Raw genomic sequence first — 228,939 nt, 5'->3', positions numbered from 1 at the left:
AGCTTATCGGCGCCGGTTATTTACTATGGCTTGGCATAAAAGTCCTACGCTCTCGTAGCCTGATTAGCTTCCAGCCAGCGACTCGGCAATCACTGCCGAGCATTTTCCTCACGGGATTACTCTCGGCAGCACTCAATCCGAAGCCTGGTTTTTTCGTTCTTGCGTTTATCCCGCAGTTCGTAGACCCACAACGCGGCTCAGTGAGCGTGCAGATGCTGGTGTACGGCATATGGTTCGCCGCACTTACGGCAGTGGGATTCGCACTTATGGGCGTATTTGCCACTGCACTGTCCCGATTTTTGCGTCAGAGGCCACGGCTGGTAAATGGCCTGAACGTAGGGGCAGGACTCACCTTCGTTGCTTCGGGAGTATCGATAGCCGCGCTCAGCCAAAAATAGGATCCGTGTATTGGCGTTGCGGGGCCAAGATTCCAGCCTCGCTGAGCCTCGGTGATTATGAAAGCTGACGACTTTAAGACCTGGAACCGAATTTACGGCATCGAATACGGCAAGAAAAAGCCATGCCGGTGATGGGTATGCTGCACACCTGGATGATCTTCCAGCGGAATTTAGTGCTCGAAGGTTCAGCTATCAGTAGAGCGCTGGATTACAGCCTGAAACGCTGGGCAGCGCTGTCGCGCTACCTTGATGACGGCGCCGTACCCATTGACAACAACCGGGCAGAAAACCAGATCCGGCCTTGGGCACCAGGGCGCAAGAACTGGCTCTTTGCAGGATCGTTGCGTAGCGGTAAACGGGCGCCAGCGATCATGAGTTTGATCCAGTCTGCGCGACTGAATGGCCATGATCCGCATACTTATCTCAAAGATGTGCTGATGCGGCTGCCGACACAACCAGCGAGTGAGATCGGGCAACTGCTGCAGCAACAGAGAGTGGCCGCAGAAATCACGTAAGCCCCGATGCTTTGAGACTTACAAGGATGACGCAATTAACGGAGTAGTCATAACGATGATTTTGGTTGTTGAAGGTATCAGCGCCAGCGGGAAAACCACTTGGTGCGCTAAGCATGGAGGGCAACATGTCATTCCGGAAAATGGCCGGTTTGAAAACGAGCCGGATCGGATAAAGGATTCAGCCGGAGCAGCAGCTTTTTGGGCAGAGCGAAACGTGGATCGCTGGCAAACCGCGTTGGCCATGGAAGACATTTTTTCGTGGGCTTTGTGTGATAGTGACCCCCTCAAGCTCCACTACATTTGGAGTCTTTGGCAGATCGGCGAGGCGAGCGAACGCGACTGGCGAATAGAGTTGGACGCCACAAGAGAAACGATCGCACAAGGACGTATTGGCTTTGCTGACTGTTACATTGTTGGCCGCATAGATCCTCAGCTCGCGAGCGAGCGAGCCAAAGCCGATACCACCCGCCGACGGAGTAGATTCGAGCTACACGTGCGCCTCCAACAAGCTCTGCTTACCTGGTACTCAGCTATGGATGAAGTGCTTCCCGGCAGAGTGCGATTCGGTTTTCCTTCAGAAATGCCAACCTTGAAAAACCTTGACGGAAGATATGCGGTGGCGGCCTTTGATCAAATGATCGCATCGCTCCCATGGCCTACTCACACCTCTTAGCGAGACGGAGCCTTATGTATAGCAGTTGGAAGCGGATCGATCTGAGGGCGAAGTAAAGATGTGTTCGCCATCCGCTTACGTTGCGCATGCCCTTGGGCCCGTTTAGCGGACTTGGCGCATTTGGGTGCGTGCGGCGTACCGGTACTCATGCAAAAGCAAAGGTGCGTCGGTGGCTATAAGGCCTGCTTGCTCATCGTTCAGCGACGCTCGGCCACCTCAATAAGAATGAGCGTCAACCACACGCTTCACCGTGTCGAGTGCGACTTGCAGGGCATCCAGTTCCAGTGAGCCGAGCGCAAGCCTGATCGCGTGAGGAATAGGGGCAGAAGTCGCAAAGGGTTCCGCAGTCGACACCGAAACGTGCTCGCGCATCAGCGCCATCGCCACCTGGTCGGCGCGAACCTCTTCTCCCAAAGGCAGCCAGAGAAAATAGGAGGAGGGATGGCCGATGTATTTCAAGTCGGTCAACGTGGCCCTGGCCATGGCCTGTCGCTTTGCGGCGTCCTGACGCTTTTCGCGCTCCAGACGATTGACCGTGCCGTCGTCGAGCCAGTGACAGGCGATTGAAGTCATCACCCCGGGCGTGTTCCAAATGGTCGCGCGTACGGCTCTCTCGATAGCGGGGATCCAGGCGGAGGGTGCCGCGACAAATCCGACACGCAGCCCGGTGGCGACATTTTTCGAGAGGCCTGTCACGTACACGGCTCTTTCCGGTGCAAGCGCTGCCAAGGGGGGCGGTGCGTCCTCTGCGAGGAACGCATAGGCGGCGTCCTCGATGATCAGCAAGTCATGCTCACGGGCGATGCTCACCAAGCGTTGCCGCCAGCTTTGGCTGGCGACCCACCCCAGTGGATTGTGCAAGGTTGGCATGGTGTAGACGGCGCGGACCTTTCTGCTCTGGCACAGTCGAACCAGGGCATCCAGATCAGGTTCACCGCCTGCAGCAGGGAGGGGGGCCAGTTCCAGGCGCTGGGTATCCGCGAGGACTTTGAAACCGGGATAGGTCAAGGCATCCGTCACGACAACATCGCCTGGGCGCAGCAGCCCCATGACAGTCACTGCCAGCCCGTGTTGAGCCCCGTTGACGATCAGTACGTGCTCGTCGCTGACGCTCAAGCCTCGGCACTGGAGATGCCGGGCGACTGACGCACGCTCATGCTGTCGCCCGCCATGGGGCTGATAACGGAGCAATGCCTCCAGATCGCCCGAAGACGCCAGTTGGCGCAAGGCGCCACGCAGCAGTTCTGCCTGGCCCGGTAGAGACGGGTAGTTGAAGTTAAGGTCCAGAACACCGGTGGCGACCGCTTGCTGATCGATGCCTAATCCTGATGGCAATGAAGTCTCCCGGACAAACGTACCTCTCCCGGTTTCGCCGCTGACCAGGCCCATTGTTTCAAGCTCTGCGTAGACACGGGTCGCCGTGGCTAATGCGAGGCCTTCGTTGGCCGCAAGCTCCCGGTGCGTGGGCAGGCGCGTCCCAGGTGACAGGCGTCCTGCGCGAATGTCGGCCGCGAACGCATCCACCAACGATTTATACCGGGAGCGAGCCATGGAGATGTATCCATTACAATAATTTGATTGTACTAATTATTCGCCATAGCCTGCGCCTGTACAACCGCCTCCTTCTGGCGGATACCAGCCACATTTGCAGGAAGGCTCAACCATGCATATCGCCATTCTCACCTTCGAAGGCTACAACGAACTCGACTCCCTGATCGCACTCGGCGTACTTAACTGCATCAAGAAACCTGGCTGGCGCGTGTCGATTGCCAGCCCAACGGCCCGTGTCCGTTCAATGAACGGAGTGGTGATCGAATCCCAGGCAACGCTTCGCGAGGCGAGCGAAGCCGATGCGGTGATTGTCGGGAGCGGCATGCAGACTCGCGAGGTGGTGGCTGATACCGCCCTTATGGCGCAGTTACAACTTGATCCCTCGAGGCAGCTCCTGGGCGCGCAATGTTCCGGCACGCTGGTGCTGGCCAAGCTTGGCTTGCTGGAGGGTGTACCAGCCTGCACGGACTTGACGACGAAACCCTGGGTCCAGGCGGCTGGCATCGATGTCCTTAACCAGCCGTTCTTCGCCAAAGGCAACATCGCCACCGCCGGTGGGTGCCTCGCTTCGGTCTATCTTGCGGCCTGGATTATTGCGCGTCTGGAAGGCGTCGAAGCGGCAGAAAGTGCACTGCACTACGTCGCGCCAGTCGGGGAAAAAGAACAGTACGTTGAGCGCGCAATGCGCAATATCGCCGCGTATCTGCCCGATGGGCAGGTTGCTTGAGGCGATTACAGCGAGAATCAAACCGCCGACTCAACTCGGCTTTTGCGCAAGCTGCGCCACCAAAAACTCGATAAACGCCCGGGTCTTCTGCGGAACCCGACGTGCAGACGAGTAGACCGCGTTGATGGTGATCGGTGGGGCCTGCCATTCGCACAACACGGCGACCAGCCTGCCGGCCGCCAACGCCTCTTCGACAATGAAGCTCGGCAGCAAGGCAATCCCCATGCCGGCTTCTGCGGCCTGGGCCAGCAGGTCGCCATTGTTGGCATGCAGAGGACCGGTGACGTGTACGCGCTGCGTTTCGTTGCCGTTGCTCAGTTGCAGGCTGACGCCGCTCTGCAGGTAGCCGTAATTCAGGCATTGGTGGGTGCTCAGGTCCTTTGGCGATTGCGGTGTACCCGCGCGCTCAAGATAGGCCGGGGAGGCGACCATGATCCGCGGAGCAGGCGCCAACAGTCGGGCCACCAGGGAGGAGTCCGGCAGGCTCGCGATGCGGATGGTCACATCGAAGCCGCCGCGTACCGGGTCGACCTGCTGGTCGCTCAGGACCAGTTGCAGCTCAATGTTCGGATGCTGCTCATGAAACAACGGGATCAGCGGCCCGAGCCGCCGCAGACCGAACGACATCGGCGCGTTGACCCGCAGCACGCCGCGTAGCTCGCCAATGCCGTTACGCGCCCGTTGCTCGGCTTCGTCCACGGACGCGATCACTTCGCGGGCCGCTTCGTAGTACTCCGCGCCGGCCTCGGTCAGGTGCAGGCTGCGCGTCGTGCGCTGCAGCAACTGCACACCGATGGCCTCTTCCAGCGCCTGAATCTGTTTGCTGACTTTTGAGCGTGGCACATCCATCGCTCGGGCTGCGGCGGCAAAGCCGTTTGCTCCGACGGTGGCGACAAAAGCACGCATGCATTCGATCCGGTCCAAGACTGTCCCTATTTTGGAAATAATGATTATGCATTTTAGGTAATTGTTTCGGTTTTATCCAGAAACTACATTAGGTTCCAAGCCGGTAGCACATCACCTCCAACCGGAGTACGCACCGAGCCTTGTAGCCAAACGAACTCATCTATCCAGAACAGCGACATCAAAAGGAACACGCCATGTCTATTCGTGAATTGCTCAACCCAACCAACTCCGCTCTGATCCTGATCGACCACCAGCCGCAAATGTCCTTCGGCGTGCAATCGATCGACCGTCAGACCCTGAAGAACAACACCGTTGCATTGGCCAAAGCCGCGAAGATCTTTAACGTGCCGACCATTTTGACGTCGGTCGAAACCGAAAGCTTCAGCGGCTACATCTGGCCGGAATTGCTTAGTGTGTTTCCCGATCATCAGCCCATCGAGCGCACCTCGATGAACTCCTGGGAAGATAAAAAACTGGTGGAGGCGGTGAAGGCCACCGGTCGCAAGAAACTGATCATGGCCGCACTCTGGACTGAAGTCTGCTTGAACTTCCCGGCTCTGGAAGCGCTGGCCGAAGGCTACGAGGTGTACATCGTCACCGACGCTTCGGGCGGGACGACCAAAGAAGCTCACGACATGTCGGTACAGCGGATGATCCAGGCCGGTGCGGTGCCGGTGACCTGGCAGCAAGTGCTGCTCGAGTACCAGCGCGACTGGGCACACAAAGAGACCTACGATGCAGTGATGGACCTGGTGCGCGAACACAGTGGTGCCTACGGCATGGGCGTGGATTACGCTTACACCATGGTGCATAAGGCGCCGCAACGTCAGGTCAAGTAAGCCGCGAAAAATACCGCTGCTCAACGGCGCAGTTCGCTGCGCCGTCACTGCCAGGGGGCATGCTCGGAGAGTCAGTCATGAACATCGAATTGTCGGAAGGCGTGGTCACACTGCTGGTGCGCCATCGGGTCAAAAAGGGTGGGGATGAGGCGTACGAAAACTGGTTGCGTCGCACTATCGCCATGGCGCGCACGTATCCAGGGCATCTGGGCATTGATGTGATGCGCGGACAAAGCCAGGGGCTGGCCCAGTTCACCAGTGTGCTGCGTTTCGCCACGACCGAACAATTGCAGCATTGGCTCGATTCCGAGGATCGCCGCAAGCTGGTCGAAGAGGCGCAGCCATTGCTCGCCGATGGCGACCAGACCGAGGTCAATGCCGACCGTGAGTTCTGGTTTACTCCGACTGATGAGGCTGCGCCGCCCCCACCGCGCTGGAAGCAGGCCTGCGTGACCTTTTTGGTCATCCTGCCCCTGAGCTTTCTGGTGCCGATGCTGTTCAAACCGTTGTTTGGCTGGGTGCCCTGGCTGGGCGGCTATGTGCAAGGCAATGTGCTGATCACGGCCAGCATTGTGCTGTTGGTGGTCTACGTGTTCATGCCTCGGGTGACACGCCTGTTTGGAAAGTGGCTGCAGCCGCGATCCGCCTGATGAGCGAGGTCCCTGCCGGGTGCAACGCCTCACTGACCGTGCGCGGTTCTTGTGTCGCGTGATGTTTTCAACGCTAAGCCAGGTATCGCCGGAACCAATCCAGCGTCCTGCTCCATGCAAGCTTGGCGGCGGCTTCATCGTATCGAGGCGTGGAATCGTTATGGAAACCATGGTTAGCGCCAGGGTAGATGTAGGCTTCGTAAGTCTTGCCGGCAGCTTTCAACGCCTGCTCGTAGGCGGGCCATCCTTCATTGGTCCGTGTGTCCAGTTCGGCGTAGTGCAATAGCAGAGGCGCTTGAATACGGATGACCTCTTCAGCCTTTGGCTGGCGGCCATAAAAGGACACGGCAGCACCCAATTCTGGATAGGCCACGGCCGCGGCATTGGCGACGCCACCGCCATAACAGAAGCCGACGATGCCGATTTTTCCAGTAGTCGAGTCATCCTTCATCAGCCACTCGATGGCGGCAAAAAAGTCATTCATGAGCTTTTCAGGGTCGACAGTTTGCTGCAGCTCCTGACCCTTTTCATCGTTGCCGGGATAACCTCCGACCGATGTCAGGCCGTCGGGGGCGAGGGCGATGAATCCCTCCTTGGCCAGCCGCCGGGCGACATCCTCGATGTAGGGATTGAGCCCGCGGTTTTCATGCACGACCACCACTGCCGGCACCTTGCCGCTGGCTTTCGCCGGGCGCACCCGATAGCCACGGACTTGCCCGTGTCCCTTGGGTGAGGGATAGGTGATGTATTCGGCGATGATGTCCGGGTCGGTAGTGGGCACCTGCTCGGCGAGCGCATAATTGGGGCTCAGGGCGGCGAGGAGTGCGCTGGCCGTCAAACCACCTAACGTGAACAACACCGCCCGATCCAGAAACTCTCGCCTGTTGATCATGCCGTGGGCGTAGTAGTCGTAGAGTTCCAGCAGTTCAGGGGCAAAATCTTTTGCAGTAAGACGGTTCATCTGTGCGCTCCCTTTGAATCAACCGGGTTGCCAGTGTGATGTCCAGCAATGCATCGTAGACAATAATTCGGCCTTGTTGCAGCTCGGCAACCAAACCCTACGGATCGAGCAACTGCCATGGCGCGCCTTGCGCAAATAACCTGAGGCCCGCCAGTTTCCTGAATTGTCACGGTGCTAACCATTTGGAACTCCAGATACACATTGGTCGTATCGGGAGTCTAAAGAGTCAATGCACAAGCACTAGTCAGGGCAGTTGCAGTTCGTTGCTGCAGCAGCTGCAGTAATAGTCAGAAGTAATACCCGATGTTGACATTGGTCCGGTAATACCAGGCATTGCTGCCGATCGAACTGGTGTTGGTAAAGCCGGAGCCGTTTTCCGCACCGCCATAGGGGTTGGCATTTTTCGCCCAGGTCAGGTCGACCCAGGCCATGATCGGCATGGCCAGGAACTGCGCACCGACGGTGTACATCTGCGAGTCGTCCCAACCTTTCTGATCCTTCATCAGACGACTGTAGTCGTTGTACAGCTTGATTTTTTTCAACTGACCCAGTTTGGGCGTGAGGATGTCGTAGCTGACGTTCAGCGAAGCAATGGTGGCTTTGGCGGCAATCAGGTACGCGGGTGTCAGGCCGTTACCGCCCATCAGCACTGAGTCGTTACTGACACCGGCCGGGTTTTTCGGATCGTACTCGTAGCGGATGCCCTGGGTGGAGACGGTCCATTGGCCTGCGTTGATGATGGCGTGAATGCCGCCGGCCCAGTAGTCGCCGTCTTCTTTGGTGGTGGCGTTGTACAGCTGGGCGGCAGCTAGTGACGCGCCGATTTCGGTTTTCCAGCCATCGTTGACAAAGGTGCGCGCGACGCGGGCGTTGACCTGGTTGTGTTTTTCGTTGTCCTGGCGTGACTGGATGGCGGGAATCGCATTGTCCTTGAGGTCGGCGAAACGCCCGATTTCCGGCGAGTAACGAATGTCGGAAGGCAACATCCGTGGGAAATACGCGAGTTGCACATCCCAGTCCTTATCCTTGTAGCTGTACTTCAAACCCGAGCCGGCGCTTACGCCATAGCCCATGAAAAAGGGCAGGTGATAACTCCAGCCAAACTGCGGATACGGTTCCAGGCCAAACGGCTTGAACGGTGCGCCCACTTGCAGGTTTGAATTACTGTTCAGGCGATAGCCGACGAAGCCACGATCGACGGAGCGTTTGCCGTCATCCTGGAACCAGTAGCCGACATCACTGAAGAGGTTCTTGTAGGTCGCTTGCACATCGAGGCGGAACGTGTCGAAGAGAAACCGGCCATTGTTTTCAGTGGTGGTCCAATGTTCGTCGCGGTAGTTGGTCCGCAGGGCACCGCCGATATCCAGGCTACTTTCGCCATCATCGCTACGCCAGGCGATATGCGGAAACGGCTTTTTAGCGGTACTCGACGTCTCCGGTGAGGCAGGACCGGGTTCGCCTGCGAAACTGACGCAACTGGTCATCATCAGCCCCAGGCATATAACGTAATTCTTCATATTGAACTCCCCTGCAAAGTTGAGCACTGCACAATGATCGGCAACACTTTCCCGCTTGCCTTTAATGTGGCAATGGGCGGATGACGTCGAGTGTTGCGGTAGTGAGTGCGTTTTTTGTTTTACTGTTTCATGGGTAATACGGCGTATAGCCTATAAACTTATGGGTGATAGAGCAGAAATTATGCCAACTGCCGATTTCTTCCATCGCAGGTAATAATTTCAATAAAAACAATTATTTATACTTGGAACATGTTTTTTTGTGTTGCCCGTGAAACGTAGGCCTCAGGGGGTAACGAAACTGCACATTGTTGTGCGTCTTTATTTCACGCCCATAAAAAAGGCCGACAAAAATGTCGGCCTGTTTATTCGATAAAATTGAACCCGGTGTTATAGATCAAGTACCAGTCGCCGACTCTTGCATCCCGATACACACACCATCATCGATTTATTCGCCGCGCGCTCGGCTTTGGTCAGTACGCCATCGCGGTGGTCGATATCGCCCTCCAGAACCCGTGTTTCACACGAACCGCAAACCCCTTCGCGACAGCTGTGCTCAATGTCGCAGCCCGCCTCAAGCAACACGTCGAGCAAACTCAAACCCGGCTCAATCGAAAGCGTCTTGCCGGATTTTTTCAGCTCGACGCTGTAACTGCTCTGCGCGTCTTCGGACGGCGGCAGTTCGGCCGCCGCGAAGCGCTCAATATGCGCATGGGGGTAACCAAGGCTTTCGCAGGTGCTTTCGAACGCATCGAGCATCGGCGTTGGACCGCAGCAATAGAAGTGCGTGTCGCTGGGCTGATCCGCCAGATAGGCGCTCAGGTCTGGCGGCATGCCCTTTTCGTCGTTGAAGTGGTAAAGCACGTTGGCGCTCAGGCCGCTGAGCTCCTCCACCAGCGCGGCCTCCTGCCGCGACCGGGCGCAGTAGATCAGCTCGGCGGATTTCCCCAGTGCCAGCAGCTGGCGGAACATGCAGTAGATCGGCGTGATGCCGATACCGCCGGCCACCAGTACGCTGTGCCTGGCGCTCAGGTCGAGCTGGAAGTTATTGCGCGGGGATGAAATCGGCAGTTGCATGCCGACTCGCAAGTGCCCGTGTACGTATTCGGAGCCGCCACGGCTGTTGCGATCGCGCAGGATACCGATCACATAACGGCCTTGATCGGTCGGCGAGTTGAGCAGCGAATAACTGCGCACCAAACCATTGGGCAGATGCAGGTCAATGTGCGAGCCGGCGTCGAACGGGGCGAACACCGTGTCGCCAAACGGCCGCAACTCGACACTGATGATGCCTTCGGCTTCGTAGCGCAGGGTATGCACGAGCGCGGTGAGGGGGGAGGAATGGGACATCGTTCACCTCTTTTCGACAATAGGCAGATTCATGGCAACTGCTTCGCGTCGATCAACTCCAGTTGGGCCTTGGCAGCGTTTTTCAGGTAGCGACGCAAACGCACCACACCGAGGTCATGCTGGTAGAGGTTTTCCCGCTGGTTGGCGTCCGGCTCCATGAATTCGAGCAACACCCGATCCTGTTCCAGCACTGCCCAGTGCCGTGCTTCCAGACGATTCTTGTAGAGGAAGCGCCAAGTGTCGCGCTGCCAGCCGGTCAGTGGACGGCAACGCCAGTGGAACACCGCCGACAACGAACGGCTGCTCGGCGTGTAGCTGCCGATGATGGTGAAGTTGCCGCCCGGGCCACCGGTTTTCGGATAAGGGATTTCCAGACGCAGCCAATGGCAGCCATTGTCCATGAACTCGGTCCAGTCGAAATTCACCCCGCGCTGGCCTTCCTTCTCGAAGAAGAAACCATTGTCCGTGTCGCGGGTGACGAACTTGGCGGTAGCTTCGCCTTCGCTCATGGAGTGCGACATCTTGTGCAGGTAGGTGCCGTGCATCGGGTCCATGACGTTATCGATGACGTAGCGGTAATCGCCTTTCCACTCTGTGTAGCAAACGAAGCTGCTCCATTCAGGGGAGGTCAGTTGCTCGGGCAGGACCAGTTCCGGCGGAGTGTCGACGTGCGGTTCGGCAGCGTTGTAGAGAAAGATTGCGCCGGCGGCTTCACGGGTGTGGAACATCCGCGTCGGGCGGCTGCCTTCGAGCTTGCATCCCGGGCTGCCGGGGACTTTGGTGACGGTGCCGTCGCAGCGTACTTCGACGCCGTGATAAGGGCATTGCAGGCGATCGCCCAGCACCGGGCCCTGGGACAATGGCGCGCCGCGATGCGGGCAGTGATCTTCGAGGGCGTGGACGCTGCCGTCGTTGTCGCGCCACAAGGCGATTTTGTAGCCCAGTCGGCGGATCGACACTGGTTTTTCGCCCAACTGATCGGATGGCAGGACCGGGAACCAAAGGTTCTTCAAACCATTGGCCAAGAGGTTTTCGGCAGGATCGACGGTTGTATTCATAGTCATTTCTTATTTACCTCCGGTGGGTCATTCGCCCAGCCGAGCCATAAGGATTTTATAGGCGTCCGCGGTCCACTCTCCGGTGGTCAGCGGGCAGGGCGGCCCGGCCAGGTTCAGGTGCGCGAGCAGGTCGGGCAACTCGGTCACCCCATTGCCAAAGGCGCGTTCGATGGAGTCGCCGAGCAACTCTTCGAATTGGGTGTTGGGCCGTTTACGGGCCTGATGTGGCTCCAGGTAGGGTTCGGTATTGCTCATCTCATTGACCTCCGTTTTGTACCCGTTCGCAGATCATTTCGCGCACGGGGATAAAGTCATACGCTGGGAAGCATTCGCTGCTGAATATGTCCTAGGCCGCGCTTGATGTCGGCACGGCCCAGGCGTCGTAGCCATACACCCAGTCGGCATTGCCACCGTCCTTGAGCCATTGATTGCCGCGCGAACCGATCTGTATCTGGCTGGTGCGCTGCAGTCGTGCCTGCTGGTAAGCGAGCAGTCCGTCAGCGATCTGCGAGGTGCAGGTCAGGTCTTGCAGGTGGCGAGCGAGCACCACCGCATCCTCGATAGCCTGGCCGGCGCCCTGAGCCATGAACGGCATCATTGGATGGCAGGCATCGCCTAGCAAGGTCATCGAACCCTTGGACCAGAACGGCAGCGGATCACGCTCATACAACGCGGTCTTGAGCACTTCGGTGCACGCGTCGAGCAGGGCGCGAGCATCCGGATGGAAGTCCTGATAGTGGCTGCGCAACTCGTCGACATCGCCGGCGCTGGTCCAGGATTCTTCATGCCAGCTGTCCTGGGCCGTGGTGGCGAAGATGAAGATGTCCCGGCCCTGATTCAGGGGAAAGGTCACGATCTGGCTTTGCGGGGTCGGTCCCCACCACTTGGTGAACGCTTGAATGTTCGGCACATGGGCCACGCACTCGGCCGGGACGACGGCACGGTAGGCAACCACACCGGTAAAGCGCGGTTGTTCATCACCGAACAGCGCATTGCGCACCACCGAATGGATGCCATCAGCACCGATCAGCAGGTCGGTGACGTGGTGGCTGCCATCCTTGAAGCGCAACTCGATACCGTCGGCGGTTTGCAGGACTTGCTCGGCGCGTTTACCAAACTGCACCTGATCTGGAGGAAAGACGTCCGCCAGCACGGCAAGCAGGTCGGCACGATGAATGGTCAGTTGTGGCGCACCGTATTTATGTTCGGCGGTATCGGACATCTCCAGGCGCGAGGTTTCCTCGCCGCTGTCCCACATACGGCTGATCCGATGCGTTGGACGCGCGGCCGGGATTCGCACCGCGGCGCCAACACCCAGACCGTCCAGGGCGCGTACGGCATTGGGTGTCAGGTTGATATCGGCACCAACCCGCAAGAAGGCTTTCGACTGTTCGAATACGGTGACGTTATGGCCCGCGCGGAGCAGCGCAATAGCGGCGGTCAAACCGCCGATACCGGCACCGGCAATCGCGATATTCAGTGAAGACATGGGCTACTCCTGCTCAGGATTTCGGTTTGTCGGTAAGGAACTTGCCTTGCGGCGCTTCGACATGTTGCTGGCGTCGGGTATTGCCATCGATGCCGCCGGCAATCGCCCATTCGGCAAACATCGTCGGGCCAGGCTCAAAGGCGCGCGGCTGCCATTCGCCGGTCAGTTGGTCTTCATCGGCGTAGTACTCGACCAGCGCGCCGGCCGGGTTCTTGAAGTACCAGAAAAACGCCGAAGACACCGGGTGCCGACCGGGGCCGATTTCCGTTGCCCAGCCGCTGCGGGAGATGTGCATGCCGCCGCCGAATACTTCGTGCACGTCGCGCACGGTGAAGGCGACGTGGTTCAGGCCCGCACGAGGGGCGGGCAGTTGCAGCATGAACAGGTCGTGGTGACCGCCTTCTTCGGCAGTGCGCAGGAAGGCTCCGCGATCCGGATAGCGGTCGGAGGCCTGGAAGCCAAAACGCTCGTGATAGAAAGCTTCGCAGGCGTTCACGTCTTTGACGAAAAACACCACATGACCGACTTCGATCGGCGTGGCGCGCTCGTAGATCGGCGCGGCCTTGTTGATCCGGCCTTTGGTTTGCCAGGTGTTGTGGCCGCTGCACTCGATCTCCAGTTCGCGCTTGCGGGTCACTTGCAGGCGGATCGCCAGGCCATTGGGGTCGGTGCAACCGATACGGCCATTGGCATTGATGAAACCCGGATCCTGAGCGATGCGCTGGCTGTAGAGCGCAAGATCAGCCGCGCTTTCAACCCCCCAGACCACTTCGCGTACCGTCGAACCGGCTTCGATGGCGGGCGGCAGGCCTGCCTTGTTGATGTCGGCGAGCACCACTCGGCAGCCGTTGAGGGTTTCGAAGATCACCTCGTCGGCTTGCTCGCTGACTTTTTTAAGGCCCCAATCGCTGAAAAAACGCGCACTGGTGTCGAGGTCCTCGACGCCGTAAGTGACTTCATCAATGCCTAAGACGCTCATAACCCTACCTCTTGTTGCACACCGGCCCAGGCCAGTGGCTGTTCATTCATGCCCCAATAAAGGCTCTTCTGTTCCATGTATTGCAGGATGCCGAGGCGACCTTTTTCTCGGCCCAGGCCACTGTCGCGCCAGCCGCCGAAGGGGGTGGAAATCGAGAATTGTTTGTAGGTGTTGATCCACACCGTGCCGGCCTGGATTTTTCGACCCAGCGCCCAGGCGCGTTTGTAGTCGCGCGTCCAGATACCGGCGGCGAGGGCATACAAACTGTCGTTGGCCTGTTCGATTAATTGCGCTTCGTCATCAAACGGCATGGCCACCAGCACCGGTCCGAAGATTTCTTCCTGGCAGACCTGTTGGCTGTTGTTCAAACCTTCGAGGATGGTCGGTGGGTAGTAATAGCCCTGGTCGTAAACACCACCGCTCGGACGTTGGCCACCGAGCAGCAAACGTCCACCTTCGGCCAGCCCCAGCGCGACGTAGCGCTCGACCGACTCACGGTGGCCGGCGCTGATCAGCGGGCCCATTTGCGTGCGCTCATCCGCCGGATCGCCGACACGCAGTTCGGCTGCCGCCGCTACCAGACGCGCCATGAACGGCTCGTACAGAGCACGGGCGACGAATAACCGCGAACCGGCGATACAGGCTTCGCCCGAAGAACTGAAGATGCCGTACAGCACACCCGCCACGGCATGGTCGAGGTCGGCGTCATCGAGAACGATGGTCGGTGATTTACCGCCCAGCTCCAGCGACACCGGCATCATCTTGTCTGCGGCGATGTGGGCTATGTGTTTGCCGGTTTTAGTGCCGCCGGTGAACGACACGCGCTTGACCAGAGGATGACGGGTCAACGCATCGCCGAGCAGCGAGCCCTTGCCAGGCAGCACACTGAGCAGACCTTTCGGCAATCCGGCGTCTTCGCAGATGCGCGCCAGTTGCAAGGCCATCAATGGGGTGATTTCCGCCGGTTTGATCACCACCGCATTGCCGGCAGCGAGCGCCGGAGCGACTTTCTGCGCTTCGCTGGCAATCGGTGAGTTCCACGGCGTGATCGCGGCGATGACCCCCATCGGCTCGTAAACACTCATGCTGACGAAATCACCCCGCGATGGCGTGATGGTTTCTTCGAGGGTTTCACAGGCGGCGGCGAAGAACTGGAAAGTTCCGGCGGCGCTGGCGACCAGAGCACGGGTTTCGTTGATCGGTTTGCCGTTGTCCTGACGCTGCAATTGCGCCAGTTCTTCGCTGCGCTGACGGATCAGCTCGGCAATGCGATACAGCACGCTGGCCCGTTCGTGGGGTTTGCGCTGTGCCCAGCCGCTGTGCAAAAACGCCTGGTGGGCGCCGTGCACGGCGTCCTCGACGTCTTCGACACTGGCGGCATTGAGCCAGGCAACCGCTTCGCCGGTGGCGGGGTAGCGTGTGGCGTAGCGCTCGCCGCGACCCAGTCGCCATTCGCCGGCAATGCAGATCGGTAAAGTCTGTTCGAGAGTCATCGACGGTCCCCTAAATCGAAATTGCATGGGCGTGGTTGCCCAAGGCGCGGACGACGCTGTAGACGGTCAGCGCCGAGGTCTTCGGGTTGGCCAGCAGCGGCTTGCCACGCAAACTCAATTCGAAACCGCCAAAGGCGCCGCGCGCTTCGAAGTGATGGACGTTTTCCTCGCTCAGTGGGTCGGCGATCAGCGTCACGTGGGTGCGATCGAGGCCGAGCCCGGCCAGCGACAAGGTTGCGGCGACGTTGGCGTTTTTTGGATAAAGGCGTGCCGCTTCGCGGGCGCTGCCCTGAAAAATCACCGTGGCTTCGGTAATGCTGTCCAGATCACAGGCCTGTTCGGCGGGGGTGTTTTTCCAGGCGCGTGCCGGTTTGCGACCGGTGTAATTGACCGAATCCAGTCCGCCGACCTTGGCCGCGGACAAGGCGTCGATGCCACCGATGGCACCAGGCAGCAATTCGATGCGGGTCTGGCCACGTTCTGCCGCTGCTTCAAGGCGTTCGACCAGGCCGACTTCGGACAGCGCACCGACCGAGACGATCAGGCACGCAATGCCACGCTCCAGCGCTGGCAGCACATGTTCTTCGATAGCCCGGTGGCCGGCGCACTCGACCAGCAGGTCGGGGCGGGCGTCGGCTGGCAACGCGGTCAGCACCTGCGGCGGCTGTTTGAAACACGCCAGCCGCTGGCGCACCAGTTCTTCGGAACCGGCCGAGGCGATGACATAATCAACGCACAGCTGCGGGTCCTTCTCCAGTAACTCGAGCACGCCGACGCCAATGGCGCCGCAGCCGATCATGGTGATATGCAACATGACGAAGTCCTCAAGCCGTGGCTTTCTGCGCTTTGGTTTCGCTGTTGGGCGGACCGGCAAACTGGGTGGCGAAGCTGCCGACGCTGAGCATGTCGACTTCCAGCAGGAACGGCCCGGGTTGAGCCAGTGCGCTGTCGACGACGCTGCCGAAATCCTTCAGGTCGGTCACGAGGCCGTGGCGCAGGTTCAGCGATTCAGACAGCTTGGAATAGTCCGGCGTGTGCAGGTCGACGTAGCAGTGACGGCTGCCATAGACCGCGTCCTGAATGTTGCGGATCACGCCGTAACGCTGATCGTTCATCAGCAGAATCACCACGTTGGCCTTTTCCTGCACCAGCGTCGCCAGCTCGCCGAGGTTGAGAATGAAACCGCCGTCACCGGCCAGGGCGAAGACCTTGCGTTCAGGCGCCGTTTGCGCAGCAGCCACCGCGGCACCAATACCCATCGACAGTCCCTGGCCAATGCCGCCGCCCAGCGCATGCACGCCTGCGCGCGGATGGAACAGGGTCAGCAGGCGGTTGCCCCAGATGCTGTTGGACAGCGTGACGTCGCGAACCCAGGAAAAATTGCGCCCGGTAAGGGCTTGCAGTTGCTCGACCATGGCCGAGTACGGGCCAAGGTCGGCCATCAGTTGGGTGCGGGACTTTTCGCGGACGTCCTTGAGTTCGGCGAGGAACATCGGGTCGATCTGCAGGCGACCTTCGAGACGGTCGGCCAGGCCTTCGAGGGCCAGCGCCGAATCACCGCAGATGAACAGCTCGCTGTTGTAGCTGCGACCTTCGATGGCCGGGTTGGCGTCGATACGCAGGGTATTGCGGGGCAATTTCAGCGAGTACTTGAACGTCTCGTTGCTGCGCAGGCGCGAACCGGCGATCAGCAGGGCATCGCAGCTTTGCAGGAACTGCTCGACCCGTTTGTTTTGCGAGAACGCGCCAAGGCAGCGTTCGTCATCTTCGTTGACCACACCGCGGCCCTGGGTCGAGGTGATCACGCCGACGCCCATGTCCAGCAGGCGTTTGACTTGAGGCCCGGCATGTCGTGCGCCGCCGCCAAGCCACAGCAATGGACGTGTGGCCGTGACCAGACGCTCGGCGACCAGGTCCAGCGCTTCGGGCGCGGGCACGGCAACCGGAATCGGCAGGGGCGACAGGTCGGTCGGCATCGGGATAAAGGTCGACTGGATATCGATCGGGATTTCCACGCTGACCGGCCCGGTAGGCGCGGTCAACGCGGTTTGCACGGCCAGCTTCAGGGTGCTGATGGCGGTTTCGACGCTGCGCACACGGAACGCGGCCTTCGAGACAGCCTTGAGCATGGTCAATTGGTCACGCGCTTCGTGGATGTACGCGAACTCTTGATCCAGGTACGGCGTTTCGATCTGTCCGGTAATGTGCAGCAGCGGCGTGCCGGCGGTCAGGGCTTCGACCATGGCCCCGGCGGCGTTACCGGCCGCGGTACCGGTGGACGTCAGGCAGACGCCCAGACCACCGGTGGTGCGGGCATAGGCGTCTGCCATGTTGGTGGCGCCGGCTTCACCACGGGCCATGACGAAGCGGATGTTGCCCCGAACGGCGAACGCATCGAGGATCGGCATGTTGTGGATCGAGATCACGCCGAATGCGGCTTTGACGTCGCATTGTTCGAGAAACGCGGTGATGGCAGCGCCAACGGTGACAGTATTTTCATTACGCATGGCGGGACAGGCCTCCAGAAACATCGATATGGCTGCCTGTGGTGTAAGCCGACAGAGGCGAGGCCAGAAACAGGATCGCGCGGGCCGCTTCAATCGGCAGGCCCAGACGCCCCAAGGGAATGTGTTTGCGTTGCGCCAGTTGGGCGGTCCATTGGGTCCAGTCAAGATCCCGCTCTTCGCGGGCTTCAAAACGTCGGCGCCATTGCCCGGACTCAACCAGGCCAATGAGAATGCCGTTGACCCGAATGCCTTCACCGGCAAATTCGGTGGCCATCGAACGCACCAGGTTCATGACCCCGGCGCGAGCGGCCGAGGTGGCGACCATGTGCGGTTCCGGCTGGCTGGCCAGTAGCGAATTGACGCAGACGATGGCCGCGTTCGCCTGGCTTTCAAGCTGTGTCTTGAATGCGCGGACCGGGTTGATCACCGAGAAGAATTTCAAGTGCAACTCTTCGGTCCAGGCGCTATCGGTGGTGTCGGCGAAGGTCGACACCCGACCTTGTCCGGCGTTGTTGATCAGCACGCTGGCCGGCCCCAGTGCGGCCAGGCTGGCGGCGGCAAAGGCGTTGACCGAGTCCGCGTCGAGCACATTGCACACGTGGGCCAGCAACCGTGCCTCGGGGAAGCGTTGACGCAATCCGGCTTCGGCACTGTGCAGGCGATTTTCGTCGCGACCGCAGAAGGCCACGGCTGCGCCGGCTTCGAGCAACAGCTCGACGCAGGCCAGGCCAATCCCCGAAGAGCCGCCAGTGACGATTGCGGTGCTGTCTTGCAGTTGATAGAGACTCATCTCAATCCCTCATCAAGGCCGTTACGCGGTTCTGGCCGTCGTGGGCGGTAGCGCTGTTGTAGTCGAGCAACCGCGACAGCTCGTCGGCACTGCGACGCACCTGCAGGAGCAATTCGTTGAAGTTGACGTGACCGATCTGAACGGTCGGAATCGTCACGCCCAGTGCAGCGACGATATGCCCGGTCTGATCGCGCACCGGGGCGGCGACGGTCGAAATCGCTGACTCGAAGAAACCTTCGCTACTGACGAAACCGCGCTGACGGTCGGCTTGAACCATGTCAAACAGCTCCAGCACGGTTTTCGGCGTGCAGGGCGAGAACTGCTCCAGGTGATCTTCCGGGTACAGTTCACGCAATTCGGCCAGCGACAGGTCTTCGAGCAGGATGCGCCCCAGGACAGTGGCGTGGGCGGGGAGGCGAGTGCCGACATTCACCGCGTTGGAGAACACCGACGGTGGTGAGACTTTGGCCACGTAGACGATCGAGCGGCCGTCGCGCACCACCAGATTGCTCGGGTAGTTGAGGCGGTCGCACAAACGGGCCAGCAGCGGTTGGCCGAGTTCGGTCAGCTCCAGCGAGGCCAGGTACTCGAAGCCCAGGCGCAGCACCGACATGCCGAGGCGGTATTCATTGCCGCTGCGGGTGACAAACCCCATGGTTTCCAGTGTCGTCAGCAGGCGAAATATCGTCGAGCGCGGCAGTGCCAGACGCCGGGCCAGTTCCGGCGCGGTCAACGTGCGATTGCGCCGGCTGAACTCGCAGAGCAGCAGCAATCCGCGCTCCAGGCCCGGCACGATGTACTTGTCCTGAGCATCCTTCAGCAGATCTGAATCGTTCATAGCGATGCACCTGTCAGGGATTCTTTGATGGCAAAGGCCAAGCGGCCCGCCACCACACAAGGTTGTTCGATGGGGCTGGCATGCCCGGCATCGGTAATCAGGTTGAACGTGCCTCCCAAGGCCTTGGCCAGGGTCAGGCAGTTTTCGGGCGCGGTGATGCCGTCGGCTTCGCCGCAATGCACTTCGCAAGGCATCGACAGTGGCGCGTGCCGCAGCAGGTCCTCGCTGCACAGCAGTTCTATGGCCTGGCGATAGCCATCGGGATTGAGCCGGGCCATGTTCCACTGCACCCAGGCGTGTGCCTTTGGGCTGGCAGTGGGCGAAAGCATGTAGGCGCTGCGTTGTTCGGCCATGCGTTGAATGCCCAGTTGTTCCAGGGCTTGCAGGCGTTTGCTGCGCACTTCCTGGCGCTGCAAGGCGCGCGATGGATGACCGTAGCCCCGGGCCGGACTGATCAACACCAGCCGGCTGATCCGCTGTTGGTGCACGCCGCTGGCGAACGCTGTGGCAGTAATCGCCCCGAGCGAGTGACCGACCAGCACACAGCGCTGGATGCCTAGCGCATCGAGCATCTGCAGCAGTCGTTCGGCGTAGTCCGAAGCGTCGGGGGCCAGCGATCTCAGCGGCGTGGAGTCACCGTAGCCGGGAGCGTCCCAGGCAATCACATGTGCGCTCTGGCCAAGCGCTTGCGCCACCTCTAACCACGACGCCGAGCCCGAGCCGATCCCGTGCAACAACACAATCGCCGGCCCGGTTCCGCATTCGCGAAAGGCCTGGCGACCGCCAGCGATCCCCAGCGTACGCAAAGGAAAGTGCAGGGCCAGCTGCGCCTGAAGGTCAGCCGTGAGCGGCGGGACGAGATTATCGATGGCGTACGACATGGGCTTATCCGCGCTTGATCGAGGCCAGAGGGTGTTCTGGCGGGTAGGTCGGGGTCAGCGGTTTTTTCGCACCGAGCATCACGCACATCAGCGCATCTTCATCGCCGATGTTGATCTCTTCGCGGTACACGCCCGGTGGCACGGAAATGACGTCACGGTCGGTCAGGATCGTTTCGAAGCGCTCACCGTCCTTTTCGATCACCACTTTGAGTTTGCCGCGCAGCACGAAGAACACTTCTTCAACGTCGGTGTGCAGGTGCGGCGGGCCTTCGTGACCGGCCGGAATCACCATGGTGGAGAACGTGAAGTTCTCCGAGGGAATGGTGTTCATGTCGGTGCTGATACCGGTGCCGCCGGTACCGATGTAACGCATTTGTGCGCGGCGGAATTTCGGGTCGTAGTCGGCCTGGAATTTCAGCGCGTTCCAATCGTACTGACGCGTTTCGTAGCGGGCGATACGGGTGTTCATCCAGCTTTCGAGGTCACTGCCGGCCGGCTGTTCCCAGCTTTTCGGGGCGTCTTGCTGCTCAGATGAATGTGCAGATGAGTGTGCAGATGAGTATGCAGATAGATTAGTCATGGCAGTCTCCTGATCAAGGCATTACGAACCCGCCGTTGACCGGCAGGGTTTGTCCAGTGATGAAACGGGCGAGGTCGGACAGCGCGAAGAGCACGGCGCCGCTGACGTCCTCGGGGAGTTGCGGGCGTTGAATGGCCCGCTGCTCGTTGTACAAACGGTGACGTGCTTCAGGCACATAGGCGGTGGCTTCGACCAGCACCAGGCCAGGTGCGATGGCGTTGACCGTGATGTTGTCGGTACCCAGTTCGCGGGCCAGGCTGCGGGTCATGGCGATGATTGCGCCCTTGCTTGCGACATACGCCAGCAGGTTCGGCGCGCCCCACAGCGGCGTGTCGGATGCCAGGTTGACGATGGCGCCATGACCGCTGGCGCGCAGGGCCGGCAGGCACGCCTTGGTCATCAGCCAGGTGCCGCGGACATTGACGTGCATGACCTGATCCCAGGTATCGAGGCTCAGCTCTTCGCACGTCTTGCCACCGGAATTGGTGATCGAGGCGTTGTTCACCAGACCGTCGAGGCCACCCAGCAGCCGGGTGGTTTCAGCCACGCAGGTGTCGATCGAGTCGGGTTGCGCCAGATCGACGGCCACGCCATGAACGGTCAGGCCTTCGGCGACCAGCTCGGCGGCCGATTGCTGAACACGCTCGGCGAGAATGTCGGCGATCACCACGTGGGCACCGGCCCGGCCGATGGCCTGGGCAAAGGCATAACCCAACCCGCGGGCGCCACCGGTGACCAGCACCCGACGGCCTTCGAGCAAACGATTGAGGGTCGTCATCATTGGGTACTCAGCATGGCTTTGGGCATGTAGTGCAGGACGCGTTTCTCGGTCCAGACCACCGCGCCATAAGCAAGTACACCGATCAGCGTGAGCATGACGATGGCCACGAACACACCCGCGGTATTGCCCTGGCCTTCGGCATCGACCAGCAGGAAGCCCAGGCCCTGGTTGCCACCGACCAGTTCACCGACGGTGACGCCGATCACGGCCAGGGTCGACGCTATGCGCAGGCCGGAGAACAGTGCGGCCATGGCCGAAGGGAATTCCACCAGGCGAAAGATCTGCCAGCGGCTGGCGTTCATCGTCCGGACGAGGTTGATCATGTCCGGGTCAACGGTGCGGATCGCCGACAGTACGTTGATCATCACCGGGAAGAACACGATCAGGATGGCGATCAGGATCTTCGGATAGATGGTGTAGCCCAGCCACATGACAAATAGCGGAGCGAAGGCGACTTTCGGGGCGATTTGCAGCGCCAGAATGTAGGGCGACAGCATGGCTTCGGCGGCGGGCGAGAGTCCCAGCGAGACACCGATGGCCACGCCGAGCAGGGCTCCCAGACCGAAGCCGACAATGATTTCGAACGCGGTAATCAGCGTGTGTTGCAGCAGACCCCCGGTTTGCCACATCACCAGGCTTTCCTGGGCCACACGGCTCAGTTGCGGCATGACGAATTCGGGCATGCCGAGCAGTCCCGGGCCCCACTGCCAGAGCACCAGGAACAGGATCAGCAGTGCAACGCTGCCCAGCACGGAGTTATTAAGGTTTTTCATCGTGTCGGTACCTTGTTGTCACTCGCCGTTATTGCGCGGCTGTTTGGGTGTCGATGAATTGATTGGTGTACAGCTCGTCGAGTTTTGGCTCATGGCTGACGATGCCTTCGCTGACATAGAACTGACGGACCGCTTCAAGTCGTGCCGGATCGATTCGGCCCAGAACGGCCTGATTGGCATAGACATGCTCGACGTAGAGCCTGAAGATTTTCTCCAGCGACGCTTCCTTGCCGGCATAGGCGGGGACAGCCTTGGCGAAGGTGACCGCGGCGGCTTTGGGGTCCTGAATGATGTCGCGCATGCCTTGCAGGGTGGCCTGGACCACGCCGCGAACAATCTCGGGGTGATGCTCGATGGCATCGTCGGAAGCGAGGATCGCCTGGGCCATGCTCTCGAAAATCTGCGATTGAGGGATCAGCTTGATCTTCGCGCCGGCTTCTTCGGCATTGACCACCCAGTCCGGCACGCCGGCCATTGCCTGGGCTTTGTCGGCCGAGAACAACTGCCATACGCCAGAAGGCCCGGCTGCCTGAATGTTCACATCGTTTTTGCTCAGGCCGGCTCGGCGTAGAGAGGCGAGCAAGGCGTAGTAGGTGGTGTCCGAGTAGGACATCACGGTCATCGTCTTGCCTTTGAGGTCGGTGATCGAGTTGATGTTTTCGGCTGCATTGGTGGCAATCATCGTCACGCCGCCGGCGCCCAGCACCGCGACGGCGCGCACTGGAATACCGTTGGCCCGCACCACAATCGGGGTATCACCCAGAGCACCGCCGAGCATGGCGTTACCGGCACCGATCTGTTTCGCCACATCCACACCGCCCTTGGCAGCGATGAAGGTCATGTTCAGGTTCTGGGCGGCGTAGTAACCCTTCTGCTGCGCGATGATCCACGGGGCGAACGCCGGCAGGTTCGGCGGCGCCGGCAACAAGTAAGTCACGTCGGTCGACTGCGCCTGGGCGGCGAAAGCCATGCCCAGGCCGAGCGCGATACCGGTGACCTGGCTGAAGCGTTGAAACAGAGACTTGAACATGCGTACTCCTGATTCGGTTGATGGCCACAACGGCGTTGATCAATGCAGTTCGGTGTCTTCGCCGACTTGCAGCAACTCCATCAGGCGACCGACCAGCGGGCCGATTTCCGGCAGCTTGCGGCGCTCCAACGGGTTGTCACGAAACGGCAAATCGACAGTGATCTCTTCGATGATGGTGCCCGGGCGGGCACTCATGACCAGCAGCCGGTCGGACATGGCAATGGCTTCGATCAGGTCATGGGTAATGAACAGAGCGGTTTTCTTTTCATCGAACAGCATCCGCGCCATGTCCTGCTGCAGGATCATCTTGGTCTGCGCATCGAGGGCCGAGAACGGTTCGTCGAGGAACAGCACTTGCGGGTCGATGGCCAGGGTGCGAGCCAGGGCAGCGCGTTGACGCATGCCACCCGACAGCTGGAACGGGTAGTGGTCGGCAAAGCCTTGCAGGTGGCAACGATCGAGCAGATCTTTGGCTACGGCCTGACGCTTGGCCGCCGGCACACCTTGAATTTCCAGACCCAGTTCGACATTGCGACGAATGCTGCGCCATGGCATCAGCAGGTCTTTTTGCAGCATGAACGCGACCTGACGGACCGGGCCGGTGACCGCTTCACCAGCGACGAAGACCTCGCCTTCGGTCGGCCGATACAGCCCGGAGCCCATATTGAGAATGGTGCTCTTGCCGCAACCGGAAGGGCCGATGATCGACACCACTTCACCGCGGCGAATCTTGAAGTTGACCTCGCGAATGGCAAATGGCGCTTCGGACTTTCCTTTGGCCGGGAAACATTTGCCGACATTGCGAAATTCAATTTCGGTGGGCTCCTGATCTTCCTTGGGAGCGGGCTTATTCCATTGAGGGGCGATGGCGTACATCTCGTTCACAGCCATTGGAAAGGGTCTCTGGTCTGTTTTATAGGTGATACGTTGTTTAGTGCATGAACAATGCCAGAGACTTGCCAAGTTGGTTTTTTGTTTAAAACTCCTTTCTTATTAATGAGTTACTGAAAATTCAGTATTTATTGGGTGTTTCATATATAAAACGTGGTTTCTTATATGGCACGAAATTGCACGTTGAATGTGTAGGGCAGGGGGAATTACGAGAAGGGGGCGCTTTTATAGGTAACGCCGGATGCGAGGAAATGACGGATTTGTTTTAAATATGAAACGAACTGCTGAATGTGCGTTGTGCAGTTGAGAGTTTCGTTCCTGTTATCGCTTGGTCTCTAAACGCTTTCAGACACGTCAATCTGAAGTGCGAGCATGAGCTTCGTGGCGATGGCTGACGATGGGTCTATCGCTGCATCCACCATCACGTTCACGGCAGTCTGCGCCAGTGCCACGACGGGATGCGACAGTACGGCTTGAATAATGCCGTCACGCAGGGCCGCTTGGGTGATGGGTGTCAGGTCGTGGCATACAACTGTGGGAAGCGCGACGTTCTGGGCTTTCAGTTCGCGCAGGGCGTTGATGACGCCCTCGATACCGCCGCCGGCCACGTACAAGCCGACAAGGTTGGGCTGACTGCTCAGGAGGTCGAGCGTGCCGGCATAGGCGAACTCTTCGTCCTCCAGGGTGAGGCGCGTTGCCAATAGCTCCCAGTCCTGGGATTGCTCCGCAAGAAAGGAGCGCACGCTCATTTCGCACAGTTCCTGGCACTGAAAACGCTGCGTTCCTACCATCACCGCCACAGGCCCCGCGTGGGGCGCCAGGTTCTTGATGAACCAACCAGCCGTGCGCCCCATTGACCGGTTGTCGACACCGACATAGCTGGCACCGGCCGACGCACTCAGCTCGGAAACCAGGGCAACAACGGGGATGCCGGCGGCACGCAACTGCACCATCGCTTCGCGCACGGCGGGATGATCTGCCGCCACCACACCCAGAGCGTCGACCTCTCCTTGTAGCTTGAGGATGCGTTGTGCGGTGGCGGCCGGGGCGAGGTCATCGATGTAATGAATCATCACCCGAACCTGGGCGCGGATGCTGGATGCCGCTGCCTCGGCCAAGGCCTTGGCCAGCCCTTGATAAAACGCCACGCCACGCTTTTGCAGCAGGAACCCCAGGCGTACGGTTGGTCGCTGCTGAAGCAGGCGTTGCTCGATCACATTGCGACCGTAGAAGCCCAGCCGGGCAGCAGCTTCGGCAATGCGCCGCGCAGTATCGGCGCGAACGTTGGCACGCAGATTCATCACCCGATCCACGGTGGACAGGCTAACGCCGGCGGCCTCGGCGACATCTTCCATGGTTGAACGACGGCCGGCCGGGTGATGGGTCTCTGACATGAAATGAAAGGCTCTTTAATGTTTTTGATGGGTTCTGACAGGTATGGCTGCAGGACTATAGCAGTCGTGCACCCTGGCAACTTAGGATTTCTCCGAGCGAAACAGCACCACTCATAACAACAATCATCGGAACCTGACATGACCCTCCATATCTCCACTGCACCCTGTTGCTGGGGCGTAGACGACGTCAACAATCCTCATCTGCCAGCGTGGCAACAGGTGCTCAGCGAAGCCGCGCAAGCCGGGTATCGCGGCATCGAACTAGGGCCGTATGGCTACCTGCCGCTTGAGGCTGCGGCAGTCGGCACGGTGCTCGCCGAGCAGGGCCTGCATGTGGTGGCCGGCACTGTATTCGACAATCTGGTCGATCCGGCCAATCTGCCGAACGTGCTGACACAAACCCGAAATATTTGTGCCTTGCTCAAGCAACTGCCAGCAGTGCCGCAGGAACCGGGGCAGCGCTTCGCCATGCCTTGCCTGGTGGTTATCGACTGGGGGCATGAGGAACGTGACTACGCGGCCGGACACTCCGAACGAGCACCGCGTCTGGCACCTGACGCCTGGCGGGGCATGATGAACCACATCCGGGCCATTGCTGATCTGGCCTGGCTGGAGTTCGGCGTTCGTACGGTGATTCACCCGCATGCCGGCGGCTACATCGAGTTCGCCGACGAGCTGGCGCAATTGGTCACCGACATTCCCTACGAAGTGGCCGGCCTGTGCCTGGACACCGGCCATCTCTACTACGCCGGCATGGACCCGGTTCAGACCCTGCGCCAGTACGCGGATCGGCTGGATTACCTGCATTTCAAAGACATTGATCAGGCGGTGTTCGATCAGGTATTGGGTGAGCACATCAGCTTTTTCGGGGCCTGCGCCAGGGGCGTGATGTGCCCGATCGGCCAGGGTGTCATCGACTATCGCGCCTTGCGCGAGCTGATCACCGAGCTCGGTTACCAGGGCTACATCACGGTCGAGCAAGAACGCGATCCACGTAACGCCCGTGGCAGTCTGCGCGACGTTGCTGCCAGCCGCGCCTACCTCTCTCAGGCAGGTTTCTGATTTCTCTCACGCAAAGGACTTATCGATGATCAATGGCAGCAAGCGTATTCCCGAACCTCTTCGTTGGGCCATGGTTGGCGGTGGACGCGACAGTCAGATTGGCTACATCCACCGCAGCGCGGCATTGCGTGACCAGTCGTTTGTGCTGGTCGCCGGCGCCTTCGACCTGAATCCGGAGCGCGGTCGGGCCTTCGGCGTGGAACTGGGAGTCGACCCCGAACGCTGCTATGCCGACTATCGCAGCCTGTTTGAAGGTGAGGCCGGGCGGCCGGATGGCATCCAGGCAGTTTCGGTGGCGACGCCCAATGGCACTCATTTCGCAATCACCAAGGCCGCTCTGGAAGCTGGGTTGCACGTGGTCTGCGAAAAGCCGCTGTGCTTTACCCTCGAGGAGGCGCAAACGCTGCGGGAAATTGCCGTGTCGAACAACAGGGTAGTGGGGGTGACTTACGGCTACGCCGGACATCAACTGATCGAACAGGCCCGGCACATGATTGCCCAGGGCGAACTGGGCGAGATTCGCATGGTGCACATGCAGTTTGCCCATGGTTTCCATTGCGAGCCGGTGGAGGCGCAAAGCGAGGCGACCCAATGGCGAGTCGATCCGCGTTTCGCCGGCCCCAGCTATGTACTGGGAGATGTCGGCACCCATCCGCTGTACCTGTCGGAAGTCATGCTGCCCGAACTCAAGATCAAAAGGCTGCTATGCACCCGTCAGAGCTTTGTCAAAAGCCGCGCACCGCTTGAGGACAATGCCTACACGCTGATGGAATACGAAGGCGGGGCAATGGGCAGTGTGTGGTCAAGCGCCGTGAACGCCGGCTCCATGCACGGCCAGAAAATTCGCGTGATCGGCTCTAAAGCCAGCCTCGAGTGGTGGGACGAGCGGCCAAACCAGCTGTCATTCGAAGTCCAGGGCAAACCCGCGCAAGTGCTGGAGCGCGGCATGGGGTATTTGCATCCCGATGCAGTGCTCGATGACCGAATCGGCGCGGGGCACCCGGAAGGGCTCTTCGATGCGTGGTCCAACCTTTACTACCGTTTCGCCGTGGCTATGGACGCCGCCAACCGCGGCAATCATGAGCGCTTGGCGACGCTGCGCTATCCGGATATCCATGCCGGAGTCGAAGGCGTTCGCTGGGTCGAGCGCTGTGTCCAGTCTGCGGACAAAGGCGGGGTCTGGGTCGATTACTGAGACGAGTCCAGCGGTGTGTCACCCTCCATAAAAACAAAGGGATTAACTCACCGCCAGCTAAAAGACTACTGAACGAAGTCACCGGCAATCGAAGTCAGTTCGGTCAGATGGTTGCCGGGCTTTGCTGAACAGTAGCTTCGAGTGGGCTGCAGTCCACCGCCTGTTGCGTCGCCTATCGAGGGTTGCCAGGTCATTAGTGAGCCGCGTCGGTGACTCCCCGGTGACTTCGCACAGCAGCGCTGTTATAGCTTCCCCGTTAACCGTGCCGTGCTGTTGTAGAAGATCCGCGACAGCGGTGACAGCGGGCCAGTAGTGACGCACCAGACAGCAGGAGCGGGCGATTGCTCGGGATTCGGCGTCGAGTAGCTTTCGTGCAGGCAGCAAACTGATCAATTCGTAACCCCGGCACCGGTCCCCCCTGCCGCTGGCCCAGGTGAATTTGTCCGATTTGGTGCGCCTGTAGACGGCTTCGGCCACGGGGCCAGCGAAGCAGTCGAGAAGGTCGCGCTCAATAGAATCGATCATTGAGGGTAGGTATTCAGCAATCCCGGGCGCGTCGAAGGATGGGTGCGGGACCAGGTAATCGGCCTCGACCAATCCCTCTACGTTTTGCGGGTTGCCGCGCAGATCAATCATTGGGCCGGTGCAGGCTTCTGTCCTGGTGCGCACAGTGATGCGCTCGATGTGCTGACCATTCCACCAAAAAGCCAGGGCGTGGCCAGCTTCGTGGACGGCCGTGCAGCGCCGGCACTTATTCATGGTCTGGTGCTCTCCCGTACAGGCGTACGTCGTGTAACAGCTCTATTCCTTCCTTGGGTGTCAGGTAAAAGACTAGGCCTATCAGGACCGAATACGCCACCTATTAGCTGAGTGCTTTATAGGGGGCTAACCTTAACGGAGCGCCGGTGAAAACTGGCCGGTTGAGACCTGATAAGAGATACGAATAAGTCAGAAGCGTACTAGGCTTGCCGTGGGCCACCGTGCTGGTAACTCGATTGCCGCTATCCGGATTGCCCGTGTGACCACGACGATCAATTGATCGAATTGTTGGCCCTGCAGCTTATGTCATTGATTTCGCTCGTCGCTATCGCACGCCCACGCGGGGCCGGATAGCCGGATGAACACGACCAAAGGTAGCTCACACATGGCAACTGAATCGAAATGCCCGTTCAATCACGCCGCCGCGGGCGGTGGCCCGTCGAACCGCGACTGGTGGCCGAACCAACTCAATCTGAAGGTCCTGCACCAGCACTCGTCCCTGTCCGACCCCATGGACGAGGGTTTCAACTACGCAGAAGCGTTCAAAAAACTGGACTTTGCGGCGCTCAAGAAAGACCTGCATGCGTTGATGACCGATTCGCAAGACTGGTGGCCTGCGGACTTCGGTCACTATGGGCCGTTCTTTATTCGCATGGCCTGGCACGCCGCAGGCACCTACCGCACCGGTGACGGACGTGGGGGTGCCGGCTCCGGCCAGCAACGCTTCGCGCCGCTCAACAGTTGGCCGGATAACGTCAGCCTCGACAAGGCACGCCGACTGCTCTGGCCGATCAAGCAAAAGTATGGTCGTAACATTTCCTGGGCCGACCTGATCGTCCTCACCGGCAACGTCGCGCTGGAGTCCATGGGCTTCAAGACCTTTGGTTTTTCCGGCGGCCGTCCGGACGTCTGGGGACCGGATGAGGACGTCTACTGGGGCTCCGAAAAAACCTGGCTGGGGGGCGACGTGCGCTATGGCAAAGATGAGAGCCCTACTGTCCAGGAGCGCAACCTGGAGAAACCGCTTGCTGCGGTGCAAATGGGCCTGATCTACGTCAACCCGGAAGGCCCTGAGGGCAACCCGGACCCGGTCGCTGCTGCGGTGGATATCCGCGAAACCTTCGCTCGCATGGCGATGAATGACGAAGAAACCGTGGCATTGATCGCCGGCGGCCACGCCTTCGGCAAGGCCCACGGTGCCGGGCCTGCAACCCATGTCGGCGCCGACCCCGAAGCCGCTGGCCTCGAACAGCAGGGCCTGGGCTGGAAGAGCAGCTTTGGCACCGGCAAAGGTGGCGACACGATCGCCAGCGGCCTGGAAGTGACCTGGACCACTACGCCCACGAAGTGGAGCAACAACTACCTGGAGAACCTGTTCGGTTTCGAGTGGGAGCTGACCAAGAGCCCGGCCGGTGCGAACCAGTGGACGGCGAAAAACGGCGCTGGCGCGGGCATAATTCCCGATGCTCACGACCCGTCCAAGCGGCGTAATCCGACCATGCTGACCACGGACCTGTCCCTGCGATTCGACCCGATCTATGAACCGATTTCACGGCGCTTCCTGGCCAATCCGGATCAGTTGGCCGACGCGTTCGCCCGCGCCTGGTTCAAGCTGATCCACCGCGACATGGGGCCGCTCTCGCGCTACCTCGGTCCGGAAATGCCGAACGAAGAGCTCATTTGGCAAGACCCTATTCCAGCGGTCGACCATGCCTTGGTCAACGACAGCGACATCGCCTCACTCAAAAGTAAGCTTCAGTCCTGTGGCCTGACAGTCTCGCAGCTTGTATCAACTGCCTGGGCGGCGGCGTCCACCTTCCGTGGCTCCGACAAGCGCGGTGGTGCCAACGGTGGGCGCTTGCGCCTGGCCCCGCAGAAGGACTGGCCGGCCAACCAGCCTGCGAAACTGGCGAACGTGCTGGCGACCCTCGAGAAAATCCAGAGCGAGTTCAACAGCGCGCAGACTGGCGGCAAGAAGATCTCGCTGGCGGACCTGATCGTGCTGGCCGGCTGTGCTGGTGTCGAACAGGCGGCGAAAAATGCCGGTCACACCGTCACGGTGCCTTTCACTCCGGGGCGGATGGACGCGAGCCAAGAGCAGACGGATGTCGAATCCTTCGGGTTTCTCGAACCCATCGCCGATGGCTTCCGCAATTACCTCAAGACCCGATACCGCGTACCGGCCGAGGCGTTACTGATCGACAAGGCGCAACTGCTGACACTCACCGCGCCAGAAATGACGGTGCTCATTGGTGGCCTGCGCGTGTTGAACACCAACGTCGGACAAACCCCGCACGGGGTCTTCACCCAGCGAACTGAAGCGCTGACCAACGATTTCTTCACCAACCTGCTCGACATGGGCGTGGAATGGAAGCCGGTCTCGGACGCCAATGAAGAGTTTGAAGGACGCGATCGCAAAACCGGCGACCTCAAATGGACAGGCACTCGTGTCGATCTCGTCTTCGGCTCAAACTCGCAACTGCGGGCCTTGGCCGAAGTCTATGCCAGTAGCGATGCGCAGGAGAAGTTCGTGAAAGACTTCGTGGCAGCCTGGACCAAGGTGATGAATCTCGACCGTTTCGACCTCAGGTAACGCGAGCGTTGGACCCTGGATCCCGGAGTGGGCCACCTCGACCTGATCGTTCAGGTCGGGGGGCTCCGGGAACAATCGACAAAATGAGAAGCATCGTCTACACGATGGGACAATCAGCCGGCGCGAGACATCGGTTGCTCTGTGCGCCGATCACGGCGTTCCGTCGCGATGTAGCTCGTGTCGACCTTATTCTTCAAGAAGGGACAGGGTCCTGGTGTCTGGGGCACCGGCAAAAAACTGGTCGAGGGCCTGCTGGAACAGGGGCTGTTCGGGCTTGATACTGGCGAATAGCGTGAGACAGGAGCGCAACTTCAGGTCATCGGGGTGGCCAAGGATGGCCAGCGCACTCTTGTCACGGTGTTGCAGGAGGGTACTGAGGCTTTCCTCCAGCCGTGGCCCCAACACATCATGCAGCAGATAGGCCCGGGCTTCGGCAGCACCAGAAATGGCAAAGCGCCGGGCCATCTCGCTATGCCCGAGACCTTGCAGTTGCGGGAAGATGAACCACATCCAGTGGCTGGTCTTGCGCCCGGCGCGCAACTCTTCCATGACTCGGCTGAAAACCGGGCGCTGGGCCTCGACGAAACGAAGAAGATTGAAGGGATCGTGCATGCTTGTACTCCCTCAATTGGCAAACACTGCAAACGCGCTATTACTTTTTGCACTCCGCTGTCACCACATGGCAGGTACTCGGCGTGCCACCGGATTGGCCGGCATAGCGTTTGCAATTATCCAGGGATTTTTGCCGAGCCATGCCCAAAGTGGAGCCCCAGGCCAAGCCGCCTTCGCCGGCAGAGGGTAGCGCTTTTGCGTAGCAGTTCGAGGCTGTGCTTGAGGTCGAATAGCGGTTTGCGGCAGTTTTGCTTGAGCATCCGGCTGTCAGCGCCAGGTTGATGGCGAGCAGGGAGATCAGGGCCCATGACGAGTATTGACGTGCTGTGATTCTGGTCATGCGGTTTCCCCTGTATCAAGAGTGTGGTCGTGTTCTATTCAGATTAGACAGAGTTGCGCCTGCCCTTGGTCCGGTTCAGCGGACCGAGTGCATTGGGGGGCGTTTTTGCCGGGCTGGCTCTTTTCAGTTGGTGATTGTCCAAAAGAGCCGCGCAAAGAACAACGGCTCGTCAGATATAACGAGCCGCTGTTGAGAACGTGCTTATTGGGGGAAGTTCACGAATGTCAGATCGGCCTCAAAGGTGATCCGCATCAATCACCGCCTTGGCGAACGCCTGCGGAGCCTCCTGCGGCAGGTTGTGGCCGATGCCGCCGCTGATCAGCCGGAACTCGTATTTGCCGGTGAAACGCTTGGCGTAATCCTCGGGGGCAGGGTGTGGCGCGCCGTTGGCGTCGCCTTCAAGGGTGATGGTCGGCACGCTGATGGACGGCGCCTTGGCCAGTTTCTGCTCTAAAGCTTCGTATTGGGGCTCGCCTTGAATCAGGCCCAGGCGCCAGCGGTAGTTGAACACGGTGATGTCGACATGGTCGGGGTTGTCCAGTGCCTTGGCGCTGCGATCGTAGGTGGCGTCATCGAACGCCCATTTCGGCGAAGCCGTTTGCCATATCAACTTGGCGAAGTCGTGGGTGTTTTTCTCGTACCCGGCGCGACCGCGGTCAGTGGCGAAGTAAAACTGATACCACCACTGCAATTCAGCCTTCGGCGGCAGCGGGTTCTTGCCGGCCGCCTGGTTACCGATCAGATAGCCGCTGACCGAGACCAGTGCCTTGACCCGTTCTGGCCATAGCGCCGAGACGATGTCAGCCGACCGCGCGCCCCAATCATAGCCACCGAGCACGGCTTGCTTGATCTTCAGTGCATCCATGAAGTCGATGACGTCACTTGCCAGCGCGGTCGGTTGGCCATTGCGAAGGGTTTTTTCGGATAGAAAATGCGTATCGCCGTAGCCGCGCGCATATGGCATCAGCACTCGATAGCCCTTTGCTGCAAGTAAGGGTGCGACCTCGTCATAGCTGTGAATGTCGTACGGCCAGCCGTGCAGAAGAATCACCACCGGTCCATTGGCCGGGCCTGTTTCGGCGTATGCCACGTTCAGTAGTCCGGCGTTGACATGCTTCAGTGGGCCGAACGGAGAGGGTGCCGCATGAGCGGTACTAGCATTGATCACGGCTGGCTGTGCGGTTGCGGTCGTTTGCGCGTGGGCCGCGCCGAGAGTGCCAAACAGGCTGAGCGCGAGGACTGACGAGCCGACCAGACGGTGGCGTGTTTTACCGGTTTTGTTGTTTTGCACTGCCATCTTCATGGTGATGTCTCCGTTACAAGTTGTTGACTGCAGAGTCTGGCTGATTCCCTTCAAACCTTGCTTGCATTTGAAGGCGGTGACGTATCGGGCCTGTGTCGAATCGCAGGCCAGATGAAAGCCTGCATGTCGAGATGTTATTCAGAAACACTGCCATGCACAGCGTATCAGCAGATTTGCTATGGGATGACCCCCTGCATTCGTCATGAGGCGGATCATCCTGGCAGGCCGCGTCCTTGCGAAGATCGGCCAAAAGCAGCCCATAACCAGGGTTCGCTTTGGGCCGATGCGCAAGCGCCAGGTTTGGGGCGAGCCATGGTCTTGATCGCATAAAGTTGAAATGCACGGCGTTGCCCGACAGAATCGCGCCCCGATCCAGCCAAAGGTGCCGGACGTTCGTGGTGAAAAGGGGCTGCGGTTGAACGAACAGACATTGTCCATGCGCCTGGAGCGCGTGGCGGGGCATGTGCCAGAAGGTGCACGGCTGGCCGATATCGGCTCGGATCATGGCTACCTGCCGGTGGCGTTGATGCGCCGTGGCGCTATCGCGGCGGCGGTGGCCGGCGAGGTGGCATTGACGCCGTTCTGCTCGGCCGAACGCACTGTGCGCGAGAACGGCCTGGACCAGCGGATCAGCGTGCGCCTGGCCAACGGCCTGGCAGCGATCGAGCCGGGAGACGGGATCACGGCAATCAGCATCTGCGGCATGGGCGGCGAGACGATCCGCGACATCCTCGACAGTGGCAAAGCGCGCCTGAGCGGCCAGGAGCGCCTGATCCTGCAGCCCAATGGCGGCGAGCAGCCACTGCGCCAATGGCTGATGGAAAATGGTTATCGCATCCTCTGTGAGGAAATGCTGCGGGAAAACCGCTTCGACTACGAAATCATCGTCGCCGAGCGCGCCGGGCCGGTGATGTACACCGCCGAGGAGCTGTACTTCGGCCCGCTGCAGATGCAGGCCCGCAGTCCGGCGTTCCTGGCCAAGTGGCAGCGCATACTGCGCGAGAAGCACAAGACCCTGAGCAACTTCGCCCGGGCGCGGCAGGCCGTGCCCGCGGAGAAGGTGCAGGACATCGCCCGGCAAGTACGGTGGATCAGCGACCTGCTGGCTTGAGCCTCGGTCCAGGGGGTTGTACGGAAAGCCACCGAGCGGCGATGTTGCGGGCTATTCAGCGGCGCCACGATCCATCAGGCAACTCGACCTGCCGCTGAGCCGCTGCCAAGGCAACCTTCAACCCCTGTTTATCCAGGGGGATGCAGTAGGCGGGTTTGGCCCGTTCGAATCGCCAGCTTTCATCAAGGCTGCCAGCATCGACAGCGTCGAATCCAATCTCGTCCAGCAACGTGATCACTAAGGCTTTCGCGACCGGGTCATCCGCAGCGATCGGCAGTGCGCGTCGGTCGGGTGCCGCTTTCGGGCGCGAGTCCTGCATCAGGTCTTGAGCGAGGATTGCGTTAAAAACCTTGACCACCCTGGAGCCGGGCAGATGCTCGGCAAGCAGGCGGCTGGTGGTGGTTTCGAATCGGTCCAGGACGGGAATGTGGCCGTCTCGTTCCGGATAGTAGTTGTTGGCATCCAGGACGGTTTTGCCCTCCAGCCACTGGGCCGGCACGCTTCGGTATTGCGCCAGCGGAATTGCCACGAGAACCACTTCGCCAAACTGCGCAGCTTCCTCGAGGGTTCCGACCTGACTGCCGGGAATGCCACTGAGCACGCTGCTCATGGTCTGTGGCCCACGTGAGTTGCTGAGCATTGCCTCGTGCCCTGCAGCTATAACCAATTGCGCCACTGCACGTCCGATGAACCCTGCGCCAATAATGCCTATCCGCATGTCCTTGCTCCGTTGTTTGTCAGGAAGAGGCTATGATGATTGGCAACCAATAGGGGATAAATAACCATCTCGGACTTAGTCTTGTTACCAGGAGTATTGAATGATGGATCGCCTGACGAGCATGGGCGCTTTTGTGATGGCGGCGGAATCTGGCTCCTATGCCCGCGCCGCAGAGCGCTTGGGCATGTCGCCGCAGATGGTGGCCAAACATGTTGCCGCACTTGAGCACCGGCTGGGCGCGCGGCTACTGAACCGTACCACCCGGCGGCAGAGCCTGACTGAACTGGGGAGTGCTTACTATGAACGCTGCAAGCATATTGTGAGCGAAGCCCAGGCTGCCGACTCCCTTGCGCAGATCATGAATGACACCCCTCGTGGCAAACTGAAAATCAGTGCGCCCGTGACTTTCGGTTCCTATAGCCTCATGCCATTGGTGACGGATTTTTTGCGTCACCACCCTGAAGTGGAAATCGATCTGCATTTGACGGATCGCTTCGTCGATCTGGTGGAAGAGGGCTATGAAGTGGCTTTCCGGATCGGTCCCTTGGCCAACTCCAGTCTGACCGCCAGACCGTTGGCGCCTTATCGGCTGGTGGCCTGCGCGGCACCGAGCTACCTGATTGAACGCGGAACGCCACAAACACCGGCTGATCTCGAGAGCCACGAGTGTTTGGGATATGCCTATTGGTCCCGCCCGGCCGACCGCGAATGGCAGTTCTGCAAAGGCTCCACCGTTCATAAGGTACAAGTCACCAGTCGTTTGCAGGTCAACGAGAGCAAAGCACTGCTGTCAGCAGCGCTTGACGGGTTTGGAGTTGTCCTTGGCCCCGAAGACTTTCTTCAGCCAGCGCTGCGAAGCGGCGAGTTGGTGCGACTGCTGGCTGATTTCGAAGCGCCGAGCCGACACATGCATTTGCTCTACACGGCAAATCGCCAGAGAACCGCCAAACTCCGACGATTTATCGATGCTGCACTAGTCCGCTTTGGTGCGAATTGAGCAGGTTTTTGAGTTGTCCGACCCGCAGACTGGATGCTTTTTTCCATTCCCTATACGCCAGCGGCAAACACACCGCACACGGTCGATAACCCGCGGCGCGGGCCGTGGTTTCATCGGCGAAAAATACCCGGTGCGCGACATAGCCACCACGGGCAATGGCCCGCAGTGCAGCAGGGCAGTCCAGTCGACCGTAGATTCGGGATCGTCGATGGCCGCCCATTTGTCCGGGTTCGGCGCTGTCTAGCGGTTCGCCCTGAGCATTGATCAACACAAAGCGTTTCATGGGTTCGGCACTCGCCACAAATACCAGGCCGCGACGGTTCTATAGGGGCTCCATGCCTGACCGATATCGACCATCTGCTTGCGGCTTGGCTGTTGCTCCAGGCCCTTGAGACGGCGGTAACCGTCGCGCACGCCAAAGTCGTCGGCAGGCAGGATGTCCAAGCGTTCGAGGGTGTAGATCAGCAGCATCTCGACAGTCCAGCGGCCGACACCGCGTAACCGGGTCAGGCGTTCGATCAATTCGTCGTCGCTCATCGACAGCGTATTTGAACGATCCGGCACCAGCCCCTCCAGCGCGCCTTGGGCGATACCGTGAAGCGTGGCGATCTTGCTGCCGGAGAAACCGCAGCTGCGCAGCACCTCGAATTCACAGGCCAGCAATTGCTCGGGCGTCGGGAACGGCGAGTCGGGAAACAGCGCGATCAAACGCCCGAGAATGGCATCGCCGGCCTTGGCATGGAGTTGCTGATAAGCAATGGCCCGAACCAGCGCTTCGTAGGGATCACGAGCCGGTTTTGGCTGATGCAGGCACGGGCCGATGGCAGCGACGTGCCGCGCCCAGTCCGTGTCGATGGCGGACAGGTAGTGGCTGGCGGGGTGATAGGGCATGGAAATTCCAGGCAGAAGTTCAGGTACTGCAGGCAGATTAAAGATCTGCCCGCTGGATCGCACCCGGTCTCTTGCGCTCAAACTTTCGCGTAGGTTGCAGCGCTATAAATCTCCAGCTACCGACAGTGACGCAGCACGGATGCGCTACCGGGGTTCCATAATCCGCAGTACCGGGTGCCCGTCGATATCCTTGAGTGGAAAATACGAGCGGTGTGTCGCTGTATCCACAGCAACGACGTGCGCATGCGGGCCTACGCGGCCACTGCCGATGTTCGTGACGACGCTGTCCTTGACGTGGAACATCGACACCATGCCGGCCTCTGCAGCCACATAAAGCGTGCCCGGTACGGGGTCAAACGCGAGCACGTCAGGGGTTCCTCCAGTATCGAACGCCTGGATAACCTGCATCGTGCGCATGTCCAGTACCAGGAGTTTGTCGTTACCTTCGCATGCGATAAAGGCCAGCCGGTCACGCGGGGTGATCAACAAGCCATGGTTGCCTCTTGCCCCCGGCAAATCAATGCGCGCAACGATCCGGTCGGTTGCGGGATCGATCTCGATCAGTTGCCCGCGTGTCTGGACATTAACGAAAATGTGCCGTGATACGGGGTCATATTGTGTATTGCCGACTTCACCTCCGAGGGGAATCGTTGCGACGCGAGTGTTGGTGCGCACGTCGATTACCGTTTCGGTCTTGCCGTTTTCGTTCGATACGTAAAGCTTGTGAAGGTCGGGTACATAAGCCATGCCGTCTGGATAGATACCGCCGGGCATACGACTGACAACGGCCAGGGTCGCTTCGTCAATCGCCACGATTTCGTTGGTGCCCGTCGCCGACGCGTAGACACGCGACAGCTCAGGAATAACCAGCACACCGTGCACCGACGAAACGTTCGCAATGCGTCCAACGACGCGGGATTCACGCAGGTCAAAGACGATCACTTCGCTGTCGCCCAAATGGGCGATGAACAACAGGTTGCGCGCTGGATCGTAGCTCTCGTAGTCAAGCCGAGTAGCGCCACCGGGCAACGGAATGTCGGTGACATGTTTCAGTGGCAGGTCGTTGGTCGATGGTTCGTCTGCAGCCTGAACGTCACGAAGGTTCGCGATGTTGATGACGGCTAGCGCCATCAACAGGACGGCGAAGACTGGCAGAGCAAAACGTCGTTTGTGCCGTAGGGTCATGAGGTCCTCTTCTGCTTGGGCAGGGCGACGTCAATCGTCCTGCCTTTGTCCCGGTAATACAGGATTAGAACGTTCAGTGTGAACAGGCCTCATCACATCTGCGGAGGCCAGTTATGCGTCTCGCCTTGACACTCCTTGCACCAGGCGTACAGCGCGTCATACATGATCAAACCGTGCGACAGCATTTCCTGGTCATCGGCAAAGCGTTGCGACAGTCCTAGAGAAATCGCGTACAGCCCAGCCGATTGTGGCGTCAGATCAAGGTGGGAGGTATCTGCTCCACGCACGATTTCGGCCAAATGCTGCAAGGCGGGATCACTGAGCTGGTACTTCTTCAGGAACGCATCGAAGCTGCACAGCTCACCTACGTGGGAAAGCTCGACGCTCGGAATATCGTAAGGCGTTGCATCTTTCTCAGCGGCAAACCGCAGAACGTCTTTGCTGGGTACGTAGAGGAACTCGGCTTGTGGATCGATAAAACGAGTGATCAGCCAAGGACACGCGATGCGATCAATCTTGGGTCGTTCACGGGTAATCCACCTCATGCAACACCTCCTGCCTGGTTCGACAGGCTGGATGATCCGGCAGGCCCGATGCCTGCCAGGAAACGTTTGATCGCCGCACGCTTTCTAGCGCAGCAGATGCACTGCCAATCCAATGAGCGCACAGGCCATCAATACTTGAATGACGCCACGCTTGAAGCGAAACAAGGCAATTGCTGCGGCAATGGCGATCAGCGCAGAGGGCCAGTCGAGGGTGCCGCCGAACCCTTTGGGCCACAGCACGTGATAGCCGAAGAACACTGCCAGATTAAGAATCACCCCAACCACTGCGGCGGTAATCCCGGTGAGCGGCGCGGTGAACTTGAGTTCGTTGTGCGTCGTCTCCACCAGCGGGCCGCCGGCGAGGATGAACAGGAACGAAGGCAGGAAGGTGAACCAGGTCACCAGCGTCGCCGCGACGGCGCCGCCGAGAAACACCTGGTCGGCGCCGAACACCTGCGAAACATAGGCCCCGACAAAGCCGACGAAAGCCACCACCATGATCAGCGGCCCCGGCGTGGTTTCCCCCAGCGCCAAGCCGTCGATCATTTGTGTCGGGGTCAGCCAGCCATAGTGCCCGACTGCGCCCTGGTAGACATACGGGAGCACCGCGTAGGCGCCACCAAATGTCAGCAGTGCCGCCTTGGTAAAGAACCAGGCCATTTGGGTCAAGGTACCTTCCCAGCCAAAGAGCATGGTCAGGATCGCCATTGGCAACGCCCATAACACCGCGCCGATGAGTGTCAGCAGCGCCAGCTTCAACCAGCTGAACCGGGCATGGTCGGGGGAAGGGGTGTCGTCATCGATCAATGCCGGGCCGTAGGATTTTTGGGCAGCGCTGTGGCCTCCGATCCGGAACTTCTCGGGAGCAAAACGGCCACCCAGATAGCCGATCAAGGCCGCACTGAGCACGATCAGTGGAAAGGGCACATTGAATGCAAATATCGCCGCGAACGACACCGCCGCGATGGCCCACAACCAATTGTTCTTCAGCGCTCGCGAACCGATTCGATGAGCCGCCTGTACGACGATGGCGGTCACGGCCGGTTTGATGCCATAGAAAAGCCCGGCGACCATCGGCACGTCGCCGAAGGCGATATACATCCAGGACAAGGCAATCAGGATGAACAGCGAGGGCAGCACAAACAGCCCACCTGCAATAACACCGCCCCAGGTTCGATGCATCAGCCAGCCGATGTAGGTTGCCAACTGCTGAGCTTCCGGTCCTGGCAGCAACATGCAGTAGTTGAGGGCATGCAGAAATCGCCGCTCAGAAATCCAGCGCCGTCGTTCGACCAGCTCCTGGTGCATGATCGAGATCTGTCCCGCTGGCCCGCCGAAACTGATGAAGCCGAGCTTGAGCCAGAACCAGAACGCCTCACGCAAACTGATTGCCTCAGGCCTTGGCAGTTCAGCTTCAACAAGCGATGGAGATGCCTTACTCATTGGGGTTGTTCCTCTTTCACAAACGCGGCAAGCAGGCCGTCGAAGATGGCGCTCGCAGTAGCCAACAAGTGGTCATCATCAGTCATGGTTTCGCGTAGTCCGGCCAGCACCCGCTCAAGGCCGGCAGCCTCGACCGGCTGAATGCCGCCGATGTCGAGGTAATGCACGAGGGCGGCAATGCGCTCCAGACCGGGTTCCTGGATTTCAAAGCTGGCTTGCAGGGTTTCGAAGGTCACACGGTTGCCGACATGACTGAAGGTCGCCTCATCGAAATCGAAACCCAGGGCATCGGCGGGGCAGTCCTGCGGGCTGTTCAGCCAGAGGATCCGAGCGTCTGGATCGATGAAGCGTCGAATCAGCCAGGCACAGGCCAGTCGATCAACCCAGGGTCGCTTGCGTGTTGCCCATACGCGACCCTGAAAGTCCGCAAGACTCAGCGGCACGATTGGCTGGTCGCGGCTATGGGGTTCGTCTGCCGACAATGCGCGACTGACGGCGGTCTCAAGTTCTTGCAAAACCGCGTCGATCTGCTGCTTCGGCTTGCCAGGAAAATAATCGATAGTGGTCAGCTGTTCGTAGGCTTTGCGCAGCTTGCGAATCTGCTTGGTGGTCGCCAGTGCATTCTCGGGATTGAGCTGTGCACGGCAGGCATCGATCTCGGCGCCGAGCTTGCTGTACTCATCGCTACGGTCGAACAACGCTACGAAGCGTTCGCCATTTGGGTCGACGACAGGCAGGACATAGGCGGTGCCATTGATGGCCAGAATATCGCGTTCGACCGAGGACAGTGCTTCACGACAGGCGACCGTGTCCGGCAGCAGATAGGCGCCATCGCGTAACACCGCCGCTCCAGAGGCTTTCAGTGCGCGCCAGGCTCGCATGCGCTCGGTGGCATTGGCGGTCGGTAGGCCAAGGATTAAAGCGAGCCAATTTTTCATGTAGAGGTACATTCAAAAAAAGTTTGTATCTCTACAGTATTCTTCTCGGGGCCGATTGAAAAGCCCCCGGCAATAATGCTGTTCACTGAAGCAATTTCAGCCGCGAGGCATTCCTTGTAGCAGCTGCCGAACGCAGCCTTCGGCAGCTGCTACAGATTGCATTACGGCTTAAATGAACAGCCCATCAATGCTTGTGCCGGTGATGAATGTCCGGGTAGTGCGGGTGGCTATGCCGGATCGCCTGATGCTGGTGAACGTGACTGTGGGGTTCGCTGCCATCCCATTCAAAGTCATGCTCATGCTGATGGTGTTCATCGTGAACATGCCGGTGACCATGGATGAGCGGCTCGTGCTGGTGGTCGTGCGCGTGGCTTTCAGTGAGGTGAATCCAGACGCCAATGCCCATCAGCAGGGCGGCGATCCAGAACGTCAGTGAAGCAGGCTCGCCGAGGATCAGAATCGCAATCGCCGCCCCCAGAAACGGCGCGGTCGAAAAGTACGCGCCAGTGCGTGCCGTGCCGAGGCCGCGAAGGGCGAGCACGAACAGCACCAGGCTAATGCCGTAACCGAGAAAGCCGACCAGGAGTATCGGCGCGAGCGTGGCAATGTTCGGTAGTTTGGCCCCCAACGATAACGCCAGCGTACAGTTGACCGCCCCCGCGACCAGCCCCTTGATACCGGCAATGAACAGGGCATCGGACGCCGAGATCTTGCGGGTCAGGTTGTTATCGATGGCCCAGCAGGCACAGGCCAGCGCGACGGCCAGCGGGCCGATCCAGCCTTGTGCGTGTGTCGAGTCTTGCGGCCAGGCCAGGAACACTCCGCCAGCGACGATGGCCAACATCCCCGCAACGATTCGCCGATCAGCATTCTCCTTGAACACCAGCCAGGCCAGCAGCGCGGTCAGTACCGATTCCAGATTGAGCATCAGCGAGGCCGTTGCCCCTGACGTCAGGGTCAAGCCGAACATCAATGCCACCGGCCCAAGCACACCGCCGAAGGCAATGGCACCGATCAGCCACGGCCACTCGCCGGCCGTCAGGCCGGTTGACTGCCAGCCGCGGTCACGGATAAACCTGACCAGGGTCAAGCCGAGGCCACTGCCCAGGTACAGCAGCCCTGCCAGTAAAATCGGTGAGACCTCCACACCCAGCAGTTTGGCCAGAGGGGTACTGGCGCCAAACAGTGCGGCCGCGCTCAAGGCGTAGAAAATACTCAGGTTCATGGGGGCTCAGTGCCTTAATGTTCAAGGAGATTCAGGCCCTGCGGGCCATCAGAAATGCCAATACTGCCAATGATATCGCGCTACTTGAGCTTGATGCCCGGTTGGCGTTCATTTCAGGTACAAAAACCACGCCCCAGCGCTGAAAGCAGCGGCGTCCTGGCCAATGACTGTCCGTTATTCGATGTGGATTCAACCGGTCGATTGTCCCGGCAGCAAGCATTGGGCATTATCCTTTGCCCGATATGAAGGAACGTATCCCATGACTACTACACCAACGTTGCATTTGATGTGCGGCAAGATCGCGTCTGGTAAATCAACGTTGGCAAAGGTACTTGCCGACAACCACGCGGCCATCCTACTCAGCGAAGACCATTGGCTTTCGATGCTTTACCCCGGAGAGATCCGTTCGGTGGGCGATTATGTGCAGTGTGCACATCGCATTCGTGGGGTATTGGGGCCGTTGGTCACCAACATGCTTGCGGCAGGTGTTTGCGTGGTACTGGATTTTCCTGCAAACACCGTCTCTGATCGCGAGTGGTTGCGCACCTTGGCAGATCATGCGAGGGCGCAGCATTGCCTGCATTATCTGGACGTTGACGAAGAGACTTGCCGCGCCAGATTGCACGCACGGAACGCCGAGGGCGCACATGATTTCGCAGCCACAGACGCCGAGCTTGATCTGATCACACGCTACTTCAGCATTCCGGGCGAGGAGGAGGGGCTGGTTGTCGTTGTACATTAACAACGATCAACTTTGCGCTGGGCGGCCACGTGGTAGCCGCCTCCTGCGGTGAACACGATTGCGAACAGGCCCGCCAGCAGGCTCGCGCCCCATATCGGTGCCATTGCGTTTACTGGCTTCGGCATGATCCAGGGCAGCCTCCAGAAGCATGAACGGTATTTTTATCACCGGTGTCGGGCGGTTTAACGGGTTTCGCGAGCGATACCATTTTGATATCTCATCCATTAAAGTATGCGCCGCTCGAGAGATGGATCCCGGGCTTTTTCTCATGGAGTAATTCAGTGAAGCACCTCAGCAAAGTTGTTGCCGTTGTACTGTTCGGCCTGGTTCTGGCGGGTTGCACCGGCACCTCGATGAAAACCCAGCACTATGACAGCACCCAATACACCGTTCTGGGTCACAGTGAAGCGAGTGCCACAGGCCTCATGCTGTTTGGCTGCATCCCGATCCAGCAGAACAGCCGTTTTGTTCGTGCTCAGGACGCGGCGATCAAGGCCAAGGGCGGCGATGCAATGATCAACACCCAGGTGCAGGAAAAATGGTTCTGGGCTTGGGTCCTGACCGGTTACACCACCAAGATCTCCGGTGATGTGATCAAGTTGAAAAACGTTCAGTAAACGCAGTACCCGGCCTGCGGGCAAGTACGCGCTGACGTGAAAAAGCCCGGGTTCCCGGGCTTTTTCGTCTGTGCTCGTTGCGCGAAATGGCAGCAGATTTAATGTTGCGGGAGAGCCAGCGAGAACGCCGCTACGCCATCGCCGGGATCACCTTCGGCAAGCATCTGGATCAAACTTTCAGCGTAAATCAGCCATCTCGTACAGCGGCCGGATCTCGATCTCGCTCGGTCCCGGCATGGGGTTCGGACAGCGCTTTGCCCAGGCGACTGCTTCATCCATGTCCTTGACTTCCCAGAGCCAGAAGCCGGCGACCAGCTCGCGGGTCTCGGAGAAAGGTCCGTCGATGACCGTACGGCCGGGACCATCGAACGCAATACGCTTGCCTTGCGAGGAGGGCTTGAGGCCGTCGGCGGCAAGCATGATGCCGGCATTGGCCAGCTCTTCGTTATATCGGCGCATCGCCTCGAACATCGCGGTCGTGGGCAGAATGCCCTTTTCACTGTCGTCGGTAGCTTTCACGAACACAATGACACGCATCGTCTGTCTCCTTGTTTGAGCCGGCCTCATCGGCCTGGCATCGGAATGACGAACGGGGTTCCGGAAGTCGATATCGTACTGCAAAATTTTTCGACGGTTGGGGCGCAGGTGCGAATGGTTACTTCAAGGTCATGACGACCTTGCCGTTCCGACGGCGACGCTACCGATTGGCTGCGCAAAGTTGCGGGCGACACGATCCCGGCCTATGGTCCAAGCGAGACATTTCCTGCGATGGGCGCACGTTGACTCACCGTCGGTTGCAGTCCATCCAATGTGATAGTCCGCAAGGAGGTGAAGACATGCCGAACAACTCTCGCCCGGCTGTGCTCGGGCTGATCGGCAATACGCCGCTGGTGCGCGTCAGCCGCTTTGATACTGGCCCGTGCACATTGTTCCTCAAGCTTGAATCGCAGAACCCCGGAGGATCGATCAAGGACCGCATCGGCCTGGCGATGATCGACGCCGCCGAGCGCGATGGCCGCCTGCAACCTGGCGGCACCATCGTCGAGGCCACCGCCGGCAACACCGGCCTCGGCCTAGCCCTGGTCGGTCGCGCCAAGGGCTACCGGGTGGTGCTGGTGGTGCCGGACAAGATGTCCACCGAGAAAGTCCTTCACCTCAAAGCGATGGGCGCCGAGGTACACATCACTCGCTCCGACGTCGGCAAGGGCCATCCCGAGTATTACCAGGACGTTGCCGCGCGGCTGGCGCAGGAGATTCCCGACGCGTTCTTCGCCGATCAGTTCAACAACCCGGCCAACCCGCTGGCCCACGAGTGCAGCACCGCTCCGGAGATCTGGGCGCAGGCCGAGCATGATCTGGACGCCATCGTCGTCGGCGTCGGTTCGGCCGGCACGCTGACCGGGCTGACCCGTTTCTTTCGCCGTGTGCAGCCTGACCTGGAAATGGTGCTGGCCGACCCGGTCGGCTCGGTGATGGCCGAATACAGCCGCAGCGGCACCCTTGGCACACCCGGTTCGTGGGCGGTGGAAGGCATCGGCGAAGACTTCATTCCGTCGATTGCCGACCTGTCCAGCGTGCGCCAGGCTTACTCGATCAGCGACGAGGAAAGCTTTGATCACGCCCGCCAACTGCTGCGCGCCGAAGGCATTCTCGGTGGCTCTTCGACCGGTACATTACTGGCGGCCGCATTGCGCTACTGCCGCGAGCAAACCGAGCCGAAGCGGGTGGTCAGCTTCGTTTGCGACACCGGCACCCGTTACCTGTCGAAGATCTACAACGACCAGTGGATGACCGACCAGGGCCTGCTTGCGCGCAAGCGTTACGGCGACCTGCGCGACCTGATCGCGCGGCGCTTCGAGGATGGCCGGGTGATCAGCGTCGGCCCGGACGACACGTTGCTGACCGCCTTCCAGCGCATGCGCCTGGCGGATGTGTCGCAACTGCCGGTGCTGGTGGGCGGAAAGCGGCTGGTCGGGGTGATCGACGAGTCGGATATTCTGCTGGGCGTGCACAAAGACGCTTCGCACTTTCGTATGACCGTGGCCAGCGCGATGACCGACAAGGTCGAAACCCTGCCTCCCGGCGCCAGCCTGGCTGAACTGCAGGCGGAACTCGACCGTGGGCTGGTGGCGGTTATTGCCGACGCCTCGGGCTTCCACGGCCTGATCACTCGCGTCGACATGCTCAATCACTTGCGGAGATCCCTTACATGAGTCAACACGATGAAAACGCCACGCCACGGGCCTTCGCCACCCGTGTGATCCATGCCGGACAGACGCCGGACCCTACCACCGGGGCGTTGATGCCGCCGATTTATGCGAACTCCACCTACTTGCAGCAGAGCCCCGGCGTACACAAGGGCTTCGACTATGGGCGCTCGCACAACCCGACGCGCTTTGCGCTGGAGCGCTGTGTGGCAGACCTTGAGGGCGGCACCCAGGCATTTGCCTTCGCTTCCGGGCTGGCGGCGATCTCCACCGTGCTCGAACTGCTCGATACCGGTTCGCACATCGTCTCCGGTAACGACCTGTATGGCGGCACTTTCAGGCTGTTCGACAAGGTGCGTCGGCGCAGCGCCGGGCATCGTTTCAGCTTCGTCGATCTAACCGATCTGACGGCATTCGAAGCGGCGCTGCAGGACGACACGCGAATGGTCTGGGTCGAGACGCCGAGCAATCCCTTGCTGCGCATCACCGACCTTGCCGCGGTCGCGCGTACCTGCCGCGAGCGGGGCATCATCTGTGTGGCTGACAACACCTTCGCCAGCCCACGGATACAGCGGCCGCTGGAACTGGGCTTCGATATCGTGCTGCACTCGACGACCAAGTACCTGAACGGCCACTCCGACGTGATCGGTGGCATTGCCGTGGTCGGGCAGAATGCAGAACTGCGCGAGCGCCTGGGCTTTCTGCAGAACGCGGTGGGGGCTATCGCCGGGCCGTTTGATGCTTTTCTCACCCTTCGCGGCGTGAAGACCCTGGCGCTGCGCATGGAACGCCACTGCAGCAACGCGCTGGAACTGGCACGCTGGCTTTCGCATCAGCCACAGGTGGCGCGCGTCTATTATCCGGGCCTGCCGTCGCACCCGCAGCACGAACTGGCGCAACGGCAGATGCACGGTTTCGGCGGGATGATTTCCCTCGACCTGGACAGCGACCTGGCGGGTGCCAAGCGTTTCCTCGAGAGTGTGCAGATCTTCGCCCTCGCCGAGAGCCTGGGCGGGGTCGAAAGCCTGATTGAGCACCCGGCGATCATGACGCACGCCAGCATCCCCGCCGAAACCCGCGCAGAGCTTGGCATCGGCGATGCGCTGATCCGTTTGTCAGTGGGGATCGAAGATGTCGAAGACCTGCGCGCCGACCTGGCCCAGGCGCTAGCGCAAATCTGAGCCGTGCCCGTCACTTAAAAACAACGCATAACCCGTAGCAGCTGGCGAAGCCTGCGTTCGGCTGCGAAGCAGTCGTAAAATCAGACACCACGTTTTTTCAGGTTAACCGTGGAGGCAGGATTTACGACTGCTTCGCCCGAACGCGGACCGAGCCGAACGCCGGCTTCGCCAGCTGCTACAGGGGTAGGGCGCAACATAGCTCGGAAAGGCCCCGCCGTGAAAACAAAAGCTTACGCATGACACGACCTGTCCCTACTGATAAGCATGACCGAACGCCGGCATCCGCTGATTACTTGCCAGGCGTCTAAATGGAGGCAAACGATGACACGGGTTCGCGTTAACGGCTTCACCATCTCGCTCGATGGATACGGAGCAGGTCCGAATCAAGACATCAACAATCCGCTCGGTGTTGGTGGGACGGAACTGCACCAGTGGCTGGTACCAACACGCACGTTCCAGCGGGCCTTGTTCGGCAAGGACGGCGGTACGACCGGGGTTGACGATGATTTCGCCGCCCGTGGCTTTCAGAATGTTGGGGCCTGGATTCTTGGGCGGAACATGTTCGGACCCATTCGTGGGGACTGGCCGGACACAAACTGGAAAGGCTGGTGGGGAGATAATCCACCGTATCACGCTCCAGTCTTCGTCTTGACCCATCACGCTCGTCCCCCCATCGAGATGGAAGGCGATACGACGTTCCACTTCATAACAGGAGGCATTCGCGAGGCGCTAGACCGTGCACGTGAGGCTGCTGCCGGAATGGACGTGCGAATCGGCGGTGGGCCGGACACCATCCGGCAGTATCTTCGTGAGGGCTTCATTGATGAACTGCACATTGCTATCGCACCGGTCTTGCTCGGGCGGGGAGAATCGCTGTTCGAAGGGATTGACTTGCGGGCTTTGGGATACGAATGCGTTGAACACGTAGCGTCGGAGAAGGCCACGCATGTCGTCCTGCGGCGCCAAGGACACACGGACGACCAACCACTCGCTAGCGGCCGGTAGTCGTTGCATCTCGTTTGTCACCAGCGTTTGGCTAAACTTAAAAAGTCGGGAGTGAACTGAAACCAGAGTGATAGCGGCGATCATCGGATCTGGCTTGGCATCAAGACGGTACTCCCAAAGGAGACGACTATGTATGCGGTGATAAGAACCTACCTGGGTACGGGAGCAAAGCAGCTTTTCAAACTTTTAGAAGAGCGCAAGGCCGATGTCGAAGCTGCCCTGCGGACAGTGCCTGGCCTCGTCAGCTACACGCTGCTGAATACGGGTGATGGTGTTACGGCGGTGACTGTTTGCACGGACAAGGCCGGCAGCGATGCGAGTTTGAAAGTCGCGCGCGAGTGGATTCAGAAAAATGCCTCGCATATCCACGCGAGCCCGCCGATCGTCACGGAAGGCCCGGTCATTGTGCAGATCAAATAGCGCGCCGTTCCGCTTGATGTCACGACACCATCGCTCCCTGACACACAAAGCGGGCGCCTTCAAGGCGCCCGTTTTCATTCACTTCGCCGCCTGCTCCCGCAAGCGTCTGCCGATCACATCCATCAAATCGCACCCATCGCGCAGCGGAATGACCAGCAGTTTGGCGAAATCGGCCAACACCACCGTGTCGCTCTCGATATCAGCACGAAAGGCGATATTTTCCAGCACCTGAGTGACGGTGCGGATGCGGTAGTCGGCGGTGGCTTGCAGCACGTCGAGTGGGGCTTGGGTGTCGATGAGCAGGGAGGCCGGGATCAGGTCGATTCCGGTGAGGGGCATGTATCTATCCATGGGTGGAACTCCGAATCAGATTTAAAGGGCTGATCCGATCAACAGGTCGCCAAACCTGGTCGCTGGGTGGGCGACGGAAGGACTATACGCTTTGGTGTTGAAGAGAGAATAGGTAGGCGATTCTGAGGTTTGTGTAGGAATGGTACTTAGGTACTTAGGTACTGAGGTCGTCAGAGAGTCGGCTTTCTTAGTGGTGAACAGTGCTAAAAGTCGCTGTTTACGTCTGCCAGTTCGCCAAAATTGGTGCGAGAAAACTAATAATTTTTTACCAGCCATCGCTCGGATTAGCTTTGTTTGCTGTATGAATGTACAGTTGTTTTGTTTCTTTTTAGGCCCTTTTTTATAGGTCCACGTAAATTCATACGTCTAAGCGGCAGAGTGGGCTTCTTCAGCTATGATCCAAGATAGATATAGTGGAGGCGGAATGTTAGGAAGACCAACCAGAGTGCTGCTGGCACTCACAGCGATAGCACCTTTATCGGTTTCGCTAGCATATGTTTTTGCGACTAGGGACCATAATTGGTTGATGGCCATATTGGCTCTTTGTGGTTGTGCGCTGCTCGGGATAATTTCAAGTTGGATTATAAGTTCGGCCTCCACGAAATTTGAGCAGCTGCCGATAATTATAAAAAAAGCAAAGAGCGCAGATAAAGAGGTTGTGGGGTTTTTTATCGCATACGCATTACCCTTGATTTTTAAAGGTCAAGCTGATGCTGATGTAGGGGCATGGCTATTGGCGTCTCTGATGTTGATATTTGTGCTCTGGACTACTCATGCATTACAGGTGAATCCGGTTTTAGGTGTGTTGGGCTTTCATTTTTATGAAGTGGAAACTCAGGAGGGGGTGACGTATTTGTTGATCAGTAAGCGAGCAATAAATAACGTTACTAGTATTAAGAGGGTCGTTCAGTTAAGCGAATATGGGATATTAGAATCTGACATAAAAGGATAAGCCATGAATCTTTTTGCTCTTACTGATGTTGCTGGGGCTAGAATTATCAGATTTCCCCTCTCTGCGGATCTGCGGGATGAAATATCTACAGTTTTTGAAAGTCAGGGAAATGCTTTTTTCGAAGGAGTGGATACCATTGTCTCCTTCGATGGACGCTATGTTCCTGAGGAGGGGGAGCTTCTTTCTATCAATGATTTCGCTGATGTGGATGGTCTGTCAAATGCCATCGCCAACCCTTTAGCTATTGATCAATATGATCCCGCCACTCATAGCTTAGATTCAGTGAAGGCACTATTCATGGGGCGAATACATGAGAGTAGTCCTCAGATTCTGATTCAGTTGTTCGAAAGGCGAAGGCTGATTGCTCGTAGTGGATTAGCGATGTTCTTTGCAGGTAATCAGTTCCAGAAAATGACAGATTCGGGTCTGTCCTTAGATACAAAGCTTTTAGCTGTCATTGAGGGGGATACTTTAAAATTCCAGAGCTTTCATTTTGCTCGTAGAGTTTTTGAACTGAGCGAGTACTTCAAAGAGGCTACGAATGAAGAGGTTACTACTTTTGCCGAGCATGAAAAGCTCGCAGTGGGTGATGTGGCCGAATTTTTAGATTCGGCAGGCCCACAAGTCCGTAAGAAAATTTCTTTGATTAGGCAGTCGGCGGTTTTGGAAAACTTCACAGTTCAAGAGATTTTAGCGGTTGCTACGACGTTTCAATTTTCGATTAATCTTAGTGAAGATGGCAGGATTGAAGTTCCAACGAATCGCACAGAGCTTCGACGACTTCTTCGGTTCTTGGATGAGGACTATTATGAGTCCCCCCTATCAAGAACTAGATTCATCTCTAATTCAAAAAGAGTTGCAGATTAGGTCGACTTTGCTCTAGAGAGTGTTTTGGGCTCTCTCGCTCTCTAGAGCTTATAAAGTGCTTTGGTGGTAACATTCATGAGTGGTTTTTTTACGATGTCCTATTGAGTTAGAGGAGGGCGGATTTATTTGTTGTCGTGCAATGTTAGGCGTGGCTATAGGCAAAAAACCTCTTGGACCCAAGAGTCATGAGCAAATGGCCCATGAATTGACGCGAAGCAACCACGGCTCTCTTCAATGTTTCGATTTAGATCGATTGCTACCCAGTTCACGGTGCAAATTACTTTGTTTGTCTCCAGAACGACGCCATTAACAATTCCTAGATGGAAAATTCTTATTCCACTCCGACCTTGTCCTTTCATTCTCTTAATAGCTATTCTGTCGCCTGGCTTGATCTGTGATGCTCTTTTGAATTGGTCTGGCTGATCATTTTCTTTCCAGCCCAACATCCAATATCCTTCGTCAACAAATTTTTTGTCTTGGTGTTCAACTCCGCCCCAAGATGCACCAACAACCCAGTAGTTCATAAATTTCTCCTGATTATGGCTTTTATTCCAGTAACTCACTTTTGGGAAAGGTGGGAGTCATTCCTCCATGAGTTGGTGTTTTCTGGTTGTAAAAAGTAAGCGAATTATATTGATTCGAGAATCTCACGTTTCCGTTGAAGAAACTCTGCCTCATCAATTAGCCCCTTTTGTTTAAGATTGGAGAGTTTTTGTAGTCGGTTTTCGACAGAGTCAGTCAACGGCGTTTCGCTTTTGTGTTGGATTTGTTGATGTGCAGCTGCACAGGCGGCGTTGATGTCATTCATCAATGCCACTTCATCAAAGAGAGTATTTCCTTTTTTATCGCGCATTAGATTCGAATAGACACGGCCTAGCGCTAAGGCCCTTTCTCTTAGATCTGCGTTAGCTGGTTGCTGCTTAAGTTGGCTCAACGCCTCTCGGTACTTCTGGAGTGCTATTTTTTTTGCTTTTTCAGCTTGCATTGCCATGTAAACAAAGCCAGCAAATATCAATCCTACAATCCATAACCACATCATGTTTAATTCCTTTTTTGACTTGACTCTGTTGTTTTTTTTTGCTTTCAGGCTAGAGGCTATTATCGATGGTAATGAATTGCCATCATCGGGTCTACTTTTTGTGTTCGTTCTAGCTGCAGGTTGTTGGTGAAGTGGTTTAACTTGTTGAAAGTATTAATAATACTCACAGTCGTTTTTACGAATGGTAGGGATTCAATTTCCCAGAGAATGTTCTCTTCCTGCATTCCGTCATCCCGTAGAATCTCTGGTCACAGACGCACCTATCCCGAGACGGAACCTCCCACCCATGCAAACCCCCTCCATCCAGCGCCCCCTCTGGCAAACCTACCTCCTGTTCCTGGCCCCCATGGTCCTGTCGAACTTCCTGCAATCCATGTCAGGCACGATCAACAGCATTTACATCGGCCAAATGCTCGGCACCCAAGCCTTGGCTGCCGTGTCCGGGATGTTCCCGATCGTGTTTTTCTTCATCGCGCTGGTCATCGGCCTTGGTGCGGGGGCGGGGGTGTTGATCGGTCAGGCGTGGGGCGCGCGGGAGCCGCAGATGGTCAAGGCGATTGCCGGGACGACGTTGCTGTTGGGGGCGATGATCGGCTTGGTGGCGGCGGTGGTGGGGAGTGTGTTTGCGCGGCCGGCGTTGCAGGGGTTGGGGACGCCGGCGGATGTGCTGGACGATGCGGTGGCGTATGCGCATGTGATGATGTGGACCCTGCCGTCGCTGTTGGTTTATGTGCTATTTACCCAGTTGTTGCGTGGGGTCAGCGATACGCTGTCGCCACTGGTGGCGTTGCTGGTGTCGACGTGTATCGGGCTGGCGCTGACGCCGGCGTTGATTCGCGGTTGGTTCGGCTTGCCGCCAATGGGCATTCAGAGTGCGGCGTTTGCCGGGTTGGCGGGTAACTTGTCGGCGATGGCCTGGCTGGCCTGGCGGTTGATTCGCAAGGGGCATCCGTTGGCGCCGGATCGGGCGTTTTTTGCGGCGATGCGACTGGACCTGGAGATCCTCGGCAAAGTGCTGCGCATCGGCCTGCCCACGGGGTTGCAGATGGTGGTGCTGTCGCTGTCGGAGTTGGTGATTCTGGCGCTGGTCAACCAGCACGGTTCCCAGGCGACGGCGGCGTACGGGGCGGTGACGCAGATCGTCAATTACGTGCAATTCCCGGCGCTGTCGATTGCGATCACGGCGTCGATCCTCGGCGCCCAGGCCATCGGGGCAGGGCGCATCGAGCGGATCGGGCTGATCCTGCGCACCGGGCTGTTGATCAATGTGTGGCTGACCGGTGGCCTGGTGGTGCTGGGTTATTTGCTGTCGCACTGGTTGCTGGGGTTGTTCCTCACCGATCCGTCCACCCAGGCCATGGCCGAACACCTGTTGCACATCATGCTCTGGAGCCTGCTGGTGTTTGGTTTCCAAGCGGTTATCGGCGGCATCATGCGCGCCAGCGGCACGGTGATGGTGCCGGTGGCGATTGCAATCGTGTGCGTGGTCGGGGTGCAGTTGCCGATGGCGTATTTATTGGATGCGCAGTTCGGATTGCAAGGGGTGTGGATGGCGTTTCCGGTGGCGTATCTGGGGATGCTGATGCTGCAGACGGCGTATTACAAAATCGTCTGGCAGCATCAGAAGATCGAGCGGCTGGTGTAAGAGGAGGGCGATGCCGGCTGCCAAGCCCCATGCCCGGGCGAAGAACCCGGGCATGGAGCTAACCGAAAACAACCCACCTGATGTTGATCAATGTCCACCGACCACCAAATGGCTGAACGGCACCACATACGCCTGCAACGTGACCAGCCCGCCCACCAGTATCGCCAGCACGATGGAGTGGAAAAACACATAGCGCAGGATTTCCCCTTCATGCCCGTACCAGCGGGTGGCGGTGGAGGCCACCACGATGGATTGGGCATCGACCATCTTGCCCATGACCCCGCCGGAACTGTTGGCCGCGGCCATCAAGATCGGGCTAATGCCCAGTTGTTCCGAGGTCACTCGTTGCAAGCCGCCGAACAGCACGTTGGACGCCGTGTCCGAGCCGGTCAGGGCGACGCCGAGCCAGCCGAGCAGGGTGCCGAACATCGGGTAGAAGATTCCGGTGGCGGCGAACGCCAGGCCCATGGTCGCGTCCAGGCCGGAATAGCGGGTGATGAAGCCGAGGGCGAGCATGGCCGCGATGGTGGTCAGCGAATAGCGCACCACCCACAGCGTTCGCAGGTACTGGGTTATCAGCTGCGGGATCGAATAACCCATCAGCAGTCCGCCGAAGATCGCCGCCAGCAGGATGCCGCTGCCGGTGCTGGTGAGCCAGGTGAATTTATAGATGGCTTCCTCAGGTTTCGGTTGCGGCACCACGGGCGGGACTTTCTCGACCTGCAAGTGCAGGGTAGTGAAGGTCAGGGCCGGCGCGAAGATCGGGTTCGCCTCGTTCACCGGCTTACCCTGCGGATCGAGCTTGGCCGAGTGGGTTTGCGGGTCCATGGCCGGACGGATGTCGAACATGTTCTTGAAGCCTTGAGTGCCCCAGGCAAAGACGAAGACCGTGAGGATGATCCAAGGCATCCATGCACGCATGACGGTGGGTCGGGCATCGCTGGCAAAGGTTGCGTTGGCCGCCGTTTTTTCGTCTGGCGATTCCTCAATTTTTGAGTCGTCGACTCGCCCCGACAAGGCGGCGGAGGTGTGTACGCGGGCGGGTTTCCAGACCTTGAGAAAACCGGTCAGGCAGGCCATGGAGATCAGTGCGGCAATCACGTCCACCAGCATCGGCCCATGGTAGTTGGAGACGAAGAACTGCGGCACCGCGAAGCTGACCCCGGCCACCAGAATCGCCGGCCAGATTTCCAGCATCTTGCGCCAACCGGCGAAGGCCCAGATCAACCAGAACGGCACGAGCACCGAGAAGAACGGCAACTGCCGGCCGACCATCATCGACAGTTGCATTTCGTCCAGCCCGGTGACCTTGGCCAAGGTGATGATAGGCGTGCCCAAGGCCCCGAATGCCACCGGCGCGGTGTTGGCGATCAACGCCAGGCCGGACGCGGCCAGGGGCGAGAAACCCAGGCCGATCAGAATGGCCCCGGTTACCGCCACCGGCGTACCAAACCCGGCCGCGCCTTCGAAGAACGCGCCGAAGCAAAAGGCGATCAGCAGCAATTGCAGGCGGCGATCATCGGTAATGCGCGCCAGGGAATCCTGCAGGACTTTGAACGAGCCGTTCTCGGTGGTCAGCCGATGCAGATAAATGATGTTGAGCACGATCCAGCCAATCGGAACCAGGCCCGTCGCGGCACCCAAGAGCGCGGCGGAACCGGCCATGTTCGCCGGCATGCCGAAGGCGAAGATGGCGATCAGCAAGGCCGTGCTCAGGGCCAGCAAGGCCGCGATATGCGCCTTGAGATGGAAAAACGCCAGGGACGTGAGCATCACCACCACCGGTAACGCCGCCATGAGAGTCGAGACCAGCGGGTTACCGAAGGGATCGTAGACTTGCTGCCAGACCATGTTCCACCTCTGCTACTTATTGTTGGCAGTGCAGGCCCCGAGAGGGGGGAGGTGAAATTGAGTATAGGTGGCATTGCGCAGGGGGCTGTCCGGCCTGCGTTTGGTGGCATGCGCTCGAATGAACGTCGTCACGGCCCGTTGACGCTAGACAGCGATACGGTGTGAAGCTTTCTCCAGCGTTTTCCACAGTTCCAGCATGGTCGGATTTTGATTGGCTTTCGAACAGTACGAGCGGATTTCCAGCTGAGCGCTCCACTCGTTGCCACCGGCCCGGACGAGTTGCCCGCGTTCCAGTGCTTCCGTCACGGCACTTTCGGGCAACCACGCCACGCCGTAGCCCTCGATTGCCATCCGCATGAGCAGCATCGCCATATCGGCTTCATAGCAACGGGAAAGCACGCAGGGAACAGGGGCGTTCTTGATGACGATATCGGCAACGCGCCCCAAAAAAGTCGTGGTGGTATAAGCCAGGTGCGGGACGGGTTTTCCGGCATTTCCGGGCAGCCGGTGCAGCGGTTCACCCCGACGATTCGGGGCGCAGAGGGGGATGAACGAGTCGTGCCCCAAGGTCAGGCTGACGAATTTTTCGACATCCAGCAGGATCGGCGCTTGAGGGTGATGGTAGACGATCATCAGATCGCAGTTTCCCTCGGCCAGTGCGATGACCGCGTCATGGATATTGGCCGCCACCACACGTGCGTTGAAATGCGCGTTGTGCTGTTGGAAGCGAGTCAACCATTTGGGCAGGAAGGTCATCGACAGGCTGTGCCCGGCAGTAACCTGAATGGAACGCCCAGGCATGCGTTCCTCTTGCCTGAGCGCTGAACGCAATTCAAGCAATGCAGCCAGGGCTTCGCGCCCTTGTTCGCAAAAGGTTCGGCCTGCCAGCGTCAATTGAATCGGGTAGGTGCCCCGATCGACCAGTTCGACACCCACCCAATCCTCCAATGAGCGAATCCGTCTCGACAACGCCGATTGGGTGACGCATCGAATCTCGGCCGCCCGGGAGAAATTCTTGCACTCGGCGATTGCCAATAGATCGTCCAACCACTTGATTTGCATGACGCCGCCTCCAGCTGTGCTGCGCAAAATTCTACGCCCCTGATACCGGGTATTCGCGACATTTCACAAACTATTCCAAAACCGCATCGGGATATGGCGATTACTCATCATCTGCCTATCGCGCTCTTCATAGAATCGATCATGCCGCCCGCAGCAACAGAGCACCCGGGCATTTCGATCCTTTCTCCTGCCAAGCAAAAAACCAATAACACGACTTGAGGAAAACACCGTGAAGAACAACAGACTCCCTCGGCATATCGCCTACGGCATCGCATTGGGCGTGCTCGTTGGCTGGCTTTGCCACCATTTCGCAGCAGACGCCAAGTCTGCGAAAGAAATCGCTACCTACTTCTCGATGGTCACCGACATCTTTCTTCGCATGATCAAAATGATCATCGCGCCACTGGTGTTTGCGACGCTGGTTGGCGGTATCGCCAGTATGGGCAGTTCGAGATCCGTGGGGCGCATCGGCACCCGGGCGATGGCCTGGTTCATCAGCGCGTCGGTGGTTTCACTGTTCATTGGCATGCTACTGGTGAACGTGTTCCAGCCGGGTGCCGGGCTTGATCTGCAAGCCAGTCAGGTGGGCGCCACGCCGTTGGCGGTGAACACCGGTGATTTCAGTCTCAAGGTGTTTATCAGTCACGTGTTCCCGCGCAGCATTGCCGAGGCGATGGCCAACAACGAGATCTTGCAGATTGTCGTGTTCTCGCTGTTTTTCGGTTTTGCCCTGGCTGCCGTGAAAAAAGCAGGTTTCACCCAGATCACCAAGAGTGTGGATGAGCTGGCCAAGGTGATGTTCAAGATCACCGACTATGTCATGGCTTTTGCACCCATCGGCGTGTTCGCCGCTATTGCGTCCGCGATCACCACCGAAGGGCTTGGCTTGTTGCTGGACTACAGCAAGCTGATCGCCGAGTTCTACCTGGGTATCGCTATCCTCTGGGCGGTGCTGTTCGGCGTAGGTTATCTGTTTCTCGGTCGTTCGGTTTTTACCTTGGGGAAGCTGATCAAGGAGCCGATCCTTTTGGCGTTTTCCACGGCGAGTAGCGAATCGGCCTACCCGAAAACCATGGAAGCCCTGGAGAAGTTCGGCGCTCCGAAACGGGTGTCCAGCTTTGTGCTGCCGTTGGGGTATTCGTTCAACCTCGACGGTTCGATGATGTACCAGGCGTTTGCAATCATGTTCATCGCCCAGGCCTATAACGTTGAGCTGAGCTTTACCCAGCAACTGCTGATATTGCTGACCTTGATGGTGACGAGCAAAGGCATGGCCGGTGTCGCAAGAGCTTCGGTTGTGGTGGTGGCGGCAACGTTGCCGATGTTCAACCTTCCTGAAGCGGGCATTTTGTTGATTCTCGGTATCGACCAGTTCCTTGATATGGCCAGGACGGCGACCAATGTCGTCGGTAACAGCATCGCCACGGCTGTCGTCGCGAAATCGGAACCGGCCGAGGAGGTTGATGCAGCAGCGCCGGCTATCCAGGCGTCAACAGTACCCAGCGCTTCCTCGGTTGCCGTGTGAACATCATGATGAAAACCCGATCCCAACGAACAAACACGCCAGCCCTGACCCGAAAACTGGGTATCGTCGGCGGGCTTGGCTCCCTGGCGGGAGGCGACCTTTTCTTCAAACTGGTCAAGTCCAGAGCCGTGCTGGCTGATCAAGGTCGATACCACTTCCTCTTCGAGCAACATCCCTTCAAGGACATTCTGTTACCACTGGACAGGGTCGCGAGCATGACCTCCAGAAAGTTCTATGTCTTTCAAGTCTGCCAATCGTTTGAGGCGAGCGGGGTGGACGCGATCATGTTGCCTTGTTTTGCGAGCCACACCTTCCGGGAAGAGATCCAGGAGGAGTTGGGCATTCCCATCCTGGACATGATGGCGGCCCTGAGCGAGAACATCCGTCATGTTGCAGATCCGGGCAGCACGCTGGGGGTTCTGGCCTCGGACTACGTTCGTCACTCAGGGTTATTTGAGCGCTACCTTGGGGCTGACTTCCAACTGGTCTATCCGACTGAGCAGGATCAATCGGCGATGATGGAGGCGATGTACGGTGTCGACGGTATCAAGGACGGACAGCTTGAGGGTGTCCCGTTGGAGCGTGTGCATCAGGCCTGCCTGTCGCTGCAAAACCAGGGTGCGAGCCTGATCGTCCCAGGGATGACAGAGCTCTCGCTGGTGTGTGCCGATCTGCAACGCCGCGGGGTGAAGCTGCTCGATGTGAATGAAATATACGCTGCGGTGGCGACCCTTCCAGAGAACCAAACGGCTCGTCCACCGTTCAAGCTTGGCATCGTGGGCGGCGTAGGCCCGGCGGCGACAGTGGACTTCATGGCCAAGGTGGTCAGGCATACGCCGGCTGGCCGGGACCAGGAACACATCAAGATGGTCGTCGAACAGAACCCGCAGATTCCGGACCGGACCGCGAACCTGTTGTTCAATCAAGCCGATCCAACCATGGCCATGTATGCCGCCTGCAAACGGCTTGAGAGTTATGGTGCAAACGCCATAGCGATCCCGTGCAATACCGCGCACGCGTTCGTCGAGCGTATCCAGGCTTACCTTCGGGTTCCCATTATCAACATGCTCAGCGAAACCATAAGCGCTATCGCCGAGCAATATGGTTCAGGCAAAACAATTGGACTGCTGGCCACGTCCGGCACGATCCAGAGCCGGGTCTATCATGACGCTGCACGGCTCGCCGGTTTGCAACTGATCACTCCGGGCTTCGATTATCAGGGGCTGGTGATGGATGCGATCTATGGCGGGCGTGGGATCAAGGCAGGTTTTGTCGACGGGCATTGCAAGGATCAGCTACTGCTTGCCGCCGAGCATCTGTGTGAATTGGGGGCGGATGTGCTGATTCTGGGATGCACGGAACTGCCGCTGGTCTTGAGCCATTGCGACGATTTCAAAATACGTGAGCACACTGTCGCGTTGGTCGATCCGACCACTATTCTGGCGATCAAATGTGTTCAATGGGCTTCGCAGAATTGAGCGCGGACTGCCTGCAAGCCGCCCCCTGGCAGGGGGCGGTACACGCAGTCGGATTTCCCTCCAGTTCGGGTGTTATCGACCCTGCTTCGTCTCGTTACCCATTCACTTCTTTATGCTGATAGCGACGAGGGTGGCAACCGTGCCCTGCGCCTTGAACTGAAACGCCACCCGGTCACCGACTTTCACCTGACCCAACTGCTCCGGCGAAGCCTTGAAGGCCATAGTCATAGGTGGCCATTGCAAGGTGGCAACGGCGCCGTGGGCGATGGTCACGGTCTGTTTGGCGGTATCGACCGCCTTGACAGTTCCCTCGGCGTTGGCGGTAGGGGCCTGCGTGGTTTGCTGTTTCATCTGCATGCTTTCCATACCGTCCATTTTCATGCCCGGCATGTCCTCGGCCTGAGCAGAAAGAGACAGTGCGGCAACGGCGCTTGCGATGGCGATCAGGGTCAGTTTCATACGATTTTTCCTTGTGGGTTAGTGGATACAACGGGGAAGTGCCGGCGGCGCATCAAGCGGTAGGCTGCCGGAATGACAAACAGGGAAAGCAGGGGGGCTGTGACCATGCCACCGACCATCGGCGCGGCGATGCGGCTCATCACTTCGCTACCGGTGCCGCTCCCCAGAAGGATCGGTAACAGGCCTGCAATGATGACGGCCACGGTCATGGCCTTGGGTCGGACACGCTGCACCGCGCCTTCACGAATCGCGGCGACCAGACCGTGTTCGGTGCTGTCGCCGAGATCTTCTCGTTCGGCCCAGGCATTCTTCAGGTAGAGCAGCATGATCACGCCAAACTCGGCAGACACACCGGCCAGTGCGATAAAGCCGACGCCAGTGGCCACCGACAGGTTGAATCCCAGCAGGTAGAGGAACCATGCCCCGCCAGTCAGGGCGAAGGGCAGGGTGGCCATGATCAGCAAGGCCTCGTCGAAGCGGGCGAAAGTCAGATAGAGCAGCACGAAAATAATCAGCAATGTCGCCGGCACCACCAGTTTGAGCCGGGCATTGGCCCTTTCGAGAAACTCGAACTGCCCTGAGTAGCTCAGGCTCATGCCTGGCTGCAACTTGACCTGTTCACTGACCGCCCGGCGCAAGTCGGCGACTACCGAGGCGATATCCCGCCCGCGCACGTCGATGTACACCCAGCCGGAGGGTCGGGCGTTCTCGCTCTTGAGCATCGGCGGGCCGTCGCTGACATTGACCTTCGCAACCATGCCGAGGGTGATCTGACTGCCCAGTGGGGTGTAGATCGGCAACTGTTCCAAGGCACCGAGCGAGTCACGCCACTCACGGGGATAACGCACGTTGATCGGGAAGCGGGCGAGCCCTTCAATCGTTTCCCCGACGTTTTCACCGCCAATGGCGCCGGCCACGATCGACTGCACATCGGCGATATTCAGTCCGTAGCGCGCAGCGGCTTTGCGGTCGATATCCACGTCGATATAACGGCCACCGGTCAGCCGCTCGGCCAGCGCAGAACTCACGCCGGGTACATCCTTGGCTAGACGCTCGACGGCCTGGGTGACGGCATCAATTTCCGTCAGGTTTGTGCCGGCAACCTTCACCCCGATCGGGCTCTTGATACCCGTGGCCAGCATGTCGATGCGGTTACGAATCGGCGGTATCCAGATGTTGGTCAATCCAGGGACTCGGACCACCCGGTCCAATTCTTCCACGAGCTTTTCCTGGGTCATGCCGGGGCGCCATTGCTCATGCGGCTTGAACTGGATGGTGGTTTCGAACATCTCCAGCGGCGCCGGGTCGGTGGCGGTTTCAGCGCGACCGGCTTTACCAAAGACGTGTTCGACCTCGGGGACGGTCTTGATCAGACGGTCGGTCTGTTGCAGCAATTGCGCGGCTTTCTGCGCCGACAATCCTGGCAGCGCCGAAGGCATGTAGAGCAGATCACCCTCGTCCAGCGGTGGCAGGAACTCGCCGCCCAACCGGGACATCGGCCATGCCGCGCTGAGAAACACCAGCAGTGCGACCAGCAGGGTGATTTTTGGCCGACGCAGCACCGCATCCAGTGCCGGCTGATAGAGCCTGATCAACCAACGGTTCAGCGGGTTCTGTTGCTCATTGGGAATCCGCCCACGAATCCAGTAACCCATCAGCACCGGTACCAGGGTCACCGACAATCCGGCTGCCGCCGCCATGGCGTAGGTTTTGGTGAAGGCCAGTGGACCAAACAAACGACCTTCCTGAGCCTCCAGGGTGAACACCGGAATGAACGACAGAGTGATGATCAACAGGCAGAAGAACAGCGCCGGCCCGACCTCGGCCGCCGCTTCGGTCATGACCTGCCAGTGATGTTCGCCCTTGAGCACTTCCCCTGGATGGGCTTTGTGCCAGGCCTCGGCCTTTTTATGGGCGTTCTCGATCATCACCACGGCGGCGTCGACCATCGCGCCAATGGCGATGGCAATCCCGCCCAGGGACATGATGTTGGCGTTGATCCCTTGGTAGCGCATGACGATAAAGGCCATCAACACCCCAACCGGCAGAGAGATGATCGCTACCAACGAGGAGCGCAAATGCCAGAGAAAGACCCCGCAGACCAAGGCGACGACGATGAACTCCTCGATCAGCTTGTGGCTGAGGTTCGCCACCGCACGGTCGATGAGCTTGCTGCGGTCGTAGGTCGTGACGATTTCCACGCCCGCCGGCAGGCTGCTTTTCAGTTCATCGAGTTTGGTCTTGACCGCCGCAATCGTTTCGCGAGCGTTTTTGCCGCTGCGCAGAATGACCACGCCGCCAACGGTCTCGCCTTCGCCGTCGAGTTCGGTGATGCCGCGACGCATCTCCGGCCCGAGCTGGATCGTGGCGACGTCGCCCAATGTCACCGGCACGCCACCTGAACCGAGCTTGAGCGGGATTGCCCGAAAATCATTGAGTGTCTTCAAATAGCCGGACGCTCGCACGATGAATTCGGTTTCCGCCATCTCCAGCACTGCCCCACCGGTTTCCTGATTGGCCTTGCCGATCGCCTCGGTCACCTGCGCCTGCGTGATGCCGAGGCTGGCCAGTTTCAGCGGATCGAGCTGCACCTGATACTGCTTGACCATGCCGCCCACGGTCGCCACTTCCGCAACGTTCGGCAGGGTCTTGAGCTCGAACTTGAGGAACCAGTCCTGCAGGGCGCGTAATTGCGCCAGATCATGCCCGCCACTGCGGTCGACCAGCGCGTACTGGAAAATCCAGCCGACGCCTGTCGCGTCTGGCCCCAATGCCGGTTTGGCGCTGGCGGGCAGGCGACTTTGGATCTGGCTCAGATACTCCAGCACCCGCGAACGCGCCCAATACATATCGGTACCGTCTTCGAACAGCACGTACACGAAGCTGTCACCGAAAAAGGAATAGCCGCGCACGGTTTTCGCTCCCGGTACCGAGAGCATGGTAGTGGCCAATGGGTAGGTCACCTGGTTCTCGACAATTTGTGGTGCTTGTCCTGGATATGGCGTACGGATGATGACTTGCACATCCGACAGGTCCGGCAGTGCATCGATCGGCGTGCTTTGAACCGACCAGACGCCCCAGGCGGTGACGAATAGTGTGGCCAGCAGCACCAGGAAGCGGTTGGCCACCGACCAGCGAATCAGGGCGGCGATCATGGCTGCCCCCCCAGTTTTTCAAGATGCTCAACGCGCAAGCCATCATCAGTGGCAGGTGGCGATGCTTCCAGGGGGCTGGCGACGATGCCCTTGAGGCTGGCCTCGGAGTCGAGCAGGAACTGTCCGGAGCTGACCACCTGTTGACCTTCTTGCAAGCCTTTCAATACCGCCGTCTTGCCGTCGTTGTCCTGCCCGAGTTGCACCTCTACCGGACGGTAGCGACCTGCATCCTCGGCGAGCATCACCAGCGTGCGCCGGCCAGTACGGATAACAGCCTCGCTCGGCACCCACAACACAGGTTGCCCGGTCGTCTGGTTCAGACGCACCTGCGCCGACAATCCGGGTCTGAGGCGCCCGTCAGGGTTGGGCAGCTCGACGCGTACGCGAACGGTGCGGCTGTCCATATTCGTTTCGGGCAGAATCGCACTGACCGTGCCATTGAGCACCGTCCCCGGAAAGGCTGGAAGGCGGGCTTCTACCGTCTGGCCGACGACGATCGATCCGCTCTCCGACTCTGGAACGGCCACCGCTAGCCAGACACTGCTCAAGCCATTCACGCGAGCCAGTGTCTCGCCAGCCGACACAGTCATGCCCGTACGGACATCCAGCGCTTGCAAGACACCACCGATGGGGCTGGTGAGCGTCAGGTTCGGCTGGACTTTGCCACTGCGTTCGACCTGAGTAATCAGCGTCGCCGGCATCCCGGTGAGGCGCAGCCGTTGGCGTGCTGCGGCCAGTAAGTCGACATCGCCGTTACGCTTGAGGGCCAGGAATTCTTCCTGAGCTGCGGCCCACTCCGGTACCAGAATGTCCGCCAATGGCGCGTTGGCCTTGAGCACATCGCCGGGAGCACGGGCATAAACCCGCTCGACAAAACCGGCAGTCCGCGCCTGGATCACGGCGACATCTCGCTCGTTGAATGCCAGCGTACCGACAACGTCCACGCTGGAAGTAAGGACGCCACGGGTCACCGTCGCCAGACGCAGCCCGAGATTCTGGGTCAGACCGGGATCAACGCGGATGGCTGCGCTGTCAGTAGCGGCATCGGCATATTGGGGCACCAGTTGCATGTCCATGAAAGGTGATTGGCCTGGTTTGTCGAACTTCTGCTGTGGGTACATCGGGTCGTACCAATACAGGGGCTTGCGTTCGTCTTGCGTCGCGGGACTTGGTTCGGCCGCTGCACCGGACATTGCGCTCATGCGCTGTTGAGCAAACCAGTAACCGCCGGCAACGCCCAGGGCGACCGACAAGCCAGTCAATAAAGCGCCTTTCCAGATTCGAGTGCTCATTGGCCGGTTTCCCCGTAATTGAAATACAAGCGTGCGTTGCTCAGGGCTCGCTGCTCTTCGACATCGATCTGTTTGAGGCGAGCTTCGATGAGTTCACGTCGGGCTGCGATGACTGCCGCCAAGTCACCTTTACCGGCGCGGTAGCTGGCCATGGTCAGTCCGACCTTTTCCTTGGCCAGAGGCACCAGACTTTCCTGGCTGCGGCGCGCGGCACGATTCAGGCGCTCGTATTCGGCCAGGCTCTCCTCCAATTGCTCGGTATGCTCGCGCACCGTGGCTTCACGCTCAGCCTCCAACTGGTTCAGCTCAGCGTGTTTGGCCGCGATCTTCGGATTTTGTCGAGAGCTGGGGAACAGTGGCAGGTCGAACGAGAACTGCACGCTGACCATGTCGCCGAACTGACGGTCACGGTGTTGGTAATCGAGCTCCCAGCTCCAGTCGGATTGTTTTTCCGCCTCGGCTTCACGGACTTTGGCCTCCGCTTCGCGGGTCATTGGTTCGAAGGCCGCCAGTGCGGGGTGATGTTGCAGTTTATGGGTGTAGCCAGAGGTCTCGACGGGCCATTGCGGCAAGCTGCCGGAGAGTGGGTCATTGGCGGCCGGCCCAACCCAGCGTTTGAGTGCCGCTCGGGCTTGAGCACGCAGGCGGGCCAGGTCGTCCTGTTGATCCGCTAATTGAGCTGCCTCCTGTTTGGGTGTCACCGCGTCGGCTGGTTGGGCGCGGCCACCGGCTATCTGCGCCCGAACAGTGTCGGTCAACAGGCGATTTTCTTTGTAAAAGTCCTGGAACAATGCCTCTTTGCGTTCGACGGAGTAGCTGCTGATCCAGGCCAGCGCTGTGGCCTGACGAACGTTCAGGCGCTCGATACGTGCTTCGGCCGCTGCTCGGTCAACGGCCGCATCGGCCACTTCAATACGGGCTTTGCGTTTGTCGCGGTTGGGCACTTCCTGCATGACCCCGACCATCTGCATGGTCATGGAGTCTTGGTTAATGCTCCAGCGGTCAGGGCCACCAATGGGATAGTTCTGCACGCCGAGCTTTAATTTCGGGTCAGGCAGTTCGCCGGCGGGTATGGCGGCGCTGCTTGCGGCCTGGAGTTTGGCCGCTTGGGCTGTCAGTGACGGGGCATTGTTTTCGGCCAGCCGCAACGCTTCATCGAACGTCAGTGGGGCGGCGAGGCTCGGCAATGCCAGTACGCTTGCCGCCAGGCCGGCCACGAGGGCCCAACCTGTGCAATAGCACTTGGAGTTCATGTTTACGATTCCTGTGATGATCCACTGCGCGCGTCACAAGGCATGCGCGCAGGTATGCCATCCCGCTAAAGCGGAATGAGGCTCAACGTGGTACAGGAATCAAACGCGGGGCGGTCGCCACACCCCTGAAGGGGTTTGTACTGGCAGGAAATCGCTGGAGAAGGACAGTGCAACAGGGCTGAACAAGGTAACAGGAGGCTTGATGATCGAGACTTGCAGCATACCGCCCGTCTTGCATTCCTGGCCTGGCTTGCAGGGCTTACCGTGTTCGACGGGGCTTTTCATGTCGTGGCAGCAGTCTTGCCCCATGCCATCCATCATCGCCATGCCCATGGTTTTCATCGGGCAAGGCTCGGTGGACGCCTGAACGCCCGCCATCCCGCTGAGGGGAAGCGCCAGGCTGATCAGGAAGATGAGGCAAAATCGCAGGTAGCGTTTCATGGATGCGAGTTTAGCCGGGGATGTATTACCTGACCATTAAATTGGGGGATGATTTTGACCGGCCTGCGAGTGCAACGACGATGCCGACTCGCGGTCGTGCCGTCGATCCCTTGCAGGAGGGATCGACTCGACACTTCACCGTATCTCTAGTGATCAGCGGGTGCCTCGGGTTGAACGAGCAGCGCCTGGGCCAGCTCTTCGTCACTGGCCTTGAGGCCAGGATGATCGTGTCGAGCCTGCATCAACATCGACTCCAGATTGGCGTCGCGAATGGCGCCGCCGCTCGCGACGAAGCTGGTGAGGTCTTCGCGGGCTGGCGTGACGATTTTGTCGTCTCTGAGTGTCGAGTACAGCGACAAGGAAATCCCTGCCGACGTCGCCACATCGCGCGCATCAATGTCGGGCATATGGCGCCTGTGGGCCATGGCCGAACCAAAGGGCAGGCAAAGCAGCACCAGCAAAGGAATGAGGAATATACGTCGCATGGCGAGTCCTCCGTATGCATGAGACCTGAATGACCGGCCTTATGTTTTTTGATACGTGGCGTCGGACAGGAGTTCCTGGTCGGTGGTGCATGTCAGCACAGAGGCCGAGGACCGGGACGTTAGGCCAACGTCATCATCCCGGTGAACCTCGAAGTTTGTCACTGACGTGCGTATGCCTCTAGTGATCGGCAGGTGCCTCGGCTTGAATGAGGATTGCCTGGGCCAGGTCTTCGTCGCTGGCCTTGAGGCCTGGGTGTTCAAGTCGAATCCGTTTCAACTCCGACTCCAGATAGGCTCCGCGAATGGCACCTCCACTCGCCACGAAGCTGGAAGCGTCATCGCGGGCGGAAACGACCAGTTTGTGGTCCTTGAACGTTGAATAAAGGGATGCAGAAACACCGGCCGAGGTGGCGACATCGCGTGCATCCACACGGGCAAAGGCCGAACCAAAGGGCAGACAAAGGATTAGCGAAGAGATGACAAGTGTGCGACGCATGACGGCGTCCTCCGAATGGATGAAGCAACGGATGTGCTACATGAATTTGGAGGTGTGGCGGCAGTCAGGAGTTCCCCTGCGTCGGCACATCTACACACAAAGCAGAAGGGTGAGTGGCCGGTCGGGCTGATACGCAACGGCAATAGTTGCCAGCTGTCAGTCTGTTGGAATGATTGGGCCGCTACGGTGTCGACCGCAATAAGCGGAGTCGCCAACATGACTCGGCAAGAAGGTTCGACCATGCGCCTGATCTGGATAGCCACCTGCCTCGCAATAGCCCTTTTCGGCGGGCAGGCGAGCGCGGCTGACCAAGTGCAGAACAAGGCGGTGGCGGTGGACAAGGCGCAGGTCCTGGAACAGAAGACTGCTGAGAAGGGCAGTGTGGCGCCGGTGCCAAAGGCCGAGGCGATTACACCCTCTGAAGCGCAGGCGGTCGATCCGACAGGCAAAGCACCTTTGAAGGATGCAATAACTTGCCTTTCACGTACTATTTTCTGGGAGGCCAAAGGTGGGGAATTGGCCGACATGGAAGCGGTTGCCAATGTGGTGTTGAACCGGCTAGGCCATGAAGGTTTTCCAGGTACGGTGTGCGAGGTGGTCAAGCAAGGTTCGCAAAAGCATGCCTGCCAGTTTTCGTGGTGGTGTGATCGACGTTCGGAGCATGCCGATGAAGACGCTCCCTACGCGGTTGCCACGGAAGTCGCGCGAAAAGCACTCAATCATCAACTCGCGGACCGAACCCATGGCGCCATGTATTTCCATAGCAAACACGTGAAACCCGAATGGGCCAGGGAATACATCAAGACTGCCGAGACCCGAAAATTTCTCTTTTATAAGCCTCACGACGGTACCGCACGATAGGGGCGTTCGCTCAGATTCCGTCAGGATGCAAACGTGGCGAAGCACCCCGCGCAGTGCCAGTATGAGTGGGAGTTGTCGGCATTTTTCGGGTGCGCAACATGGACACTACCGAGCGCTTGTCATCACTGACTGCCAATCGCCTTCAAGCCTTGCATCAGGACGGTTTTGTGGTGCTGCACGGCGTGCTGGATAGCGCGCAAATCAGTGCGCTGCGCCATGCGATAGATGGCCTGAAACCTGAGCATTGGGACTACAGTGGCCTGCTTGACCATTACAAGTGCGTGTTCAACCGTGACCCGTTTTGGCTGCCGTTTCTCGATCTGGATGGGGTCATCAAACTGGCCGAAGCGGCCTTGGGAGACGATTGTCACATCATTGGCCAGACCGCCTGGCGCAGCCATCCCGGCTTCATCGGTGCTCCATTGCACCTGGATTACCTGGTGATGGAACTGCCGCGAAGCTTGCTGGCCGACCCAGCCTTTGAATTGCCGATGCAGATCTGCACCGCGCAGCTCTACCTCGACGATATTGATGCCGACCTCAGTCCCACCCGGGTGATCCCCGGTAGCCACCGAGCAGGGCGGCCGCCAGCTCGCGGCGAAATCCAATGGCACGGCAGTGTGGCGAAACCAGTGTTGTGTCGGGCCGGGGACGCTCTGATGTTTCGCAGTGAGCTGTGGCACGCCGGTAGCGACAACCGAACCACCGACCGTGTGCGCTACCTGTTGCAGGTACACTACGGCCGGCGAATGGTGGCGCAGAAGTTCTCGCCTTACCTGCACTGGCGCTTCAACCCCGACGTGCTGGCCGCCGCGACACCGCGTCAACGGCGCCTGCTGGGGGAGCATCGGGAAGCGGAATATGACTGACATTTCAAGGAAGAACAGACTGATGCCTAAAGCGGTTTTCGTCAGCAGAACCATTCTATTTGGAGATTGCGACCCGGCAGGTGTGGTTTACACCCCGCGATTTTCATATTTTGCAGTGGAAGCCATTTATACGGCGCTTGATAAATGGCTGGGAGCGCCCGGACTCAGAACGCTGATGGGGTTCGATATATTGCCCCCGGTGCGCGCCATGTCATTGGAGCTGCTAAGGCCTTTGACGTGGGACGACGAGTTGAGCATCAAGGTCAGCGTGGAGAAACTAGGGACTCATTCCTTCACTTTTTTAGTCGAGGGTTTTCTCAACAGTGACACGTTGTCTTTCACCGCCAATGTCACTCATGTGTGTATCTCACCCGAAACCAAGGAGGTTGTAGTCATGCCAGCAGCGCTGAGGGCGCTACTGTCATGAACATCTCGCTGCGGTTTTTGCGCGGAGAGTGCTCTGATCTCGACCGTTGCAGCGCCGGTTTAGCCCTTGAGGGCTCCTAGAACCAGGTCTCCATCTGCACTCCGAATTGCCAGACCCCGCCAGACTTGAAGCCCTTTTGACCAAAATCGTCTGTTGCACTGAAGTTATCGAGGTCCCTGGACCAGTTCATGTACGTGGCGAACAGACGCAATTCAGGGCGAGTGAAGAAGTCTCCGGTTTGTGCCTTGAAAGTGGGTGCCAACGTGAACTTCCAGTAGTCACCATTGGCTGCTTGTCGGTCCTTATAGCCAAGTGCATTCAGGTCCATCTTCTGCCAGCTCAGCTCATACTGCATTTCGAAGTTGCTGCTCAATTCGTTGGCCAGGCGCATGTTGAGCGTCACATAGCGATAGTCGTCGCCAGGGACATAGCGATCCTTGCTGCGCTCGGCAATCATCGCGGGTGCGATGCTCCAATCCTGATTCAGGCGAGTATGGCCATAGAGCGCCAGCCGCACGGTCTGAGCCTCGTCCAGCAGTTCGCCATCGGCACCGATGCTGTTGACCTCCGCCCCCAATCCCTTGCCATACAGCAGCGCAGCTTTGAAGTAGCCCTCACGACCGAAAAAGTCGGGCTGATGGTAGGCGAGCATGCCGTGCGAACCGCTTTCGGCAGGGCTGAACCCAGCCTTGTTCACCCGGGTATTTGTGGGGAATGCCTGGTGGCTCTTGTCGTTCAGGCTGGCATCGTTTTGGCGTGAGGAAATACCATTGAGCATGACTTGCCAGCGACCCTCATCGAAAAATTGATTGAGGGTGGCGACATAGCTCCTGATGTCCTTGTTTTCCTCGGTACCGAAGTCGCCGTAGGAACGGCTCATCAGCGATGCATTGATGCGCCAGTCGTCGGTCAGGCGCACGTCGTAGATACCACCACCGGTCCCGGCAAGGAACACGATCCCCCTGTCGAGCCAATGGACGTCGAAATTGTCCCGATCAAAGCGCTTGCCGGCCCACAGCGTTGCATCGCGCAACAGCGGGTTGTCTCGAAAGGACGCCAGATGGTCCAGTTCGGCGTAGACCTGCCGCACGTTGAGTGAGCTTTCCGCTGCGGTCCAGTCATTGGGTGTTTCGAGACCGTCGGCGAGCATCAGCGTGTATTTCGAATGCGTGCCGTTGGCGGCTTGGCTTTCCTTCGAAAACTTCGCCTCCACGTAGGTATCGACTTCATTGCCAAGCCTGCCAACGGCTCCTCCGACGGAGCCTGCGGGAGTGACGTAGGGGCCGCCATGACCGGCACCTGATCCGTTGGTCACTATCCCGGAGCGGGCATAGCCACCGAACGTGAAGCCATCGCTCGGATGCTCGGTCGAACTGGCTGAAGACGCGGTCGTTGGGGGAGGGGGTTCAAGGGCCTGCTGGTTCGCCTCTATCCGGGCAACGCGCTCATTGAGGGAGGCTTGAGTGGTCGCCGGCGGGGGGATCGCGATTTGCCGGTTGAGTTGCTCGACTTCCTTGCGCAATCGAGCTGCGTCAGCTTCTGCCAGCAAGGCTCGGGCCTCGGCGACGGAGGTTCTGGCTTCAAGCCTGGCAAGACGTTCCTCAATGCTTTGCACCGGTGCGGCGAACAGTTGAGTGGAGAGAAATAGCAAAGAAAAGCCAGCCAAAGGCCGACAGACCACAGCACTCATAGGTAACCCTCTTGTTTTTGTATTCGGGTACTGCAAAGACCTGTTGAACAGATCCTTATCCCCACCCCTGGTACTCGGATCCACTTGACAACGAGCAGGGAGAGGACGCGTAATGCGCTGCGATGTTAACGTTAACTTAAATAAAAACAAGAGGGTCGTCACATGCAGCTATCAGTCAAACGTGAGTACTGGCTCATCAGTGGTTTACTGTTTTTCTTCTTTTTTTCGTGGTCATCCAGCTACTCGCTGTTCTCGATATGGCTTCATCGAGTCATCGGTCTGAATGGCACGGAAACCGGGTTTATTTTTGCCGCCAACGCTATTGCGGCACTGCTGATTCAGCCGTTCTATGGCGCTCTTCAGGATCGGCTTGGTCTGTCGAAAAAACTGCTGGTATGGATTGGTGTACTGCTCTGCGCTTCGGCGCCCTTTGCGATCTACGTATACGCCAACCTTTTGGCTCAGAACGTGGTGTTGGGGGCCGTGGTCGGCGCGGCTTTCCTGGCGTTTGCCATGCTCGCGGGCGTGGGGGTCATCGAGTCCTATACGGAGCGACTGTCGCGTCACGCGGGTTTCGAGTTTGGCACCACCAGAATGTGGGGTTCGCTGGGTTGGGCGAGTGCGACAGGCGTCGTTGGTGTGGTCTTCAACATTGACCCGAACATTGCGTTTTACATGAGCAGTGCCGCCGGGGTCGTGTTCTTGCTGATCCTGTTCCGCCTGGATCTGCAGCGCTTCAACAAACCAGAAGCGCACGCGGGTGGCGAAGCCAGCAAACCAGTGCGGCTTAACGATCTTTGGAAGTTGCTGACACTGCCGCGCTTCTGGGCATTCAGCTTGTATCTGACTGGGGTTTGCGGAATCTACATGATCTACGAACAGCAGTTTCCGGTGTATTTCTCCTCGTTTTTCTCAACCCCGGAGGAGGGCACACGAGCCTATGGCTACCTGAATTCATCCCAGGTTCTGCTTGAGGCGGTCTTGATGTTGTTCGCGCCATGGGTGGTCAGTCGTACAGGCGCCAAGTATGGATTGATCCTGGCTGGCAGCATCATGTTCGTCCGCATTCTTGGTTCCGGATTGGCAACGGATGCCTGGACCATCGCCGCTTGCAAGATGTTGCACGCGCTTGAAGTCCCGATCCTGCTGGTCTCGGTATTCAAATACATTTCGTTGAACTTCGATTCGCGGCTGTCGGCCTCGATTTATCTGGTGGGATTCCAGTTCGCCCAGCAATTGACCGCGATGTTGCTGTCGCCACTTGTGGGATACGGCTACGACCATGTTGGCTTCTCGAGCGTTTACGTAGCGATGGCTGGCCTGGTAGGCAGTTGCCTGCTGCTGTCATGGTCGTTGTTACGTGCGGATCCCGCCCGCCAATCATCCCGGGCAAGCGCTCTTGATTCGATAGAGCTTCCTGCCATGGCGCAATCAGCCAACCGTTACGAACCCTAGTAAGGATCAATCCATGCACGCCGTACTGCTGGAAAAAGCGCATCGCGCCATCGAAAAAAAACTGCCCGAACGCGGCAACGACTATCGCCTCGGCTATCACCTGTCGCCCCCGGTCGGGTGGATGAATGACCCAAATGGGCTGGTCTATTTTCAAGGCGAATACCATGTGTTCTATCAGCATCATCCTTACTCGGCGCAGTGGGGCCCGATGTACTGGGGGCACGCCAAGAGCCGCGATCTGGTGCATTGGGAGCATCTGCCCATAGCGCTGGCGCCCAGCGATCCCTACGATCGAGACGGTTGTTTTTCAGGGTCGGCGGTTGTTTCCGGCGGTACGCTTTATCTGATCTACACCGGGCACACCTGGTTGGGGGAACCGGGTGATGACCAGAAAATTCACCAGGTCCAATGCCTGGCCAGTAGCACGAATGGCCTCACGTTCACCAAACATGGGCCGGTGATCGAGACGCCACCGCATCCGGACATCATGCATTTTCGCGACCCGAAGGTCTGGAAGCGTGCAGACCAATGGTGGATGGCGCTTGGTGCTCGTCAGGGGGACGACCCGCAGCTTTTACTCTATCGCTCCGAGGATCTGCATCAGTGGGAATACCTCGGCTGTGCCCTGGATGGCCAGCGCGAGTCCGATGGTTACATGTGGGAGTGCCCGGACGTATTCGAAGTGGATGGATGCGACGTTTTTCTGTACTCGCCGCAAGGCCTGAAGCCCAGCGGGTACGACAACTGGAATAAATTCCAGAACAGCTATCGATTGGGCGTGCTGGATGACTCCGGCTATTTCACTGAGAGAGGCGAGCTCCACGAACTCGATCACGGTCACGATTTTTATGCCGCGCAGACCCTGCTGGCGCCGGACGGACGCCGTCTGCTCTGGGCATGGATGGACATGTGGGACAGTCCTATGCCGAGTCAGGCGCAACACTGGTGCGGTGCGCTGTCGTTGCCGCGTGAGTTGAGCCGCGACGGCGAGCGGCTGCGTATGCGTCCGGCTCGTGAGCTGACAGCGCTACGGCAATCCCGACAAATGCTGCAGGTCGGCACGGTCGAATCCCGGAACCGCACACTTGAAGTTCGTGGCGCCCTGCTGGAGTTTGAGCTTGAGCTGGATCTGGCAGACAGCACCGCCGAGCGCTTTGGCCTGGCGCTGCGCTGTAGCGAAGACCAACAGGAACGGACATTGCTGTATTTCGATGCCATGTCCCGACGTTTGGTCCTCGACAGGCAGCACTCGGGTGCTGGCGTGAGCGGTGTTCGTAGCGTTCCGGTGAAAGCGGAGCAAACGCGGATTGCGCTGCGGATTTTTCTCGATCGCTCGTCCATCGAGGTATTTGTCGACGATGGCGTCTATAGCTTGAGCAGTCGGATTTATCCGCGGCCCGATAGCCAGGTTGTCAGCGCTTTTGCAGTCAACGGGGCAGGGGTGTTCGGGGAGATTTCTGTCTGGAACCTGGCCGATCTCAAGCTCTGAGCTCCCCCGGCAGACCATTCGTGCCGCCTGCTGCCGGGCATCGTGTTGTCATGCTTTTGCCAAGCATGACATGATGCCCGGCCAGACAAGCAATGGCACCCGCGAATGGCTTCAGTTAAAGATGTCGCACGGCTGGCGGGGGTTTCCCTCATGACCGTTTCCAGGGCGCTCAACACCCCGGAAAAGCTGAACCAGGAAACGCTGGCGAAAGTTCGTCAAGCGGTCGAGTCCCTCGGTTACGTCCCCAGCCTTTCCGCGCGCAAGATCCGTGGCGGTCACTCCAGTGGCAAGACTATTGGAGTCTTCGCACTTGATACCGCGACAACCCCTTTCGCTGTAGAAATGCTGCTTTCAATGGAGCGCACGGCACGAGAAAACGGCTGGAACGTCTTTATTCTCAACGTGTTCGAGGCACCGCCGAGTCAGCAAACCATCGACCTGATGCTGTCGCATCAGCCCGACGGGATCATCTTCAGCGCTATGCAGCTTCGTACCGTCGAGATACCCCAGGTGCTCCGCAGCCTGCCGCTGGTGCTCAGCAATTGCATGAGTTCAGAGCCAGGCGTGGCCTGTTACGTCCCCGATGACGAAGACGGTCAGTACCAGGCCGTGCGGCAAGCGCTGAAGCGTGGTTACCGGCATCCGTTGTGCATCAACCTGCCGCAAAGCAGTCTCGCCTGGGAGTTGCGCCAGCAGGGATTGGTTCGCGCCCTGGCAGAGGGCGGTGTGTCCCTGGACAGGGTTGCCCAATACAACCTGTCGACCGATGACGCCTATGAGGAAACGGTTGTAGCGCTGGAGCAGCAATTGCGTGAGTCGGATGGAAAGCCGACCTTCGATCTGCTTATTTGTGGCAACGACCGCATTGCGTTGGTCGCTTATCAATACCTGCTCAGTCGTGGCCTGCGTATTCCTGCCGAGGTGGCCGTACTTGGCTACGACAATATGATCGGCGTTGCCGAGTTGTTCTATCCACCGCTGAGCACCGTGCAACTCCCGTATTACGAAATGGGCCGGCGTGCCGCTCAGCACTTGATCGAAAGCAGGAATGAGCCGTCTGTTCATAGGGTTTCGTGTCCCCTTGTGGACCGTAAATCCTGGTAATAGCGGTCACAGAGCACACTGTCGTGCTTCAAAGCTGTAGGCAACACCTGATGGGGAGCAGAGCATGAAGAAAGCCGCAGTACTAACCGTCGCCTTGATACTCAATACAGGCGTATTCAGTGCGCCCGCAGAAGCGGCCGGCGATGCTGAAGCGGGCGGGAAACTCTTTAACCGAATATGCGGCGGTTGCCATCAAGTGGGCGATTCAGCCCGAGGTTCTTTTGGTCCGCAACTCAATGGCATTTTTGGGCGCCATGCCGGCAGCACGACGGACTACCAGTACTCCACCGCGATGAAATCGTCAGGTGTGGTCTGGACCCGCGAAACGCTGGCCGCCTACATCGAAGCGCCAAAAAAAGTAGTCCCCGGGACGCGCATGATTTTCTGGGGTATCAGCGATCCGGAAAAGATCGAAAACCTGTTGGCCTACCTTCAGACATTTCAGCCGCAATAGTCCGTAGCTCGGCAAACGTCATCCTCGTAAAGCCGGACAGAAGGCATTTTGCTGGCCCCGAAGCCTCAAAATTACCGCCAAAATCGCTTCATTTTCAGGTGGTTAGGCGGAATGCAAATGCGCAATGTGTTGATCGTGCCGATCTCGCTGGTACTGGCGAGCATTGCGGTCTCTGTCCAGGCAAGAGAGTTGATGCCCAATGATCGGTTTATGTGCAGCTGGGGCGCGGGTACAGCGGCAAGGGCTCAGGAGCTCAAGCTGTCCGGGGTCTCGCTGTATGCCGCTCGCCAGAAGATCCAGGCATACAAATTCAGCAAGGGCTGGATGCGGATGATGGCCATGGGCATTACCGAGCAAACCTACGACAGTCAATCAAAGTTCAAGCCCGAGGCTGTCCGGCAGAGTTTCTATAATGAGTGCGTCAAGTATAAGTTGGCGCGTAAATGACCTTCGCCCTGTAGTTACAACCCGGTATCGGGCGGCGTTATCCGTGCCAGCATCACCGTATATTCTTCGGCCGCAATTTGCCGGAATTTCATTCGGGTGATGGCCTGGCGTTGCAGGTCATTGTCATCGGGGAAAAGGCGGACGGCCGCGTTCTGGACGACCGCATCGGGTGTCTCGATCCGCGGAAACGGTCCGTCGTACTTGTTGGGGGAATCACCGGTGGGCACGGCAGGGGTATCGAGTGCCCGCACCAGCAGGAAAACCGGGACGACATCAGCCAGCCCCACCGGAAGTAGCCTGGCCGCGTTTTCCCCCAGATGGCGCCGCACGATAGCCTGGGAACCCAGGCGCAAGGTGAACCGGAAGGGGAATCCGGTGCGGATTGAAAGCAATACCGGATCCGCCGCAGCGACCTGCTCGATCGAGTTGATGCCCTCCGATTCCAGCGTCGCAACCACAGGCAGGGTCACGCCTTCCAGGACCAGCAACTTGTCTGAGCTTCCGTCCCTCTTGTCCTGGTCGGTGAGTTGGGGAAAGCCCAGTCTTCGCACGATCTTCATCAGCGGATCGATCGGCAAGGTACCCAAGGCAAAGGCGGTGACGATATGCGGGCCATCTCCAGCGCCGGCATTCATGATCACCATTGCCAGCGGAATGGCCAGAAACAGGCGCAGGGAGTACCAATACACATCGGAAATGTTCAGTGACTTGCGGCGGATACTGAGGACAGAATCGCTCACGATAAACATGAAAGCCCCCGCCAGCGAGCTGACCAGCAGTGGAATCCCGAGCTTGTACACGCACGCCACTTTAAGCGTGTTGTCGCAGTTGGGGATGACATAGTTGGAGGCGACCAAGGCTGCCGCGGCATAAGCCACCAACAAGAGAATGATGAAAGGCACAATGAACGGCACCAATCCATATTGCTCATGGTAGATACGTGCAAACAAACGCTCGCACAGTTCCGGGTTCTTGTCGGAGCAGGTTCGCCAATCATCGACGGAACCGCTCGGACTCAGCTTGCCTTCGTCCTGGAGTGAGTGGATTAGACTGGTCGACCAGAAGCGTTGCAGATAGGCCGCCAGGGCGCCGCCCTTCAAACTGTTCTGGAATTCGCTGTAGCGGGTAAACCAGCCCATGCTCAGAAACATGATGAGTGGGGCGCCACAGATCACCGTGGCGAAGGCAGTGAGGATCACCACCAACTGGAGGATTGCGCCATCTAGTCCGACCACGTCCACCATGAACAATCGACCGACACCGTTGATGAGCAACAGAATCAGTGCAAGGAACAGGGCCCGTTGCCGTGGTCTCAGGTGCGATTCCTTGAACAGATAGGTCCTGCGCCTACCGCCATAAGGCTCTTCCATGGGCTTGTTCACCGGACTGCTCCTGACGACCTGAGGTGTTTCTACGGATAACGCTAGCAATGGAAACGGGTTCGTCCAGAATGTCATCACCGCGTGTTAGGTTGTTTTTGAATAACGCCACTCTCGGACTGGAAACAGCGGCTCAAATCATCGAGGGTATGCGCTGGATTTGCGACAGGCCCGGACAGTGAAGCCAATGAATCGGCCCGCCACCGTGACGCTTCCGTTTTCCCAGCGTCTATGACTTTTATAGCCAGTATTGGCTCTCGGCATCTTGGAAGAGGGAGATATTTATGATCGTTAAACCGCGCGTTCGTGGTTTTGTTTGTGTGACTACCCACCCCACTGGCTGCAAAGCCAACGTCAAGAATCAGATCGACTACGTCCGTGCGCAAGGACAGATCACCGATGGGCCAAAGAATGTCCTGGTGCTCGGCGCATCGACCGGTTACGGGCTGGCTGCGCGCATCACCGCGGCCTTTGGTTGCGGCGCCAAGACGCTGGGTGTGTTCTTCGAACGTGAAAGCGTCGAGGGCAAACTCGGCACCGCCGGCTGGTACAACTCCGCGGCTTTCCACACGTTCGCCGAAGCGGAAGGTCTCTACGCCAAGAGCATCAACGGTGATGCGTTCTCCGATGAAATCAAGCGCCTGACCATCGAGACCATCAAGCGCGACCTGGGCAAGATCGATCTGGTGGTCTACAGCCTCGCGGCACCGCGTCGTACCGATCCGAAAACCGGTGAAGTCTACAGCTCGACGCTCAAGCCGGTCGGCAAGTCGGTGACCCAGCGCGGCCTGAACACCGACAAGGAAGAGGTCAACGTGACCACCTTGGCCGAAGCGACCCAGGAAGAAATCGACGGTACCGTCAAGGTCATGGGTGGCGAAGACTGGCAGATGTGGATCGACGCCCTGCACGAAGCCGGCGTTCTGGCCGAGGGGGCGAAAACCACTGCCTTCACTTACCTGGGCGAAAAGCTGACCCACGACATTTACTGGAATGGCTCCATCGGCGCGGCGAAGAAAGACCTGGACCAGAAAGTCCTGAGCATTCGCGAGCGCTTGGCGGACCTGGGCGGCGATGCACGGGTTTCGGTATTGAAAGCGGTAGTGACCCAGGCCAGCTCGGCAATCCCGATCATGCCGCTGTACCTGTCCTTGCTGTTCAAGGTCATGAAAGAGCAGGGCACACACGAAGGCTGCATCGAGCAGGTCTATGCGCTCTACAAGGACAGCTTGTTCGGTCATCCTCCGGTCATGGACGAAGAAGGGCGTCTGCGCGCCGATTACAAGGAGCTGGCGCCTGAAGTCCAGGAGCGCGTCAAGCTACTCTGGGATCAGGTCAGCAATGAAAACCTTTACGAACTCACCGACTTTGCCGGTTACAAGGCAGAGTTCCTGCGCCTGTTCGGCTTCGGGATCGAAGGGGTGGACTACGAGGCTGACGTCGATCCGGACGTCAAGATCGCCAACCTGGTCCAGGCTTAAGTCTCAAGGGTAAACAGCTGCCTCGACGTCGTGAACGCGAGGCAGCTGCTGTTTGCTGATCATCGAGCCGTTGCTGGATCGGGTGCTGCATCCTTTTCAGCTTCTGCTGGATGCTCGATCGGCCGAAGTTTGAACCGGCAGACATTGCCGCCCCGTACCATGCACTCCGTATGGTCGACTTCGGCCCCCCCCAACGTCCCGATCAACGCCAGATCCAGCTCACACACCACCGGATAGGCCGCGGCCAAGCGGTGGAAGACGCAGTTGTGCGCGACGATTTCCTTGTCGTCGGATGAGCGAAAGAACACCTCCGCTTCGTATCCCGTCTGATTCATGTGTTGCACGATTTTTGTTTCGTCAACCACCTGACGTTCACGGTCCAGTGCCAGTTTGCGGCCCATACGGCGCATCAGCGAAGCCAGTTCGACGGGGCCGATGATGTCGGCCACTTCTTCAATCAACACACTGGCCAGTAACTGATAGTGACGAGGGAACTGCTCCCGCGCATGGTCGGTGAGCTGATACAGCTGCTCCGGTCGCCGGCCTGTCGGACGGGTTTCGCCGCGCAGAACCAGTCCGTCACGCTCCAGAGCCGCCAGATGCTGGCGAATCGCGGTGCGTGTGACAGCCAGTTGCTCAGCCAACTCGTCAATGCTCATACCGCCCGCGTGGTGCAGCAGCGCATTGAGCAGGTCCTGCTGTGTACGGCCCAACCCTTCAAGCATGGTCTGTGCTCGCTCGGTATCAGAACTTGTCCGGGAACTGTTTGACCAGTGCCGCCGTCAGCGTGTCAGCCAGTGCCAGTATATGGACGCGCATCATCTGCCAGGTCTTCGCTTCAGCGGCATAGTCGTGCGCGGCGAGCTGGTCGATCTGGGCGACATGGTGGCCGCCGTGAGCTGCCAGCATCGTCACCAGCGTGCTTTCAGGCAGGTTGGGGTTGGCGCTGGCGAGAAATGCCGCAATGGCTTTGGCATTGCTCGTCAGTTCTGCGACAGAGGCCTGCTGGCCTTTCTTGTCTTTGGCGACAGTGGCGTCGCTGTAATGTTTCACCGCGCCCCAGTGACCGGCAAGCAGCTTGAGCAGTTGATCGGCAGCGGGTTGGCCATACAGTGGCGCGAGGCTGTTGGCGATGCGGGTTGCGTTGTCTACCACCTGAGCGGCGGCGACCTGGGCTTGTTGATGGTTAGCGCTCTGGTTGGCTATCGCGTAATTTCTGGTCCAGAAAATATGCTCGATCCAAAGGCCGCGCAACGACAGGCGCGTGGTGAGCGCGGCGCTCTCGGCTGGTGCAGGCGAGGCGGGGGGAGTTTGACTCCAGACGGGCTGGGCGCAGAGCGCCAGCAGCAGTAAAGCCAAGGTTTTGATATTCATGACGGCACCCTCTTGTCGTGGGATTGTCCAACAATATCAATTGAAGCATATAAATATGTTTTTATTGGATGTGGGCCGGATTTGCAGATCAATGGTCGTCTTGTGCGTCGTTACCCCTGCGTTTACGGCCCAGCGAGGCGAGGTCAATCAACCACAAACAGCTTCGCCCCCGTCTCCGTCGACGACCGGTGAGACTCCGCATTATCCGCCACTTGATAGCTCATGCCGGGTTTCAGCACGAACTGGCGCCCATCTTCGAGTTCAGTGTGCAGTTCGCCTTCAAGGCACAGCAGGATGTGGCCCTTCAAGCACCAGTGGTCTGCCAGGTAATCGGCGGTGTATTCGATCATTCGCACGCGAATTGCGCCGAACTGCTGGGTGCGCCAATAGGCGCTGCCGCGTTCGCCGGCGTGGACGGTGGGTTCGACGGTCGACCAGTCGGTGGTGCCGAACGGGATGGCTGCTATATCCATGGCGAGCTCTTGAAGTCGGGAGAGAGAACCGATTTACGCAGCTGGTGGCAGGTTGTCAATTGACGGGATATCTCCAGAAGCTGAACCCAGACTGTCAGCCTGCAATGTTTCATTATGTTTCAGCTAATCTGGCGGCGTAGGATGCTTGACTCGGATCGTGCATCGCCTCGTTTCCAGCCAAGGGGAACTGAACAATGAAGTTGAACTTCGTCAAAGTCTTTTTGATCACCGGCACGTTGTTGTTGAGTGCGTGCTCTGGCGTGACAACCAGCAGCTGTTTTTCAGACGATTGCCATCAATTCGACGGTCGTAGTGCCAACAAGATGAGTTTTGGTGGAAGCCCGATCGGCAACAGCTTCAATCAATACAGTTCGGGGCTGTTGCAGCACGACTGATTCGGCCATTTGCAAACTGCATACGCCGATGGCAATCATCGGCGTACTGATCTCTGTGTTCCCACAATCCTAAACGTACGGCTGGCCGCTGAATCCCCGTGGGAGCCGTTGCTGGCCCGGCATCTCGCTGAGCCTTTTGATCCAGGACGCGCGCCAGTCAATCGAGGCGTGGGCGACTTTGGCTCTACGCGCCGCTCGACGTGCAGCGTTGCGAGCGTCTTTTCGGGCGTCCTTGAACGCGTCGGTATTGCGGCAGCTGCGGCATTTGACCCGGGAAAATTCAGTCGTAGAGGCGAGGTTGCTGCCATGGCGGCCGCAGGCCAGGTGCCCGGCAGTCTTATAGTGAGTCACCATCGGTGGATCTCCTTTGCAAGGATTTCGGCGTAGCGCACGGGTCACTTGCCACATCCCTGTCGGTGACTCTGCTCTTCTGTCTGCACTCGCTGCCCACTCAACGGTGTGAAGAGGGGCAGAGGCTGCGATCCCATTACTATTAATGACACCTGGGTGACCGACGCGTTCGATCTGAAATGTCGAGGACTGCACGGGGGTGTTTTTCTTCAATACAGGCCTATCAGCGTTCTCCTACTTTGAGCGCCGGGATGTCCCGAAGTTATTGAAGAAGGTGTGCAATGAGTCTGATCATTTCCATGGCCGCGTTTGCGCTGGCGTCGTCGATCACCCCAGGGCCGGTGAACATCGTTGCACTGAGCTCCGGCGCGCAGTACGGCTTTCGCGCCAGCCAACGGCATGTAGCGGGTGCAACGCTGGGGTTTGTGCTGTTGCTGGTGTTGATGGGGTTGGGCCTGCATGAACTGCTAAATCTCTGGCCATCGCTAACGCGGGCGGTGCAGTTGTTCGGGGTGGCGTTCCTGTTGTTCATGGCCTGGAAGCTCGCCACTGACGATGGTCGGCTCAATGCGGGTGATTCAGGGCAAGCGCCGACGATGTTCTACGGCGCGCTGATGCAATGGCTAAACCCGAAAGCCTGGCTGGCCTGTGTCGCAGGGATGGGGGCTTTTGTTGCCGATGGCGAGGCGCAGCTGGTCTGGCAGTTTGCCGCGGTGTATCTGGTGGTCTGCTACCTGTCGGTGGCCTGCTGGGCTTATGCCGGGACCTTTCTGCGACAGTACCTGAGCAATGCCGGCGGTATGCGGTTGTTTAACCGGTTCATGGCGTCGTTGCTGGCGGTGAGTGCAGGTTACTTGCTGTTGCCATAAATCTCGGGCTTCAACCGCGATACTGCCCCGGCGTCGCGGCCAAATGCTGTTTGAACGCTCGCTGAAAATGTGCCTGATCAGAGAACCCGGCTTCCAGCGCCACGTCGGCAATCAACTTGCCTCGACGCAGTTGGCTGCGGGCGAACTGGATGCGATGGTTGACCAGAAACGCGTGGGGTGTCATGCCGTAATGCTGCTTGAAAGCACGGATCAGGTACGACGCAGACAGATCTGCCGCCTCGCAGATGTCTTCGAGTTTCAGCGACAGGGTGCAGTTGTCGCGGATGTACTCGGCCGCTCGCTCCAGCTTGAGGTTGGGTTCGCGAACGCTCAATTCAGCCGGATTGAGCGTTTGCTGCACTTGAGTAAAAAACGCTACGGCGGCACTGTGTTTTTGCAGCGTCTCCAGCTGTTCGTCGAGCAGTACGTCATACAGCTGATTGAGCCCGCTAAACAGCCCGGCGTCGTTGCAGTGGGTGGTTGAAAAGCGCCGAAAGTCCAGCTCTTTGCTGAACCCCAGTTGATGCTGAAGGTCGTTCAACCACGGCGTATCGACATACAGCATGCGATAAGACCAGGGCTGATTGTCGATCGGGTTACAGGCATGGACATCGCCGGGGTTCATCAGCACCACGGTGCCGCTGCCGACTTCAAACGCGGCGTGTTCATGGAGATAGGTGCTGCGCCCGGCGGTGATCGCACCGATGGAAAAAAACTCGTGGGAATGTCGGGCGTAACAGACTTCGCGGCCATCGGCGATGGAGCGTGCTTCGATGAAGGGCAGTGCGTCATCGCGCCAGAAGCGAGGGGCTTTGTCGGCATTTTTGGCGATGGCGTGTTTCATCCGCGAGCGTCCTTTGGCAGTTCAGTTGGGGAGTGTATTAGCTCTCGCCATTAAAGGCTCGCTCGAGTGTGGCGATGTCGAGTTTCTCCATCTGCAACATCGCCTGCATGACGCGCTGGGATTTGGCGGTGTCCCTGTCGGTCATCATTTCCATCATCACCACCGGCACGATTTGCCAGGACAGGCCGAACTTGTCCTTGAGCCAGCCGCATTGCTGGGCCTTTTTGTCACCACCGGCAGACAGCGCATTCCAGAAGTGGTCGATTTCATACTGGGTATGGCAGTTGACCTGGAACGAGACGGCCTCGTTAAAGCGAAACACCGGGCCGCCATTGAGTGCGGTAAAGGTCTGGCCATCGAGCATGAAGCTGACAGTCATCACTGAACCCTCGGGCCGGCCATGGAGCTCGAAACCGACCTTGCCATAGTGAGTGATGGCGGTAATGGTCGAGTGCTCGAACACCGAACAGTAGAACTGTGCAGCGGCTTCGGCCTGATCGTCGAACCACAGGCAGGGCGTGAGTTTCTGAATGCGCGACATGAAGGTTCTCCTCCAGGAATGATCAGGCTGGACTATTAGCGTAGTCAGCCGGTGATCGTCAGGCGTAACCGTCAATCGACAAGCCGCGGGTGTAGGTCGGTTGATGGTTTGAAACACAGGGCTGCTTCCTGGGAAGTGGCCCCTTTTTGTGACCGGTGGTCGCGCAAACCAAGGCTTCGGGAAAATTGCGCTTAGCTCAATGGATAAACCGAGGCGCGCGTAGGCAGTCGTTGCCACAGTGACGCCATGAAAGGACATCAGTGAGTGACTGAGGAGACCGCCGTGCTGACGCTCAATATCAATGGCAAAGACCAATCCCTGGACGTGCCCGGCGACATGCCGCTGTTGTGGGTATTGCGCGATGTCGCGCACTTGACCGGCACCAAGTTCGGTTGCGGCATGGCCCAGTGCGGCGCCTGCACGGTGCATGTCGACGGCGCGCCGTTGCGCTCCTGCATCACTCCGGCGGCAGCCGTCGCCAACGGGCAAAAAATCCTCACCATCGAAGGCTTGTCGAGCGACGGTTCGCACCCGGTGCAACGCGCCTGGTCTGAGATCGACGTGGTGCAATGCGGTTATTGTCAGTCGGGGCAGATCATGTCGGCGGCGGCTTTATTGGCGAAAATCCCGTCGCCGAGCGACAGCGATATCGATCAGGCGCTGTCGGGCAATATCTGTCGGTGCGGGACCTACCCGCGCATTCGTGCGGCGGTCAAACGTGCTGCGCAAATCGGGGAGGCATAACGATGAATGCGAAGATCGAGACTTCTCGACGGGATTTTTTGAAAAGCACTGCCGTGCTCGGTGCAGGGCTGGTGGTGGCGTTTGTCATTCCGGGAGCCAATCGCTTTGCCCAGGCGGCATCGACGCCGGACGCGGTGTTCGCCCCCAATGCCTTTTTGCGCATCGCGCCCGATGGCAGCGTGACCATTCTGTTGGGGCACTCCGAAATGGGGCAGGGGATCTGGACGGGCCTGACCATGTTGATCGCCGAAGAGCTGGATGCCGACTGGACGAAAATCCACGTCGAGCATGCACCGGCATCGGCAGCCGATTATGGTTTGCCGGCCTTTGGCGGCATGCAGATCACCGGTGGCTCGACCTCGACCTGGATGGAATTCGACCGCTACCGTCAGGCTGGCGCTGCCGCACGCTTGATGTTGATCGAGGCCGCCGCCAAGCGCTTCAACGTCGCACCCTCGAAGATACGAACCGAACCGGGCGTGGTGATTGCCGGCGATCAGCGCGCCACTTACGGTGAGTTGGCCAATGACGCCGGCCAACTGCCGGTGCCCGATCCGGCGTCGATCAAGCTCAAGGACGCCAAGGACTGGAAGATCATCGGCAAACCGACCAAGCGCCTGGATACCCCGGAAAAAATCACCGGCCAGGCGAAATTCGGCATGGATGTGCAGTTCGATGGATTGCTGACGGCCGTGGTTGCACGCCCGCCGGTATTTGGCGGCAGCGTCAAATCATTCGATGGCGCAGCGGCATTGGCGCTGCCGGGCGTGCATAAAGTCGTGCAGGTGCCGACGGGCATAGCCGTGGTGGCCGATCATTATTGGGCCGCCAAACTCGGCCGCGATGCGCTGAAAATCGACTGGGACCTGGGACCCAATGCCGGGCTCGACAGTGATGCCTTGCTGCAAAATTTCCGCAAGCTCGCCGCGATCCCCGGCACTCCGGCCAGCCAGGCGGGCGACATCAGCGCCGCGCTGAGCAAGGCGGTGAAGACGATTGATGTTGAATACAGCGTTCCTTATCTGGCCCATGCACCGATGGAGCCACTCAACTGCACGGTGAAAATCACCCCGGACAAATGCGAGATCTGGACCGGTACTCAATTCCAGACGCTGGACCAAATGATTGCGGGGAAAATCACCGGGCTCAAACCCGAGCAGGTCGAGATTCATACCGAATTTCTCGGCGGTGGTTTTGGTCGTCGAGCCAATCCGACATCGGACTTTGTCAGCGAGGCGGTGCAAGTCGCGAAGGCGGCCGTTGCGCCAGTGAAAACCGTCTGGTCGCGGGAGGATGACATACGCGGTGGTTACTACCGCTCGGCGTTCCTCCATCACGCGCGCATTGGCCTGGATGCCAAGGGCATGCCCCAGGCCTGGCAGCACGTACTGGTCGGGCAGTCGATCATGGACGGCACCCCATTCGAGGCGACGATGGTCAAGAATGGCGTCGATGCGACCTCGGTCGAAGGTGTGGCCGACAGTCCGTATATCAAGGGCCTGGACAACCACCTGGTCGATCTGCATTCGCCGAAAACCGGCATCAGCGTGTTGTGGATGCGTTCCGTGGGGCACACGCACACCGCATTTGTCGTCGAGTCACTGATCGATGAACTGGCCACGGCGGCCGGCAAGGACCCGGTGGAGTACCGACGGGCCTTGCTCAAGAAGCATCCGCGACATCTCGGGGTACTGAATCTGGCGGTAGAGAAGGCCAACTGGAAGGCGCCGCTGCCTGCGGGGCACGCATTGGGCGTGGCGGTGCATGAGTCTTTTGGCAGTTACGTTGCGCAGGTGGCCGAGGTGTCCCAGGACAACCTGAAGATCCGCGTGCACCGCGTGGTTTGTGCGGTCGATTGCGGCGTTGTGGTGAACCCGGCGAGCATCGCCGCGCAGATGGAATCGGGCATCACCTTTGGCCTGGGGTTCACCTTGCACAGCAAGCTGACTTTCAAGGACGGGAAAGTGGTGCAGTCCAATTACCATGACTTTCAGGTGTTGCGTCTGAATGAAATGCCCGTGGTCGAGGTGCACATCGTCCCCAGCACCGAAAAACCGGGCGGCATCGGCGAGACCGGGGTACCACCGACGGCACCGGCGGTGGCCAATGCGGTGTTCGCCCTGACCGGGCAACGCTTGCGTGAACTGCCCTTGCAACTGGCAGGTGTGTGAGCTGAGGCGACAGATCGGTCTGTCACCCCTTCAAGTGTTGGGCAGGCGCGGGAGGACCGTGCCCGCCTATGGGAAGTCAGGCGGGGCGGGTTTTCGGCGCGGGAGCCGTGCGTAGGCTGTTTAATGTCGCGGCCAATTGATCGGCGGTCCAAAGCAGGTGCCTATCGTTCCTGAATCCCCCAATCATCTGCAATCCAACCGGCAACAGACCTTCTGTGCGGTTCAGTGGGATGTTCACCTGAGGCAAGCCGAAAGCCCCCCAGAACTTGATGAAGTCGGACGGCCCGGTAGACTCAAGCCCTAATGGCGCGACGATACCGCAACTGACGCTGAGCATCGCATCGAACGGTTGGCAATAGCGCGCCAACTGCGGCGCGAGCAGACTAAGGCGCGCTTTGGCGGCGGACTCTTGCTCCCAGTCCGTTGCTGCCGCACGTTCGAACATCTGCAGCACGGAGTCGCTGAGTTGGGTGCGATGGGCATGAAACTCCTTGGACAGCGAGCGTGCGCCTTCGCAATCATTGATTAATGCGTGATCGTCAAACACCCTGGCGAATGGCGCGGGTAGCTGCACTTCGTGCACCTGATGCCCTGCGCAGCGAAGTTGCTCGATGGCAGTCTCAAATGCGTCGGCAACCTGTGGTTCGACCTGGCTCCAGCGAGGGGTTCGGCATAGACCCAGTCGTAAATGACGGTGCTCGCCGGTTTGCGCGGTAAAACCCGGAATCAGTACACGCGCGACGCATTCGAGGTCGCGTACCGAACGGCCGTACCAACCGACGGTGTCGAAGCTATGAGCCAGTGGTTTGACACCTTCAAGGGAAACCAGTCCAAGTGAAGGTTTGAAGGCGTAAAGACCACAATAGGCAGCGGGTTTGAGCAGCGATCCTGCGGTCTGTGTTCCCAGTGCGAGGGCAAAGAAACCGGCTGCCATCCCGGCCGCCGAGCCTGCACTGGAGCTGCCGGGGGTATGTGCAAGATGATGGGGGTTTCGTGTCGGGCCCGTGTGCATGTACGCAAATTCAGTGGTGTGGGTTTTACCCATGACCACCGCCCCTGCCTGACGTAGCAAGGTGACCACATGGGCGTCTCGTGAGGGCTGATGCCCTGTGTAAATCGACGAATGGAACTGTGTAGGCTGATCGGCACTGTCAAAGATATCCTTGATACCTACCGGTACACCTGCCAGCAGCCCTTGGTGGTTCTCTTGGGCAAGCTTTCCGGCTTGAGCGCGCACACGTTGCGGGTTGAACGCAGCGAATGCATGTACCTGCGGCTCGTGCTCCTCAATGCGCGTCAAGAAGTGTTCGGCTACCGAGGTGGCAGTCGCCAAGCCACTGCGAATCGTATCGCCGATGCTGGTCGCATCCAGTTCGTTGAGTGAGCCATCGCTGTCATTGGCGTTCGCCAGCAAGGGCGAGGTGCTGCTGCTCATTTGGCGAACAACTGGTCGATGTCCTTGAACGCCTTGAACTCCAGCGCGTTGCCGCACGGGTCGAACAGAAACATCGTCGCCTGTTCGCCTACCAGTCCCTTGAAGCGAATACCGGGCTCGATCACGAAGCGCGTGCCCAGCGATGTGAGCCGTTCGGCCAGGGATTCCCATTCTTCCATCGACAGCACCACGCCGAAATGCGGGACCGGCACGTCGTGACCGTCCACGGCATTGGTGTGGGCTGATTCCTGGGTGGCGGTTTTCGGGTGTTCGTGGATGACCAATTGGTGGCCGAAAAAGTTGAAGTCCACCCAGTGCTCGCTGGAGCGTCCTTCCTCCAGGCCGAACACCTGGCCATAGAAAAGCCGCGCGGCTGCAAGGTCATACACTGGAATGGCCAGATGAAAAGGGGAGAGACGCATGGTGTTCAAGCCTCGATGACAGGAGAGTTGAGCTGATTCTAATCTTGTGATTTTTGATTAAAAGACGATAATTTTTGCCTCCAGCTCAAATAAAATCGATCAATCGAGGCGCTCATGCTGCGTGAACTGAAAACCTTCATCGCCGTGACTCGCTATGGCACGTTCGCCGCAGCCGGCATGCACATTGGCCTCACGCAATCGGCCGTCAGCGCGCAAATGCGCAACCTGGAGCAGGCGTTGGGTATTCGCCTGTTTGACCGCACCGGGCGTCAGGCCATCCTCAACGCGGCCGGGCAGCGAGCGTTGCCGATGGCCCGGGAAATCCTCGAAACTTTTCAGCGCATGGCCGTCAGTGACGACGTCAGCGAGTTTCGCGGCGAATTGAGGGTCGGCGCTGTGGCGACCGCCCAAACCGGTTTGCTGCCCCAGGCATTGCTGCGCTTGCGGCAGCAGGCACCGATGCTCGAGCCGAAACTGGTGCCCGGCGTGTCACTCAACCTGTTGAGTCAGGTCGACGCTGGCGAGCTTGATCTGGCGATCCTGATCAAGCCACCCTTTGAACTGCCCAAGGAACTGTCGGCCCAGGTGATTCGGCAGGAGCCGTTTGTGTTGATCGTGCCGCCGAACCTTGAGGGCGAGGATCCTTTGCAGATACTCAGCACACATCCACAGGTGCGTTATGACCGCAATTCGTTCGGTGGACGGCTGGTGACACGCTTTCTGCGCGAGCAGCAGATCGAGGTCAAAGTCGCGCTGGAGCTGGATGAGCTGGAAGCGATTGTGAAAATGGTCGAGTGCGGGCTGGGGGTCGCGTTGATTCCCCGGGCGGGGCTTTGGCTGGACTATGGCGCAAAGGTCAGGATCATCTCGCTGGGCGAACTGACGTTCTATCGGGAGATCGTGCTGTTGCAGCGCTACAGCCAGCGTACACAACCGATCCAGCAGCTGTTTGCGCGATGTTTGTCTGATTTCGAAGGTTGAACACACATCCTGTGGGAGCGGGCTTGCTCGCGAAGACGGTGTACGACGCGAGGAATATGTCGCTCGACATGACGCTTTCGCGAGCAAGCCCGCTCCCACATTGAATTGCGTCAGCCTTGAAATCGCATGCACAAGAAACCCGCCAATCGGCGGGTTTCTTGTTAACGCGTGAAGATCACTCTTCGATGTTGCCCATGGCGGTGGTGTTGAAGCCGCCGTCCACGTACATGATTTCGCCGCTGATGCCGGACGCCAGGTCCGAGCACAGGAAGGCGCCGGCATTGCCGACTTCGTCGATGGTGACGTTGCGACGCAGCGGTGTTTGCGCTTCGTTGGCGGCCAGCATTTTACGGAAGTTCTTGATGCCGGAAGCGGCGAGGGTGCGGATCGGGCCAGCCGATACGGCGTTGACGCGGGTGCCTTCCGGGCCCAGGGAGCCGGCCAGGTAACGTACGCCAGCTTCCAGCGAAGCCTTGGCCATGCCCATCACGTTGTAGTTCGGCATGGTGCGCTCGGCGCCCAGGTACGACAGGGTCAGCAGGCTGCCATTACGGCCTTTCATCATCTCGCGGCCCGCTTTGGCCAGGGCCACGAAGCTGTAGGCGCTGATGTCGTGAGCGATACGGAAACCTTCACGGGTGGTGGCTTCGGTGAAGTCGCCGTCCAGTTGGTCGCCCGGAGCGAAGCCAACGGAGTGCACGATGCAGTCCAGGCCGTCCCATTTTTTGCTCAGTTCTTCAAAAACCCTGGCGATTTCTTCATCGCTGGCCACGTCGCACGGGAAGCACAGCTCAGGGCTCGAACCCCAGCCTTGTGCGAACTCTTCGACACGACCCTTGAGTTTGTCGTTCTGATAAGTGAAGGCAAGCTCAGCGCCCTCGCGATGCATGGCGGCAGCGATGCCGGATGCGATGGACAGCTTGCTGGCGACACCGACGATCAGTACGCGCTTACCGGCGAGAAAACCCATGTGTTGCTCCTCTTTCAGGTTATTGCGCAGTGGCTGGTGCCAGGAAAGCGGCCTCCAGCAACTGCTGTGTATAAGGATGTTGCGGTGCGGCAAAGATACCTTGCGCGTCACCTTGTTCGACCACTTGGCCGTGCTTGATCACCATCAACTGGTGACTCAGCGCTTTAACCACCGCCAGGTCATGGCTGATGAACAGATACGTCAGGTTGTACTTGCTTTGCAGTGAGCGCAGCAGTTCAACCACTTGGCGTTGCACGGTGCGGTCGAGGGCCGAGGTCGGCTCGTCCAGCAAGATCAACGCCGGTTTCAGTACCAGGGCTCGGGCAATGGCGATTCTCTGCCGTTGCCCGCCGGAAAACTCGTGGGGATAGCGGTGCCGGGTTGCCGGGTCCAGACCGACTTCCTTGAGTACCGCGATAATCGCCAGCTCCTGCTCGGTCTCTGTACCGATCCGGTGTATCCGCAGGCCTTCGCCGACGATCTGGCTCACGCTCATCCGTGGGCTCAGGCTCCCGAAGGGGTCCTGAAACACCACCTGCATTTCCCGCCGTAGCGGCCTTACCTGTTGTTGCGAAAGGCAATCCAACGACTTGCCTTCAAAACGGATCGCGCCTTTGCTGGCAATCAACCGCAAAATCGCCAGACCCAGCGTGGACTTGCCCGAACCGCTCTCGCCGACAATGCCCAGGGTCTGCCCCTGGGGCAGGCTGAAGTTGATTCCGTCCACCGCTTTGACGTAATCGACGGTGTGGCGCAAAAAGCCTTTTTTGATCGGGAACCAGACTTTCAGGTCCTCGACTTGCAGCAGTGGCGGGCCGATGACATTGGTTGCCGGGTTGCCACGAGGCTCCGCTGCCAGCAGCTCCCGGGTGTAAGGATGCTGCGGCGCGCGGAACAACTCCTCGCACGACGCCTGTTCGACGATGCAACCCTTTTGCATGACACATACGCGATGCGCGACTCTTTGGACCAGGTTCAAGTCGTGGCTGATCAGCAGCAGCGCCATGCCCAGACGGGCCTGCAGCTCCTTGAGCAGTTCGAGGATTTTCAGCTGAACCGTCACGTCCAGTGCGGTGGTCGGTTCGTCGGCGATCAGCAGTTCCGGTTCGTTGGCCAGGGCCATGGCGATCATCACGCGCTGACGCTGGCCACCGGACAATTCATGGGGCAGGGCCCTGAGCCGTTTGTGCGGCTCGGGAATCCCCACCAGTTCCAGCAGATCCAGGGTGCGCTGGGTCGCGACCTTGCCGGTCAGGCCTTTGTGAATGCCCAGTACCTCGTTGATCTGTTTCTCGATCGAGTGCAGCGGGTTCAGCGAGGTCATCGGCTCCTGAAAGATCATTGCAATCCGGTTGCCACGAATGTGCCGGATGGTTTTCTCTTTCAGCGACAGCAGGTCATGCCCGGAGTAGGTGATGGTGCCGGTGGGGTGGCGCGCCAAGGGGTAGGGCAGCAGGCGCAGGATCGAGTGCGCCGTCACCGATTTGCCGGAGCCGCTTTCGCCGACCAACGCCAGGGTTTCACCGCGCTTGATGTCGAAGCTGACGCCTTCCACCACCCGTTGCACGCTTTCGCCGACCACAAACTCGACAGAGAGGTTGCGCACCTCGATCAGATTGTCCTGATTCATTTCACTTCCTCGGGTCGAAGGCATCGCGAGCGGACTCGCCGATAAACACCAGCAAACTCAACATCAGCGCCAGCACCGCAAAGGCGCTCATGCCCAGCCACGGCGCTTGCAGGTTGGATTTGCCCTGAGCCACCAGTTCACCCAGCGATGCACTGCCTGCCGGCAGGCCGAAGCCGAGGAAGTCCAGCGCGGTCAGGGTGCCGATAGCGCCCGTGAGGATGAATGGCATGAACGTCATGGTCGAGACCATGGCGTTGGGCAGGATGTGCTGGAACATGATTGCGCCGTTTTGCATCCCCATCGCGCGCGCGGCGCGTACGTATTCCAGGTTACGCCCACGCAGGAACTCGGCGCGGACCACGTCAACCAGGCTCATCCAGGAAAACAGCAGCATGATCCCCAGCAGCCACCAGAAGTTTGGCTGCACGAAACTGGCGAGGATGATCAGCAGGTACAACACCGGCAAACCCGACCAGATCTCCAGGAAGCGCTGCCCGGCCAGATCGACCCAGCCGCCATAGAAGCCCTGCAAGGCACCGGCAATCACGCCGATGATCGAACTGAGAATGGTCAGCGTCAGCGCAAACAGCACTGACACCCGGAAGCCGTAAATCACCCGCGCCAGCACGTCGCGGCCCTGATCGTCGGTGCCCAGCAGATTGTCTGCCGAAGGCGGTGCCGGGGCCGGGACTTTCAGGTCGTAGTTGATGCTTTGGTAACTGAACGGGATCGGCGCCCACAAAGTCCAGGCGTCCTTGGCCTTGAGCAGTTCGCGGATGTAGGGGCTCTTGTAGTTGGCTTCCAGCGGGAATTCGCCGCCGAAGGTGGTTTCCGGGTAGCGCTTGAGTGCCGGGAAATACCATTGGCCGTCGTAATGCACCGCCAGCGGCTTGTCGTTGGCGATCAGCTCGGCACCGAGGCTCGCGCCAAACAGGATCAAAAACAGCCACAGCGACCACCAGCCGCGTTTGTTGGCCTTGAACCGTTCGAAACGTCGGCGATTGAGAGGGGACAGGTTCATCTCAATGCTCCCGGTGTTCGAAGTCGATCCGTGGATCGACCAGGGTGTAGGTGAGGTCGCCGATCAGTTTTACCACCAGCCCCAGCAGGGTGAAGATGAACAGGGTGCCGAACACCACCGGGTAGTCGCGGTTGATCGCTGCTTCAAAACTCATCAGGCCCATGCCGTCGAGCGAGAAGATCACTTCTACCAGCAACGAACCAGTGAAGAAAATCCCGATGAAGGCCGAAGGGAAACCAGCGATCACCAGCAGCATGGCGTTGCGGAACACATGGCCGTAGAGCACGCGATGGCGGGTCAGGCCCTTGGCCTTGGCGGTGACGACGTACTGTTTGTTGATCTCGTCGAGGAAGCTGTTTTTGGTCAACAGGGTCATGGTTGCGAAGTTACCGATCACCAGTGCCGTCACCGGCAGCGCGATGTGCCAGAAGTAATCGCGGACCTTGCCCATCCAGCTCAATTCACCGAAGTTGTTCGAGGTCAGGCCGCGCAGGGGGAACCAGTCCAGGTAACTGCCGCCGGCAAATACCACGATCAACAGGATCGCAAACAGGAACGCCGGGATCGCGTAACCGACGATGATCGCCGAGCTGGTCCACACGTCGAAATGGCTGCCGTGCCGGGTAGCCTTGGCGATCCCCAGCGGGATCGACACCAGGTACATGATCAGCGTGCTCCAGAGCCCGAGGGAGATCGACACCGGCATCTTTTCCTTGATCAGGTCGATGACCTTGGCGTCGCGGAAGAAGCTGTCGCCGAAATCCAGGGTGGCGTAGTTCTTGATCATGATCCACAAGCGTTCCGGCGCCGACTTGTCGAAGCCGTACATGTGCTCGATTTCCTTGACCAGCGCCGGGTCCAGGCCCTGGGCGCCGCGATAGCTGGAACCGGCCACCGAGACTTCAGCTCCGCCGCCGGCAATGCGGCTGGTAGCGCCTTCGAAGCCTTCGAGCTTGGCGATCATCTGTTCCACCGGGCCGCCGGGGGCCGCCTGGATGATCACGAAGTTGATCAGCAGAATGCCGAACAGGGTTGGAATGATCAGCAACAGTCGCCGAAAAATATACGCCAGCATCTTATTGCTCCATGCCCGCAGGATCGGCTTGTTCTTTGGTCAGCACTTCGATCGCAGGTTTAGCGTCGGGCTTGATCCACCAGGTGGAAATGCCCACGTCATTGGTCGGTGAGGTTTTCGGGTGGCCAATGTGATTCCAGTAGGCCACGCGCCAGGTCTTGATGTGCCAGTTGGGGATCACGTAATAGCCCCATTGCAACACCCTGTCGAGCGCCCGGGCATGGGCTACCAGGCTTTTGCGCGAGTCGGCGTTGATCAGCTCTTCGACCAGTTCATCGACTACCGGGTCTTTCAGGCCCATGTAATTGCGGCTGCCGGGTTTGTCGGCGCTTTCGGACTTCCAGAATTCGCGCTGTTCGTTACCCGGTGAGCTGGACTGCGGGAAGCTGCCAACCACCATGTCGAAGTCGCGCGAGCGCACGCGGTTGATGTACTGCGACACGTCGACCCGACGAATCACCAGGTCGATCCCCAGGTCGCTCATGTTGCGTTTGAACGGCAACAGCACCCGCTCGAACTCGGTCTGCGCCAGCAGGAATTCGATGCTGACCGGTTTGCCATTGGTATCGACCATCTTGTCGTCGACGATTCGCCAGCCGGCTTCCTGCAACAGTTGATAGGCCTTGCGCTGTTGGGCACGGATCATTCCGCTGCCGTCACAGACGGAGTTCTGGAACGCTTCGCTAAAGACCTGATCGGGGATCTTGCCCCGGAACGGATCGAGGATCGCCAGTTGATCCTGATCCGGCAGACCGGTGGCGGCCATTTCCGAGTTTTCGAAGTAGCTGCGGGTGCGCGCGTAGGCGCCGTTGAACAGCTGCTTGTTGGTCCATTCAAAATCCAGTAACAGGCTCAGGGCCTGACGCACGCGTACGTCCTGGAACACCGGGCGGCGCAGGTTGAAGACAAAGCCCTGCATGCCGGTGGGGTTACCGTTAGGGATCTGTTCCTTGATCAGGCGACCCTCGGTAACGGACGGCGTGTTGTAGGCGTTGGCCCAGTTTTTCGCGCTCATCTCCAGCCAGTAATCGAACTGTCCGGCCTTTAGCGCTTCCAGCGCGACGGTGTTGTCGCGGTAGTAATCGATGGTCATGTTGTCGAAGTTGTAAAAGCCCCGATTGACCGGCAGGTCCTTGCCCCAGTAGTCCTTGACCCGCTCATAGCGGATCGAACGCCCGGCCTTGACCTCGCTGACCTTGTACGGGCCGCTGCCCAGCGGAATCTCCAGATTGCCCTTGCTGAAGTCGCGGTGTTCCCACCAGTGCTTGGGCAATACCGAGAGCTGTCCAAGGATCAGCGGCAGCTCGCGGTTGCTGGTGTGCTTGAAGGTGAACAGCACCCGCAACGGGTCCTCGGCGATCACGTTGTCGACGTCGCTGTAGTAATCGCGATACAGCGGCGAGCCGCTTTTCATCAGGGTCTGGAAGCTGAACACCACGTCTTCGGCGCGCACCGGATGGCCGTCATTAAAGCGCGCCTCGGGGCGCAGGTAGAAGCGCACCCAGCTGTTGTCCGGGGCCTTTTCGATTTTGCCGGCGATCAAGCCGTATTCGGTAAATGGCTCATCCAGCCCGTGTTTGGCCAGGGTGTCGTAGATCAGGCTAATGTCATCGGCGGCCACGCCCTTGCTGATGAACGGGTTGAGGCTGTCGAAGCCACCGAAGCCGGCCTGACGGAAGATCCCGCCCTTGGGCGCGTCCGGGTTCACGTAGTCGAAATGCTTGAAATCGACCGGGTATTTCGGCGGCTCGTTGTACAGGGTCAGGGCGTGCTGCGGGGCAGCGTGGGCCGTGCAGGCAAGCCCTGCAAAGACCAGACCCAGCAGGGTACGCAAACGCATCATTGGGCTTTCTCCGAAGTCTTCAGCCACCACGCATTCAGCCCCAGGGTGTAGGGCGGCGTGGTGACGAAGGCGAACCGGTTGCGGTACGCCAGGCGATGATAATTGATATACCAGTTGGGGATGCAGTAGTGCTGCCACAGCAGCACCCGGTCCAGCGCTTTGCCGGCCGCCAGTTGCTCGTCACGGGATTTTGCCGCGAGCAGTTGTTCCAGCAAATGATCGACCACCGGGTTGGCAACGCCCGCGTAATTCTTGCTGCCCTTGACCGAGGCCTGGCTCGAGTGGAAGTACTGCCACTGCTCAAGTCCGGGGCTGAGGGTCTGGTCGAGGGTCATCAGGATCATGTCGAAATCGAACTGGTCCAGACGCTGCTTGTATTGGGCACGGTCGACGGTGCGCAGGTGCGCGTCAATACCGATACTGGCGAGGTTCTCGGCGTAGGGCTGGAGAATGCGCTCCAGGTTCGGATTGACCAGCAGGATCTCGAAACGCAGTGGCTGCCCGGCAGCATTCTGCAGGCGCTGGCCATTGAGCTTCCAGCCAGCCTCGGCGAGCAAACCCAGCGCCCGGCGCAGGGTTTCCCGGGGGATGCCGCGGCCGTCGGTCTGCGGCAGGCTGAAGGGCTCGGTGAACAGCTTGGCGGGGAGCTGATCGCGGTAGGGCGAGAGCATCAGCCATTCATGACCGACCGGAACGCCTGTGGCTGTGAACTCGCTGTTGGGGTAATAACTCATGGCCCGTTTGTAGGCACCGCTGAACAGGGCGCGGTTGGTCCATTCGAAGTCGAACATCAAGCCGAGGGCTTCACGCACCTTGTCGTCGGCGAACGTGCCGCGCCGGGTGTTCATGAACAGGCCTTGGGTCTGGGTTGGAATCTGGTGGTCGATCTGCGCCTTGATCACCTCGCCACGCCGCACGGCCGGGAAGCTGTAGCCATTGGCCCAGTTCTTGGCCTGGTGCTCGATGTAGATATCGAACTCGCCGGCCTTGAATGCCTCGAACGCGACGTCGCTGTCGCGGTAAAACTCGACCTCGACGCGATCATAGTTGTACTTGCCGCGGTTGACCGGCAGGTCCTTGCCCCAGTAATCCTTGACCCGCTCGAACACCAGTTGCCGCCCCGGCTGAACCTCGGTGATGCGGTAAGGGCCACTGCCCAGCGGCGGTTCGAAGGTGGTCGCCTTGAAGTCGCGACCTTCCCAGTAATGCTGCGGCAACACCGGCAACTCGCCCAGGCGCTGGATCAGCAAAGGATTACCGGCACGCTTGAACACGAAACGGATGCGCTGTGGGTTGAGGATGTCGACCCGCTGCACTTCCTGAAGATTGGTACGGTATTGCGGATGACCTTCCTTGAGCAACAAGCGATAGGAAAACGCGACGTCGTAGGCAGTGATCGGCGTGCCGTCGTGAAAGCGTGCTTGTGGGCGCAGGTTGAACACTACCCAGCTGCGGTCTTCGCTGTATTCGACAGACTGGGCGATCAACCCGTAACTGGAGGCAGGTTCATCGCCGGACGGCGCGTACTGCCCCGTACCGACCATCAACGGTTCGTTCAGCTCGTTGATGCCGTACTGCAGAAAGTTCGGGGTCGCGACCGGGCTGGTGCCCTTGAAGGTGTAGGGGTTGAGCGTATCGAAGGTGCCAAATGCCATGACCCGCAATGTACCGCCCTTGGGCGCTTGCGGATTGACCCAGTCGAAGTGGGTGAATTTGGCCGGGTACTTGAGTGTGCCGAACTGCGCATAACCATGGCTTTCGCTGATCGTTGCGCTTGCGGGGAAGCTCAAGGCCAGACTGATTAGGAGCAGGAGGGGACGTATCAAGGCAGAGATCCGGTCCAGGCGGCTTGGGCTTTGTGGACCGTACAGTAACAGCTTGTATCGACAGGAAAAAGGTAGGGAATTAAAGCACTCAACAGGCGGCAATTCCTGTGGCGAGGGGGCTTGTCGGAACGCCGCACCGCCCCGTTCGACGGCGCAGCCGTCGCAAATACGGCTGGCTCAATGTGCAGGGTGAAAAATGTTTCAGGGCCGCTTCGCGGCCCAACGGGGGCAAGCCCCCTCACCACAAAAGCCCGGCTGCGGACTGTCTTAACGCGGGGAAGAAACCGTCAGCACCTGTCCAGGCTTGAGGGCCTGGCCAACACGTGGATTCCAGCGCTTGAGGTGTTGCATCTCAACGTTGAAGCGCTTGGCGACGATGTACAGCGAGTCGCCTTGCTTGACCTTGTATTGGGTCTGCTTCTTGCTGTTGGCTGCAACCACCGTGCTGATGCGTCCACCGCTGCGCTTGCTCTTGCTGGTGTCTCGCATCACCAGGGTCTGGCCAACCTTGAGGTCCTTGCCGTTCAGCTTGTTCCAGTGTTGCAGGTCCTTGACCTCGACTTTGTTGGCCTTGGCGATCTGCGTCAGGTTGTCGCCGCGTTTGACCCGGTAGCTGCGCTTGAGCGTTGCCAGCTCGCGGTCGTCTGCACCTTCGAAAACCGGTTTGAGCGGACGCTGGCTGATCAGCTCTTCGGGTTTCATGGTCGACAGGCTGGCGGTCAGCAACTGCGCCTTGGACGTCGGCACCAGCAGGTGCTGGGGACCGTCGATGGTGGTGCGTTGCTTGAAGGCCGGGTTGAGCTGGAACAGTTCGTCTTCGTCGATATTGGCCACCGCGGCAACCTTGGACAGGTCCATGCGCTGGTTGATTTCGACGACTTCAAAATAGGGTTGGTTGGCGATCGGGTTGAGGTTCACGCCATAGGCTTCTGGCGACAGCACGACTTGTGACAAGGCCAGTAGCTTGGGTACATAGGCCTGGGTTTCCGCCGGCAGTGGCAGGTTCCAGTAGTCGGTTGGCAGGCCGAGCTTTTCGTTGCGCTCGATGGCCCGGCTGACCGTGCCTTCACCGGCGTTGTAGGCCGCCAGGGCCAGCAGCCAGTCACCGTTGAACATGTCGTGCAGGCGGGTCAGGTAGTCCATCGCCGCGATGGTCGAGGCGGTAATGTCGCGACGGCCGTCATAGAAGCGGGTTTGACGCAGGTTGAAGTAACGCCCGGTGGACGGGATGAACTGCCACAGGCCGACCGCATCGGCGCGCGAATAGGCCATTGGGTTGTAGGCGCTTTCAATCACCGGCAACAGCGCCAGTTCCAGCGGCATGTTGCGTTCTTCAAGGCGTTCGACGATGTAGTGGATGTACAGGCTGCCACGTTCGCTGGCGCCTTGCAGAAACGATGGATTGCTGGCGAACCACAGGCGCTGTTGCTCGATGCGCGGGTTGACGCCCAGCCCGTCCTGCAACTGGAAGCCCTGGCGCATGCGCTCCCAGACGTCCTGCGCGGCTTGTGGGCTTGGCTTCTCGTTGATCCAGATAGGTTTTTGTTTGGTCCGGGTAGAAAGCGTATGTGCCACGTCGGTTTGTGGCACCTGACTGGTGCTTTGGCAGCCCGCCAGGGTGGCGGACACAGCCACCGCGATGGCTTGAGCCAAGCGGGTCAATGCGTCTGAATTGATGGATTTACGAATAGATGACGACATTGGCTGGAAGTTAGTTCCGGGCAAAAATGTCGGGCGATTCTAGAAAGCGTACGGGGTGCGGTCAACCATTCAGAATTTTTGTACCAATAGTGGCCCTCTCTAGAACGTATCTTTCCAAGCCCGAAGAGCCGCAAAAACCTCACTCGGAGCCCGGTTATCCTGGCCATTCCGTTCGTCTACTTTTTCTTTAACAGATGTTTCGCCAGTACGTAGAAAAGGGTTGGTGAGCTTCTCCAGCGCCAGGGTCGACGGTAGCGACATGCCACCCGACTCGCGTAATTGGGAGACTTTCTCGAGACGCTCGGCAATGTCCGGGTTGTTCGGCTCGACAGCCGCGGCAAAGCGCAGATTGCTCAGGGTGTATTCGTGGGTGCAGTACACCAGCGTGTCTTCGGGCAACGCGGCCAGGCGGCTGAGGGAGTGGTGCATTTGTGCCGGCGTACCTTCGAACAGGCGTCCGCAACCGGCGGCGAACAGGGTGTCGCCACAGAACAGCAGCCCCTGATGGTAGTAAGCGATATGACCCAGTGTGTGGCCCGGCACCGCATACACGTCGAACTCCCAGCCGAGTACGTTGACGCGATCATTATCGTTCAGGGCGATGTCGCGTCCGGGGATATTTTCGTTGGCCGGGCCGTAGACCGTGGCGCCCGTCGCTTTTTTGAGTTGCTCGACGCCGCCGACGTGATCATGGTGGTGATGGGTGACCAGGATGTCGCTGAGCTGCCATCCCGGATGCATGGCCAACCAGGCCTGCACGGGGGCGGCATCACCCGGATCGACCACGGCGCAGCGCTGGCTGCGGTGATCCTGTAACAACCAGATGTAGTTGTCGGTGAAGGCGGGAAGGGCACTGATCTGTATCATCGCAGGATTCGCCAAGCGGAAAACAATGGTGCATCTTAGAGCTTCTTGGCGAGTTGGAGAATGCAATGACCGATAAAGCGTTCGCTCAGGCTGATCCTGACTGGCTGGCATTGATCAGTGCCGCTCGCGAGTGGCTGTCAGGTCCCATCGGCCAATTTTTGTTGAATGAAGAACGCCGGATGCTCGAAGACGAACTGGGGCGTTTCTTTGGCGGCTACCTGGTGCATTACGGCCCTTCGGCCGAAACGCCACCGGCGGCGAAGCAGGTGCAGCGCAATGTCCGTCTGGGAGCGCCGCTGCCGGGGGTGGAAATAGTCTGCGAAGAACAGGCCTGGCCGATCAGTGAGCACGCCGCCGACGTGGTGGTGATGCAGCACGGGCTGGATTTCTGCCTGTCGCCGCATGGCCTGCTGCGCGAGGCCGCCAGCGCGGTGCGTCCCGGCGGGCACCTGTTGATTGTCGGGATCAACCCCTGGAGCAGTTGGGGGCTGCGCCACATGTTTGCGAGCGACGCCATGCGCAAGGCGCGCTGCATTTCGCCGTCGCGGGTCGCCGACTGGCTCAACCTGCTGGGGTTTGCGCTGGAGAAACGCCGCTTCGGGTGCTATCGTCCGCCGCTTGCGTCCCCGGCATGGCAAGCCCGCTTGGCCGGTTGGGAACGCAAGGCCGGTGACTGGCAGCTGTCCGGTGGCGGTTTCTATTTATTGGTGGCGCGCAAGATCGTCGTCGGCTTGCGACCGGTCCGCCAGGTGCGCCGCGAGCCTATGGGCAAGTTGATCCCGCTGCCGATGGCCAAGGTCAATCGACGCCACAGCGAGCCGTAATAAACATTTTATTTTCCCGGCCGGGCTTGCCCGGCCTTGGGCGTTGTCGATCATTGATCGGCAGCCACAGACATTTTCTGGATAGGTTGGCATGAGCGATAGCGTAGAACTCTTCACCGACGGCGCCTGCAAGGGCAATCCTGGCCCCGGCGGCTGGGGCGCACTGCTGGTGTGCAAGGGCGTTGAAAAGGAACTCTGGGGCGGCGAAGCCAATACCACCAATAACCGTATGGAACTGATGGGCGCCATTCGTGGCCTTGAAGAGCTCAAGCGTTCTTGCGACGTATTGCTGGTCACCGACTCGCAATACGTGATGAAAGGCATCAACGAATGGATGGTCAACTGGAAGAAGCGCGGCTGGAAAACTGCGGCGAAAGAGCCAGTGAAGAACGCTGATCTGTGGAAGCAGCTCGACGAGCAGGTTAACCGCCACAACGTTACCTGGAAGTGGGTGCGCGGCCACGTCGGGCATCCCGGTAACGAACGCGCCGACCAGTTGGCCAACCGTGGTGTCGACGACGTCCGGGGTTACAAGCAGGACTGACGCGCCGGGTCACCACGAACGCACAGAGCGATCATTTCGGATCGCGCGTACGCAAGGCTTCGATCATTTTCAGGCAATGACTCAATCCCGGTGAGACATCACCGACGCGTCGGCTCAGGATGATCGGCGATGTGGCATTGGTTTCCAGTACCGGCGTGAAACCAATGTCGTCGCGATGCAGCAACTGCACCGAGGCCGGCACCAGCGTGACGCCGATACCGGCGCCCACCAGGCCAATGGCGGTTTGCAGCTCGTTGGTCCATTGCGCGACCTTGATGCTCACCCCGTAGGACTCGAACAGCGCGATCACATGGTCGGCATAGCTGGGGCGGGGATTGCCGGGATACAGCACAAATGGTTCATTGGCCAACTCGGTGAGGCTGATGGGGCCGGCCAGAAGTGGATGGCCGGCGGGCAGGGCAGCCACCAGACGGTCTTCATTCAATACGGTTTGAATGATTGCCGGGTCATCGATGCGGATCCGCCCGAAGCCAACATCGATACGTCCGGCCTTGAGCGCTTGCACCTGTTGCAGCGTGGTCATTTCCGACAGGCCGAGCTCCAGTTCCAGCGACTCGTTGCTGCGCAGTCGGCGAATCAGTTCAGGCAACACGCCATACAGGGTCGACGGGGCAAAGCCGATACCGAGCCAGGTCTTTTCGCCCAGGCCGATACGTCGGGTGTTGTCGCAGACCTTGCTCAATTGCTCAAGCAGGGCGCTGGAGTGCTCAAGGAAAAACCGCCCGGCTTCGGTCAGACGCAATGGCCTGCCGCGTTCCAGCAACACCACCCCAAGTTCATCTTCCAGTTGCTGGATTTGCCGGCTCAACGGTGGCTGGGCGATGTGCAGGCGTTCGGCGGCGCGGGTGAAATTCAGGGTTTGACCCAGCACCTGGAAGTAACGCAGATGACGCAGCTCCATGAGCCCTCCACAGTCGGCGATGGTGAATACCTTTAAGGTATCGATCCAGACCAATTCTATATTGGAACCTTGAAAAAAGCCGTACGAGAATCCGTCACAGAACTTCAAGAACCTGACGGGTATCGACATGCTTTCTTCTGCCATTGAATCGATCGAGACGATCATCGTCGATCTGCCGACTATCCGCCCGCACAAGCTGGCGATGCACACCATGCAGAATCAGACGCTGGTGATCATCCGCGTACGTTGCGCCGACGGTATCGAAGGCATCGGCGAATCGACCACCATCGGTGGCCTGGCCTACGGTAATGAAAGCCCGGACAGCATCAAGACCAACATCGACAAGCACTTTGCGCCGCTGCTGCTGGGGCAGGATGCTTGTAACATCAATGCGGCGATGTTGCGCCTGGAGCGCAGTATTCGCGGCAATACCTTTGCTAAATCCGGCATCGAAACTGCTTTGCTCGATGCTCACGGTAAACGCCTTGGGCTGCCGGTCAGTGAGTTGCTCGGTGGCCGTGTACGTGAGTCGTTGCCGGTGGCCTGGACGCTGGCCAGCGGCGATACCGCCAAGGACATTGCCGAAGCGGAACAAATGCTCGACCTGCGTCGTCACCGGATCTTCAAGTTAAAGATCGGTGCCGGCGAAGTCGACCGCGACCTGGCCCACGTCATTGCGATCAAAAAAGCCTTGGGCGACCGCGCCAGCGTGCGCGTCGACGTCAACCAGGCGTGGGATGAAGCGGTCGCACTGCGGGCTTGCAGGATTCTCGGCGGCAACGGCATCGACCTGATCGAACAGCCGATTTCGCGCAACAACCGTGCTGGCATGGTGCGCCTGAACGCCATGAGCCCGGCGCCGATCATGGCGGACGAGTCGATCGAGTGCGTGGAAGATGCGTTCAACCTGGCCCGCGAAGGCGCGGCCTCGGTGTTCGCACTGAAAATCGCCAAGAACGGCGGCCCCCGTGCAGTGCTGCGCACCGCGGCGATTGCCGAAGCGGCAGGCATCGGCCTGTACGGCGGCACCATGCTTGAGGGCGGGATCGGCACGCTGGCGTCGGCCCATGCCTTCCTCACGCTGAACGAGCTGAGTTGGGACACCGAGCTGTTCGGCCCGCTGTTGCTGACCGAAGACATCCTCAGCGAGCCGCCGGTTTACCGCGATTTCCATTTGCATGTTTCGCAGGCACCCGGCCTTGGCCTGAGCCTGGACGAAGAGCGGCTGGCGTTTTTCCGCCGCGACAAAACCTCCACTGCCATTTATTCCGCCTGAGGAGAACAGCATGTTGTTTCACGTAAAGATGACCGTGAACCTGCCGGTCGATATGGACCCGGAGCGCGCCGCTCGGCTCAAGTCCGACGAAAAGGCCCTGGCCCAGCGCCTGCAACAGCAGGGCAAGTGGCGCCATTTGTGGCGCATCGCCGGGCTTTACGCCAACTACAGCGTGTTCGACGTCGACAGCGTGCAGGAACTGCATGACCTGCTGATGCAACTGCCGCTTTACCCCTACATGGCTATCGAAGTGAACGCGATGTGCAGGCATCCTTCCTCTATTCATGAGGATGATCGCTGAGCCGTTGCCTGCCAGTTCTGTACTCTAATAAATACAAGATGAGGATTAATCATGAACGCCAAAATTTCCCACACTGCCAGCGCCCAGAAGTTTCTCGAAGAAGCCAGTGGCCTGCTCAACGACGCTGGCAACCCGCGCGCCAAAGCGCTGATCTACCGCATCCTGCGTGACTCGGTGAACATCATCGAAGACCTCGAAGTGACCCCGGAAGAGTTCTGGAAAGCCGTCAACTACCTGAACGAACTGGGCGCGCGCCAAGAGGCGGGCCTGTTGGTTGCCGGCTTGGGCCTGGAACACTACCTCGACCTGTTGATGGATGCCGAAGACGCGCAGGCCGGTAAAACCGGTGGCACCCCGCGCACCATCGAAGGCCCGCTGTATGTCGCCGGTGCACCGCTGTCCAACGGCGAAGCACGGCTGGACGACGGCGTTGATCCGGGCGTGGTGCTGTTCATGCAGGGCCAGGTCAAGAATACCGATGGCAAGCCGCTGGCCGGCGCCGTGGTGGATGTCTGGCACGCCAATACCGGCGGCACCTATTCGTACTTCGATGGCAGCCAGTCCGAGTTCAACCTGCGTCGCCGAATCGTCACCGATGCCGAGGGTCGCTATCGCTTCCGCAGCATCGTGCCGTCGGGCTACGGTTGCCCACCGGACGGTCCGACCCAGCAGCTGCTTGATCAACTGGGTCGCCATGGCCAACGCCCGGCGCACATCCACTTCTTCATTTCGGCGGATGACCATCGCCACCTGACCACCCAGATCAACCTGGACGGTGACAAGTACCTGCACGACGATTTTGCCTACGCCACCCGTGACGAACTGATCGCCAAAATCACCTTCAGTGACGATCAGCAGCGTGCCCGTGAGCATGGTGTCAGTGGACGTTTTGCCGAGATCGAATTCGATTTCACCCTGCAGTCGTCTGCGCAACCAGAAGAGCAACACCGTCACGAGCGAGTGCGCGCACTGGAAGACTGATCAGCGCTGGCCCAGGCCACGGGATAACAGACCGTTTATCTCGTGGCCTTCCGCTTTGCGGCGGCTCGCATAGAATGGTCAGGCCCGATTTTCCGGGGTGCGTGCCCAAGAGCACCCGCACCGCAGCCGATAATCACAACCAGAGTGAGCGGTTATGCAAGCGCATCTATTGAGTGAGCGCAGCAGAGTGTTTGAGCAGGCCGATCCCTATGCGGTGTCGGGCTACGTCAATCAGCACGTGGGCAACCATTGCATCCGCTTGCCCGGAAGCGGCAGCCCTCAGGCCAGTCTCAATCACAGCAAATTCGCCAGTCTCGACCTGTGCCGAATCAGCTATGGCGGCAGTGTTCGGGTGACTTCGCCGGCGCTCGAAACCATCTATCACCTGCAAGTGCTGCTACGCGGAAACTGCCTGTGGCGTGGTCATCGGCAGGAACACTACTTTGCGCCCGGTGAGCTGTTGTTGATCAATCCGGACGATCCGGTGGACCTGACGTATTCCGACGACTGCGAAAAATTCATCGTGAAAATGCCCGCCAGCCTGCTGGAGTCGGTGTGCCAGGAGCAACGCTGGTTGCACCCGGGGCAGGGCGTGCGGTTTCTCGAGAACCGCTACCAGCTGGATGAGCTTGAAGGTTTCGTCAATCTGCTGGGCATGGTTTGCCAGGAGGCTGAAGCGACCGAGCGCATGCCGCGTGTTCAGGAGCATTACGCACACATTGTCGTGAGCAAGATGCTCAGCCTGATGAAAACCAACGTCAGGCGCCTCGGTCTCGGTTCGCAGTCAGCGAACTTCGAGTTGATCGCCGACTACATCGAACGCAACCTCAAGCAGGACATTTGCAGCGAAGAGCTGGCGCGTCAGGCACAGATGAGCCTGCGTTCGTTGTATGGCTTGTTCGAGCGCAATGCGGCGACCACCCCGAAAAACTATATCCGGCAGAAGAAGCTCGAGCGGGTCAACGCCTGTCTCAGCGACCCGACCTGCACAGTACGTAACGTGACCGAACTGGCCATGGATTACGGCTTCCTGCACCTGGGACGATTCTCCGAAAGCTACCGCAAGCAGTTCGGCGAATTGCCGTCGGACACCCTCAAACGCCGTCACTGATACCCGACACCACCACCCTTGTAGCAGCTGGCGCAGCCTGCGTTCGGCGGTGCAGCCGTCGTGAAATCAGCTGCTCCGGTCTTTCAGATAAACCGCGTATGCAGGGTTTACGACGGCTACGTCCGAACGCGGCCCGCACCGAACGCAGGCTTCGCCAGCTGCTACAGGGTTTGCGTCAGTCTTCCTTTGCACAAAACGGATAAAGGTCTGCACCCAGCGGATATTGTCCAGTAGTCGCCCGCCCTAGCATGAGCCTGCCTGAATAAAAACAATGGAGGCGGCGGCCATGTCCCTGCGACCCGAATACCTTCACTCCCTGCTTGAAGAAGACAAAGACCAGGGCATCTACCGCTGCAAGCGGGAGATGTTTACCGACCCACGCTTGTTCGATCTCGAGATGCAGCACATCTTTGAAGGCAACTGGCTGTACCTCGCCCACGAGAGCCAGATTCCGAACAAGAATGATTTCTACACCACCACCATGGGCCGGCAGTCGATCTTCATTGCGCGCAACAAGGACGGCGAGCTCAACGCGTTCATCAACGCCTGCAGCCACCGTGGCGCGATGCTCTGCCGGCACAAGACTGGCAACAAGTCTTCCTACACCTGCCCGTTCCATGGCTGGACCTTCAACAACTCCGGCAAGCTGCTCAAGGTCAAGGACCCGGCATCGGCCGGCTACCCGGCGAGCTTCAACTGCGAAGGCTCCCACGACCTGACCAAAGTCGCGCGCTTCGAATCCTATCGTGGCTTCCTGTTCGGCAGCCTCAAGGCCGATGTGGTGCCGCTGGTTGAGCACCTGGGCGAGTCGGCGAAGATTATCGACATGATCGTCGATCAGTCCGCCGATGGCCTTGAAGTACTGCGTGGTTCATCCAGCTATATCTACGAAGGCAACTGGAAACTCACTGCCGAGAACGGTGCCGACGGCTATCACGTCAGTTCCGTGCACTGGAACTATGCCGCCACCCAGAACCAGCGCAAGCAGCGCGAATGCGGTGACGAGAACCCGACCATGAGCGCCGGCACCTGGGCCAAGCAAGGCGGCGGTTTCTACTCCTTTGACAAGGGTCACATGCTGCTTTGGACCCGTTGGTCGAACCCGGAAGACCGGCCGCTGTACGAGCGCCGCGATGAACTGGCCAAGGACTTTGGCCAGGCCCGCGCCGACTGGATGATCGAGAACTCGCGCAACCTCTGCCTGTACCCCAACGTGTACCTGATGGATCAGTTCAGTTCACAGATCCGCATCGCCCGGCCGATCTCGGTCAACCGCACCGAAATCACTATTTACTGCATCGCTCCCAAAGGCGAAAGCGACAGCGCGCGTTCAAGCCGGATTCGTCAGTACGAAGACTTTTTCAACGTCAGCGGTATGGCGACGCCGGACGACCTCGAAGAATTCCGCTCCTGCCAGACCGGCTACCAGGGCAGCGTCACCACCTGGAACGACATGTCCCGTGGCGCCGAGCACTGGGTTGAAGGTGCCGATGAGGCGGCCAGGGAGATCGACCTGCACCCGTTGCTCAGCGGTGTGCGCACCGAAGACGAAGGCCTGTTCGTGCTGCAACACAAGTACTGGCAGGAAACCATGCTCAAGGCCTTGAGCGAAGAACAGTCGGAATTGATCAAGGTGGAGGCGCTGTCATGAGCATTACTTACGACACCGTACGCGATTTTCTCTACCGCGAAGCGCGCTACCTCGATGACAAGGAGTGGGACAACTGGCTGGAGCTGTATGCCGCCGATGCGTCCTTCTGGATGCCGTCCTGGGACGACAACGACGAGTTGACCGAAGACCCGCAACGGGAAATCTCGCTGATCTGGTACGGCAACCGCACGGGCCTGGAAGACCGCATCTTCCGGATCAAGACCGAGCGTTCCAGTGCCAGCGTGCCGGACACCCGGACCTCGCACAACATCAGCAACATCGAGCTGCTCGAACAGGCCGACGGGCTGTGCAAGGTGCGCTTCAACTGGCACACCCTGAGCTTTCGCTACAAGACCGTCGACAGCTATTTCGGCAGCAGCTTCTACACCCTCGACGTGCGTGGCGACAGCCCGCTGATCAAGGCCAAGAAAGTGATCCTGAAGAACGATTACGTTCGTCAGGTCATCGATGTCTATCACCTGTGAGGCAGCCGTCATGACTCATTCCATCGCACTCAATTTTGAAGACGGCGTCACCCGTTTCGTTGACGCCAACCCTGGCGAAACCGTGGCCGACGCCGCGTATCGCCAGGGCATCAACATCCCGCTGGACTGCCGCGACGGCGCCTGCGGCACTTGCAAATGCTTCGCCGAGGCCGGGCGTTACGATCTGGGCGAGGAATACATCGAAGACGCCCTGAGCAGCGACGAGGCCGAAAAAGGCTTTGTGCTGACCTGCCAGATGCGCGCTCTCAGCGACTGCGTGGTGCGCGTGCCGGTGTCATCGGACGTCTGCCGTACTCAAAAGGCCCACTACAGCGCGGCCATCAGCCAGGTGCGTCAGCTGTCCGACAGCACGATTGCGCTGTCGATCAAGGGTGAAGCCCTGAGCAAACTGGCGTTCCTGCCGGGGCAATACGTCAACCTGGGCATTCCCGGCAGTGAGCAGACCCGTGCCTATTCGTTCAGCTCGTTGCAACGTGACGGTGAAGTCAGCTTCCTGATCCGCAACGTGCCCGGCGGGTTGATGAGCAGCTTCCTCACCGGTATCGCCAAGGCCGGTGACAACATGAGCCTGGCCGGGCCGTTGGGCAGCTTTTACCTGCGCGACATTCAGCGTCCGTTGCTGTTGCTGGCCGGCGGCACGGGGCTGGCGCCGTTCACCGCCATGCTGGAGAAAATTGCCGAGCAGGGCAGTGAGTATCCGTTGCACTTGATCTACGGCGTGACCAACGACTTTGACCTGGTGGAACTGGACCGGCTGCAAGCCTTGGCCGTACGGATCCCGAACTTCAGTTTCAGCGCCTGCGTGGCCAACCCGCAAAGCGCGCACCCGCTCAAGGGTTATGTGACCCAGCACATCGAGCCCAAACACTTGAACGACGGTGATGTCGACGTCTACCTCTGCGGCCCGCCGCCGATGGTTGAGGCCGTGAGCCAGTTCATCCGCGAGCAGGGCGTCTCACCGAAAAATTTCTACTACGAAAAATTCGCTGCGAGTGCTGCGTAAGCGCGGGAGGGTTTGATGAACAGATTTCATGAAAAAGTCGCGCTGATTACCGGCGCGGCCCAAGGGATTGGCCGCCGCGTCGCCGAGCGTATGGCCGCCGAAGGTGCGCGGCTGATTCTGGTCGACCGTTCCGAACTGGTGTTTGAGCTGCAAGAGCAGCTGGGTCAAACCAGTGAAGTGCTGATCCTCACCGCCGACCTCGAACAGTACGCCGAGTGCCATCGCGTGATGACGGCGGCCATCGAGCGTTTCGGCCGTCTGGATATATTGGTCAACAATGTCGGCGGGACCATCTGGGCCAAGCCTTTCGAGCATTACGAAGAGCATCAGATCGAAGCGGAAGTCCGTCGTTCGCTGTTTCCGACACTGTGGTGCTGCCATGCCGCATTGCCGTTCATGCTGGAGCAGGGCAGCGGCGCCATCGTCAACGTGTCATCGGTTGCCACGCGCGGGGTCAATCGTGTGCCTTACGGCGCAGCCAAGGGCGGGGTCAATGCGCTCACCGCGTGCCTGGCGTTTGAAACCGCCGAGCGGGGCGTGCGGGTCAATGCCACCGCGCCGGGCGGCACCGAAGCGCCACCACGGCGGATTCCGCGCAACAGTGCCGAGCAGAGCCCCCAGGAGAAGGTCTGGTATCAGCAGATTGTCGATCAAACCGTCGACAGCAGCCTGATGAAACGCTACGGCACGATTGACGAGCAAGTCGGGGCGATCCTGTTTCTGGCCTCTGACGACGCGGCTTACATCACCGGGCTGGTGATGCCGGTTGGCGGCGGTGATCAGGGCTGAGCCGCGCAGGTTTCGAGCCGATACCCGACGGGACAACTGCCGGGTATCGGCGGCACTTTCAAGCTCTGTGTTAACATCGCCGCCTTATGCAAAACGGCACGAAGAGGGGTTGAAAGAAGATGGCTCAGAGGATGGTGGTGCTCGACACCGAAACCACCGGTATGCCGGTGACCGACGGCCACCGGATTATCGAGATCGGTTGCGTCGAGTTGATCGGTCGACGCCTGACGGGCCGGCATTTCCACGTTTATTTGCAACCAGACCGGGAAAGTGACGAGGGCGCGATTGGCGTCCACGGCATCACCAACGAGTTTCTGGTAGGCAAGCCGCGTTTTGCTGAAGTGGCCGATGAGTTCTTCGAGTTCATCAAGGGCGCGCAACTGATCATCCATAACGCGGCGTTCGATGTTGGCTTCATCAACAACGAATTCGCGCTGATGGGCCAGCAGGATCGGGCTGATATCACCCAGCATTGCTCGATCCTCGATACCCTGATGATGGCGCGTGAGCGTCACCCGGGGCAGCGCAACAGCCTCGATGCCTTGTGCAAACGCTATGGCGTCGACAACTCCGGCCGTGAGCTGCACGGCGCCTTGCTCGACTCCGAGATTCTCGCTGACGTTTACCTGACCATGACCGGCGGCCAGACCAGCCTGTCGCTGGCCGGTAACGCGACTGACGGCAACGGTTCGGGTGAGGGCTCGGGCAATCAGGCGAGCGAGATCCGTCGTCTGCCAGCGGATCGCACGCCGGCACGGATTATCCGCGCCAGTGAAGCGGAGCTGGCCGAGCACGCCTCGCGCCTTGAAGTGATCGCCAAGTCTGCCGGTGCCCCGGCGCTCTGGACCCAACTGGCCGAGGCCGAGGCACAAGCATAACCACCAAGCATGAATAGTCCGGGCTCCTGTGGTGAGGGGGCTTGCCCCCGTTGGGTTGCGAAGCGACCCTAAAATCAGCCACCGCGAGTATCCAGATGGAATGCGATTGCCGGATTACGACCGCTTCGCGGCCGAGCGGGAGCAAGCTCCCTCGCCACAAGGTATGTGCTCGGCGAGTTTTTCCTTAACTGACGGGCATCAGGGCAGCCCCCTCGCCACAGTATCGGATGGGGCGTGACCTGTTTTGGGGCATCCGCTCGCCACACGGGCCGCAACCCTCTACCCTGAGTGTATTGGCAGACTACGGTCTGCTGCCTCAGGACGTCGAGCCCCATGTATAAAGACTTGAAGTTCCCGGTCCTTATTGTCCACCGCGACATCAAGGCCGACACGGTCGCCGGTGATCGCGTGCGCGGAATCGCCACGGAGCTTTCACAGGAAGGTTTCAGCGTCCTTTCAGCGGTGGATTACACCGAAGGCCGACTGGTCGCTTCGACTCACCACGGCCTCGCGTGCATGTTGATTGCCGCCGAAGGCGCCGGGGAAAACATCCACCTTTTACAGAACATGGCCGAATTGATTCGTGTGGCCCGCGCCCGTGCGCCGAATTTGCCGATCTTCGCCCTGGGCGAGCAAGTCACCCTGGAAAACGCCCCGGCCGATGCCATGAGCGAACTGAACCAGTTGCGCGGCATCCTTTATTTGTTCGAAGACACCGTGCCGTTTCTGGCGCGCCAGGTCGCCCGGGCGGCGCGCAGCTACCTCGATGGCTTGCTGCCACCGTTTTTCAAGGCCTTGGTGCAACACACCGCCGACTCCAACTATTCCTGGCACACCCCAGGGCATGGCGGGGGTGTGGCTTATCACAAAAGCCCGGTAGGGCAGGCGTTCCACCAGTTTTTTGGGGAAAATACCCTGCGTTCGGACCTGTCGGTCTCGGTGCCGGAACTCGGCTCGTTGCTCGACCACACCGGGCCACTGGCGGAAGCCGAGGCCCGTGCAGCACGTAATTTTGGCGCCGATCACACGTTTTTCGTGATCAATGGCACCTCGACGGCCAACAAGATTGTCTGGCAAGCCATGGTCGCGCGTGACGACCTGGTGCTGGTGGACCGCAACTGCCACAAATCGGTGTTGCACTCGATCATCATGACCGGGGCGATCCCTTTGTACCTGTGTCCGGAGCGCAATGAACTGGGAATCATCGGGCCGATTCCACTGAGCGAATTCAGCCATGAATCGATCCAGGCCAAGATCGATGCGAGCCCGTTGACCAAGGGCCGAGAGCCAAAGGTCAAGCTGGCGGTGGTGACCAACTCGACGTACGACGGCCTCTGTTACAACGCCGAGCTGATCAAGCAAACATTGGGCAACAGCGTCGAAGTCTTGCACTTCGACGAAGCCTGGTACGCCTATGCGGCGTTTCACGAATTCTTTGCCGGGCGTTATGGCATGGGCACTTCGCGCACTGACGACAGCCCGCTGGTGTTCACCACCCATTCCACCCACAAACTGCTGGCGGCCTTCAGCCAGGCGTCGATGATCCACGTGCAGGATGGCGGCGCTCGGCAACTGGACCGCGACCGTTTCAATGAAGCGTTCATGATGCACATCTCCACTTCGCCGCAATACAGCATCATTGCCTCGCTGGACGTGGCGTCGGCGATGATGGAAGGCCCGGCCGGCCGTTCGCTGTTGCAGGAAATGTTCGATGAAGCCCTGAGTTTTCGCCGGGCACTGGCCAACCTGCGCCAGCACATCGCCACCGACGACTGGTGGTTCTCGATCTGGCAGCCACCGCTGGTGGAGGGTATAGACAAGGTCACCACCTCCGACTGGCTGTTGCAGCCCGAAGCCGACTGGCACGGTTTTGGCGACATTGCCGAAGATTACGTGCTGCTGGACCCGATCAAAGTGACGCTGGTGATGCCCGGCCTGACGGCCGGTGGCGCGCTGAGCGAGCGGGGGATTCCGGCGGCAGTGGTCAGCAAGTTCCTCTGGGAGCGCGGGCTGGTGGTTGAAAAAACCGGTCTGTATTCATTCCTGGTGCTGTTTTCCATGGGCATTACCAAGGGTAAATGGAGCACCTTGCTCACCGAGTTGCTCGAATTCAAACGCAGCTACGACGCCAACGTCAGCCTGGCGACGTGCCTGCCGTGTGTCGCGCAACGAGACGTGGCGCGTTACCAGGGCATGGGGCTGCGCGACCTGTGCGATCAATTGCACGCCTGCTACCGCAGCAATGCCACCGCCAAGCACCTTAAACGGATGTACACGGTACTCCCGGAAATCGCGATGAAACCGGCCGACGCCTACGATCAATTGGTCCGTGGCGAGGTCGAGGCGGTGTCAATCGACAATTTGCAGGGGCGAATCGCTGCGGTAATGCTGGTGCCATATCCGCCGGGGATTCCGCTGATCATGCCCGGCGAACGTTTTACCGAATCGACGCGCTCGATCATCGATTACCTGGCGTTTGCCCGCACATTCAACAGCAGCTTCCCGGGCTTCGTCGCCGATGTGCACGGCCTGCAGCATGAAGACGAGGGCAATGGGCGGTGTTACACCGTCGATTGCATAAAAACTTGAGGACTTTTCCGAGTATGCAGCCGGTCATCAATCCCAAGTATCCGGGTTTAGCGGTACGTGTCGCCGATCAGGGATTCGCTGCGTATATCTGGGGCAGTGACTTCAGTTTTGAGGTCCGGGCCTACGCGGCCGCAGAGCTCGATAAGCCGGTGGATCAGTGGTCGCTGGAAACCATCACGCCCTACCGCAAGTGTTATGGGATTGACCCGGAGGAGTTCGCCAGTTACCGGAACGCGGTCGACAGTGCGATTTTCATGGCGTTTCTCGACGATCACCCGGTGGGGCACATCGTGATCAGCACTAACTGGAACGGCTTTGCCCATATCGACGAGCTGGCAGTGCACGCCCCGGCGCGTCGCCACGGGGTGGCCAAGGCGTTGCTGGATGTCGCACAGTTCTGGAGCCGCAAGAAGAAGCTGCCGGGCATCATGCTGGAAACCCAGAATAACAACCTGGGAGCTTGTCGGCTGTACGAGCGTTGCGGCTATGTCATGGGTGGCATCGATCACCTGCGTTATCGTGGCATCGATCCGCAAACCGCAGAGGTGGCGTTGTTCTGGTATCGGCTGTTCGATAATCCGTTGGAAAGTCCGATCAGCTCGCCAGCATCGCCTCGGCTTGTTCCTTGATAATCTCCAGTAACGCCTGGGTCGCAGGCGCTATCTCGGCATTGTTCAGGGTCAAGGCGTAAAGACTGATCGGGACGGCCGGCGAGACGGGGCAAACGTCCAGTCCGCTGGCCTTGGCGCCGATCGCAGTAAACGGGTCGACAACGGCCAGGCCTTCGCCGGCCTCGACCATGCTGCGCATCATCTGATGGGTCTGGACCCGGGTTTGGACCACCGGTGCCGGGCGCAAGGCCTGCAGTTTGCTCTCGAACATCACGCTGAGCGGGTCGTGACCTTCCAGCCCGACCATCGACTGGCCGGCCAGGTCCTGCACGGAAATGTATTTTTGCTTGGGTTGCAGCCAGCCATGAGGCGCCAGGAGCTGGAGTTTGCCTTGGGCAATGATCTGGCACTGAATGTCGGGGTGGTCAGGATCGTGCAGGCTCAAGCCGAGATCGCTTTCACGCAGCAGCAGGCTTCTGACGATGTCACGCGTGGGTTGGCTGAGCAGCGAGCAGGGCGCATCTGGAAAACGTCGACGCAGGGTGGCAATGCCCTGTGGCAACAAGTGCTGCGCCAAGGGGGGCGTGCAAATGATCCGCAACGGCGGCGCCAGGTATTGTTTTAGGCTGTTGGCCAGCCGCTGCAGCGGTTCGAGCGCTTCGTAGACGTGGGCAATCTCGACCTGCAACTCCCGCGCCTCACGGGTAGCCTGCAATCGCCCGCGTACGCTGGCAAACAGCATGAAGCCGAGTTGATCCTCGGCCTCGCGCAAAATCCCCTCGACCCCGGCCACCGGCAGTTGCAGCATCTCGGCAGCGGTGCCCAGATGACCGGTTTGCAGGAGCGCCTGGATCACTTCGATATGACGTAAACGCATGCGTGAAGTCCATGTTCAGCAGGTGAGGGGGTCAGTGACTGAATCCTAACCCAAGTCCGTGCCTATGACTTCAGCTCATAACGGAGGCTTATGAGGCGACGCTTGATTCAGGCTCGCGGGTGATGGTAACGCCCGATTGAACCAATACAAATTCGTTGTCATCGAGTTTGTTGATGCGATCGCCAATCGCCAGTTTATAGGTGGTGACAGGCGCAAGGCCGGCGATACCGTCCTGCGACGGGGTGGATTCCTGGAACTCATGCACTGAATAAACACGGCCTTCCGCGTCTCTTGCATGGAATTGTCCGACGAGTACTGCTGCCATCTGCTTAGAACCTCTGGAGATAAGTCACTCAATTTGCGGTTCTGTAGACCGTCGATAAGCTTGGTAAGTTTTCCTACAGGAAAAAAATAGTATTTAACCGCTATTCCGCGACACGGAGCACGTTAAGTGCTGCCGAATCATCTATAACTACAGGCTCCTTTAGCCAGATAGTCGGGAATTTCCAATGAGCAAGGTCTATACGATTGCTGTCCTGGTTGGCAGCTTGAGAAAACAGTCGATCAACCGCAAAGTCGCGCTGGCGCTGGCTGAACTGGCTCCGGCAAACCTCAGGCTGAACATCGTCGAGATTGGCGACCTGCCGCTCTACAACGAAGACATCGACGTAACACCGCCGGCAGCCTACAGCACTTTCCGTCAACAGGTGAGCTCATCCGACGCGGTGCTGTTCGTGACGCCGGAATATAACCGCTCGGTGCCTGCCCCCCTGAAGAACGCCATCGATGTCGGTTCCCGGCCTTATGGCAAGAGTGTCTGGGGCGGTAAGCCGGGGGCGGTGATCAGCGCATCCCCCGGCGCTATTGGTGGTTTCGGTGCTAACCATCACTTGCGTCAATCCATGGTGTTTCTCAATGTGCCTTGCATGCAGCAACCGGAAGCCTACCTGAGCAACGCCGGTACGGCGTTCGACGAGTCGGGGAAGGTGTCCGAGTCGGTCCGGCCGTTTTTGCAGAGTTTCATCAACGCCTATGCCGAGTGGGTCGAGCAATTTAAAAAGGATTGATCGATCGGGGGCCAGTGCTGCGCTAAGGAAGCGCTGGCCCGTCGACTGATGATCGAACCATTGGATAGTGGACAGCGACACGACAGGGAGTCTGAACAATGCAAAGCCAAGGCACGGTCACACGGTTGATAACCCGTAAAAACGCCATCGCCGAGAGTCGTCTCGAGCGTGAGCAGCGCAGCCTGATTCCGTCGGTTGGTGACGTGATTCTGAAGATTGATCGCTGCGCGCTGACCAGCAATAACATTACCTATGCAGCCTATGGCGACTTGATGCATTACTGGGAGTTTTTCCCGACCGGGCAAGCGGAATGGGGCCATATCCCGGCCTGGGGTTTTGCCGATGTGCTTGCCTGCGCAGTCGAAGGCATTGCGGTCGGGGAGCGCTTTTACGGGTACTTTCCACTGGCCAGCCATCTCTGGGTGCATCCAGAGCGGGTGACCGAGCGCGGTTTTCATGACACCGCCCCGCACCGTCAAACACTGAGTTCGGTTTACAACCAGTACACCCGTTGCAGTTGGGATCGGTACTACATCCCTGCGAATGAAAACCTGCAAATGCTGCTTAACCCGCTGTTTTTGACGTCATTGATGTTGGCGGACTTCCTACAGGACAATCAGTTCTTCGGTGCCACCCGTGTGGTGTTCTCCAGCGCTTCGAGCAAAACCGCTTTCGGCACTGCCATTTGCCTGGAGGACCAGTCGAATCTGGAGCGAGTGGCGCTGACATCGACCGGGAACCAGGCGTTTGTTGAACAACTCGGGTGTTACGAGCGCACGCTCGGGTACGCCGAGTTGGCGTCGTTGCCCGCTGACCGCCCGACCTTGTACGTGGATTTCACTGGCCGTCTGGATTTACGCAATCAGGTGCATCAGCATTTCGCCGGGCAATTGGTTTACAGCTGCGCTGTAGGTTCGACCCAGAACACGGATGAGGCGCAACTGAGCGCTATGACAGGGCCGCAGCCGGCGTTTTTCTTTGCACCGATCCAGATTCGCAAACGCAACGCCGAATGGGGGGCGCAGCGGCTTATCGAGTACATCGGTGAGGGCGGGCAGAAGTTTTATCGGCGAGTGATGGCACCGGCCAATCCATTGCTCAGGGTGGTGGAGAGTGATGGGCTTGAAGCGGCACAAACGGTGATTTCGCGGCTGTTTCATGGGCAGATCGCGCCGATCGAGGGGCACGTGATCCGTTTGTAAGGCTCTACGGGTTGTGTGCAATGCGGTTTATTCGCTTTACCCTATATTCGAAATTCCATATATTCGCGCTTCGTTTGTTCAGGCGCATTCACTTCCATGTCCGATCCCTGCAATCCCGTCGATGTGTTCAAGGCGTTGGCCGATGACACCCGCAGTCGTATCGCTTTGCTCATCGCCAAAGAGGGTGAGCTGTGCGTGTGCGAGCTGACGGCGGCGCTGGACCTGAGCCAGCCGAAAATCTCCCGTCACCTGGCGCAATTGCGCAGCCATGGATTGCTGGCGGACCGTCGTCAGGGGCAATGGGTGTTTTATCGCCTGCACCCGCAATTATCCCCGTGGGTCATGACGTTGTTGCACGGTGCGCTGGCAGACAACGGTGCATGGCTTGGCGCTGATGTCGCGCGACTACAGGCGATGGGCGACCGTCCGGTCCGTTGCTGCTGATTCTCCCCCTCCATCTTCTTCAAGGCTGTTTCGCATGCTCGTAGCGTCGTTGATTTTCCTCCAGACCATTACCCTGGTGATCTGGCAACCCAAAGGCCTCGGCGTCGGCTGGAGTGCGGTGCTGGGCGCCGTCTTGGCGTTACTCTGCGGGGTGGTCCAGGTCAGCGACATTCCGCTGGTATGGGACATCATCTGGAACGCCACCGGGACGTTTGTGGCGCTGATCATCATCAGTCTGCTGCTGGATGAAGCGGGTTTCTTTGCCTGGGCGGCGTTGCATGTGGCTCGCTGGGGGCACGGTAACGGGCGCAAGTTATTCGCTTACATGGTATTGCTCGGGGCGCTGGTATCGGCCTTGTTCGCCAATGATGGCGCAGCGTTGATCCTTACGCCCATCGTCATTTCGATGCTGCTGGCCTTGCGATTTTCTCCGGCGGCGACACTGGCGTTCGTGATGGGCGCCGGGTTTATCGCCGATACCGCGAGCCTGCCGCTGGTGGTGTCGAACCTGGTGAACATCGTCTCCGCGGACTTCTTCCACATTGGGTTCAACCGTTATGCAGCGGTCATGGTGCCGGTCAACCTGGTGGCCGTCGCGGCGACGCTGGCGGTGTTGCTGTGGTTCTTCCGACGCGACGTTCCTGCCGATTACGACCTGGAACAACTGGAAGACCCGAAGACCGCGATTCGCGACAAGCCAACGTTCATTGCCGGTTGGTGTGTGCTGGTGATTTTGCTGCTGGGCTGTTTTGCCCTGGAGCCGTTGGGGATTCCCATCAGCGCGATCTCGGCGGTATGCGCGGCATTGCTGTTGGCGATTGCCGCCCGTGGGCACAAGATTTCCACGCGCAAGGTGATGAAAGAAGCACCGTGGCATATCGTGATTTTCTCCTTGGGCATGTACCTGGTGGTTTACGGCTTGCGTAATGCCGGGTTGACCACGTACCTGGCCGGCTGGCTGGACGTGTTCGCGGACTACGGCGTGTGGGGGGCCGCCATGGGCACCGGGCTGCTGACCGCGCTGTTGTCGTCGATGATGAATAACCTGCCGACGGTGCTGATCGGTGCGTTGTCGATCGATGCCAGCCAGGCTACCGGGGTGGTGAAAGAGGCAATGATCTATGCCAACGTGATCGGCAGCGACCTGGGGCCGAAAATCACCCCGATCGGTAGCCTCGCGACCTTGCTTTGGTTGCACGTGCTGGCGCGCAAGAATATTCAGATTGGCTGGGGATATTACTTCAAGGTCGGGATCGTGCTGACGGTGCCGGTGTTGCTGGTGACCCTGGCGGCGTTGGCGTTGCGCCTGTCCATCTAAATAGCTTCCTGCAGGAGCACGGCTTGCCGGCGATGGTGTCCTTGAGATCGCCATCGCGAGCAAGCTTTGCTCCTACAGGGTTAGGGTCCCGTGTGTGGGAGCCTGCTCGCGATAGGGCCGGACCAGACGCCACAAGGCTCAACCCTGGCCCGGCACGTTCGGCCACAGATCCGCCACCAGAAACAACCGCTCGGCTTCTTCCCAGTCACCGTCGACGTTTTCAGTCAGGCGTACCAGCAACTGCGCAGGTGCCTGAGGGTCGAGCCCGCTCAGCCAGGTCTCCAGTTGCGTGCGCTCCCAGGTGTGCTCGGCAAGATAATGGGCGGGCGCGAGCCAGGCGTGCCGTGGCAAGGGTTGCCAGCGACCGGGTGGGCTCTGGGCGATAAAGTGTGCCCAGTCTCGCTGATGCAGCCAGCGTCCTTTGAGGTGTTGCGGATGGGCACAGTCGGGTGACCGGGTTTTGCCGGGCCATGGGTACAGCAGATAACCTCCCAGCCACAGGTGTGCGCTGAACCCCAGGATATCCAGCGCGGCCAACGCATCGCGGCTTTCGGAGCGCGCGGAGATCGGCAGTTGATGGTGGGTCAGGTGCGCCAGCTTGCGGTCCAGTCGGTCATGGCAGCCCGGTCCGAGCCACTGGGCAGTGTCGTGGCCTTCGCCGTTCTGGGGGCCCAGATACAATTTGATCGCCAATTCCAGGTGATGCACGCCGTCGCGGTCACGCAGCAGCATGTCCAGCTCGCCCAGCGTATGGCCCTCGCGGCGAATCGGCAGGTTGGCGGCAATCAACTCGACGCCCGGCGCGTGCTGCACGGCAAACTGCCAGAGGCGTTCGTAATACAGGCCCAGGCGACGAGTCGGGCCGAGCGCCAGCCAGCGCTGCAGCTCGCGGCTGTCCTGATCGAGCTGAAGCAGCCAGTGTTGCAGTCGTTCGGGGGCTTGTACCCAGTCGCTGCCGGCCAGTGGATGGCGTTGTGGCCAGGGTGTTTCGCAGAGCATCGGTGGCGCGAGGATGACCCAGGCCAGGTCGCGCACTTCGGGATGGCGCAACTGACGAGGTAAAGCCAGCAAGTCAGGAAATAAGGTCATCTTGCGAGCATAGCGCTTTGGTTCGCGGCTGAAAGGATTTTGTCTGCGGCGCGCTTTCGCCCATAATCGTGTTTTTCGCCGTCGTAGACCCTCGGAGTCCCATGGAGCAATTTCGTAATATCGGCATCATCGGTCGCCTGGGCAGTTCGCAGGTGCTGGATACCGTTCGCCGACTGAAAAGATTCCTGCTTGACCGGCACTTGCACGTGATTCTCGAGGACACCATCGCCGAAGTCCTGCCTGGCCATGGCCTGCAAACCTCATCGCGCAAGATGCTCGGCGAAGTCTGTGACATGGTGATTGTGGTGGGCGGTGACGGCAGCCTGCTGGGCGCCGCTCGGGCATTGGCACGGCACAATATTCCGGTGCTGGGGATCAACCGTGGCAACCTGGGCTTTCTGACCGACATCCGCCCGGATGAGCTGGAAGTCAAGGTCGCCGAAGTGCTCGACGGGCACTATCTGGTCGAAAACCGCTTCCTGTTGCAGGCCGAAGTTCGCCGTCACGCCGAGGCCATCGGCCAGGGCGATGCACTGAACGATGTGGTGCTGCACCCGGGCAAATCGACGCGGATGATCGAGTTCGAGTTGTACATCGACGGCCAGTTCGTTTGCAGCCAAAAAGCCGACGGCCTGATCGTCGCCACACCCACCGGTTCCACGGCCTATGCGCTCTCGGCGGGCGGCCCGATCATGCATCCCAAGCTCGATGCCATTGTGATTGTGCCAATGTACCCCCATACCTTGTCAGGAAGGCCGATTGTGGTCGATGGCAATAGCGAGCTGAAAATCGTCGTGTCGAAGGATATGCAGATTTACCCGCAAGTCTCCTGTGACGGGCAGAACCACTTCACCTGCGCCCCCGGTGACACCATCACTGTGAGCAAGAAGGCGCAGAAACTGCGGTTGATTCATCCGCTGGACCATAACTACTACGAAGTCTGCCGGACCAAGCTGGGCTGGGGCAGCCGGTTGGGCGCTGGAGGCGACTGATGCTCGATCCCGCGCGTAGCTACGACCTGATCGGTGACGTGCACGGTTGCGCTCATACCCTTGAGCATTTGCTGGACCGACTCGGGTATCACAAGCAAGCCGGCGTCTGGCGCCATCCGTCACGCATGGCCGTGTTTCTCGGTGACATCATCGACCGCGGCCCGCGGATTCGCGAAGCGCTGCACATCGTTCACGACATGGTCGAGGCCGGTCAGGCGCTGTGCATCATGGGCAACCATGAATTCAACGCGCTCGGCTGGAGCACGCCGGCACCGCCCGGCAGTGGTAAACAGTATGTGCGTGAACACACGCCTCGGCATGCGCGCCTGCTCGACGAAACCCTGACTCAATTTGCCGATCACCCGGCGGACTGGCACGACTTTCTTGCCTGGTTCTACGAGATGCCACTGTTCGTCGACGCCGGACGCTTCCGGGTCGTCCACGCCTGCTGGGACGGTGGCCTGATCGACGTGCTGCGTGCGCAGTATGCCGATGGCTGCATCGACGAACACTTCGTCCAGGCGGCAGCGGTGTCCGGCAGTTTTGCCTGCATGGCGTTCGACCGCTTGCTGCGCGGCACCGACATGCGCCTGCCACACGGCTTGACCATGACCAGCGGCGACGGTCTGACGCGTTCGTTCTTCCGCACCAAGTTCTGGGAAGACAACCCGCAAACCTATGGCGATATTGTGTTCCAGCCAGACGCCTTGCCCGAGTCCGTGGCTCGCACGCCGCTGTCGCCGGTAGAAAAAGATAACCTGTTGCGCTACGGCATCGACGAACCGCTGTTGTTCGTCGGGCACTACTGGCGCAGCGGCAAACCGGCGCCGATCCGCCCGAACCTGGCCTGCCTGGATTACAGCGCGGTGTTGTACGGCAAGCTGGTTGCCTATCGACTGGATCAGGAAACCCGTCTCGATCCACACAAATTTGTCTGGGTCGATGTTGAACGGCCAGAGGTGTTGCGATGAGTGTTGTGGCTGTTTTACGTCTGCCGCTGGCGGTGGACCTGAGTGGTTTCGTCAAATTGCTGCAACGCATGCACGTGCCGCATCGGGTCAGCGAAGAAGCCGGTGAACAGGTGCTGTGGGTGCCGGACGCGATCAGCGAAGACGTGCGCTCGCTGTACGAACGGTTTCCTGCGGGCGATCCCGAGCATCAACTGGATATCCCGGCTGCACAAGCGAATATCCAGCGTCCAGGGTTCGTCGAGCAACTGCGCCACAGCCCGGTGACGGCGCTGATTCTGCTGCTGAGCATGATCGTCGGCGCGGTGACATTGCTCGGCGAGAACCTCGACACGATGCGCTGGCTGACGTTCCTCGATTTTCGGGTGGTGGGCGAGTACATCCACTTCACGCCGTTGGCCGACAGTCTGGCAGCGGGGCAGTGGTGGCGTCTGGTGACGCCAATGCTGATCCACTTCGGCGTTCTCCACCTGGCCATGAACGGCATGTGGTACTGGGAGTTGGGGCGGCGTATCGAGTCGCGTCAGGGCAGTGTCAACCTGCTGGGGCTGACGTTGCTGTTCAGCCTGGTGTCGAACTACGCCCAATATTATTACGGCGGCGCGACCTTGTTCGGCGGCCTGTCCGGGGTGCTTTACGGCCTGCTCGGGCATTGCTGGATCTACCAGTTGCTGTCGCCGAACCCGGCATATCGCCTGCCTCGCGGGGTATTGGTGATGATGCTGGTGTGGTTGCTGCTGTGTATGTCGGGGCTGATCTCGATGATCGGTTTCGGCGAAATTGCCAATGCGGCGCACGTCGGCGGGTTACTCGTCGGATGCCTCACCGGTTTGTTGGGCGGCTTGTACAGTCGCCGTAGACTCTCTGTCCAATAAACTGCCGTCTAAATTGTGCTGTGAATAACGAGCGCGGAGACCTGATGTCCTCTTTTAACGAAATGATCAAAAACATCACGCCAGAGATCTACCAGAGCCTGAAACTGGCGGTAGAGATCGGTAAGTGGTCCGACGGCGGCAAGCTGACTGCCGAGCAGCGCGAACTGTCGTTGCAGGCGATGATCGCCTGGGAAGTGCAGAACCTGCCCGAGGAACAACGCACCGGCTACATGGGCCCGCAGGAATGCAGTTCGAAGTCGATCACTGTGCCGAATATCCTGTTCAAGTCGGATGCCATCCATTGATCGAGATCGGCCGCGGTGCAATCAGCAAGATGTCGGCGCGCCTCGAAGCGTCGACCGTGCAATACGCTTTTCGCCTGGGCGATACCGAGGTGCCGGTCAATCCTATGATCGGCAGCACGGTTCGCCTGGAATACCTGGGTGCGATCCACTGCATCCATTGCGGACGCAAAACCAAAACCAGCTTCAGCCAGGGCTACTGCTACCCGTGCATGACCAAACTGGCGCAGTGCGATGTCTGCATCATGAGCCCGGAGCGTTGCCACTATGACGCCGGGACCTGCCGTGAGCCGGCCTGGGGCGAGCAGTTCTGTATGACCGACCACGTGGTGTATCTGGCCAATTCGTCGGGCGTCAAGGTCGGGATCACCCGCGCTACACAGCTGCCAACCCGCTGGCTCGATCAGGGTGCCAGCCAGGCATTGCCGATCATGCGCGTGTCGACCCGTCAGCAATCCGGTTTCGTCGAAGACCTGTTCCGCAGTCAGGTGGCCGACAAGACCAACTGGCGCGCCTTGCTCAAGGGCGATGCCGCACCGGTTGACCTGAAACAGATTCGTGATCAACTGTTCGCAAGCTGTGCCGAGGGCGTGCAAGGACTGCAGGAGCGCTTCGGTCTGCAAGCGATTCAACCGGTATTTGATGTCGAGCCGATTGAAATCCGTTACCCGGTCGAGCAGTACCCGGCCAAGATTGTCAGCTTCAATCTGGACAAGAACCCGATTGCCGAAGGCACGCTGTTGGGGATCAAGGGTCAATACCTGATCTTCGATACCGGCGTTATCAATATTCGTAAATACACGGCCTACCAGCTCGCCGTGCATCAGTAAAAGGACTCCAGCATGCGCACCGAACAACCGAAGATGATCTACCTGAAGGACTATCAGGCGCCCGAGTACCTGATCGACGAGACGCACCTGACCTTCGAGTTGTACGAGGACCACAGCCTGGTCCATGCGCAACTGGTGATGCGCCGCAATCCCGCGCGTGGCCTGGGCCTGCCACCGCTGGTGCTCGATGGTCAGCAGTTGGAGTTGCTGTCGGTAGCCTTGGGCGACAGTGAGCTGAGCGCCAGCGATTATCAGTTGACGGAAAATCACCTGACCCTGCACCCGACCAGCGCCAGTTTCACGGTCGATACCAGCGTGCGGATTCACCCGGAAACCAACACCGCGCTGGAAGGCCTGTACAAGTCCAGCGGGATGTTCTGCACCCAGTGCGAGGCCGAGGGCTTTCGCAAGATCACCTATTACCTCGACCGCCCGGATGTGATGAGCAAGTTCACCACCACGGTGGTCGCCGAGCAGCACAGCTACCCGGTGCTGCTGTCCAACGGCAACCCTATTGCCTCAGGTCCCGGTGAAGACGGTCGGCACTGGGCGACCTGGGAAGATCCGTTCATGAAACCGGCCTACCTGTTCGCGCTGGTGGCCGGTGACCTGTGGTGCGTCGAAGACACCTTCACCACCATGACCCAGCGCAGTGTGGCGTTGCGCATTTACGTCGAGCCGGAAAACATCGACAAGTGCCAGCACGCCATGAACAGCCTGAAGAAGTCCATGCGCTGGGACGAAGAAGTCTATGGTCGCGAGTACGACCTGGACATCTTCATGATCGTGGCGGTCAACGACTTCAACATGGGCGCCATGGAGAACAAGGGCCTCAATATCTTCAACTCCAGCTGCGTGCTGGCCCGTGCCGAAACCGCGACCGACGCCGCACACCAGCGGGTTGAAGCGGTGGTGGCCCACGAATACTTCCACAACTGGTCGGGCAACCGCGTGACCTGCCGCGACTGGTTCCAGCTGTCGCTGAAGGAAGGGTTCACGGTGTTCCGTGACGCCGAATTCTCCGCCGACATGCACTCACGCACCGTCAAGCGCATCGAGGACGTGGCCTACCTGCGCACTCACCAGTTCGCCGAAGATGCAGGTCCCATGGCCCATGCGGTGCGCCCGGATGCGTTCATCGAGATTTCCAACTTCTACACCTTGACCGTCTACGAGAAAGGTTCGGAAGTGGTGCGCATGATCCGCACCTTGCTCGGCGCCGAAGGTTTCCGCAAAGGCAGCGACCTGTATTTCGAACGTCACGATGGCCAGGCGGTCACCTGCGACGATTTCATCAAGGCCATGGAAGATGCCAACGGCGTCGACCTGACCCAGTTCAAACGCTGGTACAGCCAGGCCGGTACGCCGCGTCTGGCGGTGAGCGAGTCTTACGATGCGGCGGCGAAAAGCTACAGCCTGACCTTCCGTCAGAGCTGCCCGGCGACCCCGGACAAGGTTGAAAAACTGCCGTTCGTGATTCCGGTCGAACTGGGCCTGCTGGACAGCAAAGGTGCGGCGATCGCTCTTCGGTTGGCCGGTGAAGCGGCCGCTGACGGGACCTCCCGCGTGCTGTCGGTGACTGAATCCGAGCAGATCTTCACTTTCGTCGATATTGCTGAACAACCGTTGCCATCGTTGCTGCGCGGCTTCTCGGCACCGGTGAAACTGAGCTTTCCGTACAACCGCGATCAGCTGATGTTCCTGATGCAGCACGACAGCGACGGCTTCAACCGTTGGGAAGCCGGCCAGCAATTGTCGGTGCAGGTGCTGCAGGAACTGATCGCTCAGCATCAAGCGGGTCAGGCATTGGTGCTGGATCAGCGACTGATCAGCGCGTTGCGCACAGTGCTGGCGGATGAATCCCTGGATCAGGCCATGGTCGCCGAAATGCTCTCGCTGCCAAGCGAGGCTTACCTGACCGAAATCAGCGAAGTGGCGGATGTCGACGCGATTCATGCGGCCCGTGAGTTCGCCCGCAAGCAACTGGCAGACAGCCTGTTCGATGCGCTGTGGCTGCGTTATCAGGCCAATCGCGAGCTGTCGAAGCAAACTGCTTACGTTGCTGAAGCCGAGCACTTTGCCCGTCGTAGCCTGCAAAATATCGCGTTGTCTTACCTGATGCTCAGTGGCAAGCCCGAAGTGCTGGCATCGACCCTTGAGCAGTTCGATGCCTGCGACAACATGACCGAGCGTCTGACGTCGTTGGCGGTGCTGGTGAATTCACCGTTCGAGGCCGATAAGGCCAAGGCACTGGCCAGTTTTGCCGAGCACTTCAAGGACAATCCGCTGGTCATGGACCAATGGTTCAGCGTACAGGCTGGCAGCACGTTGCCGGGTGGCTTGCAGCGGGTTCAGCAGTTGATGAAGCACCCGGCGTTCAACATCAAGAACCCGAACAAGGTGCGGGCGCTGGTCGGTGCGTTTGCCGGGCAGAACCTGATCAACTTCCATGCAGCCGATGGTTCGGGGTATCGCTTCCTTGCGGATCTGGTGATTGAGCTGAATGGCTTCAATCCGCAGATCGCTTCGCGTCAATTGGCGCCGCTGACGCGCTGGCGTAAATACGACAGCGCCCGTCAGGCGTTGATGAAGGCGGAGCTGGAGCGCATTCGCGGCTCGGGTCAGCTGTCCAGCGATGTGTTTGAAGTAGTCAGCAAAAGTCTGGCGTGACCTGACCTCCGCTCCCGCAGGTGTTCACCCGAACCCTGTGGGAGCCTGCTCGCGAAGGCAGCCTTACAGCCAACCAATCTCCCGCAGATGCACACAGTTCAACTGTGGGAGCGGGCTTGCTCGCGAAGGCGCCCTGACAGCCGGCCAACCTCTTGCAGGTGTACATATCCATTCCTGCGGTAACGGCTACTTAGGGTTTCGCCTGACGGCGACTCACTTTTTTTACAAGCGCCTAAAAAAAGTAAGCAAAAAAACGCTCGCCCCAAGCGTACGGCACCTCGCCTAGGCTCGGCGTTCCCTCACTCCGGCATTCATCAGGGGGCATCGCCTACGGTCTGCTTCGCGACGACCTCCTCTCGATGTGTCCGGCTGCGCCGTACAGCGCTGCGCGCCCACCCCCTGATGAACACCTGCGTTCGGCCTTCCGAAGGGGCGGGTGGATCAAAAGCCGGATCAAGATCAAAGTCCAAAGCCAAAGCCAAAGCCAAATCTAAAACCTTTGTGTCGGAAATTTCCGCTCAATCGCTGGTTTTTGATCATCCCTGCGAATGCCTGGTCATTCAGCGACCGTCCGTAATTCCCCCCAGTTAACAAAAGATAACGTGGCGTTGATTGTCAGACCTTTCGAAAGCTGGATAGGATAGGCCAGCTTCCGAAGGGGCTCTAGATTGCGCGTTTCAGGACTATGCTCCAAAAACCGTCAATCGCTACGAGCAACCCTGCGGCGCCCTGAAAGGTTGAATGACCTAACAATAATAATGGGGGAAAGGTCTATGAGTGAGCCTGTCATGGGTGTGGGTTTATGCCGCCCGCCAGCGCTACGCAGATTCGCGTTGCTGGCTACAGCGCTCTCGCTGTTGGGTTCTGCCGTGCTGTCGGCACCCGTTTTGGCCGCTGACGCACCGGCGTCCGATACGGTCTATTCGATTGAGTCCGCTAAGTCCGCCAAGGGTCTGATGCTTGATGTTGCGCATGCAGGCAAGCGCCTGGTGGCGGTCGGCGATCGTGGCCATATTCTGTATTCCGATGACCAGGGCCAGACCTGGACCCAGGCCAAGGTGCCCAGTCGGCAACTGCTGACCGCGGTCTATTTCGTCGATGACAAGCACGGCTGGGCTGTCGGTCATGACGCGCAAATTCTCGCCAGTGAAGACGGCGGCGTTACCTGGATCAAACAATTCGAAGACTTGAAGCGCGAAGCGCCGCTGCTGGCTGTCTGGTTCAAGGATGTCAGCAGCGGCTTTGCCGTGGGCGCTTACGGCGCTCTGCTGGAAACCACTGACGGTGGAAAGAACTGGGCAGACGTCGGCGATCACCTCGATAACCCGGATCAGTACCACCTCAACGCGATCGCAGCCGTCAAGGATTCCGGGCTGTTCATCGTGGGCGAGCAGGGCAGCATGTTCCGTTCCCCTGATTGGGGGCAAACCTGGGAACGCCTTAAAGGTCCGTACCAGGGTTCGCTGTTTGGGGTGATCGGCACCGCCAAACCGGCGACTTTGCTGGCCTACGGTCTGCGCGGCAATCTGTTCCGTTCAACTGACTTTGGCAGCACTTGGGAGCAGGTCGAGCTCAAGGCTGCGCGCGGCGCGTTGGAGTTCGGTCTGTCCGGTGCGACCTTGCTCGACGACGGCAGCATCGTGATCGTCGGCAACGGCGGCAGCGTGGTGCGCAGCAGTGACGACGGCGTGACCTTCAGCGTATTCAACCGTCCCGACCGCATTTCCGTTTCAGCGGTGACCGCGGCGGGCAATGGCAACTTGATTCTGGTAGGACAGGGCGGCGTTCGCGCTACTTCGCCAATCGGCGCCGAGCTGGGCAAATAATAAGAAGGCGGAGCTATGACATCCATGAGCAGTCATCATCAGGACAAGGCGACGTTTCTCGAGCGCCTGATTTTCAACAACCGTCCGGCAGTGATCGTCATCTGCCTGCTGGTCAGCATTTTCCTGTTCTGGCAGGCGACGCTGATCCGGCCGTCTACCAGCTTCGAAAAAATGATCCCGCTCAAGCATCCTTTCATTGAAAAGATGCTTGAACACCGCAATGACCTGGCCAACCTTGGCAATACCGTGCGTATTTCCGTGGAAGCCACCGATGGCGACATCTTCTCCAGGGAATACATGGAGACCCTGCGCCAGATCAACGACGAGGTGTTCTACATCTCCGGTGTCGACCGCTCCGGCCTGAAGTCGCTGTGGAGTCCGAGCGTGCGCTGGACCGAAGTGACCGAGGAGGGTTTTGCCGGCGGTGAAGTCATCCCGCAGAGCTACAACGGCTCGGCCGACAGCCTCGATCAGTTGCGCAACAACGTGCTCAAATCCGGTCAGGTCGGTCGGTTGGTGGCCAACGATTTCAAGTCGAGCATCGTTGATATCCCGCTGCTGGAGTCCTACCCGGACCCGCAGGACCAGGGCAGGTTGCTGGCGCTGGACTACCAGAAGTTCTCCCACGAACTTGAAGACAAGATCCGCGACAAGTTCGAAAAACAGAACCCCAACGTACAGATTCACATCGTCGGTTTTGCCAAGAAGGTCGGTGACCTGATTGATGGCCTGATCATGGTGGTCATGTTCTTCGGCGTGGCGTTCGTCATCACCCTGATCCTGTTGCTGTGGTTCACCAACTGTCTGCGCAGCACTGTGGCAGTGTTGAGCACTACCCTGGTGGCGGTGGTCTGGCAACTCGGGTTGATGCACGCGTTCGGCTTTGGTCTGGACCCGTACTCGATGCTGGTGCCGTTCCTGATCTTCGCCATCGGCATTTCCCACGGTGTACAGAAGATCAACGGGATTGCCTTGCAGTCCAGCGATGCGGACAACGCCTTGACTGCTGCCCGGCGCACGTTCCGTCAGCTGTTTCTGCCGGGGATGATTGCGATCCTCGCGGATGCGGTGGGCTTCATTACTTTACTGATCATCGATATCGGGGTGATTCGTGAGCTGGCCATCGGCGCGTCCATTGGCGTGGCGGTGATCGTGTTCACCAACCTGATCCTGCTACCGGTAGCGATTTCCTACGTCGGCATCAGCAAGCGCGCCGTCGAGCGCAGCAAGAAAGATGCAATCCGTGAGCATAGGTTCTGGCGTCTGCTGTCGAATTTTGCCAGCTCGAAAGTTGCCCCGGTTTCGATCCTCCTGGCGCTGATCGCCTTCGGTGGCGGTCTCTGGTACAGCCAGAACCTGAAAATTGGCGACCTCGACCAAGGTGCACCGGAGTTGCGTCCGGACTCGCGCTACAACCAGGACAACAATTTCATCATCAAGAACTACTCCACCAGCTCCGATGTGCTGGTGGTGATGGTCAAGACCAAGGCGGAAGGCTGTTCGCGTTACGAAGCCATGGCGCCAATCGATGAACTGATGTGGAAGATGCAGAACACCGAGGGTGTGCAGTCGGCGATTTCCCTGGTGACCGTCTCCAAGCAGATGATCAAGGGCATGAACGAGGGCAACCTGAAGTGGGAAACCCTGTCGCGTAACCCGGACGTGCTGAACAACTCCATCGCCCGCGCCGACGGCCTGTACAACAACAGTTGCTCGCTGGCGCCAGTGCTGGTGTTCCTCAACGACCACAAGGCCGAAACCCTCGACCGTGCGGTGCATGCGGTGCAGGACTTCGCCAAGGAAAACAACAAGGACGGCCTGGAGTTCATTCTGGCTGCCGGGAACGCCGGGATCGAGGCGGCTACCAACGAGGTGATCAAGGAATCGGAACTGACCATCCTGGTGCTGGTGTACATCTGCGTGGCCACCATGTGCATGATCACCTTCCGTTCCTGGGCGGCGACCTTGTGCATCGTGTTGCCGCTGGTGCTGACCTCGGTGCTCGGTAACGCGCTGATGGCGTTCATGGGCATCGGCGTGAAAGTCGCGACCTTGCCGGTGGTCGCGCTTGGGGTGGGGATTGGCGTGGACTACGGCATCTACATTTACAGCCGCCTCGAAAGCTTCCTGCGTGCTGGCTTGCCGCTGCAAGAGGCGTACTACCAGACGCTCAAGTCCACCGGTAAAGCGGTGCTGTTCACCGGTCTGTGCCTGGCCATTGGCGTGTGCACCTGGATCTTCTCGGCGATCAAGTTCCAGGCCGACATGGGCCTGATGCTGACCTTCATGCTGCTCTGGAACATGTTCGGTGCACTGTGGCTGTTGCCGGCCCTGGCGCGTTTCCTGATCAAGCCTGAGAAGCTCGCGGGACAAAAGGGCAACTCGTTGTTCGCTCACTGATCGAGGTCGAAAATAACAAAGCCGCAACCTTCGGGCTGCGGCTTTGTTATTTCTCGGATTTCACACCGCCCCCTGTGTGCGAGCCTGCTCGCTCCCACAGGGTTTGCGGTAACAATGCGCTATCATTGCTGTTTTCCCCTGAAAGACATGATTGCCATGACTGCCGAAACCCTTCTCAACGCCCTCGAACACTGCACCATGGTCGAAATCGACGGCTTTCACGCCTTCGAATTCGCTCTCGACGAAGACGACAATCTGCACATCGAATGCATGGATGGCCGAGCGGCCAAGCACTGGGAGTTCAGCCCGGCTCAGGTTAAGGCTGCGACCTTCGATCAAGACCTGCAGAGCTGGCTGATCATCGGTGATTCCGGCGAGCATCGTCTGGTCTGCCTGGACGCGTTCGGCGGTAACGACGACGAAGACGAAACCAATGAAGATGCGTAAACTCTGGCCGCTGCTGATGGCCGGCAGTGTCGGGGCAATGAGCCTTTCCAGCGCATCCGCCGAGAGCTTCCAGTTGCTGATCGGCACCTACACCCAAGGCCAGAGCCAGGGAATCTATCGACTCAAATTCGATAGCCAGAGCGGTCAACTCGACGCGACGTCGTTGCAGGTGGTCAAGAGTGCCAACCCGTCGTGGCTGACCTTGTCCAGCGACCAGCGTCGACTGTTTGTGGTCAACGAGAATGGTCCGGGGCAAGCCGACCCGGTAGGGCGCGTCAGTAGCTTTAGCGTCGAGCCGAACACCCATGCGCTGAGCCTGATCGGTCAGGTGCAGAGCCTGGGTAACGAGCCAACCCATTCCAGCCTGAGCGCTGACGGCAAGTACCTGTTTGTCAGTAATTACTCGGTGGCTGAAGACCCGGGTGGCAGCTTGGCGGCATTGCCGGTGAGCGCCGATGGCAAGCTGGCGCCGCCAGTGCAACTGAGCAGCCATCAGCCGAGCCGGGTCAATCCCGAGCGGCAGATGTCGGCGCACGTGCATTCGACGGTGTCCTCGCCGGACGGTCAGTACGTGTTTGCCAATGACCTGGGCGCCGACAAGATCTTTGTCTATCGCTATGACCCCAAGGCCAATCCAGAGCGACCGCTGACCGCAGCCACACCAGCCTCGGTTCAGTTGCCGCCCGGCAGCGGGCCGCGGCATTTGCTGTTCAGTGCCGACGGTAAGCACGCGTACCTGACCCTGGAAATGAGCGCGCAAGTCGCGGTGTTCGATTATCAGGCCGGGAAACTGACCCAGCGGCAGATGGTCGACCTGGCAGCCGGCAAACCTGCGGCGCAGAAAGCCGCCGCTGCGCTGCATGCCTCGTCGGACGGCAAGTTCCTCTACGTCAGCAACCGTGGCACCACTAACGAGTTGCTGGTGTTCGCCATCGATCCGGCCAGTGGTGAGCTCAAGGAGCTTCAGCGCCGTCCGGTGGAGGGTGATCACCCGCGTGAGTTCAGCCTCGACCCGAGCGGCAAGTTCGTGCTGGTCGCCAACCAGAAGAGCAACCAGATCGTTATCATTGCGCGTGATGTGAAGACCGGTCTGCTGGGCAAAACCGTGCAAAAACTGCCGTTCGACTCACCCAGCGACATCAAATTCTTCCTGCGTCAATAAGCCGCAGGCCCCGTGTGCCGGGGCCTGCGTGGTTCTATTAATCTGAGTGATATCCGCTACTGCTACAAAAGATTTCAAGAGCGCCAACCCTCGGGCGTAAGTTTGCTTCACGGCCTGAACAGGCAAGCAAGCCAACTGAATCTACGAGGGTTACCGCCATGAACTTCAATCTCTTCTCCGTGATTGCCGCATCCGCCATCTCCGCCAGCGTTGCTCTGCCAGCCAGTGCCAACACTGAGATCAGCTCGAAAAAATCCGGCACCCACAGCTACACCCAGAAATACCTGCAACAAAGCGCCAACTTCTATGCCGCGCTGGATCACAAGATCCAACACTGAGATTCAAGCCCTGCCGACTTTATGCAGGAGCGAAGTCACTTGATCCGATCAGCGATCCTTTCGCTGGAAAGACCAGTGTGATGTCGCTCCTGCATAAAGCATTTGCGACTCCGCACCTCAATCAGCACAAATATCTCGTGTAATATCACATGGCCATGTGTTTAAATTTGACGCTAATTTATTGACTCAATCTTTCCCAAGGATCGATGACATGGCGATGCGTCTGGCTGTGGTGCTGCTGTTTCTCTACTCCACCCCGATTCTCTCGGCTGCCCGCCCGGTTGACGGCGAGCCTGAAGCCGCACGCGAGCGTTTGATGAGCGTGTTGCAGGACTGAAAATCGTCGGATTTTCGATCAATTAAACTGATAGCTACTATGCATAAAGGTCGCTATTCATGGCCGGTTGTTTGATTGATCCTGTGGGCACTGAAACATGCCCACGGAGAATCCCATGGCCAGCACAATCCTTTCTTCTGCCAAACACGGCGCGTACGTCGCCATTGGTTTATACGTGGCGATGGTTCTGGTGGTCAGTCTTTCGGCCCAGTCGCAGCGCATCACGCAAGCACCGATTCAGGTCGCTTATCCCGCCATCCAGTTTGAGCACGTACAGCACGCCAGCGCTGAGCATTCCGACGTCGCGGGAGCCGTGGGGGTATGAAAGGGCGCAAACTGATGGTCGTCGCCTTCCTGGCATTCCTGACCAATGGATCTTCACTGCTCGGCATTGGCCAAGGCTCGGCGGGCTCGCTGGCACGGGCCATCGAGTGCAATCACAACATCGCCCACAACATCCAGACCGCCAAGGCGCTGGGGTTGTTGGCGGGTAATCCGCCGGCCAAACCCAAAGCAGTGGTTCTGGGGCCGTTTGAGGTTGATTGCTCGGCGCTTAAAATGTGCAGCGCGTTGGCGTAGGAAGTCAGGTTGGTTGTTTGGCCATGATGGCGGCGAACAACGCTGACTCAAGAATCCCCTGCAACCAGGCCTGAAGATGCCGATACGGCGTCTGCGCAAACCACTCGCGGTCGACATGTGCGAACTGGCGTATGAACGGTGCCAGGGCGATATCCGCCAGGCTCAGATGATCGGCCACCAGATACACTCGCTGTTGCAGCAACTCATCCAGTTCGAGCAAAAACACTTCGCCTTCCGCGCGGTAATGCTCCATGGGGTGTTCCGGGTAGCGTTCAGCGTATTTGTAGCGATTGAGGTGCAGCTTGAACGTCTGATCGTTTGCTTCGATCAGCGCCGCGCCACGTTGCTGCGCTGCAGGATCGTCCTTGAGCAACCAATCCTGCGGGTCGTTCTGTTCCAGCGCCCACTGCATGATCTCCAGGCTTTCCTCGATCACCCGACCGTCAAGGCTCAGCACCGGCACGGTGCCTTTGCTCGACAACTCGAGCAGCTCCGGGGGCTTGGCTTTCAGGCTGACCTCGACAATGTCCACCGCCACTGAACTGTAACGCAGCGCCATGCGTGCGCGCATGGCGTAGGGGCAGCGGCGGAAAGAGTAGAGCGTCGGCGTGCTCATTTGACCTCCAGCGTACTCAGGCCATTGCCTTGGCGATGAACCTGGATCTGCACCGGGATTCGCTCGTGCATCTCCTGTACGTGGGAGATTACGCCGACCTTGCGACCCTGCGCCTGCAGGCCATCAAGGGCGTCCATCGCCAATTGCAGTGACTCGGGGTCGAGGCTGCCGAAGCCTTCATCGATGAACAGCGATTCGATTTTCAGCGTGCTCGACGCCATCGAGGCCAGGCCCAGCGCCAATGCCAGCGACACCAGGAAGGTTTCGCCGCCCGACAGCGAATGCACCGAGCGCAGTTCGTCGCCCATCTCCGTGTCCATCACCAGCAAGCCGAGCATGCTGCCGCCGCGCTTGAGCCGGTAGCGGCGCACCAGTTGGCGCAACTGGGCGTTGGCGTGATGCACCAGCAAATCGAGGTTGTAGGCCTGGGCGATCTTGCGGAAAGTGTCTCCGGTGGCCGAGCCGATCAGGGCATTCAGCCGTGCCCAGCGCTGCCACTCGTTGTAGGCATCGCCAATGCGTTGTGCCAGCGCCTGATTGGCGTCCTGACGGCGTTGATCCTCGGCTTGTTGCGCACGTAGTTCGGCGCAGAGCTGTTCGCTGATCCCGAACTGGTTTTGCAGCTCGCCAAGGGCTGTGGCCAGTTGTTCGGCATCGAGGTTGCCGTTGTGCTGCGCCTGATGGCTGTGCAGGCGCTGTTCGCGTTCATGCACTAGCACCTTGGCTTGCTCGATGGCTTTTTCGCCGAGCTGTAGCTGTTGGCGCAGCTGGCTGACCTGCTCGTCGCTGAACGCCAGTAACTGCTCCAGGCCGCCATCGTCGAGTTCCGGATGAAGGGCTCGCCATTCGGCAATCTTGCCGCTCAGCTCATGACTTTCGGCTTCCAGCGCGTGCTGGCGTTGTTGCTCCGCCCTGAGCTCGGCGGCCAGTTGAATCTGCTGGCTGCGGACTTCTTGCAGCTCTTGATTGGCCATCGCTTCGGCCTGTCGAGCCTGTTCGACGGCCTGATCCAGTTGCTGCTGCCACTGCTCGGCGCTCGGCTGCTCGCCCAGCAGTTCGGCGAGTTTTTGTTGGGCGGCGTGTTGCTGCTCGGCGAGTGCGCTGAATTGCAGCTGTGCGGCTTGTAATTGCTGCACGCGTGTCAGCTGCCGGTCCTGTTCTTTCTCGAGGGTTTGCTGACGCTGTTGTTGTTCGCTGAGTTCTTCGCGTTGCAATTCCAGCTGTTCCAGCCGCTGGGCGACCTGCTGATCGAGTAGCATGAAGGTCGCAGCGGGCTCGTTGCGCAAACCGTCAAGGGTCGCCGCCGGCAGCAGGGCGCTGAACGCTGCGAGTTCTTCTTCAAGGCGCTGGCTGTCATTGCTCAACTCGCGCTGCTGGATCGCCAGTTGCTGGGCAGCCTGTTGGCTGGCCTGGTCGGCGGCTTGCAGTTGTTGCTGAAGACGTGCGGCGTCTTGCTGCAAGGTGAGCAGGGCGCTTTGTCGCTGTTCGTCCTGGGCAATGCTCTGATTCAACTGAGTGCTTTGCTGATTCAGCCAGGCGTCGCGTTTGCTGGCTTCCTGGGTCAGCAGCTGGGCGGCCAGTGGATGCGCTTCAAGGCTCGGTGTCAGGCTCTGCTGCTGGGTTGCCAGCTGTTCCTGTTGTTGCAGCAGTTCTTTTTGCTGGGCAATCAGCCCGCCGACTTCGGTGCGCAGGTCTGCGAGTTTTTCCTTGAGCAGGTCAACGGCTTTTTGTGCATTGGCCTGTTCGCTTTCATCGTGCCGGCCGAGGCTTTGCAGCAATGCTTCTGGCTGATGATAAGGATGCTCGACGCTGCCGCAGACCGGGCACGGTTGATCGTCCTGCAACTGCCCGCGCAACTCTTCGACGCTGGCACTGCGCGCCAGGCGCTGACGCTCCAGCAGTTCCCGAGTGACTGTCAGGGTTTGCTCGGCAACAGTCAGTTCGGCCTTGGCCTGGACGCCTTCGCGGGTCAGGCGTTCACGTTCTGTCTGGACGGTTTGCAGGCGCTGTTGCAGGTCCTGCGTGCGCGTGTCCAGCTCCTGCTGACGAGCCCACAATCGCGCGAGCTCTTCGACGGCGCGCTGCTGCTTGCGGTTGTCTTGCAGCAGGCTGCCGAGGATCTGAATCTGTTCGGCAACAGCTGCAGGTTCAGCGCCGGCTTCGCTGTAGAGCAGCTCCAGGCTTTGCCGTTGCGCGCTGAACTGGGCGGCGGTGTCCGCCGCCCGTTGTTCCATTTGGAGCAGTTCGGCCTGACCCTTTTTCAGGCGATTGCCGACCAGCATCAGTTGCTGCAAGCGTTCGCGGTAAGCGTTCCAGGCGTCACTGACGGGAGCCAGTTGGAGGCTCAGTTCCAGCTGCGTCGCAATCGTCGCCAGGCGTTCGGCAACCCGTTGTTGCTGTTCGAGCATTTGCGCGATGGCTTGCTGGCCTTCGGAGCTGGCCAGTTCGGCGTTGTGCTTGAGTTCGGCTGAGGCGTTGATGGTCTGGGTCAGGCGCGCCAGGTTGCTCTGTTCTTCGAAGGCCTGACGCAGCAGTGGGGCGTTGTTGCTGTGCTGGCTTTGGGCTTGGGTCAGCGCGGTTTTTGCGGATTCCAGGCTGTGTTCTAGTTGAGCCTGACGGGTTTGCAACTCGCTCTGTTGTTGAGCGTGTTGCTGAATCAGCGCGGCCAACGGGCTCAGTTGTGCGCTCAGCTCGGTTTGCCGGGCAAACTGATGCCGCTGCGGTGCCAGTTGTTCCAGGCGCGCCAGGTTCAGCCGTTCGCCAGTCTGGGCGTCCCACGACTGTTGAGCCTGTTGCAATTGCTCGGCGGCGGCCTGTTGCTGGTCCTGCAACTGCTGCAGTTCTTTGAGCCAGGTGTTCTGCAGTTCAAGTTGCTTGAGCTGTGCTTGCTGGTTTTTGAGTTGTTGCTGGGCGTCGTTGAAACGCTGATCGAGTTCGGCGCGGGCCTCGGGTTCAAGGGGGGTTACGCCAGTGGCCTGATCTTGCAGCAACTTGTGGGCTTCGCGGGTTTCCTTGCTTTTGTCGAAAGCACGTTTGCCCAGGCGCGTGTAGAGCGCGGTGTCGGTGAGTTTTTCCAGCAGTTCGCTGCGGTCGTTGTCATCGGCCTTGAGAAAAGCGCTGAACTCGCTTTGAGCGAGCATCACCGCGCGGGTGAACTGTTCGAAGTTCAGGCCCAGCACGGCTTCCAGTTGAGTCTTGTATTCGCCTTTCTGGCTGGCCAGCAGTTGATCGGTGTCGAGGTCGCGCAGGCTTTGACGGCTGGCTTGCAGCTTGCCGTTGGCTTTTTCACGGGCGCGATTGGCCTCCCAGCGTGCACGGTAGCGACGACCGTCGATGCCGACAAAGTCGACCTCGGCATAGCCGTCACCGGTGCCACGGCGCAGCAGGGTGCGCGGGTCGCCGGTGGCGATCTCGCCGTCTGCATCCGGTACCTTGGCGTCGCGTCCGGTGTTGTTGAGGCGCGGCACTGCGCCAAACAGCGCCAGGCACAACGCATCGAGCAAGGTGCTTTTACCGGCGCCGGTCGGCCCGGTAATCGCAAACAGGCCGGAACTGGCCAAGGGTTCGGCGGTGAAGTCGATTTCAAAGGGGCCCGCCAGCGAGGCGAGGTTTTTCAGGCGGATCGCGAGAATTTTCATGGCTGTTCGCTCTCCTGCTGAACGTCTTGCAGCAGCACCGCAAAGTCCTGGAGTGTCTGTTCGTCGACGGCGCTGCCGTAGTTATCGAGCCAGGCACGGCTGAATAATTCCTGTGGCGTGAGCTGGTCCAGTTCGACCAGCTGACCCGTGTCATCCGCGCCGTCTCGACCGCCATTGCCTGCGTATTCGGCAGCGATTCGCACCAGCCGCACGGCTTTGCCTTGCAGCGCGGTTTCGATTTGTTGGCGCAAGTCCGGCTGCGGTTCATCGAGGCGCACGCGGACTTCGAGCCACGGTTGGCGCTGGAGATCGGCCAACAGGTCGATGTTCGGCAAATCCGCGAGCTGCGTCAGGATTTCACTGAGCGGAGCAGGGCCCAGGCGCTGCAGGTTGACTGCACGGGGGATCAACCGGGGTTCGACGCTGAGCAGCGTCTCGCCGTCGAGCGTGATGTCGAGAATCTGATGCTGATAGCCGATTTCGGAAAACGACAACGGGATCGGTGAGCCGCTGTAGCGAATGCGCTCCTCGCCGTTGACCTTCTGCGGCTTGTGCAAATGGCCAAGGGCAACGTAGCTGATACTCGGCCCGAACAGGCTGGCGGGCAGGGCTTCGGCATTGCCAATGATCAGGCTGCGCTCGGAATCCTCGGACACCGACCCACCGGCCATGTGCGCGTGGCTGATGGCGATCAATGCCTGACCGGGTTGGCGCTTGGCATTGGCGGCTTCGATCAGCCATTCATGCACCTGGCCGATGCCGCGCAGGTAGTTGTCGCCCAGGTGCGCGCCGGTGACTTCAGCGGGGCGCAGAAACGGCAGCGCCAGGCACCAGCCGGCGATTTCACCCGAGGCATCGGGCAGCGGAATCAGCAAGCGTTCGGCGTCCAGTTGCCCGTCATCGAGCCACAACACCCGACCCAGTGCATGAGTGCGCAACCGGCGCATCAACGGCGCGGGCAATTCGATCCGCGAGCCGGAGTCATGATTGCCAGCGATCATCACGATGGTCAGCGATGGCTGCTGCTCGTGTGCGCTGACGATGAAGTCGTAGAGACGTTCCTGGGCTTTGACCGGCGGATTGACCGTGTCGAAGATATCGCCTGCAATCAGCAGCACATCGGGCTTTTCGAGCGCCAGCTGACGCAGCAGCCAGTCGAGGAAACAGCCGTGTTCAAAGTCGCGTTCCTGGCCATGCAGGTTTTGCCCAAGGTGCCAGTCGGAGGTGTGGAACAGACGCAAGGCAAACTCCGTAGGAAATAAGGTGATGGCCGCAGGGAAAATGATGGCGGCTAAAGGGGAGGGAGTTTACTGGCAAAAAACCGAGCGTGCCTTGTTCAATCACCTGCCGCGCGTGCCCTTAGGTCGGAGCCGCCTATAGGAGCAAGGCTTGCCCGCGATGACGGCTGAGTGAGCGATACGGCTCGTCCAGTCAGAACACGTCATGCGCGTCGTTTGCCGGTGCTGTCGCCCCGAGACACTTCGGCAAAGATCTCGGTAATCGGCCGCCGTGGCTGGCGCTTGTGCAACTCGCGCACCTGTTGGCTCATGCGCAGCAGTTCTGCGCTGGGTTTGGCCCATTGTTCCTTCGGTAGCGGTTCGGACCATTCGCGCATCACTTCGGGCAGGGCGTGTTGGCCCATGGTCTTGATTCGGCGGATTTCCCATTCGGTGAGGTGGTTGGGCAGGGTCCAGAGGGTCATGACGTGGTACAGGTACCAGAAAAAACCTGAAACCCGACCGCGTTCGCCATCGCGAATTTGCTGGTGCATGCGCGCCCGGGCGTTGCGGAAGGTGTGCAGGCCTTCGTGGGGTGGATCGTCGGGTCCTTGCAGGTCTTGCAAGTCCTGGATCGATTTGAGGTCGTTGACTTCATATTCCATGTACCCGCGGATCGCTTCCCAGTGGCTGATGGCCAACGGCAGGCCGGCGCAGGGGAATTCGACGCTGGTCAGGGTCTCGCCGTGCTGGAAGCCGATGCCCATGCCGTACTGGCGACGGATGCCGTACTGGGTGGCGCCCTGGGCTTCGATGACCCAAGCGGACAGGGATTCCCAGGGGACGAAGAGCGGTTCGGTGGCGTCCTCGGGCATGAAGCAGACTTCGCGGCGCTGACGGTTGAAGCGGGTGGGGACGATTTCGGCACGTTTGTTGTGGTTGTGGAGCCAGACGCCGAGGCCGATGAATAGGGTGAGAAAAGCGGTTAACAGTCCGAGTTCGGAAGCTGCAAAAAAGACATCCACCGCGAACTCCCACGAATAAAGCCACTCGTACCCCAAAGCGAGACCGAAAAGAAAGCTGAACAATGGGAACAGGAAAATAAACATAAAGGCCATCGTTAAAGGGCCTCCCAGTGTTACCTGCCACATAAATATCTGGGGAGATCCCAACCCCAAGTCCATGTACAGCTCATTTAACTCACCAATATGAGGTCCATGAGGCGGTAACGGTGTCGGCAGTGGTAACGGCGCGAGATAGGTGATCTTCCCGCTTGGAAAGGGCTCGACATCTCCGGCTTTGCGGGATTGCTCAAGGTGCGGCGCGGGTATGGGGTTATCAAGGTTGTTGGGCATGGTCGGCCAACTCCAGCAAATGGGTTTCAACCAGCAGTAAGGGCGGAAGCTCGGTGACTGTTTTTAGAGGCAGCGAAGGAAAATGGCCTTCGCCCCGAGGATTGAGGTGAATGACGTGGGTGTGGGAAACCCACTCTCCTTTGGCCACCAAGGACGACTCCGGACTGTAGGAGCAAGGCTTGCCCGCGATGACGGCTGTGTGAACGACGCGGCTCGTCCGGTCAGGGCACTTCATGCGCTTCGTTTGCCGGTGCTGTCGCCCCGAGACACCTCGGCAAAAATCTCGGTAATCGGCCGCCGTGGCTGGCGTTTGTGTAGTTCGCGCACCTGTTGGCTCATGCGCAGCAGTTCTGCGCTGGGTTTGGCCCATTGTTCCTTCTGTAGCGGTTCGGACCATTGGCGCATCACCTCGGGCAGGACATGTTGGCCCATGGTCTTGATGCGGCGGATTTCCCATTCGGTGAGGTGGTTGGGCAGGGTCCAGAGGGTCATGACGTGGTACAGGTACCAGAAAAACCCTGAAACCCGACCGCGTTCGCCATCGCGAATTTGCAGGTGCATGCGCGCCCGGGCGTTGCGGAAGGTGTGCAGGCCTTCGTGGGGTGGATCGTCGGGTCCTTGCAGGTCTTGCAAGTCCTGGATCGATTTGAGGTCGTTGACTTCATATTCCATGTACCCGCGGATCGCTTCCCAGTGGCTGATGGCCAAGGGCAGGCCGGCGCAGGGGAATTCGACGCTGGTCAGGGTCTCGCCGTGCTGGAAGCCGATGCCCATGCCGTACTGGCGACGGATGCCGTACTGGGTGGCGCCCTGGGCTTCGATGACCCAGGCCGAGAGGGATTCCCAGGGGACGAAGAGCGGTTCGGTGGCGTCCTCGGGCATGAAGCAGACTTCGCGGCGCTGGCGGTTGAAGCGGGTGGGGATGATTTCGGCGCGTTTGTTGTGGTTGTGGAGCCAGACGCAGAGGCCGATGGTTAAACCAAAAAGCCCCCCATATATGGCGTATCCGTAGATGGCGAAGAAGTAATCAGTGACAAACTCCCATGTGTAAGCAAGGTCATATCCGAATATGAGACCAAAGCATCCAGTGATGAGGGGAAACAGAAATGCAATCATAAAGGCAACACTGAATGGCCCACCTAATATAACCTGCCACGAAAATACCTCCGGCGATCCCAACCCAAAGTCCATGTACAGCTCATTTAACTCACCAATATGAGGTCCATGAGGCGGTATCGGTGTCGGCAGTGGTAACGGCGCGAGATAGGTGATCTTCCCGCTTGGAAACGGTTCAACATCTCCGGCTTTGCGGGAGTGCTCCAGGTACGGCGCGGGCATCGGGCTATCAAGGTTGTTGGGCATGGTCGGCGAACTCCAGCAAATGGGTTTCAACCAGCAACAGTGGCGGGTGCTCGGTGACTGTTTTGGGGGGCAGAGAAGGAAAGTCACCCTCACCCCGAGGGTTGAGGTGAATGACGTGGGTGCGAGATATCCACTCTCCTTTGGCGTTCAGTGATTGCACGCACACTGCCAGCTCCAGTGTCTCGGCCACAGGCGTCAGGGGGGCATCACGATTCAGCGGATATTGAAGGCATAGAATCAATGGGTCTGCTTGCACAACCTGCAGGCTGTCCAATACTTCATCGCTGATGGCGTCCTTGCGCTCACGCGCGGTGCCGCGGCTGTCGATGGGGCGGAAAAGACGATGGGCGCCAATGCCCAATCGCTTAGACGGTTTACCGCTCAAGGGGGGCTGGAAGTCACTGAGTTTGAGCCCCGGCAGTTTCAGATGAATGTCACTGGGTTTAGCGCGCAAAAACAGGTTCTTCAGCAATGAGTCATGCTCGTTCAGGCCAAGTTTTGCAGAAGGGGCGTGAAGTAAATCTCCTAGGTAACGTTGGTACTCATCCAGGCTGTAGTTGCCGCGTTCATCGGAGTCCAGGCTCCATGGCGTGGTTTTTAGCCACTTGTCGTGAGCGCTGATGTTGTAGCGGTTGTAAAGCCAGGTGCCGCCCAGTTCGAGTACCGTAAATAAGGCACCGGCCAGGTTGACCCGGAAAAACACTGTTGAAAGGCGTGTACCGGCAGCAGCCCAGGCGGCTGTTCTTGCTGCGGTGCTTTTTGCAAGCAGTACGGTGGCCCCCGCATGTAGTGTGTGACCAAGGCCATAGGCATTGACGGCGGTCATGCCGGCAGCACCCACGTTGGCAAGAGCAGCGCTACTCTGCGCCGCGCGATTGCCGCTACGCGTCGCCTGTTGCCAATTCTGGTGTTGGGTATTGAGGCTGGACAATGAAGATACAAGACCAAAGCCGTAGGTAAAGAATCCCAGTCCCACATGCAGCTTTCCCATCTGCACATGCACATTCTGCAAGGCGTGGTGCTGAAGAGCGTCGACAAGATTGGCGCTACGTGCTTTCAGTGCTGTATCCGAGAGACTCTGCGCCGTTGTGAAACCAGCAGAACCGGTGGCCGCCGCCGCACTCAACAATGGTCCAATAGTTCGTTTGTTTCCTGACTGTTTGATCGTTTCTTTGAAGACCTCCACCAAATTCACCGTCTGCACCAAAAACACCAACAACCCGACCCCTTCGCTTTTAATCAGATCCGCATTAGGCACCCCCTGAATCCCCAGCCGAATGTTCTTCAACAAACTCCTCACCTCCTGCTGCTGCGCCGGTGGAAACAGCACGGTCACTCCCGCCCGAGCCGGCGTGGCGCCATAGGTGCGCACCGAATGATCCGGCAGTTCGGCAATCGGGCTCAGTGCACCCGCCAGTCGGCCTTCGAGTTGCGTCAACTCCGCACGCACCCGACCGATCTCGGTCTGCAGCTCAATGGCCCGAGTCTTCTTGTGGCCGGCCTGGTTTTTGTTGTGGGTGAGTTGGTTACGTTTGACGGTCAGGTCCTTGAGGTAACCGCGTTCCCTGAGCACGTCCTTGATGTCGGTTTGCAGCGCCGCGTGTTCCCCCGGGGTGGCGATGGTGAAGGTCACGCCAGTGGTTTTCGCCGCATCGAGGATCCGCGCCGGCAGCGCTTTGGGCAGGTGGCGGAACAATTCGTCGAGGTCGGGGACTTTCCCTCCTGCCAGATCGAAACCTTCCAATGCGCGGCTCAGGCCCAGGTTCAGCGCGGGGCTCAGGCTGTGCTGGGTCGCGTCGGCGACGGCACGGGTGTGGTCGGGTAAATCGTCGAGGGCGGGCAGGTGCGGTTGTTCGATTTTCTGCAGGGCTTCCAGCCAGTGCGGCAGGTTGTTGAACAGGCCCATGCCGGCGTTGGACAACACGCTGTATTGCACCAGCAGTTCGGGCCGAATGCGCAGCGGCAAGGTATAGAACAGCCGTCGCGTCAGCTCCGGGTGTTTTTCCAGGTAGCCAAGCATCTCTTCACTGGCGTGGTCGCTGCGGCAAATGTCTTTGAGGCAGGCGTACTCGGCGTTGAAGGCCTCGCCCAGTTGCTGCGGATCCTGCGCGTCGTAGTACCAGGCCGAGCGATGGTAGCGACCGGCACACACCAGTTGCGTGCGGTCAGCGGTGATGCGCTCGAGCAAGCGGTTCCAGCGGCCAAGGTCGGCACGCTGCTGAAACAGCGAGTTGTCCATGGCCGGGCGGTCGATGAAATCGTTGATCCCGCGTGTGCCTGAGAACCAGGAGCCCTCGAGCACGTCTTCGATGCGTGTGTTTTGCTCCCTGCCGAGCTTGACCAAGGCTCTGAGGTGACGTTCAACGAAGTCCGCAGGGGCAACCTTGAAATGTTGGCGAGTGTAGTAATCGCGGTCTGCTTCCTCAATCGCAGCGCTGTGGACGGCGGTGCCTTGGTGCTTACCCATCACGAAGATTGTGGCAAGGGCTTCCTTGCGCAATTGCTCCAGCTCCGGGGGGCCCGGCACGTCCACCAGCTCGACCTTGCCGCCCTTGTTCAGGTACGCCAGCAAGGCTTTTCGGGTGCGTTCCTGGGTCGGCTCCGGCAACTGTTGCAGATCGGCAAACAAGGCCTTGACTGCGGGGTCGTCGCTGGCGTTGGCCAGACCGCCGGCATCATCGGGGCTGAGTTGGCTCAAGGATTCGATGTAGCAGGCCAGCAAGTAATCGCGTTCGTTGTGGTCGGCATTGCTCCAGTCGTCGACCCAGCCGACGACAGTGTCCTGATACTCGGCCAGGTCGCGCAGCACGCCGAGGTTGTCATTCACCACCAGAAACAGTGTGTCGTCCTGATAAGGCCCGCGAACCTGTCCCAGAAACTCGCCGATATGCGCCTCGCGAAAGCGTCGAGGGTTCTCCCATAAATAACGCTCGCGTTCGTGTTCGGGAGCGTCACTGACCAGCACCGACGGTAATAGAACGGCCTCCGGCAGTGGGTTGGCCGCGAGCTCGGCTTCCAGCTCGGCGCGATCCTTGGCGGCTTGCGCTTGCTGGGCCGGCACCGTAGCGATCTCCGCCATCCAGCGTTGGCCTTGCTCGACCGTCAGCAAGTGCGTGCCACCGGTTTGGCAATCCACCGGGCCGAGATCGACGACCTGCATGAAGTGCTCGCGTTCGTCCCTGCTGTCGAGTACTTGCGCGCATTTGGCCACTGTCCATTGCACTTCAGCAAAGGTCACGTGCAGGGTGCTGCGCCTTGAAAACACCAGGGCCGGAAGCTCTTCGATGGGCGTGCGCCGATCGCCGGTAACCTTGGCGCCCTTGTGTAACAGGGCGCTGACCATTCCGTTGAGTACCTGATATTCGTGGAGATAGCCGGTAACGCTGTCGATGACATACAACCAGCCGTCGCGCAGCATGCGAATGCCCAGCGGGCGGGTAGTCAGGGCGTAGGGCAGCTTCAGTTCGGCGCTGGGGTCAAGGAGCTTTTCCACCAGTCCATAACGCAAGGGCAACAGCTGAACGTGGGTTTGCCGCAAGGGGCAGGCACCGGGAGAGCTGATGGCGGTTTTGGACGCTGCCGCGGCAGCGAGGTTGGCAGCAGCGGTCATGAGCGTTCTCCTTCAGTGGCCCAGCGGTGGGCCAGATCAGCGGCCAGCGCAACGCGCTCGCCGGGCGATTGCAGCGATGGCGTATGGAGCAATTGGGCGATGTGCGGATGCTGTTCGAGCGTCGAGCCGTTCAGCCAGGCCATGACGTTGGCGTAATAGAAAAGCTCGGATTGGCTGCATAAACCCAAGGCACTGGCCTCGGCCTCCAGTTGTTCGAGCATTGGCCAGCGCTCGCCCACGGTTTTACCGACCGGATACTGGGGGAAAAAACTGAGCAAATGCGTGTCGAGTTCGAGCAGTGCGCGGCGTCGGTCAACACGGTCCAGCGCTGCATTCTGTTCAGGGCTCAGGCGATAGGGCGTCGACAACTCAGGGCATTCAGTCAATCGGGGTTGATGACGATGCCAATGGCCATCGACGCTGTCGGCCATTACCACGCAAGAAAGGGGGCCGAACAAACATTGATCGCCGCTGCCGAACAGTGCCTGCGCCACGGCCGCATCGGCCAGGCGCAAAACCACTGGCAGGCCTTCGGGCAACTCGATGGTCAGCAGTTTGCGTAAATGTTGAGCCACGTCATGCACGGGGGAGGAGCTGAACAACAGCACTCCCCACTCTTCATGCGCCTGTTGCAGATAGAACTGAAAAACCGCTTCGTCAGGATGTGGAATCGCTACCAGCAGCGGTGAGATATCCCGCAGGGAGGTGAAGGGCGCACTGTCATACAGTGCAACAGTGCTTACGGCGGGATTGAGTGTTTTCAAGTGCTGTGGCAAATCGCTGAAGGTCGTGCCGTCCAGCAACAGGAAAGCCTGTTGCTCGTTCCAGGGCAGGTCTTCAGGCAGGCAAGTCGAGAGTTTCATGCTGGGGTGGCCTCACAAATCAGGCAACGCGAAGCGCGGGTTGAAATCAGTGCGTGGCGTTGCTGCGCCGCGTGGAAAGCCACTTTCAGCAAAGGCAAGGCGCCCGGCATCAAAGGCTCCGCCGGCATGCTCACGGGCGCAGTGCCGCCCTGCAGAATCGGCACGCTGCTGAAAATTCCTTCCGGGCCCAGCGTCAGCCATTGACCGCCAGCCATGAGCCCCAGGTGCGTTCCACCGTTGATGACGACTCGTTGTCCGGCGCTGAGCTGAATCTGCTGCATGGCGCTGAGTCGCTGACTGGTGACGCGAAGATGTTGATCGCCCTGAACCAGCAGGTGATCGTCCTGTTTGATTTCAGTCAAACGGTTGCCGCGGGTCAGGCGCTGTTCTTCGCCGCGCAGTTCGTGGCTGGCGAGGCCGCCGATCACCACGGTTCGCTGGTTGTCGACCTGAATGCGTTCGTCATTGAGAACGAGCTGGACAAAATCGCGCTGGGCACGCAGGGCAATCTCTTCGGCACCTTTTTTGTCCTCGATGCGCAGCTCGTTGTAACCGCCCCCACCGGGGCTGCTCTGACTGCGGAAAATGCTACGGGTGTGCTCGGCCGGCAAATCCAGTGGTACCGGTGTCGCGGCGTTGGCCAGGCAGGCAACGACGACGGGTTTATCGGGATCGCCATCAGTGAATCCCACCAACACTTCCATGCCGACTCGCGGGATCTGCACGCTGCCGTAACTGTCATGGGCCCAGGCAGCGGCGACACGCAGCCAGCAACTCGATTGTTCATCGTGCTGCCCGTCGCGGTCCCAGGGCAGCTGGACTTTGACTCGACCGTATTGATCACAATAAATCTCTTCACCGGGCGGGCCCGTGACGACTGCATGCTGGTTGCCCATCATCCGGGGTTTGGGGTGTTCAAGGGCCGGTCGGAATATTACGTCCCAAGGTGTGGCGACAAAGAGGTTGCGGTAGCCCTGACTGAAGCCATCCTGCGAACGACTGTCGGTGATCGACTCTTCCAGCACTCCAGGTTGAAAACCGGTGTGCTCCACTTCAGTCAACAACCACAGTCCATTCCAGTCAGTGCGAGGGTGTTCGGTCATCTCGAAAAAATGGCCGCTGCGCATCGCACTTTGATCGCTATGCCCATTCGCTTGCCGGTAATCGGCGCGGTGACGTTCCAATGCCCGATTGGCCAGATATTTACCGTGGTCTCGATGGGTAAACTGGCCTGGAAAGGCATAGTCCTCCAGGCGCGGCAACAGCGGGAGCCTGGTCTCGCTGTCGAGTTGCAGGCGCGGTTTCTCGAAGTCGTAATCACGACGGCTGACGTGTGTGGGGCGGGGTTCCAGTCGCAGCTTGAAACGCTGAATGACCGGCGCATCGGCAATCATGCCGTTGTCTTGCCTGTACGCGGTTGATTGGTCGGGTTTCGAAAAAACCGTTTGATCGTCGCCGAGTACCAGCACATGCCCGTCGGCGCTGTGCTGGAAATGAAAGTGCAGGCCTTCTTCCTCACACAACCGTTGAAGAAAATGCAGGTCGGTCTCGTACTGCACACAATAGAGTCGTGGCCGGTACTCGGCGCTCAGTTGGAAGCGCCAGGCATCGGACTGGATTCCCTGGTCTTTCAGCACTGTTGCAATGATTTGCGGCACGCTTTGGTGCTGAAAAATACGCTGGTTGTGACAATGGGTGAGATAGGCGAGGTGCGGTGCCAGGGTCATTTGATAGCGGGTCAGGCGTTTGCCCGAGTCGCCTTGCGCGATTTGATAGATCTGCCCGTGAAGGCCGGCGCCGTCAGGACCGAAGCTCAGAAAAGCCGAGCGATGCAGGAGTGAATCGAGGTCCAGGTCGGGGCGCTCGCTGACCAGTTCCAGTTTGACTTCGTAAGGCTGGTTGAGCGCTTCCTTGGCGCGGAATTCGAGTACCTGAAGGTCGTCGGAAAAACCTTCAATATCGAGTTTGAATATGACGGGTTTGACGGCGCTGAACATCCACGTTTCCTTGTGTCTATTTCAAGTCACAGGACTTTGCGTGGAGCGACGAACCGGCGCAGTCAGACGGATCGATATTTAGAGTAGGACGGATCCGTTAAGCCGGATCGCTGTCGAGGGCCCTGACCTTACGGGACGTACTCCGTAGGAAACAAGGTGATGGCCACGGGGAAAATAATCGCGGCGAAAGGGTGGGGTTAATGGCAAAAGGTCGGGAATGCAGAAAGGCAGAAAAGATCGCAGCCTTCGGGATGTACACCATTTCCCTGTCGGCGCTGCCGAAGGCTGCGATCTTTTGCGCTATTTCGGATACAACGGCGGCAAGCCACTGTCGCCCACCGGGTCATGGACCCGTTCGGCAATCGGGATGGCGCGGATCGCGCGCCAGAGTTCTTCGCCTTGCCAGTAATGCCCGGTTTCGCTGTAGAGCGCGCCATTCAAGCCATCGAGGGCGTCGGACAGCGGTACGAAGCGTGCGGCCATATCGGCCAGGGTTTCCGGCTGTTGACGGGCCCAGGCGTCGAGCGCCTGACGGGTGGCTTGAGGGTCGTTGGCCTGGCACGCACGCTTGAGGTCGTCGAGTAGGGTGCGCGGGCTCGGGCCCGTTTGCGTGGCGCGCAGAATCGCCGGCTGCCAACGCGCACGCCACCACAGACCGAAGCCAAGCAAGGTGGTGCAGGCGAGGATCAAGGTGCTGAGCTTCCAGTACCAGAGCGCTTCACTGCCGAGCGCTACGGTAGCCGGCACGTTGCCCGCTGGAGTGTCGACCATCAGGCTTGGGTTGCTCACGGTGTTCAGGGTGCGAGCGGGCAGGCTGCTGCGCTCCAGATGATCTTGAAGGGTGTTCCACCAGACCACTTCCACGGGCGGCAATTCGATCTGCCCGATACGAGTGGGCACCAGTGCTTCGCGGTCTTCGCGGATGCCGATCAACCCTCGGTCACTGGGCTGATTGCTCAATTGTGGCTGATCGGGATAACGCCGCAATCCGCTGCTTTCAGTGGCGGGCAGGGGCGGCAGTTGCGAGCTGGCCAGGCCTTCGGCTTTCAGGGTCAGGCTGCGGGTCATGGAGTCGCCCACTTGAACGTGATCAGGCGTAGGGTTCCAGCTTTCACTGAGACTCAGGCTGCGTGCTGGCAGCCAAGGGGCGTCGGCGGGATAATCGGCCGGTTTCGGCTTGACGGTCAGGTTGAGCCCGGTGGAGCTCACGCGAATCAGTTTTCCCGCTTTTGGCCCTTGCGGGGCCGACTCCTGAGAGGGTTGCGTCTCCGCCAGGGTGGCGCTGAACATCTGTGCAGGAATCGTCAGCAGGCCACTGTGTTGCGGGTAAATTGCGTACTGCCGTTCGATCACGCCGTGGCGCAGGTCATTGATGACTTTTTCGTAAGTGCGCGACTCACCGAGTTGTTCGACGCGCGCATCGGGGATTTGCAGCGGGGTCAGGCTGCTGTCGTCATACAGCGACACCGAGTGATAGATGCGCAAGGTCAGAATCGCCTGGGCCTGCACGTACACGGTGTCCTGATCGAGGCTGGTCTCGATGAACACGGGCGCCAGTTTGTCGGCGCTGTCCTGCTTCTCGCTTTCGACCACCTGCAAGTTGATCGGCTGGCTTTTGTACTCACCCAGCGCCAGGGACGGGATGACCAGTGTGCCGTTGTGCTTGGGCAGGAGGGTGATGATCCAGCGGGTGGTGGCGTGGCTGTCGTCGCCCAGGGTTGTGGGCTGGTTGACCTGGCGGGTGCCGCGAACCTCGAACAGCGGGTCAAGTGCGCTCAGGTCAGGTTTGCCGAACTGCGTGACATCACTGGATTCGAGGGTCAGTTCGACCGTCTCGCCGGAATTCACGCGGCTGCGATCGATGCTGGCAACCAGCCCCGCAGCCTGGGCACCCACGGTCCAGAGCGAAAGGCTGAGCAATAGAACGGTGAAGCGGGTCATCGAGTTTTTCCCTGATCCTGATGTTGTTGCTGTTCGTACCAGAATTTACGTTTAAGCAGTTCGCCCGGCTCATCCGGGATTTTACGCAGCCATTGCTCCAGGGCCTGGCGGCGCTCGCCGTCGAAATTGGCGTCGGCGGTGCGGATCGGCGGTGTGCTGCGTTGTTCATCGCCCAACTCACTGCCCGGCACTTCATTATTGCCCGGTTGTGGCGGGCTGTCGGTCCGGTTTTCGCTGTTGGCGTCGACGTGCGATTGCGCGGTTTGCGTGTCGGTCTTTTGCTCGTCACTGGTCGAGGTTTGTGTCGACGCACCCGGTGGCGGGGGTTGCTGGGTTTGCAGGTGCTCTTCGCCGTCGGTTTTATCGGGCTCATTGGATGAAGTAGAGGCTTTCTGTTTGATCAACGCTTCTACCAGCGCTTTGTTGGTCTGCGCCGGGCGTAAATCAGGTTGCAGCTCAAGGGCTTGTTCATAGGCATCGACGGCAGCTTCCAGTTCAGCGCTTTTAGCCAGGGCGTTGCCGCGATTGTAGTTCGCACGGGCGTCGTTGCCTTCGGCGAAACGCTCGGCGGCAGCGGCATACTCACCGGCCTCATACAGCGCAACGCCTTGCCATTGCCGATCCTGAAAACGCTGCGCGGCCTCCGCAGGCTGGTGTTGCTTGAGCAAGTGCAGGCCCTGTTGGTCGGGGCGCAGCCAAAGATCGTTGAACTCGAAGGCGTAACTCGGTTGCGGCAGCATGAACAGCAATGGCAGGCAAAACAGCCAGCCTCGGCGTCCGGCGCAGGCCGTCAGCAGCAACAGCGGCAGTAACAGCCAATAGCCCTGGTCGGCCCAGGTATCGAGGCGCAGGGTCTGGCCATCGTTACGCACGCTATGCGGGCTATCGAGCAGCCCGAGACCGCGCAGGTCGCTGTCGTCCAGCTGCGCTTGCCGGTAACGCCCCTCCATTTCGCTGGCAAAGGCTTTAAGGCTTGGCCCGTCGAGACGCGGCACGAGGATCGCGCCTTGCGCATCCTTGAGGAAGCTGCCGTGTTCGTCAGCGATCGGTGCGCCTTGCGGGGTGCCAATGCCGAGCATCAACCATTGCGGTGCCTGACCGCGCAGAGCCTGACGAATACCCTGGCGCTCCTGTTCGCTGAGGGATGAGCCAATCAGCAGAATCCGGCCCTGGCCGAGGGCGCCGCGGTTGAGTAATGTCAGTGCCTTGGTCACGGCCAGATCGGCGCGATGACCGGCCTCGGGCATGATCGACGGTTTCAGCGCTTCCAGCAGGTTGCTGCTGGTGGCCAGGTCGTCCGAGAGCGGCACCAGCGTGTGCGCGCTGCCGGCATAGACGACGATGGCGGTCTGTGCGTCGCTGCGGGCTTGCAATAGATCGAGCAGCTTGCGCCGGGCCTGTTCAAGGCGCGTCGACGGCACGTCGGTGGCGAGCATTTCCGGGGTTAATTCAAACAGGACCACCAAGGGGGCGGCAGGTTTCTGCGCGGATTGTTCGACCCGTTCCCAACTGGGCCCCAATAGCGCCAATACCGCCAGAACCCAGGCCAGGCCGAGGGCGACCCACGGCAACTTGCTTTCACGCCCGTTGCCACCGCTGAGCAGGGTGGCGTGGAAGGCCGGCGGCAGGATCATCTGCCAGCGACCCGCGCGTTTTTGCCGGTGCCAGAGTTGCCACAGCAACCAGCCCAATAGCGGCAACAGCAGTAGCCACCAGGGACGGAACCAATGCGGCCAGAGCGCGATCATCGGCGCCTCCGCAGACGCAGGCGTTTAAGCCGCTGGCGCCAGTCAGGGTGCTGTTGCAGAAAATTCGACCGGGTGAAAAAGCGTTGCATCGGGTTGTCTGGCCAGCGTTCGCGGATCACCAGCAACAGGCTCATCAGCAACGCGGCGGCCAGCGGCCAGCTGTACAACGCTTGTGCCGGGCGAGCCTGGGTGGGTTGTTGAGTCACAGGCTCCAGTTGATCAAGGGTCTTCTTGATCTCCAGCAATTCCTTGCCGTCACGTGCACGGAAGTAGCGCCCGCCGGTAGCTTCGGCGATGGCTTTCAAGGCGGGTTCATCGAGGTCCATGGTCGGGTTTCCCGCCAGAAAAGCCAGAGGGCCGGCTTGCTCCGGATCGGCACCAATGCCGATCGGGTAGATTTTCACGCCTTCTTCGGCAGCCAGTCTTGCCGCGGTCAGCGGATCGATTTCACCGCCATTGTTGGCGCCGTCGGTGACCAGAATCAGCACGCGGCTCTGCGCCGGACGTTGGCGCAAGCGCTTCAAGGCCAGGCCGATGGCGTCGCCAATGGCGGTGTTCTTGCCGGCAATGCCGATCCGCGCTTCGTCAAGCCAGATACGCACGGTGCGCCGATCGAACGTCAGCGGTGCTTGCAGATACGCCTGGCTGCCGAACAGGATCAGGCCGACGCGATCGCCATCGCGCCCTTCAAGGAAGTCACCGAGCAAGTGTTTGACCAGTGTCAGGCGGCTGACGTCTTCGTCTTGCCACTCCATGTCGGGGAAATCCATGGAGCCGGAAACGTCGACGGCCACCAGCAAGTCGCGCCCACTGGCGGCAATCGGCAGCGGCTCGCCGAGCCATTGCGGGCGTGCGGCGGCGATCAACAGCAGCAGCCAGAGCAGGATGAACGGTGCTTGCTGGCGCCAGGTCGGCAGGTTGACACGCGCGCGACGCCGGGCCAGGCCTTCAAGGTCGGACAGAAAGCTGACCTTGAGCGCCGGCTCGCCGCTGTCGGCGACCGGCAGCACAACCCGCATCAGCCACGGCAGTGGCAGCAGGGCGAAGATCCATGGCCAGGCGAACTCAAACATGCTTGCGAATCCAGGTGTCGACGGCTTGTGTCAGGCCAGCGATGGCCTTGTCGTCGAGTTTGCATTCCGGTTTGTAAGCGCCTTCAACCAGAATCATCCAGCGGGTCAGGCCGGCGGCCGGGCAACGGTTGTCGAGAAACGCCAGCCATTTACGACCGTTCAGGGTGTGGCTCTGGCTGTAGGGGTAATGGTTGCGACACAGGCGCTTGAGCAGCCCGTTGAGTTGCTGCAACCAGGCACCGGCGGGCGCACCGTCATAGGGTTTGGGCATTTGCGCCAGTTCCGCCAGCGCCGCCAGTCGCACCGGGTCCAGCGGCTGTTCGGCGCGCACGATAGAGCGCTTGACGGGAATAAAGCGACGCAGTTGCCACAGGCCAAAGCCGATCAGTGGCAGCAGCACCAATAGCAGCCACCAACCCGGCGCCGGCGGCCAGAACTCGATGGGCGGCGGCGTCATCAGCGGTTGCAGTTGATCGAGGCTGTTCATTGGCTTTTACCCGGACGTTTCGGGTTCAGGTATTCACGCAATTGTTCGACCATTTCGCTTTGAGTGCTCAGCGGCATTAACAGCACGCGCAGTTTCTGCGCCAGCAATTCCCAGCGGGCGATGCGGGCTTCGGCCTGGGCGCGATAACTTTGGCGCAGGTCGACGTTCAGCGTATCGAGTTCAAGTTGAGCCCCGCGCTCGGCGAAACGCAGCAAGCCGGCAGCGGGCAGGGCGTGGTCCAGAGGGTCGGAGACTGGCAGCAACAGCAAATCACAGTGCCGCGACAGCAGGCTCAGTTGCTGTTCGGCGCCTTCGGACAAGGCGCGCTCGTCGCAGATCACGATCACCAGGCTCCCCGGGCGCAGCACTTCGCGCGCGCGGCGCAAGGCCATGCCCAGACTGTCGCGATCCGGCTCGCTTTCGGTCGTGAGGGACTGGTTGACGCGCACCATGCGGTTGAGCAATTGCAGCAGGCTTTGCTTGCTGCGCCGGGGTTTGATTTCGTAATGCTCGTTGTCACCGTACACCAGCCCGCCAACACGGTCGTTGTGTCCCAGCGCAGCCCAACCGATCAGGCTCGCGGCTTGTGCGGCCAACACCGATTTGAACATCAGCCCCGAGCCGAAAAACAGCCGACGACTTTGTTCGACCATGATGAAAATCGGCCGCTCGCGCTCTTCGTGAAACAGCTTGGTGTGCGGTTCCTGGGTGCGTGCGGTGACGCGCCAGTCGATGGTTCGCACATCGTCGCCAGCCTGATAGACCCGCACCTGATCGAAGTCCACACCACGCCCGCGCAACTTGGAATGGTGCAAGCCAATCAGCGGGCTGCGCTGGCTCGGGGTGGAAAACAATTGCACTTCGCGCACGCGATGGCGCATCTCGATCAGCTCGGAGAGACTGACACGGATACCCGGTTCGGGCGCAAGCGGCTTGGTCATCGAGGTCAAGCGACGGCAACGACGTCGAGAATCCGCTGGACCACACGGTCCTGGTCAATACCAGCGGCTTCGGCTTCGAAGGAAAGAATGATGCGATGGCGCAACACGTCGAACAGCACCGCTTGAATGTCTTCGGGGCTGACGAAGTCACGACCGGCCAGCCAGGCGTGAGCACGGGCGCAGCGGTCGAGGGCGATGGAGCCGCGCGGGCTGGCGCCATAGGCAATCCACTCGGACATTTCCGGGTCGAACTTGCCCGGCGTGCGGGTCGCCATGACCAACTGCACCAGGTATTCCTCCACGGCGTCGGCCATGTACAAACCGAGGATTTCCTTGCGCGCGGCAAATATCGCTTGCTGGCTGATCCGCCGCTCTGGCTTGGTTTCGCCGTGCAGCGCTTCACCGCGGGCCTGTTGCAGGATGCGCCGCTCGACGGCCGCGTCCGGGAAGCCGATTTTGACGTGCATCAGGAAACGGTCGAGCTGGGCTTCAGGCAGTGGGTAGGTGCCTTCCTGCTCGATCGGGTTCTGGGTCGCCATGACCAGAAACAGCGGCGACAGCTCATACGTACTGCGCCCGACGCTGACCTGCCGCTCGCCCATGGCTTCGAGCAAGGCCGACTGGACCTTGGCCGGTGCCCGGTTGATTTCGTCGGCCAGCACCAGGTTATGGAAGATCGGTCCCTGCTGGAACACGAAGCTGCCGGTTTCCGGACGGTAGATCTCGGTGCCGGTAATGTCGGCAGGCAGCAGGTCGGGCGTGAACTGGATGCGATGGAATTGTGCTTCGATACCTTCGGCAAGCTCTTTGATGGCCTTGGTCTTGGCCAGGCCAGGGGCGCCTTCGACCAGCATGTGGCCGTCAGCGAGCAGAGCGATGAGCAACCGCTCGATGAGTTTTTCCTGGCCGAGAATCTGCGTTGAAAGAAAGGTTCGCAGCGCAAGCAGCGCTTCACGATGTTCCATCGATGACTGTTCCTGGAGAGGGTGAGCAAAGGCGTTCGAATAACGCCAGGGCTGGGGGCGTTACTTTAATCCATCGCAGGGGGTGGAGACTAACGGCGATCAGGGATTTTTTGGGTTTTGTGGGTTGGTTTGGGGGATATTCAGGTTTTTTGCTGTGCAGAGCCTGAATCAGCGCTGTTTTGCGCGCGACCTGTGGGCGCATGGTTTGCCGGCGATGGGGATCTTACGGCTGCCATCACTGGCAAACCGTGCGCCTACGGTTCGCAAATCTTCTTGACAGTCACCAACGCATCCGCACCCCGAGGCTGCCGATCAATCCATACAAGTCGTTGTTGACGCTCGCGCTGTTGTAATCGCCGCTGACATACAGGCTGACAGAGGGCGTGACCCTGGCCACCAGCCCCAGTCCCAGTTCTATCGAGGACGCGTTCCGGCTGCTGCTGAGCTTGTCGACCTGACCGAGGGTCACCGTGTCGGAGGTATTGACCGTATGCCAGAAGTTGGTACGAACATAGGGTTCGATCGGCAGGCCCTTGATGTCATAACTGCCTTTCAAGCTTGCACCGACCCTGCCGCTCCAGGACGTCAGGTCGGTGGATGAGGCATTGCCGCTACCGGCATACGGGGTGTCCAGGCTAATACGCTGGTTGATCAATTCGGCCTGGGGTTCGATTACCCAGTTTTCGCTGATGCCGATGGGGAACCCGCCTTGCACCGAGAGGGTCATTGCGCTGCCTTCGGCAGCTTGGCGCTGGCCCTGGTCATTGAGGCTGTAGCCATTGACCCGACCACCGCTGGCGGTCAAATCCACGTGCCAGCCGTTTGCGCCGGTCAGGCTCCAATAGGCGCCAAGATTGGGGCCTTGCACGTTGAGGGTGTTATTCGGGTCGACAATGGCAGAGCTGACCAGGCCATTGCCATTGCCCTGAAACTGGTTTGTACCGCCCATCAGGCCAACACGCTGAGTGCTGCCGCCGCTGCTTTGCAGGGTAATCAACGCCGGGCCCTTGAGTTCCGAACCGCTCATGCCGGAAAACGGGGAGCTGAGGACGTCGCGCTCTGCGCTCCTGGCAGGCAGGCCATAAACCCGATCCCAGGCAGAAGGAGCGGCTTGCTCGACTGTCAGCAACTGGTTATCAAGACCGGGATTGCGGATGAAGCGGGTGCTGTTACTCGTATCAGGCGTCGGCAGGGTGAGCGCCGGGACATCTTGCTGATACCAGGGTATCGCCTCGTTCTCGGTAGGGGACGCCTGAACCTCCATGGATGTGCACAGCAATAACGAAGTGGAAACGGTGTACAGGGTGAATTTGATCTCGTGTTGGATGAGGGAGGTGTTCATGGAGGTCTACCTTGCAATCGCATGCCATGACTCTGTTTGGCGTCTCTCCTACCCAAATGAGGGGCGACCGATTTCGTTGAGGCAAGACCCGACGGCCCGCTTCAGCGGGTTTTCGAGGCGTGCCCCAGGAGGTATTTCCGGGGGTAGTAACGTTTAGCTAAGAAGACCGTTGGCGTCGCGTCAAGAAATTGAACGATGAGCGGTATGACTAATTTAGGCGCTGCAACTAACTGATTTTTGGTAGTTATCTAAGTTGTTGTTTATTAGAGAGCGACGGCTGCATTGGGCTGTAAATCAGCATTTTGAACAGGGCCAAGGCATCACCTTTTTCGCGGTCATACAAAAACTATTTCATAGGGCTGACGCATCCGCGCCAGGAAAACCCTGGGCAGCTTCGGCGCGATGCCGATCTCCGGTTCACCGTTCAGCTGGCTGGCGTACGCATGGGTGGCGTGGCATTTGCGTGCGACGGTCCAGGTGTCGAGGCGAACCTTGCGGGCGCGGTGCCAGGGAATCAGCCCATGATCGCGTGCGGGCCAGTGCCAGGCCCAGACCGGCACTTCATTGAAACTCGCGCCCACCATGAGGGCGGCTTTTGCGCTGGCTCGACCTACCGCGTCATGGTCGATGATGCCGTCCTCGCACCAGGTGCTGAACACCACATCACCCGGTCGCAGGTAGCGTGCGATGAATTGCGTCAATTGGAGTTCACGCTCGGCCAGCCCGTTGTCGGTGAAACCGCCGCGAATCCATTTCAGGCTATGCATGGGCAAACCGAGGCGACGCAGGGCTTCGACGCTTTCCTGTGGGCGGAACACACTCAGGCGCTTCTCCGACCACAGGTTCGAGCCTGGATGACTGGCGCTGCCATCGGTGATCGAGATCAATTGCAGGGGGTGGCCGAGGGTGGCGAACAACTGCAGCAGGCCACCACAGGTCACGACTTCATCACCCGGATGTGGTGCGATCACCACCGCGCGAGCGCCGGCAGGGATAAGGGTAGAGGTGCTGATGACGGGAATATTGTCCAGTTGCCGGGCAGTGTTCCAGATCTGCACAGGCAAGCTGCTGTCGACGAGGGTGCTGGATTTCATGGCGATACGTCCTTGTTCTGGTGTGCCGTCACACCAGGGCACAGCGCTCCAAACCCTGGGTTGCTGCGAGCAGAGTATTGCTCATAGATCACCATTCGTCGCCCCGTCACCTCCCTGACGAGCGTTTTTTATGAAGTGGCTTGCTAAAGCACTGCTGATGAGGCGGGCAATTGCGTTTCAGTCTTGCTCCTCATGCTGCAACTCGAACAACAGCAACGAGCGTCCGGTCACCGAATATTGATGATTGAAGTCGAATCGCTCCTGGCCCTGAATCGAGGGTTGGTTGGTATCAATCATGCAGGTCCAGAATCCGCCGTCAGGCACTTCCGGTAGCCGGAAATTGACAATGTCGTGATGAGCGTTAACCACCAGCAGCAAGGTAGCGTCGGCGCCTTTGCGACGGATTCCGGTTTCCTGGGCGCGTCCATCGAGCAACATGCCCAGGCATCGCCCGTGGCTATCCTGCCATTGCTCGGTGGACATTTCGCTGCCGTCGGGTGCCAGCCAGGTGACGTCCTTGACGCCAATATCCTCGTTGTAATTGCCCACCAGAAAACGTCCGCGCCGCAGGATCGGATAGGCCAGACGCAGCTTGATCAGGCGTTTGACGAATTTGAGCAAGGCCTTGCCGTCTTCGCTCAGGTCCCAGTTGACCCAGCCAATTTCGCTGTCCTGACAGTAGGCGTTGTTGTTGCCGTATTGGGTTCGGGCAAATTCGTCACCGGCCACCAGCATCGGTGTGCCTTGGGCCAACAGCAGGGTGGCGAAGAAATTACGCAACTGCCGCTGGCGCAGCGCATTGATCTCGGGATCGACGGTGGGGCCCTCAACGCCGTGATTCCAGGACAGGTTGTGATTACTACCGTCCTGATTTTCTTCGTCGTTGGCTTCGTTGTGCTTGTCGTTGTAGGAGACCAGGTCATTCAAGGTGAAGCCGTCATGGGCGGTGACGAAGTTCATCGAGGCGTAGGGGCGGCGGCCGCGTTGATTGAACATTTCACCCGATGCCGTCATGCGGGCGGCGAAGTCGGCGAGCTGGCCGTCATCGCCTTTCCAGAAGGCGCGTACGGTGTCGCGGAAGCGGTCGTTCCACTCGACCCAGCCCGGCGGAAAGTGGCCGACCTGATAGCCACCAGGGCCAATGTCCCAAGGCTCGGCAATCAGTTTTACCTGGCGCAGAATCGGGTCCTGGCGGCAGGCAACGAGGAAGCTGTGACGCTCGTCGAAACCGTCGTGGTAACGCCCGAGGATGGTCGCCAGGTCGAAGCGGAAACCGTCGACGTGCATTTCCGAGGCCCAGTAACGCAGTGAATCGGTGACCATCTGCAGCACACAGGGATGGCTCAGGTCCAGCGTGTTGCCGGTACCGGAGTCGTTGATATAGAAGCGTTTGTCATCGGGCTTCAGTCGATAGTAGGAGACATTGTCGATGCCGCGCATCGACAGGGTCGGGCCTTGTTCGTTGCCCTCGGCGGTGTGGTTGTAGACCACGTCCAGAATCACTTCAAGATTGGCTTCGTGCAGGTGCGCGACCATTTCCTTGAACTCGGCGATCTTGCCACTGGCCAGGTAACGCGGATCGGGGGCGAAGAAGGCGATGCTGTTGTAGCCCCAGTAATTGGTCATGCCCTTGTGCAATAGGTGCTGGTCATTAACGAAGGCGTGTATCGGCATCAGTTCCACCGACGACACGCCAAGTTTGCGGATATGTTCCAGCAGGTCATCGACCATCAACCCGGCGAAGGTCCCGCGCAGCGCTTGCGGGACGGACGGGTGACGCATGCTGATGCCGCGTACGTGAGCCTCATAAATGATCGTTCGATCCCACGGCACATTGACCCGATGGTCATGGCCCCAGGTGTGCGCGGGGTCAATGACCTTGCACTTGGGCACGAAGGGCGCACTGTCGCGCTCATCGAAACTGAGGTCGGCGTCGGGGTGGCCGATGGTGTAGCCGAACAAGGCTTCGGACCACTTCAATTTCCCCACCAACTGTTTGGCGTAGGGGTCGATCAGCAATTTGTGGTGGTTGAAGCGGTGACCGTTTTGCGGGTCGTAAGGCCCATACACCCGGTAGCCGTAGATCAGCCCCGGATGAGCGTCCGGCAAGTAGCCGTGAAAGATTTCGTCGGTGTATTCCGGCAGTTCGATACGTTCGAGCTCGACTTCGCCGGCATCGTCGAACAAACACAGTTCGACCTTGGTGGCGTTAGCCGAAAATATCGCGAAGTTGACCCCCAGACCATCCCAGGTTGCACCGAGCGGGAAGGGCAAGCCTTCACGGATTCGCGAGGCCTCGACGTGAGGTTCTGGCGCGGTCTTTTTTGGCGTGGTCATCATTGCTCCTGCAATTGGGCTTGGGTGATGGCGCCGGCATTGCTGGCCTCTCAAGGCCGCGCCATCCCCGAAGTGGCGAATCTGCTCGCCACGCGGTCAATCAGAGCCTGGTACTCTCAACCGGCTGGCTTACGCGGTGCTCGAGGCTTTTTTGCAGCCACAGGCTTATCGCCGGGTGGCGTTACGACCTTGGCGGTTGTAGCGGCTTTGGTTTTGGGCTTGGTCGCCGTGGGTTTGCTGGCTGCTGTTTTGCCGCTATTGGGTTTGGCGGTTCGGGCAGGCTTGGTCGGGGCCAGGGCTTCGGCTTCCGCCAGCTTGCACGCCATTTCCCAGTGGCGTGTCTCCTGGCCTTCGGGTTTCCCCTCGGACTCCCAGATCAGATAGGCAAATTCACGAATGCGTTTGTCATCGGTACTCATCGCAATGCTCCTGAGTTGAACTCAAGTCTGGATAAACAGATTGACCGGGAAATCTCCCAGCGCGGCGCTGATCAGCAATTCCTTGTGGTGTGTGACTGCACCTGTTGTAAAAAGTCCCTTCAGCTTTTCTTCGGCGGCGGTGAACGGCAGTTTGACCCGGGTGTCGCCCCAGAGCAGGGCAGGCACCTGTGGCGTGGCACTGCTTTCCAGCAGCGACGCAACCCGCACCGGCACCAGCACAATCGCCCGTTGGCCGTCGAGTTCACGGGCGAAAGCCAACACCCGCCCGGCCTGACTGCCCACCACCTGCAACGCTTGATAACGGCCCCGCTGAAACAGTTGCGGGTATCGCGCGCGTAACGCCAACGTGTGGGCGATCAACGCCTGCTTGATGCGCCCGTCACGCCAGGTGTGCAGCAACTGTCGAGTGTCCACCGGGGTGTGCAATGCCTGCTGGCGGACGCTGAAATCAACCGCTCGCCGATTGTCCGGATCCACCAGGCTGAAATCCCAGAACTCATTGCCCTGATACAGATCCGCAACCCCCGGCACCGTCATGCGCAGCAAGGTTTGCGCCAATCCATTGAGCGCACCGCCGCAGGCGATCGCTTGCGCAGCATCGGCGATGGCACTGCGTAAAGGCAGGCCTTCGGGGCTGAGCAGAAGGCGCTCGAGGAAGGCCCGCGTGGCCTGCTCATAAGGCTCGTTCGGTGCGCTCCAACTGCTCTGGAGTTTGGCTTCGCGCAGGGCTTTTTGCTGCCACTGCCACAGTCGTTCGGTGTAGGCCGTCATCGACTGCACGTCTTCGCAATGCAGCTCCAGCGGCCAACTGGCGAGCAAGGTCTGGTAGAGCAGCAGTTCGTCCGCGGCTGAGGGCATCGACGGATCGCGGCGCAGGGCAGCGCTCTGTGTCCGCCAGCCTTCGACTGTTTCTGCATACCAGGTACTGCGTTCGCTGAGTAATGCCAGGCGTGCACGGCTGTCTTCACCGCGTTTGTGGTCATGGGTGGCGCTGGCCAGCAGCGTATCCGGGAATTCGTCGAGGCGCTGGCTGCACGCCGCGTGGAAGTCGGCGAGTGGGGCGCTGAACTGTTCGGTGTTGAAGCCGACATCGTTACGCGACAACAACACGCCTGAGCGATAGAGCGCGGTGTCTTCCACGGCTTTGGCGGCGGTCGGCGAGGTCAGTTGCTGAAAGCGCACGCAGGCGTGCTTGAGGATCTTGCGTTGACGGCCCACCGGGCGCTCGCGCCAGGGTTGCCCACCCAGCCACAGCGCCAGATAGTCGAGCACCGGCCAGTCGGCTTCGCCCAAGGTCTGGCGCGCGCCGTTCATCGCATGCTGAAAAAACACCTGGTCTTGCGCCGAGCGCCCGCACGGGCCGATGTATGTTCGGTACACCGGGAAATGCACGATCAGTTCCTGCAATGCCCGACGAATCGCACCAAGGGTCAGGTCTCGGCTCATCAGGTCATCGCGAGCTACTTGCAACAAGGCCTGCGCGACACTTTCGAAGTCGCCGGCCAGCGAACCGTTGAGAACTTGCTGGCGTGCCAGTTGTGCTTCCTCGATGAACGCTGCGGGCCGTTCGGTGTGTCGGCTCCACAGTTCGCCAAGGACTTGCTCGCCCTGCGGGTCGTGTTGCAGCAGCGACAACTGATTCATGAACTCATAGCCTGTGGTGCCATCGACCTGCCAATCGCGACGCAGCGTTTCACCGTCGCCGAGGATTTTTTCAATATAGATCGGTACGTGTCGCAACGGTGACAGGGCGTTCACCCTGCGCCTGAGTTTGCGGCAGTAACCCCGCGGGTCGGCGAGCCCGTCGATGTGGTCGATACGCAATCCGTCCACCAGTCCCTCGGCAATCAGCTCGAAAATTTTTGCATGGGTAGCTTCGAACACGGCCGGGCGTTCGACCCGCAGCCCGGCCAGTTCATTGATGTCAAAGAAGCGCCGCCAGTTGATGTCATCGGCCGCCGTGCGCCAACTGGCCAGGCGATAGCTTTGGCGTTCGAGCAGCTCGTGCAGACGGCTGAAACCTTCGGGTTGGCGGGAGTCATGGCGGCTGAGGTTGTGCTCGATGCAGCGCAAGATCGCCGGATCAGACGCCAGTGTGATAAGCGCTTGTTGCAAGGGGCGCGCAAGGGAATGGGCATCGGTCTGGTAGTGCAGGGTGGTGAACTGATCGGCCAGTACCTTGAGTTGCAGTGCCCGTTCAACGTCGAGCGAGTCGTCAGGCTTAAGCAGTTCAGCGTAATCGGTGGGGCAAATCGGAAAGTGGTGCTCATGGTGTTCGACATGGAAGCTGCCCCGTCCGGGATCGAAGTGCAGCGTCAGCGTGCCGTCCTGCAAGGCGCTGCCGTAATCGCTGCCCAGGAACGGCAGCAATAGCTGGCCTTCGAGCAATGGGTCTGGCGAATGCCATTGAATGTCGAAAAACTCACCGTAGGGACTCAATCGCCCCCATTCCAGCAAGTCCAGCCACCAGGGATTGTCGGCACCACCGACGGCCATGTGGTTGGACACGATGTCCAGGATCAGCCCCATGTCCTGGGCGCGCAACGCGCTGACCAGTCGCCGCAGGGCTGCCTCGCCGCCCAGCTCGGGATTGACCTGGCTGGGGTCGACCACGTCATAGCCGTGCATCGACCCGGCCCGCGCACTCAACAGCGGCGAGGCATAGAGGTGGCTGATACCTAAACCACAGAAATACGGCACCAGCGGCACGGCGTCATCCAGGGTGAATCCCTGATGAAACTGCAGGCGCAACGTTGCCCGTACCGAGAGGGTTTGCACCTCACTCATTGATCACGCTCGGCCGCCTGAAGGCGTGCGCAAGCAAGCAGTTCCAGCCGTCGTGCCGCATCCGTATCGTCCAGCAGCACGTCGCTTTCATCGGCAAAGCGCCGACGCCAGTTCGGATGACTGTCGGTGGTGCCGGGGAGGTTGGCCTGTTCATCAATGCCCAGCGCATCTTCCAGCGGCAGCAACACCAAAGGGGCGCGGGTGTGACCCAGGAAACGCACGCTGGCGTCGAGCACCTGGTCGGTCTCGTGGGTCTCCTCGCGGAAGTTTTGCGGGTCCTGACTCAAGGCCCGACGCAAACCTTCACGCTCGCGCTGACGGTGTTCACGCCATTGCTGTTCACCGTGGCTGTCGACCAGCCCCAAGCGGACACTCCATTCGATGTCGCGACCATGCCACCAACCGTTGAGCGTTGGCAGGTCGTGGGTGCTGGTGGTGGCGAGTGCGTTATCCGGCCAATCAAGAATCGGTTTGAAGTGTGCCCCGTGGTCCTGCTCGAACAGCAGTACGCGCATCCCCAGGATCGAGCGGGCGATGAGTTTGTCGCGCAGGCCATCGGGCACGGTGCCGAGGTCTTCGCCGAGCACGATCGCCTGATGTCGATGGGACTCCAGCGTCACCAAACGCAGCAGATCGTCCACTGGGTAATACAGATACGCGCCGTCCCTCGGCGGCGCGCCGAGGGGTATCACCCACAGCCGCTGCAAACCCATGACATGGTCGATGCGCAGGCCACCGGTATGGGCAAAATTGGCCCGCAGCATTTCGATAAACGCGCGAAACCCATTGCGTATCAGCCCTTCGGGGGAAAACGCAGAAATCCCCCAACCTTGCCCCGTGCGGTTGAGAATGTCCGGGGGCGCGCCGACGGTGAGGGCAGCCAGTAATTCGTCCTGACGACTCCAGGCCTGGCTGCCACCGCCATCCGCACCGACAGCCAGGTCGGCGATCAAGCCGATGCCCATGCCACTGCTACGCGCAACGGTTTGTGCGCGTTGCAAGCTGCGAGCGATCAACCATTGGCAAAAGGCGTAGAAGCCGATGCGATCTGCATTTTTCTCGGCAAATACCGTCAGTTCGACACTGCGCGGGTCGCGCCAGTGCTCAGGCCACTGGCGCCAGTCGAGGCTTTCGCCAAGGGCGGCACAGGCTTCCTGGAGCGCCTCGAAACGGCAGTGGTTTTCCAGGGCCTCGCCACCGACGTGACGAAAGCTGCTGAAGTCCGCGTGCAAGGGATGATCACCCTGGGAGAATCCTTCATACAGCGCTTGCAACAATTGCTGTTTGGCCTTGGCAGCCGCGGGCCAGTCGATCAGCGGTTGCTCTTCCAGGTGCTTGAGTTCGTCGGCCAATTCAGTGGCATCGATGGCCAGGCGCAGGGCGCGTTCGCCGAGAACTTCCCCGGGTGAGGCGTACAGGCTATTGAGAAACAAACGGCTGGAGGGCGAGTAAGGGCTGTAGCGTTGTGTGTCGTTACTGAACATCGCGTGCAGCGGGCTGATCGCTAACGCATCGGCGCCGCGCTCACCGGCAACGCGGGCGAGGTTTTCCAGTGCCTGCAGATCGCCGAAGCCGCCGTCGCCGGGGCGTCGTAGTGAATACAATTGCACACTCAGGCCCCAGGCCCGGGGTATCGGGTTGTCAACGGCAGCGGCCACGCTATGGCACTGCAAGGGGGCGACGGCGAGTGTGAAGCGTTGGTCAGCGATGTGAGCTTCCTGATAGCCGATCGGGATCAGCCCCGGCAGAACCGCTTCGTCATCGAGTTTGAGGTGGAGGATCGCGCCGTCTTCCAGGTGAATCTCGCAGGGCGTTTCAGGGGCAAAGTGAAGCGCGAGGTCGAGGCCGGCGCCGACGTCGACGGTCATCATTGGCGGCAAGCGTTTGTTTTGTTGGTTCTGTTGCAGCTCCTGCAGGCTGGCGTCGATTTCCTGAGCGCTGCCAGCCGGGTGGCCGAGCCCGCTGAGGATCGCTCGCAATGCCGCCGGAGCGACCTTCTGTGGCCGGCCGTTGGCGTCGACCCAGTCGACTGCCAGGCCGGCTCGGCTGGCGAGGATTTCCAGTTGCGCATCGCTCATGGACGCTCTCCAGTGGTGGGTAGCAAGGGTGTCGTTGCCGTCAGACTGACCAGCGCGCAGTAGGGGGCGAGGGTGCCTTGTTGCAGGGCTTCGAAGGACCGCTGCGGGAACTCGAACAGCAACCGGGAATGGGCTTGTGATGAATGGGACACGGGCTCCGTGGTGAGGTTGAGGTCGATGCACAGCAGGCTGCCATCGCCCATGTGCCAACGTGCACTTATCGCACCCGTTGCCAGCACCGTGGCGCCCAGCGCGTGAGCACCGGGTAGGCGCGGGATGATTTCTCGATGACGGATCAGCAGCAACTGTCGATACAGCGTCAGGGTCGCTTGCTGTGTCAGCGGTTCAGATGATGTCAGTGTCGGACGCGAAGCGGTGAACGTGTGTAACGCATTCGGGTCGGGAATCTGCTCGCGGGTGTGCGGATCGGCAAAAGCGCTGAACGCCGCGAACTCATTGCGTCGACCTTCTCGCACCTGCCTGGCCAAGACTCCATGGTGACTGGTGAAAAACAGAAACGGCTCGTCAGCGGCGTATTCGTCGCCCATGAACAGCAACGGGATCATCGGTGACAACAACAGAAGGACCGTCGCCGCGCGCAACGCCTGAGGTGCAGTCAACTGGTGGAGACGCTCGCCAAAGGCACGGTTGCCGATCTGGTCATGGTTTTGCAGAAACAGCACGAAGGCACTGGGCGGCAAATGCCCACTGGGTTCGCCTCGGGCACGGCCATGGCGATTGGTATGGCCCTGATAGGCGAAGCCCTGGCTCAGGCAGCGGGCCAGTTTTTCGCTGGGGCGCTCGGCAAAGTCGGTGTAATAAGCCTCGGTTTCTCCGGTCAGCAATACGTGCAGCGCGTTGTGCCCATCGTCGTTCCACTGCGCGTCGAAGCCCTGCTCCAGCAGGCTGGCCTGGTTGTGCTCGTTTTCCAGGGTGAGCCAGACATGACGGGGTGGGTCGATGTGCTCGCGTACTGTCGCCGCCAGTTCCTGGAGGAAATCCGGATCTTCGATGGCGTGTACCGCATCCAGACGCAAACCGTCGAAACGGTACTCAAGCAACCACATCAGCGCGTTGTCGATAAAGAAGTCGCGCACCTCGCGTCGGCGGAAGTCAATGGCTGCGCCCCAAGGCGTGTGCAGGTCTTCGCGGAAAAAGCCCTTGGCATAATGATGCAGGTAATTGCCGTCAGGGCCGAAATGGTTGTAAACCACGTCGATGATCACCGCCAGACCCAGGCCATGGGCGCTATCGATCAGGTGCTTGAGCGCATCAGGCGTGCCGTATGACGACTGGGGCGCGTAAGGCAGCACGCCGTCGTAGCCCCAGTTACGCTCGCCGGGAAACTGCGCCAGCGGCATCAGTTCGATCGCGGTAATGCCCAGTTCGGCCAGCCGTGGCAGGTGCTTTTCGACTTCGGCAAAACCACCCAGCACACCCACATGCAGTTCGTAGATCACCGCTTCATGCCAGGGCCGGCCTTGCCAGAAACAGTGCTGCCAACGGTAAGCATGCGGGTCAACCACCACGCTGGGTGACGCCAGACTGCCGGCTTGCGCCCGGGACGCGGGGTCTGGCACGTCGCGTTCGCCCTCGATGTTGTAGCGATAGCGGGTGCCGGCCGGGCAACGGGTCTCGATCACGAACCAGCCGTCCGCCTGGGGCAACATCGGCAGTGATTGCCCGTCTTCAAGCTCGACACTCACATAAAACGCATCGGGCGCCCACAGGGCGAACCGGGTGTGTTCGGCATCCAGCATGACGGCGCCGTGGGGCCAGGTTTCCGGAGTCCGTAACGGCATTCAAGAATCCCTCTCACTGCTTGACCGACTGACCCAACGCCTTGGCGACCAGTTGTTCATAGAGTTCAGCATAGGGTTCGACCGCTTTGCACCAATTGAACGGCGCGGCCATGGCCCGGCAACGCATGGCGTTCAACAGGGGCGGGTGGGCGAACACCTTGAACGCCCGGCTCAAGGCTTCCTCGTAGCTGGCAACCGTCGACTCGTCGAAGAGAAAACCGGTGACGCCATTGTCGATGGTGTCGGCCAGCCCGCCGGTGTTGCGCGCGACCGGCAGCGAGCCGAAACGCTGCGCATACATCTGGCTCAAGCCGCACGGCTCATAGCGTGAAGGCATCAACAGGAAATCACTGCCGGCGAACATCCGCCGCGCATCGGTTTCGTTGAAGCCGATGCGCACACCGATCTGCCCTGGAAAACGCAGGGCGAGGGCGCGCATGGCTTGTTCTTCTTCCGGCTCGCCACGGCCGATGATCGCGATTTGCCCGCCCGAAGAGACGATGAACTCGGACACGGCTTCGGTCAGGTCCAGGCCTTTTTGGTAGACCAGTCGTGAAACCACGGCGAACAGTGGGCCCTTGGAGTCCTTCAGGCCGAACAGTTTGCGCACGTGGGCGGCATTCACCGCTTTGCCGTCCCAGTCGCCGATGCTGAACGGGCAAAACAGGTGGGGGTCGGTCGCCGCATCCCAGCTTTCGTCGATGCCATTCGGGATGCCGCTGAGCAGGCCTTGTTGGGTCTTGCTGGCAAGGAAACCGTCGAGACCGCAGCCGAAGGCCGGGGTGGTGATTTCCTGGGCGTAGGTCGCGCTGACGGTGGTGATATGGCTCGAATAGGCCATGCCAGCCTTGAGGAACGACAGTTTGCCGTAGAACTCCATGCCTTCCTGCTGCAGGGCATGTTCGGGAATACCCAGTTCGGGGCAAGACGCGAGGCTGACCACGCCTTGATAAGCCAGGTTATGAATGGTGAACAGTGTCGGTGTGCGCTGACCACGCCAGTGCATGTAGGCCGGGGCCAGGCCTGCGGGCCAGTCGTGGGCGTGCACCAGATCCGGGCGCCAGTGGATGTGTGCCAGGTTGGCGGCGATGTCGGCGGCAGCCAGGCCCAGACGGGCAAAACGAATATGGTTGTCCGGCCAGTCGCGGCCATTGTTGGCGCCGTAGGGCGAGCCCTCGCGTTCGTACAGTTCGGGGCAGATCAGGACGTAGATGACCAGCCCGTCCGGCATGTCCATGCGGCCGATCTTGCAGGGTGGCAATGCGGCGTGTCCGCCCAGTTCGCCGATGATATGGATCGGGTTTTCGCTGTGCATCACTTGCGGATAACCGGGAATCAACACCCGGACATCGTGCAAATGGGCCATGGCGCGGGGCAATGCGGCAGAAACGTCACCCAGGCCACCGGTTTTCACCAGATCGGCGATTTCCGAGGTCACGAATAACACTTTCTTCTTGTTTGGATTCTGACGTGGAGCGGGCAGTACCGTTTTCGCACCCGGGGCAAGAACCGACATCGAGGTCGGCTCGCCGATTTGCTGGTGAGAACGCTCTCCCTGGATTTCTAAAGCGGCACCGTTCATGTGTTTCTCCCGTTTTATTGATCTGTTTCAGGCATCTCACCCCATGATGCAGGCGGCCAGTTCCCGTGGCCGGGCGCAAAAGCGCTACGCAATGAACAGCAAACGCTGGTCGATGCGCTGAATCTCAAAGGCTGTAGTGGTCATTGCAAGGATTGCACCAGTCGCTGCGGCCCCACCTTTAACCTGACCTGTTGCTTCGGCAGAAAGTTTCGATTTTTTCCCCACAAAATGACCGGCCGGTTTCCAGTCACGAAATGGAGTCTAGGTCAGAACTTAGAGCGCGGTGTGTGACGTTTTGAAATTGTTCGACAATCGGTCTGACGTCACGATTTCCGCGCTCAATCAGCCGCGCCCGCACCGACGAAGTGCAGGTTCTTTCGTCGCCGAAGCACAAAAAGGGGGAGAGAGTTGCCAGAGAATAGGGCATGGCAGAGAAGCGTTCGCACCGCATTGGTGCGAACAAATTGCAGACGAAGACACCGCCAACCTGTAGCAGCTGTCGCAGGTTGTGTGTCAGGACGGTGTGGCCTAATTCAACATCCGGATCGAATGGCCGGTTGTCCAGGCTTGAATATCTTCAATCATCTGTGAAAAGAACAGCCGGTAGTTTTGCTCGCTGACATAGCCGACATGCGGTGTGGCCAGTACGTTGGGCAACTTCCGAAACGGATGGTCGACGGCTAATGGCTCGCGCTCGAAGACATCCAGCGCTGCGCCCTTCAAACGGTTCTGTTCAAGCGCCCGAATCAATGCGGCTTCATCGACGATCGGTCCGCGCGCGGTATTGATCAGCAACGCTGATGGTTTCATCCAGCCAAGTGCCTGTTCATCGACCAGGCCCCGGCTGCGCTCGCTGAGCACCAGATGGATCGACAGCACATCGGCTTGCTCGAACAGCTCGCGCTTGCTGACAAAAGTAACCCCGGCTTCGGCTGCGCGCTCGGCGGTGAGGTTTTCGCTCCAGGCGATAACGCGCATTCCGAACACCTGACCGAACTCGGCGATCCGTTTGCCAATGCTGCCCAGGCCCAGAATACCCAGGGTCTTGCCGTACAGGTCGCCACCCAGGCCTTGTTGCCAGTGACCGGCCCGCAGGGCGTTGGCTTCTGCAAGCAGATTGCGGGTCAGGGCCATGATCAGCGTCCAGGTCAATTCGGGCGCCGCCTGTTTGTAGCTATCGGTGCCGCAGACCTGGATTCCCAATGCCGCGGCGGCCTTGAGGTCGATGGCGGCATTGCGCATGCCGCCGGTGACCAGCAATTTGAGTTTGGGCAGGCTACGCAGGAGTGCTTCGTCGAACAGCGTGCGCTCGCGCATCACGCAAATCACCTCGAAGGACTGCAATCGGTCGCTCAGTGTGGCGTGGTCGGCAGGGTAGTCATGCAAAAAGCTGACTTTGCCGATACCGTCCAGCACCGACCAATCCACCACATGACGGGCCACGCCCTGCCAGTCATCGATCACCGCAATCTGCACAGTCATGAGCATTGTCTCTTCAAAGGGGGGGGCGTGGATTTAACCGTTGGCTGAGGCTGTAACGTCGCGATTATGGCGACATTAACAACGTGGCAGCACCAGGGGCTCAAGGCATCCAGCCCAGTGTCGCCAGCGCCAGCACACCATAACGCGCGCCTTTGGCGAAGGTCACGATCAGCAAAAAACGCCCCACGGGTTCTCGCATCACGCCGGCCACCAGTGTCAGCGGGTCGCCAATGATCGGCAACCAGCTCAGCAGCAGTGACCAATGGCCATAACGTTGATAGTGAGTGCGGGCTTTTTCCAGATGAGCAGGGCTGACCGGAAACCAGCGACGCTCCCTGAAGCGCTCGACGCTGCGTCCTAGCCACCAGTTCAGCAACGAACCCAGCACGTTGCCGAGCGTGGCGACGGCGAGCAGCCACCACAATCCATGCTCGCCGTTGAGCAGCAACCCCACCAGCACGGTCTCGGACTGCAACGGTAACAACGTCGCGGCACCGAATGCCGCGAAGAATAGCCCGAGATAGCCAGCGAGCATTACCGGGCCGGGTAGTCGGCGATCACTTTATCGGTGCCATTTTTTGTCAACCCAATGACCTGATAAGCATCGGCCATGCCGTCCATTTCCATGCCTGGCGAGCCCATGGGCATACCCGGCGCGGCCGCGCCAAGCAGGTCGGATTGACTCAAGGCCAGTACCTGTTCGGCGGGGACATGGCCTTCGACGAATTTGCCGTTGATCACCGCGGTGTGGCACGACGCCAGTCGCGGCGGGACGCCGAGGCGCTGCTTGACTTCGCTCATGTTGGTTTCAACGTGATCGTTGACCTTGAAGCCATTGGCTTCAAGGTGCGCGATCCACTTTTTGCAGCAGCCGCAATTGGCATCGCGGTGGACATCGATCGGAATCAGCTCGGCGGCCTGGGCCAGGGAGCTGATGAACAGGGCGCCAAGGGCGGCCAGACGCAGTGTGGTTTTCATCGGTTATCTCTCGTTGATCATTTCACGCCGCGCATTTTGACCATTTTCGCCGATGAAAAAGAGTGCTTATGTTTCAAAGTTATTCATGGGTGTCCCTTGAAGGTGATGCCCACGCGAAACGCGCGGGCGGCCTTCACGGGTTCACTTGACCTTGAAACGCCCCATGATCGAACTGACCCGGCTATTGGCGTCCAGCAGCTGGCGCGTGTTGAGGTCGGTGGCGTGACCGCTTTGCACCAGCTCTTCGACCATATGGCGGATTTGCACCATGCTGCGGTTGATCTCCTCGGTCACCGCGCTCTGTTGTTCGGCGGCCGTGGCGATCTGGGTGCTGAGGCTGTTGATGTGGCTGACCGAGCCGGCCATTTCGTCCAGCCCGGCGTTGACGCGCGCTGTCGCATCGGCAGCGGACTGACAGCTGGCCTGGGTGTTTTCCATCGCCGCCACCGAAGAGCTGACACCTTGGGTCAAACGGCTGAGCATCTCGTTGATCTCCGAGGTGCTGGCCTGGGTGCGGGCGGCGAGGGCGCGGACTTCATCGGCGACCACGGCAAAGCCTCGACCTTGTTCACCGGCTCGCGCGGCCTCAATCGCGGCGTTGAGTGCCAGCAGGTTGGTTTGCCCGGCAATGGCGCCGATCACCCCGAGAATTTCGGTGATGCGCTGGGCGTCCTGCTGCATGCTTTCGACTTTGTGGGTGGCGCTGGCCACTTCGCCGATCAATGCGCTCACGCTGCTTGAGGCTTCGCCCACCACCACCCGCGAGCGGTCGGCGTGTTCACTGGCGCGCTGGGTAAACGCGGCGGTTTGTGCGGCGTTCTCGGCGACGCTGTCGGCGGTCGAACTCATCTCGGTGATGGCGGTGACGGTCTGGTCGGTCTCCGAGGCATGACGCTGCAGGATCTGGTTGGTATGCGCCGAGGTCTGTTGCAGGTTTTCCAGGCTTGAGGCCATGGCGCCCGTGGCCTGGGTGACTTCGCCGATCATGTTTTGCAGGTAGGCGATAAAGGTGTTGACCGAATGGCCGATCGCGCCCAGTTCATCCTCGGCGCGAATGGTGATGCGCCGGGTCAGGTCGGCGTCGCCGGTGGACAGCGCGTCGATGTTGGCTTTCAAGGCTTTCATGCGCTGGATCAGTTGGCGGATTGCATAGATTTGCAGCAGCACCAGCAGCAAAACCATCGGGATCTGCAACAGGCTCAAGGTGCTCAAGACATCGTCGCGTTGAGCGGTGATCAGGTGGGTCGGCAGGGCGGTGGCAAGGAACCACGGTGTGCCTTCGATCGGACGCATGAAGAAAGTGTTCGCCACGCCTTGATTGTCGAACTCGACGCGTTGCAGCGAAGCATCACGGCGCTCAAGCGCGGTTTTGATCTGCGCGGCAAAAGGCGAGTTGCTTGCCAGTTCACTGATATTTTTCAGGACAATCGGAGCACTGATGCGCGAGCTGTTGCTGATGATCTTGCCGTCGGCCTCGACGATCAGCATTTCGGCGCCCAGGTCTTTTTCCTTGCGCGCGACCAGATCATTGAAGAAGCCCAGAGTGACGTCAATGGTCGCGACTCCGTACGGCACGCCATTGCGCGCTATCGCCATGGCGCAGTTGGTGCGCGGTTCGGCGCTGGCGTCGTCCTTATAGGCCGCGGCCCAGGCGCATTGACCGCGAGGTGTCTGCATGCCGCCCTTGTACCAGGGCTGATCGTAATAGTTGGGCGCCGCGTCGCTGTTCCAGAAGGTGTTGACGGCCAGTTTGCCCGACGCATCCCGGTGCCAGAAGGTACTGAATTTGTTGCGTCCGGCCTCGCGCTGGCCAGGCAACGGCCAGATCCCGCCACCAAACACCTTCAGTTCACCGTACTGGTCCACCAGGCCAGGCAATACGGTGTCGATGGTTGCGCTGTCGAGCAGGGGAATTGTTTGGGTGATGCTGCGTTGTTGCGCTTGAACCTTGTTCAGTTCGCCCTGGATCTGTTCGGCCACTTCGGCGATGCGGTTCAGTGCGACCTGTTCTTCCGTGTGCCGAAGTTTCGGCGCGACCAATTGGCTGATGCCCGCCACCGTCAAGGCGAATAACAACAGGATAAACAACACCAAAAATAGTGTGTAACGGGCTTGAATGGTACGGAATGCGGGCATTGGACCTGTCCTTGTGCTGAGCGCTCTTGTTGATCTATTGCGGCGTTTAGCAGCTATCGGCCCGTGGCAGGCCGACTTTAGTACCATGGTCCCAAGTAAGGTCTTTTACAGACGACCGGTTGGTCATGGACATGAGCCATGTGCGGTTTCATTCCGGGCTGGTGACGTGGTTTCTTTCGGGGTTATCAGCCTGATTCAGTGACGGTCTGATTGTTAAACAATTGTTTCAAGTCAATGAATTCAAGGGTTTGGTGATTTGTATCCGAAATGTACAAGAATTGTAAAAAGCTGAAATATTTGTAGTCCGAGGGACGCTGGCACATTGATACTCGCGTACCAATTCATCAGTTGAACAAGGACTTTTTATGGTCACCTTACAAGGAAGTCTGCGCGCTTCGGGGCAGCTCCCGGTCTGGCTCACGCCGCGCACAGGGGCACTCTCATGACCATCGGTTATGTCGGAGGCTGGACCAGCAAGGCCGGATTACTGATTCGCGAGGGCGGGACGAGTGGCAGTAAACCCGTATCGCAGAGCGTCAAAGTCAAGCAGATGCTCGCACTGGTGGGCAACGACCCATTGGCGCTCAACACCGCGAAAATGAACGAGCAGAAGCTCTACAAGAATTTCAAGGGATTCGACCCCGAGACCGTCACGGTCAAACAGCTCGGAAACATCAGCGCCTTTTTGCGCGATCGCGGTTTGATCAGCGATGTGACGGCCCTGACGCTGCTCAACGCCGGCGACAAGTTCGATCGCTTTGGGGTGCCGAAAAACCTGGATGAAAAATTCAATGCGCTGGAGTACTTCGCCACGCAGCTGGATAACATCCAGAGCAACAACCTCAAAGGCAACAAGTACGCCAACCACCTGATTCCCGAGTACAAGAAGGCGATTTACGTCCTGCAGAACCTGAAGACGTATGGCATGGGCAATGGCCCCGCCGTTCCGAACACCAAGGGTGTCAGCGGCAAAGCCTGATCTTCAAGTGCAACAGGCCCGTCTTACATGGCATGAACGGGCCTGCGACGCTCAGTGTTATCGATCGAGCATCTGCATGACGGCTTGCGGGTAACGCGCCCCGAGCACCGCGTCATCCGGAAAAATCGCCTCCAGCGCCGACAAGTCTTCCAGACTTAATGCAACGTCCAGTGCGGCGACGTTCTCCTCCAGATACTTGCGTTGCTTGGTACCCGGAATTGGGATCAGGTAGTCGCCTTGCGCGAGTACCCAGGCCAACGCCAGTTGCCCTGTGGTCACACCTTTTTCTGCCGCCAGCGTTTGCACCTGTTGGACCAACTGCAAATTCCTGTTGAAGTTTTCGCCCTGAAAGCGCGGGCTGAAGCGCCGGTAATCGTCCGCTGCAAAATCGTCGGGACTTTTCAGGGCGCCGGTCAGAAAGCCTCGCCCGAGCGGGCTGTACGGCACAAAGGCAATCCCCAGGCGCTGGCAGGTCGCCAGGCAGTCGTTGTGCTCCTGATCGCGGCTCCACAGCGAGTATTCACTTTGCAGCGCGCTGATCGGGTGAACCTTATGCGCTCGCTCAAGGGTTATCGCCGAGGCTTCGCTCAAGCCGAGGTAGCGCACTTTACCGGCCTGGACCAGTTCGGCCATGGCGCCCACGGTCTCTTCGATGGCCACCTCCGGATCGACGCGATGCTGGTAATACAAGTCCAGAGTGTCCACGCCCAGACGTTTCAGCGTGCCGTCGATGGCAGCACGGATGTACTGCGGCCGGCCATCGACTCCGCGTGCAGTGGGGTTGGACGGATCACGCACGATGCCGAATTTACTGGCCAAGAACACCTGGTCGCGCTTGCCTGCAATCGCTTTGCCAATCAGCTCTTCGTTGGTGTGCGGGCCATACATATCGGCGGTGTCGAGCAAATTGACGCCCAACTCCATGGCGCGATGCAATGTTGCCAATGCCTCGGACGTATCGCCGCCCGTGGTGTAGAAGTCGGTCATGCCCATGCAGCCCAGACCGATCGCAGAAACCTGAGGGCCGTTTTTGCCCAATTGACGAGTGTGCATGGTGTCGCTCCTTTTTTGATGTGGACCCATTGTTGCGCTCGACAAAAACAAGATAAACCGGCTAAAAACGCTATCACTGTTTGTAATTTCTAAATAATCCGCAGGTAACCAAGAGCAATGGACCGTTTTAATGCCATGCGGGTGTTCACTCGCATTGTCGAGCTGGAAGGATTTGCCAAGGCCGCGGACAGCCTGCAAATGCCCAGGGCTTCGGTAACCATCCTGATCAAGCAGCTTGAGGCGCATTTGGGCGTGCAACTGTTGCAGCGCACCACACGGCACGTCAGTCCAACCGCCGATGGCGCGGCGTATTATCAGCGCTGCGTGCGATTGCTGGCTGATCTGGACGAGACCGAGGCAGCGTTTTCCAGCTCTCGGCAAAATCCACGCGGGCTTTTGCGTATCGACATGCCTGCCGGCATCGGGCGTTTGCTGGTGATCCCGGCCTTGCCGGAATTTACCCGGCGTTACCCGCTGATCGAGTTGGAAATCGGCTTGAACGATCGCCCGGTCGACCTGATTCGCGAGGGCGTCGACTGTGTGCTGCGCGGTGGCTCGTCTCTGGATGATTCGCTGGTAGCGCGACCTCTGGCGATGCTCGACCAGGTCACCTGCGCCAGCCCCGACTACTTGCGACGCCAGGGCACGCCGCACTGTCTGGAGGACTTGGCGGGGCATCAGATGGTCGAGTATTTCTCCAGCACCACCGGCAGGCGTTTCGGCCTGGAATTTGACATAGACGGACACGTGCACCCGGTGAACCTGCCCAAACAGGTGGCGGTCAACAGCGCAGATGGTTATCTGGCCTCTTGTGAAGCGGGTTATGGCCTGGTCCAGACGCCGTACTATCACGTTGCACGGCAGTTGCGCGAGGGAACGTTGTGCGAGGTGTTAGAGCATCTGCCGCCGCCAGGGTTACCCCTGACGGCGCTCTATCCTCCGCACCGCCAGTTGTCTCTGCGGGTGCGGGTGTTTGTCGACTGGCTGGTGCAGCTTTGCGCTCAGCCGGGCAACGGGCTGCTGCGCGGATACTCAGGTAACTGACGGTGAGGCGACTCTGGCTGCCGGTGGAGTAAGGTGTCGTGCAGTTGCTGCATGTGCGGACAGTAGAAACTCACAGGCCGCAGTTTTGCACCACGATGAAACAATGCATACCAGCCAGATGCCGCGGGCGCAGGCATCAACCCGGTAAATACGAAATCGATGGCGCAGAGTCGACGCATGTTCTGTGGAGAGTGCTGCGACAGATCAAGCTTGATCGAGATCATCCAGTGCGCGGGTAGCTGCTGGAGCTGCAACTGCACGCTCTTGTCCAACTGATAAAGCACGACTTCCACTCGCTCATGGTGCTGGCTGATCTGCATTGGCAAAGAGTGTTGTGATGGCGTGTCGTTTCGGGTGCCGAATGACGCAGACAGTTGCCTCATGAAGGTTGCACAGGCCGCCGGCCATTCCAGTTGCGGTAACGGATGTGCATACCCTTTGACCATTTGATAGCCAATGACAACACTTTCCTCATGGGACTCACCAAAGGGCGAGGGAACATAGTCGGGAAGCAGCCCGATGTTTTTGAAACCGAGTTTTTGCGCCATTTGCTGGGTGTAGAGATGATGGGTGACCTGCTTGATCGAGACGCTCTTGAGGCCGAGTCGGCTCGCCCGCCGCAACAGTTCACGACCCAGCCGGGTGGCGATGTTTTTGCCCCGGGCTTGCGGGTGTACGAGGCACAAGGCGAATTCAGCGTGATCCAGGCTATGTGCATCCCTGCACAATGCCGCGTGGCCAACGATGCATTCATCGATCAACGCCAGCATTGAGTGCCATCGGTTGTCGGCGTTGTGCTGGCCAATCATCGACGGCAAATAGACATCAGGCTGTACATAATTTTCCCCATACACCTGGCGAAACAACGCACTGACAGCGGCTGAGTCCGCTTGCCTGAAACGTCGAAACCTGAATGTACTCATGGAGCAGGCTCCCGCTGAGGGGCGCTATACACGCGCAGGTCAACGATCCGGCGCTGCTTTCCCGAGCGTGGATGCAGCAGTAATGCGCCGGTCGTGCAGGGGCTGAAGACACATTCAAGCTGACCACTGCCGATCATTTGGCTGATGTCCGGGTACTGACCCAGCAGTGCTGCGTGAATGGCCGGGATTGAAGCGTTTGTTGACGTCGAGTCGTGCGCGGGCACCCACCTCAGGGTCATTCGATCCTTGACCCCGACACTTTCGATCACCAACTGCCATTGCCAGCAATCGGCCAGGCGCAGAAGGATTTCGGCGATCTCCTCCTGGAACAACGAGATGACACCGATGCGAATACGAATGCTCTGTTCGCTACGTCCCAGCAAGGCGAATTTGCGTTGCCGGGTGCCGCTCGGCTCGCGCCAACATGCGCGATCACCGACGGGATAACGCAGCAGTGGCATTAACTTTCGGGTCAGGTTGGTGATGATCAATTGGCCTGGGCGATGACATTCCTCGATGACCTCGTGGGTGTGTTCATCGACAATTTCCACCACCGTCTGTTGATCAAACACCCGATGTTCACCCACCTCACAATCCCGGGTGCTGGCGCCCACGAGTCCTGCGTCGACACAGGCATAGCCAATGGACGCGACGCGTGCATTGGGAAAGACCTGAGCCAGCATCGGCAATTGTGCGGCAAACAGACTTTCGCCACCGTAGAGCACGGTGGTTATCTGTGGCAGGACGCCGTGTCGCTCGGCCAGGCCGGCGGCGAATCGCAGAAGTTGTGCGGGTACGCCAGCGAGGACATTGATCTGGTGTTCGGCAATGGCCGCTGCAAGCGTTGCGGAGTCGACTTCGCCGGCAAACGGGAACTCGCAGATGGAAGGCGACACATGGGCCAATGATTCATGGATAAACAGAAAACTGGCATAAAGGTCGCCGGCAAAAAATAGATTGGCAACCCGGTCGCCATCGCACAGTTGTCCCGAGAGGGCGTTCCCGAAGTGCGTCACCATGTTCTGCCATTCATCACGGGTGTACGCCACCAGTTTTTCCTGGCCGGTTGAACCACCGGTTTTGTAAATCAGGGCGTTTTCGGTTTTACCGGTCAGTACCGGCCAGGTGTTTAAATTGTGGCTGCCATTCCAATAGTCTGAAGCGACGGTGAGTGGTAGATCTTCGACAGTACAGTGATGTTCTGGTAGTTGATTGAAGTGTGTTTTGTAATAGTGAGAATGTTTTCGTGAGTGCAGCAGCAACTCTTCGAATGAATAGTTAGTGTTCATGAGTTCAGGCTCTTGATAGTTTTAAAATAGGCGTTCAGTTGTGATGCTTGCTCGCTGAAAAGTCAGTTCTCAAGTCAATAATCAGGGGTACTTTGCCGCTGTGCCTGTTGCGTTCGAACCGGTCGGGAGAACACCTTTGAACATCAAGTTCCAGCAGGTGGTTATTCACGGCTGTTGAAATAACGGGGATGCCCAGCAGGCGTTGACGTAGAGTCTGTGGATCATGTTCTGCGCGCACCACCAAGCGTTCGGTTCCGTTGGAGTCGTGATCAAGAAGGAGCTGCAGTTGAGTGGCGGCTTGTTCTTCCAGATCGCTGATCGAGACAAAGTCCGAAGCGATCCGCAGCAGTCGACCGTGTCTTCCTTGCAGTTCAAATCGAGGCGTGTCCAGGCCACAAGGGCAGGTTGCTGGCAGCCAACGTCCAGTGTCCCCGACCTCGTAACGGATGATCGTCTGACCTTCGCGTGCCCGCGAGGTAAAGAGCAAACGACCGACTTCGCCGGGTTCGACAGGAGCGTCGTGTTCAAGGTTGACGATTTCCAGCCACTGGATGTCGCTCATCAGGTGAAAAACGCCATCTGCGCTCGCCGGGCACGCATGACCGAGAGGGCCGGCGTCGACAGAACCGTAGAGGGCGGAACGAATCGTCGAGACCCCACAACGCTCCATCAACCGTCGGCTGGCATTGCCAGAATGTTCGCCGCCCATGAAGACTTTATTGACCCCACCGTAGGCCTTGAGGCGATCCTGCTCGCTGAAAAACAGACGCTGCAACGTGCTGGGCATGCCAATCAGCGTGTTGATGCGCTGGTCCACAATCAGTTGGGCTATTTCACTGAAGTCGTCGTCGTGGGGGCCGCCCATGGGGAAGTGCGTGACCCCCATCTGTTCAAGGATCCTGGAAAAACTGAACAGCCCGCCATAGAGGCTGCCACCGTAGAACAGATTCATCACTCGATCCTGCCCCGGCGTCAGTCCGATGGCGAACATGCCGTCAGCCGCCGCGCGCATCTGCCGGCTAAAGTCTCGATAGCTGTAGCCAGCCAAGGCGGGAGTGCCGCTGGTACCACCTGAGCGGAAAAACAGTTGAGCGTCGGACGAACCGGATTGCGCGATGAAATCCGCCTTGTTCATCACTGCGTACGCGTTCAGTTGCGCCGGGGCACCAGGAGGCTGGTCCAGTGTCGCGCGGTTGCTCGAGAACTGCGGCGGCAAGGTTACCGAGGTCCTGCGGGTAAAGCGTGACAGGGCGAAAACACCGTCATGGGGTTCGCCTGCGTAACCCTGATGAATCAGCTCGGGAGGGGCGATTCGATTGACGCCCGCGCTCAGCAGTTGCCTGACCAGGCTTGGCGTTTGCCGGGGTGTGCAGATCAGAGCACAACTTTGCAGATACGTGCGCCACGGCAGCAGGGACTCGGCAATCAACGCGTTTGGCATCGGCCGTAACAACAGCGTTCGAAACAACGGAGAAGGTGCCAATCGGCGATGGTGCTCCCACATGATGCGCCATCCATCACCGGACCAGACGCGTCCTGTCTCATCGGCAAAACTTTGATCGAGTCGCGCCAAGGCAATCCGGGTGGTGATCTCGCAGGCTTCCTGAGCTGTCGGGAGCAACGCTGGCCAGCGGCGGGCACGGCGTTCGAATGCATCAGCGAGTTGTCCGCCAACAGCATGCAGGGTTTGCGGGTCATCACTGTCCACCAGCAACCACTGCGGGCTGGAGCACGCTTGTTGGTCGAGCCGACACACTTCATCGACCAGGGTATCCAGCGCTGCGGGGGACACGGCTTCTGGCGACAGGTAGGCAAAACTGATCTTGTGACCCCAGTCGATCCAGCGGCACCCGCTGGGAACCAGCCGGCGAATGGCCTTGAGCGCTGCGTCGCCACCCCATGCGCTGACGCCATCGGCGTGAGCGCATAGAAGATCAAGGCGATCGGTATCGACAGGCAACACGGCGATGCAATTGGCCAATAAACCGCTGGCATCGCACTCGAGGAACGCTGCCAGTAATTGCGCACTCAGGCTGTTGTCACTGGAACTTGGGCGCAGCCAGTTGATGTTGCCCACCAGCAGGCTTTCCAGCACTGCGCAGAACCCCAGCAATGGCGCGTTGGCAGGCGTGATATGCACCACGAGTCCTAACGGGGACCAGTTTTCGAACCGCGGTTGATCGTAGGCAATTCGCCGTAGTGACCGCGGCTGCACGCCCAACTCACGTTCCAGTTTTGCACTCAAGGCGCTCCGTTGGCAGAACGCAATCAGTTCCAGGCGTTGCCCCTCATCGAGTTCAAGGGGGTGTTGATGGGCCAGCAGTTTCTGTGTGAAACGGTCCGCGCATTGAAGAACCCTTTCGCTGGTCGGTGGTTGCCCCAGTTGTTGCGCCAATCCTGGCAGCAGCGTGTCGAGGGCCGCCTCAGGTGTGAGTGAGTCGTGCAGTTGGCCATTGATCAGGTACATATCAAGCTCCCCCGATCAGTTCGGCTGCGGCCATCGCGCAACTGCGACTGGCGCTGGTTCCGGCGCGGCCATGCAACTCAAACCAGTCGGTAGCCAGGCCACAGCCACAGGCGGCACCGGGGTGCAGTGTTGCCAGGTCACTCATGACCACGGCGTGTGCCGGGCTCGATGAAATATAAGGCGATACGAAGTGCAACAGACCCCGTTTGCCGTAGGGCTGGACGGCGAAGTCGCTCGGGTTACGGACAAACACCTTTGAGTAAACCGGTGCATGAAAGTGATGGTTGGCGCATTCGATATACGGCACGGCATGCTCGACAGCGCCGTACCCGTCTCGACAACGACTGGCATCTATCCTCAATTGCTGCGCAATCCGGGAATAAAGTTGCTGTCTGGGGACTTCCTCGCTCGCCCGGGTTTTCCAGCCACCGCCAAGGAATACCAGCGAATCGGGATGCAGCTCAAGGTCGGGTGCTTCAAGGTCTTGCATGCGTTGCAAGGCCTGCCAAAGAAACGCAGGAAAACCAAAGATGCGCACCGGTAAACCTTCAATTGCAAACTGGTGCAGGGCTTCAATCACGCCGAACACGTCGAACTCGTGGCCGCTGCCCGTGGCCCGTAGCGCATAGACCACCCGGTTGACCGGCGCGTATTGGCACAGGAACTGGTCGGTATAGGAGGTTCCCAGGCTGATGGCGCCTACAGGCTCATAACTCAGCAACAGATAGTTGCACGGGGTGTGGCTGATCCAGTCGTAATGCTCGAAGATCCGAGTCACCATGTTCTGCGCCGCGGTGATGCTTCGCACGTCATAGCGCATGCGGCTTTTCTGGCCGCTGGTGCCCGAGGATGTCAGCTCCAGGGCATCCTGCCCGGTGGGGCTCAGCAGCAGGCGTTGCTTGAAGTAGTTGGCGTACAGGGGAGGGAGGCGCGACCAGTCGTCCAGGCTGTCCAGCGCGCTGGCACTCAGGCCGTTGGCCTCCAGCCAATGCTCGTAACCGGGGGTGTGATGGCAGTGAAAGAGACTGGTTTCACGCATCGAGTTGTCGAACAAGCCTGGCGGGACAGCGTCCAGACAATACGGCCGTGGCAATGCACATAAGGCATCGGTGTGGGGTAGATGAATCATCAAAAATCCTTTTTTGATTGAGTTATAGAGAGTGCGCCGGCACCGGTGCGGCCGGCAGCAGAACCCAGCGCAATGGCACCAGTGCCAGAAGCCCGGCGATACCGACTGTCAGGGCGAAGTAACGCGGATCTTCGCCAGCCCCCAGCGTTGCGATCAGCGAGCCTGCGCCGGCCATGAGTGCGATGGAGATCATCCCCAACATGGCCGAGACCAATCCTTTGCTGTCGTCACTGGTCAACAGCGCCGCGCGGTACAGCGCGGCGTTGCTCATCCCAAGACCAATGCTGTAAAGCATCAGGCCACCGACGAGAACCGGGATCGAAGGGGCAAACCGGCTGGCAATGATGAGCGCCACAAGGCCCGCGCAGAATGGCCAGAGCGCCCATTGAATCAAGCCTTCAAGGCGAGTCCTGGAAATAATCAGGTTCAGTATCAGATTGCCGATGATGACGGCGGCGAAGACCGGGATCTGCCACAGGCCGTACTCAAGAACCGATAACCCTTGCCCCTGAATCAACAGCAATGGGGACAGGCCGATCCAGGCGATCAGCGGCAAACTCATCAGCCCGAGCGCAGTACTGGCGCAAATAAATCTGAGGTTCCCGAGAAGGGCGATGTATCGATGAGCTATCGCACGCAGCTTGAATGGCGTGGGGTTTAACCGGTTACCGTCGTGACGTAGTACGCCTATGGTTTCCGGCATCACCCAATAGAGCGCCAACCACACGACGATGCCAAGGACGCCGAACATGAGAAACAGCTCACGCCAGGAAATCCATTTCAGTATCAGGCTCCCGAGCAGGGGGCCAAGGAGCGGGGAGAGCAGGGCAACATTACCCAGCAAGGCCATGATTCGGACTGCGTCGGTTTCACAGAACACCTCCTGCAGCGCGGGGTAACTGACGGCGATGACAAACCCCAAGCCCATGCCCTGAAGCAGGCGCAGCAGGTTGAATGCAAAAATACTCTGCACCCAGAGGGTCATGACGCAGGTCATGGCAAAGACTGCACAACCGACCAAGAGAACTTTTCGGCGTCCAAAACAATCCGCGAGCGGGCCAATCAGCCATTGCAGAAGAACACCCCCCAGCAAGTAGAGATTGAAGGCCGATGGAATATGCCGAGTACTGGCGTTCAAGTCATCGGTTACTGTCAACATGGCAGGCATTATCATGTCGCTGGCCAAGTAGGTCAGTAACTCAAAAGCTGTAATCGCCAGGCAAAAACCTAGCGCTCGAAAGGATCCGATTTTTATAATGGGCTTGAGCATAAAATTCCAGGGTGTAGTGCTTATTTATATAGAAGTATCGCGATAGGGGTGAGAGTAGTCTGGAATAGTAATAAGCCAAGCCAAAATATTGTTTTGCTGGTAGTAATAGTTGTCGCGTTATTTCTGGCGGGAATGTCAGGCGAATGTGCTGATGCATGTTTCAGGTATTATCTTGCAGGCCAAAGTGTAATACCCTTGTACGAAAAAGCCCGCGGGGAGGCGGGCTTTTTTCGTGGTGTTCTCAAACGCTGTCAATTGTTGAGAACAGGGGGAACTTAATGATGCAAGTTGCCCCTGCTTAGTAAAAGTCAACGACGGTAGTAGCCATCATGGTGATAGCGGTGGTCGCCATGCCAGCCACCTCCGCATGGGAAACATACACAACCGCTCATGGTCAGGATAATCAGCAGGGGAATCAGCAGTGTGATTCGACGGTACATTTCTCAATCCTCATCGTTTGAACCGCATGCAGCCAAAATGCTTCATGGGCTGTAACATGAGACCCCGCTTGCAGCTGCTCATCCCCGAAGAAGCGTATGGGCTTGGCATGCATCACGATACAAACCCGATACATATCTTCAGGTTCAGGAACCCGCAATGACCCAGTCGCAACGTTTGAAATATTCGATTCTGATCTCCCTTGTCGTATTGGGGATCATGCTTGGTCTGTCGTACATGCAGAACGCCGGAATGATCAGCGAGAAGCTGTTCCAGTACATCGCTATTGGCGTTGCGGTGATCGTCGTGGTGATCAACGGGGTGATGCGTCGCAAGGTCAAACCTTAAGCGACGCGGTAATGCGTTATTGATTGCCGTAGAGCACGGCTGCGGCTTGCGGATGCAGGCTGTAGCTCTTGTCTTCGTTCAAGACAATCAGGCCTTCGCTGCACAGTCGCTTCAACACTTCGCGAACGCTGAGAAAGGACAGGGGAATACCCAGGTCCAGCAAGTGGCTGTGCACCCCACGTACTCCCTGCGGACGATCGTTTTCGGCGGCGGTCAGTAGCGCGTCGATCACTTTCAGGCGAATCAGGCTGGTTCGCAGGCCAAAGCTTTTGAGCAGCTGCCTGATGCGCTCGTTGTTGTGGCGTTCAGCGTTTTTGGTGAGCGCGCGAGCGTCCAGGTTCAGCGAACCGTTTGCCGCAGGGGTGCCATCCGTTGGCAGTTGCGAGTTGTACATGCAAAAACTCCTTTTCAGAGCCTGATCAGTAAAAAAGTGATGGGTGCTCTCATTGATTAATGACGAATGAGCTGCGCAAATCATGAGGGCTCGGATGTAGAAAATTTGTCGGAACCACGTCAGTGCAAGGTGAGATGTGCTGTTTTGTCGGGGTCTGAACCATTAAACTTTTTTCATGTTGACTCGTTACTCGGCAAGGCACATTCACGTGCAGTCAGGCCAAATGAAGGCCGCGACCCTCATCAGGGTTGCGGCCTTCAGCGTTTTAAGCTCGTTGATGTTGTAAATGCCGCCAACGTGAAGCATGCCGGTGGCCGTGTCCGCGAGCATTACCCTTCACGTTTGATTCACGGGCATCAATTGTCGGCCAAAGGTACCGGGTCGAGTTGACGTCCCATTTCACAGACCAGACGTGCGACAGAATCGGCATTGCGAAGGATGGTGTCGATCCGCCGATCCGCTGAAGCCCGGTCGCGAAACACTCGGCGGGCTTCGCTCAGATTGCTGGTGCCGGTGATGGTCTTGATCTGGTCACTCAGATGTTTGGCGGCAGGAATGTCATCGAGGTCCTGCCAGGTTTTCTGCGTGCTGTTCCAGTAGGCGAACAATTCATCGACGGGGGTGTGCATCGACAATGCCTCGCGCTGAAATTGCTCTTGATCCTGTTTCAACTGGCTGGCTTGAGTGGTGATCGTCGAGATCAGGTCGCTGAAGGGTCTTCTCGCTTCCAGGTACGCGATATCCAGCGTACTTGAAAACAGGTGCGAGAACTCATGGATAAGCGTTGCCGCCTGCGCATGGGCAACGACATCAAAGGGCTCTGTCAGCACATGGTTGTAGTGGTGTAGATTTTGATCGAAGAACTTCTCTGTAAAGTGCACTTTCTGTTGCTGGTCATCGTCGAGTACAAAGGCAATCAAGCCGTCTTCGGGATAACGGTTTGAACCGACGACAAAACGCTTGCTGTCGAGCCTGTCCAGTGTCGGATCTACCAGTGCTTTGCAGAGCGGAACGATGGTTGCCTTGATTTTATCCAGAATGGCTCTATCGATCGTCGGCACATCAAAGAACGCTTTGAGAAAACCATCCAGTCGTGTTCCGGATGTGGCCACTTTCAATTGAGCCAGATTATGCAGGCTGTTAAATGCGTAGAACCGTGCCAGATCCAGCGACTGGACAATCATCCGGGCCCTTTCCGGGTAGAGCTGTCTGATGGCCTCCATGCCCTGGGCCTCAATGCTTATCTGCTTTCGCGCATCAAGGTCAGACTGGTACTTGTTGTGCAGTCGTGACATGGCTTTACCGAAATGAACGCTATGCAGGTCGGGATCCAGCACCCACTGCGTTCCCCTGTTCTGCAGATACGGGCCCTGGCGTTGATCATCGACGATGCGAGTTGCCACACCAAACTTTTCGATTTGATACACCTTGCCGTCGACCGGGGCGTACTTGCGTCTGGTTGTCGAGTCACGGTAAGAGCCGTCGACAGCCTTGGTACCCGTTTTTTTCAACTCGATGGCGCTGGCTTCAAAGGATTGCAGCACAGTGCGAGAAGGAGAGGTGAGATCGACCTTGGCAATCTCGGTGGCAACGAAAGGCTTTTCGACGACAGGTCCGTTGTGCACAACCGGCTCAGCGGTCGAAGCGCCAGGTTGATGCAACAACTGGCCCAGTGTCGCCATTTGTGACACCCCGTTGATAAAGGTCTTGAGCGCAGTCCTCCAATGATGGTCCTGTAGGGCCTCGGCCGACTGTTTGAATGACGTATAGCTTTCCCATAGAAGGCGCGGGAGCGCCAGTTTGCCTGGCAGAAACTCTATGCCGTACCTGAGGCCTTTGCTAAACAATGCCTTGAGCGCCTCCCAGTCGGACTGCCCGGCAGGTTGCGATTGACTGTCGAGCATGTGTGACAGCAGCGTTTTGTTATCGATAAACAGTTGATGCAACAGATTTCCTTCGATAGGACTGGACGCGAGTCGGATATCAGACGTGCCGCTGCCGGCCAGCAAATTTTTGTAGGTCGCCTGATGCGGGTCCGGCAGGCGTCTGATCAGCAGATCCTGCAAAGCCCCCGGAAGGTTGATTGCGCTCACGACGCTGGCTTCGTGTTCATACTCGGTGATCCCCAGATGCTTGTCGTATGGCGCGTACAGAATTTGTGGTCCGGCAGCGGGCTCTCCTATCAGGTAGAGCCCTAGTGTCTTGACGGCCGCAGCGCCTTCGGTTGCGATCAGCTCCAAGGGACGCACGATTGCGTTGGCGCCCGTTACCGCTGCGCGTGCCAGGGCATCCGGCATGTCCAGAACTTGCTGAACCAAGCCGAAGCCACGTTCGGAAAGTTTTCCCTGAAGCTTCAGCGTGTGGGCATGCAACAGCAGTTGCCAGGGCAGTTGCTTGATGAATCGAAGCAGTCGGGTCGCGACACCTGGCGCGTCGCTCGCCAATGTATCCGAAAGAAATTGACGATAGGTCGCCTTGATGTCCAGCTGCAGCAAAAGCCTTTTGACTGCGCTGGCATCAAGGGCCGTCGGGAGCGTCTGGGCGATTTTCGAGGCAATGCTGAACCCGGTGTTTTGCAATGTATTGGTAGGGTTCAGCGCAAAATCGGTCAATGTTCGCGCAGGACCGGCCAGCGCCAGATTGGGCGTCACCCACAGTTGATCCGGATCGAGACTGGCTCCCGGAAATTGCCTGGTCATTAGCGCTTTCAGTTGTTCGCGGGCATAGTCCGTCAGCGGCTTGACATCATGCAGGTAGTCTTTGCCGCTCTCTATGCTGTGGCGTAATTGCTCCAGTATTTCCACGTGTCGCAGCACTTCACTCTCGGGTGCCGCCCCGAGCCAGACGGGGAGTGATTGTTGCGTAACGATCCCCTCGGCAATCTGCATCGCACGCTGAAGGTTGAGTGGGGTGGGAGTCTGTTTGTGTTGCTCAAAATCAGCCCGTACCACCGAGCTCGGCAACTCGAGTGAATGGGTATGCCTTCGGGCGTCCAGATACTGTTTGATGGCTGACTGTTGGCACTCCTGAAGCATATTTCTTTCAATCAATCGAAACGGCCCAAGCGTGTAGGTTCGGTGTGGGCGATATTGCGTGCGAGGGATATTTTCCAGGAGCAGCATTCGTTGCTCGTCATCCAGGAGGCGCCTGCCCAACTCGACCTTGACACTGGTGACGGAGCTGAAGGTTTCGAGCCCGCGCCCGGGCGTCCACAGGATCGCCCGACCGGAGTGTGACGGGTCAAGCCCGCCACGCTCGGTCAGCAAAAAGCAGTTGGCCAGCGGCAGCAGATCCGGCTCGTTCGAGCACTCAAGCGTCAACGACCAGGCATCTGGCCGAAACCCGTGCAGCGCTTGCCTTTGCCTTCGGGTCGGCTTGTCGGGGTTGAGCACGGTATCGATGATGGCCTTTTCGTCCGCATGGAGCGTCTTGGTGCTCACACGAAGTGCGGCCTCACCGCGGATTCCCACCGACATTGCATGGGCGAGATCGGTCTTGATGGTCTCCAGAAAAGTGCCTTGTTGTTCAACACTTCCCGAAGGTTGAGCGGCTGTTTTCACCTCAAGGGAGGATTGAACGCTGCGTATTGTTTTTAGCGACAGGGCGGCCTTGTCAGCCAATACGACCGAAGGGCGATTGTCGCCGGAAATCAGCGGGCGCGTGCTCCAGCGCTCCGTGATTGCTGTCGCCAGCAGCTGATTGTCGAGCATGCCACGCACATCCAGCGCACGGTCGAACAAGGCCTGGACATCGATGACACCATCGCTGTGTCGGCAGGTGTCCAGTGCATCCGTGATGCTGTGTTGTTGCTTGGCGATGATGTCGTCGAGCATGTCGTGAAAGACTGGACCGAACATCGGTACTCCCGACACCTCAGGCTTGTCGAAGCCCAGAAATACATCACGCTGTTGCCGTGTCAGCAAGCTGTATAGCTCGTCGTCGTGTCCGGCCGACGTGACCATGGTTTGTATGATCGCTTTCAGGTCTGCGTAATCTTTCAGGACCTGCAAGCCATTGGACTGGGTATACAGATAAGCCGTGGAGTCGCCGTTCAGCATCATGGCGCCAGCCAGTTCGACGAAATGCTCGCGGTGTTCCCAGATGCGGATTTTTTCCGGTTTCAGGTCGCTGCCAGCGTTGCTGCGTGTAGTGCTTTCCTGGTCGAGGAGTGCGGTTAATGCCAGGCTTTGCTCAGGGCTGATGATTGCACTCTGGCGCTTCAACAACAGATCCGTTCGGGCTTTGTCGCTCATGGCTTGAGCAAAGAAGTCCCGGCGAGAAACACCTGTATGCACGTCTGTTGCCCAATAGACCTGCAGCAGACTTGCCAGCATGGGCATCAAACTCGCTGCGAGCTCCTTTGTGGCCTGCTCCCACTGATACTGATGTACCGGGTTAACGGGGGAGGAGGGTTGTAGAGGATTGGTGAACTCGCGAACCTGTCCCGAAGGCCATGTCTGATGCAGGTAAAAACGCAGTAGCGCATCACTCAGGGGCATGGAGTCCACCTGGTGTCGAGCGATGGCGGTGTTCGTCGTTCCAGCGGTCCGGCTTTCAACGAAAAAGCTGACATGGGTGGCGCTTTGATCGAGCCTGGGAAAGGACTTGCGCAGCGCGTTGTTGAGCAATTGATTGAGCATGGCCGTCAGTGTCGGTATTGCACTCAGCTCCTGGAGCATGAGCTCGACATTCTCACGATGGCACTGTTTCAGAATACGGGTCTGATCTTCGAATACCAGGCCGTCAATGACTTGGCCTGCCAAGGTGAATGCGTTGTCGGTACTTAGCGCATTGCGTCGGGAGATGGGGAGAAAGCACAACAGGTCCTTGCGCTCTGTAGCATTTTTCAGTTTGTCGTCCAGCGCCTTCAACAATGCTTGTCGGTCATCGAACTTTTGCAGCCCGCCATAGGGTGTGTAGAGGATGGCCTGTGTGCCGTTGGGCACCGGATGCATCACGAAGCTGCCCGCAAGGGGCTCGGCGTCTGACCCAGCGGCCTTCAACATGATGTTCTCGACGGTCATTGGCGATGTTTGCGCCGAACGAAGCGCGTGGGTCGCCAGTTCAATGTTACGCAGCCAGGACAGGTCCGCGAGTGTGAAGCCCATGGCCCTGATGCGTGGGCTCAATATTCGGGTGTCGCGTAATGCTTCAGGAAAAAAGAGCGGTAACGAATCGTCAGTCATTGTTTTTGCCTCAGCTGAAGCGACGGTTCTACGTCGCAGGAAGAAAGCCCAAGGCTAGAGTCGTGGCAGCGTCAAACGGTGGTAGATAGTTAGTGCATGCGCGGCGCCTGCGTCGTTGATGATCAGGCCCGTTGCAGGTCTCGGCGTCGTTGAACGACGAAGGTTGACAGAGGGCTCGCAAAACGGTGTTTAATCAGCCCGTAAGGTCCCCGTACGCTGTTGCCCCCTCCAATAAAAAACCTGGAGCTTCAGATGTCTGTGCCACACGATCATGCCGTCAATGCAGTCTCGCAACACTTGTCGTACGAAGAGTTGGTTGGCCTACTGGAATCGATATTTCTAAGGCATGGCACAAGCCCCGAGGTTGCCCGGGTGCTGGCGCAAAACTGTGCGGGCGCCGAACGCGATGGTGCCCACAGCCATGGCGTGTTCCGGATGCCCGGCTATGTCTCGACGCTGAACAGCGGTTGGGTCAATGGCAAGGCCGTTCCAGTGGTCGAGGATGTGGCCTCGGGTTTTGTCCGGGTGGATGCCGGCAACGGCTTCGCCCAACCGGCGTTGGCTGCAGGCCGCGAACTGTTGGTGGCGAAAGCCCGCAGCGCCGGCATCGCGGTCATGGCGATCCGCAACTCCCATCATTTCGCTGCACTTTGGCCAGACGTCGAACCCTTTGCCTATGAAGGCCTGGTGGCGCTGAGCGTGGTCAACAGCATGACCTGCGTGGTGCCGCACGGTGCTGATCGTCCGCTGTTTGGCACCAACCCGATTGCGTTCGCGGCACCCCGTGCGGGTGCAGACCCGATCGTGTTCGACCTGGCCACCAGCGCCATCGCCCATGGCGACGTGCAGATCGCTGCGCGCAAGGGCGAGCGTCTGCCACCCGGCATGGGTGTCGACAGCCTGGGCCAGCCAACGCAGGACCCGAAAGCCATCCTGGAGGGCGGCGCATTGCTGCCGTTTGGCGGGCACAAGGGGTCGGCGTTGTCGATGATGGTCGAACTGCTGGCGGCAGCGTTGACCGGTGGCAACTTCTCGTTCGAGTTCGACTGGTCGAATCATCCTGGGGCAAAAACCCCGTGGACCGGCCAGTTACTGATTGTGATCGACCCGAGCAAAGCCGCCGGGCAGAGCTTCGCCGAACGCAGTGAAGAACTGGTCAGGCAGATGCATGCTGTGGGACTGCGGCGTTTGCCGGGTGACCGCCGTCACCGCGAGCGGGCCAAGTCGTTGGCCGGGGGCATCGCGCTCGATGTGCAGACCCTGGCGCAATTGCACGAACTGGCGGGTAATTGAGTTGAGAAAGGCGAACTATGGGTTTAGTGCCAATTAGTTAAGACGCAGAACCTGTGGGAGCGGCGGTGCGGCGATCCGACTTGCTCGCGAAGAGGCCATCACATTCAACATCCATGTTGACTGTCAGTCCGCTTTCGCGAGCAAGCCCGCTCCCACATTAGATCGTTGCTGTTCGATGGGGGCGTTGTTGTTACTTCAGCGCCGCCCCAGCAGCAATCCCACCACCAGACCGAACCCGGCCGAGATCGCAACGGTTTGCCAAGGGTGACCGCCAATGTAGGTTTCGGTCGCCTCGACCACCGGGCGGGTCCGCTCACGCACGCTGGAGACGGAATGACGTGCCTGGCGCAGTTTCAGCGCGACTTGTTCGCGCAGGTTTTCAGCTTCCTCTCCGACCAGCGAGGCACTGCTTTTGAGCAGCTTCTCCGATTCTTCGATCAACGCTTGCAGCTCGCTGAAGACCTGATCCTTGATTTGCTCATCGTTTGCTTGCACCGGGGTTTTTCGGGCCATCAGGTGACTCCTTGCTGGTTTTGGGACAGTGATCAATGGAGTGTAGGCGCGGCGGAAAAGTTGCAGGCTTTTTGCCCTGAAACTCAACGCCAATGGAAAATCTGCCTCCGGAGATTTCCACCTACAGTGTAAGATGTTGCCAATTTTATGCAGCAGGTAACTCCCATGAGCTTCAATCTGGCCGACAAGCCCCTTGCCGAGCGCGCTGCGCTTGAAGATGAAAAGTCCCGTCTGTTCGATCTCTGGCAGAGCAACCTGGGTAAATCCAAAGGCGAAGCGGCACGCTTGTTCGGCGAGCGCTCCAAGCGTAAAGGCAAATGGGCCGAGTGGGTGCGCTCTGAACTGGACGCTATGTCACCGCCGGAATACGCGAACATGGTCCGCAGCGAAGTCAATCGCTTGATGGCTGCCAAGTAGGAAACTGCGACAGCTCCTACACGGGTGGTGTTTGTAGGAAGCTGGCGACGATTGCTTCGCGGACCTTCAGCAACAGCGGATCCAGCTGGCTGTTGGTCCGCCAGCCCAGTTCAATCGGATAGCGCGGTAGTGCCAGCGGGCAGGGCAGCACCGTCAGCCCGCTGAGTGCGGCGATGCTTTGCGCCGCATGGGCGGGGATCGTCGCCACGGCCTGGCTGCCCTTGAGCAGGAACGGCAATGCAGCAAAATGCGTGGTTGATGCGCACACCCGCCGACTTAGCCCCAGCCCCGCCAAACCCTCATCGGTAATGCCGATAAACCCTCCAGACGACACCAGAATGTGCTCGCGAGCGACAAACTCGTCGAGGCCTATTGCCTGTTGTCCGTCGGCCAGGCTGTCGGGGTCGACCAGGCACTGATAGCCGCCTTCCCCCAGCACCTGACGGCTGAGTAAGCGTTCGGCAAAACCGCCGGCGGTGATCGCCAGGTCAACGCTGCGCTCCATCAAGGCCTGAGCCACGATCTGGCTGTGGGTCTGGCGAAAGATCAGCCGCAGCTTTGGCGCGCGCTGGGCGATTTTCTCGATCAATCGCCGACCGTAGGCAATCTCGAAATCATCCGATAAACCGACAATCACTGAACGACCTTCGTACTGGTTGGCCGCCGGATCGACCATCGCCAGGCTTTGTCGGCACTTGTTCAGCGCGTCGCTGACGACCGGCTTCAATTGATTGGCGCGCAATGTCGGTGCCAGGCCGCGACCGGTGCGTACGAACAGTTGATCGGCATAGACGTCGCGCAGCCGGCGCAATGCTGCACTCACCGCGGATTGCGTGACGCCCAGGCGCAGTGCGGCGCGGCTGGCGCTGGACTCGTCGTGCAGCGCTTCGAAGACTTTGAGCAAGTTGAGGTCGATGTCGGCGATATTCATTTGGCTCATATCTTTCAGCAGTGAACGGGGCTTTATTCATGATCGGCGGTGGCCGGAGAATGAGCAATACCTCGATGCTCAGGAGTTACCGCGATGCCAAAATCCATTGTTGCTGCACTGCAAATCGGTTCGTTGCCAGGTGGCAAGGGCGAGACCCTGGAACAGATACTTTCTTATGAACAGGCGATCATCGACTCCGGCGCCGGGCTGGTGGTCATGCCTGAGGCGTTGCTCGGCGGATACCCCAAGGGCGAAGGCTTCGGCACGCGGTTGGGTTACCGACTGCCGGAAGGTCGTGAGGCGTTTGCGCGCTATTTCGCCAATGCCATCGATGTGCCGGGTGTCGAAACCGAAGCCTTGGCCGGGTTATCTGCGCGCACCGGGGCGAATCTGGTGCTGGGGGTGATCGAGCGTTCAGGCAGCACGTTGTACTGCACCGCGTTGTTCTTTGAACCGCAAGCCGGGTTGGTCGCCAAGCACCGTAAACTGATGCCCACCGGCACCGAGCGGTTGATCTGGGGCAAGGGCGACGGCTCGACACTGCCGGTGATCGACAGCCAGGTCGGGCGCATTGGTGCCGCGGTGTGCTGGGAAAACATGATGCCGCTGCTGCGCACGGCGATGTACGCCAAAGGTGTGGAAGTCTGGTGCGCGCCAACGGTCGACGAACGCGAAATGTGGCAAGTCAGCATGCGCCACATCGCTCATGAAGGCCGTTGTTTCGTGGTCAGCGCCTGCCAGGTCCAGCTATCGCCACAAGCCTTGGGGTTGGAAATTGCCAACTGGCCGGCCGAGCGCCCGTTGATTGCCGGCGGTAGCCTGATCATCGGCCCGATGGGCGACGTGCTGGCCGGGCCGTTGTTGGGCGGTGCGGGGCTGCTCACGGCCGAGATCGACACCGATGAACTGGTGCGTGCGCGCTACGACTACGACGTGGTCGGGCACTATGCGCGCCCGGACGTGTTCGAGCTGACCGTGGATGAACGGGCCAAACCCGGTGTGCGGTTTATCTGAGACGCCGCCACTCTTCGCGGGTGATTTCCCAGAGCTCCCTGGGGAAACGCCCACCGACAAAATCGCCTTCATCGCAGTGAATCAAGCGCATTCCGGTGCGCTCCGAAAGCCGCCGCGACGCCAGGTTGGGCGCGGCCTTGGGCACCCGCAAAAGCGAGCGGTCGAGGGTCTCGAACCAGTATTGAGTAACTGCAGCGCTGGCTTCGGACATCAGCCCTTGGCCTTGCCACTGCGGACTGAGCCAGAAGCCTCGGTTGTTGTCCGGCTCGTTCATCAGGCTGACGTTGCCGATCAACTGCTCGGGCGCTGATTTCAAGCGAATCGACCAATGCCATTCTTCGCCACGGGCAATCGCCGGCAGGGCGATGTCGCGCAGGTAAGCCAACGCGCCATCCGCTGGATAGGGCCACGGGACCAGGGCATTCAGGTAGCGCACCACTTCCCAGTGCGGGAAGTGCTGTTGAATCGCTTCGGCATCGGCCAGTTCCAGTGGCCGCAGGATCAAGCGTTCGGTGTACAGCGTGGGGGATCTTTCCATGGTTGAATCCACTTCCCTGTTTGTTAGTAACAAGCGCCGTGTTCTGCCGTTGATTTACCAGATGCCGGCTGTCGAGCCCGGCAGGTTGAGTGTGCCTTTGTCGACAAAACGGACGGTGCCTGACACGCCGCCAGACAGTTTGCCGCGTAATACATAAGGCAGGTTGTTGAGCGATTGTGTCTGGCTCAGGCCAAGGGTCTGGCGCAGCACGGAGAACGCCGAAATACTCACGGGTACGCTGATGATCGCTTCGGAGTAACGCGGGATCGATCCTGTTTGATCGCTCACGCCAGTGGCGAGCGGTTGGCCGTTGACCTCCAGGCTCAGGGCCACGCCGTTGTAATAAATGGGCGTTTCGTTGGGATTTTGCAGGCGCAGTTTCACCGCAAAGCGCACTTCCAGGTCCTGGTTTTGCAGCGGTTCAATGCCGACCACGTTGATGTTCAGCGGATCACGATTGGGGAACAGGGCGCAGGCGCTCAGGCTGAGCAACAGCAGGGAAAGGCTTAAGGCGAGGAATCTGCGCATGAACGAGCTCTCGTAAAGATAAGGGTCGAACCGCCGGCGGCTCGACCCTCGAGCAGCGTTAGCGGTTCACCTGTGCGACCACGGAAGGCTTGAGTGGTTCGCCGTGGGGCGTGACATCCGGGTTCTCCATGACCGTGAGGATCGAAGCTTCCGGATCAAAATCGTCTTCTTCCAGCTCGATGAACTCTTCGGGCAGGAAGATATTCAGCACGATAGCGCACAATGCGCCGACGGTGATCGGCGACTCGAAGATGTTGTGCAACGCCTTGGGCAATTCGCGCAGCACTTCCGGTACGGCCGCAACACCCAGCCCCATGCCCAGCGAAATGGCGACGATCAGCATGTTGCGCCGATGCAGACCGGCCTCGGCGAGGATCTTGATCCCGGCCACCGCCACGGTACCGAACATCACCAGCTCAGCACCGCCCAGCACTGGTTTGGGCATCAGTTGCAGCACGGCGCCAATCATCGGGAACAGCCCGAGCACTACCAGCAGTCCGGCGATAAAGAACGCGACGTAACGGCTGGCCACGCCAGTCAGTTGGATCACCCCGTTGTTCTGCGCGAAGGTCACCATCGGCATGCTGTTGAAGACCGCCGCCATTGCCGAGTTGAGACCGTCGGCGAGCAAACCGGACTTGATCCGCCGAATGTAGATCGGGCCTTTGACCGGTTGCTGGGAAATCATCGAGTTGGCGGTCAGGTCGCCGGCTGCTTCCAGCGGCGAGACCAGGAAAATCACCGCCACCGGAACGAACGCCACCCAATCGAAGTTGAAGCCGTACTTGAACGGCACCGGCACGCTCATCAGCGGCACAGCAGTCATGTTGGTGAAATCGACATCGCCCATCAGCCACGCGACGACGTAACCGAGGGTCAGGCCAATGACAATGGCGCCCAGACGCAAGAACGGTACATCGACCCGATTCAGCACAACGATGGTGCCAAGCACCAATGCGGCCAGCGCCAGGTGGCTTGCGGCGCCCAGGTCCGCAGCGCCAAAGCCGCCGGCGATGTCGGTCATGGCGACCTTGACCAGCGACAAGCCCATCAGGGTGATGATGGTGCCGGTGACTACCGGGGTGATCAGCATTCGCAACTTGCCAATGAACTGGCTCAGCACCACTTCAATGAACGCGGCAAAGAAGCACACGCCGAAAATCGTCGAGAGGATTTCATCGGTGCCGCCACCACGCGCTTTGACCATGAACCCGGCGCTGAGAATCACGCTGATGAACGAGAAACTGGTGCCTTGCAGGCACAGCAGGCCGGAACCGATCGGCCCGAAGCGCCGCGCCTGAACGAAAGTGCCCAGGCCCGAGACGAACAGCGCCATGCTGATCAGGTAGGGGATTTCGCTTTGCAGGCCCAGGGCGCTTCCCATGATCAGGGTCGGTGTGATGATCCCGACGAAGCTCGCCAGTACGTGTTGCAGGGCGGCGAAGATGGTCGCGGTGAAATGCGGGCGGTCGTTGAGGCCGTAGATCAGGTCGGAACGAAGCGCAGTTTTCGAGTGGTCAGATGAGGTCACGGGGAGGGCGCCAAAAAGGCCAGGTCAGAAAAGGGAGGCGCAGGATGCCAGCCGCGGGCATCGAGGGCAACGCGCGGTTGTTTAAAACGGACGGGGCTGGAACGACAAACCCGCCAGCCTTGTGAAAAGGTGGCGGGTTTTGTGTTGTGCGCAGACAAGCCCGAGAACCTGTGGCGAGGGGGCTTGCCCCCGTTGGGGCGCGAAGCGACCCTAAAACCGGTGTCCGCGGTGTATCTGGAAGTTTCCTTTGCCCGGGGTGACGACTGCTGCGCAGCCGAACGGGGCGGTGCGGCGTTCCGACAAGCCCCCTCGCCACAAGAGTCCCCCCGGTGTTGCTTATTACTGCGGTGAATCAGGTGGATCGAGGTGGTCCAGGGCGCGATTCACCGCCAACTCGGCCAGGGAAATCATCTGCTGAATTGCCAGTGCGGTATTGCGCTTGGGGCCTTCAAGTTCGAACGCCAGATCGCTGGACATGACATTGGCCGAGGCGAGGGTCTCGCAGGCGTGGGCCAGCAGGGTTTCGCTGTCGACATCCGGGGCGATGACAAAAATGCAGCCGGGACGGCGGTCGGCTAGCAATGTCTTGGTTTCGGGCAGCACCAGGTAGTGATCGAGCGCACGGTGCGCGGCGGCGTGGAGTTCTTTTGAATTGAGGGAGGCGTAGGGGGAAACCGGATCGGTTTCGGGCGGATTGGGCGTGGCTTTGAACATGGTGAAACTCCTAAGTCTAAGTCGATTGGAGTCGCACCTATTGCTACCAAACAATAAGGTGGCGACTGAACGCAGGTTGGTAGACCGGGACTAAGGAAACCGGCGTGCCCGAAGGCACCCTGCGCACAGCCGCCATAACAAACAACAGGCAAAATGAAACTGCCCACTGAGTGGAAATGTCGGCGCTGTGCGCCTTAGCCGAACTCGGGCTACCAAACCCGATCGCTGATATTTAGCGACACGGAAACGATAGAGGCGAGGACCAATGCGCACAAGCCGGCGGATTCTGGCGTAGGTGTAGGCCATGACGCAAGGCGTTGTAGCCTCTGATGGGCACTGCGTAGGCAAGCTTAAACACCCGTCGTAGCAGCTGCCGAGCCCGCGAGGCTGCGTTCGGCTGCGAAGCAGTCGTAAAATCAGGCAACACGTTCTTTCAGGCGAACCGCGTACGCGGGATTTGCGAGGACTGCGTCCGAACGCGGCCCGCCTCTAACGCAGCCTCGCGGGCTCGGCAGCTGCTACAAAGGGCAAACGCCGCTGCACATCATCTCCGGGCCAGGCATAAGGTCGATCAATAACCCTGTTGGGGGCTTTTGCTGCTGACAGTTTCTGACAGTGGCCTCTGCTAAGCTCCGCCGAACTTCATTCCAAAGAGCAGGCGGATCGTGTCGCGTACCAGTCGGTTGTTGACCTTGTTGCAAGTGCTGCGCGGTAAAAGTCGTCCGGTGACGGCGGCGACATTGGCCAGTGAACTGGAGATCTCGGAGCGCACGCTGTACCGCGATATCGCCGAACTGACGGCCCTCGGCGCGCCGATCTTTGGCGAGGCGGGTATCGGCTATGTGTTGCGTAGCGGTTTGTTTCTGCCGCCGCTGATGCTCAATGCCGACGAGACGGAAGCGGTGGTGCTGGGTTTGCGTTATGTCGATCAGCGTGGTGATGAGGTGTTGAGCAAAGCCGCTGCCGATGCGTTGGCGAAGATTGCCGCCGTATTGGCGCCGGACGCTCAGGAAGCCTTGCGCAACCCGACGGTTTTGCCGGGGCCACCGGGTTACGGTTATCCGCAAAACGCTGTGGAATTGAATGTGTTTCGCCAGGCGATTCGTGCGCAGGCCAAGTTGCATATCGATTACGCGGACGTGAACAAAACCCCCAGCCAGCGGTTGATCTGGCCGTTGGCGCTGGGGTTTCTGAATGAGGCGCGGGTGATCGTTGCCTGGTGCGAGTTGCGCGGGGATTATCGAACCTTTCGTACCGACCGGATTGCCGCCGCCCAAGAGCTCGGTGAACGCTATCCGGGTCGTCGCAGCGACCTGTTGCGAGCCTGGCGCAAGGCGATGCAACTGGATGAAGCAGGGCGATTCACTCCTGACAAGAATTGACACAGCGTTGTTTTAGCATGGCTCCAGAATCAATCAACAAGGAGCCGTACCATGTCGAACCCAGCCGTTTCACTCGCACCTGCCATTGCCGCTTATATCGCTGCCGCCAATGCCCGTGACAGTTCGGCGGTCGCCAGTTTTTTCGCCGAGGATGCGAATGTTTTCGATGAGGGCGCCCATCAGGTCGGCACCCAGGCCATCGCCCAATGGATGGAAGACACCGCACGCCGTTACCAGCCTCGGGTCGAGGTGCTGGACGTGCAGCAACGCACCGGCAAAGTATTGCTCAGTAACCTGATTTCCGGCACGTTCCCCGGCAGCCCGCTGGAATTGCGCTACGTGTTCCGTCTGAACGAGCAAGGCAAGATCGCCCGACTCGACATCTCGCTCTAACCACATTCCCTGTGGGAGCCTGGCTTGCCAGCGATGGCGTCCGTGAGATCGCCATCGCCGGCAAGCCGTGCTCCTGCGCTGAGCGTGCCATACTTGGCGTTTTGTGCACTGACCCATGGCCGATATGACTTTCGATTCGCCCCTCAGCGCTTACCACTACGCAATCAAGCAAAAAGGCTTCGTCCCCGATGCCGCGCAAGAACATGCCGTTCTGGCGTTGCAACAATGTCACGAAGCCTTGCATCAGGGCCGAACGCCGGTCACCGGGGTTTACCTCTGGGGACCGGTCGGGCGTGGCAAGACCTGGTTGATGGATCAGTTTTACCAAAGCCTGCGGGTGCCGGCGCGGCGTCAGCACTTTCACCATTTCATGGGCTGGGTGCATCAGCGCTCGTTTCAACTGACCGGCACCGCCGACCCGTTGCGGGCTCTGGCCCGTGAGTTGGCCCGGGATGTGCGGGTGCTGTGTTTCGACGAATTGTTTGTCAATGACATCGGTGACGCGATCATCCTCGGGCGATTGTTTCAGGTGATGTTCGACGAAGGCGTGGTGATGGTCTGCACCTCCAACCAACCACCGGATCAGCTCTACGCAGACGGTTTCAACCGTGACCGGTTTTTGCCGGGGATTGCCGCGATCAAAGGCCACATGCAGGTGGTGGCGGTGGACGGTGGCGAAGATCACCGATTGCATCCTGGCGCAGCGCTGCAGCGTTATTGGGTCAGCGCACCCGGTCAGCCCGATCCAATGAGTGAGGTGTTCAAACAACTGACCGAAGGACAGCCGGTATCCAGCGATCCGGTGATCATCGGCTATCGCTCGGTGACGGTCGTCAAGGCCAGTGAAACCGTACTCTGGTGCCGTTACGCGGACCTGTGCGAGCAACCATTTGCGGCGATGGACTTCATGGCGCTGTGTGACCGTTTCAACGCTATTTTGTTGAGCGAAGTCCCCAGTCTCAGCGCCCATCAGCGCCCCGGCCGCATTGCCCGCGGTACTGAGGATGGCGCCGAGCGCGTCGAGGCCGGCGACCGCGAGCTGCCGCAATTGTCGATACACGATGACAGCGTGCGGCGCTTCATCGCGCTGGTTGACGAGTGCTACGACCGCAAAGTGCCACTGTACCTCGACGCGCAGGTGCCGATGGATGAGCTGTATACCGAGGGTTACCTGGAGTTCCCGTTTCGCCGGACCCACAGTCGGTTGAAGGAAATGCAATTACGGCGCTTTGCCGAAGCCTGAAACCTAGGCTAACCGAGATTTTGTTCAGTCAAACGCTGCACCGCCAGCCGACGGTAATGGGAAGGGGTCATGCCTTTGAGTTGCTGAAAGCGTCGGTTGAAGTTGGAAATATTGTTGAAGCCCGACTCAAAGCACACCTCGGTTACCGGTTTATCGCCATCGGCCAGCAACTCGCAGGATTTGCTGATGCGCAAGCGATTGACGAACTCGATAAAACAGCGCCCGGTCGCCTGCTTGAAGACTCGCGAGAAGTAGGTTGGTTTCATGCCCAGGTGTTCGGCGACTTCTTCCAGTGGCAGTTCGCGAGCGTAGTGGGCAAAGATGTAATCCACTGCCCGGTTGGTACGGTCGATGTTGTGTTCGTCGGCCAATTGCGGCGTGGTGGCGCCGGACAGCAGCTGGTAATCGTCGGTGGCCGCCAGCAACTCCAGCAGAATGAAAAAGTACCCGAGGCGGGTAACGCCTTTGGCGTCGGCAATCCGCTGCATCAAGTCCATGGCCTGGCGGATTGTGTGTTTACAGCGAAACTCGATGCCGTACTGCGCACGCTCCAGCAGGGGCGTCAGGCTCTTGAGCTCGGTGAACACCTGATGGCCGCTTTCGAACAGCTCTTCGGTGAAGTTCACCAGCATGTCGCGCTTGGGCACCACTTCGTCTTCGGCGACCTGGCTGATCCAGTTGTGCGGCAGGTTAGGACCGGTCAGAAACAGCGTTTCGGGGTAAAAATTGCCGATGTAATCACCGATGAACACCTTGCCCGAGCTTGCGACAATCAGGTGCAGTTCGTATTCCTTATGGAAATGCCAACGCACCAGCGGGCAGGGGAATCCGTGCTGGCGATAAATGATGGACAACCCATTGTGGTCGTCCATCAATTCGTATGCGGGGTCGGTGACTCTTGCCGCTCGGGTCATGGCTGCACGCTTGTGGGTAACTGCAGCCGATAATGCCTTCTTCAAGAAAGGGACACCAGTCTTGAGATGCGCGCCTGGCGCTAGCACGATCAGCGCATGCTGACGGCCTTCATACTGTTGGCTATCCAGCAATAACGAACAATTTCAGACTCTTCGACAAAGTCGGTGTTGATGATGCAGCAGCGACTCACCCAGTCCCGTGATTGATGAAACCAGTCGTTGATAGTGTTCTTGATGTCCACGGGACCTCCAAGAAACGAATAGCTGGTGGCTGACAGGGACCATAGAAAATTGCCGGAATGCTCAGTACTCAAGGTGTTGGCAATGTGGTTGCGCAAATCGTCGATATCAGTGAATGCCTTGTCGCTCCACTTGTGAATGACTCCCGGCCAGAACGTGGTTTCATCAAGATCATCCGGCCCGTGCGCGGCCAGCACTAGCCTGCGATGAGGGCTGGCTCGCTTCAGTTGCCCGATGGAGAGGTGCGATTGTGAAAATGGAATGGTTGTGTGTCCCAGCCGTCTCAAGAGCAAGGCGTTGAACTTTTTATAGTCGAAGGCGTGCTTGCCACCCGCCAGAAGGTGAAAATCAAGCACGATGAACTCGTTGGGATTGCGTTGAAGAAACGCCAGAACGGCGTCGATAAGTTCATCCAGGACGCGATGAGACTCCAGGCCATTGTGGTGAAAATAAAAGATATCCTGATCGTGCCCCGGCTTATACCCCAGGCGTATATCGAACGCTCTGACGCCCTGGGCCAGTTGCCAGGAAAATGTATCGTTTTGACAGGTTGTCCAATGGCCGATAACGACGTCGTAGTTAGGGGCCTTTTTATCCATGCCGCAATTGTGGGCGCCTGGCCAGATAATGTCGGTTAACTTCAGGGTGTCAATATCCAGGACTTCGTTCATCCAGGTCTGTTTGTTTAAATGTCCTGCAGTGTTTCGTGGCATGTGTGCTCCTGCTTTTTGTCACACGTGTCAATCCGTAGACGCGCGGTATGTATTTTGGGTGTTGAGTGCTGAGCCTTTGCGGACGCAGGCGGTACATAACAAGATAAGTGCAGTGTGTGCCGGGTGACAGCTACTACGATCCTTTTGTTACGTAGGAATACGCTGGCGGCACAGTAATATATTGTCAATCTTGATGTTGTTGGGTGAGTGGTTAGCGGGCGTGTATGCGGATATAAAGACAGCGAAAGTTGCGAAGAGCACATTGTCATGCTGCGCGCAAAAACACATACGTAATGGATGAAATATGGCTAGCGAATTTTATAAATGGATGACCGGCATGCCCGCCCTCGACGGCTTGACAGTGGGGGAGTTGGTATTGCCAGGCGCTCACAATTCGGGCGTCGACAAAAAGGCTGCTTATGCCGTTCCGGGCGTCAGCCACTGGGCAGCCTGCCAGAATAATAGTTTTTACTATCAACTGGTCAATGGTGCCCGGGCACTTGATCTCAGGCTTGAGTATGACGGCAAGGGCGGCTTCTGGTTTCAGCACAATGGATATCGATCTTCTCGGGCCCTGGAAGATCTGATCATGGCCGTGGACAGGTTCCTTGAGCAAAATCCCGATGAGTTCACTGTCTTGAACTTCCAGCAACTAAGCTCCGATAGCAGTCCATTCGACGTAAAGGAATTTTCCCGATTGCTGACGCAACACTTGGGAGGACGGGTGATTCCCCCCGAAAATCGTTATTTGACGTTGGGGGAACTAAAAAGAACCAGTCCATTTCAACGTGTCATGCTGGCGTCTTATGGGGACGTTGATCGCCGTTATTTCAATTGGGGACTCAGAGGTGAATGGACGGGGATAGACTTCGCCAGTGTCGCTGATGTGAAGGTGTTTATTGCCAAGACCATAGCGTATCCAAATGGTGTTGGGATGCCATGGTCATTGTCCGCCACGAGTTACGGGTTGGCACAAGGGCCTGTGAATATAACCACTCATTTGAACGAGTGGTTTGACCCGGCTCGCAATGAGAGGGTGTTGAATTGCAGCGTGATCAATGTCGATTTCTTTGATGAGTCGGCGCTGGTTGCTCATTGCATGAAAGCCAATCTTATGAAGGCGAAAGCGAAACAAAAGTGATGGTCTTTTGTTTCGGGCTTGACTGAAAAGTCAGCATGAACGACCCGCGGGTTAACGAATGCTTACCCGTTATTGCGGTTTTTTTCTTCAATCCACTGCGACATATATTGAGTGCTCTTGTGCTGATGGTGCCGCAGCATACTGCCGATAAAGTTATCGTTGCGCTGTTTCAACAGGTTTTCGCGGCAACCCATCAGTCGATCAATCAATGACGGGCCATGAACGCGCTGCTGGTAACGATCGGCCAATAGTTTGATGCCGGCGGTTTGAGCAAGGGTCCACTGCGTCTTGTCTTGATACAGGCGCACAGCTGCATCGGCAAGGCTCTGGGCGCTTTCGGCGATCGCACCCGGCCAAGGCATGTCCCCGGACATACTTTCGGCACCGACCGGCGTGGTGACATTCGGTGTGCCGCACAGCATGGCGTCGACAATCTTGCCCTTGATGCCAGCGCCGAAGCGCAGCGGAGCCAGGCAGATGCGTGCCGCGGACATGACCTGCAAGGCGTCTTCGGCCCAGTTCATCACGTGAAACCCCTGGCTCGGGTTGTGCAGCGCGGTCGCCTTTGGCGGCGTATAAGCGCCATAAATGTGCAGTTGCGCACCGGGCAGTTGTTGCCGGATCAGCGGCCAGAGGGTGGTTTTCATCCAGAGCACCGCGTCCCAGTTCGGCGCGTGACGGAAATTGCCGATACTCAGGAAGTGTGCACGGTCCTCGAAGGGTGTGAACGGCTGAGTGATCGGGTCGATCATCAACGGGCACCAGTGCAGCAACTGACGTGGCAGTTTGAACTGCTCGACCAGCAGTTCGATTTCCACTTGCGAGATCATCAGGTTCAGGTCACAGCGAAACAGCGCGGCAATTTCGCGCTTGGCCAGATCGGTATCGGCCATGAGCTCGAACTCTTCACGCAACGCGGGGGCGAACAACTCGCTGAAGTCATTGGCGTCGTCACTGGCCTTCAGGCGGTCCTTGAGCCGCTGGTGGCGGGCATGTCGCAAGCTCTGCAGGTCAGAGGTCTCAAGTACGCGCAAGGCGTCAGGGCAATGTTTCTCGACACGCCAGCCGAACTGTTCTTCCATCATGAACTGATCGAACAGCACGATATCCGGAGCCAGATCGCTGACGAAGGTATCGAAACTGCTGTTGTTCAGCTCGATGGAGACTTCACGAATGCCCAATTCCGTCAGGTCGGCCTTGTGTTCGCCCGCACCGGCCGGGCTGCTGAACGTGATGTCCCAGCCTTGCTGTAAAAACGTTTCAAGGATTTGCATCACGTGTCCGCTGGCTGCGGACGAGCGCGGCTCGGGCCAGACGTAACCAATGACCAGGACTTTGGTTGCGCGGGGCTGACTCATGAACGGGATTTCCTTGATGCAGGCAGAAGACTGGGGAGAAACGCGGGGCGCAATTAAACCACAGCTGATGATGTTTATTGTGCCCGGCAATCGCCCAACGGTGCCTTATGCGCTTGTATTGACTGGAAGTTTGCCGATTCATGAGTTAGCGTCTGACAGCTGATTCATGGACGTTTTTCGATGACCCAACCCACCGCACTCCAGACTAAAGTCGCTTCGCAGATTCTCATGGCGATCCGGTCTGGTGAGTTAACCCCCGGCAGTCACCTCAAAGAGGTCGAACTGGCCGAGCGCTTTGGCGTGTCTCGCTCGCCGATTCGCGGGGCGCTGGTCTATCTGGCGCAAGAGCAGGTGATCGGACGCTTGCCGCATCAGGGTTATTGCGTGCTGGATACACCGCTCAGCGATGAGCTGGCCAAGGTCAGTCTGCCGGTCGGTGAGGATGAGGAGCTGTATCAGCGGCTGATCGATGATCGACTGGCCCAGGCGATTCCCGATCAGGTGATGGAGAGCGATCTGCTGCGTCGTTACGGTGCCAGCAAAGCGGTATTGCGCCGCTGCTTGCTGCGGTTGTCCGACGAAGGCGTGATGCAGCGCAAACACGGGCACGGCTGGATGTTTTTGCCCACCTTGAGCTCGGCCGAGAAACGCTTCGAAAGCTATCGCTTCCGCATGCTCCTGGAACCTGCAGGCTTGCTCGAACCGACCTTCAATCTGCCGCGTGAACGTCTACAGCGTTGCCGTGAAAAGCAGCAGGCGCTGCTCGAAGGCACTCCCGACAGCCTGAGCTTTTTCGAAGCCAATGCCGAGTTCCACGAGTTATTGGCTGCTGCGTCCGGCAATAGCTTCATCCTGCAAACCGTGCAGCAGCAAAACCGCCTGCGCCGGCTGACCGAATTTCATACCGTGTCGAACCTGGAACGGGTTCGCACCTCCTGCCGTGAACACCTGGAAATTATCGATGCGCTGGAGCAGGGCGATCGGGAATGGGCGTCGACCTTGCTGTACCGGCACTTGAAAGTGGCCAGTACCTTGAATGAAGTGCGCAAGAAAAGCTGAGCTCAAGCCGCAAGCATGCTCAGGACCTTGTCGCGCAACTGCTCGATAGAGAACGGCTTGCCAATCACCGACATGCCCTCCGGCACTTCAATACTTTCCGCATAGCCACTGGCAAACAGTATCGGCAACGCCGGGTGCAGTGCACGCGCCTGAGCGGCAAGCTCCCGGCCATCCATCTCCGGCAATCCCACATCGGTCATCAGCAGATCGATGATTTGCGCGCTATCGTTGAGCAGGGCAAGTGCTGCTTTGCCACTGTCGGCCTCCAGCACCTTGAACTTGAGTTCTTCCAGTACGTCGACGATCAGCATGCGCACAATGCTATCGTCTTCGACTACAAGGATGGTGGGCGCTGTGGCGGACATGGTGGTGGCTCTCGGAAGAAGGCGGTCGGTCACAGGTTGATTGTAGTTACCGGCGTGAGTCGACAGGGTAACCGTTCTCTCTGAATCATGCTGAGCGATGCAGGAAATTGCCGGCAAGGTTGTCAAATAAAAGATCCAAGGGGCGTTTATGGAGCAAACTCCTTCACTTACGACGGTTCACCAAGGCCATCCAATGACTTCTTCGTCTTCGGTTGATGAGCAAGGTTTTCGCAAACTGTTGAGCCGCAATGTCAGCTTGCCGCTGGGTATGGGCTTGCTGAGCGCGGTGTTTTTTGTCTCTTTGATCACTTATCTGTTGTCGGTGATCCAATGGCTCGAGCACACGGACCGGGTGATCAACAACGCCAACGAAGCGTTAACGCTGACCGTCGACCTGGAAACCGGGATGCGTGGTTTTCTGTTGTCCGGTGACGAGCATTTTCTCGATCCCTACGAAACAGCCAAACCGAGAATCATCGCTGCGCTCAAGACCTTGCAGGAGCTGACGGCCGATAACCCGCCGCAGGTTGATCGCCTGCGCAGGCTTGAGGCGTTGCAGGTGGAGTGGAACGATTACGCGCAGACCATGATCGACTTGCAGCACCGCAGTGGTGATTACCGGGCGGCCGTGAAATCCGGTCGCGGTAAGCGACTGACCGATGAAATCCGCAAGCAGTACGAAGATGTCATCGACATGGAGCAACAGTTGCGTATCACGCGCAACGAAGGGGTTCGACGCACGACGATCTGGAGCATTTCCCTGTATCTGCTGTTGGTTGCCGGTATCAGTGGTTTGCTGGCCTACGTCGGTCGTCGCGATTTGCTCAGCCTGTCGCAAAAGTACAGTGCCAACCTCGCGGCGCAACAGAGCAGCGCGCAACGTCTGGAAGAACAAGCCTGGCTGCGCAATGGCCAGACCGAATTGGCGGAACAGGTGCTTGGACAACTGACGTTAAATCGGTTGGGACGCAATATTCTGCAGTTTTGCGCGCAATACCTCGGCAGCGCCGTCGGCGCGATGTACGCCAAGGAAGAGCACGGAGGCCTCACGCGTATTGCCTCTTATGGTTTCTCCCGCGAGCAGGAAGGGCGCGAGCAAGCGATCAACAGTGGCGAGGGCATTACCGGCCAGGTGGCACAACAAGGTCGGCTGATTCGTCTGGATGAAGTACCCGCCGGTTATTTCAAAGTCAGCTCGGGGTTGGGTGAGGGCGTGCCGTGCAGCGTGCTGGTGGTGCCGACCCGTGATGACGATCGGGTCAACGGTGTCATCGAACTGGGGTTTCTGCGTGCCCTGACCGAGCGCGATGTCGAGTTGCTGGAGCTGATAGCCGGGAATATCGGCACCTCCATCGAAGCGGCACGTTATCGCCAACGATTGCAGGAAGTACTCGCCCAGACCCAGCAACTCAATGAAGAGTTGCAGGTGCAGCAAGAAGAACTGAAGACTGCCAACGAAGAGCTGGAAGAACAGTCGCGGGTGCTCAAAGAGTCGCAATGGCACCTGGAGACTCAGCAGGCCGAGCTTGAGCAGACCAACGAACAGCTCGCCGAACAGCGCGATGCGATGGATCGCAAGAACGGTGAGTTGAATCAGGCTCAGGTACAACTTGAGGAGCGTGCGCAAGAGTTGCAGCGTTCCAGCCAGTACAAATCCGAATTCCTCGCCAATATGTCCCATGAACTGCGCACGCCGTTGAACAGTTCGTTGATTCTCGCCAGGTTGCTGGCAGAGAACCCACAACAAAACCTCAGCGCCGAACAGGTGACATTTGCCGAGTCGATTTATTCGGCTGGCAACGATTTGCTCAACCTGATCAACGACATTCTCGATATTTCCAAGGTCGAGGCCGGCAAGCTTGAAATACGCCCGGAGAACACCAGTGTCGCGCGGCTGGTCGATGGCTTGCGCGGCATGTTTGAACCGTTGGCAGCGGACAAACATCTGGCGTTCAACCTCGAACTGCAAACGGATGCGCCGTTGATGGTGTTCACCGATCGTCAGCGTCTGGAGCAGGTGCTGAAGAACCTGTTGTCGAACGCTATCAAGTTTACCGAGAGGGGTAGCGTCAGCCTGACGGTGGCCAGGCAGGCGGGCGAGGGCATCGCTTTTATCGTCCGTGACTCGGGCATCGGTATTGCCAGTGATCAGCAGGAAAGTATTTTCGAGGCCTTCCGCCAGGCCGATGGCAGTACCAACCGTCGTTACGGTGGCACGGGGCTGGGCTTGTCGATTTCCCGTGACCTGGCAGCGTTGCTCGGCGGTTCGATCAGCGTCATCAGTGAACCGGGGCAGGGCAGCTCATTCACGCTGGTGTTGCCTGTGCAGTATGTCGACCTCGGCGATGAGCCGCGTGAGCTGCTGAAGATCGTACCGGTCGTCACGGCTCCCAAGGTGACTGCCGCGCCTGCACCGCTGATCGTCGAAGCGAAGATTCCGCGCTTTGCGGATGACCGTGACAAAGCGCCGTTCACTCGCCGTTGCATGCTGGTAGTGGAAGATGAAGTGAACTTCGCACACATCCTCTTCGACCTGGCTCACGAGCTGGGCTATCAATGCCTGGTGGCTCACGGCGCCGATGAAGGGTACGACCTGGCGAAACGCTTCATGCCGGATGCGATTCTGCTGGACATGCGCCTGCCGGACCATTCCGGGCTGACGGTGTTGCAGCGTCTGAAAGAACATGCCGAAACCCGCCACATCCCGGTTCACGTGATTTCCGTCGAGGACCGCGTCGAGGCCGCCATGCACATGGGCGCCATCGGTTATGCGCTCAAGCCGACCACCCGCGAAGAGCTCAAGGACGTATTCGCACGACTGGAAGCCAAATTGACGCAAAAGGTCAAGCGCGTGCTGCTGGTGGAAGACGATGACCTGCAACGCGACAGCATTGCCCGGCTGATCGGTGACGATGACATCGAAATCACCGCTGTCGGACTGGCCCAGGAAGCACTGGACCTGCTGCGCGAGACGATCTATGACTGCATGATCATCGACCTGAAACTGCCGGACATGCTCGGCAATGACTTGCTCAAGCGCATGTCCACCGAAGATATCTGCTCGTTCCCGCCGGTGATCGTCTATACCGGGCGTAACCTGACCCGTGATGAAGAGGCGGACCTGCGCAAGTATTCTCGCTCGATCATCATCAAGGGCGCGCGCTCGCCAGAGCGCCTGCTCGATGAGGTGACACTGTTCCTGCACAAAGTCGAATCGCGGTTGTCCCAAGAGCGGCAAACGATGCTCAAGACTGCCCGCAGCCGCGATAGGGTCTTCGAAGGCCGCAAGGTGCTGTTGGTGGATGATGATGTGCGCAATATCTTTTCCCTCACCAGCGCACTGGAGCACAAGGGCGCTATCGTGGTGATTGGCCGTAACGGTCGTGAAGCGATCGAGAAACTCAATGAGGTGGATGACATCGACCTGGTGCTGATGGACGTGATGATGCCGGAGATGGACGGTTTTGAAGCCACCCTCGAGATCCGCAAGGACCCGCGCTGGCGCAAGCTGCCGATCATTGCGGTGACGGCCAAGGCCATGAAGGACGATCAGGAGCGCTGCCTGCAAGCAGGTTCCAACGATTACCTGGCCAAGCCCATCGACCTGGACCGCCTGTTCTCGCTGATTCGCGTGTGGTTACCGAAGATGGAACGTATCTAAGTGGAGAACAATATCGACATCGAGCTGCGGTTGCTGGTCGAAGCGATCTACCTTAAATACAGCTACGACTTTCGTGATTACTCCGGCGCTTCGATCAAGCGTCGGGTCAATCACGCCTTGCATCAACTCGAATGCAAGACCATTTCCGCGCTGCAGGAGCGGGTGCTGCACGACCCGACGGCGTTCATGCAGTTGCTGCAATTGTTGACGATTCCAGTCAGCGAGATGTTTCGCGACCCGGCGCACTTCCAGGCCATTCGTCAGGAAGTGGTGCCACTGCTCAAGACCTATCCTTCGATCAAGATCTGGATTGCCGGGTGCAGCACGGGCGAAGAGGTCTATTCGATGGCCATTCTGCTGCGCGAAGAGGGCTTGCTGGAGCGCACCATCATTTACGCCACTGACATCAACCCACGCTCGCTGGAAAAGGCCAAGCAGGGGATCTTTTCGCTGGCGAACATCCGTGCCTACACCCATAACTACCAGCAGGCCGGTGGTCAGTGCTCGTTCGCCAACTACTATACGGCGGCGTATGACCACGCGATTTTCGACAAGACCCTGTGTGAGAACGTGACTTTCGCCGATCACAGCCTCGCGACTGACAGTGTCTTTTCAGAAACTCAATTAATTTCATGTCGCAATGTATTGATTTATTTCAATAAAAAATTACAGGATCGTGCCTTCGGGCTGTTTCATGAGTCGCTGTGTCATCGTGGTTTCCTGGTGCTGGGCAGTAAGGAGACCCTGGACTTCTCGACCTATGGCAAGCAGTTCGAACCTTTGGTCAAACAAGAACGGATCTACCGCAAGCATGCTGAGTAATATCCAGGCCAAATTGCTGATCGTCGACGATCTGCCAGAGAACCTGCTGGCGCTCGAAGCGCTGATCACCCGTGAAAATCGCACGGTGTACAAGGCGCTATCCGCCGACGAAGCCTTGTCATTGCTGCTGCAACACGAGTTCGCCATCGCCATCCTCGATGTACAGATGCCGGGCATGAACGGCTTCGAACTGGCCGAACTGATGCGCAGTACCGAGAAAACCCGGAGCATTCCGATTATTTTCGTCAGTGCGGCCGGGCGAGAGAGTCATTACGCGTTCAAGGGTTACGAAAGTGGCGCCGTGGACTTTTTGCATAAACCGCTGGATATCCACGCGGTGAAAAGCAAGGTCAACGTGTTTGTCGACCTGTACCGGCAGCGCAAGGCGATGAAGCTGCAGGTCGAAGCCCTGGAGCAAGGCCGTCGTGAGCAGGAGGCGTTACTCAAGCAATTGCAGGCCACGCAGAGCGAGCTGGAGCAGGCCGTGCGCATGCGCGATGACTTCATGTCGATCGTCGCTCACGAGGTCCGTACACCGTTGAACGGGCTGATCCTCGAAACCCAGCTGCGCAAGATGCACCTGGCCAGGGACAATGCTGCGGCGTTTACCCTGGACAAGATGCACGCGATGGTTGATCGCGATGAGCGGCAGATCAAGAGCCTGATCCGCTTGATCGAGGACATGCTCGATGTTTCGCGGATTCGCACCGGCAAGCTGTCGATTCGCCCCAGCCGTTTTGACCTGGCGCAGTTGACGGGTAACCTGTTGCAGAATTTTGCACCGCAGGTGGAGTCTGCCGAGTCGTCGGTGACGTTTGTCGCTCCGCTACCGGTGGAAGGCAATTGGGATGAGTTTCGCATCGAGCAGGTGGTGTCCAACCTGCTGACCAACGCCCTGCGTTACGGTGCCAAGCGTCCGATCGAGGTTCGCGTGTACAGCCAGGACGGTGAAGCGCGGATGGAGATCAGGGACCAGGGGATTGGCATCAGTGAGGAAAACCAGAAACGTATTTTTCAGCAGTTCGAGCGTGTGTCGGCGAAAACCGTGGTAGCCGGACTGGGTTTAGGGCTGTTTATTTCCGAGCAAATCGTCGCCGCCCATGGCGGATCCATCACTGTTGAGAGCAAGATTAATCAAGGTTCGTTGTTTCGTGTTTGCCTACCGCTGCAGGAAAACAGACAAAGCAACGCAACCTCTGCGTGACCGAAGGGTCGTATCAGCAGCTATTGACCGAACAAAGGCTTCCCATGAGTGAAGATGCACAAGACGTCGTATTGATCGTTGAAGATGACCCCTCGATCCTGATGGTACTGGTCGCCTATCTGTCGGGTGAGGGCTATCGGGTTTTGCAGGCTGTAGATGGCGAGCAGGCTTTCGAAATTCTCGCGAGCAAACCGCACCTGGATATGATGATCACCGATTACCGTCTGCCCGGTGGCATCTCCGGCGTACAGATTGCCGAACCTGCGGTGAAGCTGCGACCTGAACTCAAGGTGATTTTCATCAGCGGTTACCCGCAGGAAATTCGTGAGTCCGGCAGCCCGATCGCGCAAAAGGCTCCGATCCTCGCCAAGCCGTTCGATCTCGACGAATTACAGGTCTTGATGCACGAAATGCTTTCGTAAGCCCCAGGCAATACCCTGGGCAGCCGAAGGTTCGGGCCGCGTTCGGACGATCTTTCCGGGATCAAAGATCGCAGGCTGCGCCAACTCCTACGCTGGTTCAGGTGTATCGAGGTGATCCCAGTGCACGATGCACCGCGTAGGCAAGCTTAAACGCCCGTCGTAGCAGCTGCCGAGCCTGCGAGGCTGCGTTCGGCCGCGAAGCGGTCGTAAAATCAGGCAACACGTTCGTTCAGGAAAACAGCGTACACCGGATTGGCGAGGACTACGTCCTCGAACGCAGCCTCGCAGGCTCGGCAGCTGCTACGGGGGGCGGCACTGTTGATCGTTCCCACGCGCGTCTATCGAATCTTGTGGTCTTTTAGAGTCCCTGCTGCAACGCCGGGTCATCCGGATTCATTTGCTCAAGCTGTGCCAGCAGCACCTGAACATTCTGCAGCTGGCCGCTTTCCTTCCAGTAGTTGATCAACGTGACTCGCGCCTTGCGATCGGCCGGGTGACGCTGAACGATTTCCTGAAGCTGCTTTTGTGCGGCTTCGAGCTCTTCCTGGCCGTGCAAGGTGGTTGCCAGGTCGTAGCGGTATTCCCTGTTGTCGGGCGCAAGTTCTACCGCTTTTGAAAGACCGAGCAAGGCCAGCTCGTTTTGTCCGTGATGCAGCAACCACAACCCTAAAGCATGCTGCAGGTAGGCGGAGTCAGGTTGGGCCTTCAACTGCCTGGCGAGCATTTGTTGGGCAGCATCGGCCTGGCCCTGTTTATCCAGTACCTCGATCTGCATCACCAGCGCCGGCAAGTTGCCCGGGTCCAGGCGCAAGGTCTGATCGAGCGCCTGCTGTGCTGCTTTCACTTCAGCGTTGTGCAGGTGCAGGCGAGCCAGTTGGTATTGGGTCTCGGCGCTTTCAGGCTGACTATTCAGCGAGTGCTCGTATTCATCGATGACCTGCTGCAAAGGGCCGAAGTACAACCCCAGATCATCCGGCGAAAGCCCCAGCAACGCGTTCGCGGTGGCAAAACGCACGACTTGCTCGTGGTCCTCGAGCAATGGCCCGAGCAACAGGCTGCGTTGGCCGTTGGGCACCAGCCCGACGATGCTTTTGATCGCCGCCTGGCGAACCTCGACCACGGGGCTTTGCAGGTCGGCGTCTGCCAGTTTCAGTGCCTGCGGGCTCGGGTAATTCGCCAGTTCGGCATGCAACAGGACACGGCGCGTGTCCGACAAGTCCGGACGTGCCAACTGCTGATAGAGCACTCGCGCCGCACCGGGTTGGCCGTTGCGGGCCTTTTCCATGGCGTCGTGATAGCCCTGCTTGATCGCGGGGGGCACCTCTGGCGTCGTACTGCGCAGAGAAAACCAGGCAATGCCGACGGCAAACAGGACAAGCAGGCTGATGTACAGGTAGCGGCGAGGCATGGGCATGCAGGAATCCGGAATCTGACAGTGTTTGCAAAGCTGCCAGCATCGGTCAGCTGGCGCTGCGAGTCAAACCCGGGACGTGGTTAAAACCATACTTGATGGGCACATGTCGAGCTGAAACCTCTCACGTGTCGTCGCAGTGACTACGCTTGCTGGAGACGACTCGACGAGCGTTTCCATGCAAGCGTTGCTGCAGTACTTCAAGGCGATCCTCCACCCCGGTCCCGGGGTGTTGCTGTTTGCCTTGAGAACGATCACCGCCGGGCTGCTGACACTGTACCTGGCCTTTGTGTTTGACCTCGACCAGCCCAAATGGTCGATCATGGCCGTGGTCATCGTCAGCCAGCCGCTGGCCGGGATGGCGCTCGCCCGCAGTTTTGGCCAGGTCATCGGCACCACGCTGGGCGCAGCCGTGGCTGTGGTGATCATGGCGATCTTCCCCCAGGCGCCGGTGCCTTTCGTGATGACGTTGTCCCTGTGGCTGGCGCTGTGCACCGCCGGTGGCACCTTGTTGCGCTACACCAGTTCCCAGGCATTTGTGCTCAGCGGCTATACGGCAGTAGTGGTGGGGCTGTTGGCAGTGCCTGATCTGGAGGGCACCTTCCTGTTGGCCGTGACCCGCGTGACCGAGACGTTGCTGGCGGTTGCCTGTGTCTGTGTGGTCAGCCTGCTGACCGCGCGTCCGGAGGCTGTGGCCAAGGATTACTTTGCCAGGATCGATCAGGTGATCAAGCTGCTGGCAACCCATGCCAGCGCGGTCATTCGAACCGAGGAAAGCGAGGAAGACTTCCACCGTCGGCAAATGCAGCTACTTGGGCAGATCAGTGCGCTGGAGGGGGTACGCCGGCATTTGTATTACGACGCGCCGCGTTTGCGCAGTGCCGACGACCTGGTGCAATTGCTTGGCAATCAACTGCTGTTGCTGACCGCGCGGCTCACCGCATTGCGCCATCAGCGCGAGCTGTTGCTCGAACGCTGGGAAGGCGAGATCCCTGCCGAAATCCAGCATTTGCTGAACGAAGAGCTGACCTTTCTCGATGAACTGGCCCGGCAGGGGCGCGCGCTGTCCAGCGAGCAGCGGCACCAGTTTGCGGCATTGCAACAGCGCTTCGATGCACTGGCCTACCGTTCGGAGCAACTGACCGAGCCCTTGAAGGCCACCTTGCGCTCGCTGTCATGGTCACTGCGTTGGGAACAGGCGCGAATGCTCCAGCAGCTTGAAACGATTCTGGAATTGAGCGATGCGATCCAGAGCGGACGCAAGGCCAGTAGCGTGTTTCGCGGTCAGGCCAATCCTCTGCACCTGGATTTCACCCTGGCGACGATGAACGCCATCCGTGCGTTCTGCGCACTGATGGTGGCTGGCCTGATATGGATCGAAACCGGTTGGGACGGCGCCCGGGGCGGGATGATTGTGGCGGGGATCCTCTGCTCGTTGATGGCGACGTTTCCCCGCCCGTTGTTGGCTGCCCAGAGCTATGCCCGGGGCCTGGGGCTGGCGCTGGTGGTGTCGGCGCTGCTTGAATTTGCGCTGGTGCCGATGATCAGTAGCTTCGAGCTGTTGGCCCTGTTGCTGGCGCCATTGCTGTATGCCGTTGCGGTGGGGTTGTCCAGCCCGCCAACCACGGGGACGGGGATCGGGCTGGGATTGTCGACATTTCTGTTATTGGGCCCGCAGAACACCGGATTGGGGCAGAACACCGCGATCCAGTGGTTTGAATTTGCTGGCGCTTACACCTGCGCCACCGTGCTGGCGTTGAGTGTGTATGCCTTGATCTTCCCCTTCAGGCCCGTTCTGCGTATTCGCCGACTGCACCAGGAAAATTGCGAGCAGGTCTATGCCTTGCTGAAAAAACCGGCCACGGATGAAAACCAGTTTGCCTTCGAGAGTCGTCTGGTCGACCGTCTGACCACGATGCTGGGGCTGTTGCCAGCCATCCAGGACAAGCCTGCGCGCGACCTGTTCGAGGTCAGCCTCGGCTGTCTGGCCCTGGGCATTGCCTTGAACCAGCTCAGGCAGCAGGGGCAGAACAACCTTCTACTGAGCCCGCAGACGCAAACCCGGTTGTTTGCCACCGTTCAGGAAGCCGGGCGGCTGGTTGCCGGTCGGCCGAACATCGAAGTGGATCGCGTGATCGACAGCCTGCACGCCTTGGGCGATGAGCTGGACGCGCTGCACTGCAGCGTCCATGAACACCTGTGGTCAGTGTTTCGCATGCGCGTGGCGTTGTTGATCGTGGTGTCGTTCCTGGAGCGTCACCGTGGCCACTTTGAGCCTGTCACCTTGCAAGGAGTACCTGCGCTTGACCATTGATCTGGAAATAGGCGGTGTCTATCTGCCGCCGATTGCCCAGGCGCTGTTGCTGGGCTTGCCGATTTTCCTGGTGCTGGACTGGATCCTGCGGCGCCTCGGCGTGTTGCAGTTCGTCTGGCATGAAGCCTTGTTCGAAGGCGCGTTGTACGCCTGCGTGTGCGCGATGTTGATTCTGGCGATGGGAGCCTGATGTCTTGAAGAAGATTCTTGCCCAACTCTCGACACTGGCAGTGGTCGTGCTGGCTTTTGTGCTCGGCTGGTTTGCCTGGGAGCATTACACCCGCGCACCCTGGACGCGGGACGCACGGGTGCGTGCCGATGTGGTGACCTTGTCCGCCGATGTTGCAGGCCGCATCGTCCGCCTCGGCGTGCAGGATAACCAGCATGTGGAGAAGGGGCAGTTGCTGCTGGAAATCGATCCCTCGCGTTACGCCCTGGCGGTGGAACATGCCAAGCGTTCGGTGGAAGTGGCGAAGGCTTCTCTCGGGCAATCGCAAGCGACCATCGTTGCCAGCCAGGCGCTGCTCAAGCAGCGTCAAAGCGAGGAGCTGCGTCGACGGACCCTCAAGGAACGCATGGCGGTCTCTGGCGAAGAGTGGGAAAAATCCAGTACCGAGGTGTCGGTGGCTCAGGCCGATTTGCTGCGCAACCAGGCCAACCTGGGTTTTGCCCAGGCCAATGTGCAACTGGCCATCGCCGCATTGGCCGAGGCTGAACACGATCTGGAGCGCACCCGGGTCGAATCGCCGGTCAGTGGCTACGTCACCAATCTGCTGACTCGGCAGGGCGATTACGCGACTGCGGGCGGTCCGCTGGTGGCGCTGGTGGACAGCGACTCGTTTTATGTCAGCGGCTACTTCGAAGAAACCAAACTGCCACGAATCGCGGAAGGTGACCGGGTCGACATCGAACTGATGAGTGGCGAACGTTTTGGCGGCACCGTGCAAAGCATCGCCTTCGCTATTGCCGACCGGGAAAACCTGCCCGGCGGCCGTTTGCTGGCCAACATCAACCCGAGCTACACCTGGGTCAAACTGGCGCAGCGGGTGCCGGTACGGATTCAGATCGATGCCGACTACGCCGGAAAAAACACGCTGCGCGCCGGGACCACGGCTACGGTGACTGTCCAGGAAACCCGCAAATCCGACGATCACCGCTAACACGGGAGATTGTGGCGAGTCGCCAAAGTTTGCAGGCAAAAAAAAGCCCCGCGACCGAATGAGGCGCGGGGCAAAAAATTTGGTTGGTTGCGGCCAACCAAAGGAGCTCTTGAAAGGGGATTACCTGCTGGCGACCGTCTCGGGTTGCCAGCCACCGCCGAGGGCCTTGTAGATGGCAACGATGCCACGGTAAAGGTCGACCTCGGCCTGGGCCTGGGAATCCTCGGCGGCCAGGCGCTCACGTTGCGCGTCGAGCAGCACCAGGAAATCCACGGTGCCTTCGCGGTAGCGAATTTGCGCGAGGTCAGCCGCGGCACGGCTTGACTCACTCTGACGAATCAGCGAGATCAGGCGCTGTTGACGTTTACCGTAATCGGAGAAGGCGTTCTCCGATTCTTCCAGCGCTAACAATACTTGCTGCTCGTAGGTCGCCAGGGCGCCTTCGGCGTTAGCGTCCGCGGCCCGCAAACGAGCGCGGACGCTGCCCAGATCGAAAGCGGCCCAGGTAATGCTTGGGCCGAGCGCCCAGGCGCTGGCTGCCGAGGAGCCGATCTGCGAACCACGCCCGGCGGTGAAACCGAGGAAGCCGCTGAGGCTGACCCGTGGGAACAGATCGGCCTTGGCCACGCCGATTCGCGCGGTGGCGGCGGCCAGTTTGCGTTCGGCACTGCGGATATCCGGACGGCGTTGCAGCAGTTCACCCGGATCACCAATTGGCAGGGCCTTGGCAATCGCCGGCAAGTTGGCCGGACTGAGGTCGACGGTCAGTTTGTCCGGTCGTTCACCGAGCAGGGTGGCGATGCGGTTGCGTTGACGCACCTGCACTTCTTGCAGTTGCGGCACGCTGGCTTCGACGGAGGCGAGGCGGGCATCGGCGCGAACCACATCGAGCTGATCGCCGACGCCGGCATCACGCAGGCTCACGGTGATTTTGCTCGACTCTTGCTGGTTCTGCAGGTTAGCCAGCGCAATTTTTTCCCGCAGTTGCGCACCGCGCAGTTGACCGTAAGCGTCCACCAGTTCGGCAATCATGCTGACTTGCAGTTGGTGCAGGTCGGCTTCGGCCACTTGCTGATCGGCATCAGCGGCTTCCAGGTTGCGCTGGATGCGGCCGAACAGGTCGACTTCCCAGGCCATGTCCAGGCCCAGGTCATAGCGCTCGCTGTTGACGCGCTGAGTGGTCTGGCCGGGAATCTGGCCTTTGGCCAAATCACTGCTGGCGCGGCTGGTGACGTTGGGTGTGGTCTGGGTGGCCGCGTCATCACGGAACGCCCGAGACGCCTTCAAGCGCGCATATGCCACTCGCAGATCACGGTTGCCCTGCAACGACTGGGTCACCAACTGATTGAGGATCGGGTCATCGAACTGCTGCCACCAGACACCTTCGAAGCGTGCGCGGTCGAAGTTCTTCTGACCGTTGGCGCCGTCGGTGGCGGCCGTGATGTTGGCCGCCTCCGTTGCCGGGGTCTTGTAGTCCGGGCCGACGGCACAGGCACTCAGGGCCAGTACCAGCAAGCTCGGCAGGAAGGCTTTCAGGCTCATTGTTGCGCCTCCAGTTTCAGGGCCTTGGCCGCTTTGCGGGCATCGCTGCGTTCCACAAAACGACGGATCAATACGTAGAACACCGGCGTCAGCAACAGACCGAAGAAGGTCACCCCGAGCATCCCGGAGAACACCGCCACACCCATGGCGTGACGCATTTCTGCACCGGCACCGCTGGAGAACACCAGAGGCACCACGCCCATGATGAAGGCGAAGGAGGTCATCAGGATCGGCCGCAGACGCAGACGGCAGGCTTCCAGTACCGCGCTGAGCGGGTCCAGGCCTTCCTCTTGCTTGTCCTTGGCGAACTCGACGATCAGGATCGCGTTCTTACAGGCCAGTCCCACCAGAACGATCAAGCCGATCTGGGTGAAGATGTTGTTGTCGCCACCGGAGAGAATCACCCCGGTAATCGCCGACAGCAGGGTCATCGGGACGATCAGGATCACCGCCAGCGGCAGGCTCCAGCTCTCGTATTGCGCGGCCAGTACCAGGAACGCCAGCAGTACGCAGAGCGGGAACACGAACAGCGCGGTGTTGCCGGACAGAATTTGCTGGTAGGTCAGGTCGGTCCACTCGTAGGTCATGCCGTTAGGCAGTTCGTCCTTGAGCAGTTTTTCGATGGCCTGTTGCGCTTGGCCGGAGCTGTAGCCAGGGGCTGCGGCGCCGTTGATTTCAGCGGTGATAAAGCCGTTGTAGTGCATCACGCGGTCCGGGCCCGAGGTGTCGCTGACCTTGATGAAGGTCGCCAGCGGGATCATCTCGCCTTTGTTGTTACGCACTTTCAGCTGGCCGATCTGGTCCGGTTCGAGGCGGAACTGCTGCTCGGCCTGAACGTTGACCTGATAGGTGCGACCAAAGCGGTTGAAGTCGTTGGCATACAACGAACCCAGGTAGATCTGCAGGGTGTCGAAGATGTCGCTGACGGCCACGCCGTGGGTCTTGGCTTTTTCGCGGTCGATGGCGGCATCGACCTGTGGCACGTTCACGGTGTAGCTGGTGAACAGCCCGGCCAGTTCCGGCACGCTGCGGCTCTTGGTGATGATGTTCATGGTTTCTTTGTACAGTTCGTCATACCCCAGGTTGCCCCGGTCTTCAATCTGCAGGCGGAAACCACCGATGGTGCCCAGGCCTTGTACCGGCGGCGGCGGGAAGATCGCCATGTAGGCTTCCTGAATCCCGGCGTACTGGCCGTTCAAGGCTCCGGCAATGGCACCAGCCGATTGGCTTGGGTCTTTGCGTTGGTCGAACGGTTTCAGGGTGACGAACACGATGCCGGCGTTAGGGCTGTTAGTGAAGCCGTTGATCGACAGGCCAGGGAAGGCCACTGCGCTTTCCACGCCAGGCTGTTTAAGGGCCAGGTCGGACATGCGCTTGATCACATCTTCAGTGCGGTCGAGGCTCGCCGCGTCCGGCAGTTGGGCGAAGGCCACCAGGTATTGCTTGTCCTGGCCGGGCACGAACCCGGTCGGGGTGTTCGAGAACCCGAGGAACGTCAGCGCCATCAGGCCGGCGTACAGCAGCAGGGCGATGCCGCTGCTGCGGATCACACGAGCCACAGTGCCGACATAACCATGGCTGGCACGATCAAAGAAACGGTTGAACGGACGGAACAACCAGCCACCGAAAATACCGTCGAGGACCTTCGAGAAACGGTCCTTGGGCGCATCATGACTTTTGAGCAACACGGCCGCCAACGCTGGCGACAGGGTCAGCGAGTTGAAGGCCGAGATTACCGTGGAGATCGCAATGGTCAACGCGAACTGCTTGTAGAACTGCCCGGTCAACCCGGAGATGAAGGCCGCCGGGATAAACACGGCACACAGCACCAGCGCGGTGGCGATGATCGGTCCGGTTACTTCACGCATGGCGCGCTTGGTCGCTTCGACCGGTGTCAGCCCGAGGCCGATATTCCGTTCGACGTTTTCCACCACCACGATGGCGTCGTCGACCACGATACCGATGGCCAATACCAATCCGAACAATGACAACGCGTTAAGCGAGAAGCCGAACAGGTGCATCACGGCGAACGTACCGATCAACGACACCGGTACCGCCACCAACGGAATGATCGAGGCACGCCAGGTTTGCAGGAACAGGATCACCACCAGCACCACCAGAATCAGTGCTTCGAACAGCGTGTGCACCACAGCTTCGATGGAACCGCGAACGAAGATCGTCGGGTCATACACGATGCTGAAGTCCATGCCTTCGGGGAAGCTCTTCTTCAGCTCGGCCATTTTGGCGCGCACTTCGTTGGAGATCTCGATAGCGTTGGAGCCTGGACGCTGGAAGATCGGGATCGCCACGGCCGGTTGGTTGTTCAGCAGGGAGCGCAAGGCGTACTGGCTGGAGCCCAGTTCGACACGAGCAATGTCCTTGAGGCGAGTGATTTCACCGTTTTCGCCAGAGCGAATAATGATGTTCTCGAACTCTTCCTCGGAGACCAGGCGACCTTGGGTGTTGACCGAGAGCTGGAACGCGGTGGCGTTCGGCGCTGGCGGCGCACCTAGGGCACCGGCGGCGACCTGGCGGTTCTGTTCGCGAATCGCGTTGACCACATCGGTCGCAGTCAGGTTGCGCGAAGCGGTCTTGTTCGGATCGAGCCAGACCCGCAGCGAGTAGTCGCCCATACCAAACAGTTGCACGTCACCGACGCCGCCCAGCCGCGCCAGCTCATCCTTGATGTTGAGCAAGGCGTAGTTGGACAGGTAGAGCATGTCGTAGCGCTTGTCCGGCGAGGTCAAGTGCACAACCATGGTCAGGTCGGGCGAAGCCTTGTCCACCGTGATACCGATCCGGGTCACTTCGGCGGGCAGCTTGGGCTCGGAGCGGGTGACACGGTTCTGCACCTGAACCTGTGCGTTGTCCAGGTCGGTGCCCAGCGCAAAGGTGATGGTCAGGGTGATCTTGCCGTCAGCGGTGGACTGCGAGGACATGTACAGCATGTTCTCGACGCCGGTGATGGCTTGCTCCAGCGGAGCGGCCACGGTTTCACCGATGACTTTAGGGTTGGCACCCGGGAAGTTGGCGCGGACCACCACGGTCGGTGGCACGACTTCCGGGTATTCGCTGATCGGTAGCTGGAACAGCGAGATGCTGCCGGCGATCAGGATCAACAGCGAGAGCACCGCTGCGAAGATCGGCCGTGAAATGAAGAATTGGGAAAAATTCATCGGAGTTGTCGTCCCTTAACCGCGTGGAGTCGCAGCGGCGAGTTTCACAGCCGTACCCGGCGCAACCTTGGCAGGTGCGACTTGGGGCAGGTTGCTGGCTTCAAGCGCTTGGCGTTGTTGAGCGAGGGCCGCGAGGGTTTCCTGGCTGGCCATCGGGATCACTTCAGGTGTCACCGGGGAACCCGGACGCACCCGTTGCAAGCCCTTGACGATGATCGTGTCGTCCTTGTTCAGACCGCTGCGCACAATGCGCAAACCTTCGATCTTCGGTCCCAGTTCGACGGCGCGATAAGCCGACTTGTTGTCGGCGTCCATCACCAGTACAAACTTTTTACCCAGGTCGGTACCGACGGCTTCGTCGTTGATCAGCACGGCGGAATAGGTCCCGCTGCCCACCAGTTTCAGGCGAGCGTAGAGGCCGGGGGTGTATTCGCCCTTGCTGTTGTCAAACACGGCGCGACCACGGATGGTGCCGGTTTTCGGGTTGACCTGGTTGTCGACGAAGTTCATCTGGCCCAGATGTGGGTTGCCTTCTTCATTGGACAGACCAAGGTAAACCGGAGTGGTTTGACCGCGTTGGCCCTGGCGGGCGAGCTGGGTGTACTTGAGGTACACACGCTCATCGGCGTCGAAGTAGGCGTAAATCTTGTCGGTGGAGACCACGCTGGTCAGCGCGGTGACATCGGCGGTGACCAGGTTGCCGGCGGTGATTTCCGCACGGCTGACGCGGCCACTGATCGGTGCAGTGACGCGGGTAAAGCTGAGGTTCAGTTTGGCCAGGTCCAGTTGCGCCTGGAGGGCGCCGACAGCGGCTCGGGCCTCTTGGGCGGCGCTGCTGCGCGAGTCGGCCAGCTCGGCAGAAATCGCATTGCTGGTGCGCAGGCGCTCACCGCGTTGGGCTTCGTTTTCGCTGCGGGTAGCATTGGCGCGACCTTGGGCAACCAGGGCTTCAAGACGGCGGACCTCAGCCTGGAAGGGGCGAGGGTCGATCTGGAACAGCAAATCGCCCTTTTTCACAAGGGCGCCTTCGGTGAATGCGACTTCGTCGATCTGGCCTGACACCCGAGGACGAATCTCGACGGTTTCCGGTGCCTCGAGGCGGCCGGTGAAATCGTCCCACTCGTTGACCGGTTGTTCCAGCACCTTGGCCACGCTGACTTTCGCCGCAGGCATGGCGGCAGCGGTGCCCGGGGTCTTGCCGCAGGCGCTCATCACCAGCATGGCCAAAACGGCCAAGGGGAAGCGCAAATGTTTGAATGACTGTTCCATGGATACATCCGCCACTGTATTGAGATGGGCGGATGATGCTCGGCGGGGCTGTATCAAACGAATCGAATGAGGCAAAGGTAACTATCATTCGGAATGATATAAGCGCCGAGTTAGCCCTCTAGCATGGGGCTTTCGTTAGGCGGCTATCAATGTGCCTGATGACAATTCAGTGTTGCGGGGAGTGCAAAGGTCAGGTTGAAAACCGAGTCGCGGTCATCGTGAGCAAGCTCGCTTCTTGCTGTGCCCGAACTGCCTGAGCCGTTACCAGCTTTCGGCTTTTTCGGTGATCGACCTTGCGCTTGGTCAATCTGGCCAATAGTGGGCTTACAGGTCCGTTGTATGACGGGTCTTCATGTGCGGAATTGATGATATGAAGTTGTTTAGACCGTTGCTTCAGCGGCCTGTGGCGTTGCTGTGGGGAGGGCTGGCGCTATCCTCGATCGGCGACGAATTGTTCGCGATCGCTGTCGCCTGGATGGCGGTGCAGATCGCCGGCACCGATGCGAGTTGGCTTAGTGCGTTGCGCGGCGGGGCGGCGCTGGCGGGCGCGTTGCTGGGAGGGATCTGGGCCGAGCGCTGGGACCATCGACGCACGATGATCGGCGCTGACCTTGCGCGGGCCGGGCTCGCGCTGATTCCGATGCTGGCTTGGGCGTTGGGCATCCTGAGCCTGTGGATGCTGGCGGTGCCGGTCATGCTCATGATGATCGTCAACTCTTTGTTCGAACCGGCCATGCGCGCCAGCCTGCCACGCATTGTCGCGGCGCCGGACCAGTTGCAGGCCGTCAACGCGCTGTTCGACGCAATTATCCGGGTGGCCCGGGTGATCGGGCCGATGCTGGCCGCGGCCATTACCTTGCTGATTCCGCTTGAACATCTGTTTACCCTCAATAGCCTGACGTTCCTGATCTCGGCCTGGGCGGTGATGAAGCTGAGGACGGCATTGCCTCGCCAACCGGTCAAGGTGACGAGCCGGCGTGCCGCCTTCACCGCCGGTTGGCGCAGCCTGGTCGGTCGTCGGCAGATGCAGGCGGTGTATGCGTGTGCGGGGTTGGGCAACGTCGCCTGGAGCCTGGGCATTTCCATCGGCATGGCGCTGGCCGTGGTCAAGTACGACATCCAGGGTTTCGGTGTACGGGGCTTTGCCGCCTACGGCCTGATCATGGGCGCCTATGGTTGCGGTAACCTGATCTCTATTTTTGTCGTCGGCAACCTGCATATCCGACGCTTGTACGGTGGTTTTACCTTCGGCTCGGTGGTCAACGGCCTGGGCATTGCGACCATCGGTGCGGCGGTGATGTACCTGCCAGCGGAGTACGTCCTGGTCGGGATGATGTTCGGCGCAGGCCTGGCCGCGCTCGGCGGGCCGCTGATCGACATCTCGTTCATTCTGCTGATTCAAACCACGTTCAGGCAAAGCGAGATTGCCGGGCTGGCAAGGTTACGCTATGCCGCGCTGGGGGCCTCCATTCTCATTGCCGGGGCCTGCGGTGCGGCACTTTATGCCCGGTTCGAAACCGGCATGGTCATCGTCGGCAGCGGGATTTTTGAAGTCATCGTCGGTGCGATTGTGTTGCTCGTTCCCAAGGACAATGAAGCCGTCTACGCGAACACGGGTGAAGAGCCTCTGTTGGATGGTAATGAGGTCACCCGATGAGCGCTTTTCATGAGCATGTGAAAGACCACGCCGAACGTACGCCACGCTGAGTCATTAATGCCCGGGCATTGGGCTGCTTGGGCGTTTTACATCGCGTTTTCGCCTTGCCGAGTCAGGGCTCGCAATGCGGCTCGATTGAGGCAATCGGGGCGTACGCAGTAACAGGCTGATTTCCTCTGCACTGACCGCTCTGCTGAAAAAGTGGCCCTGAATTTCATCGCAGCCGTTTTCATGCAAGAAGGTTTGCTGCTCCTGGGTTTCGACACCTTCGGCAATGACCCTGAGGTTCAGTGTGTGCCCCAACGAAATCACTGCAGTGGCGATGGCTTTGTCGTTCTCGTTGTCGGGCAGATCGCGCACGAAAGACTGATCGATCTTGAGTCTCGCAATCGGGAAGCTTTTCAAGGCTGCAAGGCTGGAGTAGCCGGTGCCGAAGTCGTCGATCGAGAGGCTGATCCCCATTGATTGCAGTTCTTTCATTTTGTTGATGGCTTGCTGAAGGTCTTGCATGATCAGGCTTTCGGTCAGCTCCAGCTCAAGGTACATCGGGTCCAGTCCGGTTTCTTTCAAGGCATGCCTCACTCGATCGATCAGGTCCCTTTCGATAAACTGGCGTGCTGAAATATTCACCGACATGGTGATCGGCGGCCAGCCCGCATCCTGCCAGTCCTTGTTCTGTCTGCACGCGGTATGAATCACCCAGTCGCCGATGGGCACGATCAACCCGGTTTCTTCGGCCTGCGGAATGAATTTGATTGGAGACACCATGCCGAGCTCGGGGTGCTGCCAGCGGATCAGTGCTTCTACGCCGATAATCTGACCTGACTGCAAATCCACCTGTGGCTGGTACAGCAGCAGGAACTCGTCATTGTTGAGTGCACTTCGAAGCCCGTCTTGCATGGCGAGCTTGCCCTGAACCTTGTTATTCATCTCGCTCGTATAGAACTGGTAACTGTTGCGACCCAGCTCCTTGGCCCGGTACATCGCGGCGTCTGCGTTGCTGAGCAACGTGTCGGTATCGCTGCCGTCGGCAGGGTAAGTGGCCAACCCCATGCTGCAGGTGACGTGGAGTGTATGTCCGCTTAGCTGAATCGGCCGCAGGATGGCTTCCTGGATTTTGTGCAGGGCAGGGGTAACGCCGTCGAGGTCTGAGGGCTGGTCGAACAGGATGATCACAAACTCGTCGCCACCCAGTCGCACGACGGTGTCGGTGCGGCGTACACATTCCAGCATGCGCTGGGCGACGGTTTTCAGCAGTTCGTCTCCAGCACTGTGCCCAAGGCTGTCATTCACCAGTTTGAATTTGTCCAGATCGAGAAACGCCACCGTCACCTGGCGGTTGTAGCGCTGAGCATAAAGTATTGCCTGCTTGAGGCGGTCTTCGAGCAGTGTGCGATTCGGCAGCCCGGTCAGTGCGTCATGGTCGCCCATAAAGCGAATGCGCTGTTCGGTAAGTTGGCGTTCTATTGCAATGCCGGCAAGCGGTGTCGCCATGTCGATCAGTCGCGTCTCGGTCGAGCCAGGGCTGCGTACAGTGTTGGAATACAAGGCAAACGTACCCAATACCTTTCGCTCATGGGACAGGATCGGCGTCGACCAGCAGGCGCGAAACCCATAGGGCGCAGCAATTGAACGGTAATCCTCCCATAGCGGATCCAGCTCGATATTCGTGACGATGACCGGTTCTCGTCGATACACAGCGGTGCCGCATGAACCGACGTTCGGACCGATTGCAATCCCGTCAATGAGCTGGTTATAGGCTTTCGGTAAACTGGGCGCAGCCCCGTGCAGCAGGTGCTTGCCATCCTCATCCAGCACCAGGATGGACACCATCATCCCCTCCAGTTGGGACTCGACCAGGTGAGCCAGGCTGTCGAGGACTTCTGCAAGCTCGGTACTCCTGGCGATCAGCTCCAGGACATGACCTTGTCCGGCACGGATGATGGCTTCTTGCTCCAATCGACTGTTTTGCACGGCGAGCCGCTCTGTGGCGATACTCAATTGAACCGATTTTTTTTCCAGCTGAAGTCGGTCTTTGAGGAATTGATTCACCGCGCGCGCCATGTTGGCGATCTCGTCCTTCCCATGCTCCGCCATCATCAAATGCGTTTTGTCAGTGTGTTCCTGACGCAATTGCCGGCTTATTGCATTCAGGCGCACGAGCACATGACGGCCCATGAAGACCCGGGTCACAAACCAGGCGAACACCAGGCTGGCGCCCAACATGATCAACACCCATTGCTGGCTACGGTTTGAGGCCTCCACCAGGCGCTGTACGGCTTCGCGATAGTCTTCGGTGTAAGCACTGGATTGCGCACGGGCCAACGCGACCAGAACCCCGGCCTCATTCTTCAGCTCCTCATTGAACCGCTGTATGACGTTGTGCTGATTGATGAGCTTCAGGCGTAGGGAGAAGAGCTTGGGTATCTCGACATCAGCGTCGGGTAACTTGCCTGTGGTGCGTGACAGGTGCTCATACCGGATCTGCAGGCGTTGCACGGCATCACTGTCAACAGCCTGCGGCAGATCGAAAAGTAACACCGCCAGCTCCAGGCTGACCCGGGTCTGGGCCGCGGTTAACCGGGCGGTGTGATCCTCCAGGGTTTGCTCGAAGGTGACCTCGGTTTGCAGCAGGCTTTCGCGCAATTGCGCAACGATGTTGGCGGTATTGCGGAACATCTGACTCGACTGATACATGTCGAGTATCGCCACGCCACTGTTCGCGGCAGTCAGCTGCTGCACCAGCTGATCAAGGGCTTCAAGCTGTTCGACGGTCGCTGCATAGCTTGAACGCAGGGTGTCGGGGGAGCGGGTTGTCAGAAGCTGATCGGTCTGGCGTTCGATCAGCAAGGTACGATGCAGCATGTCTTGCCCATTTTGCATGCGGACCAGTCGTTCATCCGTCAGCTGGCGGGTGGCGCTGTTTGATGTGCGCAACGCGTAGACCGCAGTTGCACCACCCGCCAGGATCAGCAGCGCCAGTGTCAGAAACGCCAGTGTGAACTGTGCGCGTAGCGATTGCGGCAACAGCTGGCGTCCGAGCCGGGAAATGACGTCCAATGTCAGGGGTTCCATTGGTGGCGATAGATGTCTCGATAACCATTGTCAGGGTCGTACTGGAATTTCTTCCCGCCGTCGAAGGCGATATTGTCGGCATTGACCAGGTGAATCGGTGCTACGAAGCCGCTCACCGGCTGACCTGCAAACAGCCGGTTCAACTCATCCATCACTTGCCAGCCATGCAGGTTTAGCGGCTCGGCCACGGTGACGGTCTGGTAGGTTTTTGCCTGTATGCGCAAGAAAGCCGAAGCGCTGCCATCACCGGCGGACAACAGACTGATGCTGTCACTGGGTATTGCAGCGTTGGTCAATGAGGCAATCGAGTAGTCGAAATAGATATCGTTGATGGCCAGCGTGTGGGTCCAGCGCTTGCCATAGCGCTGAAGCAGCTCGTTGGTGATCGTCGGCATCTTCTCGCCACTGTCGGAGATCGCGACATCGCGCACTTCCAGCAATGTACATTCCCGACAGGCCCGAATGACGTTTTCCATGGCGTTGGCTTTCGCCATGGCGATGCTGTATTTGGAGTCGGTCAGGATGACCACGCCGGCGTGTCCGTTTGACTGTGCCACTGCCGCCATGGCCGTGAGGCGAGCCACTTCGAGCGGGTCGGTCGTGACGTTCATGGCCACCGGCGTGCCGTCAATCGGCCCGGGG

The 228,939-nt window shown here is 59.2% G+C and carries 205 protein-coding genes and 3 pseudogenes (2 of these 208 only partly in view); 88 read left to right on the top strand and 120 right to left on the bottom strand.

What is annotated here, in order from left to right; translation table 11 throughout:
* The 3 genes and pseudogenes from AC3WK5_RS04155 to AC3WK5_RS04145 form a co-directional block, all read left to right on the top strand.
* Positions 1-398: the 3' portion of a LysE family translocator gene (locus AC3WK5_RS04155; protein ID WP_103314388.1), read on the top strand. Its footprint begins 262 nt before the window's first position; only the last 398 of its 660 coding nucleotides appear in the window; the start codon falls outside the window, past its left edge; its stop codon occupies positions 396-398.
* 95 nt (positions 399-493) lie between these two features.
* Positions 494-913, top strand: a pseudogene (locus tag AC3WK5_RS04150) (IS66 family transposase); the annotation flags it as partial.
* Positions 914-968: 55 nt separating this feature from the next.
* Positions 969-1,586: a hypothetical protein gene (locus AC3WK5_RS04145; protein ID WP_103314389.1), complete on the top strand. Its 618-nt coding sequence runs from the start codon at positions 969-971 to the stop codon at positions 1,584-1,586.
* Between the two features lie 216 nt (positions 1,587-1,802).
* Here the strand turns inward: AC3WK5_RS04145 and AC3WK5_RS04140 are convergent, their stop codons facing one another.
* The gene (locus AC3WK5_RS04140; RefSeq protein WP_103314390.1) at positions 1,803-3,137 is read right to left on the bottom strand and encodes an aminotransferase-like domain-containing protein; all 1,335 of its coding nucleotides are present in this window, start codon (positions 3,135-3,137) and stop codon (positions 1,803-1,805) included.
* 112 nt (positions 3,138-3,249) lie between these two features.
* Here AC3WK5_RS04140 and AC3WK5_RS04135 point away from each other — a divergent pair, with 112 nt between their 5' ends.
* Positions 3,250-3,864 carry a DJ-1/PfpI family protein gene (locus tag AC3WK5_RS04135; protein WP_103314391.1) on the top strand — a complete coding sequence of 205 codons (615 nt, stop codon included), beginning with the start codon at positions 3,250-3,252 and terminating at the stop codon, positions 3,862-3,864.
* A gap of 30 nt (positions 3,865-3,894) precedes the next feature.
* Here AC3WK5_RS04135 and AC3WK5_RS04130 read toward each other — a convergent pair whose 3' ends face one another.
* On the bottom strand, positions 3,895-4,788 hold the full coding sequence (locus AC3WK5_RS04130) for a LysR family transcriptional regulator (protein ID WP_103314392.1): 894 nt from the start codon (positions 4,786-4,788) through the stop codon (positions 3,895-3,897).
* Between the two features lie 176 nt (positions 4,789-4,964).
* Between AC3WK5_RS04130 and AC3WK5_RS04125 the strand changes: the two genes are divergently transcribed.
* Together AC3WK5_RS04125 and AC3WK5_RS04120 are read left to right on the top strand one after the other, a co-directional pair.
* Positions 4,965-5,609 carry a hydrolase gene (locus tag AC3WK5_RS04125; protein WP_054597057.1) on the top strand — a complete coding sequence of 215 codons (645 nt, stop codon included), beginning with the start codon at positions 4,965-4,967 and terminating at the stop codon, positions 5,607-5,609.
* Positions 5,610-5,686: 77 nt separating this feature from the next.
* The gene (locus AC3WK5_RS04120) at positions 5,687-6,259 is read left to right on the top strand and encodes an antibiotic biosynthesis monooxygenase (RefSeq protein ID WP_103314393.1); all 573 of its coding nucleotides are present in this window, start codon (positions 5,687-5,689) and stop codon (positions 6,257-6,259) included.
* Between the two features lie 73 nt (positions 6,260-6,332).
* Here AC3WK5_RS04120 and yghX read toward each other — a convergent pair whose 3' ends face one another.
* From yghX to AC3WK5_RS04025, 19 genes are all read right to left on the bottom strand, one after another.
* Positions 6,333-7,220 carry a YghX family hydrolase gene (gene yghX, locus AC3WK5_RS04115; RefSeq protein WP_103314394.1) on the bottom strand — a complete coding sequence of 296 codons (888 nt, stop codon included), beginning with the start codon at positions 7,218-7,220 and terminating at the stop codon, positions 6,333-6,335.
* A 287-nt stretch (positions 7,221-7,507) separates the two neighbouring features.
* Positions 7,508-8,737: a hypothetical protein gene (locus tag AC3WK5_RS04110; RefSeq protein WP_103314395.1), complete on the bottom strand. Its 1,230-nt coding sequence runs from the start codon at positions 8,735-8,737 to the stop codon at positions 7,508-7,510.
* A gap of 387 nt (positions 8,738-9,124) precedes the next feature.
* Positions 9,125-10,084, bottom strand: a complete 960-nt coding sequence (locus tag AC3WK5_RS04105; RefSeq protein WP_103314396.1) for a PDR/VanB family oxidoreductase — start codon at positions 10,082-10,084, stop codon at positions 9,125-9,127.
* 29 nt (positions 10,085-10,113) lie between these two features.
* Positions 10,114-11,148: a Rieske 2Fe-2S domain-containing protein gene (locus AC3WK5_RS04100; RefSeq protein WP_103314397.1), complete on the bottom strand. Its 1,035-nt coding sequence runs from the start codon at positions 11,146-11,148 to the stop codon at positions 10,114-10,116.
* 21 nt (positions 11,149-11,169) lie between these two features.
* Positions 11,170-11,397, bottom strand: a complete 228-nt coding sequence (locus tag AC3WK5_RS04095; RefSeq protein WP_103314398.1) for a recombinase-like helix-turn-helix domain-containing protein — start codon at positions 11,395-11,397, stop codon at positions 11,170-11,172.
* A gap of 91 nt (positions 11,398-11,488) precedes the next feature.
* Positions 11,489-12,631 (bottom strand): FAD-dependent monooxygenase, encoded by a 1,143-nt coding sequence (locus AC3WK5_RS04090; protein ID WP_103314399.1) that lies wholly within the window; start codon positions 12,629-12,631, stop codon positions 11,489-11,491.
* 13 nt (positions 12,632-12,644) lie between these two features.
* Complete coding sequence (locus AC3WK5_RS04085) at positions 12,645-13,610, bottom strand: VOC family protein (protein WP_103314400.1); 966 nt, start codon at positions 13,608-13,610, stop codon at positions 12,645-12,647.
* Complete coding sequence (locus tag AC3WK5_RS04080; RefSeq protein ID WP_054597065.1) at positions 13,607-15,103, bottom strand: aldehyde dehydrogenase; 1,497 nt, start codon at positions 15,101-15,103, stop codon at positions 13,607-13,609. The genes AC3WK5_RS04085 and AC3WK5_RS04080 overlap by 4 nt, the downstream gene beginning before the upstream one ends.
* 10 nt (positions 15,104-15,113) lie before the next feature.
* Positions 15,114-15,917, bottom strand: a complete 804-nt coding sequence (locus AC3WK5_RS04075) for an aspartate dehydrogenase (RefSeq protein WP_054597066.1) — start codon at positions 15,915-15,917, stop codon at positions 15,114-15,116.
* A 10-nt stretch (positions 15,918-15,927) separates the two neighbouring features.
* Positions 15,928-17,610 (bottom strand): thiamine pyrophosphate-binding protein, encoded by a 1,683-nt coding sequence (locus AC3WK5_RS04070; protein WP_103314401.1) that lies wholly within the window; start codon positions 17,608-17,610, stop codon positions 15,928-15,930.
* Positions 17,603-18,400 (bottom strand): SDR family oxidoreductase, encoded by a 798-nt coding sequence (locus tag AC3WK5_RS04065; RefSeq protein ID WP_103314402.1) that lies wholly within the window; start codon positions 18,398-18,400, stop codon positions 17,603-17,605. The genes AC3WK5_RS04070 and AC3WK5_RS04065 overlap by 8 nt, the downstream gene beginning before the upstream one ends.
* 1 nt (position 18,401) lies before the next feature.
* On the bottom strand, positions 18,402-19,238 hold the full coding sequence (locus tag AC3WK5_RS04060; RefSeq protein WP_103314403.1) for an IclR family transcriptional regulator: 837 nt from the start codon (positions 19,236-19,238) through the stop codon (positions 18,402-18,404).
* A complete protein-coding gene (locus tag AC3WK5_RS04055) occupies positions 19,235-20,119 on the bottom strand; it encodes an alpha/beta fold hydrolase (protein WP_054597069.1) in 885 nt (294 codons plus the stop codon). Before AC3WK5_RS04055 ends, AC3WK5_RS04060 begins: the two co-directional genes overlap by 4 nt.
* A 4-nt stretch (positions 20,120-20,123) precedes the next feature.
* Positions 20,124-20,699, bottom strand: coding sequence for a cupin domain-containing protein (locus AC3WK5_RS04050; protein ID WP_103314404.1), 576 nt, complete (start codon positions 20,697-20,699; stop codon positions 20,124-20,126).
* Between the two features lie 13 nt (positions 20,700-20,712).
* A complete protein-coding gene (locus tag AC3WK5_RS04045) occupies positions 20,713-21,480 on the bottom strand; it encodes an SDR family oxidoreductase (protein WP_173859995.1) in 768 nt (255 codons plus the stop codon).
* A complete protein-coding gene (locus AC3WK5_RS04040) occupies positions 21,477-22,253 on the bottom strand; it encodes an ABC transporter permease (RefSeq protein WP_054597071.1) in 777 nt (258 codons plus the stop codon). The genes AC3WK5_RS04045 and AC3WK5_RS04040 overlap by 4 nt, the downstream gene beginning before the upstream one ends.
* 28 nt (positions 22,254-22,281) lie before the next feature.
* Positions 22,282-23,283, bottom strand: coding sequence for an ABC transporter substrate-binding protein (locus AC3WK5_RS04035; protein WP_054597072.1), 1,002 nt, complete (start codon positions 23,281-23,283; stop codon positions 22,282-22,284).
* A gap of 39 nt (positions 23,284-23,322) precedes the next feature.
* Entirely contained in the window at positions 23,323-24,159 is an 837-nt protein-coding gene (locus AC3WK5_RS04030; RefSeq protein WP_054598309.1) for an ABC transporter ATP-binding protein, read from the bottom strand.
* Positions 24,160-24,509: 350 nt separating this feature from the next.
* Positions 24,510-25,568 carry a LacI family DNA-binding transcriptional regulator gene (locus AC3WK5_RS04025; RefSeq protein WP_103314405.1) on the bottom strand — a complete coding sequence of 353 codons (1,059 nt, stop codon included), beginning with the start codon at positions 25,566-25,568 and terminating at the stop codon, positions 24,510-24,512.
* Between the two features lie 138 nt (positions 25,569-25,706).
* Here AC3WK5_RS04025 and AC3WK5_RS04020 point away from each other — a divergent pair, with 138 nt between their 5' ends.
* Together AC3WK5_RS04020 and AC3WK5_RS04015 are read left to right on the top strand one after the other, a co-directional pair.
* Positions 25,707-26,630: a TIM barrel protein gene (locus AC3WK5_RS04020; RefSeq protein ID WP_103314406.1), complete on the top strand. Its 924-nt coding sequence runs from the start codon at positions 25,707-25,709 to the stop codon at positions 26,628-26,630.
* Between the two features lie 25 nt (positions 26,631-26,655).
* A complete protein-coding gene (locus AC3WK5_RS04015) occupies positions 26,656-27,825 on the top strand; it encodes a Gfo/Idh/MocA family protein (protein WP_103314407.1) in 1,170 nt (389 codons plus the stop codon).
* 78 nt (positions 27,826-27,903) lie between these two features.
* Here AC3WK5_RS04015 and AC3WK5_RS04010 read toward each other — a convergent pair whose 3' ends face one another.
* On the bottom strand, positions 27,904-28,584 hold the full coding sequence (locus AC3WK5_RS04010) for a hypothetical protein (RefSeq protein WP_103314408.1): 681 nt from the start codon (positions 28,582-28,584) through the stop codon (positions 27,904-27,906).
* A 358-nt stretch (positions 28,585-28,942) separates the two neighbouring features.
* Between AC3WK5_RS04010 and katG the strand changes: the two genes are divergently transcribed.
* Positions 28,943-31,177, top strand: a complete 2,235-nt coding sequence (gene katG / locus AC3WK5_RS04005) for a catalase/peroxidase HPI (protein ID WP_103314409.1) — start codon at positions 28,943-28,945, stop codon at positions 31,175-31,177.
* A 186-nt stretch (positions 31,178-31,363) separates the two neighbouring features.
* Here katG and AC3WK5_RS04000 read toward each other — a convergent pair whose 3' ends face one another.
* The 3 genes from AC3WK5_RS04000 to AC3WK5_RS03990 form a co-directional block, all read right to left on the bottom strand.
* Positions 31,364-31,789: a DUF1810 domain-containing protein gene (locus tag AC3WK5_RS04000; RefSeq protein ID WP_103314410.1), complete on the bottom strand. Its 426-nt coding sequence runs from the start codon at positions 31,787-31,789 to the stop codon at positions 31,364-31,366.
* Positions 31,790-31,829: 40 nt separating this feature from the next.
* The gene (locus AC3WK5_RS03995) at positions 31,830-32,129 is read right to left on the bottom strand and encodes a DUF4189 domain-containing protein (protein ID WP_103314411.1); all 300 of its coding nucleotides are present in this window, start codon (positions 32,127-32,129) and stop codon (positions 31,830-31,832) included.
* 235 nt (positions 32,130-32,364) lie between these two features.
* On the bottom strand, positions 32,365-33,432 hold the full coding sequence (locus AC3WK5_RS03990; protein ID WP_103314412.1) for an alpha/beta fold hydrolase: 1,068 nt from the start codon (positions 33,430-33,432) through the stop codon (positions 32,365-32,367).
* Between the two features lie 415 nt (positions 33,433-33,847).
* Here AC3WK5_RS03990 and AC3WK5_RS03985 point away from each other — a divergent pair, with 415 nt between their 5' ends.
* Positions 33,848-34,543, top strand: coding sequence for a tRNA (adenine(22)-N(1))-methyltransferase (locus AC3WK5_RS03985; RefSeq protein WP_285377931.1), 696 nt, complete (start codon positions 33,848-33,850; stop codon positions 34,541-34,543).
* A gap of 55 nt (positions 34,544-34,598) precedes the next feature.
* On the opposite strand, the gene AC3WK5_RS03980 is transcribed toward AC3WK5_RS03985, so the two are convergent.
* A complete protein-coding gene (locus AC3WK5_RS03980; RefSeq protein ID WP_103314414.1) occupies positions 34,599-35,261 on the bottom strand; it encodes an NADPH-dependent F420 reductase in 663 nt (220 codons plus the stop codon).
* 100 nt (positions 35,262-35,361) lie between these two features.
* Here AC3WK5_RS03980 and AC3WK5_RS03975 point away from each other — a divergent pair, with 100 nt between their 5' ends.
* Positions 35,362-36,258 (top strand): LysR family transcriptional regulator, encoded by an 897-nt coding sequence (locus tag AC3WK5_RS03975; protein ID WP_177474872.1) that lies wholly within the window; start codon positions 35,362-35,364, stop codon positions 36,256-36,258.
* Here AC3WK5_RS03975 and AC3WK5_RS03970 read toward each other — a convergent pair.
* From AC3WK5_RS03970 to AC3WK5_RS03940, 7 genes are all read right to left on the bottom strand, one after another.
* On the bottom strand, positions 36,221-36,541 hold the full coding sequence (locus AC3WK5_RS03970; protein WP_103314676.1) for an Ada metal-binding domain-containing protein: 321 nt from the start codon (positions 36,539-36,541) through the stop codon (positions 36,221-36,223). The genes AC3WK5_RS03975 and AC3WK5_RS03970 overlap by 38 nt on opposite strands.
* On the bottom strand, positions 36,538-37,149 hold the full coding sequence (locus AC3WK5_RS03965) for a DNA-3-methyladenine glycosylase family protein (RefSeq protein ID WP_103314415.1): 612 nt from the start codon (positions 37,147-37,149) through the stop codon (positions 36,538-36,540). Before AC3WK5_RS03965 ends, AC3WK5_RS03970 begins: the two co-directional genes overlap by 4 nt.
* 144 nt (positions 37,150-37,293) lie before the next feature.
* Positions 37,294-38,334 (bottom strand): YncE family protein, encoded by a 1,041-nt coding sequence (locus AC3WK5_RS03960; protein ID WP_103314416.1) that lies wholly within the window; start codon positions 38,332-38,334, stop codon positions 37,294-37,296.
* Positions 38,335-38,426: 92 nt separating this feature from the next.
* On the bottom strand, positions 38,427-38,879 hold the full coding sequence (locus tag AC3WK5_RS03955; RefSeq protein ID WP_103314417.1) for a chromate resistance protein ChrB domain-containing protein: 453 nt from the start codon (positions 38,877-38,879) through the stop codon (positions 38,427-38,429).
* An 84-nt stretch (positions 38,880-38,963) separates the two neighbouring features.
* Positions 38,964-40,322, bottom strand: coding sequence for a chromate efflux transporter (gene chrA / locus AC3WK5_RS03950; protein ID WP_103314418.1), 1,359 nt, complete (start codon positions 40,320-40,322; stop codon positions 38,964-38,966).
* On the bottom strand, positions 40,319-41,260 hold the full coding sequence (locus AC3WK5_RS03945; RefSeq protein WP_103314419.1) for a chromate resistance protein ChrB domain-containing protein: 942 nt from the start codon (positions 41,258-41,260) through the stop codon (positions 40,319-40,321). Before AC3WK5_RS03945 ends, chrA begins: the two co-directional genes overlap by 4 nt.
* A 184-nt stretch (positions 41,261-41,444) precedes the next feature.
* The gene (locus tag AC3WK5_RS03940) at positions 41,445-42,485 is read right to left on the bottom strand and encodes a DMT family transporter (protein WP_103314420.1); all 1,041 of its coding nucleotides are present in this window, start codon (positions 42,483-42,485) and stop codon (positions 41,445-41,447) included.
* A 17-nt stretch (positions 42,486-42,502) separates the two neighbouring features.
* On the opposite strand from AC3WK5_RS03940, the gene AC3WK5_RS03935 reads away from it, so the two are divergent.
* The 3 genes from AC3WK5_RS03935 to AC3WK5_RS03925 all read left to right on the top strand — a co-directional run bounded on the left by AC3WK5_RS03935 (position 42,503) and on the right by AC3WK5_RS03925 (position 43,844).
* Positions 42,503-42,628 (top strand): hypothetical protein, encoded by a 126-nt coding sequence (locus AC3WK5_RS03935; protein WP_256585083.1) that lies wholly within the window; start codon positions 42,503-42,505, stop codon positions 42,626-42,628.
* 116 nt (positions 42,629-42,744) lie between these two features.
* Entirely contained in the window at positions 42,745-43,227 is a 483-nt protein-coding gene (locus tag AC3WK5_RS03930) for a P-loop nucleotide/nucleoside kinase family protein (RefSeq protein WP_103314421.1), read from the top strand.
* 281 nt (positions 43,228-43,508) lie between these two features.
* A complete protein-coding gene (locus AC3WK5_RS03925) occupies positions 43,509-43,844 on the top strand; it encodes a hypothetical protein (protein ID WP_054597088.1) in 336 nt (111 codons plus the stop codon).
* Between the two features lie 177 nt (positions 43,845-44,021).
* On the opposite strand, the gene AC3WK5_RS03920 is transcribed toward AC3WK5_RS03925, so the two are convergent.
* Complete coding sequence (locus AC3WK5_RS03920; protein ID WP_103314422.1) at positions 44,022-44,381, bottom strand: YciI family protein; 360 nt, start codon at positions 44,379-44,381, stop codon at positions 44,022-44,024.
* A gap of 299 nt (positions 44,382-44,680) precedes the next feature.
* Here AC3WK5_RS03920 and AC3WK5_RS03915 point away from each other — a divergent pair, with 299 nt between their 5' ends.
* The 4 genes from AC3WK5_RS03915 to AC3WK5_RS03900 all read left to right on the top strand — a co-directional run bounded on the left by AC3WK5_RS03915 (position 44,681) and on the right by AC3WK5_RS03900 (position 48,657).
* On the top strand, positions 44,681-46,057 hold the full coding sequence (locus AC3WK5_RS03915; protein WP_054597090.1) for a pyridoxal-phosphate dependent enzyme: 1,377 nt from the start codon (positions 44,681-44,683) through the stop codon (positions 46,055-46,057).
* Positions 46,054-47,232, top strand: a complete 1,179-nt coding sequence (locus AC3WK5_RS03910) for a cystathionine gamma-synthase (protein WP_103314423.1) — start codon at positions 46,054-46,056, stop codon at positions 47,230-47,232. Before AC3WK5_RS03915 ends, AC3WK5_RS03910 begins: the two co-directional genes overlap by 4 nt.
* A gap of 321 nt (positions 47,233-47,553) precedes the next feature.
* A complete protein-coding gene (locus AC3WK5_RS03905; RefSeq protein WP_103314424.1) occupies positions 47,554-48,237 on the top strand; it encodes a dihydrofolate reductase family protein in 684 nt (227 codons plus the stop codon).
* A 129-nt stretch (positions 48,238-48,366) separates the two neighbouring features.
* Positions 48,367-48,657, top strand: coding sequence for a hypothetical protein (locus tag AC3WK5_RS03900; protein WP_103314425.1), 291 nt, complete (start codon positions 48,367-48,369; stop codon positions 48,655-48,657).
* Positions 48,658-48,735: 78 nt separating this feature from the next.
* Here AC3WK5_RS03900 and AC3WK5_RS03895 read toward each other — a convergent pair whose 3' ends face one another.
* The gene (locus AC3WK5_RS03895; protein WP_103314426.1) at positions 48,736-49,008 is read right to left on the bottom strand and encodes a hypothetical protein; all 273 of its coding nucleotides are present in this window, start codon (positions 49,006-49,008) and stop codon (positions 48,736-48,738) included.
* Between the two features lie 445 nt (positions 49,009-49,453).
* On the opposite strand from AC3WK5_RS03895, the gene AC3WK5_RS03890 reads away from it, so the two are divergent.
* Entirely contained in the window at positions 49,454-49,960 is a 507-nt protein-coding gene (locus tag AC3WK5_RS03890) for a KwaA family protein (protein ID WP_146039788.1), read from the top strand.
* 3 nt (positions 49,961-49,963) lie between these two features.
* Positions 49,964-50,827: a Kiwa anti-phage protein KwaB-like domain-containing protein gene (locus tag AC3WK5_RS03885; protein ID WP_103314428.1), complete on the top strand. Its 864-nt coding sequence runs from the start codon at positions 49,964-49,966 to the stop codon at positions 50,825-50,827.
* Between the two features lie 152 nt (positions 50,828-50,979).
* On the opposite strand, the gene AC3WK5_RS03880 is transcribed toward AC3WK5_RS03885, so the two are convergent.
* On the bottom strand, positions 50,980-51,351 hold the full coding sequence (locus AC3WK5_RS03880) for a hypothetical protein (RefSeq protein WP_103314429.1): 372 nt from the start codon (positions 51,349-51,351) through the stop codon (positions 50,980-50,982).
* Positions 51,352-51,455: 104 nt separating this feature from the next.
* Positions 51,456-51,866: an SHOCT domain-containing protein gene (locus AC3WK5_RS03875; RefSeq protein ID WP_103314430.1), complete on the bottom strand. Its 411-nt coding sequence runs from the start codon at positions 51,864-51,866 to the stop codon at positions 51,456-51,458.
* Positions 51,867-52,152: 286 nt separating this feature from the next.
* On the opposite strand from AC3WK5_RS03875, the gene AC3WK5_RS03870 reads away from it, so the two are divergent.
* The gene (locus AC3WK5_RS03870) at positions 52,153-53,511 is read left to right on the top strand and encodes an MATE family efflux transporter (RefSeq protein ID WP_103314431.1); all 1,359 of its coding nucleotides are present in this window, start codon (positions 52,153-52,155) and stop codon (positions 53,509-53,511) included.
* A gap of 87 nt (positions 53,512-53,598) precedes the next feature.
* Here AC3WK5_RS03870 and AC3WK5_RS03865 read toward each other — a convergent pair whose 3' ends face one another.
* Both AC3WK5_RS03865 and AC3WK5_RS03860 read right to left on the bottom strand, forming a co-directional pair.
* A complete protein-coding gene (locus AC3WK5_RS03865; RefSeq protein WP_103314432.1) occupies positions 53,599-55,362 on the bottom strand; it encodes an L-lactate permease in 1,764 nt (587 codons plus the stop codon).
* 144 nt (positions 55,363-55,506) lie between these two features.
* Entirely contained in the window at positions 55,507-56,424 is a 918-nt protein-coding gene (locus AC3WK5_RS03860; RefSeq protein ID WP_103314433.1) for a LysR substrate-binding domain-containing protein, read from the bottom strand.
* A gap of 229 nt (positions 56,425-56,653) precedes the next feature.
* Here AC3WK5_RS03860 and AC3WK5_RS03855 point away from each other — a divergent pair, with 229 nt between their 5' ends.
* Together AC3WK5_RS03855 and cuyB are read left to right on the top strand one after the other, a co-directional pair.
* On the top strand, positions 56,654-57,949 hold the full coding sequence (locus tag AC3WK5_RS03855) for a dicarboxylate/amino acid:cation symporter (RefSeq protein WP_103314434.1): 1,296 nt from the start codon (positions 56,654-56,656) through the stop codon (positions 57,947-57,949).
* 5 nt (positions 57,950-57,954) lie between these two features.
* The gene (gene cuyB, locus AC3WK5_RS03850; RefSeq protein ID WP_371919115.1) at positions 57,955-59,427 is read left to right on the top strand and encodes a cysteate racemase; all 1,473 of its coding nucleotides are present in this window, start codon (positions 57,955-57,957) and stop codon (positions 59,425-59,427) included.
* A gap of 102 nt (positions 59,428-59,529) precedes the next feature.
* On the opposite strand, the gene AC3WK5_RS03845 is transcribed toward cuyB, so the two are convergent.
* The 7 genes from AC3WK5_RS03845 to AC3WK5_RS03815 all read right to left on the bottom strand — a co-directional run bounded on the left by AC3WK5_RS03845 (position 59,530) and on the right by AC3WK5_RS03815 (position 67,008).
* Positions 59,530-59,886 carry a copper-binding protein gene (locus AC3WK5_RS03845; protein ID WP_103314435.1) on the bottom strand — a complete coding sequence of 119 codons (357 nt, stop codon included), beginning with the start codon at positions 59,884-59,886 and terminating at the stop codon, positions 59,530-59,532.
* The gene (locus AC3WK5_RS03840; protein WP_103314436.1) at positions 59,883-63,041 is read right to left on the bottom strand and encodes an efflux RND transporter permease subunit; all 3,159 of its coding nucleotides are present in this window, start codon (positions 63,039-63,041) and stop codon (positions 59,883-59,885) included. The genes AC3WK5_RS03845 and AC3WK5_RS03840 overlap by 4 nt, the downstream gene beginning before the upstream one ends.
* On the bottom strand, positions 63,038-64,333 hold the full coding sequence (locus AC3WK5_RS03835) for an efflux RND transporter periplasmic adaptor subunit (protein ID WP_103314437.1): 1,296 nt from the start codon (positions 64,331-64,333) through the stop codon (positions 63,038-63,040). Before AC3WK5_RS03835 ends, AC3WK5_RS03840 begins: the two co-directional genes overlap by 4 nt.
* Positions 64,330-65,586 (bottom strand): TolC family protein, encoded by a 1,257-nt coding sequence (locus tag AC3WK5_RS03830; RefSeq protein ID WP_103314438.1) that lies wholly within the window; start codon positions 65,584-65,586, stop codon positions 64,330-64,332. The genes AC3WK5_RS03835 and AC3WK5_RS03830 overlap by 4 nt, the downstream gene beginning before the upstream one ends.
* A 99-nt stretch (positions 65,587-65,685) precedes the next feature.
* Positions 65,686-66,027 (bottom strand): hypothetical protein, encoded by a 342-nt coding sequence (locus AC3WK5_RS03825; RefSeq protein WP_103314439.1) that lies wholly within the window; start codon positions 66,025-66,027, stop codon positions 65,686-65,688.
* Positions 66,028-66,173: 146 nt separating this feature from the next.
* On the bottom strand, positions 66,174-66,512 hold the full coding sequence (locus AC3WK5_RS03820) for a DUF2388 domain-containing protein (protein WP_103314440.1): 339 nt from the start codon (positions 66,510-66,512) through the stop codon (positions 66,174-66,176).
* A 178-nt stretch (positions 66,513-66,690) separates the two neighbouring features.
* Positions 66,691-67,008 carry a DUF2388 domain-containing protein gene (locus AC3WK5_RS03815; RefSeq protein ID WP_054597100.1) on the bottom strand — a complete coding sequence of 106 codons (318 nt, stop codon included), beginning with the start codon at positions 67,006-67,008 and terminating at the stop codon, positions 66,691-66,693.
* A 240-nt stretch (positions 67,009-67,248) separates the two neighbouring features.
* Between AC3WK5_RS03815 and AC3WK5_RS03810 the strand changes: the two genes are divergently transcribed.
* The 3 genes from AC3WK5_RS03810 to AC3WK5_RS03800 all read left to right on the top strand — a co-directional run bounded on the left by AC3WK5_RS03810 (position 67,249) and on the right by AC3WK5_RS03800 (position 69,165).
* A complete protein-coding gene (locus AC3WK5_RS03810) occupies positions 67,249-67,869 on the top strand; it encodes a cell wall hydrolase (protein WP_103314680.1) in 621 nt (206 codons plus the stop codon).
* Positions 67,870-67,967: 98 nt separating this feature from the next.
* Positions 67,968-68,738: a phytanoyl-CoA dioxygenase family protein gene (locus AC3WK5_RS03805; RefSeq protein WP_103314441.1), complete on the top strand. Its 771-nt coding sequence runs from the start codon at positions 67,968-67,970 to the stop codon at positions 68,736-68,738.
* A 22-nt stretch (positions 68,739-68,760) separates the two neighbouring features.
* The gene (locus tag AC3WK5_RS03800; protein WP_103314682.1) at positions 68,761-69,165 is read left to right on the top strand and encodes an acyl-CoA thioesterase; all 405 of its coding nucleotides are present in this window, start codon (positions 68,761-68,763) and stop codon (positions 69,163-69,165) included.
* A gap of 76 nt (positions 69,166-69,241) precedes the next feature.
* Here AC3WK5_RS03800 and AC3WK5_RS03795 read toward each other — a convergent pair whose 3' ends face one another.
* The gene (locus tag AC3WK5_RS03795; RefSeq protein WP_103314442.1) at positions 69,242-70,855 is read right to left on the bottom strand and encodes a carbohydrate porin; all 1,614 of its coding nucleotides are present in this window, start codon (positions 70,853-70,855) and stop codon (positions 69,242-69,244) included.
* A 162-nt stretch (positions 70,856-71,017) separates the two neighbouring features.
* Between AC3WK5_RS03795 and AC3WK5_RS03790 the strand changes: the two genes are divergently transcribed.
* The 5 genes from AC3WK5_RS03790 to AC3WK5_RS03770 all read left to right on the top strand — a co-directional run bounded on the left by AC3WK5_RS03790 (position 71,018) and on the right by AC3WK5_RS03770 (position 75,804).
* Positions 71,018-72,310 carry an MFS transporter gene (locus tag AC3WK5_RS03790; RefSeq protein ID WP_103314443.1) on the top strand — a complete coding sequence of 431 codons (1,293 nt, stop codon included), beginning with the start codon at positions 71,018-71,020 and terminating at the stop codon, positions 72,308-72,310.
* A 13-nt stretch (positions 72,311-72,323) separates the two neighbouring features.
* Positions 72,324-73,799, top strand: coding sequence for a glycoside hydrolase family 32 protein (locus AC3WK5_RS03785; protein WP_103314444.1), 1,476 nt, complete (start codon positions 72,324-72,326; stop codon positions 73,797-73,799).
* Positions 73,800-73,904: 105 nt separating this feature from the next.
* Positions 73,905-74,903 (top strand): LacI family DNA-binding transcriptional regulator, encoded by a 999-nt coding sequence (locus AC3WK5_RS03780; RefSeq protein ID WP_103314445.1) that lies wholly within the window; start codon positions 73,905-73,907, stop codon positions 74,901-74,903.
* Positions 74,904-74,967: 64 nt separating this feature from the next.
* Positions 74,968-75,357, top strand: a complete 390-nt coding sequence (locus tag AC3WK5_RS03775) for a c-type cytochrome (protein WP_103314446.1) — start codon at positions 74,968-74,970, stop codon at positions 75,355-75,357.
* Between the two features lie 111 nt (positions 75,358-75,468).
* Positions 75,469-75,804, top strand: a complete 336-nt coding sequence (locus AC3WK5_RS03770; RefSeq protein WP_102667264.1) for a hypothetical protein — start codon at positions 75,469-75,471, stop codon at positions 75,802-75,804.
* Between the two features lie 14 nt (positions 75,805-75,818).
* Here the strand turns inward: AC3WK5_RS03770 and AC3WK5_RS03765 are convergent, their stop codons facing one another.
* Entirely contained in the window at positions 75,819-77,174 is a 1,356-nt protein-coding gene (locus tag AC3WK5_RS03765) for a hypothetical protein (RefSeq protein ID WP_218275907.1), read from the bottom strand.
* 293 nt (positions 77,175-77,467) lie between these two features.
* Between AC3WK5_RS03765 and fabV the strand changes: the two genes are divergently transcribed.
* Complete coding sequence (gene fabV / locus AC3WK5_RS03760) at positions 77,468-78,664, top strand: enoyl-ACP reductase FabV (RefSeq protein ID WP_103314447.1); 1,197 nt, start codon at positions 77,468-77,470, stop codon at positions 78,662-78,664.
* Positions 78,665-78,723: 59 nt separating this feature from the next.
* On the opposite strand, the gene AC3WK5_RS03755 is transcribed toward fabV, so the two are convergent.
* The 3 genes from AC3WK5_RS03755 to AC3WK5_RS03745 all read right to left on the bottom strand — a co-directional run bounded on the left by AC3WK5_RS03755 (position 78,724) and on the right by AC3WK5_RS03745 (position 80,511).
* Complete coding sequence (locus AC3WK5_RS03755) at positions 78,724-79,389, bottom strand: helix-turn-helix transcriptional regulator (RefSeq protein WP_103314448.1); 666 nt, start codon at positions 79,387-79,389, stop codon at positions 78,724-78,726.
* 19 nt (positions 79,390-79,408) lie between these two features.
* Complete coding sequence (locus tag AC3WK5_RS03750; protein ID WP_103314449.1) at positions 79,409-80,038, bottom strand: hypothetical protein; 630 nt, start codon at positions 80,036-80,038, stop codon at positions 79,409-79,411.
* A 143-nt stretch (positions 80,039-80,181) separates the two neighbouring features.
* Complete coding sequence (locus AC3WK5_RS03745; RefSeq protein WP_103314450.1) at positions 80,182-80,511, bottom strand: DHCW motif cupin fold protein; 330 nt, start codon at positions 80,509-80,511, stop codon at positions 80,182-80,184.
* A 194-nt stretch (positions 80,512-80,705) separates the two neighbouring features.
* Between AC3WK5_RS03745 and AC3WK5_RS03740 the strand changes: the two genes are divergently transcribed.
* Complete coding sequence (locus tag AC3WK5_RS03740) at positions 80,706-80,906, top strand: hypothetical protein (protein ID WP_103314451.1); 201 nt, start codon at positions 80,706-80,708, stop codon at positions 80,904-80,906.
* Between the two features lie 69 nt (positions 80,907-80,975).
* On the opposite strand, the gene AC3WK5_RS03735 is transcribed toward AC3WK5_RS03740, so the two are convergent.
* Complete coding sequence (locus tag AC3WK5_RS03735) at positions 80,976-81,260, bottom strand: hypothetical protein (RefSeq protein ID WP_103314452.1); 285 nt, start codon at positions 81,258-81,260, stop codon at positions 80,976-80,978.
* 278 nt (positions 81,261-81,538) lie between these two features.
* On the opposite strand from AC3WK5_RS03735, the gene AC3WK5_RS03730 reads away from it, so the two are divergent.
* Entirely contained in the window at positions 81,539-82,126 is a 588-nt protein-coding gene (locus AC3WK5_RS03730; protein WP_103314453.1) for a LysE family translocator, read from the top strand.
* Positions 82,127-82,136: 10 nt separating this feature from the next.
* Here the strand turns inward: AC3WK5_RS03730 and AC3WK5_RS03725 are convergent, their stop codons facing one another.
* Together AC3WK5_RS03725 and AC3WK5_RS03720 are read right to left on the bottom strand one after the other, a co-directional pair.
* Positions 82,137-82,970, bottom strand: a complete 834-nt coding sequence (locus AC3WK5_RS03725) for an AraC family transcriptional regulator (protein WP_103314454.1) — start codon at positions 82,968-82,970, stop codon at positions 82,137-82,139.
* 37 nt (positions 82,971-83,007) lie between these two features.
* Positions 83,008-83,511 (bottom strand): VOC family protein, encoded by a 504-nt coding sequence (locus tag AC3WK5_RS03720; protein WP_103314455.1) that lies wholly within the window; start codon positions 83,509-83,511, stop codon positions 83,008-83,010.
* A 282-nt stretch (positions 83,512-83,793) separates the two neighbouring features.
* On the opposite strand from AC3WK5_RS03720, the gene AC3WK5_RS03715 reads away from it, so the two are divergent.
* Both AC3WK5_RS03715 and AC3WK5_RS03710 read left to right on the top strand, forming a co-directional pair.
* The gene (locus AC3WK5_RS03715; RefSeq protein WP_103314686.1) at positions 83,794-84,255 is read left to right on the top strand and encodes a (2Fe-2S)-binding protein; all 462 of its coding nucleotides are present in this window, start codon (positions 83,794-83,796) and stop codon (positions 84,253-84,255) included.
* A 2-nt stretch (positions 84,256-84,257) separates the two neighbouring features.
* Positions 84,258-86,426, top strand: a complete 2,169-nt coding sequence (locus AC3WK5_RS03710; protein WP_103314456.1) for a xanthine dehydrogenase family protein molybdopterin-binding subunit — start codon at positions 84,258-84,260, stop codon at positions 86,424-86,426.
* A 76-nt stretch (positions 86,427-86,502) separates the two neighbouring features.
* On the opposite strand, the gene AC3WK5_RS03705 is transcribed toward AC3WK5_RS03710, so the two are convergent.
* Complete coding sequence (locus AC3WK5_RS03705) at positions 86,503-87,861, bottom strand: amidase (protein ID WP_103314457.1); 1,359 nt, start codon at positions 87,859-87,861, stop codon at positions 86,503-86,505.
* Complete coding sequence (locus AC3WK5_RS03700; RefSeq protein ID WP_103314458.1) at positions 87,858-88,283, bottom strand: VOC family protein; 426 nt, start codon at positions 88,281-88,283, stop codon at positions 87,858-87,860. The genes AC3WK5_RS03705 and AC3WK5_RS03700 overlap by 4 nt, the downstream gene beginning before the upstream one ends.
* Before the next feature lie 114 nt (positions 88,284-88,397).
* On the opposite strand from AC3WK5_RS03700, the gene AC3WK5_RS03695 reads away from it, so the two are divergent.
* Positions 88,398-89,264 carry a LysR family transcriptional regulator gene (locus tag AC3WK5_RS03695; RefSeq protein ID WP_103314459.1) on the top strand — a complete coding sequence of 289 codons (867 nt, stop codon included), beginning with the start codon at positions 88,398-88,400 and terminating at the stop codon, positions 89,262-89,264.
* 175 nt (positions 89,265-89,439) lie between these two features.
* Here the strand turns inward: AC3WK5_RS03695 and fabI are convergent, their stop codons facing one another.
* The 8 genes from fabI to gloB form a co-directional block, all read right to left on the bottom strand.
* Positions 89,440-90,234 carry an enoyl-ACP reductase FabI gene (fabI, locus tag AC3WK5_RS03690; RefSeq protein WP_054597118.1) on the bottom strand — a complete coding sequence of 265 codons (795 nt, stop codon included), beginning with the start codon at positions 90,232-90,234 and terminating at the stop codon, positions 89,440-89,442.
* Positions 90,235-90,253: 19 nt separating this feature from the next.
* Positions 90,254-91,864 carry an ABC transporter ATP-binding protein gene (locus AC3WK5_RS03685; protein WP_103314460.1) on the bottom strand — a complete coding sequence of 537 codons (1,611 nt, stop codon included), beginning with the start codon at positions 91,862-91,864 and terminating at the stop codon, positions 90,254-90,256.
* Between the two features lies 1 nt (position 91,865).
* Complete coding sequence (locus tag AC3WK5_RS03680; RefSeq protein WP_103314461.1) at positions 91,866-92,885, bottom strand: ABC transporter permease; 1,020 nt, start codon at positions 92,883-92,885, stop codon at positions 91,866-91,868.
* Between the two features lies 1 nt (position 92,886).
* Entirely contained in the window at positions 92,887-93,960 is a 1,074-nt protein-coding gene (locus AC3WK5_RS03675; protein ID WP_103314462.1) for a microcin C ABC transporter permease YejB, read from the bottom strand.
* A gap of 1 nt (position 93,961) precedes the next feature.
* A complete protein-coding gene (locus AC3WK5_RS03670) occupies positions 93,962-95,803 on the bottom strand; it encodes an extracellular solute-binding protein (protein WP_103314463.1) in 1,842 nt (613 codons plus the stop codon).
* Positions 95,800-97,626, bottom strand: coding sequence for an extracellular solute-binding protein (locus AC3WK5_RS03665; protein WP_103314687.1), 1,827 nt, complete (start codon positions 97,624-97,626; stop codon positions 95,800-95,802). Before AC3WK5_RS03665 ends, AC3WK5_RS03670 begins: the two co-directional genes overlap by 4 nt.
* A gap of 270 nt (positions 97,627-97,896) precedes the next feature.
* The gene (locus AC3WK5_RS03660; RefSeq protein WP_054597123.1) at positions 97,897-99,330 is read right to left on the bottom strand and encodes a transglycosylase SLT domain-containing protein; all 1,434 of its coding nucleotides are present in this window, start codon (positions 99,328-99,330) and stop codon (positions 97,897-97,899) included.
* 99 nt (positions 99,331-99,429) lie between these two features.
* Positions 99,430-100,197, bottom strand: a complete 768-nt coding sequence (gene gloB / locus AC3WK5_RS03655) for a hydroxyacylglutathione hydrolase (protein WP_103314464.1) — start codon at positions 100,195-100,197, stop codon at positions 99,430-99,432.
* 65 nt (positions 100,198-100,262) lie between these two features.
* Between gloB and AC3WK5_RS03650 the strand changes: the two genes are divergently transcribed.
* Together AC3WK5_RS03650 and rnhA are read left to right on the top strand one after the other, a co-directional pair.
* Positions 100,263-101,021 (top strand): class I SAM-dependent methyltransferase, encoded by a 759-nt coding sequence (locus tag AC3WK5_RS03650; protein ID WP_054597125.1) that lies wholly within the window; start codon positions 100,263-100,265, stop codon positions 101,019-101,021.
* Between the two features lie 91 nt (positions 101,022-101,112).
* Positions 101,113-101,565 carry a ribonuclease HI gene (gene rnhA / locus AC3WK5_RS03645; protein ID WP_019690633.1) on the top strand — a complete coding sequence of 151 codons (453 nt, stop codon included), beginning with the start codon at positions 101,113-101,115 and terminating at the stop codon, positions 101,563-101,565.
* 31 nt (positions 101,566-101,596) lie between these two features.
* Here the strand turns inward: rnhA and AC3WK5_RS03640 are convergent, their stop codons facing one another.
* Entirely contained in the window at positions 101,597-102,487 is an 891-nt protein-coding gene (locus tag AC3WK5_RS03640) for a LysR family transcriptional regulator (RefSeq protein WP_103314465.1), read from the bottom strand.
* Positions 102,488-102,614: 127 nt separating this feature from the next.
* Here AC3WK5_RS03640 and AC3WK5_RS03635 point away from each other — a divergent pair, with 127 nt between their 5' ends.
* From AC3WK5_RS03635 to AC3WK5_RS03585, 11 genes are all read left to right on the top strand, one after another.
* On the top strand, positions 102,615-103,763 hold the full coding sequence (locus AC3WK5_RS03635) for a muconate cycloisomerase family protein (protein ID WP_177474728.1): 1,149 nt from the start codon (positions 102,615-102,617) through the stop codon (positions 103,761-103,763).
* Between the two features lie 10 nt (positions 103,764-103,773).
* Positions 103,774-104,064: a muconolactone Delta-isomerase gene (gene catC / locus AC3WK5_RS03630; protein ID WP_054597129.1), complete on the top strand. Its 291-nt coding sequence runs from the start codon at positions 103,774-103,776 to the stop codon at positions 104,062-104,064.
* Between the two features lie 51 nt (positions 104,065-104,115).
* The gene (gene catA, locus AC3WK5_RS03625) at positions 104,116-105,045 is read left to right on the top strand and encodes a catechol 1,2-dioxygenase (protein ID WP_054597130.1); all 930 of its coding nucleotides are present in this window, start codon (positions 104,116-104,118) and stop codon (positions 105,043-105,045) included.
* Between the two features lie 154 nt (positions 105,046-105,199).
* Positions 105,200-106,156, top strand: coding sequence for an AraC family transcriptional regulator (locus tag AC3WK5_RS03620; RefSeq protein WP_103314466.1), 957 nt, complete (start codon positions 105,200-105,202; stop codon positions 106,154-106,156).
* 286 nt (positions 106,157-106,442) lie between these two features.
* Positions 106,443-107,807 carry a benzoate 1,2-dioxygenase large subunit gene (gene benA, locus AC3WK5_RS03615; protein WP_103314467.1) on the top strand — a complete coding sequence of 455 codons (1,365 nt, stop codon included), beginning with the start codon at positions 106,443-106,445 and terminating at the stop codon, positions 107,805-107,807.
* Positions 107,804-108,292 carry a benzoate 1,2-dioxygenase small subunit gene (gene benB / locus AC3WK5_RS03610; protein WP_103314468.1) on the top strand — a complete coding sequence of 163 codons (489 nt, stop codon included), beginning with the start codon at positions 107,804-107,806 and terminating at the stop codon, positions 108,290-108,292. Before benA ends, benB begins: the two co-directional genes overlap by 4 nt.
* A 10-nt stretch (positions 108,293-108,302) precedes the next feature.
* Positions 108,303-109,316, top strand: coding sequence for a benzoate 1,2-dioxygenase electron transfer component BenC (benC, locus tag AC3WK5_RS03605; RefSeq protein ID WP_103314469.1), 1,014 nt, complete (start codon positions 108,303-108,305; stop codon positions 109,314-109,316).
* Positions 109,317-109,331: 15 nt separating this feature from the next.
* The gene (locus AC3WK5_RS03600; RefSeq protein ID WP_103314470.1) at positions 109,332-110,105 is read left to right on the top strand and encodes a 1,6-dihydroxycyclohexa-2,4-diene-1-carboxylate dehydrogenase; all 774 of its coding nucleotides are present in this window, start codon (positions 109,332-109,334) and stop codon (positions 110,103-110,105) included.
* A gap of 119 nt (positions 110,106-110,224) precedes the next feature.
* The gene (gene dnaQ, locus AC3WK5_RS03595; RefSeq protein WP_054597136.1) at positions 110,225-110,983 is read left to right on the top strand and encodes a DNA polymerase III subunit epsilon; all 759 of its coding nucleotides are present in this window, start codon (positions 110,225-110,227) and stop codon (positions 110,981-110,983) included.
* Between the two features lie 333 nt (positions 110,984-111,316).
* Positions 111,317-113,572, top strand: coding sequence for an Orn/Lys/Arg family decarboxylase (locus AC3WK5_RS03590; protein WP_103314471.1), 2,256 nt, complete (start codon positions 111,317-111,319; stop codon positions 113,570-113,572).
* Positions 113,573-113,586: 14 nt separating this feature from the next.
* A complete protein-coding gene (locus tag AC3WK5_RS03585) occupies positions 113,587-114,201 on the top strand; it encodes a GNAT family N-acetyltransferase (RefSeq protein ID WP_054597138.1) in 615 nt (204 codons plus the stop codon).
* Here the strand turns inward: AC3WK5_RS03585 and AC3WK5_RS03580 are convergent.
* Together AC3WK5_RS03580 and AC3WK5_RS03575 are read right to left on the bottom strand one after the other, a co-directional pair.
* Positions 114,167-115,060, bottom strand: coding sequence for a LysR substrate-binding domain-containing protein (locus tag AC3WK5_RS03580; protein ID WP_054597139.1), 894 nt, complete (start codon positions 115,058-115,060; stop codon positions 114,167-114,169). The two genes, AC3WK5_RS03585 and AC3WK5_RS03580, sit on opposite strands and share 35 nt — an antisense overlap.
* Before the next feature lie 88 nt (positions 115,061-115,148).
* The gene (locus AC3WK5_RS03575) at positions 115,149-115,385 is read right to left on the bottom strand and encodes a hypothetical protein (protein WP_054597140.1); all 237 of its coding nucleotides are present in this window, start codon (positions 115,383-115,385) and stop codon (positions 115,149-115,151) included.
* 184 nt (positions 115,386-115,569) lie between these two features.
* On the opposite strand from AC3WK5_RS03575, the gene AC3WK5_RS03570 reads away from it, so the two are divergent.
* The 4 genes from AC3WK5_RS03570 to AC3WK5_RS03555 all read left to right on the top strand — a co-directional run bounded on the left by AC3WK5_RS03570 (position 115,570) and on the right by AC3WK5_RS03555 (position 119,091).
* Entirely contained in the window at positions 115,570-116,127 is a 558-nt protein-coding gene (locus AC3WK5_RS03570; protein ID WP_054597141.1) for an NADPH-dependent FMN reductase, read from the top strand.
* Between the two features lie 98 nt (positions 116,128-116,225).
* Positions 116,226-117,329, top strand: a complete 1,104-nt coding sequence (locus AC3WK5_RS03565) for a DUF2855 family protein (RefSeq protein ID WP_103314472.1) — start codon at positions 116,226-116,228, stop codon at positions 117,327-117,329.
* A gap of 96 nt (positions 117,330-117,425) precedes the next feature.
* Complete coding sequence (locus AC3WK5_RS03560) at positions 117,426-117,773, top strand: metalloregulator ArsR/SmtB family transcription factor (protein ID WP_103314473.1); 348 nt, start codon at positions 117,426-117,428, stop codon at positions 117,771-117,773.
* Between the two features lie 34 nt (positions 117,774-117,807).
* Positions 117,808-119,091, top strand: coding sequence for an arsenic transporter (locus AC3WK5_RS03555; protein WP_103314474.1), 1,284 nt, complete (start codon positions 117,808-117,810; stop codon positions 119,089-119,091).
* A 138-nt stretch (positions 119,092-119,229) separates the two neighbouring features.
* On the opposite strand, the gene AC3WK5_RS03550 is transcribed toward AC3WK5_RS03555, so the two are convergent.
* Entirely contained in the window at positions 119,230-120,180 is a 951-nt protein-coding gene (locus tag AC3WK5_RS03550; protein WP_103314475.1) for a DUF1853 family protein, read from the bottom strand.
* 101 nt (positions 120,181-120,281) lie between these two features.
* On the opposite strand from AC3WK5_RS03550, the gene AC3WK5_RS03545 reads away from it, so the two are divergent.
* From AC3WK5_RS03545 to AC3WK5_RS03480, 14 genes are all read left to right on the top strand, one after another.
* Positions 120,282-121,172: an NAD(+) kinase gene (locus AC3WK5_RS03545; protein WP_054597146.1), complete on the top strand. Its 891-nt coding sequence runs from the start codon at positions 120,282-120,284 to the stop codon at positions 121,170-121,172.
* Entirely contained in the window at positions 121,169-122,143 is a 975-nt protein-coding gene (locus tag AC3WK5_RS03540; RefSeq protein ID WP_177474734.1) for a metallophosphoesterase, read from the top strand. Before AC3WK5_RS03545 ends, AC3WK5_RS03540 begins: the two co-directional genes overlap by 4 nt.
* Entirely contained in the window at positions 122,140-123,015 is an 876-nt protein-coding gene (locus tag AC3WK5_RS03535) for a rhomboid family intramembrane serine protease (RefSeq protein ID WP_054597148.1), read from the top strand. The genes AC3WK5_RS03540 and AC3WK5_RS03535 overlap by 4 nt, the downstream gene beginning before the upstream one ends.
* A 44-nt stretch (positions 123,016-123,059) precedes the next feature.
* Positions 123,060-123,320 carry a YeaC family protein gene (locus AC3WK5_RS03530; RefSeq protein ID WP_019690610.1) on the top strand — a complete coding sequence of 87 codons (261 nt, stop codon included), beginning with the start codon at positions 123,060-123,062 and terminating at the stop codon, positions 123,318-123,320.
* Positions 123,317-124,147 (top strand): DUF2797 domain-containing protein, encoded by an 831-nt coding sequence (locus tag AC3WK5_RS03525; protein WP_103314477.1) that lies wholly within the window; start codon positions 123,317-123,319, stop codon positions 124,145-124,147. The genes AC3WK5_RS03530 and AC3WK5_RS03525 overlap by 4 nt, the downstream gene beginning before the upstream one ends.
* Positions 124,148-124,159: 12 nt before the next feature.
* Positions 124,160-126,817: an aminopeptidase N gene (gene pepN, locus AC3WK5_RS03520; RefSeq protein WP_103314478.1), complete on the top strand. Its 2,658-nt coding sequence runs from the start codon at positions 124,160-124,162 to the stop codon at positions 126,815-126,817.
* A gap of 773 nt (positions 126,818-127,590) precedes the next feature.
* Positions 127,591-128,643 (top strand): WD40/YVTN/BNR-like repeat-containing protein, encoded by a 1,053-nt coding sequence (locus AC3WK5_RS03515; RefSeq protein ID WP_103314479.1) that lies wholly within the window; start codon positions 127,591-127,593, stop codon positions 128,641-128,643.
* 24 nt (positions 128,644-128,667) lie between these two features.
* Positions 128,668-131,043 carry an efflux RND transporter permease subunit gene (locus tag AC3WK5_RS03510; protein ID WP_371919114.1) on the top strand — a complete coding sequence of 792 codons (2,376 nt, stop codon included), beginning with the start codon at positions 128,668-128,670 and terminating at the stop codon, positions 131,041-131,043.
* A gap of 156 nt (positions 131,044-131,199) precedes the next feature.
* Positions 131,200-131,490 carry a DUF5629 family protein gene (locus AC3WK5_RS03505; protein WP_103314690.1) on the top strand — a complete coding sequence of 97 codons (291 nt, stop codon included), beginning with the start codon at positions 131,200-131,202 and terminating at the stop codon, positions 131,488-131,490.
* The gene (locus tag AC3WK5_RS03500; RefSeq protein WP_103314481.1) at positions 131,477-132,652 is read left to right on the top strand and encodes a lactonase family protein; all 1,176 of its coding nucleotides are present in this window, start codon (positions 131,477-131,479) and stop codon (positions 132,650-132,652) included. Before AC3WK5_RS03505 ends, AC3WK5_RS03500 begins: the two co-directional genes overlap by 14 nt.
* A 158-nt stretch (positions 132,653-132,810) precedes the next feature.
* Positions 132,811-132,990, top strand: coding sequence for a hypothetical protein (locus AC3WK5_RS03495; protein ID WP_054597153.1), 180 nt, complete (start codon positions 132,811-132,813; stop codon positions 132,988-132,990).
* A 211-nt stretch (positions 132,991-133,201) separates the two neighbouring features.
* The gene (locus AC3WK5_RS03490) at positions 133,202-133,327 is read left to right on the top strand and encodes a hypothetical protein (RefSeq protein WP_019690602.1); all 126 of its coding nucleotides are present in this window, start codon (positions 133,202-133,204) and stop codon (positions 133,325-133,327) included.
* 115 nt (positions 133,328-133,442) lie between these two features.
* The gene (locus AC3WK5_RS03485) at positions 133,443-133,652 is read left to right on the top strand and encodes a hypothetical protein (protein ID WP_054597154.1); all 210 of its coding nucleotides are present in this window, start codon (positions 133,443-133,445) and stop codon (positions 133,650-133,652) included.
* Positions 133,649-133,906 carry a hypothetical protein gene (locus AC3WK5_RS03480; protein ID WP_054597155.1) on the top strand — a complete coding sequence of 86 codons (258 nt, stop codon included), beginning with the start codon at positions 133,649-133,651 and terminating at the stop codon, positions 133,904-133,906. Before AC3WK5_RS03485 ends, AC3WK5_RS03480 begins: the two co-directional genes overlap by 4 nt.
* Positions 133,907-133,910: 4 nt before the next feature.
* On the opposite strand, the gene AC3WK5_RS03475 is transcribed toward AC3WK5_RS03480, so the two are convergent.
* From AC3WK5_RS03475 to AC3WK5_RS03345, 27 genes and pseudogenes are all read right to left on the bottom strand, one after another.
* Positions 133,911-134,522 carry a glutathione S-transferase gene (locus AC3WK5_RS03475; RefSeq protein WP_103314482.1) on the bottom strand — a complete coding sequence of 204 codons (612 nt, stop codon included), beginning with the start codon at positions 134,520-134,522 and terminating at the stop codon, positions 133,911-133,913.
* The gene (locus AC3WK5_RS03470; RefSeq protein ID WP_103314483.1) at positions 134,519-138,160 is read right to left on the bottom strand and encodes an AAA family ATPase; all 3,642 of its coding nucleotides are present in this window, start codon (positions 138,158-138,160) and stop codon (positions 134,519-134,521) included. Before AC3WK5_RS03470 ends, AC3WK5_RS03475 begins: the two co-directional genes overlap by 4 nt.
* Entirely contained in the window at positions 138,157-139,401 is a 1,245-nt protein-coding gene (locus tag AC3WK5_RS03465) for an exonuclease SbcCD subunit D C-terminal domain-containing protein (protein WP_054597158.1), read from the bottom strand. The genes AC3WK5_RS03470 and AC3WK5_RS03465 overlap by 4 nt, the downstream gene beginning before the upstream one ends.
* 200 nt (positions 139,402-139,601) lie before the next feature.
* Complete coding sequence (locus AC3WK5_RS03460; protein WP_256585086.1) at positions 139,602-140,495, bottom strand: hypothetical protein; 894 nt, start codon at positions 140,493-140,495, stop codon at positions 139,602-139,604.
* 468 nt (positions 140,496-140,963) lie between these two features.
* Positions 140,964-142,094, bottom strand: coding sequence for a SoxR reducing system RseC family protein (locus tag AC3WK5_RS03455; RefSeq protein ID WP_103314485.1), 1,131 nt, complete (start codon positions 142,092-142,094; stop codon positions 140,964-140,966).
* Positions 142,078-145,704 (bottom strand): toxin VasX, encoded by a 3,627-nt coding sequence (locus AC3WK5_RS03450; protein WP_103314486.1) that lies wholly within the window; start codon positions 145,702-145,704, stop codon positions 142,078-142,080. Before AC3WK5_RS03450 ends, AC3WK5_RS03455 begins: the two co-directional genes overlap by 17 nt.
* Positions 145,701-146,567, bottom strand: a complete 867-nt coding sequence (locus tag AC3WK5_RS03445) for a DUF4123 domain-containing protein (protein WP_103314487.1) — start codon at positions 146,565-146,567, stop codon at positions 145,701-145,703. Before AC3WK5_RS03445 ends, AC3WK5_RS03450 begins: the two co-directional genes overlap by 4 nt.
* Positions 146,564-148,564, bottom strand: coding sequence for a type VI secretion system Vgr family protein (locus AC3WK5_RS03440; RefSeq protein WP_103314488.1), 2,001 nt, complete (start codon positions 148,562-148,564; stop codon positions 146,564-146,566). The genes AC3WK5_RS03445 and AC3WK5_RS03440 overlap by 4 nt, the downstream gene beginning before the upstream one ends.
* 300 nt (positions 148,565-148,864) lie before the next feature.
* On the bottom strand, positions 148,865-150,505 hold the full coding sequence (locus tag AC3WK5_RS03435) for a BatD family protein (protein ID WP_103314489.1): 1,641 nt from the start codon (positions 150,503-150,505) through the stop codon (positions 148,865-148,867).
* Positions 150,502-152,253, bottom strand: a complete 1,752-nt coding sequence (locus AC3WK5_RS03430; RefSeq protein ID WP_103314490.1) for a VWA domain-containing protein — start codon at positions 152,251-152,253, stop codon at positions 150,502-150,504. The genes AC3WK5_RS03435 and AC3WK5_RS03430 overlap by 4 nt, the downstream gene beginning before the upstream one ends.
* Positions 152,250-153,326, bottom strand: coding sequence for a vWA domain-containing protein (locus tag AC3WK5_RS03425; protein WP_103314491.1), 1,077 nt, complete (start codon positions 153,324-153,326; stop codon positions 152,250-152,252). The genes AC3WK5_RS03430 and AC3WK5_RS03425 overlap by 4 nt, the downstream gene beginning before the upstream one ends.
* On the bottom strand, positions 153,319-153,813 hold the full coding sequence (locus AC3WK5_RS03420) for a DUF4381 domain-containing protein (RefSeq protein ID WP_054597167.1): 495 nt from the start codon (positions 153,811-153,813) through the stop codon (positions 153,319-153,321). Before AC3WK5_RS03420 ends, AC3WK5_RS03425 begins: the two co-directional genes overlap by 8 nt.
* Positions 153,810-154,754, bottom strand: a complete 945-nt coding sequence (locus AC3WK5_RS03415; protein ID WP_054597168.1) for a DUF58 domain-containing protein — start codon at positions 154,752-154,754, stop codon at positions 153,810-153,812. Before AC3WK5_RS03415 ends, AC3WK5_RS03420 begins: the two co-directional genes overlap by 4 nt.
* A gap of 5 nt (positions 154,755-154,759) precedes the next feature.
* On the bottom strand, positions 154,760-155,719 hold the full coding sequence (locus AC3WK5_RS03410) for an AAA family ATPase (protein ID WP_019690591.1): 960 nt from the start codon (positions 155,717-155,719) through the stop codon (positions 154,760-154,762).
* Between the two features lie 280 nt (positions 155,720-155,999).
* Positions 156,000-157,061, bottom strand: a complete 1,062-nt coding sequence (locus tag AC3WK5_RS03405) for an autotransporter domain-containing protein (RefSeq protein WP_103314492.1) — start codon at positions 157,059-157,061, stop codon at positions 156,000-156,002.
* A 335-nt stretch (positions 157,062-157,396) separates the two neighbouring features.
* Positions 157,397-158,155 (bottom strand): PIG-L deacetylase family protein, encoded by a 759-nt coding sequence (locus AC3WK5_RS03400; protein WP_103314493.1) that lies wholly within the window; start codon positions 158,153-158,155, stop codon positions 157,397-157,399.
* Between the two features lie 177 nt (positions 158,156-158,332).
* Positions 158,333-160,492, bottom strand: coding sequence for a glycogen debranching protein GlgX (gene glgX / locus AC3WK5_RS03395; protein WP_103314494.1), 2,160 nt, complete (start codon positions 160,490-160,492; stop codon positions 158,333-158,335).
* A gap of 116 nt (positions 160,493-160,608) precedes the next feature.
* Positions 160,609-160,911, bottom strand: a complete 303-nt coding sequence (locus AC3WK5_RS03390) for a DUF2934 domain-containing protein (protein WP_054597172.1) — start codon at positions 160,909-160,911, stop codon at positions 160,609-160,611.
* 21 nt (positions 160,912-160,932) lie between these two features.
* Positions 160,933-163,719, bottom strand: a complete 2,787-nt coding sequence (locus tag AC3WK5_RS03385; protein WP_103314495.1) for a malto-oligosyltrehalose synthase — start codon at positions 163,717-163,719, stop codon at positions 160,933-160,935.
* Complete coding sequence (gene malQ / locus AC3WK5_RS03380; RefSeq protein ID WP_103314496.1) at positions 163,716-165,797, bottom strand: 4-alpha-glucanotransferase; 2,082 nt, start codon at positions 165,795-165,797, stop codon at positions 163,716-163,718. Before malQ ends, AC3WK5_RS03385 begins: the two co-directional genes overlap by 4 nt.
* Entirely contained in the window at positions 165,794-167,599 is a 1,806-nt protein-coding gene (gene treZ / locus AC3WK5_RS03375) for a malto-oligosyltrehalose trehalohydrolase (protein ID WP_103314497.1), read from the bottom strand. Before treZ ends, malQ begins: the two co-directional genes overlap by 4 nt.
* A gap of 13 nt (positions 167,600-167,612) precedes the next feature.
* Positions 167,613-169,181 carry a glycogen synthase GlgA gene (glgA, locus tag AC3WK5_RS03370; protein ID WP_103314498.1) on the bottom strand — a complete coding sequence of 523 codons (1,569 nt, stop codon included), beginning with the start codon at positions 169,179-169,181 and terminating at the stop codon, positions 167,613-167,615.
* A 528-nt stretch (positions 169,182-169,709) separates the two neighbouring features.
* The gene (locus AC3WK5_RS03365; RefSeq protein WP_103314692.1) at positions 169,710-170,663 is read right to left on the bottom strand and encodes a D-2-hydroxyacid dehydrogenase family protein; all 954 of its coding nucleotides are present in this window, start codon (positions 170,661-170,663) and stop codon (positions 169,710-169,712) included.
* Between the two features lie 100 nt (positions 170,664-170,763).
* Positions 170,764-171,198 carry a YqaA family protein gene (locus AC3WK5_RS03360; RefSeq protein WP_103314499.1) on the bottom strand — a complete coding sequence of 145 codons (435 nt, stop codon included), beginning with the start codon at positions 171,196-171,198 and terminating at the stop codon, positions 170,764-170,766.
* Entirely contained in the window at positions 171,198-171,641 is a 444-nt protein-coding gene (locus tag AC3WK5_RS03355) for a DUF411 domain-containing protein (protein ID WP_054597178.1), read from the bottom strand. The genes AC3WK5_RS03360 and AC3WK5_RS03355 overlap by 1 nt, the downstream gene beginning before the upstream one ends.
* A gap of 141 nt (positions 171,642-171,782) precedes the next feature.
* Positions 171,783-172,310: pseudogene (locus AC3WK5_RS03350) on the bottom strand (methyl-accepting chemotaxis protein); the annotation flags it as partial.
* Positions 172,311-172,643: 333 nt separating this feature from the next.
* A pseudogene (locus tag AC3WK5_RS03345) lies at positions 172,644-173,777 on the bottom strand (cache domain-containing protein); the annotation flags it as partial.
* Between the two features lie 442 nt (positions 173,778-174,219).
* On the opposite strand from AC3WK5_RS03345, the gene AC3WK5_RS03340 reads away from it, so the two are divergent.
* Positions 174,220-174,756: a hypothetical protein gene (locus AC3WK5_RS03340; protein WP_103314501.1), complete on the top strand. Its 537-nt coding sequence runs from the start codon at positions 174,220-174,222 to the stop codon at positions 174,754-174,756.
* A 57-nt stretch (positions 174,757-174,813) separates the two neighbouring features.
* Here AC3WK5_RS03340 and AC3WK5_RS03335 read toward each other — a convergent pair whose 3' ends face one another.
* Positions 174,814-175,809, bottom strand: coding sequence for an aldo/keto reductase (locus AC3WK5_RS03335; RefSeq protein WP_103314502.1), 996 nt, complete (start codon positions 175,807-175,809; stop codon positions 174,814-174,816).
* 117 nt (positions 175,810-175,926) lie between these two features.
* Between AC3WK5_RS03335 and AC3WK5_RS03330 the strand changes: the two genes are divergently transcribed.
* Complete coding sequence (locus AC3WK5_RS03330) at positions 175,927-176,853, top strand: LysR family transcriptional regulator (protein WP_103314503.1); 927 nt, start codon at positions 175,927-175,929, stop codon at positions 176,851-176,853.
* On the opposite strand, the gene AC3WK5_RS03325 is transcribed toward AC3WK5_RS03330, so the two are convergent.
* The 6 genes from AC3WK5_RS03325 to AC3WK5_RS03300 all read right to left on the bottom strand — a co-directional run bounded on the left by AC3WK5_RS03325 (position 176,811) and on the right by AC3WK5_RS03300 (position 184,371).
* Positions 176,811-177,776, bottom strand: a complete 966-nt coding sequence (locus AC3WK5_RS03325) for a GNAT family N-acetyltransferase (protein ID WP_103314504.1) — start codon at positions 177,774-177,776, stop codon at positions 176,811-176,813. The two genes, AC3WK5_RS03330 and AC3WK5_RS03325, sit on opposite strands and share 43 nt — an antisense overlap.
* On the bottom strand, positions 177,773-179,065 hold the full coding sequence (locus AC3WK5_RS03320; RefSeq protein ID WP_103314505.1) for a phenylacetate--CoA ligase family protein: 1,293 nt from the start codon (positions 179,063-179,065) through the stop codon (positions 177,773-177,775). Before AC3WK5_RS03320 ends, AC3WK5_RS03325 begins: the two co-directional genes overlap by 4 nt.
* A 34-nt stretch (positions 179,066-179,099) precedes the next feature.
* The gene (locus AC3WK5_RS03315; protein ID WP_103314506.1) at positions 179,100-181,532 is read right to left on the bottom strand and encodes an acyl-CoA reductase; all 2,433 of its coding nucleotides are present in this window, start codon (positions 181,530-181,532) and stop codon (positions 179,100-179,102) included.
* A gap of 1 nt (position 181,533) precedes the next feature.
* The gene (locus tag AC3WK5_RS03310; protein WP_103314507.1) at positions 181,534-182,661 is read right to left on the bottom strand and encodes a LuxE/PaaK family acyltransferase; all 1,128 of its coding nucleotides are present in this window, start codon (positions 182,659-182,661) and stop codon (positions 181,534-181,536) included.
* Positions 182,662-182,683: 22 nt separating this feature from the next.
* Positions 182,684-183,931: an MdfA family multidrug efflux MFS transporter gene (locus AC3WK5_RS03305; RefSeq protein WP_103314508.1), complete on the bottom strand. Its 1,248-nt coding sequence runs from the start codon at positions 183,929-183,931 to the stop codon at positions 182,684-182,686.
* Positions 183,932-184,239: 308 nt separating this feature from the next.
* Positions 184,240-184,371 carry a hypothetical protein gene (locus tag AC3WK5_RS03300; protein ID WP_256583727.1) on the bottom strand — a complete coding sequence of 44 codons (132 nt, stop codon included), beginning with the start codon at positions 184,369-184,371 and terminating at the stop codon, positions 184,240-184,242.
* 157 nt (positions 184,372-184,528) lie between these two features.
* On the opposite strand from AC3WK5_RS03300, the gene AC3WK5_RS03295 reads away from it, so the two are divergent.
* Positions 184,529-184,717, top strand: a complete 189-nt coding sequence (locus AC3WK5_RS03295) for a hypothetical protein (RefSeq protein ID WP_019690573.1) — start codon at positions 184,529-184,531, stop codon at positions 184,715-184,717.
* A 16-nt stretch (positions 184,718-184,733) separates the two neighbouring features.
* On the opposite strand, the gene AC3WK5_RS03290 is transcribed toward AC3WK5_RS03295, so the two are convergent.
* Both AC3WK5_RS03290 and AC3WK5_RS03285 read right to left on the bottom strand, forming a co-directional pair.
* Positions 184,734-185,111, bottom strand: a complete 378-nt coding sequence (locus AC3WK5_RS03290) for a fe2+ zn2+ uptake regulation protein (RefSeq protein ID WP_103314509.1) — start codon at positions 185,109-185,111, stop codon at positions 184,734-184,736.
* A gap of 356 nt (positions 185,112-185,467) precedes the next feature.
* On the bottom strand, positions 185,468-190,297 hold the full coding sequence (locus AC3WK5_RS03285) for a dermonecrotic toxin domain-containing protein (RefSeq protein WP_256585088.1): 4,830 nt from the start codon (positions 190,295-190,297) through the stop codon (positions 185,468-185,470).
* Between the two features lie 252 nt (positions 190,298-190,549).
* Here AC3WK5_RS03285 and AC3WK5_RS03280 point away from each other — a divergent pair, with 252 nt between their 5' ends.
* Positions 190,550-191,590, top strand: a complete 1,041-nt coding sequence (locus AC3WK5_RS03280) for an Ldh family oxidoreductase (RefSeq protein ID WP_103314510.1) — start codon at positions 190,550-190,552, stop codon at positions 191,588-191,590.
* A gap of 195 nt (positions 191,591-191,785) precedes the next feature.
* Here AC3WK5_RS03280 and AC3WK5_RS03275 read toward each other — a convergent pair whose 3' ends face one another.
* Positions 191,786-192,103 (bottom strand): ElaB/YgaM/YqjD family protein, encoded by a 318-nt coding sequence (locus tag AC3WK5_RS03275; protein ID WP_103314511.1) that lies wholly within the window; start codon positions 192,101-192,103, stop codon positions 191,786-191,788.
* 165 nt (positions 192,104-192,268) lie between these two features.
* On the opposite strand from AC3WK5_RS03275, the gene AC3WK5_RS03270 reads away from it, so the two are divergent.
* Positions 192,269-192,520, top strand: coding sequence for a hypothetical protein (locus AC3WK5_RS03270; RefSeq protein ID WP_019690567.1), 252 nt, complete (start codon positions 192,269-192,271; stop codon positions 192,518-192,520).
* A gap of 16 nt (positions 192,521-192,536) precedes the next feature.
* On the opposite strand, the gene AC3WK5_RS03265 is transcribed toward AC3WK5_RS03270, so the two are convergent.
* On the bottom strand, positions 192,537-193,460 hold the full coding sequence (locus AC3WK5_RS03265) for a LysR family transcriptional regulator (RefSeq protein ID WP_103314512.1): 924 nt from the start codon (positions 193,458-193,460) through the stop codon (positions 192,537-192,539).
* An 84-nt stretch (positions 193,461-193,544) separates the two neighbouring features.
* Here AC3WK5_RS03265 and AC3WK5_RS03260 point away from each other — a divergent pair, with 84 nt between their 5' ends.
* Entirely contained in the window at positions 193,545-194,465 is a 921-nt protein-coding gene (locus AC3WK5_RS03260; RefSeq protein ID WP_103314513.1) for a carbon-nitrogen hydrolase family protein, read from the top strand.
* Here the strand turns inward: AC3WK5_RS03260 and AC3WK5_RS03255 are convergent.
* From AC3WK5_RS03255 to AC3WK5_RS03240, 4 genes are all read right to left on the bottom strand, one after another.
* Complete coding sequence (locus AC3WK5_RS03255; RefSeq protein WP_103314514.1) at positions 194,458-195,003, bottom strand: GNAT family N-acetyltransferase; 546 nt, start codon at positions 195,001-195,003, stop codon at positions 194,458-194,460. The genes AC3WK5_RS03260 and AC3WK5_RS03255 overlap by 8 nt on opposite strands.
* A gap of 54 nt (positions 195,004-195,057) precedes the next feature.
* A complete protein-coding gene (locus AC3WK5_RS03250) occupies positions 195,058-195,531 on the bottom strand; it encodes an LEA/WHy family protein (protein WP_103314515.1) in 474 nt (157 codons plus the stop codon).
* Between the two features lie 58 nt (positions 195,532-195,589).
* The gene (locus AC3WK5_RS03245) at positions 195,590-197,062 is read right to left on the bottom strand and encodes a nucleobase:cation symporter-2 family protein (protein WP_103314516.1); all 1,473 of its coding nucleotides are present in this window, start codon (positions 197,060-197,062) and stop codon (positions 195,590-195,592) included.
* Positions 197,063-197,401: 339 nt separating this feature from the next.
* On the bottom strand, positions 197,402-197,776 hold the full coding sequence (locus AC3WK5_RS03240) for a DUF6124 family protein (RefSeq protein WP_103314517.1): 375 nt from the start codon (positions 197,774-197,776) through the stop codon (positions 197,402-197,404).
* Between the two features lie 665 nt (positions 197,777-198,441).
* Between AC3WK5_RS03240 and AC3WK5_RS03235 the strand changes: the two genes are divergently transcribed.
* The 3 genes from AC3WK5_RS03235 to zapE all read left to right on the top strand — a co-directional run bounded on the left by AC3WK5_RS03235 (position 198,442) and on the right by zapE (position 200,794).
* On the top strand, positions 198,442-199,158 hold the full coding sequence (locus tag AC3WK5_RS03235) for a helix-turn-helix transcriptional regulator (RefSeq protein WP_103314518.1): 717 nt from the start codon (positions 198,442-198,444) through the stop codon (positions 199,156-199,158).
* Positions 199,159-199,209: 51 nt separating this feature from the next.
* Positions 199,210-199,551 carry a nuclear transport factor 2 family protein gene (locus AC3WK5_RS03230; protein WP_103314519.1) on the top strand — a complete coding sequence of 114 codons (342 nt, stop codon included), beginning with the start codon at positions 199,210-199,212 and terminating at the stop codon, positions 199,549-199,551.
* Positions 199,552-199,675: 124 nt separating this feature from the next.
* Entirely contained in the window at positions 199,676-200,794 is a 1,119-nt protein-coding gene (gene zapE / locus AC3WK5_RS03225) for a cell division protein ZapE (protein WP_103314696.1), read from the top strand.
* A gap of 8 nt (positions 200,795-200,802) precedes the next feature.
* Here the strand turns inward: zapE and AC3WK5_RS03220 are convergent, their stop codons facing one another.
* Both AC3WK5_RS03220 and AC3WK5_RS03215 read right to left on the bottom strand, forming a co-directional pair.
* Positions 200,803-201,708: an AraC family transcriptional regulator gene (locus AC3WK5_RS03220; protein WP_103314520.1), complete on the bottom strand. Its 906-nt coding sequence runs from the start codon at positions 201,706-201,708 to the stop codon at positions 200,803-200,805.
* 89 nt (positions 201,709-201,797) lie between these two features.
* Entirely contained in the window at positions 201,798-202,661 is an 864-nt protein-coding gene (locus AC3WK5_RS03215) for a phosphatidylinositol-specific phospholipase C domain-containing protein (protein ID WP_103314521.1), read from the bottom strand.
* A 304-nt stretch (positions 202,662-202,965) separates the two neighbouring features.
* On the opposite strand from AC3WK5_RS03215, the gene AC3WK5_RS03210 reads away from it, so the two are divergent.
* Entirely contained in the window at positions 202,966-203,802 is an 837-nt protein-coding gene (locus AC3WK5_RS03210; protein ID WP_103314522.1) for a phosphatidylinositol-specific phospholipase C domain-containing protein, read from the top strand.
* 62 nt (positions 203,803-203,864) lie between these two features.
* Here AC3WK5_RS03210 and AC3WK5_RS03205 read toward each other — a convergent pair whose 3' ends face one another.
* Positions 203,865-205,160: a glycosyltransferase gene (locus AC3WK5_RS03205; RefSeq protein ID WP_103314523.1), complete on the bottom strand. Its 1,296-nt coding sequence runs from the start codon at positions 205,158-205,160 to the stop codon at positions 203,865-203,867.
* On the opposite strand from AC3WK5_RS03205, the gene AC3WK5_RS03200 reads away from it, so the two are divergent.
* Both AC3WK5_RS03200 and AC3WK5_RS03195 read left to right on the top strand, forming a co-directional pair.
* On the top strand, positions 205,159-205,323 hold the full coding sequence (locus tag AC3WK5_RS03200; protein WP_158248903.1) for a hypothetical protein: 165 nt from the start codon (positions 205,159-205,161) through the stop codon (positions 205,321-205,323). The two genes, AC3WK5_RS03205 and AC3WK5_RS03200, sit on opposite strands and share 2 nt — an antisense overlap.
* 17 nt (positions 205,324-205,340) lie before the next feature.
* Complete coding sequence (locus AC3WK5_RS03195; protein WP_103314524.1) at positions 205,341-206,219, top strand: GntR family transcriptional regulator; 879 nt, start codon at positions 205,341-205,343, stop codon at positions 206,217-206,219.
* A gap of 2 nt (positions 206,220-206,221) precedes the next feature.
* Here the strand turns inward: AC3WK5_RS03195 and AC3WK5_RS03190 are convergent, their stop codons facing one another.
* Positions 206,222-206,584: a response regulator gene (locus AC3WK5_RS03190; protein ID WP_103314525.1), complete on the bottom strand. Its 363-nt coding sequence runs from the start codon at positions 206,582-206,584 to the stop codon at positions 206,222-206,224.
* Between the two features lie 193 nt (positions 206,585-206,777).
* Here AC3WK5_RS03190 and AC3WK5_RS03185 point away from each other — a divergent pair, with 193 nt between their 5' ends.
* Genes AC3WK5_RS03185 through AC3WK5_RS03170 form a run of 4 tightly spaced genes read left to right on the top strand, consistent with a single transcriptional unit; the run spans position 206,778 to position 212,693 of the window.
* Entirely contained in the window at positions 206,778-210,245 is a 3,468-nt protein-coding gene (locus AC3WK5_RS03185) for a response regulator (protein WP_103314526.1), read from the top strand.
* A complete protein-coding gene (locus AC3WK5_RS03180; RefSeq protein ID WP_103314527.1) occupies positions 210,246-211,067 on the top strand; it encodes a CheR family methyltransferase in 822 nt (273 codons plus the stop codon).
* Positions 211,057-212,271 (top strand): hybrid sensor histidine kinase/response regulator, encoded by a 1,215-nt coding sequence (locus AC3WK5_RS03175; protein ID WP_103314528.1) that lies wholly within the window; start codon positions 211,057-211,059, stop codon positions 212,269-212,271. Before AC3WK5_RS03180 ends, AC3WK5_RS03175 begins: the two co-directional genes overlap by 11 nt.
* 44 nt (positions 212,272-212,315) lie before the next feature.
* Positions 212,316-212,693 (top strand): response regulator, encoded by a 378-nt coding sequence (locus tag AC3WK5_RS03170; protein WP_054597203.1) that lies wholly within the window; start codon positions 212,316-212,318, stop codon positions 212,691-212,693.
* A 358-nt stretch (positions 212,694-213,051) separates the two neighbouring features.
* Here the strand turns inward: AC3WK5_RS03170 and AC3WK5_RS03165 are convergent, their stop codons facing one another.
* The gene (locus AC3WK5_RS03165) at positions 213,052-214,107 is read right to left on the bottom strand and encodes a tetratricopeptide repeat protein (protein ID WP_103314529.1); all 1,056 of its coding nucleotides are present in this window, start codon (positions 214,105-214,107) and stop codon (positions 213,052-213,054) included.
* Between the two features lie 175 nt (positions 214,108-214,282).
* Between AC3WK5_RS03165 and AC3WK5_RS03160 the strand changes: the two genes are divergently transcribed.
* Genes AC3WK5_RS03160 through AC3WK5_RS03150 form a run of 3 tightly spaced genes read left to right on the top strand, consistent with a single transcriptional unit; the run spans position 214,283 to position 217,578 of the window.
* Positions 214,283-216,418 carry an FUSC family protein gene (locus AC3WK5_RS03160; RefSeq protein WP_103314530.1) on the top strand — a complete coding sequence of 712 codons (2,136 nt, stop codon included), beginning with the start codon at positions 214,283-214,285 and terminating at the stop codon, positions 216,416-216,418.
* On the top strand, positions 216,408-216,608 hold the full coding sequence (locus AC3WK5_RS03155) for a DUF1656 domain-containing protein (protein WP_103314531.1): 201 nt from the start codon (positions 216,408-216,410) through the stop codon (positions 216,606-216,608). Before AC3WK5_RS03160 ends, AC3WK5_RS03155 begins: the two co-directional genes overlap by 11 nt.
* 4 nt (positions 216,609-216,612) lie before the next feature.
* Positions 216,613-217,578, top strand: coding sequence for an HlyD family secretion protein (locus AC3WK5_RS03150; protein ID WP_103314532.1), 966 nt, complete (start codon positions 216,613-216,615; stop codon positions 217,576-217,578).
* A 120-nt stretch (positions 217,579-217,698) separates the two neighbouring features.
* Here AC3WK5_RS03150 and AC3WK5_RS03145 read toward each other — a convergent pair whose 3' ends face one another.
* The 3 genes from AC3WK5_RS03145 to mexE are packed head-to-tail and all read right to left on the bottom strand — an operon-like array spanning position 217,699 to position 223,565.
* Positions 217,699-219,120 carry an efflux transporter outer membrane subunit gene (locus AC3WK5_RS03145; RefSeq protein ID WP_103314533.1) on the bottom strand — a complete coding sequence of 474 codons (1,422 nt, stop codon included), beginning with the start codon at positions 219,118-219,120 and terminating at the stop codon, positions 217,699-217,701.
* Positions 219,117-222,296 carry an efflux RND transporter permease subunit gene (locus AC3WK5_RS03140; protein ID WP_103314534.1) on the bottom strand — a complete coding sequence of 1,060 codons (3,180 nt, stop codon included), beginning with the start codon at positions 222,294-222,296 and terminating at the stop codon, positions 219,117-219,119. Before AC3WK5_RS03140 ends, AC3WK5_RS03145 begins: the two co-directional genes overlap by 4 nt.
* A 15-nt stretch (positions 222,297-222,311) precedes the next feature.
* Positions 222,312-223,565, bottom strand: a complete 1,254-nt coding sequence (gene mexE / locus AC3WK5_RS03135) for a multidrug efflux RND transporter periplasmic adaptor subunit MexE (RefSeq protein WP_054597210.1) — start codon at positions 223,563-223,565, stop codon at positions 222,312-222,314.
* A 370-nt stretch (positions 223,566-223,935) separates the two neighbouring features.
* Here mexE and AC3WK5_RS03130 point away from each other — a divergent pair, with 370 nt between their 5' ends.
* A complete protein-coding gene (locus tag AC3WK5_RS03130) occupies positions 223,936-225,222 on the top strand; it encodes an MFS transporter (protein WP_158248904.1) in 1,287 nt (428 codons plus the stop codon).
* A gap of 54 nt (positions 225,223-225,276) precedes the next feature.
* Here the strand turns inward: AC3WK5_RS03130 and AC3WK5_RS03125 are convergent, their stop codons facing one another.
* Together AC3WK5_RS03125 and AC3WK5_RS03120 are read right to left on the bottom strand one after the other, a co-directional pair.
* A complete protein-coding gene (locus tag AC3WK5_RS03125; RefSeq protein ID WP_103314536.1) occupies positions 225,277-228,297 on the bottom strand; it encodes an EAL domain-containing protein in 3,021 nt (1,006 codons plus the stop codon).
* Positions 228,285-228,939 carry the 3' portion of a substrate-binding domain-containing protein gene (locus AC3WK5_RS03120; protein ID WP_103314698.1) on the bottom strand. The gene runs 365 nt beyond the window's last position, so the window shows 655 of its 1,020 coding nt (coding positions 366-1,020); its start codon lies beyond the right edge, outside the window; it ends in the stop codon at positions 228,285-228,287. Before AC3WK5_RS03120 ends, AC3WK5_RS03125 begins: the two co-directional genes overlap by 13 nt.

This window comes from Pseudomonas sp. FW306-02-D09B, assembly GCF_058782685.1.
This window is presented reverse-complemented; position numbering and strand designations above follow the sequence as displayed.

Bases quoted from the DNA above. Each gene is read 5' to 3' on its own strand.
- AC3WK5_RS03270 (WP_019690567.1), top strand. From the start codon at position 192,269: ATGAGCTTCAATCTGGCCGACAAGCCCCTTGCCGAGCGCGCTGCGCTT.
- AC3WK5_RS03315 (WP_103314506.1), bottom strand. From the start codon at position 181,532: ATGTACCTGATCAATGGCCAACTGCACGACTCACTCACACCTGAGGCG.
- AC3WK5_RS03445 (WP_103314487.1), bottom strand. From the start codon at position 146,567: ATGAAACTCTCGACTTGCCTGCCTGAAGACCTGCCCTGGAACGAGCAA.
- AC3WK5_RS03895 (WP_103314426.1), bottom strand. From the start codon at position 49,008: ATGGATAGATACATGCCCCTCACCGGAATCGACCTGATCCCGGCCTCC.
- AC3WK5_RS03360 (WP_103314499.1), bottom strand. From the start codon at position 171,198: ATGCTCGCTGGCTATCTCGGGCTATTCTTCGCGGCATTCGGTGCCGCG.
- AC3WK5_RS03710 (WP_103314456.1), top strand. From the start codon at position 84,258: ATGAATGCGAAGATCGAGACTTCTCGACGGGATTTTTTGAAAAGCACT.
- AC3WK5_RS03795 (WP_103314442.1), bottom strand. From the start codon at position 70,855: ATGAGTGCTGTGGTCTGTCGGCCTTTGGCTGGCTTTTCTTTGCTATTT.
- AC3WK5_RS03940 (WP_103314420.1), bottom strand. From the start codon at position 42,485: ATGAACCTGAGTATTTTCTACGCCTTGAGCGCGGCCGCACTGTTTGGC.
- AC3WK5_RS03240 (WP_103314517.1), bottom strand. From the start codon at position 197,776: ATGTTCAAAGCCACGCCCAATCCGCCCGAAACCGATCCGGTTTCCCCC.
- AC3WK5_RS03485 (WP_054597154.1), top strand. From the start codon at position 133,443: ATGGCCAGCACAATCCTTTCTTCTGCCAAACACGGCGCGTACGTCGCC.
- AC3WK5_RS03275 (WP_103314511.1), bottom strand. From the start codon at position 192,103: ATGGCCCGAAAAACCCCGGTGCAAGCAAACGATGAGCAAATCAAGGAT.
- AC3WK5_RS04035 (WP_054597072.1), bottom strand. From the start codon at position 23,283: ATGTTCAAGTCTCTGTTTCAACGCTTCAGCCAGGTCACCGGTATCGCG.
- AC3WK5_RS03165 (WP_103314529.1), bottom strand. From the start codon at position 214,107: ATGCCCATGCCTCGCCGCTACCTGTACATCAGCCTGCTTGTCCTGTTT.
- AC3WK5_RS04070 (WP_103314401.1), bottom strand. From the start codon at position 17,610: ATGCGTAATGAAAATACTGTCACCGTTGGCGCTGCCATCACCGCGTTT.
- AC3WK5_RS03955 (WP_103314417.1), bottom strand. From the start codon at position 38,879: ATGAGGTGGATTACCCGTGAACGACCCAAGATTGATCGCATCGCGTGT.
- AC3WK5_RS03265 (WP_103314512.1), bottom strand. From the start codon at position 193,460: ATGAGCCAAATGAATATCGCCGACATCGACCTCAACTTGCTCAAAGTC.
- AC3WK5_RS03920 (WP_103314422.1), bottom strand. From the start codon at position 44,381: ATGCGTGTCATTGTGTTCGTGAAAGCTACCGACGACAGTGAAAAGGGC.
- AC3WK5_RS03210 (WP_103314522.1), top strand. From the start codon at position 202,966: ATGGCTAGCGAATTTTATAAATGGATGACCGGCATGCCCGCCCTCGAC.
- AC3WK5_RS03435 (WP_103314489.1), bottom strand. From the start codon at position 150,505: ATGACCCGCTTCACCGTTCTATTGCTCAGCCTTTCGCTCTGGACCGTG.
- AC3WK5_RS03505 (WP_103314690.1), top strand. From the start codon at position 131,200: ATGACTGCCGAAACCCTTCTCAACGCCCTCGAACACTGCACCATGGTC.
- AC3WK5_RS03365 (WP_103314692.1), bottom strand. From the start codon at position 170,663: ATGACTGTGCAGATTGCGGTGATCGATGACTGGCAGGGCGTGGCCCGT.
- AC3WK5_RS04110 (WP_103314395.1), bottom strand. From the start codon at position 8,737: ATGAAGAATTACGTTATATGCCTGGGGCTGATGATGACCAGTTGCGTC.
- AC3WK5_RS04030 (WP_054598309.1), bottom strand. From the start codon at position 24,159: ATGTACGCCATCGCCCCTCAATGGAATAAGCCCGCTCCCAAGGAAGAT.
- AC3WK5_RS03500 (WP_103314481.1), top strand. From the start codon at position 131,477: ATGAAGATGCGTAAACTCTGGCCGCTGCTGATGGCCGGCAGTGTCGGG.
- gloB (WP_103314464.1), bottom strand. From the start codon at position 100,197: ATGATACAGATCAGTGCCCTTCCCGCCTTCACCGACAACTACATCTGG.
- AC3WK5_RS03590 (WP_103314471.1), top strand. From the start codon at position 111,317: ATGTATAAAGACTTGAAGTTCCCGGTCCTTATTGTCCACCGCGACATC.
- AC3WK5_RS03730 (WP_103314453.1), top strand. From the start codon at position 81,539: ATGAGTCTGATCATTTCCATGGCCGCGTTTGCGCTGGCGTCGTCGATC.
- AC3WK5_RS03585 (WP_054597138.1), top strand. From the start codon at position 113,587: ATGCAGCCGGTCATCAATCCCAAGTATCCGGGTTTAGCGGTACGTGTC.
- AC3WK5_RS04010 (WP_103314408.1), bottom strand. From the start codon at position 28,584: ATGAATAAGTGCCGGCGCTGCACGGCCGTCCACGAAGCTGGCCACGCC.
- AC3WK5_RS03285 (WP_256585088.1), bottom strand. From the start codon at position 190,297: ATGACTGACGATTCGTTACCGCTCTTTTTTCCTGAAGCATTACGCGAC.
- AC3WK5_RS03935 (WP_256585083.1), top strand. From the start codon at position 42,503: ATGTTCAAGGAGATTCAGGCCCTGCGGGCCATCAGAAATGCCAATACT.
- AC3WK5_RS03260 (WP_103314513.1), top strand. From the start codon at position 193,545: ATGCCAAAATCCATTGTTGCTGCACTGCAAATCGGTTCGTTGCCAGGT.
- AC3WK5_RS03320 (WP_103314505.1), bottom strand. From the start codon at position 179,065: ATGAACACTAACTATTCATTCGAAGAGTTGCTGCTGCACTCACGAAAA.
- AC3WK5_RS03510 (WP_371919114.1), top strand. From the start codon at position 128,668: ATGAGCAGTCATCATCAGGACAAGGCGACGTTTCTCGAGCGCCTGATT.
- AC3WK5_RS03560 (WP_103314473.1), top strand. From the start codon at position 117,426: ATGTCCGATCCCTGCAATCCCGTCGATGTGTTCAAGGCGTTGGCCGAT.
- katG (WP_103314409.1), top strand. From the start codon at position 28,943: ATGAACACGACCAAAGGTAGCTCACACATGGCAACTGAATCGAAATGC.
- AC3WK5_RS03965 (WP_103314415.1), bottom strand. From the start codon at position 37,149: ATGCCCTATCACCCCGCCAGCCACTACCTGTCCGCCATCGACACGGAC.
- AC3WK5_RS03420 (WP_054597167.1), bottom strand. From the start codon at position 153,813: ATGAACAGCCTCGATCAACTGCAACCGCTGATGACGCCGCCGCCCATC.
- AC3WK5_RS03915 (WP_054597090.1), top strand. From the start codon at position 44,681: ATGCCGAACAACTCTCGCCCGGCTGTGCTCGGGCTGATCGGCAATACG.
- AC3WK5_RS03800 (WP_103314682.1), top strand. From the start codon at position 68,761: ATGCCTAAAGCGGTTTTCGTCAGCAGAACCATTCTATTTGGAGATTGC.
- AC3WK5_RS03550 (WP_103314475.1), bottom strand. From the start codon at position 120,180: ATGACCTTATTTCCTGACTTGCTGGCTTTACCTCGTCAGTTGCGCCAT.
- AC3WK5_RS03960 (WP_103314416.1), bottom strand. From the start codon at position 38,334: ATGACCCTACGGCACAAACGACGTTTTGCTCTGCCAGTCTTCGCCGTC.
- AC3WK5_RS04055 (WP_054597069.1), bottom strand. From the start codon at position 20,119: ATGTCGTACGCCATCGATAATCTCGTCCCGCCGCTCACGGCTGACCTT.
- AC3WK5_RS04095 (WP_103314398.1), bottom strand. From the start codon at position 11,397: ATGAGCAATACCGAACCCTACCTGGAGCCACATCAGGCCCGTAAACGG.
- AC3WK5_RS03905 (WP_103314424.1), top strand. From the start codon at position 47,554: ATGACACGGGTTCGCGTTAACGGCTTCACCATCTCGCTCGATGGATAC.
- AC3WK5_RS03755 (WP_103314448.1), bottom strand. From the start codon at position 79,389: ATGCTTGAAGGGTTGGGCCGTACACAGCAGGACCTGCTCAATGCGCTG.
- AC3WK5_RS03480 (WP_054597155.1), top strand. From the start codon at position 133,649: ATGAAAGGGCGCAAACTGATGGTCGTCGCCTTCCTGGCATTCCTGACC.
- AC3WK5_RS03330 (WP_103314503.1), top strand. From the start codon at position 175,927: ATGGACCGTTTTAATGCCATGCGGGTGTTCACTCGCATTGTCGAGCTG.
- AC3WK5_RS03865 (WP_103314432.1), bottom strand. From the start codon at position 55,362: ATGGTCTGGCAGCAAGTCTACGATCCCTTCGGTAACCCGCTGGTCTCG.
- AC3WK5_RS03295 (WP_019690573.1), top strand. From the start codon at position 184,529: ATGACCCAGTCGCAACGTTTGAAATATTCGATTCTGATCTCCCTTGTC.
- AC3WK5_RS03455 (WP_103314485.1), bottom strand. From the start codon at position 142,094: ATGCCCAACAACCTTGATAGCCCGATGCCCGCGCCGTACCTGGAGCAC.
- AC3WK5_RS03725 (WP_103314454.1), bottom strand. From the start codon at position 82,970: ATGAAACACGCCATCGCCAAAAATGCCGACAAAGCCCCTCGCTTCTGG.
- AC3WK5_RS03910 (WP_103314423.1), top strand. From the start codon at position 46,054: ATGAGTCAACACGATGAAAACGCCACGCCACGGGCCTTCGCCACCCGT.
- cuyB (WP_371919115.1), top strand. From the start codon at position 57,955: ATGATGAAAACCCGATCCCAACGAACAAACACGCCAGCCCTGACCCGA.
- zapE (WP_103314696.1), top strand. From the start codon at position 199,676: ATGACTTTCGATTCGCCCCTCAGCGCTTACCACTACGCAATCAAGCAA.
- fabI (WP_054597118.1), bottom strand. From the start codon at position 90,234: ATGGGTTTTCTCGCCGGTAAGCGCGTACTGATCGTCGGTGTCGCCAGC.
- benA (WP_103314467.1), top strand. From the start codon at position 106,443: ATGTCCCTGCGACCCGAATACCTTCACTCCCTGCTTGAAGAAGACAAA.
- AC3WK5_RS03790 (WP_103314443.1), top strand. From the start codon at position 71,018: ATGCAGCTATCAGTCAAACGTGAGTACTGGCTCATCAGTGGTTTACTG.
- mexE (WP_054597210.1), bottom strand. From the start codon at position 223,565: ATGGAACAGTCATTCAAACATTTGCGCTTCCCCTTGGCCGTTTTGGCC.
- AC3WK5_RS03555 (WP_103314474.1), top strand. From the start codon at position 117,808: ATGCTCGTAGCGTCGTTGATTTTCCTCCAGACCATTACCCTGGTGATC.
- AC3WK5_RS03125 (WP_103314536.1), bottom strand. From the start codon at position 228,297: ATGGAACCCCTGACATTGGACGTCATTTCCCGGCTCGGACGCCAGCTG.
- AC3WK5_RS03300 (WP_256583727.1), bottom strand. From the start codon at position 184,371: ATGTACCGTCGAATCACACTGCTGATTCCCCTGCTGATTATCCTGACC.
- AC3WK5_RS03860 (WP_103314433.1), bottom strand. From the start codon at position 56,424: ATGCAAATCAAGTGGTTGGACGATCTATTGGCAATCGCCGAGTGCAAG.
- AC3WK5_RS04015 (WP_103314407.1), top strand. From the start codon at position 26,656: ATGATCAATGGCAGCAAGCGTATTCCCGAACCTCTTCGTTGGGCCATG.
- AC3WK5_RS03535 (WP_054597148.1), top strand. From the start codon at position 122,140: ATGAGTGTTGTGGCTGTTTTACGTCTGCCGCTGGCGGTGGACCTGAGT.
- AC3WK5_RS03160 (WP_103314530.1), top strand. From the start codon at position 214,283: ATGCAAGCGTTGCTGCAGTACTTCAAGGCGATCCTCCACCCCGGTCCC.
- AC3WK5_RS03675 (WP_103314462.1), bottom strand. From the start codon at position 93,960: ATGCTGGCGTATATTTTTCGGCGACTGTTGCTGATCATTCCAACCCTG.
- AC3WK5_RS03425 (WP_103314491.1), bottom strand. From the start codon at position 153,326: ATGTTTGAGTTCGCCTGGCCATGGATCTTCGCCCTGCTGCCACTGCCG.
- AC3WK5_RS03740 (WP_103314451.1), top strand. From the start codon at position 80,706: ATGAAGTTGAACTTCGTCAAAGTCTTTTTGATCACCGGCACGTTGTTG.
- AC3WK5_RS03830 (WP_103314438.1), bottom strand. From the start codon at position 65,586: ATGAACTCCAAGTGCTATTGCACAGGTTGGGCCCTCGTGGCCGGCCTG.
- AC3WK5_RS03385 (WP_103314495.1), bottom strand. From the start codon at position 163,719: ATGAGTGAGGTGCAAACCCTCTCGGTACGGGCAACGTTGCGCCTGCAG.
- AC3WK5_RS03785 (WP_103314444.1), top strand. From the start codon at position 72,324: ATGCACGCCGTACTGCTGGAAAAAGCGCATCGCGCCATCGAAAAAAAA.
- AC3WK5_RS03780 (WP_103314445.1), top strand. From the start codon at position 73,905: ATGGCTTCAGTTAAAGATGTCGCACGGCTGGCGGGGGTTTCCCTCATG.
- AC3WK5_RS04120 (WP_103314393.1), top strand. From the start codon at position 5,687: ATGAACATCGAATTGTCGGAAGGCGTGGTCACACTGCTGGTGCGCCAT.
- AC3WK5_RS03820 (WP_103314440.1), bottom strand. From the start codon at position 66,512: ATGCGACGTATATTCCTCATTCCTTTGCTGGTGCTGCTTTGCCTGCCC.
- AC3WK5_RS04025 (WP_103314405.1), bottom strand. From the start codon at position 25,568: ATGTCAGAGACCCATCACCCGGCCGGCCGTCGTTCAACCATGGAAGAT.
- AC3WK5_RS03980 (WP_103314414.1), bottom strand. From the start codon at position 35,261: ATGCGGATAGGCATTATTGGCGCAGGGTTCATCGGACGTGCAGTGGCG.
- AC3WK5_RS03215 (WP_103314521.1), bottom strand. From the start codon at position 202,661: ATGCCACGAAACACTGCAGGACATTTAAACAAACAGACCTGGATGAAC.
- catA (WP_054597130.1), top strand. From the start codon at position 104,116: ATGAACGCCAAAATTTCCCACACTGCCAGCGCCCAGAAGTTTCTCGAA.
- AC3WK5_RS03515 (WP_103314479.1), top strand. From the start codon at position 127,591: ATGAGTGAGCCTGTCATGGGTGTGGGTTTATGCCGCCCGCCAGCGCTA.
- AC3WK5_RS03130 (WP_158248904.1), top strand. From the start codon at position 223,936: ATGAAGTTGTTTAGACCGTTGCTTCAGCGGCCTGTGGCGTTGCTGTGG.
- AC3WK5_RS04060 (WP_103314403.1), bottom strand. From the start codon at position 19,238: ATGAACGATTCAGATCTGCTGAAGGATGCTCAGGACAAGTACATCGTG.
- AC3WK5_RS04135 (WP_103314391.1), top strand. From the start codon at position 3,250: ATGCATATCGCCATTCTCACCTTCGAAGGCTACAACGAACTCGACTCC.
- AC3WK5_RS03460 (WP_256585086.1), bottom strand. From the start codon at position 140,495: ATGGCCTTTATGTTTATTTTCCTGTTCCCATTGTTCAGCTTTCTTTTC.
- AC3WK5_RS03900 (WP_103314425.1), top strand. From the start codon at position 48,367: ATGTATGCGGTGATAAGAACCTACCTGGGTACGGGAGCAAAGCAGCTT.
- AC3WK5_RS04080 (WP_054597065.1), bottom strand. From the start codon at position 15,103: ATGACTCTCGAACAGACTTTACCGATCTGCATTGCCGGCGAATGGCGA.
- AC3WK5_RS04040 (WP_054597071.1), bottom strand. From the start codon at position 22,253: ATGAAAAACCTTAATAACTCCGTGCTGGGCAGCGTTGCACTGCTGATC.
- AC3WK5_RS03640 (WP_103314465.1), bottom strand. From the start codon at position 102,487: ATGGAGCTGCGTCATCTGCGTTACTTCCAGGTGCTGGGTCAAACCCTG.
- AC3WK5_RS03405 (WP_103314492.1), bottom strand. From the start codon at position 157,061: ATGAACACCTCCCTCATCCAACACGAGATCAAATTCACCCTGTACACC.
- chrA (WP_103314418.1), bottom strand. From the start codon at position 40,322: ATGAGTAAGGCATCTCCATCGCTTGTTGAAGCTGAACTGCCAAGGCCT.
- AC3WK5_RS03305 (WP_103314508.1), bottom strand. From the start codon at position 183,931: ATGCTCAAGCCCATTATAAAAATCGGATCCTTTCGAGCGCTAGGTTTT.
- AC3WK5_RS03975 (WP_177474872.1), top strand. From the start codon at position 35,362: ATGATGGATCGCCTGACGAGCATGGGCGCTTTTGTGATGGCGGCGGAA.
- AC3WK5_RS03310 (WP_103314507.1), bottom strand. From the start codon at position 182,661: ATGATTCATCTACCCCACACCGATGCCTTATGTGCATTGCCACGGCCG.
- AC3WK5_RS03400 (WP_103314493.1), bottom strand. From the start codon at position 158,155: ATGAAATCCAGCACCCTCGTCGACAGCAGCTTGCCTGTGCAGATCTGG.
- AC3WK5_RS03205 (WP_103314523.1), bottom strand. From the start codon at position 205,160: ATGAGTCAGCCCCGCGCAACCAAAGTCCTGGTCATTGGTTACGTCTGG.
- AC3WK5_RS03430 (WP_103314490.1), bottom strand. From the start codon at position 152,253: ATGATCGCGCTCTGGCCGCATTGGTTCCGTCCCTGGTGGCTACTGCTG.
- glgA (WP_103314498.1), bottom strand. From the start codon at position 169,181: ATGAACGGTGCCGCTTTAGAAATCCAGGGAGAGCGTTCTCACCAGCAA.
- AC3WK5_RS04145 (WP_103314389.1), top strand. From the start codon at position 969: ATGATTTTGGTTGTTGAAGGTATCAGCGCCAGCGGGAAAACCACTTGG.
- AC3WK5_RS03495 (WP_054597153.1), top strand. From the start codon at position 132,811: ATGAACTTCAATCTCTTCTCCGTGATTGCCGCATCCGCCATCTCCGCC.
- AC3WK5_RS03440 (WP_103314488.1), bottom strand. From the start codon at position 148,564: ATGTTCAGCGCCGTCAAACCCGTCATATTCAAACTCGATATTGAAGGT.
- benC (WP_103314469.1), top strand. From the start codon at position 108,303: ATGACTCATTCCATCGCACTCAATTTTGAAGACGGCGTCACCCGTTTC.
- AC3WK5_RS03650 (WP_054597125.1), top strand. From the start codon at position 100,263: ATGACCGATAAAGCGTTCGCTCAGGCTGATCCTGACTGGCTGGCATTG.
- AC3WK5_RS03335 (WP_103314502.1), bottom strand. From the start codon at position 175,809: ATGCACACTCGTCAATTGGGCAAAAACGGCCCTCAGGTTTCTGCGATC.
- yghX (WP_103314394.1), bottom strand. From the start codon at position 7,220: ATGAACCGTCTTACTGCAAAAGATTTTGCCCCTGAACTGCTGGAACTC.
- AC3WK5_RS04140 (WP_103314390.1), bottom strand. From the start codon at position 3,137: ATGGCTCGCTCCCGGTATAAATCGTTGGTGGATGCGTTCGCGGCCGAC.
- AC3WK5_RS03565 (WP_103314472.1), top strand. From the start codon at position 116,226: ATGCAAAGCCAAGGCACGGTCACACGGTTGATAACCCGTAAAAACGCC.
- AC3WK5_RS03870 (WP_103314431.1), top strand. From the start codon at position 52,153: ATGCAAACCCCCTCCATCCAGCGCCCCCTCTGGCAAACCTACCTCCTG.
- AC3WK5_RS03995 (WP_103314411.1), bottom strand. From the start codon at position 32,129: ATGACCAGAATCACAGCACGTCAATACTCGTCATGGGCCCTGATCTCC.
- AC3WK5_RS03835 (WP_103314437.1), bottom strand. From the start codon at position 64,333: ATGAGCACTCGAATCTGGAAAGGCGCTTTATTGACTGGCTTGTCGGTC.
- AC3WK5_RS03145 (WP_103314533.1), bottom strand. From the start codon at position 219,120: ATGAGCCTGAAAGCCTTCCTGCCGAGCTTGCTGGTACTGGCCCTGAGT.
- AC3WK5_RS04050 (WP_103314404.1), bottom strand. From the start codon at position 20,699: ATGACTAATCTATCTGCATACTCATCTGCACACTCATCTGCACATTCA.
- AC3WK5_RS03255 (WP_103314514.1), bottom strand. From the start codon at position 195,003: ATGGAAAGATCCCCCACGCTGTACACCGAACGCTTGATCCTGCGGCCA.
- AC3WK5_RS03825 (WP_103314439.1), bottom strand. From the start codon at position 66,027: ATGAAACGCTACCTGCGATTTTGCCTCATCTTCCTGATCAGCCTGGCG.
- AC3WK5_RS03840 (WP_103314436.1), bottom strand. From the start codon at position 63,041: ATGATCGCCGCCCTGATTCGCTGGTCGGTGGCCAACCGCTTCCTGGTG.
- AC3WK5_RS03635 (WP_177474728.1), top strand. From the start codon at position 102,615: ATGCTTTCTTCTGCCATTGAATCGATCGAGACGATCATCGTCGATCTG.
- AC3WK5_RS03340 (WP_103314501.1), top strand. From the start codon at position 174,220: ATGACCATCGGTTATGTCGGAGGCTGGACCAGCAAGGCCGGATTACTG.
- AC3WK5_RS03620 (WP_103314466.1), top strand. From the start codon at position 105,200: ATGCAAGCGCATCTATTGAGTGAGCGCAGCAGAGTGTTTGAGCAGGCC.
- AC3WK5_RS03680 (WP_103314461.1), bottom strand. From the start codon at position 92,885: ATGAACCTGTCCCCTCTCAATCGCCGACGTTTCGAACGGTTCAAGGCC.
- AC3WK5_RS03720 (WP_103314455.1), bottom strand. From the start codon at position 83,511: ATGTCGCGCATTCAGAAACTCACGCCCTGCCTGTGGTTCGACGATCAG.
- AC3WK5_RS03280 (WP_103314510.1), top strand. From the start codon at position 190,550: ATGTCTGTGCCACACGATCATGCCGTCAATGCAGTCTCGCAACACTTG.
- AC3WK5_RS03450 (WP_103314486.1), bottom strand. From the start codon at position 145,704: ATGACCGCTGCTGCCAACCTCGCTGCCGCGGCAGCGTCCAAAACCGCC.
- AC3WK5_RS03355 (WP_054597178.1), bottom strand. From the start codon at position 171,641: ATGAAAACCACACTGCGTCTGGCCGCCCTTGGCGCCCTGTTCATCAGC.
- AC3WK5_RS03200 (WP_158248903.1), top strand. From the start codon at position 205,159: ATGAACGGGATTTCCTTGATGCAGGCAGAAGACTGGGGAGAAACGCGG.
- benB (WP_103314468.1), top strand. From the start codon at position 107,804: ATGAGCATTACTTACGACACCGTACGCGATTTTCTCTACCGCGAAGCG.
- AC3WK5_RS03705 (WP_103314457.1), bottom strand. From the start codon at position 87,861: ATGAGCAGCAGCACCTCGCCCTTGCTGGCGAACGCCAATGACAGCGAT.
- treZ (WP_103314497.1), bottom strand. From the start codon at position 167,599: ATGCCGTTACGGACTCCGGAAACCTGGCCCCACGGCGCCGTCATGCTG.
- AC3WK5_RS03945 (WP_103314419.1), bottom strand. From the start codon at position 41,260: ATGAAAAATTGGCTCGCTTTAATCCTTGGCCTACCGACCGCCAATGCC.
- AC3WK5_RS03845 (WP_103314435.1), bottom strand. From the start codon at position 59,886: ATGAAACTGACCCTGATCGCCATCGCAAGCGCCGTTGCCGCACTGTCT.
- AC3WK5_RS03815 (WP_054597100.1), bottom strand. From the start codon at position 67,008: ATGCGTCGCACACTTGTCATCTCTTCGCTAATCCTTTGTCTGCCCTTT.
- AC3WK5_RS03685 (WP_103314460.1), bottom strand. From the start codon at position 91,864: ATGAATCAGGACAATCTGATCGAGGTGCGCAACCTCTCTGTCGAGTTT.
- AC3WK5_RS03750 (WP_103314449.1), bottom strand. From the start codon at position 80,038: ATGAATATCAAAACCTTGGCTTTACTGCTGCTGGCGCTCTGCGCCCAG.
- AC3WK5_RS04065 (WP_103314402.1), bottom strand. From the start codon at position 18,400: ATGAGTCTCTATCAACTGCAAGACAGCACCGCAATCGTCACTGGCGGC.
- AC3WK5_RS03470 (WP_103314483.1), bottom strand. From the start codon at position 138,160: ATGAAAATTCTCGCGATCCGCCTGAAAAACCTCGCCTCGCTGGCGGGC.
- AC3WK5_RS04125 (WP_054597057.1), top strand. From the start codon at position 4,965: ATGTCTATTCGTGAATTGCTCAACCCAACCAACTCCGCTCTGATCCTG.
- AC3WK5_RS03220 (WP_103314520.1), bottom strand. From the start codon at position 201,708: ATGACCCGAGCGGCAAGAGTCACCGACCCCGCATACGAATTGATGGAC.
- AC3WK5_RS03810 (WP_103314680.1), top strand. From the start codon at position 67,249: ATGCGCCTGATCTGGATAGCCACCTGCCTCGCAATAGCCCTTTTCGGC.
- AC3WK5_RS03390 (WP_054597172.1), bottom strand. From the start codon at position 160,911: ATGAGTACCGATGACAAACGCATTCGTGAATTTGCCTATCTGATCTGG.
- AC3WK5_RS03875 (WP_103314430.1), bottom strand. From the start codon at position 51,866: ATGATGTGGTTATGGATTGTAGGATTGATATTTGCTGGCTTTGTTTAC.
- AC3WK5_RS03250 (WP_103314515.1), bottom strand. From the start codon at position 195,531: ATGCGCAGATTCCTCGCCTTAAGCCTTTCCCTGCTGTTGCTCAGCCTG.
- AC3WK5_RS04085 (WP_103314400.1), bottom strand. From the start codon at position 13,610: ATGAGCGTCTTAGGCATTGATGAAGTCACTTACGGCGTCGAGGACCTC.
- AC3WK5_RS03930 (WP_103314421.1), top strand. From the start codon at position 42,745: ATGACTACTACACCAACGTTGCATTTGATGTGCGGCAAGATCGCGTCT.
- AC3WK5_RS03175 (WP_103314528.1), top strand. From the start codon at position 211,057: ATGCTGAGTAATATCCAGGCCAAATTGCTGATCGTCGACGATCTGCCA.
- AC3WK5_RS03775 (WP_103314446.1), top strand. From the start codon at position 74,968: ATGAAGAAAGCCGCAGTACTAACCGTCGCCTTGATACTCAATACAGGC.
- AC3WK5_RS03885 (WP_103314428.1), top strand. From the start codon at position 49,964: ATGAATCTTTTTGCTCTTACTGATGTTGCTGGGGCTAGAATTATCAGA.
- AC3WK5_RS03990 (WP_103314412.1), bottom strand. From the start codon at position 33,432: ATGAAGATGGCAGTGCAAAACAACAAAACCGGTAAAACACGCCACCGT.
- AC3WK5_RS03735 (WP_103314452.1), bottom strand. From the start codon at position 81,260: ATGGTGACTCACTATAAGACTGCCGGGCACCTGGCCTGCGGCCGCCAT.
- AC3WK5_RS04020 (WP_103314406.1), top strand. From the start codon at position 25,707: ATGACCCTCCATATCTCCACTGCACCCTGTTGCTGGGGCGTAGACGAC.
- AC3WK5_RS03660 (WP_054597123.1), bottom strand. From the start codon at position 99,330: ATGTCGTCATCTATTCGTAAATCCATCAATTCAGACGCATTGACCCGC.
- AC3WK5_RS03545 (WP_054597146.1), top strand. From the start codon at position 120,282: ATGGAGCAATTTCGTAATATCGGCATCATCGGTCGCCTGGGCAGTTCG.
- glgX (WP_103314494.1), bottom strand. From the start codon at position 160,492: ATGACCACGCCAAAAAAGACCGCGCCAGAACCTCACGTCGAGGCCTCG.
- AC3WK5_RS03745 (WP_103314450.1), bottom strand. From the start codon at position 80,511: ATGGATATAGCAGCCATCCCGTTCGGCACCACCGACTGGTCGACCGTC.
- AC3WK5_RS03325 (WP_103314504.1), bottom strand. From the start codon at position 177,776: ATGAGTACATTCAGGTTTCGACGTTTCAGGCAAGCGGACTCAGCCGCT.
- AC3WK5_RS04105 (WP_103314396.1), bottom strand. From the start codon at position 10,084: ATGTCCCATTCCTCCCCCCTCACCGCGCTCGTGCATACCCTGCGCTAC.
- AC3WK5_RS03765 (WP_218275907.1), bottom strand. From the start codon at position 77,174: ATGGAAGAGCCTTATGGCGGTAGGCGCAGGACCTATCTGTTCAAGGAA.
- fabV (WP_103314447.1), top strand. From the start codon at position 77,468: ATGATCGTTAAACCGCGCGTTCGTGGTTTTGTTTGTGTGACTACCCAC.
- dnaQ (WP_054597136.1), top strand. From the start codon at position 110,225: ATGGCTCAGAGGATGGTGGTGCTCGACACCGAAACCACCGGTATGCCG.
- AC3WK5_RS03700 (WP_103314458.1), bottom strand. From the start codon at position 88,283: ATGCGTCTCTCCCCTTTTCATCTGGCCATTCCAGTGTATGACCTTGCA.
- AC3WK5_RS04090 (WP_103314399.1), bottom strand. From the start codon at position 12,631: ATGTCTTCACTGAATATCGCGATTGCCGGTGCCGGTATCGGCGGTTTG.
- AC3WK5_RS03195 (WP_103314524.1), top strand. From the start codon at position 205,341: ATGACCCAACCCACCGCACTCCAGACTAAAGTCGCTTCGCAGATTCTC.
- malQ (WP_103314496.1), bottom strand. From the start codon at position 165,797: ATGAGCGATGCGCAACTGGAAATCCTCGCCAGCCGAGCCGGCCTGGCA.
- pepN (WP_103314478.1), top strand. From the start codon at position 124,160: ATGCGCACCGAACAACCGAAGATGATCTACCTGAAGGACTATCAGGCG.
- AC3WK5_RS03580 (WP_054597139.1), bottom strand. From the start codon at position 115,060: ATGCGTTTACGTCATATCGAAGTGATCCAGGCGCTCCTGCAAACCGGT.
- AC3WK5_RS03170 (WP_054597203.1), top strand. From the start codon at position 212,316: ATGAGTGAAGATGCACAAGACGTCGTATTGATCGTTGAAGATGACCCC.
- AC3WK5_RS03530 (WP_019690610.1), top strand. From the start codon at position 123,060: ATGTCCTCTTTTAACGAAATGATCAAAAACATCACGCCAGAGATCTAC.
- AC3WK5_RS04045 (WP_173859995.1), bottom strand. From the start codon at position 21,480: ATGATGACGACCCTCAATCGTTTGCTCGAAGGCCGTCGGGTGCTGGTC.
- AC3WK5_RS03490 (WP_019690602.1), top strand. From the start codon at position 133,202: ATGGCGATGCGTCTGGCTGTGGTGCTGCTGTTTCTCTACTCCACCCCG.
- AC3WK5_RS03695 (WP_103314459.1), top strand. From the start codon at position 88,398: ATGCTGCGTGAACTGAAAACCTTCATCGCCGTGACTCGCTATGGCACG.
- AC3WK5_RS03570 (WP_054597141.1), top strand. From the start codon at position 115,570: ATGAGCAAGGTCTATACGATTGCTGTCCTGGTTGGCAGCTTGAGAAAA.
- AC3WK5_RS03475 (WP_103314482.1), bottom strand. From the start codon at position 134,522: ATGAGCACGCCGACGCTCTACTCTTTCCGCCGCTGCCCCTACGCCATG.
- AC3WK5_RS04000 (WP_103314410.1), bottom strand. From the start codon at position 31,789: ATGCACGATCCCTTCAATCTTCTTCGTTTCGTCGAGGCCCAGCGCCCG.
- AC3WK5_RS03410 (WP_019690591.1), bottom strand. From the start codon at position 155,719: ATGGAACATCGTGAAGCGCTGCTTGCGCTGCGAACCTTTCTTTCAACG.
- AC3WK5_RS03575 (WP_054597140.1), bottom strand. From the start codon at position 115,385: ATGGCAGCAGTACTCGTCGGACAATTCCATGCAAGAGACGCGGAAGGC.
- AC3WK5_RS03185 (WP_103314526.1), top strand. From the start codon at position 206,778: ATGACTTCTTCGTCTTCGGTTGATGAGCAAGGTTTTCGCAAACTGTTG.
- AC3WK5_RS03600 (WP_103314470.1), top strand. From the start codon at position 109,332: ATGAACAGATTTCATGAAAAAGTCGCGCTGATTACCGGCGCGGCCCAA.
- AC3WK5_RS03140 (WP_103314534.1), bottom strand. From the start codon at position 222,296: ATGAATTTTTCCCAATTCTTCATTTCACGGCCGATCTTCGCAGCGGTG.
- rnhA (WP_019690633.1), top strand. From the start codon at position 101,113: ATGAGCGATAGCGTAGAACTCTTCACCGACGGCGCCTGCAAGGGCAAT.
- AC3WK5_RS04075 (WP_054597066.1), bottom strand. From the start codon at position 15,917: ATGTTGCATATCACCATGATCGGCTGCGGCGCCATTGGCGTCGGCGTG.
- AC3WK5_RS04100 (WP_103314397.1), bottom strand. From the start codon at position 11,148: ATGACTATGAATACAACCGTCGATCCTGCCGAAAACCTCTTGGCCAAT.
- AC3WK5_RS03670 (WP_103314463.1), bottom strand. From the start codon at position 95,803: ATGATGCGTTTGCGTACCCTGCTGGGTCTGGTCTTTGCAGGGCTTGCC.
- catC (WP_054597129.1), top strand. From the start codon at position 103,774: ATGTTGTTTCACGTAAAGATGACCGTGAACCTGCCGGTCGATATGGAC.
- AC3WK5_RS03880 (WP_103314429.1), bottom strand. From the start codon at position 51,351: ATGAACTACTGGGTTGTTGGTGCATCTTGGGGCGGAGTTGAACACCAA.
- AC3WK5_RS03970 (WP_103314676.1), bottom strand. From the start codon at position 36,541: ATGAAACGCTTTGTGTTGATCAATGCTCAGGGCGAACCGCTAGACAGC.
- AC3WK5_RS03290 (WP_103314509.1), bottom strand. From the start codon at position 185,111: ATGTACAACTCGCAACTGCCAACGGATGGCACCCCTGCGGCAAACGGT.
- AC3WK5_RS03230 (WP_103314519.1), top strand. From the start codon at position 199,210: ATGTCGAACCCAGCCGTTTCACTCGCACCTGCCATTGCCGCTTATATC.
- AC3WK5_RS03415 (WP_054597168.1), bottom strand. From the start codon at position 154,754: ATGACCAAGCCGCTTGCGCCCGAACCGGGTATCCGTGTCAGTCTCTCC.
- AC3WK5_RS03190 (WP_103314525.1), bottom strand. From the start codon at position 206,584: ATGTCCGCCACAGCGCCCACCATCCTTGTAGTCGAAGACGATAGCATT.
- AC3WK5_RS03770 (WP_102667264.1), top strand. From the start codon at position 75,469: ATGCAAATGCGCAATGTGTTGATCGTGCCGATCTCGCTGGTACTGGCG.
- AC3WK5_RS03805 (WP_103314441.1), top strand. From the start codon at position 67,968: ATGGACACTACCGAGCGCTTGTCATCACTGACTGCCAATCGCCTTCAA.